We start from the raw sequence: 221,362 nt of genomic DNA on the forward strand, positions 1-221,362 counted from the left end.
AGATGGAATATTAAAAATTGCCGCCGTTTCTCTCATAGATGTCCCTTGTTTCTCCATATAATTAAGCACATCTAGTTTATACTGAAGCGAATAAGTTGTATAGCGCTTTTCAAAAGCTTTTTCCCCAAAGGCCTCATATTGTTTAATCCACTGATAAATTATACTAGAATGAATCCCTAGAGATTTAGCGATTCTTTTCCCGCCATCTACCCCATCAAAATATTGTTTTACTATTTGTAGTTTTTCTTTAGAAGAAAACTTACTCATAAAAAAGTGCACCTCCAATTGTTAAGTGTGTCTAACAATTGGGGTGCACATCATTGAGTCGTCTTTTTTATTTCTAAAAGGCTTTATGGAAAATATGATAAAATTGTTATATATAACCAAAAGATAAAAGGTGTTTTCTATATGTGAAAACACCTTTTATTTCTGTGAATATTCTTTAATTCAACTTGTAAGTTTTATAGTGACTATCTAATCTAATACTTTATTTTAATAAAAACTATTTTAAGAAGTGAAAACTACTCACTAGTCTAAATCTATATATTAGTAAATCCAGGAAATTACAATGGAGAAATCCACTTAAATCCATAATGCTCAGTCTAAAACATTTTTCTAACTAAACACATAGCGTTTTTTCATTTTGAAGGTATGATTTTAACTTTGCTTGATGGGAATGTGGAGGGACCACTTTAAACAACAGGAGTGATTTTTTCATGAGGAAAAATGAATTTTTATGTTAAAATATTTAAAAGAATATAATAATTGTTATTTTTCTAACCATTTATATTGAATTATAAAATTTTTGGGGGAATAATTTTATGGTTAAACTAAGTGAAATAGTGTCTAAACTCGACACTGAACTTGATATAAAATCATTTGGGAAGGATTCTGCTTTCAGTCAATTCATACCAATGGTCTATGAACCTTTAAAGTTTGACTGGAAATCAGTTTTTGAAAAAGACTTTGTGGAATTATTTAATGGTCTAATGTTAAAAGGGGATGCAAATGTAAAGAAAATTTTCCTTGCCGTTTTCCCTACAGATGAAGTGTTGGAACGTTTTATAGAAGAAAGTAATAGCGGAGACTTACTTTTTATGCACCATCCCTTATTGATGGAATGTGGAGATCCAAAAGGAGCATGGGGCAAAGGCTTTGTTCCTATAAAAGAAAAATACATTAAACAAATAAAAGAGAAGGAATTATCATTCTATACATGCCATGTACCGATGGATTATCATGCCAATTTAGGTACAAGTGTAGCAATTGCTAAACAATTAAATGCAGAAATTATTGATGGGTTTTTAACAAGTTCTATAAATAATGAAGACCTAGTTCTAATTTGTAACATTGAAGAAAAGAGTACAAGTGAACTAACTTCTCACTTAAAAGAAATATTCGATATTCCATATGTTGATTTTGAAGGTAAGAACATAAATAACGTAAAGAAAATAGCTATCGTTGCAGGTTGTGGCGACAAAGTAAGTTGGATGGAGGAAGCTGAAAAAAGAGGAGTTCAAGCTTATATCACTGGCGAAATCCATTGCCATATTGATAACCAATATGGTAAACAAAGATACAAACAAATGATGGATTATGTTTCTAATACTTCGATGTCTTTAATCGGCGTTTCCCATTCTGCATCAGAATATCTTGTCCATAAAACATTGATGAAGGAATGGTTTGAGAATAACTTTGATATTGAAACAGTTTTAATTCCACAGGAAAAATGGTGGTTATAAAGTTATTAAGTGATATTTAAAAGAGCTTGGGAATTCAAGCTCTTTTTTGCGAATTTAGCTGAGAATTATATCGTGAAAACTAGGTGTTTTAGTCTGTGCTTCTTGCTGAAGTTTTAAGTTTAGCACCCCAAAAATGAAAAAAACAAGCGGAATTTTCATAAATAACTGTAAAAAAGTAAAATTCTCGTTATGGGGGTGTCTTAAAATCTTAGCTTGATGGGCATGGGGTATTGACGGCAAAACGTGGATTTATACGCTAAGAGTATGTAGGATTTCATGCAGGCTACTAGAACGGAAATGCTGTTGTGACAGGAATGTATGAAATCTTGCATACAGAGAAGGGAGCGGAAAGCTAGTACACTTTTGATATGAATGTTTTTCAGGGATTTGGTTACTACTGATAAAGTTACGTTATGTTAACTATCAATGTATGGAATATACAAGAAATACTTTCAAATCTTCTTCTATAAATGTAGTAAGATAAGAGAGAAAAGGAGGTATATTATGACAATTCATGATTCATTATATGGTTCATTTGAGATTGAACCTGTACTACATAAGCTTATTCAAACTTCTCCTGTCCAGAGATTAAAACAAATTCATCAAGGCGGAGCAAGCTATCTTGTGAATCCCAATTGGAACGTTACTCGTTTTGACCATTCAATTGGTGTTATGTTATTAGTAAGAAAATTAGGTGGCTCCATAGAGGAACAAATAGCTTCACTTTTGCATGATGTATCCCATACAGCTTTTTCGCATGTTATTGATTATGTACTGACAGACGGAAAAGAAAACTTTCACGAACAAATATTTGAAGAAACTCTTTTGCAATCTGAGATACCACAAGTTTTGATAGAATTTGGATTCACTTTAGATAGCATTTTACAAATGGAAAATTGGACACTATTAGAACAACCGTTACCTTTGCTCTGCGCAGATCGAATTGATTACACATTGCGAGACTTATCGACCTATAAGATGATTTCAATAGCGGACTCCCAAAACTTTATTGATTCCTTACAAGTCTGTGAAGGGAAAATCTGTATTAGTTCAATTGAGAAAGCAGAATGGTTTGTAAAGACCTATTATGCAGAGGTAATTGATTTCTTTCTACATCCTTTAAATGTCTACGCATATCACAAACTTACAGAGATACTTCGTTTAGCTTTAACAAAAAAAGAACTTACAAAAAAAGATTTTTTACTAACAGACCATCACGTATGGTTAAAACTAACCCATAGTACAGATCCAGAAATACAAGAACTATTGCAAGGAATACATACAAATGTTGAAGTAATACATAATCCAATCGACTATGATTTTCATATGGTTAAAAAACTTCGCCTTCTCGACCCACTTATTTGTTCTAAACAAATGATTATAGGAAAAGGCAGTGAAATATCTCTAAAAATAAAGGATTTTAATGAAGAAGCGTTAAATCGTTCATTAGAGGGGACCTTTGTAAAAATCATATAGTGAAAGGCTAAAAACTCATAACCTTTTCAAATACTCAAAGAGATAGGAAGCAATAGACCTCAATAACTTCCTGTAACAGAAATTATGTTAATAATACCTTATGATGTGGTAAAATTTGGTTTTTTTATTAGTATGAATGTACATAAAGTTTAGAAAAGAAAGAGGTGGATTTTTATGGTCGATAATTATATAAATGAAAAAGATCATCTTTTTTATAAAAAACGATTTTATAATGTTTTAGCTTCAATTCCTTTTGTAATTATCACTCTAATAGTAACCTATTTATCAGATTTGGGATTAACTTTTTTTGTAACCTTAACTGGAATCTCAGTAATAACTTTATTAATTCAGTTCATTTATTATTATTCAAATTGGAAAAAAGCTCTTAAGTTAATGGTTTTATGAATAAAAAATCTCTTCAGAAAATCTGAAGAGATTTTTTGAAATTTCTAGATATATAGACTACTGATAATGTGGCGTTATGTTAACTGAACATGAATAGGGTATTCATTCTTTTCCTGTGTTCAATTTATATAAAAAGGGGCATTCATTCATGGAAAAGTTACAAATCTTGTTTGATAGCTCAATCCAATCGATAATAGAGTTGCATCCTGGATATGAAAATCACGCAAGTAATGTATTGTTAATTAAGACGGAAACCGAGGAAGTCATTGTACGTTCCTCACAAATGATTCAAGAACCTCATAATGACTTCTGGTGGGGGTGTAAACAACTATTTGGGATTGATCCTCGAAATGTATTTCATTTAGAAATCATTAATAACTCCTTAGCGGAACTAAGTTCGTTTCCTGTACCAAGAGTTCTACGAAAAATGACTATAGATAATAAGGAATACGTAATAGTAGAGAAGTTAAATGGGCATACAATACATACTTTTTTGAATCAACCATCTTCTATATTAGAAAGCTTGGGGAAAGGATTAGCACTCATTCATCAAAAAAGCTTTAATTACATAGGTAATCCATTAGGAACTTATCAAACATCTATTTACGATTTTCACAGTACGCTTATAAACATAATGCAACAGCTAACTGAGAGATTTTATAAAAATAACCAAAAAATATTAGAGGTTCTTCCTGAAATGCAATTGTTATTAAAAAGGATTCCTACTCCAATAGAAAGTAATTTTATTTTAGTCGACATGGATCCCACACAATTTTTAAGCAATGGAACTGAAATTACCGGATTAGTAGATACAGAAGCTTATGCTGTAGCACCTAGAGAGTTAGAGTTTATTGCCCTAGAATATGTATTGGATAAGAAGAGTGCTGAAGACTTTATTAGAGGATATATATCTGTACAGGATATTCCTGATTTAACTTATGTTAGAAAACCATATAGATATTTATATCGTTTACTATCAGTTCAAGGTTCCGTTGGTATTGAAGAATGGCTAAACCATCCAACATATTTTTAAAAACAACTTCCGAGAATGAGACGTTATGTTAATTATTAATGTATCGAATATACAATCTATAACCACGATAATTAAAAGGTTATCTATTCTATGTACATGAAAAAGGAATTGCATTTATAATTAATTTTGAATACACAAAAAAATCTGTTTTTAGGAGTCTGTTATGGGATATATTATGGATTTAAGAAAAATAGTAGGTAGTCGCCCGTTAATTATGACAGGAGCATGCGTCGTTTTATTAGATAAAAATCATAAATTATTATTACAGTTAAGGCAGGATAATAATTGTTGGGGATTACCAGGAGGTTCGTTAGAATGTGGAGAGACCTTAGAAGAAGTAGCAAAGAGAGAATTGTATGAGGAAACAAGCTTAATAGCCAATAATTTAAGATTGTTTAATACCTTCTCTGGCAAAGAATTTTACTACAAATATCCTCACGGTGATGAAGTATATAACGTAGTTGCTGCTTACATATGCAATGATTATGAAGGTGAATTAAAAATAGACAAAAAAGAAGTTAAAAATCTACACTTTTTCGACATTCGTGAACTTCCAAGTAATATCAGTCCTCCTGACTTTCCAATAATAAAAGAATTTATAAAAACGCTTAGTACTAATGAATATTAAATAATGTTTAAATGAATTACATTGCCTTACTTCCAAGAACGAATTTTACGTTAACTAGCCCCTCTTGTGGGGGGGCTAGTTGTTTTTTTACAGTAGCAAAGATGAGATTTCACTTTTAGAAACTGTCTTAGCGTATAAAATCTGTGTTTTGTCGGCAGGACTACAAATAGTTCTTTTGACGGTACCCCTATGAGCACTCGGAAGGTTGCTTTTTCTACTACAATAAAAAGATCCCGTTACAAAATGGAGCAAGAAGATGAATAGTGAAGCTGTACATTGAATTTAACGCTGATCCTCCAGCGATGCCAAAACGCAAAATCCACTTTTCCTCTTAATAAAATGACATTTTTATTTCTCAATATCTCAACACCAAGCATATGATAATATCAATTTATCGACAGATTGATACCCTCCAAAAACGCAAAAACGAACTCTCTTTTATGATGGTTTGTTTTTGCATATTTGAGTATACAAACCTAAATATAAAAAACACGCTAAATGTATTAGCGTATGTTTTCCGCGTAATGTTGGTGATACCCCATCAACATCAACTTAAGAAATACATTCTTCCCAAAAGGAAAAAAATGAGCCGAACTCTTATAAATAGCTGTAAAAAGGTGGAATTTTCGTTATGGGGGTATTATGAGATTTTAACTTGATGGGCATGTGGCGATACCCCATTTAATAAAACGAGATAGGAGAGTTCGCTAACTTACTTAAGAAAAGTCACTATTTTTATTGACAGGAAAATAATGGTTGTGTATTATACTTACATAAGATAAGTTATTTACTTTTAGAGAGAAAGTCTTTAATTAAAGATATTTACTGAGGGAGGGAATAAAAATGACAAAAGTACTATTTATTACAGCAAATCCAAATTCAGCAGAAGCATCTTTCGGTATGGCAGTAGGGGAAGCATTTATCGAAGCGTATAAAAATGAACATCCACAAGATGAAGTTGTAACAATTGATCTATTTAACACAACTGTACCAGAAATTGATACAGAAGTATTTGCAGCTTGGGGGAAATTCGCAGCAGGTGAAGGCTTTGAAGCGTTAAGTGAAAGCCAACAACAAAAAATTGCAGCAATGAATACAAACTTAGAAACATTTATGAATGCAGGTCGTTATGTATTTGTAACACCAATGTGGAACTTTAGCTATCCGCCAGTAGTAAAAGCATACTTAGATAACCTATCTATCGCAGGTAAAACATTTAAATATACTGAAAATGGTCCAGTTGGATTATTAGAAGATAAAAAAGCACTTCACATTCAAGCTACAGGTGGCATTTACTCTGAAGGAGCATATGCAGTAATGGACTTTGGTCGTCAACACTTAAATGCCGTATTAGGATTTATGGGTGTATCTGATACAGAATATCTTGCAGTTGAAGGAATGAATGCAAACCCTGAAAAAGCACAAGAAATTAAAGAGGCAGCAATTGCAAATGCACGTGAAGTAGCAAAACGTTTCTAATATAGAAAACTCAAAAATGTCCAACTGGTTCTGTTTTATTAGCTTCAGGCACAGGTATCATCATTGGCTTTATTTATAAATAGGTTACGAGATTCATCCGGATTATTGACGAAAAATACATGTAATCAGAATATTTTTTGGAGGTAGAAGAATGGCAAAAATTACTGTAGGAACCGAAAATCAAACACCCATTGAACTATATTATGAGGATCATGGTATAGGGAAGCCAGTAGTATTAATTCACGGTTGGCCATTAAGTAGCCGATCTTGGGAATACCAAGTTCCTGCTCTCGTTGAGGCTGGATACAGAGTCATAACTTATGACCGTCGAGGGTTCGGGAACTCTTCTCAGCCATGGAATGGTTATGATTATGATACATTTACTACTGATTTACATCTGTTACTAGAGCATTTGGATCTCCAAAATGTGACACTGGTCGGATTTTCAATGGGGGGTGGAGAAGTAGCTCGCTATATCGGAAACTATGGCACAAATAGAGTAGAGAAGGCTGTATTTGCAGGAGCTGTACCACCATTTCTTTACAAGTCAGCAGATCATCCTGAGGGAGTATTAGATGATGCAGCAATTCAAGGATTTGAAAATGGAGTAAAAAATGATCGCCTAGCATTTCTTGATGAGTTTACGAGAGGATTTTTTGCTGCTGGAGATAGAACTGACTTAGTCAGTGAACCATTCCGGCTTTACAATAGAGATATTGCAGCAGGTGCATCGCCTAAAGGAACACTAGATTGTATCACTGCTTTCAGCAAAACGGACTTCAGAGGAGATTTAGCCATGTTTAATATACCTACCCTTGTTATTCATGGTGATTCAGATGCAACAGTTCCATTTGAATATAGTGGGAAGCTAACACATGAAGCAATTCCTAATTCTAAGGTAGCTTTAATAAAGGGTGGTCCACATGGGCTCAATGCAACACATGCCAAAGAATTTAATGAAGCACTGCTATCATTTTTAGAAGACTGATTACAAATGAATAAATGTTAACTGATAGATTAGGGGGCATTTTAGGTTCTGTTGCAAAGTTTGAAGAAAGCATAAACAGATTGGTAAATGAGGAACAATGGCTAGGCGTAAAACTACTTCTACCAATTTGGTATATAATGGTATGATCGGTTTACCTTATAAAAGGAGGGAATATATGACTAAAACCATAGGCCTTATTTGTGGTAGTTTACGAAAAAACTCTTATAATCGAATCATTGCTCAATCATTAACAGGGATGGATGATTCCCATCAATTTCATTGGATCGAGATAAATGATCTACCTTTGTTCAATGAAGACTTAGAAATAAGTGTTCCAGAAACAGTGACATCCTTTAAATCTGCTATCCAGGACGTTGACGGTATCATTATTGTAAGTCCAGAGTACAATTATGGAATTCCTGGCGTATTAAAGAATGCATTGGACTGGGCATCAAGACCTCGGGAATCTGCTGTTCTTAGCAGAAAACCGGTTGGTTTAATTGGTGCAACTCCTGGGGGATTAGGCACTGTTTATGCTCAAATGCAAATCAGAGAAATACTAGAAGCCATGCAAGCTCATGTTCTTCCATTTCAAAAAGTGCTGATTTCCCAAGTACATGAAAAGATTGATTCCGATCAGAAAGTGCTTACTGACGAACAAACAAAACGTTATCTTCAGCGTTATTTACAACAATTTGTAAATTGGATAGATAAAACCACTATTTTAGATTAATAAAAGGAGATTGAGTATTTAAAAAAAATAGTCTAATATTATCTTTCGGATTTTTAAGAAAATTATCGATGTGTCATAAGTTTATGGATTAATTAATATTAACGATCAATTTATTTATAAACTAATCGTAACAAACGAAGAAATTTATGATAATATTCCACTTTTAAAACTTTCTTCGATTACTTAATTTTTTAGGAGGAATACATAATGTCTGATCTCTATTCTCGTATTAACAAAGATGACGCTGTTGTTCTGTTAGTGGATCATCAAACTGGTCTTATGTCCGGACTAGTACGTGACTATGGTGTTGATGAATTCAAGAACAATGTTTTAGCTCTCGCTCAAACTGCTAAATTTTTTGATTTACCAGTTATTTTAACAACAAGCTTTGAACATGGACCTAACGGACCTTTAATGCAAGAATTGGTTGATCTCTTTCCTCACGCACCAAAAATAGCTCGACCTGGACAAATTAACGCATGGGATAATGATGATTTTGTAAAAGCAATCGAAGAAACTGGAAAAAAACAACTTATCATCGCGGGCGTAGTTACAGATGTTTGCGTTGCTTTCCCGGCACTTTCTGCTATAAAAGCTGGGTATGAAGTATTTGCTGTTACTGATGCTTCAGGAACTTTTAGTAAACAAGTTGCAGATGCTGCCAATACTCGTATGGCACATAGTGGCGTGCAGCTTATGAACTGGTTTAGTGTAGCTTGCGAATTACAACGCGATTGGCGCAACGATGTCGAAGGTTTTGGCAATTTGCTTGCTAGTAATCTTCCAGGCTATCAAAATATAATTGGAAGCTACATGGGAGCTCAGCGAGATCTTAGTAAACAAAATGCATAAATGTATTCCAAAGAAATAGCTTTAAATCACTTTTTAAAAAGTGGGTAGTATAAATTTAGCGCTGATTAAATCAGCGCTCTCTTTTAAATTAAAAAGTATAGCAAAGCTTTTATTTTTACGATTACAGTCTTAATTGACAGAAAATAAATTAGTTTCAAAAAATAATTTGAAACAATTAAAAAAAGGAGCGTTTTATTATGAGTAATTTAGAATTGTTAAATCCGGAGAACAGTGCATTAATTTTGATTGATTTTCAGCCTCAAATGACTTTTGGAGTTGCAAGTATTGACAGACAAACATTGATTAATAACGTTATGCTGCTTGCTAAATCAGCAAAAACTTTTAACGTACCTACTATTCTTACTACAGTTGAAACACGCAGCTTTTCTGGTTATTTTTGGCCACAAATTCTTGACATATTCCCAAACCATGAAATTATAGAACGTAGTTCAATGAACTCTTGGGAAGATCCAAAATTTGTTGAGGCAGTTAAAGCAACAGGTAGAAAGAAATTAATATTTGCAGCACTTTGGACTGAAGTTTGCCTTGCATTCCCTGTGCTTGAAGCAATTAAAGCTGGCTATGAGGTTTATGCAGTTGATGATGCTTCAGGTGGTACTAGTTTGACAGCACATAACGCTGCTATGCGTCGTGTAGAACAAGCTGGTGCAATTCCAGTGACAGCAATCCAAGTTTTACTTGAATACCAACGTGACTGGGCACGCAAAGACACTTATGATGCTGTTATGGAAATTGTGAAAGAACACACTGGCGCTTATGGTCAAGGCGTAGAATACGCATATACTATGGTGCATGGCGCGCTTCCAAGCAGGAAATTATGAACCAAGAAAGAGTGACTGTCGGAGACACTCATACAGGGAACACAATGGATATTAGCGGTCCAGTAACAACGATTGTTACATGGGAAATTCAAGAAGGTAAAGAAAAACAGTTTGAAACATGGAGACATGAAATCGAAGCTGCCGCTACTAAATTCCCAGGGCATTTAGGCGTAAATTTAATAGTCCCCAATAACGGATCCAGAGAGTATACTGTTATTTTTCGCTTTGATACGTATGAGCATCTACGTTCTTGGCAAGAATCAGATATTCGTCGAGATTTGTTAAAAAAAGCAGAACAATTTCAAGCAACTAATCCAACTTACAAAACTGAAAACAGTTTGGCTTATTGGTTTGTTACTCCGAAAACGCCAGTTCCACCGCCAAAATGGAAAATGTCTATTGTTACTGTTCTTGGTGTATGGCCTATTAGTATGTTGGTGCCTAAAGTGATAGGACCTATTATAAAAAATATGAATCCTATTATATCAGCTTTTTTTGTTTCTATATGTATAGTTTCCTTGCTATCATGGGTAGTCATGCCGATTCTCGGTAAAATATTTCATCCATGGTTACAGAATAATAGGAAGTAGATGAGGTGTAAACATGAATTTGCCGGATATGATCTTATATAACGGAAAAATCACTACCCTTGACCCATCTCAACCTGAGGTATCAGCTATCGCCATAACTGATGGCTTAGTCACGGCAGTAGGTGGAGATGAGCTTCTTGATAGTGTCACAGAAAAAACCAAAAAAATAGATCTTAAAAGAAAGAGAGCTATTCCGGGTTTGAATGACTCTCATATACACGTTATTCGTGGTGGTCTACATTATAATATGGAATTGCGTTGGGAAGGTGTACCATCACTTGCTATTGCTCTGGAAATGCTTAGAGAGCAGGCAAGACGTACACCTGCTCCTCAGTGGGTAAGAGTAGTTGGAGGTTGGTCTGAATTTCAATTTAAAGAGCGAAGGATGCCAACTTTGGAAGAGATTAATGCTGTTTCTGAAGACACACCTGTCTTTGTGCTACATCTTTACGATAGAGCACTTGTAAACCGTGCAGGGCTGCGTGCACTGGGATACACAAAAGATACCCCAGACCCTCCGGGCTGTTTAATTGACCGGGATAAACGAGGTAATCCAACAGGTCTTTTAATTGCTAATCCTAATGCTTCTATTCTTTATTCAAGTTTGGGTAGAGCTCCAGTACTTAATTTTGACGACCAGATTAACTCAACTCGCCATTTTATGCGCGAATTAAATAGATTAGGTATCACAAGTGCCATTGACGCAGGTGGTGGATTCCAAAATTATCCTGATGATTACAAAGTTGTTGAACATTTAGCCGAGAAGGAACAATTAACTTTGCGTATTGCGTATAATCTATTTACGCAAAATCCAAATCATGAATATGAAGACTTTGCTTCATGGGCAAAAATTGTTTCTCCGGGTCAAGGAAATGATAAGTATAAAATGAATGGTGCCGGGGAAATGTTAGTATTCTCGGCAGCCGATTTTGAAAAATTTCAAATGCCGCGGCCCGAACTAGCTACGGTGATGGAAGCTGACTTAAAGAAAGTAATTTCTCTATTGGTGGAAAACCGTTGGCCATTCCGTTTACATGCAACTTATGACGAGTCAATAACACGTTTCTTAAATGTTTTTGAGGAAGTCAACAGAGAAATTCCTTTCAATGGTCTACGCTGGTGGTTTGACCATGCAGAAACAATCTCAGATCGTAGTATGGAACGTGTTAAGGCTTTAAATGGCGGTATTGCCATCCAAGATCGCATGGCTTTCCAAGGTGAATACTTTGTTGATTTATACGGAAAAGAAGCTGCAAAACGTACTCCCCCGATTTATCGTATGCTAGACCTGGGTATACCTGTTGGCGCCGGTAGTGATGCAACCAGGGTTTCCAGCTATAACCCTTGGGTTGCTCTTTATTGGATGGTTGCCGGAAAAACCATTGGTGGTCTTTCGATATACGATGAAAAGAATAAACTTGATAGAAAAGTAGCCCTGGAACTATATTCCAAAGGAAGTGCATGGTTCTCTGGTGATGAAGGTAAAAAGGGAACCCTTGCAGTAGGTCAGTTTGCTGATATTGCTGTATTGTCTGCTGACTACTTTACTGTACCAGAAGAAGAAATCAAAGACCTTGAATCATTACTCACCATTATGGGTGGTCAGGTTGTTTATGGGAATGATGAATTTAAAAATTTATCACCTGAATTGCCGCCAGCATCACCTGATTGGGCACCGACGGGAGTTTATGGTTATGGTGGTGCTAACCTAGCCCACAATATACTTTCTCACGATGCCCATGATCACAAGTTACATAGTTGCAGTAACCCTCTCCATCAACACACTCATACCGTAATAGGAAAAGATGGAACTAAATGGGGTATTGGTTGTACTTGCTTTGCTTTCTAAGTCAGAACCACCGGTCTAATGCCGGTGGTTTTCTTTCTACAATAAGGGTTTGGGGCCCAGGACGGACCCAAATAGTAATGGTATTAAGATCATGATGATAATATGGGGGTACAGCCGGATGTCCATCAACTTAAGAAATGAATTGTTCCCCAAAACGAAAAAAATGAACTGAACTCGCATAAATAGCTGTAAAAAGGTCAAATTTTCGTTATGGGGGTATTATGAGATTTTAACTTGATGGGCATGGGGTAGCACCAACATTTCGCGGATTTCGTACGTTAAGGAATTTCTAAGTTGAAAAATTTGGTTTTACCATACGTTAAAAAGGTTCCATAAACGATATTTAATGTTTGTTACGGCACTTTGTTTTTGGTAATGAGTTTTGGAACAGTTTTTTGACCATATTTCTGTTAGCTTTATTAGAACTCAATAAAGTTCCTTAAACGACCGTTTTCGGTTCTTGTAAAAAAATAATAAAGTTGTTTCATTTTCGGATAGCGAATAATTAATATTAGTAAATCTCCGTTTCTTTAAACAATTTATTTTACATATTCCAAGGGTTAATATAGAGTTAGTATAGTCATATGGACACAACTTAGTTAAGTCCTTACAATGGGTTTCAAGGAGAAGGGTCCGTATGACAAACAAGAAATTTAATGAAGAGTTTAAAAAAATGGTTGTTGAATTATATCGTTCAGGACAACCTCTCAAACAATTAAGCGGCGAGTATGGCGTATCAGAGGTAACCATTTATAAATGGATTAAAATATATTCTCCTATCACATCAGTTGATGAAGATGAAATAACACTAGAAGATCTAAAACGAATGAAAAAAGAAATGCTTCGTTTAAAAGAAGAAAATGAAATATTAAAAAAAGCTATGGCCATATTCGCGAGAAAATAGAAGATACAGAATTCCATTAATTTATTGATTATCAAAAAGAAACGCACTCTGTTCATATGATGTGCCAAACTCTTGGGATAGAGAGAAATTCTTACTACCAATCTCAGCATAAAACAGAGTCAAAGCGTAGCCGTGAAAATAAAGAATTAACCAAAAAAATCAAACAAATTCATCAAGATAGCAAGGAACGTTACGGTGCACCAAAGATTCATCAAAATCAACTGTAGAAGAACGGACAAATCTATTAGAACAGGACTTCTCTACAACAACAATAAATGAAAAGTGGGTAGCGGATATTACCTATATTCACACGCAAAAAGATGGTTGGTGTTACCTTGCATCTGTGATAGATTTGTATTCTAAAAAAATTGTTGGATATTCATTTTCACGAAATATGACAACAACTCTTGTGGTAAAAGCGTTAGAAAACGCTTACTATACACAGAAACCACCAGAAGATCTCATTCTACATACTGACTTAGGAACTCAATATACAAGTCAGGAATTTCAAACCCTACACCTTACTCGCGAGTTTTAAAATCAAACCTTCTTTCAGTAAGAAAGGTTGTCCGTATGAAAACGCTTGTATCGAGTCGTTTCATGCCATTTTAAAGAAAGAAGAAGTATATCGTACAAAATATTTCACATTTGAACAAGCAAACTTAGCATTATTTCAATACATCGAGGAATGGTATAACCGCAAGAGAATTCATAGTAGCATTGGTTATAAAACTCCCCAAGCAATAGAAGATCTGGCTAAAAAAATAGCTTAGATTTAACTTTTTTGTGGCCAAAATATTGACTCAAATCCAGAATTTGTATGGCTCAAAGAAGTGGACAGCACGGCTCTTCAATCTTCTCTTCACAACCTCGCTGGCTCGTATTCACGATTCTTCAACAAACAAAACAAAGCACCTCGGTTTAAGTCGAAAAACAATAAAGTCCAATCCTATACAACGAAGCAAACAAATGGGAACATCGCGATTGTGGGGAATAAAATAAAGTTACCGAAACTTGGCCTTGTCACGTTTGCCAAAAGTCGTGAGGTAGAAGGACGTATTTTGAGCGCTACTGTCAGAAGGAATCCAAGTGAAACATATTTTATCTCGATTCTTGCCGAAATAGAAGTGCAAGAATTGCCAAAGACAGGTTCCGCTGTTGGTGTGGATGTTGGCGTGAAAAACTTTGCGATTCTTTCAACGGGAGAAGTATTTGGTAATCTGAAATGGTTTCGGATATTAGAGAAGAGGCTCGCTCAGGCCCAGCGCATTTTGTCTCGTCGTATAAAAGGAGGAGCGAACTGGCATAAACAGCGAATCAAAGTGGCTCGTATACATGAGCGAAGCACAAATGCAAGAACCGATTACTTGCAAAAACTCTCTACGATGATCATCAAAAACCACGATGTGATTGGGATAGAAGATTTGCAAGTATCCAATATGTTACAGAATCACAAGCTCTCGAAAGCGATTCAAGAAGTATCTTGGTCACAATTCAGAGCGATGCTTGTGTATAAAGCAGAGTGGTATGGAAAACAAGTTGTCGTGGTATCCAAAACATTCGCCAGCTCTCAACTTTGTTCGCATTGTGGCAACAAAAACAAAGACGTGAAAGATCTAGAGTTGCGTGAATGGAAGTGTCTTTCTTGTGGTATGCATCATGATAGAGATGCCAACGCAGGACAAGATTTGAGAAAAGAGGCCTTAAGGCTTCTAACCATAGGGACTACGGGGATTGCCTACTTATAAAGCCGAAGGATACTTTGGTGTTCGTAGGAATCCCCCACTTCAAACAGTTTGTTAGACTGTTAAGTGGGGGTAGTTCAAGAGTCCAAATTGATTTTGCATAAGCAATGTTCATACCACAGTGTTCCATATTGTTTTGACTTACACTCCTAAAATGTGCTTGACCAACAAGTAATTTACAAGGTGATTTTAAAGCGCTATGAATTCGTTTTTGGATTAATAAGATATGACAGCCATTGTGCTGGAAATTACGATGTAAGAATACGACTCTAATGCTATTTTTCCTTTCAAAATTTAGGAGAAGTAGGAAGTTTTTTGTGGAAGGAAAATGGAAGATTACTGTCGAAGGGAGTAGAAACAGAACAAAGGTGGTGCTCTCATGCGAAAGATGAAGGTAGATACATGTTCTTATTGTGGTTCTACCAATATTGGAGAAGGTGAGTTTGTTGGATATGCACAAATAAGAAAGAAAGAGACAATGTTTACTTCTTCTCCAGTTGATGCTTATATTTGTACGGATTGTGGAAGTGTACTTTTAATGAAAGTACGAAATTATCAAAAATTTAAGCAGAAACCACTATGATAGAAGAAAAGTATCTATATCCAAGTCTTTATAAGAATCGATTGATATTACGTTCGATACATATTATCAAAAGATAAAGAGAGGAGGTTTCTCATGTAGCCACTCTCTTTTCAATTATGAGAGAAGCTGAATTATTTCTTTGGAAATAATTCAGAAAATACAGAAAAATAAAACTTTAGAACGTGAAAGTTTGGTATAATACTTAAAAATGAAAACGCTTTAACGGGAGGTTGGGACAAATATGATGATGAATGTACCATTAACAATTAGTTCTATGATAGAAAGGGCAGAAAAGCTGTTTCCAAAAAAAGAAATTGTCTCGCGTACACATGATACGATCACAACTTTAACATACAAGCAATTAGGAGAACGAACGAGAAGACTTTCTAGTGCGTTAAAAAAATTAGGGATAAAAGAAGGGGAACGAGTTGGAACTTTAGCTTGGAATCATCATCGACATGTAGAAGCGTATTTCGCAATTCCGGGCATTGGATCTGTCTTGCATACTATTAATATTCGCTTATCTCCTGGGCATATTTCCTATATTATTAGACATGCAGAAGATCGTATTTTACTCATTGATGAAGATCTTGTACCACTTGTTGAAAAAATTCAAGGTGAATTATCAACTGTACAAGCATACATCATTATGAGTGATAAAAAAGAACTTCCAGAAACTTCATTAGAACCTGTTTATCACTATGAACAACTACTCGCAGAAGGAGATCCTGATTTTTCATTCTTAAAAGATATTGATGAAAACACACCAGCAGGTATGTGTTATACGTCTGCGACAACAGGTAACCCAAAAGGTGTTGTATATACGCATCGTAGTACAGTACTGCATTGTATGGCGCTAGGACTCGCGGATACAGCAGCATTATCTGAAAGTGATGCAGCAATGGCAATTGTTCCAATGTTTCACGTCAATGCTTGGGGGTTGCCTTTTGCGGCAACGTGGTTTGGCGCGAAACAAGTGTTACCTGGTCCAATGTTTACACCGAAAATTTTGCTTGACATGATACAGAATGAAAAAGTAACTTTGGCTGCTGGTGTACCAACAATTTGGATTGGTGTTTTGCAGGAATTAGAAAATAATCGTTACGATTTATCAAGTATGAAACGGATTTTATGTGGGGGTGCTGCAGCTCCTAAAAGTGTAATTGCAGCATTTGAGCAAAAGTATAATGTACCATTTGTCCATGCATATGGAATGACTGAAACAAGTCCACTTGTGACACTTGCAAGGTTAAAAAGTTATGAGACAAATTTATCTTACGAAGACCAACTTGGAATTCGATCAAAACAAGGGTATCTTGTGCCAGGTGTTGAGATGAAAGTAGTTGGAGTAAACGGAGAAGTGAAGTGGGATGGAACTGAGATGGGGGAATTGTGCTTACGGGCACCGTGGATTGCTGCAAGTTATTATAACGATGAACGCACTGTAGAAGGATTCCGTGATGGTTGGTTATATACAGGGGATGTTGTTACAGTTGATGAGGAAGGCTGTGTTAAAATTGTTGACCGTACAAAAGATGTGATTAAAAGTGGGGGTGAGTGGATTTCATCTGTAGATTTAGAAAATGCTTTAATGGCACATGAGGCGGTATTTGAAGCTGCTGTTGTCGCGGTTCCTCATCCTCAGTGGCAGGAACGTCCTATTGCATGTGTTGTACAAAAACAAAATAGGTCTGTAACGAAAGAAGAATTATATGAATTTTTACAACCACAGTTTGCAAAGTGGTGGTTGCCAGATGATATTGTGTTTATGGAGGAAATTCCTAAAACATCGGTTGGGAAATTTTTAAAACAAACATTACGAAAAGAACTAGAGAATTTGCATAAAAGTAGCGAAAAATAATGTATAAGAAGAGGCGACTCCCATCAGCAGGAGTCGCCTCTTCTTATACATGAATCCTGCTTATAGTGGTTTTAATTGTTAACTAAAATTATAAAATTGTTGACAATAATGCAAGAGAAAAGGTAAGATAACTCCAATGATATGTTATCCTATCATAATTTATAGTTTACAAACAGGGGAAATAAATACATGAATACAAAGAATTTAGTTTTTGTCGCTTTATTTAGTGCAATTATGGGTGTGTTAGGACTGATACCACCAATTGCGCTTTCTGTTACACCTGTTCCTATTACATTGCAATCTCTTGGTGTTATGCTTGCAGGAGGATTGCTTGGATCTCGCCTTGGGGCATTAAGTCAAATGGTTTTCTTGTTTGTTGTTGGAGTAGGAGCGCCATTATTAGCTGGTGGTCGCGGTGGTCCAGGGGTATTTGTTAGTCCGAGTGCAGGTTATTTAATTGGATACGTTGTTGGAGCATTCGTGATAGGGTACCTTGTAGAACGCTTACGTCATGTATCTGTTATAAAAGTATTTTTCATTAATATAATTGGTGGAATTCTAGTTGTTTATATATTTGGCGTGACTGTTCAATCATTTATCATGGATATTTCTGTATGGAAAGCGATTAAAGTAAGTGTCGTATTTTTGCCAGGTGATTTCATTAAAGCTGTGATTGCAGCATTTCTTGTACCTAGATTACATCGTTCACTGAAACATATTATTACGCCTGCTGTAAAGAATGCTAAAATCTCAAATGCTAGCTAAAGAACGTAAGAGACTTTATAAAATCTAGGAAACACGTATTAGCGTGTTTCTTTTTGTTATCTGAAAGGAAAGGATGAATAGTAGTGGGGATTGCATCGCCTTATAGGAAACATACTTGTATACATCCGGATAAAATAGCGATCCAGGAAAAAGATAGACGAATAACATATAAAGAATGGCATGAATCTGTTTGCCAAGTTGCAAATTGGCTCAATAAAGAAAAAACTATGAATAAAACGGTTGCGATTTTATTAGAGAATCGTATTGAATTTTTACAAATCTTTGCAGGTGCTGCATTGGCAGGATGGGTTTGTGTGCCACTTGATTTAAAGTGGAAGCAGGATGAACTTGAAACAAGGTTGAAGTTAGCAAATCCAACTATTGTCATTGCGGCTGAGCAATGTAATATGAATGAATTGCCACGAATAAATGGAACTGTACTTTCTATCAATGAATGGAATCCGCTGGTGGGCAATCAGTTAAATACGTATCATTCTTCAGAAAGTGTACAAAATCTCCCTTTCTATATGGGGTTTACATCGGGATCAACTGGCGAGGCAAAGGCATTTCTTCGTGCACAGGATTCTTGGGTTCATAGCTTTGATTGCAATTTGCATGATTTCCATATGAAAAATAATGACATTGTTTTGCTTGCGGGTACATTGGTGCACTCTCTTTTTTTATACGGAGCAATAAGTGCACTATATTTAGGACAAACAGTGTATCTAGTAGAAAAGTTCATTCCAAATCGTGTGTTATCTATATTAAAACAAGAGAAGATTTCAGTGATGTATACCGTTCCAACGATGCTAGAGGCATTATATAAAGAAGAAAGTATTATAGAGCAAGAAATAAAAATAATTTCTTCAGGAGCAAAATGGGAAACTGAAGCAAAACAGAAAGTAAAAGCCGTATTTCCGTATGCAAAAAGATACGAATTTTATGGTGCTTCTGAATTAAGTTTTGTTACAGCACTAACAGATGTAGAAAGTGAAAGAAAAGCCTCTTCAGTTGGAAAGCCATGTCATAATGTGCAAGTTCGGATATGTAATGAAAAGGGTAGAGAATTAAAGCAAGGTGAAATTGGAACAGTTTATGTGAAAAGTAATCAGTTTTTTATGGGATATTTACTGAATGGAAATCTATCTTGTCAAGTTACAAAAGATGGTTGGATGACTGTACATGACATAGGGTATCAAGATGAGGAAGGTTTTATATATATAGTGGGTAGAGAAAAAAACATGATTTTATTTGGAGGTATAAATATTTTTCCAGAGGAGATAGAGAGTGTAGTATCTACTCACCCACATGTTGAAGAAATTGTAATTATTGGTATGAAAGATGAATATTGGGGCGAAAAGCCTGTTGCGATAGTGAAGGGGAAAGCTACAAAGCAAGAGCTGAAAAGTTTTTGCTTACAACGATTATCATCATTTAAAATTCCAAGAGAGTGGTATTTTATTGATGAAATCCCTCATACAAGTAGTGGGAAAATTGCTCGTGAAGTAGTAAAAAGGATCATTGAAAAGCAGGAGAAAGTTTATGAATAGAGCTGTTATTGTAGATGGAAAGAGAACGCCGATTGGTAAGAAAAATGGAATGTTGAAAGGATATGAGGTTCAGCAATTGGCAGCACCTTTACTGGCGCACTTAAGTAAAGGAATAGAGCATGAAATTGATGATGTAATATTGGGAAACGTTGTTGGACCAGGTGGAAATGTTGCGCGGTTATCAGCACTTGAAGCTAGGCTTCCTTATAAAATACCAGGTATAACAATAGATCGCCAGTGCGGTGCAGGATTAGAAGCAATTCGAATGGCTTGTCACCTTATTCAAGGCAGGGCAGGTAATTGTTATATTGCTGGAGGGGTGGAAAGCACAAGCACATCTTCCTTCCCGAATAGAGCTCGTTTTTCACCTGATTTTATTGGAGACCCAGATATGGGAGTGGCAGCAGAGTATGTAGCAGAACATTATAAAATTACAAGGGACATGCAAGATAAATATGCTCGTTTCAGTTATCAAAGAACATTGCTAGCACTTAAAAAAGGATATTTACAAAAAGAAATCCTTCCGATTTCTTCAAATGTAACGGAGGATGAAACGATAAAGTACGGAATGAATTATGAACGAATGATAAAGAGAACAAGGCCGGCTTTTTTACAAGAAGGAACAGTGACAGCAGGAAATTCTTGTGGTGTGAATGATGGAGCGTGTGCTGTACTCGTAATGGAGGAAAGGAAGGCTCGTGAACTTGGATATAACCCGATTCTTCGGTTTGTTCATAGTACTGTTATTGGTGTGAATCCGCATTTGCCAGGGAGTGGGCCTATATTTGCTGTGCAAAAGTTATTACAAGATCAGAATCTATCAATAGACGATGTTGATTATATTGAAATGAACGAGGCTTTTGCTGCGAAAATTGTAGCGTGTGCACAAGAACTACATATTCCATATGAAAAGCTAAATGTGAACGGTGGAGCAATTGCGCTTGGTCATCCTTACGGTGCATCAGGAGCGATGCTTGTGACTCGTTTATTCCACCAAGTACAAAGAGAAAAGGCACAATACGTAATTGCAACATTAGGTATTGGTGGAGGAATAGGGCTTGCTCTATTATTTGAGAAAGTAGAATACTAGAAAAAATCTAGTTTTCTACTTTTTTTGGTTTATAAACATTACTTCCAGGTTTTGATTTTATTTCATTCTAAGCAGAGATAGCATCAAGCTATCCTTTATATTTTATTTCAAACAATTTTTTGTGATAAATGAATAAGTTGAGCTAAAAATGCTTCTCCTGTAACAACTGCTTTACCGCCGCCGCGAGCAATTTTTTGATTACCACCGCCTTTTCCTTCAATAGCAGGGAGAGCATTTTTTAAAATTGTATTCATGTTTGCTGTTACTTCTTTTCCGCATGCAAGAACACATTGTAGTTTTTCTCCGCTTTCAGTAACCAGGTATGTAATCGAGTGTTCATTTTGTTCAGTAATAATAGCTGATAATTTCGTGATTTCCTGCATGGAACGATTTCTAAAGACTTTAGAAATGAGTGTGCCAGCATGTATGTTTTGGGATTCTTGCAGTAATTCAGTTGCTTCTACGAATAGTAGTTTTTCGTTCATAGTTTGTAGTGCTTTTTCACTTTCTTTCTGAGAGGTAAGCAGCTGGGTTACTTTATTTGAAATATCATTTTCACTACTGTTTAACTGTTTGGAAACGTCTTTAATAATTTGTTGATAATGTCCCAATAACTTGAGTGCACGCCATCCTGCAACAAATGTTAAACGGATGCCACCTTTATTTCGCTCCCAGCCCATTATATGAATTGGTCCCACTTCACCTGTAAATTTTGGATGTGTACCGCCACACCCGTTGTAATCGTAGTTTTCAATCATTACAACACGAATATTTTCTGTAATGGTTGGTTCTTTTCGGAGAGGCAACTGTTTTGCTTCCTCTAAATTCATCCATTTGATATGGATAGGATGGTTTTCGAAGACGATTTGATTTGCGATCTGGAGTGCGCTAGTAGCTGTTTCTACCGAAAGTTCAGGCGTGTCTAAATCAATTGTTATTGTTTCTTTTCCGAGATGAAAACCAATTGTAGGAATGTCAAAATGATCCCAAAAGGCAGCAGATAGGATGTGCTGTGCTGTATGTTGTTGCATATGATCAAAACGACGTTGCCAATTGATTTCACCTATCACTTCTTTTGTATGTAATTCGTTTGATATAAAATGACGAATTTCGTCTTCAACTTCCTCAACATTGGTGACGGAAGCATCATTTAATGTTCCTGTGTCATGTGGTTGGCCGCCGCCAGTTGGATAAAAGGCTGACTCTGTTAAAGTAACATATAAATTTCCTGCGTTATCATAGTCCTGTTTTATAATTTGTGCTGTAAATGATTGCTGATAGGCATCGGTGTAGTATAATTTTTTATTCACTTTCGTACTCCTTTCTATTTCACTAGATTTATTGTAAAACAATCTAAATAAGTTTCCTAATATTTCAGAAGAAAAAACCTATTTTTAGAATTTTCTTGCTATAATAGGAAAAAGGAACATACGGGGGTGGATGAAATGCTGTACGAAAATGGCGTAGACAAATTGATTCGTCTCAATACAAATATTTCTGAACTATATCGTGAATTACATGCAATGACCCGGACTTTAACGGAATGTAATCGAGAAAGCGTGATGTTTGATCGGTTATATGTAAAAGAACTATTATGGAAAAAAGAAGATGTGTCCGCTATGTATGATCAGCTTCTCGTTCAGCTTTGTATCAATGAATGTTTTGATTTAAAAAGTGTCATTACTGGTGAATACAAATATACGTATGAGGAAGTAGAAACTGCGGTCCTTGAATTTAATGATAAGTATAATGTAGACATCCTAATCAAGGATGTTTGCAAAGAGTTACAGTTTACATATGGTATTGACATGGAGTTATCTAGAACAGCTAGGGTATAATTATAGGTATTAAAAGAAAAGCAGGATAGGAAAAGTTGGTAGAGAACTTTTCTTACCCTGCTTTTTATATAACGTTTTAATTTAAAAAAAGTACTTTTTTCTCATATTTATTTGCAAATTCGGTTTTGGAAATGTGTATGGAAAGAAACCCATTTTCTAAACAGGCTAGCATTTTCTTATAAATGATATTGGTAGGTAAAGAAATTGTTCGTTGTAAGGATGAATTCTTATGGAATATATGAATTGTTAGGCCTGTCTCCATCTTGTTTATAAGTACATTTTGTTCTGAAGCATTAGGGATATCAGTCTCTAAAATGTACTCTTGCTCTGTTTCACAAAGATCAATGTGGATGTGATTAGGGAAACTAAAGTTGTCGTATGAATCAGAGCAAAATTGATCCATCCATTCTTCAAAACCATCAACACGAAAAAGACAATTTTTCTTTTTCTTGCCCATGTAAGACACCCTCCGTAAAGTCTCAATTCATACTATAATATGCATTAAGAAATTAGAGGTGAAAAGTAAACTGGAAAATATGTCAATGAGTTTATTGAAAGTGGCTAAAGCAAGGAGGACAATGCATATGCATTGTCCCACTTTTACATATCGTGATGTGCGTGATTTTTTTGTCTTGAATGATTTCGATTTTTTACTTTATGAGATCCACTTAAAGGCTCAGGTTGCCCAGAAGGCTGTCCTTTTTTGGTATTTTGACGAATGGACTTGCTATTGTTTTTTTCCATGTTGTCACCTCCCTCTTATATTTAGAATGAGAGAACTTTGTAAATTTATACGAGAATGTTTTTATGAAAAACGGTAAAGATAAGTAAGACTAACTTTAACAGAAAGGGGAAAGCATATGCCGTATCATAAAGATAAACAGCAAGCTTTTCAAGCCGCGCAACAAGGAGTCGTACAAGCGGAAAATTTATACAATAATATCGTGAGAAATGATCCGAATTATGGTCAGGATTTAAAACATTTACGACAAGAAGTACAAGAGGCATATGAACAAATCCAAAATGCATTAGAAGTAGCATCTGAAACACAACGTCCACAACTTGAACAGTTTGAAAGTAATTTACAAAATATTATGCGAGATGTGGATCAGTTAGATGATTGAACAGGTTGTTGTATGATTTCAACAACCTGTTCAATTCTGGAGTCAATATGTTGAAAAGAAAAATTTCTGTAATAATAATCATTTGTTTAATTTGTGTAGTACATATATTTCAAGTGGACAAAGTAGAAGCAAAAATGTTAATGAGAAAAGAATTAGAGCCTACAGGTTATGTGACATGGGAAGTACCAAATAACGAGAAAATAATTGCAATTACGTTTGATGATGGCCCGGATCCTATATACACACCGCAAGTATTAAAGCTATTACACCAATATAAAGCTGAGGCAACTTTTTTTATGATTGGTTTTCGAATTCAGCGGAATCCGTATTTAATTAAGCAGGTGCTGAAGGAAGGTCATGAAATTGGAAACCATACGATGAATCATTTATATGCTAGAAGCGCATCTGATGAAAAATTAAAAGATGATATTTTAGCGGGGAAAAAATATTTGCAAAAATGGGTAAAAGAGCCGATGCTTTTCCGTCCACCAGGCGGATATATTAATGATGCGGTATTCGCAACAGCAAAAGAAGCCGGGTATCAAATTGTGTTATGGTCATGGCATCAGGATCCGAGAGATTGGGCAAATCCGGGTACTGAGTCTATTGTGAAACATGTCGTAACAAATGCGAAGAGTGGAGATATAGTATTATTGCATGATGGTGGGAGTGACCGCGGTCAAACTGTAGCTGCATTGGCAAAAATTTTGCCGGCTCTTCAAAAGGAAGGGTATCGATTTGTGAAAGTTTCGGAGTTGTTACGTTACAAACATTAAAAACAGTAAAAACCCCAAAAGGTACTCCTTTTGGGGTTTTTACTACTGATTCTTTTTACGTTTTTTATTATTTTGACGCTGAGCTGGTGTTAATGGCTCATTGGCGAATTCCTCATTATAGCCAGCCCCTTGTCCTTGTGCTGATGCAGCATTCATTCCTTGAATTACATGGTTAGCTTTACGTTTACCCATTTCGTTTCACCCCTATAATATTTTCTTTATAAAAACAAATAATGGTACATGTATGAACAGTAAAGTAATGCTCAAAGAGAAAGCTTTACTTTATGGTAATAGTATTCATAAGGAGAGCGAGGACTATTCAAATTTCCAGAGATAAAGAAAACTTATGATAAACTATAAGTTTCTTATTATTTACTTATTTAGAAAGTTGTAATAAGATATTATCGTAAGGTATTGAAAAGTTTGTCTACATTTTATATTCAGACAACTCAGTCACGTTTAACAGGGGGGAAACATAATGGTCAAACATAATCCATTTCAATCTCGTGAAACATTTGAAGTAGATGGAAAAACGTATCATTATTATCAATTAAAAGCGCTTGAAAATGCAGGGGTTGGCAACGTATCGCAATTACCATATTCAATTAAAGTTTTGCTTGAATCTGTACTTCGTCAAGTTGATGGACGTGTTATTACAGAAGAGCATGTTACAAATTTAGCGAAATGGGGAACAAAAGATGTTCAAGATATCGATGTTCCATTTAAACCATCTCGTGTAATTTTACAAGACTTCACAGGTGTTCCAGCTGTCGTTGATTTGGCTTCACTTCGAAAAGCGATGGCAGATATGGGCGGAGATCCTGATAAAATTAATCCAGAAATTACTGTAGACCTTGTAATCGATCACTCTGTACAGGTTGATAGAGCGGGTACAGCTGACGCGCTTGAATTCAACATGGACTTAGAGTTTAAACGTAATGAAGAACGTTATAAATTTTTAAGCTGGGCACAAAAATCATTTGATAATTATCGTGCAGTTCCACCAGCAACAGGTATTGTACACCAAGTAAACCTTGAGTATTTAGCACCAGTTGTTCATGCTGTGAAGAATGCTGAAGGCGAATTAGTTGCATACCCGGATTCATTAGTTGGAACAGACTCTCATACTACAATGATTAATGGTATCGGCGTTCTTGGATGGGGCGTTGGTGGTATTGAAGCAGAAGCAGGGATGCTTGGACAACCTTCATACTTCCCAGTACCAGAAGTTATCGGTGTGAAGTTAACTGGTACACTTCCAAGCGGTACAACAGCAACAGACGTTGCATTAAAAGTAACGCAAGTGTTACGTAAAAAGGGTGTAGTTGGTAAATTTGTTGAGTTCTTCGGTGACGGACTAAAGAGCATGCCTTTAGCTGACCGTGCGACAATTTCAAACATGGCACCAGAATATGGTGCAACTTGCGGATTCTTCCCAATTGACGAGATTTCATTAGATTACTTACGTTTAACAGGAAGAGATGAAGAACAAATTCGCGTTGTTGAAGAATATTGTAAAGCAAACGGTTTATTCTATACAGCAGACAGCAAAGATCCAATTTATACAGACCTTGTTGAAATTGATTTAAATACAATTGAATCTAATCTTTCAGGACCAAAACGTCCACAAGATTTAATCCCTCTTTCAAATATGAAAGATGAGTTCCATAAAGCAGTTGTGGCACCAGTTGGAACGCAAGGACTTGGATTCAATGAACAAGAATTCGATAAAGAAGTGAAAGTTGTATTAAAAGATCAAGAAGTAACGATGAAAACAGGTGCAATTGCAATCGCTGCGATTACAAGCTGTACAAACACATCTAACCCATATGTATTAATTGGTGCAGGTTTAGTTGCGAAAAAAGCAATTGAAAAAGGTCTTAAAGTACCTGGTTATGTAAAAACATCATTAGCTCCAGGATCTAAAGTTGTTACAGAGTACTTAGATAAATCAGGTTTAACAACATATCTAGATCAATTAGGATTCCAAACAGTTGGTTACGGCTGCACAACTTGTATTGGTAACTCTGGTCCATTAGCACTAGAATTAGAAGAAGCAATTGCAGCAAACGACTTATTAGTAACATCAGTTTTATCTGGTAACCGTAACTTTGAAGGTCGTATTCATCCGCTTGTAAAAGCGAACTACTTAGCATCACCACCACTTGTTGTGGCATATGCGCTTGCTGGTACAGTTGATATCGACTTGAAAAATGATGCAATTGGTAAAGATGTAAACGGTAATCCTATTTACTTTAACGATATTTGGCCATCAGCGAAAGAAATTGAAGAAGTGGTTCAAAGCGTCGTAACATCTGAACTGTTCAAAAAAGAATATGCGCAAGTATTTAACAGCAATGAACGCTGGAATGAAATCCAAACTTCAAATGAAGCATTATATACTTGGGACAATGACTCAACATACATTCAAAACCCACCGTTCTTTGAAGGTTTATCAAAAGAACCAGGTGAAGTAGAAACACTTTCAGGTTTACGTGTAGTTGGTAAATTTGGAGACTCTGTAACAACAGACCATATTTCACCAGCAGGTTCAATTGGTAAACATACACCAGCAGGTCGCTATTTATTAGAAAATGGCGTACAGCCAGTTGACTTCAACTCTTATGGTTCTCGTCGTGGTAACCATGAAGTTATGATGCGTGGTACATTTGCAAACATTCGCATTAAAAACCAAATCGCACCAGGAACAGAAGGTGGATATACAACTTACTGGCCAACTGGTGAAGTAACATCTATCTATGATGCTGCAATGAAATACAAAGAAGACGGTACTGGACTTCTTGTAGTTGCTGGCAAAGATTACGGTATGGGAAGCTCTCGTGACTGGGCTGCGAAAGGTACTAACCTTTTAGGTATTAAAGCAGTTATCGCAGAAAGCTTTGAGCGTATTCACCGTAGTAACCTTGTACTAATGGGTGTATTGCCATTACAATTTAAAGATGGCGAAAGTGCAGAAACACTAGGTCTTGTTGGTAACGAGTCATTTGAAATTCAAATCGACAAAACAGTTAAACCACGTGACCTTGTAAAAGTAGTTGCAATTGACCCAGAAGGAAATGAAAAACAATTTGAAGTAGTAGCACGTTTCGATAGTGAAGTTGAAATCGACTACTATCGTCACGGTGGTATTCTGCAAATGGTTCTTCGTGAGAAAATTGAAGAGTCTAGAGTGTCAAACTAATAAAGTTATTGTAGTAAAAGAGAAAAGTAAATATTTTTAATCAAAATTAGGAAGCTGACTGAGGTTAGCTTCCTAATTTTATGTGAAAATGAAAGAAAAGGGATGAAGCAAGGAGAATTAGAGACATTGGTTATTTCAGACATTCCTAATTGGGTAAGGTTGTACGAGCCTGTATTAGTGGAATACATTCATGATATATCACAATTTATTTCGCTTTATTGAGTTGATAGTCGTATGTAGAAGAATCTACCGTATTAAATTCTTTTATTGATTTCATTTTAGTTGTTTCAGGATTATAATTAAATATTTTAAGGGTATGTCTATCACCACTTGCAGGATCATTCTTCTTATAAGCAAATGCATTTTCTGCAATTTGAATCATATTACTAGTTAGTGTATCAACTGGAGAAGAATCGTGGTTTGTAGAAACTTCAACAACCTTTCCTCTGTCAAAAAATATAAGGATTATAATTAAGATGACAAAACATATGCGCATATAGCGTAGTTCTTTACTAATTAGATGCTCTCCCGTAGCATTCATCTTGCCTATCATTATTAAGAACTAGAGATTGAAGTAATTGAGTAAAAGCTAATAATGCCAAGCGTGGTGAATAAAATAAACGATACCAAAGCTGTATAAATGCAAACACGGCCGGCTTTTCTTCTTTCAGGATCTTTACTAAATAGGGAGATAATCCACGCGATAATACCAATAGGATAGAATATAAAACTAAAAACATAGAGAATAGCTTTTTCAAATGAGTGCATAAGAACCCTCCTTTTTTTAATGAAGTCATTTTTAGAAAAAAATACAAGCATCTTCTTTATTGTGGTTTTTAATTTTCTAAATATTGCTATAACATAAGAGGGAACGGAATAGAAGGGCCTATAAAGTATCCAAGCATTGAAATTGAGGGGGATTTCACGTGAATTCCATCCAGATATAATAACGAAAAATAGGTGGAATAACAAAAGAAATAACAGCAGAAGGCCATTTCAACTGAGAGAGTAAGATTCCCAAAACAATAGATAATAATGGTAAAATAACAAAAATAAAAGTCACGAGATGGGAGAGTATCACCTCATGTGTTTATACGTTTGTGAAAACGCATTTGAGTAAAAATTTTAAAAACGATTAATCCGATTATATAAAGAAAGCTTAGAATGAAAATTATGCAAGAGGTAGGCGATTTTTGCAATGTGTATAACAATTTATCAATATAGTAAATTTGATTTACATCTGTAATTGATGCCGGTGAAAAGACTAAGTATTTCTCCCAATTCTTTTCCACAGCAATCATGGTACCTATAGAATGAGTGACAAGTAATGTATAAAGAAAAATAGGAAGAACAATCATGAGTTGTAACCCAATGAATCCTGTTTTATATTTTCTATAGTATAAATAGCGAGTTATCATAATTCCTATTAAATAGATAATTGATAATACAAAAATTGTAGTAAAAACTGGACTGTACTTAAAGACATACAGTAGTTTATCAATTTCATAAGTTTGATTGGAGCCTTCTGCTGTTTTTGGAGTGAAGACGAGGTGTTCTTTCCAGTCCTCTGAAATGGTTAAATAGCTGGCAGTCCAGCTTGTGATAAATAATGAGAAAAATAAAATGGGAAGAATGAAAATGTATTGTAACCAATGTAAAACGGTTTTGTTCATAGATAATCAGACCCCCTTCCAAATTATAACTATTATCATTATATGATAAAAAGAGAGGGTTTTCGGTTTTTGATTAAGAATATTCTATTTATTTATCAGGAGAATATTTCCAAGCTTGTCCGTATAAGCTAAAATAAAGTGTAAATCCGATTATTATTTTTGAAATGAAATGATAAATGACTGAAACTATAAGGGTGATGTATATGTGGCGAAAATTTACGGTTATTATCATCTTACTTTGTTTAGCTGGTTACGCAGTATATGTGCAATTTGGAAAAAATGAAGAACAAGTAAGGGAAGAGTCGGTGAAAAGTGAAGCAACGATGAAAGAGGTCATTGCAAAGAATGGAATTGAAGTAGGAAAGAATGCACCGGATTTTGAGTTGTCAAAATTAGATGGGACAAAAGTAAAATTATCGGATTTGAAAGGAAAGAAAGTTATTTTAAATTTCTGGGCAACATGGTGTGGACCTTGTCAGCAGGAAATGCCGGATATGGAAGCTTTCTATAAGAAGCATAAAGATGGTGTGGAAATCCTTGCTGTAAATTATACGGTTTCTGAAGGTGCTAACGGAGAAGAGAAAGTGAAGCGGTTTGCAGAAGAGAAAGGAATTACTTTTCCTGTTTTACTTGATAAGGATATAACTGTTACAACAACATATAAAGTAATTACCATTCCAACTTCTTATTTTGTGGATACAAAAGGTGTGATTCAAGATAAATTTATCGGGCCGATGACACAAAAAGAAATGGAGAAACGAATTGCAAAACTAAAATAATATGAAGAAGACAGGAATGGCAAAAGGCCATTTCTGTCTTTTCTTTTTCATCAAACAGCTTGTTCATGATATGATAAAAGGAATTTGAACGATAATAATCATGAAGGAGAGTATGTTGTGGGACATTTATCTTTGCCAGCAGACTATGTTGTGATTGATTTTGAAACGACAGGATTTAATCCTTATAATGACCGAATAATTCAAGTGGCGGCGGTTCGATACCGTAATCATGAGCTGGTAGATCAATTTGTTTCTTTTGTAAATCCAGAGAGGTTTATTCCAAGTCGGATTACCAGTCTAACAGGGATTACAAATTATCGTGTTTCAGATGCTCCAACGATTCAGGAAGTGTTGCCATTATTTTTAGCGTTTTTAGGTAAAGATACGATTGTTGCTCATAATGCTTCGTTTGATATGCGTTTTTTAAAGAGTAATCTAAATAGGCTTAGATTGCCAGAACCTAAAAATAAAGTAATTGATACGGTATTTTTATCGAAAAAATATATGCAGTATGCCCCAAATCACAAGTTGGAAACTTTAAAAAGAATGCTTGGAATTCGTTTGAGTTCCCATAATGCACTTGATGACTGTATTACATGTGCGGCCGTATATCGAAAATGTGCTGCTATTCAAGAAGAAGGACAAAAGAAAATGAAAAAAGAGCTGATTGAAGAAGAGGCAGTATGCACATTAATAAAAGAAATGCTTATGAAACATAATCGCGATGTAGAGTGGATCCGTTATGTAAGTGTCGGAAATTATTTAGATATTAAAGCTTTTTATCCAATTGTGAGGATGAAAGTAAAAGGGCGAAAAAAATATGTACTAACTGAAAAAACAGAACAAGACGTGCTAGAGATATCTACTAGCTTAAAATGTGAACCGGCTTTAAAAAGTGAAATAGGTATGACGAGAATAATGATTGAAAGTTTAGATGACCTTATGAAGTTAGAGAGCTATATTTTGGCTGAATATGATTCAGTGTTACGAGCATTACACGAGTATAAAGAAAATCAAGTGAATGCAGAAGAAGCGATTAAGAAATATTTGAGTATAATGAAATGAAAAATCCATTCGTTGTCCAAGGACTGCGAATGGATTTTTTTGTGCATAATAGACTTTTCTTTAACAAAACATAAAATTTTCTTACAAATCTGATTAAAGAGTTTTTCATTTGCTCATACTAGTTAGTAAGAAAGAGAAGGAGAAAGGATGAACAGCATGAGAAGAAATCGTCGGCAAACGTTTGAAGAACTTGTGAAGGAAAATAAAAGGCAACTGTTAAGCGATCGTGATGCAATTGAACGGATTGAAGAACGGATTGAAAAGCGTTATGAAATGCAACTTTTTAAGCAGGCTGAATAATTCTTACCGCTAGTATGATACTAGTGGTAAGGAGGCGAATGTTATGGGAAATCCAAAAAAGAACTCAAAAGATTTTACACCAGATCACATTGGAACACAGTCAAAAAAAGCTGGTGGAAATAAAGGGAAGCAAATGCAAGATCAGACAGGGAAACAACCGATTGTGGATAACGGTTAAAGAAAAGGAGAATGTTTTCATTCTCCTTTTTTTATGTGTATACATAATCTAATTCGTTTTTGGAAAGCTAATATGTATATATATCTTAATTAGGAGGGAAACAACATGTCAGAGCAATATAAAGCAAATCCAGATGACAGAAGTGATAATGTAGAAAAATTGCAAGAGATGGTACAAAATACGATTGATAATTTTAATGAGGCAAAAGAAACTGCAGAAGTTTCAAATGAAAAAGACCGTGCTGCAATTGAAGCAAAAAACCAACGCCGTTTAGAAAGTATTGATTCATTGAAAAGTGAAATAAAAGATGAATCTGAAAATAATGGGTAAAAAGGCTGACAGTTGTCAGCCTTTCTTTATAATTGAGAAATTTTCAGTAAGTAAACGCCAGTTTTGCGGAAAAGGGAGTCCGATTTTCCAATAGCTAATTCCGCGAATGCCTTGTTCTTTTATTAAATTAAACTTGCTTTGAACAGACCTAGCATCTTCAAACCATACTTCGTGCTGCACGCCATTTTCATCAAAATAATTAAAGTGCGGTGCTTGTGCTGTGAAATCATAACGAATTGGAACATTATATTTACGAGCAAGTGCAACAGCTGCAACAGAACTAACAGCTTTTGCAGGAGGGTTTCCTGCCTTAAAGGGGAGCTTCCAGTCGAAACCATATAAATTCTGTCCCATCATAATTTTTCGCGGGGGCATTTGGGATTTTGCATATTGGATTACCTGTCTTACAGGGCCAATAGGAGAAACTGCCATAGGTGGTCCACCTTGCCATCCCCAGTCATAAGTCATAATCACAACAAAGTCAACAATCTCCCCTTGTGCTTTATAATCATGTGCTTCAAAAAACTTTCCTTTTTGTTTTGAACTCGTTTTTGGTACAAGTGTCGTACTTAATGTATATCCCTCAGGTAATCTTGTTTTTACATTTCGTAAAAAGCGGTTGTATGCTTCGCGATCTTCTGGAGCGACATTTTCGAAGTCGAAATGAATATCACGCATACCGTATTTCTCAGCTGTTTGTAGAATGTTAGTAATAAACTTATTTTGAATGGTAGCGCTTCTTAAAAGAATAGATGCTAATGCGGTGCTAAAGTTTCCATTTTCGATATTAGTAATGACGAGCATTGGGATTGTTTGTCCTTGCTTAGCGAGCTCAGCAATTTTAGCGGTTTCAGTTGGTTCTTTTAAAGTACTATCTCTTTGTGCTTCAAAGCTGAAATAAGCTAAATATGTTAAAAAAGGATTAATAGCCCGTGTAGCACTTACTAAGCTTTCTTTAATAGGAATTGTGGAAGGTTGCAAATAGGCGATAGATTCTATCTCTCGTTTGGAGCCCTTTGGGACATATAATTGTTGACCAACATGGAGAATGGATTTTAATGATAGATTATTAACTTTTGCTAGGCTAGCAAGAGGAACGTTATATGTTTGAGAAATTCGATAAAGGCTGTCTCCAGGTTGTACGTAATAATTATTTCCTTTCGTATTTACAATTAGTGCCTGACCGACAACAAGTGTTTCAGCTGGATTAAGTCCGTTGTCTTTTACAATTTCTTCGGGCGTAGTACCAAATTTTGACGCTAAGCTATATACGCTATCACCGCTACGAACGGTTACAATTTGAATCATATACTCGCTCCTTTCAGTAAAAGATCCACCGTTTCTATTTTATTTTTGATTTCACTGTATTATGATTAAATGTATGCGAGGAAACAGAAGTGAGAAGGAGATTATGATATGTTTGTAGCAGAACACGAAATTGAAATCCGCTATGCGGAAACAGATCAAATGGGTGTGGTTTACCATTCAAACTATTTAGTATGGCTAGAATTAGGGCGTACAAAATTGATACAGGAATTAGGGTTTTCATATATTGAAATGGAGAAAGAAGGAGTTATTTCTCCAGTGTTAGATTTACAAATTTCATATCGGAAAGCAATGCGTTATGGAGAAAGAGCAATTGTGAAAACATGGATTGATTCAGTTAGTCCACTTCGTGTTACATATGGATATGAAATTTATAATGGTGATGGAGACCTTTGTATTACCGCTACAACAACAAATATTTGTGCGAAAAAAGATGGTTTTCGTCCCGTATCCTTTAAGAAATTATATCCTGAGTGGTATGCGAAGTATGAAGAGATTAAGAAAAAATAAAAAAGCGCGTGGATTTCGCCACGCGCTTTTTTATTTTTCATAATTAAATTGTGGAAAGTCATCCCCAGTATTAAAGGTAACGGCTAGGTCGTGTCCATCAAAGAACCATTCATCATCACCTTCAACAAAGAAAGTAATACCCTCTTCTTGAATTTGAACAGCAGGATGCGCAGGGTCATCTTTACGGATTCCTAAAGAAAGCCCTTTTTGAACAGTACTACAACCACCATATTGTACGAAAAAGCGAATTGTATCGCCAGATTGTAAGTTTAATTCATCTTTATACCAATTTACTGCTTCATTTGTTACAGAAAGGTTCATGTATAGTTCCTCCAAGTTATGTTGCTTTTTCTATAGTATAAAAAATAACGCAAAAAGACGCTATTAATATGCTTTGCGTTTTCTTTTTGCGTTATGTGGGTTGCAACCTTACTTTTGTTTCTTTGTTAAATTTGCTTTCGGTTCAGTTTTATTTATAATTCGTCCAATATTTGCACGGTGTCTATAAATAACCATACCAGCTAATAAACACATTGCAACAATAAAGATTTTATCCCCAGTAACAATTGATGCGATAACAGCAACAACAGCTGTTACCATAGAAGAAAGTGATACGTATCTCGTTGTAAATAGAAGGGTGAAAAAGATAACGGCTAATATCGCAAAGATGACTGGCGCATAACATAAGAGTACGCCAGCAGAAGTTGCAACTGCTTTTCCTCCGCGGAATTTTGCAAAGATTGGGTATACATGTCCAAGAACTGCAGCCAATCCAAACCAAAGGGGATGGATATCTAAGGCGAAAATTAACGGCAGAGCTGTCGCTAACGTTCCCTTTAAAATATCAGCAATTGTAACGATAAAGCCTGCTTTTTTCCCTAGTGTCCGAAATGTATTCGTTCCTCCTAAATTACCGCTACCATGCTCGCGAATGTCGATTCCGTAACCAATTTTTCCAACAACAAGTGCAAATGGAATCGAGCCAAGTAAATACGCAACGATAAATAAAAGATATGTAAGCATAAGTTCAGTCTCCTTTATTCAAATGTGTTGATAAAGGGTAAAAAGAGTTTTTCCCGTATATTGTACCATACATTTGTAAAGAGCACATTTCTTTTTTGTAAATGAAAAATTCAAAGTTTCTTAAAAAAACTTTCACAGGAATGTTACATTTCTCACAGATTGATCAAGACTATATGTTGTATCATTTTGTTAGTGAATGAACAAGATGTAGTTGGAGGTTTTAGAAATGATGAAACAAAGTGAGCGTGGAGAAGAATTAGTGAAGATGTTTGAAACAATTGTCCACGGGAATGAACAGGATTTAATGCAAGAAAATGCAAATGTTGATGGACGATCCCCTATGGGAATGATGGGAACATTTGCATCTGAGAGTGCAAAATATTATGCAGTGGAACATTTGCTTTCTGAACAAGTAAAAAAAGCAATCAATCAAAATATATTATATCCACATGATATGGATTTTTATGCGACAGGTACGACAACGTGTTCGCAAATTCCTTTAGCACAACTGCTTGAAAACGGATTTCATACAGGGCATGGACATATGAGGCAACCACAAGATATTAAAAGTGCGTTGGCACTTTCTTCGATTATTCTTCAAGCCAATCAAAACATGCAGCACGGTGGTCAATCCTTTGCCATGTTTGATATGGATTTAGCACCATATGTGAGAAAAACATTTGAAAGAAATAAGAAAAGATTAGGGGCGTATCCGTTAACAAAAGAGCAAGTAGAAGAGTTTGCATGGAAAGAAACAGAGAATGATACGTATCAAGCGTGTGAAGCTTTTATTCATAATTCAAATAGCATGCATAGCCGGGGCGGTGGGCAAGTTCCGTTTATTTCAATTAACTATGGAACAGATATATCAAAAGAAGGGCGGTTGTTAGTTAGACAATTATTACGGGCGACAAAAGCTGGGTTAGGAAAAGGTGAAACACCTATTTTCCCTATTCAAATTTTCAAACTAAAAAAAGGTGTCAATTTTGAAGAAAATGATCCGAACTATGATTTATTTGAATTGGCATTAGAAACGACAGCAGAACGCTTATTCCCGAACTTTTCATTTTTAGATGCACCATTTAATGCAGTGCATTATGATGGTCGTCCAGAAAGTGAAGTATGTTATATGGGGTGTCGAACTCGTGTTATGTCTAATATTCATGGAGAAGAGACTGCGATTGGTAGAGGGAATTTATCTTTTACATCTATTAATTTGGTGAAATTAGCATTAATTAGCGGTTCACAAGAAGCGTTTTTTGAAGCTTTAAATTATTATATAGATCTTGGTATTCATCAACTACTCGAACGGTTTGCTTATCAATGTACGAAGAAGGCAAGAGATTTTCACTTTTTATATTCACAAGGAATATGGAGAGGCGGAGAAAAGCTAAACCCTGAAGATTCTGTTGCTGAAATTTTAAAACAAGGAACGTTAAGTATTGGTTTTATCGGTCTTGCAGAATGTTTAGTTGCTTTAACAGGAAAACATCATGGGGAAGATACAGAATCATGGAATCTTGGAAATGAAATTGTGGCATTAATGAGACAGAAGATGGATCAAGCCACGAAAGAACATCAGCTGAATTTCTCCTTAATTGCAACACCTGCTGAAGGGTTATCAGGAAAGTTTGTTAAAAAAGATCGAGAGGAATTTGGAACCATTAGTGGTGTGACAAATCATAATTATTATACAAATTCATTCCATATTCCGGTTTATTATAACATTCAAGCAATTGATAAAATACGTTTAGAAGGACCGTTTCACACACTTTGTAATGGTGGACATATCACGTATATTGAATTAGATGGAGCGGCGGTTCATAACCAAAAGGCATTGAAACAAATCGTACAGGCGATGGCAGAGTATGGGGTCGGATATGGATCCATAAATCACCCTGTGGATCGTTGTAAATGCTGTGGCTATCATGGTGTCATCAAAAATGAATGTCCAAATTGTGGAACCGAGGATGAGAATGAAATAGAGAGAATTCGCCGTATAACAGGATATCTTGTAGGAGATATGTCCAAATGGAATAGTGCAAAGCGCAGTGAAGAAGCAGATCGGGTGAAACATAAATGAGAGTAATGAATATTATTCATGATAGTGTAGTAGATGGAGAAGGATTGCGGACAGTCATATTTTTTGCGGGCTGTCCGCATCGTTGTTTAGGATGTCATAATCCTAAGTCATGGAATATTTGTAATGGTACTGAAATGACCGTAGAAGAAATTGTAAAAGAGATTGCCAAAAATGTGCTTACTGATGTAACATTTTCAGGTGGAGATCCATTTTTTCAAGCTGCTGAAGTGAAGAAGGTAGCAAAAGCGGTGAAGGCTTTGAAAAAAAACTTATGGATTTACACAGGTTATACATTAGAAGAGATACAGAGTTCTCAAAATAATGATATGATAGAGTTGTTACATTATGGGGATGTTCTTGTCGATGGAAGGTTTGAAATTGAAAAAAGAGACTTGACACTTCCATTTCGCGGAAGCTCCAATCAACGTATTATTCGATTGAAAGAGTAAAAAGGCGGGATAGGTTAGATGAACAAAACGGTATTGCTTGTTGAAGATGAAAGAAGATTACGAGAAATTGTTAGTGATTATTTTCGCAATGAAGGTTTTGAAGTAATAGAAGCTGAAGACGGAAAACAAGCGTTAGAATTATTTGCGGAACATACAATTGATTTAATTATGTTAGATATCATGTTGCCAGAGATAGATGGCTGGTCTGTGTGTCGTCGTATTCGAAAAGAGTCGGCGGTACCAATTATTATGCTTACAGCACGTTCTGACGAAGATGACACATTGTTAGGTTTTGAACTTGGGGCTGATGAATATGTAACAAAGCCTTTTAGCCCCAAAGTACTAGTAGCTAGGGCGAAAACTTTATTAAAGCGTGCTGATGGGGCAGTAGGGATTGCCGAAGAGAATACACTCTCTATGGCTGGAATCGATGTGAATCGTCTTTCACGTACGGTATCGGTAAATGGAGAAGAAATTATATTAACGCATAAAGAATTCGAACTTCTTGTGTATTTAATGGAGAACAAAGGAATCGTATTATCACGCCAGCATTTATTAGATCAACTTTGGGGATATGATTATTATGGTGATGATCGTACTGTAGATACACATATAAAAAAATTACGTAATAAGTTAGGTGACAAAGCAAAACATATCGGGACTGTCATTCGAGTGGGATATAAGTTTGAGGAATAACTCTTAAATATTATGTAATTCAACTTAGAGATATTTATAAATACAAATGGAAAAACGGTAGAAAAGCATTCTTTTTGAGGGAAGTTTCCTTTTGGCTCTTCGTAATAGCAACTTATATGTTGAAAAAATATATAGGTTGGGAATATAGTACATTTACACCCTTTTTTGTAAGTGAAAATGTACAAATTATAGTTTTTTTGTCTACAATATTGAATAAGGGTATTATTTTAATTGGATTTCACGATGAGTTCACAAGAAGGACACAAAATGTGACTATACTGAAACTATGAATTCAGCAGAGAGGGGATATCAATTATGGGATATTATGACGGATCAAATATGAATGAAGAGCATAGTGAAACGAGAGAAAGCAAAAAATCAGGTAGTAAAAAAGGATACTTTTTTACAGGTCTAGTTGGAGCAGTTATCGGAGCTGTATCCATTAGTTTCGTAGCACCATATATGCCATGGACAAATGGGAACGGGACGGTTTTAACTTCTAATTCAAAAGTAGAGGGAACTGTGGTTCCTGTTGTAAATAAAGCAAAAAATGAAACAGATTTACCGGGTATGATTGAAGGAGCTAAAGAGGTTGTTGTAGGTGTAATTAACATGCAACAAAATATTGATCCATTTGCAATGCAGCCAGCAGAGCAAGAAGAAACGAAAGCTGGATCAGGATCGGGTGTAATTTACAAAAAAGCAGGGAATAAGGCTTTGATTGTAACGAATAATCACGTAGTAGAGGGAGCAAACAAGCTTGCAGTAAAACTAAGTAATGGTAAAACAGTGGAGGCAAAACTAGTTGGTAAAGACCCTTGGTTAGACTTAGCTGTTGTAGAGATTGATGGATCTAATGTTAATAAAGTGGCAACGCTTGGCGATTCAAGTAAAATTCGCGCTGGTGAATCGGCAATTGCAATTGGGAATCCACTAGGTTTTGATGGTAGTGTGACAGAAGGGATTATTAGTAGTAAAGAGCGTGAAATTCCAGTTGATATTAATGGTGACAAACGTGTGGATTGGGAAGCGCAAGTTATTCAAACAGACGCAGCAATTAACCCTGGGAACAGCGGAGGCGCGCTATTTAATCAAAATGGTGAAGTCATCGGAATCAACTCTAGTAAGATTGCACAGCAAGAAGTAGAGGGAATTGGTTTTGCAATTCCAATCAATATAGCAAAACCAGTGATTGACTCTCTTGAAAAAGATGGTACAGTAAAACGTCCAGCAATGGGAGTTACAGTTGCATCTCTAGAAGAGATACAACCATATGCACTAGGTCAATTAAAGTTGCCAAAAGATGTAACAAGTGGTGTTCTCTTAAGTAAAGTTTATTCAGTTTCACCAGCTGAAAAAGCGGGACTTCAGCAATATGATATTGTTGTAGCACTAGATGGACAAAAGGTTGAAAATACGCTTCAATTCCGTAAGTATTTATATGAGAAGAAAAAAGTTGGCGATAAAGTTGAAGTTACATTCTACCGAAATGGTGAAAAAATGACGAAAACAGTTACTCTTGCGGATAACTCTGCTGCTACCAATTAATAAAGAAGTCTCTTTCGTATTGAAAGAGGCTTTCTTTATCGGCTATACTAAAAGAATAGGAGGGATTTAGTATGGTAATTGAAAACCCAACTCGTACGGAAATTGGTGAAATATTGAAAAATAGTAAAACAATTGCGGTTGTTGGATTATCCGATAAACTAGAACGTACATCATACATGGTTTCAAAAGCAATGCAGGATGCAGGGTATCGTATTATTCCAGTAAACCCGTCCGTAGATGAAGTACTAGGAGAAAAAGCTGTTCCGTCATTAAAAGATATTAAGGAACATGTTGATATTGTAAATGTATTCCGCCGTTCTGAATTTTTAATGGATGTTGCAAAAGAATTTGTCGAGATTGACGCGGATGTTTTTTGGGCACAATTAGGAGTACAAGATGAAGATACATATAGGTTTTTAAAGGAAAAGGGCTATACTGTTATTATGGATCGTTGCATTAAAGTAGAACATGCGATGACGAAGTAGTCTAGATATTGAAAATGAAAGGTCAATTCAGCTCAGGATAACATTTGAAAACTGGGCAGATGAACGAGGTGTTCATCATGAGATTTTTTAAAGGCTGTTTTTGGGGATTGCTACTGGTTATCCCATTTTGGATAATTGTCATTTGGTTAATTATCAAATGGTGGAGTATGTAATTTGGAATACATATCCATTTCTCGTTGACAAACGATTATTTTTCTGAAATAGTAGCCTAGAGGAATCCTTGTGAAAAAACAAGGATTTTTCTATTGAAAATGGTATATAAAAGACATAACATAACTTGCCAAAAGTATGGTTAAGGAGTTATTCTATAATAGAAACATATGTTCTGATTTGATTAGGAAAGGGGCAAGGAGTTTGGCGAAGCATCAATTTCAATATAACGAAGATGCCATTCAAGTGCTTGAAGGTCTTGAAGCCGTGCGAAAACGCCCGGGTATGTATATCGGGAGTACAGATAGCCGTGGATTGCATCATTTAGTATACGAAATAGTAGATAACTCCGTTGATGAAGCATTAGCGGGATTTGGTGACGAAATTTCTGTCATAATACATAAAGATAATAGTATTAGTGTTATTGATAAAGGGCGTGGAATGCCTACGGGAATGCATAAGCTTGGAAAACCTACACCTGAAGTCATTTTAACTGTACTTCATGCAGGTGGTAAGTTTGGACAAGGCGGTTATAAAACGAGTGGTGGTTTACACGGTGTTGGTGCATCGGTTGTAAATGCTTTATCAGAATGGCTCGTTGTAACTATTAAACGTGATGGGAATATATACGAACAACGTTTTGAAAATGGTGGTGTTCCTGCAACAACACTAGAGAAAATCGGAAAAACGAAACAATCTGGAACAACGATGCATTTTAAACCAGATCCATCTATTTTCAGTACAACAAATTATAACTACGAAACGTTATGTGAGAGATTGCGTGAATCTGCATTTCTGTTAAAAGGCATGAAAATCACTTTAAAAGATGAACGAAATGATTTAGAAGATGTTTTTCATTATGAAACAGGAATTGAAGCTTTTGTTGCTTATTTAAACGAAGAAAAGGACTCAATCCATCCGGTTGTATACTTCGCTGGTGAACAAAATGGGATTGAAGCAGAACTTGCATTTCAATTTAACGATGGCTATTCAGAAAATATTCTTTCATTCGTAAACAATGTACGTACGAAAGATGGCGGGACACATGAAGCGGGATTTAAAACAGCGATGACACGTGTTTTTAATGAATACGCTCGTAAAGTCTCAATGTTAAAAGAGAAAGATAAAAATTTAGAAGGTACAGATATTCGCGAAGGGTTAGCGGCAATTGTTTCTGTACGTGTACCGGAGGATTTACTACAATTTGAAGGTCAAACAAAAGGGAAGCTTGGAACAAGTGAAGCCCGTTCATCTATAGATGCGATTGTGTCCGAACACTTAGCATACTTTTTAGAAGAAAATCCAGACGTAGCAACACTTCTTGTGAAAAAAGCAATTAAAGCAGCACAAGCCCGTGAAGCAGCACGAAAAGCAAGAGAAGAAGCAAGGACTGGTAAGAAGAAAAAGCGTTCAGAAGGAACATTGAGCGGGAAGTTAACACCTGCGCAATCACGAAATCCGCAGAAGAACGAACTATATTTAGTAGAGGGTGACTCTGCCGGTGGTTCTGCAAAGCAAGGACGTGATCGCCGTTTCCAAGCAGTTCTACCACTACGAGGTAAAGTAATTAACACGGAAAAAGCAAAGCTTGCTGATATTTTCAAGAATGAAGAGATTAATACCATCATTTATGCAATTGGCGGTGGTGTTGGAAACGAATTTTCTGTCGAGGATATTAACTATGATAAAGTTGTAATTATGACTGATGCCGATACAGACGGTGCCCATATTCAAGTATTATTACTTACATTCTTCTACCGTTATATGAAGCCGTTAATTGAGGCAGGTAAAGTATTTATTGCTCTTCCACCTTTATATAAAGTAAGTAAAGGAAAAGGGAAAAGTGAAGTAATTGAATATGCATGGTCGGATGAAGAGTTAGATGGTGTGACGAAAAAAGTTGGTAAGGGATATATGTTGCAGCGCTATAAAGGTCTAGGTGAAATGAACGCGGATCAGTTATGGGAAACGACAATGAATCCAGAAACGCGGACATTAATTCGTGTGAAAATTGATGATGCGGCAAGAGCGGAACGACGCGTGACCACATTAATGGGTGATAAAGTAGAACCACGTCGTAAATGGATTGAACGCAATGTACAATTTGGTATGCAAGAAGAAGGAAATATTTTGGAAAATGAAATGATTATGGAGACGGAGGTGGAATAACATGCAAGCAGAGAAGTTTCATGACCTCCCGCTTGAAGACGTGTTAGGTGATCGTTTTGCACGTTACAGTAAATATATTATTCAAGACCGCGCGCTACCAGACGCGCGTGACGGTTTAAAGCCGGTACAACGTCGTATTTTATATTCCATGTATGTAGAAGGAAACGTACATGATAAGGCGTTTCGTAAATCGGCCAAAACAGTTGGTAATGTTATTGGTAATTACCATCCACATGGCGATTCCTCTGTATATGAGGCGATGGTTCGTCTAAGTCAAGATTGGAAAGTACGTAACGTCTTAGTTGAAATGCATGGGAATAATGGTAGTGTGGATGGTGACCCAGCGGCAGCGATGCGTTATACAGAAGCGCGGTTATCGCCGATTGCCTCTGAATTGCTTCGTGATATTGATAAAGAAACAGTAGAATTTGTAGCGAACTTTGATGATACAAGTGAAGAGCCAGTCGTACTGCCAGCGATGTTCCCAAACCTATTAGTAAATGGTTCAACAGGAATTTCTGCTGGTTACGCAACCGAGATTCCGCCGCATCATCTTGGTGAAGTAATCGATGCTACAATGATGCGTATTGACAAGCCAAATAGTTCCGTTGATGACTTATTAACAGTAATTAAAGGACCTGACTTTCCAACAGGTGGTATTATTCAAGGGATTGATGGAATTAAAAAAGCGTATGAAACAGGAAAAGGAAAAATCATCATTCGCGGAAAAGCAGAAGTTGAAACCATCCGTGGTGGTAAACAACAAATTGTTATTACAGAAATTCCATATGAAGTAAATAAGGCAAATCTAGTAAAGAAAATGGATGAATTACGTCTAGATAAAAAACTAGATGGAATTGCTGAAGTACGTGATGAGACGGATCGTACGGGTCTTCGTATTGTTGTAGAATTGAAAAAAGAAGCAAATGCAGAAGGTATTTTAAATTATTTATATAAAAATACGGATTTACAGGTGCCATATAACTTTAATATGGTAGCTATTAATAACCGTCGTCCGACGCTTATGACATTACCGAAAATTCTAGATGCGTATATTGGGCATCAAAAAGAGGTTGTTACACGTCGTTCAGAATATGAACTTAGAAAAGCAGAAACCCGCCAGCATATAGTGGCAGGCTTAATGAAAGCATTATCGATTTTAGATGAGGTAATTGAAACAATTCGAGCATCTAAAGATAAACGTAATGCAAAAGATAATTTAAGTGCAAAATTTGGATTTACAGAAGCACAAGCGGAAGCAATTGTATCACTGCAATTGTATCGTTTAACAAATACAGATATTACAGCACTAGAAAAAGAAGCGGAAGAACTAGAAAAGAAAATTACAGAATTACAAGCGATTTTACAAAGTGAGAAAAGGCTTCTTCAAGTAATAAAAACAGATTTGAAGAGAGTAAAGAAAACGTATAGTGATAATCGCCGTGCCGTTATTGAAGAGGAAATTGAAGAAATAAAAATCGATGTGGAAGTTATGATTCCACAAGAGGATGTCATCGTTACTGTAACGAAAGAAGGGTATGTGAAGCGAACGGGTTGGCGCTCACATAACGCATCGAACGGAAAAGACTTCGGTATGAAAGAGGGCGACATCTTACTTGAGCGTTTCGATACAAACACAACAGAAACGGTTCTTTTATTCACGAATAAAGGAAACTATATTTATCTTCCAGTGTACGAAATGCCAGATATTCGTTGGAAAGATTTAGGTCAGCATGTTGCGAATATTGTTTCGCTCGATAGGGATGAAACATTAATTTGGGCGACTGTTGTACCGAATTTCGAGGAAGAAAAGCGATTTATCGTATTCGTAACGCGAAATGGTATGATCAAAAAAACGGAACTAAATCAGTACAAGGTTCAGCGCTATTCAAGAGCGTTTGTTGCTGTGAACCTGAAAAAAGATGATGAAGTTGTAGATATATTCACAACAGATGGAACAAGTGATATTGTTCTTGCAACACATGGTGCATATGCACTTATTTTTGATGAAGAAGAAGTAAGTCCAGTTGGTGTAAGGGCGGCTGGTGTAAAAGCGATTAATTTAAAGGAAGATGACTATGTTGCTTCTGGTAAACCGTTAGATGGTGAAAAAGATCAACTTATTCTCATAACGCAGCGCGGTGCAGTGAAACGATTAAAAGCATCTGAAATTGAAAAATCAACAAGGGCAAAGCGAGGTCTTGTTATCTTTAAAGAGTTAAAACGTAATCCGTACCGTATTGTTGGTATTGAAATTGTTCGTGATGATGAACTTGTTTATATGAAAACAGAAAAACAGATTGTAGAAGAAATAGATCCAAAAGTATTTCGTAATAAAGACCGGTATAGCAACGGTAGTTTAGTGTTAGATGTTAGTGAGACCGGTGAAGTGGTTGAGACATGGACGAAGAAACGGATAGAATGAATAAACGATAGTAAATATTCCAATTAAATATACGCATTTTATTAGTGAAAACCATGTTCTATATTATATAGAGCATGGTTTTTTTGAAATATTGGAAGCTTTAATTCTAATACATTTTAGGATTTATCCCGTATTAACGGACAGTATCACTCTTAAGTCAAATTTCAGTGAAGAGCAAAGAAGTGGGAGATGAATGCCCGATTGGTTCAACTAACCATAAGTAGGGGGAAGAAACCTGCCACTCATGGAAGTTTTACTTTATAAAATTCCTGTTGTACAAAATAAGTATCTTTACATAAATTTTCTCAATATAGAATTACATAAATTCTTGAATTGAATATTTAAAAATTCAAACTATTAATTTACAATAACTTAAGAACTATGGAACAGTAACAAATGTATGAACTATATTCTGTAATAAAGGAGTCCATAAATGAAAAAAGTATATTCCTTTTTAATGACTGTATCTACATGTATATTTATATCGGCTTGTTCCAATCAAACAAATTCTGAAAAAGAGGTAGAACCTGATACTAAAAAAGCGCCAATAGCTGAAACTAATGTGAAAACTAAGCCTTATACAGAGCCATTAACACACGTAGGACAAGAGGCAAAGCATCCACTTGGAACAGTGACTCTAAAGCAATTAAGTGAGCCTAATACAATGATAGAAGCAGGGCCTCTTCATATTCAAGTAGAAAGAATTAAGGTGATCCAGAGTACAGAAGTAAGTGAAATTGGGAAATACAACTTAAAAGAACGAGGACTAAGTACAGAGCAAATGAATGCAATACAATTTACAACCACTTTAGAAAATACTTCAGATCAAGTGCTTGATTTGGAACAAGGTCCTTTTAAAACACTTGTTTTAAGTAATGGTGAGGAAGTAGATGTATATAAAATGAATGCGGACCCAAAAAGTCGAAGTTTAAATGCGAAGGAGAAAATGAAGTTAACACTAATTTGTTTCTTACCTCAAGCTCCAAATGATGTTAAATCCGTAAAAGTAATTACTGATGTGATACGAGAGCAGCAAACAAAAAATGAGGTGAGTGGAGTAACCACTACTGATATTACTATGTAAAAAGAAAACAGCCTGATGAGGCTGTTTTCTTTTGTTTCCAATTAAAAAGCGCAGTATCCAACAACTGGTTTAGAAGAACCAGTTTTAATGAAATAGTCAGGAGCAAAGCCTTGATCTAACTCGCCACCATAGCCATTATCATCTACAAAATCCCAAACATTACTTCCCATATAAGATTCGCCATTCACATAGCAAAACAACCACAGATTAGTGCCATCTGGAATGTTTGATTCAGTCCTTGTACCATTTATTGTCGGAGTCGTACGAAGATCTAGCCCAGAACCTGTTTTTTGTACCGGATAAAAAGCAGCTTCCGTTACCGATTGACTTGCAAATAAAACTGAACCAGCTACTGCTACTGAAGCAATTGATAATGCAACTTTTTTAAACATACGTGTTACCTCCTAATAAATTATATTTTATTGCAGATGGGGAATCCCCCGCATACCTATCAAGTATCATCTTTTATTTAAGATTGATAAGCATGAGGGAGAGCCCCTTTCTCCCCATAAATGAATAGAATGTATGTTTAAAAATAAAGCTAATGTTTGTTTCTTTATCAATACTCTAGTTACTAGTTTGAAAAAATAGTGTTTTTGGTAAAACATAAATTCTTATTTGTTGTTTTCAAACCATGTTTGAAACGTTTGTAAAGGTTGTTCTCCTAATATACGATTCATTTCCTTTCCATCTTTGTAAGAAATAATTGTAGGTGTTCCTTTTATCTGAAACATAGTCCAACCTTGTTTATACTCTTCTAGATTCAAAACTTGCATATCGATATTCATATTTTTTGCCATAGGAACTACAATTGGTGAAATCTTTTGGCAATGCGGACAGGTCGTTTTGTAAAAATAAACTACTTTTGTTTTGTGATTTGATAGATCTTGTTGCAATTGTTCGGGGGTAATTTGATTTTTATAATAATCTACCTTTTCAGTACTTGTGGTTTTTTCACTTTTTGTTCCTTTATTGGTTAGAATAAAAATAAGTGTAAATATTGATAAAATAGTAATCATGAAAAAAAGCATTTTTTTCATATACTGTTTCTCTCCTTGCTTACTTTAATAAGAATAAAGCCACAAATAATAATAATAAGAAAGGCTATTAGAGCGAGAAATGGGATTGTAATAAATCCGAACCAATTTAAATAATCACCTGCGCAAGGTATTCTCCCACATGATGTTCCGTTTTCAGATAAAAATGGGATTTTTTGAAGGGAATAGTGATAAGCAGCTATACATGCACCAATGATAGCGAGAACCAAACTGTAAATCCCAATCCTATAATCTTTCCGTATAATAGCCGTCCCTAGTAAAAGAACTAGTGGATACATGAGAATACGTTGGTACCAGCATAATGTACAGGGCTCATATTTCATTATTTCAGATAGATATAAACTTCCGATGGTTGCAATAAAAGAAACACACCAGCTACTAAACAATATGTATTCTAGTTTTTTTGTATTGCTCATAACTTCAACCTTCCTTGTTTAAGAGATGAAAATCATGTAATAAAGGCTTTTAGAAAATAGAACATGAGTAATTGCAAAATGATTAGCTCAAGAGTTATTATAAATTATGTTTTTGTTTTGTATATTGAGAAAATTTTGTGTTTATAAAATCTTATAGAAGAATAAAGTAAATAAGATGAGATAAATGTAAAGAGTTAGTGCTTAGGGCGGACAATAGTTTTCTTAGCTTGATGGCAATGAGGACAATTTTCCTTATCTTCTATATTTTTCTCCCGCTATGCGTGGGCAGTAAGATCACCACTTCAAAACTCAGTAAAAGCAAAGAAATTAGATGAGACTCAACTGCTTATAAAATCCGGATCGGTAAGAGCTAATAATCAGCGGGTTATGAATAAAACCCTACTGAATAAAGTTTTCCTTCATTTGTATCAATCTAAGAATGAGCAAATGGTTATGTAAATAAAATAAAACTTGATATAATAATTATGAAATCGTTCTCAAATATGGAGGAATATATGAAAAAAATAGGAGTAGGGATTGTCGGATTTGGATTTTCTAGTACTACATTTCACATCCCTTTATTACAAACGATTGATGAATATGATATTCGTGCGATTGTATCTTCAAAAGAAGATATAGTGAAACAAGCGTTACCGAATGTGCAGGTTGTTAGTAATATTGATGAATTAGTGACAAGAGATGACATTGACCTTGTTGTCATTACGTCACCAAATACAACGCATTTTCCATTTGTAAAAGAAGCTATTGTGCATGGTAAACATGTCGTTGTAGAAAAACCGTTTGTTGTTTCAGTTGAAGAAGGAGAAGAGCTTATTAGATTGGCGAAAGAGCATGATGTAGTTGTTAGTGTGTATCATAATCGCCGCTTTGATAATGATTTCTTAACAATAAAGAAATTGATTGAGGAAAAACAAATTGGGAATGTGTATACATATGAAGCACATTTTGATCGTTTCCGTCCTCATGTACGTGATCGCTGGCGTGAAAAGAATTTACCAGGTTCAGGGATTTTATATGATTTAGGATCGCATTTAATTGACCAAGCATTACATTTGTTTGGAAAACCAGATGCCATTAGTGCAGATGTAGTAAAACAACGGCCTGGAGCAGAAACGGATGATTATTTCCATATTGCACTTCATTATGGAAGCATGCGTGTCATTTTACACAGTAGTAGTTATGTGAAACATGCGGGACCTCATTTCAATGTTCATGGGGATAAAGGTTCGATTGTAAAATATGGTATGGATTCACAAGAAGACCAATTAAAAGCTGGTATGAAGCCAGGTGACAATGGATATGGAGAAGATTGTGAAAGTAATTTTACTGTTTTAGAAACAGAAGAGGAAGAAAAACGCATTCCAACAGAAGTGGGATGCTATGAAATGTATTATAAAGGAATTCGAGATAGTATAGTAAATGGTGTGCAACCTCCTGTAACAGCTGAAGACGGTTTACAAGTGATTCGATTAATCGAATATGCAATTGAAAGTAGTACAACAGGCAAGGTGATTTTACTATAAATAAAAAAGACACGATTTCGTGTCTTTTTTATTTATAGTATGATGTGAACCGAGTCTTTGAATTGTATGCCTAATTTTTCTAAATGTTATTTTCAGGATTAGAAAGCCCATAAAAAAACATCGTAACAATATCTTGAATATGTTTTTCGCGATCTCCTTCCAATAATTGAGGCCCGTAGTCATCACCTAATTTACTGAACATTTGAATGTATAGTAACATCATTTCTTTTGAAAGATTGGGATTAATTTCATTGTTACGTTGTGCATGTTCTAATATCTCTAAAAACCAAGGCAGGACGGTTTCATTTTGATAACGATATATAAATTCGCGAAGCTCTGAATCTCTTTGGATCACTTGCAACAACATGTCAGGATGAAATAATCCGCCGCTTTCCATTTTTCTAACAATTATTTTATGCAGTATTTCATGGAAAGGCCTGTTTTCGGATGCTAGCTCTTTATAGTATTGGAATTCAGTAGTCGCAAATTCTTGAATAAGTTCTCTAAAAAGAGCGTCTTTACTCCCAAAATGGTTATAAATCGTCACTTGGGATACTTTCGCTTTTTTTGCAATATCCTCTATTTTTACCTCGTTAAATCCACGTTCTGAAAATAATAACAATGCCGCGTCTTTAATGGCGCGTTTTTTCTTTTCTTTCACTTTTTCAAACCCGTTCAATACAATCACCTCACCTAAAATATACAAGAAAATAAAGATGAAGACAATAATTTTGAAATATAGGCTTGTGAAAATTTCAAAAAGTTATTGCTAATATAATTGGAGAGGAGTACAATGATTTTGAAATATAAACAGTTAAATATTTCAAAAAATGAGGTGGGATAATGATTTCAGTTCAAAATATCACAAAGCAATTTTCAAATGGAAAAGGGTTATTTGATATTACTTTTCAAGTAAAAGAAGGTGAAGTTTTCGGTTATCTAGGACCGAATGGTGCAGGGAAATCAACGACGATTCGTAATTTAATGGGATTTATCAAACCAACAGCTGGTCATGCAGAAATTTTTGGATTAGATTGCTGGAATGAGGCTGCGAAAATCCAAAGAGAAGTTGGTTATTTGCCAGGAGAAATTTCTTTTACAGAAGGAATGAATGGATTAGAATTTTTAAAACTAATGCAAGGTATGCGAGGATTGAAAGAAACAAAACGACGTGATGAGCTTATTGAAAGATTACAATTTGATGTGAAAACACCGATTCGAAAAATGTCTAAAGGGATGAAACAAAAGGTAGGCATTGTTGCTGCATTTATGCATGATCCAGAGGTGTTAATTCTAGATGAACCAACATCGGGATTAGACCCACTTATGCAACAAACTTTTATTGATTTAATACTAGAAGAAAAACAAAAAGGAAAGACAATCCTTATGTCGTCACATATTTTCACAGAAATCGAGCGGACATGTGACCGAGTAGCGATTATTAAAGAAGGACGTCTTGTAACAGTGGAAAATATTCATGATTTACAGGGGATGAGAAGACAGGTAATGGATGTAACAGTGTCCTCTCAAGAGGAAATGCGGTCTTTACAAAAGAAAAATTTGCAATTTGAAGCAGTGAAGGGGAATACAGCATCTGTTATTGTGCAGGGGAATTATCAGGAAGTATTACAAATATTTGCACAGTATAATGTAAAAGCACTTCAAACGAGAGCTATGGATTTGGAACATTTATTTATGCATTATTATGATGCGAAAGAGGGTGCAAACCATGAATAAACAGCTGTTTTTAGCTAGCTTTAAAGAAAATTCAAAAAGTATATGGAGTTATTCGATTGGTGCGGCTCTTTATTTATGGTTGTTAATTTGGATATTCCCATCACTCGTATCAGCAAAAGGGTTAAATGAACTGATAGGTGCTATGCCAGAGAGTGTGAAGAAAATAGTTGGTATGGAAACTCCGATTCAAAATGTAAGTGAGTTCTTAGCGGGTGAATACTATGGCATGTTGTTTATTATCATTTTGACGGTTTTTAGTGTAACAGTTGCGACGCACTTAATAGCTCATTATGTAGATAAAGGAGCGATGGCGTATTTACTAGCAACACCTGTATCTAGAGTGAAGATTGCAATAACACAAGCAGTAGTTCTTATTCTTGGATTACTGATTATTACACTTGCTACGTACGGAGCTGGTGTATTAGGAGCAGAGTTGTTCTTAAAAGACAATAATCTAAATCAAGAATTATTTTTCAAGATGAATTTAGTAGGGGGACTTGTATTTTTGGTAGTCAGTGCCTATTCATTTTTATTTTCTTGTCTATGTAATGATGAAAGAAAAGCTCTTAGCTATTCAGCAAGTCTAACCATTTTATTTTATGTATTAAATATGGTGGGGAAATTAAGTGATAAGCTAGAATGGATGAGAAATATATCATTATTCTCACTGTTCCGTCCAGAAGAAATTGTAGCAGGAACATATAACATATGGCCGGTGAGTATTGGGTTAACTTGCGGTGCTATTTGTATCTTTGCAGTAGCGATTGTGTTGTTCAAGAAGAGAGACTTGCCGCTGTAGATGAATATGGTTGAAAAGATAGTTAGTTCATAAAGGAATTAACTATCTTTTTTATTTCTGGAAAATTAAGAAAAAAATGAACCTTTTATCGCACTAAACCGTCTAATAAGTGTAAAGTTTTATTGAGAGAAATAAAACAGGAGGACAAACAGTGAAAGTACTACCGTTATATAAAACTATGGTGAAAGAAGAGACGGATGTTTCTTTAGCTAAAAAAGGTAATCATGAAGCATTTGTTTCCTTAATACATACACATAAAGTTAAGCTTTATCGTATTGCAAAAGCAATGCTACATGATGAAGTTGATATAGAAGATGCGATGCAAACAACAATTTTGAAAGCGTATGAAAATATAAAAAAACTTAAAAATGAGGAGTTTTTTCAAACATGGTTAATACGAATTTTAATTAATCATTGTAATGAAATAATCCGGTCATATAAAAAAGTAATCGCAATGGAAGAGAGTGATTATCAGATGATATCGTTTGACGATTACGAAGATCTAGACTTGCATAATGCAATTCAGTCCTTAAATGAAGAATTAAGAGCTGTAACAGTGTTGTATTATTACGAGGATATGAATCAAGAAAATATTGCAACACTATTAGAAATCCCAAAAGGTACAGTTAAATCAAGATTGTCGAGAGCGAGGGAACAACTACAGGAGCAATTAAAAATGGAATAGGGGGTGCTAATACGATGGATAGAGACAAACTGTTTGATGAAAAGCTGAAAAAGCGAATAGAAAAAGAAAAGACATTGTTACCAGAGCATTTGAATCAGAAAATTAGTAATACGTTACATAATATTCCTGTTCAAAAGAAATCTTACAGAGTTCAAATTATGGCTGTTAGTGCGGCAATACTGGTATTATCACTCGTTTCTATGCTTGAATTTTCTGTGCAAAGTTTTGCACAAAAAGGTGGGGTATTTGAATATGTAACGAAAAAAGCATTTTCAGATTATGAAAATGAAGAAGAAACAAAATCTAACGTGAATTATCCTGAAAAAGAAAAGATTCATCAAAGAATGCTAGATTCAATTGATTATTTTAAAAATGTAACAGGCCAATTTGAAGAATATACGAGATCATCTCATCTTATTACTACTTACAAATATGCAATTGATACAGAGAATAAGAGGGGGATTTCTTCTAAAGAGGATCGGCAATCAAAGAAAATGACAATTTTATATAACAATGGAAAAAGACAGGAATTTAATGATAAAGATGCTACTTATAAAGAAGTGGATTGGAGGCCTGAACCAAAAAACAAAGAATTACTAAAATTAACTCCTACCGAAAGGGTCTTTAATAAAGTAGGAGAGAAGAAACGATATGACGGTGAATATGTCGGATTCGCTACATACAGTATTCAATCTGAGTTTGCAGATTTGTTAATTAGATATAAAGATTGGAATTTCAAAGAAATAAAGTATCTTGGATTAGATTGTTACAAAATAGAGGGTGTTATAAATATAGAGATGCCTGTTAGTACATCAGAAGATTTACAGGGGGAATTTGAAATGATTGTTGAAAAAAATACGGGAATCATGCTAAATTTTCTTAGTTTCGATAAAGGGATGATTCAGTATTCTATTACTACAGAAAAGATACAAATAAATAAAAGAATAAATGAAAACGTATATCAAAAAGATGTATCTTCATACGAAAAATTGAAAATGTATTGAGTAAATAAGGAATTTGTCATTTTGTCAGTTTTTAATTTGTATAGAATAATAAGAATCGGGGGAAATAATGTGGAGAAGAGTGTACTTTCACGTGAAAAAAAGAATAAGAAAAAATCTAAAAAAAGAAGAGTCATAGGCATATTTTTAGGGATCTTGTTAGCTAGTGGCGTTGGATACGGTACGTACCTATACAATAAAGCTTCAAATGCGGTGCAAAAAGCATCGCTCAGCCTAGCGCGTGGTGAGAAATCTGACTTACGTGAGGAAGTTGTAAAGCCAATAACCAATAATGTTTCTCTCTTAATTATGGGTATTGATGAAAATAAGGAGCGTCAAAAAGAATACAATGGTTCGTTTCATACAGATGCATTATTACTAGCGACTTTTAATAAAGATGATAAAACAGTCAAATTAATTAGTATACCACGTGATACATATACATATGTTCCAATTGAAAAGAAAAAGGATAAAATAACTCATGCATATGGAAGAGGTTTTGTAAAGAATGGAAAGGATGGAGGGCCACAAGCTTCTGTTGAAGCAGTAGAAAAATTATTACATGTACCGGTTGATTATTTTGTGAAATTCAATTTCAATTCGTTTATAAAAATTGTTGATGATTTAGGTGGCATTGAAATAGATGTTCCGATTGAGTTTTCTGAACAAAATAGTAAAGATGAGCCTGATGCTATCCATTTGAAAAAAGGAATACAAACATTAACTGGTGAACAAGCACTCGCTCTTGCAAGAACGCGGCATATTGATAGTGATGCCATGAGAGGACTGCGTCAGCAGCTCGTCATTGAAGCAATCTTAAAAAAATTAAAAAGCGTAGGGTCGGTTACAAAAATAGGGAAAATGATTGATGCTGTAGACGGTGATTTTAAGACAAACTTAGCTTTGGCTGACATGCTGTCGTTTTACAAATATGGTTTAAATGCTTCAATTGAGAAAATACAATTAACCGGAGATGATCTATATTTACCAAATGGTCCGAATGGTGAACGAGTATATTATTATAATCCAGACACAAAGAGTTTAAGAGAACTTAGCAATAAACTTCAAAGCCATCTTGAATTAAGTGAACAGCAAATTAAAAAAGAAGGTGAAGAGGGTTAAGATGTATAACACATACAATATAAAAATTTTTTAGTAAAGCAGATAATTATAAACGTCTGCTTTTATATTTTGTTAAGAAAGGATTTACTAGAATTATACATTATTTATTAACAATAATTCAGAAGAGTTTTCTTTACAATTGGAATAAATAGAAGAAAAATCAAATGCATGTAGGAATACAAAAAAATGCTATATCAACGTAGTGGCATGTTTATGAATATTAGTGCAATAAAATAATTTTTATAAAATTTTTAATAATAATACTTTACAAAAAACAAAAAATTAGTAGAATAATAGTTAATAGAAATCTTTTGATAAGAATATAAAGAAAAACAGAATTATCAGAAATTTCTTAATCTAGAAACGTACAAGAAATTAGGGAGGGTACAAAAGTGAAAAAGAAAAAGATGAAAAAACTAACAGCAGTCGTAGCACCAGTTTTAGCAATGAGTATGGCATTAACGGCATGTTCTACAGGTGGAGACAAAAAAACAAGTACGAATTCAAGCGGAAGTGATAGTAAATCTGATGCTAAATTAGCAGCAAAACAAGTACTGAATCGTACAGAAACAAACGAAATTCCAACGATGGATACTTCCAAAAGTACAGATACTCTTGGATCACAAATCTTAGGGAATACAATGGAAGGATTATATCGCCTTGATAAAGATAATAAGCCAATCCCAGCTGCAGCTGAATCCAGCACGAAAAGTGAAGATGGCAAAAAATATACATTTAAACTTCGTAAAGATGCAAAATGGTCAAACGGTGATCCAGTAACAGCGAAAGACTTCGTGTATGCGTGGCAACGTTTGTTAGATCCAAAGACAGCTGCAGAGTACGCATTTATTGCATATTACATTAAAAATGCAGAAGCGATTAATCAAGGAAAAGCAGAAGTATCTACACTAGGTGCAAAAGCGGTAGATGATTACACACTTGAAGTTGAACTAGAAAACGCAGTTCCGTATTTCTTAAACTTAACAGCATTCCCATCGTACTACCCATTAAATGAAAAGTTTGTAAAGGAAAAAGGAGAGAAGTTCGGCTTAGAATCTGATACAGTGGTTTATAATGGACCGTTTGTTCTAACTGATTGGAAACATGAGCAAGGATGGAAACTGAAGAAAAATGATAGTTATTGGGATAAAAAGAATGTGAAGTTAGATGAGATTAACTACAGTGTTGTTAAAGACATGGCAACTCGTGTAAATCTATATGATAGTGGTGAGATTGACTTTACTTTATTAAGTGGAGAGTTTGTTGATAAATATAGAAATAACAAAGAAGAGTTTGGTGTATATTCTGAACCAAGTACATTCTTCTTACGTTTAAACCAAAAACGCGGTGGTCAAGATACACCATTAAAGAGCAAGAAATTACGTGAAGCGATTGCGTTGTCAATTAATAAAAAAGATTTAGCAAATGTAATCTTAAATGATGGTTCTAAGCCTGCTGACTACTTAGTACCAAAAGGATTAGCAAAAAGTCCTGATGGGAAAGACTTCCAAGAGGAGTTTAAAAACGGCTTAAAGAATGATACGAAAAAAGCAGCGGCAGCATGGGAAGAAGCGAAAAAAGAACTTGGTAAAGATCAAGTGACACTAGAGTTCTTAAACTATGATACAAGTAATGCGAAAAAAGTTGGAGAATATGTAAAAGACCAAGTTGAGAAAAACTTAAAAGGTGTAACAGTAAATATTAAAATGCAGCCGTTCAAACAAAAGTTAAAGTTAGAATCTGAACAAGATTACGATTTCTCATATGCTGGATGGAGCCCAGACTATGCGGATCCAATGACATATTTAGATATGTTCGAATCAACAAACTCTCAAAACCAAATGGGTTACTCAAATCCGAAATATGATGAAATCATCAAAAAAGGAAAAACAGAGTTAATGGCAGATGCGAAGAAACGTTGGGGAGAGTTAGGGAAGGCAGAAAAACTGTTGCTTGAAGAAGATGTAGCGCTTGTACCATTACATCAGAATGCTAGATCATATGTAATGAAACCAAACGTAAAAGGTGTTGTAAAACATAACATCAGTCCAGAATATAGCTTCAAGTGGGCTTACGTAACAGAAGAAAATAGTAAGTAATGAAGATAAAAGCATTTCTAAAGGTAGGGTGTCTACTTTGAGAGGTGCTTTTTTCTATGTAGTGAATCTTACTTATAGAGGCTTTCGTTACTAGAAGGCATATATATAAAGAATAAGAAATATACTTTTCTCATATAGTGAATGGTAATTTCTTGCAAATTAGTGTAACGAAAGCACATCGTTATTATAGTAGAAAGTATTTTCTGTATTTTCAAAAAATAACTTTACAAAACATAAAAAAACAGTAGAATATTAATTAATAAGAATTTTCTGATAATATAAATATATCAGAAAAATAGAGAGGTATTATCGTACATAAAATTAGGGAGGGTATACAAATGAAAAAGAAAAAGATTAAGAAGCTAACGGCGGTTGTAGCACCAGTTTTAGCAATGAGTATGGCATTATCAGCATGCTCGGGATCAGGTGGAGATAAGAAGACAAGTACAACGTCTAATAGTGGTGAAGAGAAGAAATCGGATATTAAATATGCGGCAAAACAAGTATTAAATCGTACAGAAAATCAGGAAATTCCAACAATGGATACTTCAAAATCAACAGATACACTTGGTTCGCAAATTTTAGGGAACACGATGGAAGGGCTATATCGCCTTGATAAAGATAATAAACCAATCCCAGCAGCAGCTGAATCCAGCACGAAAAGTGAAGATGGTAAAAAATATACGTTTAAGCTTCGTAAAGATGCAAAATGGTCAAACGGTGATCCAGTAACAGCGAAAGATTTCGTGTTTGCATGGCAGCGCTTACTTGATAAAAACACAGCTTCTGAATATGCGTTTATTGCTTACTATATTAAAAATGCAGAAGCGATTAATAAAGGAGAAGCAGAGCTATCTACATTAGGTGCTAAAGCAGTTGATGATTATACCCTTGAAGTGGAATTAGAAAAACCAGTTCCATACTTTTTAAATTTAACAGCATTTCCATCGTATTACCCGTTAAATGAAAAGTTTGTGAAAGAAAAAGGAGAGAAATTCGGTTTAGAGGCGGATACAGTTGTATATAATGGACCATTCGTAATGTCTGAGTGGAAGCATGAACAAGGTTGGAAATTGAAGAAAAATGATAAGTATTGGGATAAAAAGAGTGTGAAACTAGAAGAAATTAATTATAGTGTTGTAAAAGACGTAGCTACAAAAGTGAACTTATATGATACTAACGCAATTGACTTTACATTATTATCAGGTGAGTTTGTTGATAAATATAAACCAAAGAAAGATGAGTATGGTGAGTATGCAGAATCAAGCACTTTCTTCTTACGTTTAAATGAAAAACGTGGAGGTCAAGATACGCCGCTGAAAAGTAAAAAGTTACGTGAAGCAATTGCATTATCAATTGATAAAAAAGGTTTAGCAAATGTTATCTTAAACAACGGCTCCAAAGCAACAGATCAATTAGTACCAAAAGGACTAGCAAATGGTCCAGACGGTAAAGATTTCACAGAAACATTTAAAAATGGTTTAAAGCAAGACACGAAAAAAGCAGCCGCAGCATGGGAAGAAGCGAAAAAAGAGCTGGGGAAAGACCAAGTGACAATAGAATTGTTAAGTTATGATGATGGAACAGCGAAAAAAGTTGCTGATTATGTAAAAGACCAAATTGAGAAAAACTTAAAAGGTGTAACAATTAATACGAAAATCCAGCCGTTTAAACAAAAGTTAAAACTAGAATCAGCGCAAGACTATGAAATCTCTTACGCAGGTTGGAGCCCAGACTATGCGGATCCGATGACATTTATCGATATGTTTGAAACGAAGAGCCCTTATAACCAAATGAGCTATTCAAACCCAAAATATGATGAAATGGTTAAAAAGGCAGGGAATGAATTAATGTCTGATGCGAAGAAACGTTGGGAGGAGTTAGGAAAAGCAGAAAAACTATTGCTTGAAGAAGATGTAGCGATGGTGCCGTTATATCAAAGAGGCAGTGCGTATGCAATGAAACCAAACGTAAAAGGAATTGTAAAACATAATATCAGTCCAGAATATAGCTTTAAGTGGGCTTATGTAACTGAGGAAGACAAAAAATAATGTTGAATTAGAAAAGCATTTCCAAAGGTAGATAAACTATTTTTGGAGATGCTTTTTCATGTGGATAATCAGTGGGAGATGAAGAAAATCCACACTGATTAAAGTTGTACTTTATTAATTGTTTTATTACTAAAAAAAAATCACGATGTATAAACTATGCAATAAAAGTACTATTTATAAATTTTTAAGATAATATAATCTCAAATTGATAAAGAGTTGAAGGGAAGTATTAAATTTATATCGGTTATATAAGGGGAAAGAAGGTTAAATATAGAATTCGAAAAAAGAGAGACGAATAAGATGATCCCAGGGTTCATATAGTAGATGGGGAGAATCTTGTAATTGTACTATTAAAAAGGGAATCATTATTATAGAAAAAATATTTTCTGAATTTTTAAAAATAACTTTACAAACTTAGAAAAAATAGTAGAATATTAATTAATAAGAATTTTCTGATAACAGAATAGACATCAGGAAATCTCTCAAGAGTGGCATCGTACATATAATTTAGGGAGGGTACAAAAAGTGAAAAAGAAAAAGATGAAAAAATTTACAGCGGTTGTAGCACCAGTTTTAGCAATGAGTATGGCATTAACAGCATGCTCGGGATCAGGTGGGGATAAGAAAACTAATACGTCTTCTAGTAGTGGCGAAGATAAGAAATCTGATATTAAATATGCAGCAAAGCAAGTACTGAATCGTACAGAAACAAACGAAATTCCAACGATGGATACTTCTAAAAATACGGATACACTTGGTTCTCAAATCTTAGGGAATACAATGGAAGGATTATATCGCCTTGATAAAGATAATAAGCCAATCCCAGCTGCAGCTGAATCCAGCACAAAAAGTGAGGATGGCAAAAAATATACATTCAAACTTCGTAAAGATGCAAAATGGTCAAACGGTGATCCAGTAACAGCGAAAGACTTCGTGTATGCATGGCAAAGGTTAGTAGATCCAAAGACAGCTGCAGAGTATGCGTTTATTGCATATTACATTAAAAATGCAGAAGCGATTAATCAAGGAAAAGCAGAAGTATCTACACTAGGTGTAAAAGCTGTAGATGATTATACACTTGAAGTTGAGCTAGAAAGAGCAACTCCATATTTCTTGAACTTAACGGCATTTGTATCGTATTATCCACTAAATGAAAAGTTCGTAAAAGAAAAAGGAGATAAATACGGTTTAGAATCCGATACTACAGTTTATAATGGACCGTTTGTTCTAACTGATTGGAAACATGAGCAAGGATGGAAACTGAAGAAAAATGATAGTTATTGGGATAAAAAGACTGTGAAGTTAGATGAAGTTAACTACAGTGTTGTTAAAGATATGGCAACTCGTGTAAATCTATATGATAGTGGTGAGATTGACTTTACTTTATTAAGTGGAGAGTTTGTTGATAAATATAGAAATAACAAAGAAGAGTTTGGTGTATATTCTGAACCAGGCACATTCTTCTTACGTTTAAATCAAAAGCGCGGTGGTCAAGATACACCATTAAAGAGCAAAAAATTGCGTGAAGCCATTGCATTGTCAATTAATAAAAAGGATTTGGCAAATGTAATTTTAAATGATGGTTCTAAACCTGCAGATTACTTAGTAGCGAACGGATTAGCAAAAAGCCCTGATGGGAAAGACTTCCAAGAGGAGTTTAAAAACGGCTTAAAGAATGATACGAAAAAAGCGGCGGCAGCATGGGAAGAAGCGAAAAAAGAACTTGGTAAAGATCAAGTGACACTAGAGTTCTTAAACTATGATACAAGTAATGCGAAAAAAGTTGGAGAATATGTAAAAGACCAAATCGAGAAAAATTTAAAAGGTGTAACAGTAAATATTAAAATGCAACCGTTCAAACAAAAGTTAAAATTAGAATCTGATCAAGATTACGATTTCTCATATGCTGGATGGAGCCCAGATTACGCGGATCCAATGACATTCCTAGATATGTTCGAATCAACAAATTCTCAAAACCAAATGAGCTACTCGAATCCAAAATATGATGAAATCATCAAACAAGGTAAGACAGAGCTAATGGCAGATGCGAAGAAACGTTGGGGAGAGTTAGGGAAGGCAGAAAAACTGTTGCTTGAAGAGGATGTAGCACTTGTACCGTTATTCCAAAGTGCTAGATCGTATGTAATGAGACCAAACGTAAAAGGTGTTGTAAAACATAACATTAGTCCAGAATACAGTTTCAAGTGGGCTTATGTAACAGAAGAAAATAGTAAGTAATGAAGATAAAAGCATTTCTAAGGAGAACTAAACCCACCTTAGAAATGCTTTTTTATTTTGCACCGTTTTTTATTTGTATGAATATAGGTAATATAGAAAAAATGAAGGAGAATCCTATGAAACGGAATATATACATTGATTTTTTAGCCTATTATGGAATTGGGAGTGCACACCCTGGTGGTTTTACGTTAACGAAACAGTTATTGGCACAGTTGCCATTACACCGTGAAGCAAATGTACTTGAAATAGGTTGCGGAACAGGACGGACAGCAGCTTATATGAAAAAACAATATGGTTATAACGTCACAGCAGTTGAAAATAATGAGATTATGGTTCAAAAAGCAAAAAATAGATGGTTACAAGAACAGTTACAAATTGAGCTAATTCAAGGAAGTGCTGAGAAATTACCGCTTTTCGACGAGCAATTTGATCTTGTACTAGGAGAATCTGTACTTGCTTTCACGAACAAAGAGCAGGTAATTCCTGAATGTTATCGTGTCTTGCGAAAGAACGGGAAACTTATTGTTATTGAAATGATAATTGAAAAGCATATAACAAAAGAAGAGGAGGATAAAATAATACAGTTATATGGAATAAAGGAATTACAAACAGAAACAGAATGGATTGACTTATTTCAAATGGAAAAATTCAAAAGGGTAACAATTGTAGGTGGAGCTACGATTGCGGAGACGATCGCAGGACAAATGGAAGAGCCAGAATGGAACATGTCACAATTTATTCCGACCGAATTGTATGATGCATGGGTACAACACGAGCGAGTATTGCATATGTACCAACATATATTAGGGCACCGGATATTTATTTGTGAGAAATAAAACAGTATATTAAAGGAGTTGACTAAAAATGCAGTCAGCTCCCTTTGTACATTAGATGAAAAATAATGCAGCTAAAGTAATACCAAAAATAAACCCGAAAGCTAATTGAACGGCACCACCGCCACAAAAACCCCTATCGCAACATCTATCAAAACCAAATCCACAATGGTCACATTGACCTATGCCACCGCAACAATCACAACCACCATTTGCATATGCATCATAATATCCAAAACCTGTATCAAAAGATGGACGATGAATTGGCGCAATCCAAACAGAATCATCTGTTACATCAACAATTTTACCAAGATGAATATAACCATCACGATCTTCAATTCGTACAACTTTACCTAAATAACGTCGGCAAGTATTATAACATTTTTGTCTATGCATGTTCTTTCCTCCTTCCGTATTACAGTAATACAATATGTTATTGGGACAAGGGCGGCTTGTATGATTGACCTAAGTTTCATAATTGTTATAAGAAAGGGAAAAGATATGGGAAGAGTGTATGTGAAAAAGGAGTGGGACTTATGGAACCTAAAGATCAATTTCAAACGTATGAAGTGCCTTGGAATGAATTTACGAATGCCCTTCGCAGTGAAATGGAAAAGCAAATAGGAGCAGATGTTATTGACAGAATCGTTTGTGATTTGAAAGATGGATTTGAAGTGTATACATATATACAAGGAGATTTAGATTTTGAATATAGAGAAACACTTGAACGAAAATTTGGGAGTGATGGAAAAACTCCTAATTTGTTAACTATCATGTTATTAGCAAGTATTTATCGTACAAGTGAAGAGAAGATTCGTTTGCATGCGGATCGTAAAGATAATCCTATTGTTGAAGTATATGTAAAACAGTAAAAAACACGCTTTTATAGGCGTGTTTTTTATATATATGATAGGGTGTAAGGGAATCAAACTTTTTTACAGTGATTTTCCATATAAAATGTAGTAAGAGCTTGTAGTTCTCATTTTTGTTCCATGCAGGCTTGTTTATGTGAAAAATAAATCCTATAAGATGCACAATTAATCAGAATTTATAAGGTAACGCTCAACAGAATGAGATTTTTTATTTTAGCAATATTGTTTACATAATTAAATTATGAGAGCCTGTTTGTCTAAAAATACAAGTCATATATCTTGTTTCTCTTCATAAATTTAAACATAGGAATTTGTCTACAAAGGTGGCGAAGCCTCATCATGAAGATTCGAATCTGTGCCACATTCATCTTTTTTCTATTATTATGTTTGAATCCTTTTTTAACTTTTGCAAAAGGAGAGGAGGCAAAAGAAAGGGTCGTTTCACTTGTATATGATGATTCTGGCAGCATGAGAAATAACGATCGCTGGAAATATGCCAATTATGCTTTGCAAAGTTTAGTTGCATTATTAGATGAAAAAGATAAATTTTCATATGTTCCAATGAGTCGTCCTACTGAAGCGTTAAATGTAACGCTGACCAATGAAAAAAGACAAACAGAAATTAATGAAATTGGAGTGTGGAAGAACTATTTAAATACGCCGTTTCGTGCTGTAGAAACAGCAATGCAATCTATTAAAAAGGAAGCAGACATAAATGGAAAACGTGAATTTTGGCTTATTGTATTAACTGACGGAGCATTTAATGAACTCGAAAAGGAAAAGACTGATGGTAAAGAACAAATCACACAGAAACTAGGACAATTTAAAAAAGAAATGGAATCAAAAAAAATATCATTGCATCCAGTTTTAATAACAATGGAAGAAAATTTAGGTCAGCAAGAGCAACAACAGATGAATACGTTCAAAGAAATTTGGAAGAAAGAAATAAATGGCATCATCATGCCAACAAGTGGGGAAGATGGGGTCATTGAGAGTGTAAACCAAGCTGCGGCCTTGGTTGCGAATCGAGATCCATTTTCTTCTGCTGAATCTGTTGTGAAAACGAATATATATGGAAATAAATTAGAGATTACGACACCGTTTCCATTAAAAAGAATGACACTGGTGCAACAATCTTCTAATGTATCACAATATCAAATAGAACAACTTTCTAAACCATTAGCAGTACAATCGTTCTTTTCGATTCATGCACCAGGAGAATCGAAATTATATGGTGGTATTACCCATATTAGTGCTACGAATGGCGAAGTGATGAAACCAGGGACATATACGCTAGAAATTGATAGAGATATTGTGAAAGAAGGGCTGAAAGTACTTGTTGAACCAGCACTTGATTATATCGTTTCTACTTACGATAAAGAGGATAAAGCGAAAAAAAACGTTGAGGAAATGTATGAGGGAACAAAAGCAGTAATCGAAGCGAAGCCGACGGATTTACCAATTCAATCTTCTTATTTTCAAGCAGAAGTAGAACTAGATGGAAAGATGTATCCAATGAAATGGGATAGTAAGGGAAAACGATTCTATTATGAAACACAAGTTGGAAAACAGGCAGTACGTGGGAAAATTCATATGAATATAAAAGGATTTTACAGGCAAACAAGAGAATTCCGAATTGAATCGGTACCTAAACCAAAACTATCTTTACAGGTCATTACGAAAAACTATGAAGAAAAGGTGACAAATTTAGAAAAGAGTAAACCATTTGTCTTGCAGCCCTTACTGAATGGTGAACCGATGACAGAAGTGGAAGTAAAGAAACTATTACAATCTACAGGTGTCACATCTCATCAATCGATCAACTACGAACTGCGGAAACATGGCAATCAAATTTATATTTATCCTCGTTCTTACTACTCCGATACATTCAATTTTACAGCTACCGGCACCATAGAAGCTACCATCACTATAAACGATTCAAAGTTACAAGAAGTAAAGAAAACGATTTCGTTTCATATTCAAAATGCACCATTTTGGGAACGTTATTCGCTAATCTTTCAATTCGTAATCCCAGTTGCATTACTATTTTTGCTTGTTGCGATTCTTATTTTAGGGTGGATTGTCCGGCCGAGGTTTCATCGGAAAGCAATGTTGTACTACGAATGGGATCAAGAAGTAGCGAAAGATTGGCTGTATCAATCTGAACCAGAATTACTAAGAAACAAGTGGTGGAAACATTATTTTGGTATTCCATTTCGAGCAGAGCGAAAGACTGTGCAATCGGTAACTTTTATAGCAAAAAAAGGATCGAAGTCTGTATTTGTCGCAAAGGAATCGCAAGTGATTGGTATGATTATTGACGGTATGTTTATCACAGAGGAAGAGGCCGGGAATGAGCATAAGACATTATATCCGAATGAGATTTTACTGATTGATCGAGGGTATGGGAAAGAAATTTATCGATACGAATGTGAATAATAGAAAGTTCGAAAAGCCCAGTACTCAAGTAGTACAGCTAAACTTCGTATCCTCCCGGCTGTTGAGCTTCGAACTGCTCGGCTCTCTTTATCCTTCTTTTTGAATACATACTAATAGGAAGGTGGTTCACATGACATTACAAGTTCCAACAATTTTAATTGGCTTAGGTGGAATCGGTAGTACTGTTACTCATCAAGTATATGAAAAGTTACCAGAAGAACGACGTAAAAAGGTAGCGATGCATGTGTTTGATACAGATGTGAATACATTAAGTAAATTTGAGCACATTCGTAAGTTTAAGACACAAACTAGTTCTAGTAAAACACCGCGAGAATATATTGCGGGGGATCCAACGATTCCGGAATGGTTTCCGATGGATCCTACTATTTTAGATAAGCCGTTAACAGAAGGAGCTGGCCAACTTCGTGTCATTTCACGTCTAGCTTTACGGGCAGCGATGAAAGAAGATAAATTAACTGCTTTTTGGCAAGAAATTGAAAAAATATTTCCTGTCACCAGTGATCAAACTGAGTATGGTGTTCGCGTGATTATTGTCACATCGTTAGCCGGCGGCACGGGCTCAGGTATGTTTTTACAAATTGCATTATATTTGCGTGAAATGCTTAGGAAAAAACTGCAGCACCATAACATCTTAATACGTGGCGCGTTTTTAATGCCGGATGTACTTGTCAAGACGCGTACGATTAGTGCGAAAGAGTTTGAAACTGTGCAAGCAAATGGTTATGCCTCTTTAAAAGAACTTCATGCGATTACACTGGGCTCAACAGGTGAATTATCAAAAAGAGGTGGTGTAACGATTGAATTAGAGTATCGTCCGGATCAAGTAGATGAAGATGGCCGGACGAATCACACGATTAAACAACACCATTTGCCGTATAATTATTGTTTTTTATATGATTATGAAAATTTACATGGTCATCATTTACACAATTTATCAGATTATATGGAACAAATGACAAACACGATTTATTTGCAGTTATTTAGCCCGATGTCTACAAGTCATTTTGCACAGGAAGATAATCAAATTCAGCAGCTTGCAGAATCGAATGGAAAAGCACGTTACTGCGGAGCTGGAACTGCAAAGCTCATTTATCCGTATGAGCATGTGTTAAAATATTGTGCTTTGAAATGGGCCGTGCAAGGCTTAGATGAATCCTGGCTTCATTTAGATCAATTGTTTCAAGAGAAAAAGCAGCGCTATGAACAAGATGTTCGTCGTGGTATGCAACGTGAGAAGCCAGAGCGTGGGAAGAGCTATTTAGAAGATTTAGAGCATCTTGCCACTCGTCCAGAGCAAGCTCATATCTTTTATAGACAGATGTATAATGAAACACGTGAAGGGGCAGAAGGTGGGAAGGTTGGTATTGCAAAATCAAAGTTATTTTTAGAGGCAGTTGAAAGCTATGTACAACGTACTGTACAAAAAGATGAAGAGTTAAATAGATTGCAGCATGAGTGTAAAATATCGGCCGCAAAACTCAAAATTACGGAACAGATGAAGGGGGAAGTGGCGAGGGTTGATCATGCTGTTCGGTTGTATGCTTATGCAATACCAAGCCGTGTACATGAACATGTGACGACGCTTTTGTATGACATGATAGAATCGGATCGATATGCTCCAAGTGGTTCAGAAGGACAGTCATATCAACTAAACACGTGGTTTTTAAAGAAAACAGAAGCTGTTCATCCGGTGGCTGCTCGTTTCATGTTATATGAAATTCGGAAGCAGTTAATAGAGAAAATGAATCGATTGCATGAGAATAATGAGCAGAAGCGTAATTTAATTCAAAACTACGATAAGAAATTTAATGTAAGTAATATTGACGGTACAGTTACAGCAGTGCGACGTGTTGAGCTGGCTCAGCAACAAAGTTGGTTTGGGAAAATGTTCTATAATCAACAGCGTATGTTACGAAAAGAATTTGAAGATATAGTCACGCAATATGTGCATAAATTGAATGAGTATCGTAAAGAAATGTTACTCGAACTCGTTTATCAATCATTATATCAAGCGGTAAACAAAATGATTCAACATTGGGAAAGATTCTTTGATAATTTACAAGAGACACGTGAAAATTTACTGTTTGAAATTCAAAAACGTAGCAAAGAATTTGAAGGAAAAACAAATCCGACAAATGTATATGTGTTAGCAGATGAAAGGCTGCAAGAAAAAATATGGCAAGATATGCAACAACATTTAAATTTAGGTGTACTGCCAAAGGATATATCAGCGGAGATTTATATGAGCTTGTATGCAGAATATTGCCGTGATGCACAAGCTGAAGAAAGTCAATCTAAGAAGGTAGAGGATTTTTATCGAGAGCATATTTTAACGTATTGCTATGCTGAACTTCAAGTGCGATATCGAGACAAACTAGAGCTCAATATAATTGAAGCATTGCGAAAAGAAGCGGATTTTAAAAAACGTGATCGCAATGAATATGTGAGAGAAAAAATTGAAGACCTTTTCCATCTAGCAAGTCCATTTATCCCGAAAGTATCTCATCATAGAGAGTTACAATATTGGGGCATACATCCTTCGCTAAGACAAGAATTACAAGAAGAACTTCTACAAGAGATGTTTCAAGAAAAGGATACAGTGAATGAAGCATTTTCACCATTTGAAGTAATTTGTTACCGAGCACACTATGGATTATCATTACAAGATTTTCCTAAACTTTCTTCTGGGCATATTGCAAATGGTTTTATGAATGATAAAGGGGATTATTTTCAGTCTTATTATCGTCGTGTGAATAAGTTAAATATTAAAAAATCTAATTTAACGCCGCATTTAGATAAATATTGGCACTTACCAGCCTTTATGCCGGATTTGAATGCAACGCAAACGAAGTTAGATTATGATAAATGTAATCGTGCTCTTCTTTATGCATATATGTACCGGTGGATTAGTCTTGTTGCTGTCGATGGTCAATTTGTCTATCAATATAATGGGGTAGGGCGTAGCTTTTTAATTCAGTCAATGGGGAAAAATATTTCAAGTGAGAGCTATAAATTACACCGTGCATTGCTTCATAATCCGTTTATTTATGAAAATATTTTGTCGCGTTTTGAAGAAGAACAGGAGAAAGCGACACTCCAAGGCGGGCATTTATATACACATGCTTTTGTGTTAGGTGCACAAGATGTAAGATGGCTTAGAAAAGAACATGTCCATAATATTTTAGATATTATTTTAATGTATGATCGAGAGGCAAAGTATGACCCGACGCTCGAGGAAACATCAGATGAATTGTTACGGTTATTTCTTGATGAAATTTTAGTTTATTTCCAAGATTATTATGGAACTGGTGCTGAAATGGTGGCAAAGAAAGAAGCAGAGATGTTTGTAAAACAACTATGGGACCGTTCGTATGCGAAAGGCTATGTTGATCCAAATAGTGCGCCTTATAAAAAATGGCAACATGTACTGCATGTTCAAGATGAGGAACAAGATACAAAAACGAATGTGTAGGATGTAGATAGGGAACCCTTAGTATAGACATATCATTTTTGAAAAGAGGGGTTCAAGTGCCGTTTTTAGGAAGCGTATATCAAATATTTGGATTATATCCGGAGATCTACCATGCGATGATTTCTATGGAAATGCAGGAAGAAGAATTACGTAATGAGCATGTGGAAAAGAACAATACGGAAATAGAAATGGAAGATCATTAAAAAACCATGCAGATTTTTATCTGCATGGTTTTTTAATGATTTGTTTTCGGAGTATTCGTAATGAATTTCATTCGGAATACATAAATGAAGTAACCAATACATCCTCCAACAAATGCAGGACAGATCCAACCTAAACCTGCATCGTATAAAGGAAGAAATTTAGAAAAAGTAACATTGATTGCTTGAATAGGGATATTTGCTGCATTTAGTCCATCAAACAAACTAACGACAAAAGTTAGGAGTAAGCTCCATTGATATACCTCAGTTCTACCTTTAAATATGGGGTGCAAAAATGTTAAAACAATTAGCATAATTGCAAGTGGATATATCGCTGTAAGTACCGGTACAGAAACCGCGATTAATTCTGTCAAACCAAGATTTGCAATCAATGCGCTAAAAACAGAAAGTATAACAGCAAATGTTTTATAAGATATTTTCGGGAATACTTTATGAAAGTATGAAGAGCATGATGTTACAAGTCCGACGCTTGTTGTTAAACATGCAACAGTAATCATTAAGCCTAACAATAAATTGCCTAAAGAACTAAAATAATAATTCGCTACTTTAGCTAATACTTCTCCTCCATTTGTTAGGTGCCCTAGTTTAGATACACTAGCGGCCCCCATATAAGAAAGTGAAGTATAAACAATTGTTAATACAATTGCTGCAATACCAGCAGCCTTTGCGCAAACGCTCACTATTTCTTTTTTATCATAAGTACCTTTCTCTTTTATAGCATTGATAATAATAATGCCGAATACAAAAGATGCAAGTGTATCCATTGTTAAGTAGCCTTCTTGGAAACCTTTAAAAAAAGAATTGTTCACAAATTCTTTTGCAGGTGCCTGAATAGGGCCGATTGGTTGGACAAACGCCGCAACTACTAAAATCCCGATGAATGTAAGCTTGATAGGGGTTAAAAGCTTCCCCACAACATCTACAATTTTCGTTGGATTAAATGAGAACCAACATGTAATACTAAAGAAAATGATTGTGAAAATAAGTAATGCAAACGTCTCTGTTCCGTTAGATAAAAATGGTTTTACACCTATTTCAAAAGAAACACTTCCAGCTCTAGGGAGTGCAAATAACGGACCAATTGCTAAATAAAGAATAAATGTGTACACAGCGCTGAACCAAGGATGAACACGATTCGCTAATGTTTGTAAATCATCACTATTAGAAATACCAAATGCTAGAACGCCTAACAAAGGAAGACCTACTCCTGTAATTAAAAATCCAGCAGTAGCAGTCCACACATTATGCCCAGCTGCTTGGCCTAACATAGCTGGGAAAATTAAATTTCCAGCACCAAAAAATAGTGCAAATAACATAAGGCCGATTACAAGGACACGAGAAAAGGGTACTTTATTTGCCAAATTAAAACCTCCATTGAAATAATTCTTTACAATACCATATTGTTACAAAGAAAATTCTGAATTTTAAAATTGTTATATTCACAACGTTTTTTATTATACTAATACGAAATTTATATAGCAACCAAAAAAATATTTTCTGAATTAATAATAAAAAGTAAATGTATGATATGAAATTTAAATCATGCAAATAATAGAGTTAAGATACAATCAAGTAACTATAGTTTTTATTTCACAAAAACAATTTCGATTATGAAATAGTGGAGTGCATATGTATCTTGTAGGGTATAGTGAATGGAATATTAATATTAGAAAAATAAATCAGGGGATATACATGGTGATGATTAGAATCGCATGATTTTAAATTATGAAATAATACTTTTTGTTACATAATTATCCATTATAAAAAGAGTGCTCTTATTATTGACAATTGAATTAATTATATGATAAATTCAATTCTGTTTCTTAGTGATGCATCATTTGCAAGAATATCACATTGTAATTTTAAATGTATATTTTGAATTTTTGCATTTTTAAAAAATTAGTTTGGAAATAAGTAAAATTTATAGTTATTTAAAAATAATAATTATAAAAACTCTAAAACAGAATAAAAGAGGTTGTACTTAGTAAGGGATTATATTGAAAACGAGGTTTCTACTGATGAGTCTACTAATTAAAAAGGAAATGAATGAAGAAAAGAAAAGGGTGTTGAATCAAACGTTAGGAGCATTTGATTTAACTCTTTTAGGAATCGGGGCAATTATTGGAACTGGTATTTTTGTATTAACGGGTATTGTGGCAGCGAAACATGCTGGCCCAGCAATTGTTCTATCTTTTGTATTGGCTGCACTTGTTTGTGCCTGTGTGGCATTTTGTTATGCTGAATTTGCTTCTACTGTTCCAGTATCCGGTAGTGTATATTCTTATACATATATTACATTAGGAGAAATTTTTGCTTTTATAGTTGGTTGGTGTGTCATGTTAGAGTATTTATTAGCGACCTCTGCAGTAGCAGCTGGGTGGTCCGCTTATTTTCAATCATTACTTCTAGGATTTCATATTAAAATCCCTACTCTTGTTGCCTCGGCACCGGGCATGGGGAAAGGTGGAATCATTGATTTACCTGCAGTTTGTATTATTTTAGTTGTTACATTTTTGTTAAGTCGTGGTGCGAAAGAAAGTGCACGCATTAACAATATAATGGTTATTATTAAACTTGCAGTTATTGTAGGATTTATTATTGTAGGTGGACAGTATGTAAAACCAGAGAATTGGCAACCATTTCTTCCGTTTGGGTTTCATGGTGTTATTGGAGGAGCAGCTACTGTATTTTTTGCTTTTTTAGGATTTGATGCAGTTGCTACAGCAGCTGAAGAAGTGAAACGCCCACAGCGCAATGTTCCGATTGGTCTTCTTGTATCGTTATGTATTTGTACAATTCTTTACATTGGTGTTTCATTTATTTTAACAGGAATGGTACCATTTACTGAATTGAATGTAGCTGATCCAGTCGCCTATGCGCTGCGTGTTGTAGGACAGGATAAAATTGCAGGTTTGTTATCAGTAGGAGCCATTGCTGGTTTAACTACTGTTCTTTTGGTAGCTATGTTTGCTTTTGTACGGGTATCTTACTCAATGAGTCGTGATGGATTACTTCCCAAAAAGCTTTCAAGTGTACATAAACGTTTTCAAACACCATTTCTTAATACGTGGATTACAGGGGTTCTCGCAGCACTTTTAGCGGGGCTTGTAGATTTGAATTTATTGGCGAATTTAGTAAATGTGGGAACGATAACAGCTTTTATATTTGTATGTATTGCGGTAATTGTACTCCGTAAAACACACCCAAATATTGAAAGGCCATTTCGTGCACCATTGGTTCCTTTTTTACCGATAATGTCAATAATCAGTTGTATGTATTTAGCTTTAAATCTTTCTAAAGTAACTTTAATCAGTTTTATGGTTTGGATTATAATAGGTATTTTGGTTTATTTTGTGTATGCTAAAAAGCATAGTAATGTAAGGGGAAATGGGGCATAAAGTGTATGGGGTGTTAGCCCTCATCAATTTAGCTTTACTTCCTGCGAATAGTGGGATAAATAATTGAAATAGCAGCTGTAGGCTGAAAAGATAGCTTGTTTACAAGTAATTCTTTACTGTCTACAGCGATTTTTATTTGTATATAAATAAAAAATCTATTATTGTACAAAGAATTAAATTAAAAAAGATAGTGAAGTGAGAATTAATAATGTTCGTAAAATGTATGTATATATTGTGTATGAGTGTCATTGCTTTTTCGATGATGGGGCTTGATAAACGTAAGGCTGTGAAAAAACAATGGCGTACCCCTGAAAGTACATTGTTTTTAGTGTCTGCAGCAGGGGGAGCAATCGGAACGTGGATTGGAATGTATGTTTTTCACCATAAAACTCATAAAAATAAATTTAAAATTGGTATACCGCTTTTGGTTGCTATAACCTCATATGCTATATGGCTGATTTAGGTTGAGGTGATACCAATTAGGTTTCTAAAAGGAGTTTAGCTGTTTTTACTAGGTTCTAAAGCATGTATATATAAATGATAAGTAAGTTGTTTGAAAAGGGAATTATATTGTCGAAAAAGATAGGGAGAGAATATTTGTAAAGGTTTAAAGCTACACCTTATAATGAAGAGAAAAAAGAAGAGGAGAAAAGGGAAGATGGAGAGTCAAAAAGCACTGCAAAAGAAAGGGATTTTATATGCGGCGGGTGCTTATATGATGTGGGGAGTTCTCCCCATTTACTGGAAATGGGTGGGGGAAGTTCCTGCAGAAGAAATATTAGCGCATCGCATTGTTTGGGCATTTGTTTTTATGTTACTAATTTTAGGAGTATCAAAGCGAATGGGGCAATTTCTGAGCGAGCTTGTGAGTCTTTTTAAACGACCTAAATTATTAACATCATTAACGATTGCTTCTATTTTAATTAGTGGGAATTGGTTTGTGTACATATGGGCTGTGAATCAAAATCATATCATTGAAGCAAGTCTTGGTTATTATATTAATCCTCTTGTAAGTATTTTACTTGGTACAGTTGTTTTGAAAGAAAAACTTAACTTTTGGCAATATGTTGCAGTTGGTTTGGCGGGAATAGGTGTTATTATTTTAGCGTTCCGATACGGTTCAATTCCATGGATTGCCCTTTCACTTGCGTTTACATTTGGATTATATGGATTAACAAAGAAGTTACTGAATTATGATGCAATGATAGGACTTACGATGGAAACAATGATTGTGACGCCTCTTGCAGTCATTTATTTAGTTATGATTGGTGACCATGGTTTTGGTTCGTTTGGTTCTATTTCGTCTACTTCAACGTTACTTTTAATGGGAGCAGGGGTTGTTACTGCATTACCTCTTTTTTATTTTGCCAAAGGAGCACAACTTATTCCACTATATATGATTGGGTTTTTACAATATATTGCACCAACCATTAATCTTATTTTAGGGGTTTTTGTGTTCCATGAGCATTTTACATCGGCACATATGACGGCATTTTTCTTTATTTGGATTGCACTTTTCATATTTTCGGTCGCTAAAACAAAGTTTTTATTGGAAAAGCAACCGAAGTTTCTTAAAAATAAATCAGCAAAAGTATCATAAAGCGTAGTATTTTCTACGCTTTTTTCTTTATACTTATAAGTATAGAATTTCCATTACTGCAAGTAGGGAGCTGGAAAAATGGAAACAATTTTACATAACGATCCGTTGATGGCAGCTGTACTCGCTTGGTTTTTGGCGCAACTAGCGAAAGTCATTTTTAAATTAATCAAGGCGGGAGAATTTGATTTCGCACAATTCTTTGCTTCTGGAGGAATGCCAAGCTCTCATTCTTCAACAGTTACTGCATTAGCGACAGGTGTTGGGATGGTGGAAGGTGTAACGAGTGCGGTATTTGCAGTGGCCGCTATTTTTGCAATTATTGTAATGTATGATGCATCTGGGGTAAGACTCGCAGTAAGTAAACAGGCGAAGATTTTAAATGATTTTTTTCACGGTAGACAAACAGAGTATAAGAAATTAAATGAGCTTGTCGGACATACACCATATCAAGTTGTGGTAGGAGCTATATTAGGTATTGTAGTTGCAATTGGATATTGTTTATGAGCAGAACATGTATTTTTATATGTTCTGCTTTTATTTATTTATACATAATTTTTTGTAAAGTGGAATATCGTATACGGATTTAGAAAGGGTGGGTGAAAAGAGTGTTATTATATGAAAAAGTGCGTCAGGAAGTCAATCGGAAAATTACTGCACTGCAAACGATGCAGCATCAAGACGGAACATGGCGATTTTGTTTTGAAGGTTCTCCATTAACAGATTGCCATATGATTTTTTTGCTTAAATTATTAGGTCAAGATCAAGAAATAGAGCCGTTTGTTGCAAGACTGGCATCTCTTCAAACAAATGAAGGAACTTGGAAGTTATACGAAGACGAATCTGTCGGTAACTTATCCGCTACAATTCAGGCATATGCGGCTTTACTCGCTTCTAGAAGATACACGAAAGAAGATATAAATATGAAACGTGCGGAAGGATTTATTCGTGAACGAGGTGGGATTACACACGCTCACTTTATGACAAAATTTTTATTAGCGCTTCATGGTGGATATGAATATCCTTCGTTGTTTCACTTTCCAACACCGATTTTATTTTTACCCGAAGATTCCCCACTCAGTATATTTGAGCTAAGTAGTTCGGCTCGTATTCACTTAATTCCGGCGATGATTTGCATGAATAAGCGATTTACTGTGTCAAGCACAATACTTCCTAATTTAGATCATATTTCAGGAGTGAGTAAGACGCAGTGGTTCCGAGAAGAACGTTCACCGCTGTTTCAAACGCTAATTAGAGATGTGAAGAAGTTTTTATCATACCCCTTATCTTTGCATCATAAAGGGGACAGGGAAGCAGAGCGTTTTATGATTGAGCGGATTGATGAAAATGGAACATTATACAGTTATGCGAGTGCTACATTTTACATGATTTATGCGCTACTTGCACTTGGGCATTCAATTCAGTCGCCGCTTATTTCAAAGGCAGTATTAGGATTGAAATCTTATATATGGAATATGGATAAGGGATTACATCTTCAAAATTCACCATCTACAGTGTGGGATACGGCTTTATTAAGCTATTCGTTGCAAGAAGCGGGTGTAACGCATGACAACAAAATGATTCAAACAGCAACAGGTTATTTATTGCAAAAACAACATAAAGAGAAAAAAGATTGGAGTGTACATGCTCCATCACTTGAAGCTGGGGGATGGGGATTTTCAGATATAAATACGACAATTCCGGATAATGATGATACAACAGCTGTACTTAGAGCGTTAGCACGAAGTAGGAGAGGGAATCCAAAAGTAGAAGGAGCGTGGAAGAAAGGAATCCAATGGGTGAGAGGATTGCAAAATATTGATGGGGGCTGGGCGGCTTTTGAAAAGGGTGTAACCAATCATTTACTGACGCATTTTCCTCTTGAAAATGCAAACGATATGCTTACAGATCCATCTACATCAGATATTACAGGGCGGGTATTGGAGTTTTTTGGAAGGTATGCGTCACATGAATTACAAGGTGAGCGAAGAAATCGAGCAATAAGATGGCTAATCAATGCACAGGAGAAAAATGGATCGTGGTATGGAAAATGGGGAGTGTGTTACATATATGGTACTTGGGCAGCTCTGACAGGTTTACGTGCTATAGGAGTCCCGCCTAATCACACAGCTTTGCAAAAAGCAGTCGCATGGTTAGAGAATATTCAACATAGAGATGGAGGTTGGGGCGAGTCTTGCAGAAGTAGTATAGAAAGGCAATTTATTTCGTTACCTTTTAGTACACCATCACAAACAGCATGGGCACTCGATGCGCTTATTGCTTATTATGATATAGAAACACCAACCATTCGAAAAGGGATTTCTTATTTACTTACACAATCAATGGAGAATCAAGATTATCCTACAGGCTTAGGGCTATCAGGTGGATTTTACATTCACTATCATAGCTATCATTATATATTTCCCCTTCTTACTTTTGCTCACTATATAAAAAAATATAGAAAATAAACCGAGAATTTGTCTCGGTTTATTTTTGTTGGTAGTAGGTTCCAATTGAAAAGAACAAGGTAATGAATCACACCTTATTTTTTTGTTGATTGGTGTTTTTGACGTGCGTCGGCGGCATCTGCACGAGCGTTTGCTTCTAAGTCATCTTGGTCAGCGAGCTCACGTGAAAACTCGACATCAATGCCATCAGAGGCTATTTTTCGCTTTAAATCCTTTTTGTTCATTCGACACAATCTCCTTGTGTTTATGCTATGTTGCAAGTTTAGTTTGACACAAATAGACTTTTTTATACAAAAAGGATTTGGAAAAGGGAAAGCCGAAATATACAGTATAAGCGATAGAAATGGGGGAGAATAATGGACTTTTTAAATGGGAGAACAGCGGTTATAACAGGGGCAGCACAAGGGATAGGTAAGGAGATTGCTCGTACGTTTGCAAAGCTTGGAGCAAAGGTATTAATTAGCGATGTAAACGAAGAGAAATTAAAGGAAACAATAAATGAATTTTTGGAACAAGGGTATGAAGTGAGTTTATATCCTTGTGATGTAAGTAATCAAAATGAGGCGAAATCATTAATTGAATATGCGGTTCAAACATTCGGCGGGTTACATATTTTAGTGAATAACGCTGGAATTACAAGAGATGCGATGTTACATAAAATGGAGAAATCAGCTTGGGAGCAAGTGTTGCAGGTGAATTTAACGGGTGTGTTTTATTGTATGCAACCAGCACTTCTTTATATGAGGCAGCAACAATTTGGACGTATCATCAATATCTCTTCAATTAGTAGAGAAGGGAATATTGGGCAGGCAAATTATGCCGCAACGAAAGCAGGTGTCATTGGATTAACAAAAACGGCAGCGAAAGAAGTGGGTGGATTTGGTATTACTTGTAATGCCATTTGTCCCGGTTTTATGGATACAAGTATGACAAAAACCATACCAGATAAAGTGAAAGAGAAGATGGTTGGTGCAATTCCAGTTGGAAGAATTGGAACGCCACAAGATATCGCAAATACAGCGGCTTTTTTAGCTTCAGAGTATGCGTCTTATATTACAGGCGAGGTATTAAATGTGAGTGGTGGATTACAAGTTTAATGGGAAAAGAGCCTGACTGCATGAGTCAGGCCCTTTTCGTTAGTTCAGATTCACCCAAACACTCTTCACTTCTGTATAGTTATTTAATGCATAGGATCCCATTTCACGGCCAAGACCAGATTGCTTAAATCCACCAAATGGAGAAGCTGCATCAAATACGTTATAACAGTTTACCCATACAGTACCAGCGCGGACTTTGCTTGCGATATAGTGTGCATGTTTTACATTTTCTGTCCATACACCAGCAGCTAGACCAAATGATGATTTATTTGCACGTTCAATTACTTCATCAATATCATCAAACGGCAATGCGGAGATGACAGGGCCGAAAATTTCTTCTTTTGCAATTGTCATTTCATCGTTCACGTCTGCAAATACAGTTGGAGCGACGAAATAGCCTTGTTCGTATGGTTTGTTTCCACCACAAAGTACTTCTGCACCTTCTTCAATACCTTTCTCAATGTATCCCATAACGCGTTTTTGTTGTTCTTCTGAAACAAGAGGCCCAATGGTTGTTTGAGGATCTAGACCTGCACCTTGTGTTAATTTTTTCGAATACAGAACAAGGTCAGCCATAACATTGTCATACATTTTCTTTGGAATAAATAAACGTGATCCAGCGCAGCACACTTGTCCTTGGTTAAACATAACGCCAGAAAGTGCACCTGGGATTGCACGAGATAAATCAGCATCTGGCAAAATAATATTTGGTGATTTACCACCAAGTTCTAACGTAACTCGTTTTAGTGTTTCAGAAGCTTGTCTCATGATTTGTTTACCAACAGGAGTCGAACCTGTAAATGCGATTTTATCAACGAGAGGGTGATTCACAAGCGCTTGTCCAGCTGTTTCGCCAAATCCTGGTACGATGTTGACAACACCTTTTGGGAAACCAGCTTCTTCAAATAATTCAGCTAAGTATAGAGCAGAAAGAGGTGTTTGCTCTGCGGGCTTTAGTACAATTGTACAACCAGTCGCAAGGGCAGCACCCATTTTCCACATTGCCATTAGGAGAGGGAAGTTCCATGGGATAATTTGTCCAACAACACCAACTGCTTCATGGCGCGTGTAGTTAAAATATTCACCGGAAACTGGAATAGTTTGACCGACAATTTTTGTAGCCCAGCCAGCGTAATAACGCATATGTTCAATCGCAAGAGGAATATCTGCTGCCAACGTCTCACGGATTGGTTTTCCGTTATCTAATGTTTCAAGTTGTGCCAGTTCCTCTGCATGTTCTTCCATTAAATCTGCAAGTTTGTACATAAGACGGCTGCGCTCGGCGCTACTCATCCGGGACCAAGGTCCTTCATCAAATGCAATCCTAGCAGCGATTACTGCTTTATGAATATCTTCTCGACCAGCTTCCGAAACGATTGCAAGTGTTTCACCAGTTGCTGGGTTAGGAGTTTTAAATGTTTTACCGGAAGCGCTTTCGACGAATGCTCCATTCACATATAATTTTTTTGTTCCTTGAAGAAACTGCTCTACTTTTTCATGAAGATTTGCAGCTAATTGACTCATTGTATAACCCCCTTGGAAATATAGTGTAAACGCAGTGCGAGACGGCGTTTATTCCTGCAATAGGGTTGTGAAAAACTAGTTGAAAGACCTCTAATTTAAATCATAAATAAAGAAGATCGAAAATTCAAATTTCATTTTTGTTACAATTGTAAAAAATATGTAATACCGGACTTGCTACTGTATCTTAAAAAAATCCCTCTAATTTTTCTTTTCTATTAGGAAAAACTAGAAGAACAATGTTACAATAATACATCGTGAGAGGAGGGAGAAAATGAAGGATTATCATGATGATCCACGCTTTCGAATTGCCCATAAAGAAGCGTTAATGGGTCTTGGACTTGCTTTTATTAATTTTATAATATGGTATGGGTTTGCTTATGGGCTTGGTAGTAAGGATCCAAGTGAATATACATATGTATTAGGTTTTCCAGCATGGTTTTTTTATAGTTGTATAGTCGGTTTTGTTGTAGTAGTTATACTTCTTATTTTAATCGTGCGTTTTGCATTTCAAGATATTTCGCTCGATGAGGAAGAAAAAAGTGAGGAATGATGAATGAATTGGTACGTAATAATTCCAATGATAATTTCTTTTATCGTTGTATTTTTAATTGGTGTATATGCATCAAGGCGTGTGCAAGCAACGGCTCATAATAAATTTTTACAAGAATACTTTCTTGGAGGACGTGAGCTAGGCGGCTTATTATTAGCTATGACAATGATTGCTACGTACGGTAGTGCGAGTAGTTTTATTGGGGGACCTGGAATTGCATATAATATGGGACTTGGATGGGTATTATTGTCGGCAATCCAGGTTGTAACGGGTTACATCGTCTTGACGGTAATTGGTAAAAAATTTGCAATCATTGCAAGAAAGATGGAGGCAATTACACTTATTGACTACTTAAAAGGAAGATATAATCATAAAGCAGTGGTCATTCTTTCAGCACTATGTATTATTATCTTTTTATTTTCAGCAACAGTTGCTCAGTGGGTTGGAGGCGGAAGGTTAATTGAATCGTTAACAGGTCTTTCGTATACAGCGTCTTTATTTCTTTTTACATTTTCCGTACTTATATACGTTTTAATTGGTGGATTCCGTGCAGTTGCTTTATCTGACACATTGCTTGGCATTATTATGTTGGCGGGAACGACAATTATTTTAATTGCAACGGTGATTGCTGGTGGCGGAATTGAAAAGATTATGCAAGAACTCGTTCAAATTAATCCGAATTTAATTACGCCGTTTGGAGCGGATGGTAGTTTAACGAAAACGTATGTGACATCATTTTGGATATTAATCGGTGTTGGTGTGGTTGGATTACCACAAATTAGCGTGCGCGCGATGTCTTATAAAAATTCAAAAGCAATGCATCAAGCTTTAATTATCGGAACAATTGTTGTCGGTACAATTATGATTGGTATGCATTTAACGGGTGTGTTTGCACGCGTGGTGCTTCCAGGCGTAACGGTACCAGATAAAGTGATGCCGCTTCTTGCAATGGAAGTATTGCCACCTTGGCTTGCTGGAGTCTTTTTGGCAGCCCCAATGGCTGCCATTATGTCAACTGTAAATTCACTTTTATTACTTGTAAGTTCATCAATTATTAAAGATATATATGTGAACTACATCAATGAAAAGGCTACTGATACGGCTATCAAAAAAGGAAGCTTGTGGATTACTGGAATCGTTGGTTTACTTGTGTACGTAGCAGCTATTAAACCACCAGATTTCTTAATTTGGTTAAATTTATTTTCTTTTGGTGGCTTAGAAGCAGCATTTATTTGGCCAATTGTTTTAGGATTATATTGGAAAAGAGGGAATGCATGTGGTGCGCTTGCATCCATAATAGTTGGAGTAGGATCTTATGTAGTCATCCATCTTTGGTTCCCAAATCCGTTCCATATACATACAGTAGTCTTTCCGATTTGTTTTGCTTTTATTGCTTATATAATTGGCAGTGTATTGACGATGAAAAAAGAATAGAAATAGTAAAACAAAACCACAGTGCTTTCAAAGGTGAAAAGCACTGTGGTTTTTTATTCGGCTATTCGTGAGCCGTAAGACTTCACCTCAAAATTCAGTACAAGATAAGAATTTAGGCTAGGGACCAGAATGCATGTAAAAGCCTGATTAGTAGGAGATGATTTAAGTTTTACGTTATGATGAAAATGAAGTTTTTTATTCTGCATCCTTTTGGTTATTCATAAAGTAGTAACAATTGATGGGATGGAGTTGAAGCCTATGAAAAAGGTACTTTTTTTAGGGGATCCTGGGATTGATGATTCTTTAGCCATTATGTATGGGCTGTTACATCCTGAGATTGAAATTGTTGGGATTGTAACTGGATATGGAAATGTAACACAAGAACAAGCAACGAGTAATGCAGCGTATTTAATGCAATTAGCAGGTAGAGAAGATATACCTATTATAAATGGAGCAAAAATGCCATTGTCGGGTGAATTTACAACATATTATCCGGAAATTCATGGAGCGGAAGGATTAGGCCCAATTCGCCCTCCGAAAACGATTCAACCAAATATCAAATCGTTTTGTGCGATCTTTGACATAATTCAGCGTTATAAAAAAGAAATTATTATTGTGGATACAGGGAGATCAACAAGTTTAGCAACGGCGTTTATATTAGGGAAAGATATAATGCAAAATGTAAAAGAATATTACTGTATGGGCGGTGCTTTCCTTATTCCAGGGAATGTTACCCCTGTAGCGGAGGCGAATTTTCATGGTGATGCACTTGCTGCAAATTTAGTCATGCAGTATGCAAAAAACGTAACATTAATCCCTCTAAATGTTACAAGTGAATCAATCGTTACACCTGAAACTGTGCAATATATAAAAAAACATTCACAAACTGCATTTAACAAATTAATTGAACCTATATTTCAATATTATTATAAAGCATATAAGAAAATAAATCCGAAAATTACAGGAAGTCCCATTCATGATGTGCTTACGATGATGGCAGTTGTAAATCCTTCAATGATTGAATATGTATATCGGAAAGTAGAACTTGATTTAGAAGGTAGTGCAAAAGGTGAAAGTATTGCTGACTTCAGGCCACAACCTGATGCAAAAGCACTTAAAAATTGGGTAAGAATTGGGTGGAAATTAAATTATAAGAAATTTGTTGAAAATTTTGTTCGAATTATGACATAGACATAATATAAGATTACAAGTTAAAATAATAGAGACGATTATTTAGATAATCGTCTCTATTATTTTGTGTATAACTATATATAACAGATAAAAGATAAAAGATATGAATTGGGAGAGGGAATTCACTTGAGAAAAGTTATAATATGTGCGGGAATCATTGGTGTATTCATAGTGCTTATATCCGGTAACTTTTTAGTGAAAAAAGTTTGGAGTTCTAATAATGATGATGCTCAATTTATTGCTTCATTTGTTGAAGAACATAAAGATGAAAAAAATAGTGCCTTACTTATAAAACGAAATGATAAAGTTGTTTATTCTGTTAATCCAAATGTTGTGTTACCGGTTGCGAGCACGATGAAGCTAATTGTCGCAATTGAATTTACGAAACAAGTTGTAGATGGGAGAATTGATCCAAATAGTTATGTGTCGATTGATGATGTAAATCGTTACTATATTCCAAATACAGATGGTGGTGCACAGGATCGTTGGCAAAAGTATTTAATAAGAACTGGTAAAATGGATGGAAATGCAGTTTCTTTAGAGGAAGTTGCAAAAGGCATGATAAAGTTTAGTTCTAATGCGAATACAGAGTATTTAATGGATCAACTTGGATTAGATCATATTAATCAAAATTTACAAAACTTATCACTTCCTTCGCATCAACCGTTATTTCCTATTGTTTCTTCTTTATATATTCCAGGATATTTGCATAAGGAATTGCATATTCCAAAATCTAAATTAGAGAAAAAGTTAAAAGAAATGCCCCCAGAAGAATACCGTCGTTATGCTGTGTTAATACATGAACGCTTAAAAGAGAAAGGGCCGTTATTACAAAAAGAAATTCCGCTATATTTAGAAGAGAAATATGAAAAAATATGGTCAGACAAGTTGCCAGCTGCATCCGCAAATGATTATATGGTGCTTTTGGAAAAAGCGAATCATAAAAAAGGTTTTACAGATGCTGAAGAAAAAGAGTGGGCGAATCTTGTTGAAACGGACATGAAAGCAAAAAAGTACCGTAAGTCATTTAGACATGCTGGGCAAAAAAATGGGTATACGCCGTGGACATTAGCAAAAGCGGTTTATGCCACTGATAAACTTGGGAATTGTACAGAAATAGTGTTTTTAGCAAACCAATTGAATGAAGATGATAGTGTAGAGCTTCGTAAGCACTTGCGAAATCTACATTTCCAAGTGTTACAAAGTGAAAAATATGATGCAACTGTTATTAAATAACCCCGATGCGTGAAGCACCGGGGTTATTTTTGTTCAGTTAATGAAAGTTTCACTTCATACAAGCACCTTTTCAGAAGCTCTGGGTATGATGATTAGTAAATAACTGGGCGAAAGGGGAAAAAGTGATGAAACAGGGTAACGAAGAATTTATAAAGAGTGAAGGCGCTAATTTCCCTGGAAAAACCTATGCAAACTGTGTGTTACAGCATGTGTTTCAATTTCAGCGAGATTATTTATTGCAAGAGATGTTTATGATTCATCGGGCTCATATTATCATGCTTGTGGAACAAAAATTAATGAGGCAAGAAGATGCAAAAGTTATTTTAACAGCGTTAGAGAAAGTGGCGCAAATCCCAAAGAGTCAATTATTGTATGAGCAGGAACATGAAGATCTCTTTTTTTTAGTAGAACATTTAATTGAGCAAGAAGCGAATCATAATTTTGTAAGTAATATGCATATCGGCAGGAGTCGAAATGATATGGGAGTCGCGATGTATCGAATGAGTTTGCGCCGCTATTTATTACGGTATATAGAGCATTTTCTTCTTTTACAAGAAAGTATGTTAGAAGTGGCAAACGAACATATAGAAACAATCATGCCGGCTTATACGCACACACAACCCGCGCAACCAACAACATTTGGTCACTATATGTTAGCGATATATGATACGATGCAGCGGGACTTAGAGAGAGTTTGGAACCTATATCATCTTGTCAATCAATCTCCTTTAGGAGCAGCTGCTCTATCTACTACAAGCTTTCCTATAAATAGACAGCAAGTTGCAAAGTTGCTCGGTTTTTCAAGTGTTATTGAAAATTCATATGACGCTATTGCGAGCGCAGATTATTTATTAGAGACAAGTGCGACAATTATGGTGGCAATGACAAATAGCAGTCGATGGCTCCATGACTTCTTACTACTAGCAACAAAAGAATACAATGGGATTACTGTTGCAAGTCCGTATGTACAAATTAGCAGTATAATGCCACAAAAACGGAACCCTGTTTCTATTGAACATGCTCGTGCTCTTGTTAGCGGTGTACTTGGAGAAACCTTCACTGTATTTCAAATGATTCATAATACACCATTTGGAGACATTGTAGATACAGAGGATGATTTGCAACCTTATTTATATGAAGGAATTGAAAAAGCAATTCGTGTATTTTGTATAATGAATGCAGTGATTCAAACAATGAAGGTGGAAGATGAAGTTTTAAGAAATCGATCGTTTAAACATGCGATTACGATAACAGATCTGGCAGAAACATTAACCAAAAATTATAAGATTCCTTTTCGGCGCGCTCATCATGCTGCAAGTTATATTGCCAAAATGTCTATACAGCAACAAAAAGAGTTGTATGAACTAAATTTTTCTGAAATCAATATGTACCTACAAGACAACTTTCATGTAACGCTTTCAGAAAAAGAATGGGATGACATTATATCACCTGAAGCATTTGTTAAAAAACGAACTGTATACGGTGGGCCGAGTAAAACGGAAATGATACGCATGATTCGAAAGAGGAAAGAGGATTTTAAGAAAGAAGAAATTAAATTTGACAAAGAAAAACAACGGATGCTACAAGCTGAAAAAGAAGTGATGGAGAAAGTCTTGAATATTATTGAATCATAAAAGCAGGATTTAGTGAATTAGTCACTAATATTCTATTTAAATATAAATAGAAGGAAGAGATTGTCGATGATTCAATTACAGGTATATAAGGAAGTTTCTTGTTTTAAGGAGGAAGTTACTCCTATTTTAGAAAGGAATGAACAAGAGAATAATTTATTATTAGGTGTGTTACAGTTCACGGAGAATCCGTTGTTTATGGCAGTGGCAAAGCAAAATGAAAAAATTGCTCTCATATTTTTTCAAACCGAGGAGCAGAAAATGATTGTTGCTAAATCCGAAGTTTCGGGGGAGACTATACAGGAAATAGCGAAACAATTAACAAAGGTGTATCCAGATATACCTGGATTGATTGGTGAAAAAAGAGTGGTGAAACAATTAGCGGAAGAGATTGCACAACTAGAACAAAAGAAGCTTTCTATTCGTATGAATCAAGGTGTGTATGAATTAAAAAAAGTAAAGAAAAAATGGGATGCGCATGGTGTTTTCTGTCAAATAAATAGCAGTGAATTACCATCTATTGAAAAGTGGGTGTACCAATTTTGTGAAGACGTTCAATTACCTACTACGGAAGAAAAAGCCAAACAAACTGCAAATACATTAGTAAGTACAAATCGATTGTTTGGGTGGGAAGTGGATGGAAGATTGGTTTCGGTAGCTGCAATTACAAGACCAACTAAGAGTAATATTACAGTAAATTTTGTATATACACCGAAAGACGAACGTAAAAAAGGGTATGCTTCTAATTGTGTAGCTGCTCTTAGTCAACATATGTTAGAAAGAGGCTATAAAACAACTACTTTATATACGGACTTAGCGAATCCGACTTCAAATAAGATTTATCAAGAGATAGGATATGAACTGATAATGGAATCTGTATTAATATTTTTAGAACCGATGTAATGAAGGGCTCGCATACAAGCGAGCCTTTTGCTATGAAACTAATTTTCATCAATCCTAATTATTCCACCTTGCTTAAAATCTTGAGTTTCTAGAAGATGAACAACAGCTTTTGCAACATATTCAGGAGAAAGTAATTTTCCTTCTTCTTTTAAAGCGATAAATCGATCTAAGTTAGTAAAATCTTCTTTTTCTGTTTGGCGAATTTGCTGTTGCATATTTGTATCCACAACACCTGGTGCAAAGGCAATGGTTTTAACAGGATATTCTTTTTCAGCTTCCTCTGTAGCGATGCATTGTGTAAACATGTTCAAACCAGCTTTCGTTGTACAATAAGCACCCCATCCATAGTAAGGTTTTTGTCCAGCACCTGAGGAGATATTGATAACACGTTTGTCGACTTTCCAATTTTTCGTATGTTTCATAAATGATGAAGTAAGAATCATCGGTGCGATTAAATTAATGTGTACATTTGTGATCAAAAGTTCACTCTCAGATTTTTCAATCGGCTTTATTGGTGTAAGTGTACCGGCGTTATTAATCAAATGGATAGAAGAGACGCTTTTTTCTTCGATAGATGAAAAGATTGTTTCGAAATGAGTTTCTAAATGATGTACATCTTGGAGATCGATTGCGTGAAATGTGAAAGAAATACCTTTTTGTTTTGCTTTTTCAAGAAGTTTTTCATTTTGTCCTCTAGAAATACAAATAAGTTGTGTATTTTCCTCTAGTAGTTGTGTAGCGATAGCCTCGCCTAATCCTTGTGAAGTACCTGTTACAATAACATATCTCATAGTATATTGAACTCCTCTCATATGTATAGGGATTTTTTAATTATGTGGTGTACATAATCTATTTATAAAGTATAGAGGATTTTTTTTATAAATGAAGTAATTAGTAGCAGATTATAGTTGGAGTTAAAGAAAAAAATAAGCAGCGGAAAATAATCCTCGCTGCTTATTGGCTTTAGCGGATAGCAAGTAATCGCTTGAATAAAATGTTGTTTTCAAGATGTACGTGTTGGAATAAATCGGATTCAAAATCCTCTAGACGATTATAGACCATGCGATATGTGCGACATGCATGCTCTGGAGGAGTAAAGTCATTTGTAATAATTCGTAATTCTTTTATAAGATCGCCAGCTCCATCATGCTCTTGTTCTAATTCTTCAAGCTTTTCGATTGCCAAAACTAAATTTTCTTGAGTTGGGTTTTGTTCGTATTTTTTGATAAGTGGAAATACAAGAGTTTCTTCTTTGATTATATGTTGTTCCAGTTCTAATTTTAACTCATGGAAAAGTCGGTGAACGGCACTTAAATGAGACCCTGTTTGACCATGTACGCGAAATACTTTTGTTACATATGGACTTAGTTGCGGTAATTCTTCTTGAATATAGCGATGATGTTTTTGGATAATGTGGTCAATTAGTGTTGAAAAATTAACTTCACTCCAGTTTATAGATTCATTATTTTTTGACTGATATAAAGTGTATTGTTCATTCAATATTTTTAAAAGTTCATCAGGGGAAATTTCTTTTGTTTGTGTCGCTGCTTCGATTGTTTTGTCCCCGCCACAACAAAAATCAATGCGATGTTTTTTAAATAAATCACTTGCTTGTGGAAAAGTAGTAACTATTTCACCAACAATAGATGTTTTTGTAAAAGGTATAGTCATATCAAACACTCCTCTGTTCATTTGGATGTTTTTAGCATAATGGTTTAGGAAGGAGGTCGGAGTGATTAGAATCACAAATATATTGGAGAGTTTATGAATGTTTTGTATATGGTGTGATATTTCCTTCACCACAATAGAAAGGGGAGGAGTGTAATGACGGGAAAATCAAAAAACGAAGAAGGGTTACATGATATAATGAAGCAGGGGGATGAAGAGTGCAACATAAAATGGGGCTATATGATGAGCCGTTTCAATCTATTCAATCTGGAAAAAAGGTATTTGAAGTACGTTTATATGACAAAAAAGCCAGAATATACAAAAGATGATGAAATCGAATTTATAAATTTAACAACAAAAGAAACAATTCGTGTAAAGGTAACGGAATTGAAATGTTATAAAACATTTCAAGAAATGTATAAGGATATTAATAAAGAGTTGATGGACTGTGCAAATTGGAGTTTAGAAGAGATGCTAACAAGTACATATGAACTATATACAAAAGAACAAGAGCAAAAATGGGGGACAGTTGCGATTGAGGTTGAGGTCATAGCGTGATTCGAAATCGAGGTGCAGCTCTCATTATACAGAAGGAACAAATCGTTTTAATAAAACGTATTCGAAACAATGAAGTGTATTTTGTATTTCCAGGTGGGGGAATTGAAGAAAATGAAACACCTAAAGAAGCGACAATACGTGAGGTTTATGAAGAGCTGGGCGTGCACGTTGAAATTCAAAAGCTTGTTACGAAGTATGAGTATAAAGATACGCAGTATTTTTATGAAGCCCGTATCATTGGAGGTCTTTTTGGTTCAGGAAAAGGTGAAGAATTTACAAGGATTGATAGAGGCCAATATATTCCGGTTTGGATCCCTATAAAAGAGCTATTACATCTAAATATCAAGCCGTATGAAGTAGCGGAAATGATCGTGCATCGCTACAAAAGTATGAAGTCTGACGACATACAATAAAAACCATTGACATGGCCTTCTGAATTCAGTATTGTATTCAAGTATGTGTTCAAAATCAGGAGGTTTTTTTATGAGTAATCAAACTACACATCATGTAAAAATGACAACAGCGGATCCATCTGGAATTGGTCTATTTGGATTAGCAATGGTAACACTTGTAGCATCATCACAAAAATTAGGATTAACGGATGGTGTTGCATTTGTATTGCCATGGGCAATCTTTTTAGGAGGATTTGCACAACTTTTTGCTTGCGTTCACGATGCAAAGCATAATAATACGTTCGGTACAACTGCATTTGGTGCATATGGTCTGTTTTGGCTAGGCGTTGGAACGTCTTGGTTAATTCAATTAGGTGTATTCGGTGAAAAATTAGCACAAGCTGTAGATCCAAAACAACTTGGAGTAGCCTTCATTGGATATTTAATCTTTACGATTTTTATGACAATTGGAGCAATGGAAACACATAAAGTATTATTTATGATTTTTGTACTTATTGATTTCTTATTTATTGGTCTTTCATTTAGTACTTTAGGTGTTATGCCACATGCTATGCATAGCTTAGCAGCGTATTCTGAACTATGTATTTCATTACTATCTTTCTATGGTTCAGCAGCTGCTGTATTAAATACACATTTCGGAAAAGTTGTATTACCAGTAGGAAAGCCATTTGGCATTTTTAAAAAATAAGAAAAAAGCACGAATGACAAGAATAGTCAGTCGTGCTTTTTTTATACAAATAGAGAGAAGGGTTAATTATGGTGTGTGGATCAATCAAAGGACATGGCCAGCGAATTGTTAATGAAAGGGAAAATTATGTTGTAGCAGGGGCTGGAAAATCGAAAGTGATGCACTGGGAGAAAAGCATTGTGTAAGATCTACAAAAAAAATAGGGAATTCAGCTTTACTTTTATTATATTGATATGATATAGTAATTATAAACCATTTTACTTTTAATAATATAGAGATTTAAATGAGCTGTAACTTCAGAGGAGGATAGCAATGTTAAATCTCCTCTGAGGTTGCAGTTTTTTAATGTCCTTATTATTTTGTAAAGTGGTCGAAAATGAATATGTACATATAGGTACATTGTAGGAGGATTTTTTCATGCAAAACGGTAAAGTAAAATGGTTTAACTCAGAAAAAGGTTTCGGATTCATCGAAGTTGAAGGCGGAGAAGACGTATTCGTTCATTTCTCAGCTATCCAAGGCGAAGGATTCAAAACTTTAGAAGAAGGTCAAGAAGTTACTTTCGAAGTAGAACAAGGTAACCGTGGACCACAAGCTACTAACGTAGTTAAGAAGTAATTGAATTAAAAGGAGAAGGGATTTCCCTTCTTCTTTTTTTTGTTGGATTTAATCCATTTTATCCTGTAGTATATATCATTGAAAATAATTTGACGAAGATAAAGAAAAAACATGGATTGAAGTTTTATAAAAATTTTTGGGTGTTTTTGTCTTAAAATTCAAAAAATAACCTGTAATCTTTTTTAGAAATTTTGTTTTTTGTACTGGTACAGTGGGGACTATATAGTTAAAACTATAATTAGACAAGGAAGAGGTATGTGACTTGAATGAACCTAAATATTATATTGTATTTGATGTTGAGAGGAATTTTCGGCCTTATAAATCGGAAGATCCATTGGAAGTGGTTGATATTGGAGCAATTAAGGTAGAAGCAAGTACAATGCGTATTATTGAGAGATTTTCTTCACTTGTTAAACCGATAGCACCTCTGACTCGTCATACAACAAAATTAACGGGAATTACAAAGAAAGATTTAAAAGGGGTAGAAAAGTTTCCAAAGGTAATGGAGCGGTTTCTTCAATTTGCTGGAGGTGACTATATGTTTATAACATGGGGGAAGGAGGACTATAGATTTCTTGCGCAAGATTGTAAACTACATAATATAGAATGCCCTAATATAGAGAATGAAAGGAAATTTGATTTGCAAAAATTTGTATTTCAAGCATATGAGCAATTATTTATACATATACCAAGTTTGAAATTTGCGGTGGAGCAATTCGCATTAGAATGGGAAGGCAAACAGCACCGTGCCTTTGCAGACGCTAAGAACACCGTAAATATCTTTCTTAAAGTATCAAAGGAAAAGGATATTTATAAGCGATATAAAAGAAATGAGGAGCTCGTACTTGCTAAGAACGGTGTATTGACCGAAAAAGCAAAAAAGAAAATGAAAAGATGGGTATTTAAAGAATTAAAGAAAAAAGAGCATGTTCAATTTAATTGGGAGGATTTTTATAATAGCAAGACATGGGAACATATAATGGAACGGTATTATATTCATGATGATACAATCTTGCTTTTACAGGAATATTTTACTGTTGCTGTACAGAAAGGAAACCAGCAATTACGCGTATTAGAAGAAATGAATGATGTATAGTCAAAAGTTAGGGCGGCTGTTGGAAATAATTTTTATAAGGCGTATCCTTTTACCTAGATTTCTTTAATTAGTAGAAAAAGGAGTATATGTATACAAGTTTTCCAAAATCTAATTTGTGAAATTGTAGTATTTTTTGAGGTGAATGAAATAATTATTCTTATTAATAAGTGGGCTTTTAAATTTTATTTTTGGTTATCTCACTTTGAGCTCGTCTTCATACATCATCTTTCTAAGTTGGTGATTTTTCTAATCGGAGGTTTTAATACTGTAGTAACGCGGTGATAGAAATGTGAGTGGAAATAATCGAGCACTATAAATTAGCGCTCGATCAAAATGTAACTTTTAATATTGATTGGGGTTGGAAGCTTTTTTCTCAATCCTTTCAATCACATCCTGCAACTCATCTGGCTTCAAAAATTCAATAGGAGAGAATCCCTTCTCAAATGTAAGTGTATCCGCTTCAATCATGAGTACATACCTATCGTTTACCTTCGCAATATGGATCTGATCCCCGAAATCTGCAAGTAAGGCCTTCACAGAAATATGATCTGCTTTTACTTTCAGTTCAACCTCAGGGGCATGCTCGACGATTTGCGCTGTGGCTTCCAGTACTTCTTCCGTTGAAAACTGTTCCATAATTTCACGCTTCGGACTTGCAGCCCATACTTCCATTGCTTGGTCAAATTGCTCGCGTTCTTCTGTGCCTTCTTCAAATACATCTTCGATTTGGTCATATACCATATCCATAACTTGTGTTTTCATAATTTCAGGCATGGAACGTTCGTATTCTACGAATTTTAAGAAATCCTCAAAGTAGCGGGCGTGTGATGCTTGGTGTATTTTTAGTTCGCCTACTTCTACCATGCCTTCTTCCGGCATATATGGGTATTGAATGGATTTCATATTTTTTGTTGTAATTGCCATTTCCACGTTATGAATAAGTGTTGCTTCATCAGAAATGGAAGCAACTTTTGGCTCGAAGTCACACTTCATAACGAATACGAACGGGTCGTCAAAGTATTTACGTAATTTTGCCTGAGCAACTAAAAATACACCACCACGTACTGCGCTTGTATCGATATATGTATAAACGAGAGGTTCGCTCATATCTTTGAAATTCTCTTTCGTTTCTGCAAATCGGATACGATTAAATAAATTATAATGAGGATTGGAATCGAATTCGTGCCCAGCTTCTACAATAAATCGACCGATCTTTGTTGGGGCTTGTTCGGTTTTTGCATGGCGTTCTACTTTTCGTTTAGATATTTTTAATAATTCACCATCTAAGAATTCTTTTAAAGGGCTATCTTCATATTCTTCAGCATCTAACGTTTGGAAATGCTTATATCGCTTATCCGCTTGTTCACCTTTTCCTTCTACTTGTACGACATAGAAAGAAAGGAAATTTATTTCAAAATCCATATTTATCACCTTGTTTCATTTCATTGACTCTTATCAGTATAGAGATGGAGAAAACTTTCGTCAATTTAATAAGAGAAAACGAATATTGGAGAACTACTACCTATTAATTGGGGCTATAGGGAAGGAGCCTCCTTCCCTATAGTTTTCTTTATTTTATTAATTAGAATCCATCTTCAAGTGCTGAAAATGGAATATTTAGTCGGTTCTCTACAGTACGTAAACGTTGATTTAATCGATTAAGTCTACGTGTATGGCGTTCTACTGTGTTTTGAAGTTGATTTACTTGACGATTTAATTGATTTACGCGTTGCTCTAGCTCATTTACTCGTCTTTCTAACTGACGGCCACCAGTACCTGGGAATGAAATTGGAATTTGAAATTGTCTGTTTGGATCATATGGATCAATTTGTTCAGTTTGTTCTATATATGGTTGATATTGCGTTTGTCCGTCATATTGACCTTGATAATGATAAGGGGTGTAGGGGACATATGAAGTGTAGGGGTACATAAATATCCTCCGTTCTCTAAATTTGGTTGAATTCATCATAATGTATGTGTAAGAGCGGATGGGTGGCACGGCAAATACCTATTTTGAATGAGATCCTTCATAAGACATATTGAAAAGGATTTTTATGAATTATTATTGATTATGAAAAAATTCTTACATATTAATTTGTTAAAATTGTTTTTGAATTGTCATTTGGTATATACTGGTTAAATAAGAGAGGGTTACAATCTTACAAACTTAAGTTTTTCAAGTAAATATTTGTAGACATTTCTTAAAGAAAAGAGTAATTTTAATATAGTGGAAATCAAATTGTAATATTTTAGAGTCATATTGCAAAAAACATGTAATCATACATACATAAATTTGAAAACAAAGAGTAATAGCAAAAAAAGGAGAGAGTGTATTGTTACGTAAGGTACAAAGTATAGTAATAGGGGCACTATGTGTAAGTATAGTGAGTGGATGTGGTACAAAAGTAAGTGAAGTTTCATTAGTGAGTGGTATAGGAGAGCATACTGTAGAAGCTAAGACTGGAGTCAGTGACAGTGTGAGTTTAGTTGATCCTAGAAGTGGGAAAGAAATAAAAAATGTGAATCTAGCAAACTTAGGTTATTTTGAAGATGAAAATAAATTTAAAAAAGAAGTAACGAAGGTTGCTAAGGAAGTTGGAAAAAGCATTGATCAAAAGATGGTTCCTTCACGTATGGCAAGCAATGGAACATGGCAGGAAGGTAAGCCTTCTTATGAATTAATGGAAAAAGAACTAGTAGACAAATTAATGAATGTAGGTATGTGGGATGCCTCATATCAATTGCCGATTGTTGAGAAAAAACCAGTAGCGACACCGGCCGATGCAAGTGGTAATGGTGCAGTTTTAGGGAGATATGAAACAAATTTAGGTGGTTCTACTGGTGGTAGAATTGAAAATATTCGTTTGTCTGCAAATAGCATTAGTGGAGTTGTATTAGGAAAAGGAGATCGCTTCTCTTTTAATGCCCTGATTGGCGATACAACACCAGACAAAGGGTATCAGTTAGGAAAAGAAATTGTTGATGGAAAATTAGTAGATGGTTATGGCGGTGGTGTATGCCAAACGTCTTCTACTTTATTTAATGCAGCAGATCAAGCTGGATTAAAGATGGTGGAGAGAACAACGCATTCCAAAGAAGTAGGATATGTTCCAAAAGGCCGAGATGCTACAATTGCCTATCCATATTTAGATTTAGTATTTGAAAATACAAATGATGTACCTGTGAAGCTTTATATGAGTATAGAAGGTGGAAAGCTTATTGCTGAGGTACGTGCAGCAAGATAAGAAGTGTATTCTTGTTTCGTGCTTGATTGATAAAGGTTGCCTATTCGTAAGGGATGAAAACATTTTCATTAATAGAAGAGCGAGCTAAGCCATTCTTTCTAGTATTTTTCTAGAAAGAGTGGCTTTTTGTATACAATTAGAAAGCAATTGAGTAGGATAAGGGTGAAATGAGATTTATTTTTTATGTTTTTTAAATATCTGATTAAGATGATGGTTCATATGATCAATATAATCTGTAACAAGCCATTCTAAAGTTACTTCCTGTTGGTCTTCTAACTTACATGTTAGTTGCCATTGTTCATTCTTTACATTGTTTAGTAATCTTATAATTTGTATGTTATTAGCTTCCCATAATTTTAGAATTTCATTTGATGAAAAAGACTGTTGATAATTATGTGTATGCACCCATAAATCTTGGTTATAGCCAGTGAGTGTAATAGCTTCCTTTGAAGTAAGAATATCAACAAAGCGTTTATGATTTACCGTACCGGAATCGCAAAGATGACCTAATATTTCTTTTTTAGACCATTTTGTTAGATTAAATTTTATGTCCATATCAGAAAGAAGTATCATTTTTTGCGAAGCAGTATGAATTATATTTTCTAATTGGGTTGCCAATGTAGACATGTGAACTCCTCCTTTGTCCTTAATAACTGGATGTTTACAGCTCAATCCAATACCTTCTTACAACATTACCGTCTTCTTCCATAAAGTCACTATCACGAAATCCTCTGTTATGCAAAATTGTTTTTTCTGAAGCGGTATTATTTTCATCGCAAACAACAAGCACTTTTGTAACACCTAATTCTTTTATTTTTTCTAACGATAAAGCTAACAATTTTGTAGCGTATCCTTTTTGTCTTGCTGAAGGGCGGATGCCATAACCAATATGTCCACCAGCATTGAATAAATGCTCTGTTAAACGGTGACGAATATTAACAACACCAACAATTTCTTTATCTTGTGTAACAAGCCAATAAGTAGAGTCAGGTACCCAGCCTTTACGGAGGTTTTTTCCTTCCGCTGCATCGAGTAACTCTTGAACCATGGCAGGTAAGTTAGAAGGATCTTTTGCAATAACCCAAGGAATCATTGTTTCACCACTATTTTTCCATTCTTGATAAAATTCTAAGTATTCTTTTTGTAAGTCAATTGTGGGTTGTACTAAGTAGACATCCATTATTATTAGACTCCTTTTATGTATTTTTTGAAATATTAAAATAATCTTAACATAATTTGGATGATAGAGAAATAAAGTACTTGCAGATATTGATGTTTCTGAATAAGAGGTGATAGATTGAAATGTTCAAAGGGTATTCATTGTTTCAATGAACATGTACATGGAGGTTTGCAAAATCGATAATTCGTATATGCAAAATTTATCTGTAATATTTCACCATGTTCATAATGTTGTAGAAAGACATGAATTCCTAAACTGAAAATTTATGAATAAACTTTTTGATCGTGAGACAAGAAACTCTAAACTCTTTTAAATTATGGTGATAGGGTGGCTTGTCTACTGTGAGAACACAAGGATTTGAAACATGAAAAGACTACAAAGCTTTCTTAAAAAAGCGCTTTGCAGTCTTATAATTTCTTATTTTATTTAATATAAACAGACAAATAAAATAAGGAGAAAAATGATGAAACGAAACTCTAGCCCTCATTAAATAAAGTAAAACCAATTGCACACAAGGGTCCTTTAGTCAAAAGCTTCACTAATTGTTGTGCAGTATATTTTGGTGAATATTTCATGTCATTTTGAAGCCACCAAATTGCCATCCCAACAACAGAGGAAGTGATGAAATGCAATACCATATCCTTTGGAATATCTAAATCATGTTCTTCAATTTTAAGCTCAATGAAATTTTGTTCAAGGTTATCCATAATAGTCCGCTGCATTTGTAGGTTAAAATCATAAATGCCATGAGGACCAAGCATGGTTTTATAAAAGTCTGCATGTTTTACCATACATTCAAATATGGATTGTAAAATTTCCTCGAATTTCGAAAGATCTATTTGATCTCCCTGTACATGGGCATATAGGACCATCTTACTTGTCAACTCTCCTAGTACCCCCTCACTAAGCTTTGTTAACAAATCTTGTTTATCCTTGTAATGCGAGTAAAATGTTGCCCGATTGATGAGTGCCTCATTTGTGATGTCTTGAATGGTAATAGCATCGTATCCCTTTTCTGCTATCAGTTTGATAAAAGCATCATATATAAATTTCTTTGTCCGAATAATCCGAAGATCCGCTTTTTTCAACATCTTATACCTCCTTGTTCGTTATTGCTGTTATAAACAACAGATTCTACCCTGTTGTTTCTTATCTTACATTTATGTCCTAAATGTAAATTGCATTGTGTAGCAAAAACGATATAATTTCATTATAAACAACATGAATTCATTATAAACTACATATTGTTCGTTATCTATCTTTTTGTTAGACGAATGCTAGGAGGAATAATTTAAAATGCTTACAGTAAAGCAATTTTTCAAACAAAAGATGGTTCTAGGTGGCTTGTTAGGTATTATGGCTGCTGTTATCATCGCTAGTTTTGCTTTTATGGGATCAACTGTTAATCCTGTTCCAAAAGACTTGCCGGTTGCCTTAGTAATACAGGATACAGGTGTGAACTTACAAGGACAAGGAAGTGTAAATATAGGAGATAAAATAAAAGAGCAAATTCTGCAAAATAAGCAAAGCACAGTTAAATGGACGTTCTTACAAACGAAAAAAGATGTATTGCAAGGGATGAAGGATAAGAAGTATTACGCTGCCATTGTGTTTCCACCAGAAATATCCCAGCAACTTGTATCGCTGACCACACCTAAGGGAAAACAAACTGAGGTACAAGTCTTGGTGAATCAAGGAATGAACTATAATGCCGCAATGGTTTCGAGCCAAATGATTGATAAGTTCATTGGAGGGATCAACGAAAATATCCGTAATACCTTGCTTGATCAGCTTTCACAAAAAAATATGACACTAACAACTGAACAGGCAAAGTTATTGGCAAGCCCATTTATTGTTAAAACGGAGTTGATTCATCCAGTTCAAGCACATACAGGTAATGGAAATATTCCTATAATGCTGACACAAATCTTATGGATTACTACTCTTATCAGTTCCTTAGTCTTATTTATAGCTGTCCAAAAGTTTACAAACGGACGTGTTACAGGAAAATCAGTCTTATCACAGATCCTTGCAGGTTCTGTTTTCGTGACAGTAATTGCAAGTTTAATCCTTTTCATTGCTCATACCATACTCGAGGTAAACATACCGAACCAAGGAGAAATTTTCTTATTGTTCCTTTTCTTTGGCTTCATGTTCTTCCTTTTGCAAAGTGCAGTACTCAACTGGATTGGGCGTGTCGGGGTACCAATATTAATGGTATTCTTCTTCTTTTCTATGCCAATCTTATCACTGGCACACGAATTTCTTCCGGATGTGACAAAACACTGGTTGTATTCTTGGACTCCTTTTAAGTACAGTGTAGAAGCATTTCGTAGCAGCTTCTTCTTTGGCGGGTACAGGATAGGCTCATATGTTCAAGTGATGGGGCTTCTTGGACTTGTATCTCTTATAATTATGGTACTGTCTGTATTCAAAAAAGATAAACAAAAAGGTTCTATATCTACTGTGTCAGTATAGAGGAAGTAAATCCATAGTCAAAAAGATACAAGGGAAATTCCTTGTATCTCTTTGGCTTTCATGAGCTCGAATTTATTAAGTCATTACATTTTATGTGAATGATATGACGGACTAGAGCAGCACCCCTGTGATTTAACACTAATAGAAATGTTAGATTACAGCTTCCATATACGAATCCTATATTTAAGACAGAATGGGTGAATTTTATCAAGATGAAAAATCCTATCGTTCAATTATTATTTGTGTTTACACTTGTCTCTATCGTGCTCTTTCTGTTAGATACATCCATTATCTCACTATACAACTTTGTCCGCGTACTATGGTATATCGCAATAGTAGGAATTTCCTTCATTATTTTTATCGAAAACCGTTCCCCACAAAGTACTTTAGCATGGTTTTTGGTATTAGCACTTTTTCCGATTGGTGGAGTACTTTTGTACTGTCTTTTTGGCCGGAGCCGCTGGAGAAGAAAAAAACATCTACGTCGTTCAGAGGAGAAAAGAAAATTATTCCGTGAGATTTTAGAAGAAAAACGCCTAGATCTATCATTCACTTCCTCATTAAGTGAGCGCTCTGCTCGTTTAACACAGGTTGTACAAAAATTCGGTGGCGGTCCTGTTGCCAATAATACCACAACAAAACTCTTAACAAATGGGGATCAAACATTTACAAACATTATACAAGCTATTGAAAATGCTACACATCATATACATATTCAATACTATATTTATCGAGCAGATGAAATTGGTACAAAAATTCGCGATGCATTAATAAAGAAAGCAAAATCTGGTGTAATTGTACGCTTTCTTTATGATGGGATTGGAAGCAATTCATTACGAAAGCGCTTCTTACAACCCATGAAAGATGCAGGAATTGAGGTTATGGCATTTGATCCTGTTCTTTCGGCATGGCGTCCACTTGAAACAGTAAATTATCGTAACCATCGTAAAATTGTCATTGTAGACGGAGAGATTGGTTTTACAGGTGGGCTCAACGTTGGCGATGAGTATCTTGGTCGTTCTAAAAAATTCCCAATTTGGCGTGACAGCCACTTACGAATAGAAGGAAAAGCATTGTACAAATTACAAGCAATATTCCTTGAGGATTGGCTCTATGCCTCTAGTGATTTAAATACTTATTCTTGGAATCAATTTATGAATACAAAATACTTTCCAGGTAAAGAAAAGTCTCATGCAGAAGGTGCTGTTCAAATTGTAGCAGGTGGGCCGAGTTCAGATGATACAAACATTCGTAATACTTTACTTGCTGTTATAGGTTCTGCTAAGAAATCAATTTGGATTGCAACACCCTACTTCATCCCGGATAAAGAAATATTAACATTACTACGTTTAAGTGCAATGGCTGGAATAGATGTCCGTATTCTATATCCAGGTAAGAGAGATAGAATCATTAGTGATCAAGCATCTCAATCATACTTCACACCTATTCTAAAAGCCGGTGCTTCAATTTACAGCTATAAAGATGGGTTTATGCACGCTAAAATTGTACTTGTAGATAATGAAATTGCAACAATTGGCACAGCAAATATGGATGTCCGTAGCTTTGAACTAAATTATGAAATCATTAGCGTACTTTATGAATCTAAGACAGTTCTTGATATTAAGCATGATTTTGAAAAGGACTTTAATTATTCAACTGAAATTCGATGGGAATCGTTTCAGAAACGTAGTATTCAAAAACGAATAATGGAATCCCTAATGCGTCTAATTTCTCCTTTATTATAATTCTGAAAAAAGTAATCTAAACAAACTGGATTACTTTTTTCTTTTTGATAAAAGCATCATATATAAATTTCTTTGTCCGAATAATCCGCAGATCCGCTTTTTCAACATCTTATATCTCCTTGTTCGTTATTGTCATTATAAACAACAGATTTCATCTTTTTGTTTCTTACCCTACATTTATGCCTTGAATGTAAATTGCATTGTGTAGTAAAAACGATATAATTACATTATAAACAACATGAATACGTTATAAACTACATATTGTTCGTTATCTATCTTTTTGTTAGACGAATGCTAGGAGGATGAAAATGAGAGAAGAACAAACAAGCAATATTCCACAACCCAAAACATATGGGCCACTCGGTAACTACCCTTTATTCGACATGAGTCAACCTACTATTTCTTTTTGTGAGATAGCGAAAGAATATGGACCAATATTTCGGCTGACTGCTCCAGGTTTTAAAACAATATGTATCTCTGAACACAAACTGGTAACTGAAGTCTGTGATATCAATCGTTTTGATAAACATGTTGCAAATGATATGGTGCATGTACGCGAATTTACGGGGGACGGTCTGTTTACGAGTAAAACATCGGAGCCAAACTGGCGAAAAGCCCATAATATATTGCTGCCAACATTCAGCCAACAAGCCATGAAGGGATATCATACCATGATGTTAGACATCGCTTCGCAGCTGATTCAGAAATGGGCTCGGTTGAATCACGATAGTGATCATATCGATGTACCCGGAGACATGACCCGTCTTACTTTGGATACGATTGGTCTTTGTGGTTTTAACTACCGATTTAATAGTTTTTATAAAGAAAAACATGATCCATTTATCGACAGCATGGTACGTGCACTTGACGAAGCTATGCATAAAGTTGCCCGCTCGAAGGGCATGGATACTCTGATGATTAGAAAAAACAGACAATTCCAAGATGATATACAAAGCATGTTTTCGTTGGTAGACCAAATCATTAAAGAGCGAAAGGCCAATGGAAATAACGGAGAAATAGATTTACTGTCACGCATGTTAAACAGTAAAGACCCTGAGACCGGTGAGGGGTTGGATGATGTAAATATCCGATACCAAATTATTACTTTCTTAATTGCTGGGCATGAAACAACAAGTGGTTTATTATCCTTTACGACTTATTTTTTACTAAAACATCCAGAAGTTCTGAAGAAAGCATACGAAGAAGTGGATCAGGTCCTTGGTGATTCCACTCCATCTTATAAACAAGTGCTAAACCTCAAATACATTCGCATGATTCTAAACGAGGCCATACGGTTATGGCCGACCGCTCCATCTTTTGATGTGTATCCAAAGGAGAATACTATAATCGGTGGACAGTATCATGTGAAAAAAGGTGAAGGTTTGACCGTGCTTCTTCCCGCGCTTCATCGGGATAAAGAAGCGTGGGGGGAGGATGCAGAAGAATTCCGTCCGGAACGTTTCGCAGACCCTTCTAAAGTACCAAATCATGCATATAAACCATTCGGGAATGGTCAACGTGCTTGTATTGGTATGCAGTTCGCACTTTATGAAGCTACGCTGGTACTTGGGATGATTCTTCAAAAGTTTGAATTAATTGATTATGAAAACTATCAGTTGAAGATTAAGCAAACATTGACCATAAAACCAGAAAATTTAAGAATTAGAGTTAAATTAAGAGAAGAGAAGGAAGTCGCACCCTTACTGAATCTTCCGTTGGATGATGAAAAGGAGAAAGTGACTTCTCAATATTCAAAACAAGAAGTACTTGAAGGTGCTGAAAACGTACCTCTGCTTGTATTGTATGGTTCAAATTTAGGAAGAGCAGAAGAGATTGCTAGGCAGCTGGCAGACCATGCACAGTTACTGGGATTTCAGAGCAAGGTGGGAATATTGAACGATTACATCGGCAAGTTACCTAAAGAAGGTGCAGTGTTCATTGTAACTTCTTCATATAATGGTCAACCAACTGAGAATGCCGCTCAGTTCGTAAAATGGCTGGAACAAGCAGACAAAGAGGAATGTACAGGAATCAGGTATGCAGTTTTTGGCTGCGGAGATCGGAATTGGGCGAATACTTACCAGAGTGTTCCGAAGTTTATTGATAAAGAGCTTGAACAGAAAGGTGCCATGAAGCTTACCACAAGGGGAGAAGCAGATGCCGGAGGAGATTTTGAGAATGATTTTGCTGAGTGGCAAGAGAATATGTGGAAGGATGTCTCGAATGCTTTTGGCCTAAAGATGAAAGAGGGAACAGAAATATTGTCTCATCAATCATCGCTTTCCGTTCAATTGATTTCAGGTCCCCCTGCTAATCCGGTCGCTCAAAATAACGAAGCTGTTTATGCAACGGTGATTGCTAGCCGAGAGCTTCAGTCATCTGAAAGTGAGCGGAGCACTCGTCATATTGAGATAGCCTTGCCGGAAGGAGTTACTTATCAGGAAGGAGACCACCTTGGAGTGCTGCCAAGTAACAGCCGGAAAAATGTCAACCGAATTTTAAAACGTTTTGGATTAAATGGGAAGGATCAAGTCATTCTGAGTACAAGTGGACGCAGCGTAGTTCATCTTCCTTTGGACCGTCCTGTTAGTTTATTTGACCTTCTTAGCCATAGTGTTGAGGTTCAAGAAGCGGCAACCCGAGCACAAATACGGGAATTGGCAACATTTACAGTTTGTCCTCCTCATAAATATGAATTGGAAGTATTATTGGAAGATGGAGTTTATCAGGACCAAATACTAAAGAAACGTATTTCAATGTTGGATCTTCTTGAAAAGTATGAAGCGTGTGAAATTCCGTTTGAACGCTTTTTAGAACTTCTTCCTGCGCTCAAACCGCGTTACTATTCTATTTCAAGCTCTCCACTCGTTGCACAGGATCATCTAAGTATTACGGTTGGTGTTGTTAGGGAACCTGCATGGAGTGGACAAGGAGAATATAAAGGTGTCGCTTCTAATTATTTAGCTCAGTGTCACAATGAAGATGAGATTACTTGTTTTGTTCGAACTCCAGAATCACGTTTTCAATTACCCGAAGATCCAGCAACACCAATTATCATGGTTGGACCAGGAACTGGAGTTGCACCATTCCGTGGGTTCTTACAAATGCGTCGTGTCCAAAAGCAAAAAGGTGTTAACTTAGGGGAAGCGCATCTGTATTTCGGTTGTCGTCATCCTAAAAAAGATTATCTCTATCGTACAGAACTAGAAAAAGGTGAAAAAGATGGCTTAATATCTTTATACACAGCTTTTTCTCGCTGGGAAGGACATCCAAAAGCATATGTACAGCATTTAATGAAACAAGATGGAGCTAATTTAATTTCGTTATTAGATAAAGGTGCTCACCTTTATATATGTGGTGATGGAAGTCGAATGGCTCCAGATGTAGAAGATACTCTTTGTCACGCATATCAAGAGGTTCATGGAGTCAGTGAACAAGAGGCAAGAAATTGGTTGGATCAGTTACAGCTTGAAGGACGATATGGAAAAGATGTTTGGGCTGGAAACTGAATTTATCCCGCTATTTGCGGGCAGTAATACGCCCGCCTCAAAATTCAGCGAAAGCAAAGAAGTTAGGTGGGAGATACACTGCTCGTAAAAGCCCGATTGGTGAGGCCAAATAATCAGTGGGGGATGAAGAAAACCCTACTGATTAAAGTTACACTTTATACCCCCTTTTACAAGTTACTATTTTAGGAGGATTAATCATGACAATTAGAAATACGTACAAATTTTATTTAAACGGAGAATGGAGAGAAAGCTCTTCAGAAGAAACAATCGAAATTTTATCGCCATACTTACACGAAGTAATTGGTCAAGTATAAGCAATTACTCGCGGCGAAGTAGATGAAGCAATTGTATCTGCAAAAGAAGCCCAAAAATCATGGGCTGAAGCTTCTTCTACAAGATCGCGCAAAATATTTATATAAATGGGCTGATGAGCTCGTAAATATGCAAGATGAAATTGCTGCTATTATTATGAAAGAAGTCGGTAAAGGATATAAAAATGCGAAGAAAGAGGTTGTTCTTACAGCTGACTTCATTCGTTACACTGTTGACGAAGCACTTCACATGCACGGAGAAAGCATGGTGAGTGATAGCTTCCCTGGCGGATCTAAATCTAAACTTGCGATTATCCAACGTGCACCACTTGGTGTTGTATTAGCAATTGCACCATTTAACTACCCATAATAAGAGCTGCTGCAAAACTTGCACCAGCTCTTATTATGGGTAACGCAGTTATCTTTAAATCAGCAACACAAGGCGCAATTAGCGGTATTAAAATGGTTGAAGCACTTCATAAAGCTGGCCTTCCCAAAGGTCTTGTAAACGTAGCAACTGGACGCGGTTCTGTTATCGGGGACTACTTAGTAGAGCATGCTGGCACCATATTAATTAATTCCTGAAAATCCACTGTTTATTGAATGATCAAAATCTCTTATTGCGATATAAGAAATTGTTCTTTGAAGGTGGGACTTAATTCACTCCAGACATCAAATTTATTACCATCTAAATCATAAAAAACAAAGTTCTTTCCAGTGTGTCCTCTGTTCTCGATCTCTCCAACTTTTATTTCCTTTTTAATAAAATCACTATGGATTGATTCAAGTACATTTAAACCATTAACTTCAAATGTTAAAGAGAAGCGCTCTTTACCACAAAAATCATAAAAATTTAAGCTTTGATTTGCTTGGGATTTAACCAGAAAAAAACTTTGGTTTGCAAAGTTAAGAATAGCCATTGTCTTCGTCTTTATAGCTTAACTCTGCACCTAATTTGTTTACATACCATTTTGAAGAAAGTTCTACATTGGTAACAGGAATATAAATAGTTCCAACCCTCAATAATTTTTCTTTCATTCCACTCTCTCCTTTCTGTATATTTCTACAAAAAGAATAACGTTTTCTATGAATTATGGATATAAATTCATCTTTGATTGATAGTAGTGTATGGTGGCCCCTTATAGATTATTTTTTTCTTACAGCATATGTGATTGCATTTGTTTTTAATAAAACCGACTTTTCATTTCGAAAAATTTTATATTCGAGTGGTTTTACTATGATATTTAATAATTCCCAACCATCATATATTTGTCTTAATTTATTCATCATTTCTTCTGTTGGAATGTTTATCTCCATTCATTAGTGCATCCAATTTCTTATTGGTATCCATATCAATTTCTTCAACTTCAGAATTTACAATGATATAATTTATTCCGTTGTACTTCGTTCCGTCTGCCATTCGTTGAACAACTTTTCCAAATACCTCTTCTGATTGGACATGTTCTAAACTTGAAACTGCAACAATGAAGTCGAAATTATTAGGCTTAATGTCATAGTTTCCTATATCAGCTTTTTCAGTTTGAATTACTTCTTTAACTTCATATTCCTCACTGTATTGATTTAATTTTTGTAAAGCAGAGTCTAATAAATCCACACACACAACTGTACCGCCATTTTCTTTTATAGCTTGAGCCAATGGGATACTATTTCTACCCACTCCAGAACCTAAATCAAGCACACTAAGATCGTCTTTTCCATCAAATAATGAAATTAGATCTATTACCGTTTTTACGGGTTTATGTAGCCACGAACCTTCTTCAAACAGTTTATAATTATCGTAACAATAGTCGTGATATTTTTTTTCCTCTTTTCTTATAAATTCAATTCTGTTCATTGTTTTTCCTCATTTCTCAAATTATGTATTCTATAAATTACTGTAACAGATTTAATATAACTTTTTGAACTACCTTATCTTGTTACTTGAAGAAAGAATGATGAATAATATATACATGTGAGGTTGACATAACCACTCATTATTGGTAGTATCCAAAAAAATGTCACTTCTTATCTGAAAAAAGATAAGAAGTGACATTAGAAGATTTAAAACGAATGAAAAAAGAAATGCTTCGTCTAAAAGAAGAAAATGAAATTTTTAAAAAGGCTATGGCCATATTCGCGAGAAAATAAAAGATACAGAATTACACCAATTTATTGATTGTCACAAAGAAACGGACTCTGTTCATATAGTGCGCCAAACTTTTGGGATAGCAAGAAGTTCTTACTACCAATCTCATCACAAAACAGAGTGTAAGCGTAGTCGTGAAAATAAAGAATTAACCAAAAAAATTAAACAAATCCATCAAGATAGCGAAGGGCGTTACGGCGCACCAAAGATTCATCAAACACTATTGGAACAAGGTGTAAAAATAAGCATAAAACGTGTACAACGGCTCATGAAAAAAGAAAATATCCGTTCTATTACCTTAAAAAATACAAACCACATTCATCAAAATCAACTGTAGAGGAGGGGGAAAATCTATTAAAACAAGATTTCTCTACAACTACAATTAATGAAAAGTGGGTAGCGGATATTACTTATATTCACACGCTAAAAGATGGTTGGTGTTACCTTGCATCTGTGATGGATTTGTATTCTAAAAAAATTGTTGGATACTCATTTTTACAAAATATGACAACGAATCTTGTGATAAAAGCATTAGAAAACGCTTACTATATACAGAACCCACCAGAAGGTCTTATTCTACATACTGACTTAGGAACTCAATATACAAGTCAGGAATTTCAAACCTTACTCGCGAATTATAAAATCAAACCCTCTTTCAGTAAAAAAGGGTGTCCATATGATAATGCTTGCATAGAGTCGTTTCATGCCATTTTAAAGAAAGAAGAAGTATATCGTACAAAATATTCCACATTTGAACAAGCAAACGTAGCACTATTTCAATACATCGAGGGATGGTATAACCGCAAGAGAATTCATAGTAGTATTGGTTATAAAACTCCCCAAGCAATAGAAGATCTAGCTAACAAAGTAGCTTAGATTTAACTTTTTGGTGTCCAAAACATTGACTCAAATCCATATATTTTCCTTTACACTAACATAAAGGTGTAATATAGTTAAGTTAACTAAACTAAACTATGTGTCGAAACAAAAAACGGCGCACAATGCAATAACAGAATGGCTGGAGGAACAATACTATGACCAGATCTTATAAAGAAGTAATTAACGAAATGAATCGAGCCTACAATGAATTCTACATTTTACTATCTCAGGAGTTAAAGGATGAGTTCGGTCTTACAGGGCAGCAAGAGAGTATGATATTCTATATTAATTTAAATAAAAATACTACAGCGAACAATATTGCGACCACTTTTAATATATCTAAAAGCGCTGTTAGCCAAGTTTTATCTAAATTGGAAAAGCATAATATGATTTCGAAACAAGTAAATCCTAACAATAAACGTGAGTATTTCCTTACACTTGGTCCTAATGGTAGCAATTATATAGAACGGTTGTCTCAGCTAGATGATTTACTTATTGAGAAGTACTTCTCTAAAATTGATATCGAAGCCTTGCAGCAAATGACTGATACCTTAATTAAAATAAATAAAATTATATTGGAAGAAAAAAAGAAGACACTTGAGCCCAAATAGTAATAAAGTTTCTATGAAGCGATTTTTATTAAAAAAGTTGTATATGTTCACTGAGTTTTAATTAACTTTTTGAAACATTACTTAGTTAGTTGAAAGAGGGAAAAGCATGTTATGAGTTATATACCAAGTATTATTACGATAGCAAATTTTATCTGTGGACTTCTGGCTATTTACTCAGTTTTCGTTCACGATATTTATTTTGGAATGATTTTTATTATTACAGGTATGTTATTTGATCTTTTTGATGGCATGATTGCTCGGAAACTTGATTCTGTTTCGGAGATAGGTAGAGAACTAGACTCATTTGCGGATTTAGTTACCTTTGGTATAGCTCCGTCTATACTTGCATATAGTGTAGCTTTAAAAGATCTGCAGTCTATTGGGATGCTATGTGCACTGGCTTACAGTATTTGTGGAATGCTTCGGCTTGCTAGATTTAATATTCAACAAAGCAAGCTCCCGACGTTTATCGGAATGCCAATTCCATTTGCGGCAATGTGTCTCGTCATTTTATGCTTTTTGAATAATCCTATTCTTATAGCCCTTGGCACATGTGTACTGTCTTATTTAATGGTGAGCAAAATAAAATTCCCCCATTTTAAAAAACATATGTCAAAAAAATTGGAGTCTGAAAGATGGAATTAGTACAGCAGGTTATAGCAGACTATGGTTACCTCGCTATTTTTTTGATGCTTGTTCTTGGGATTGTAGGAATACCAATCCCTGATGAAGTCATGATGACAGTCGTAGGTTACTTTACAAATATTAATGTCCTGAATTATGAGCTTGCCATTTTAGTCAGTTTTGTAGGAGCGTTGTTGGGTATGTTGATCAGTTATATGATCGGCAAAAAGGCAGGTCGTCCTTTTATTGAGAAATATGGGAAATGGATCGGTTTGAAGGAAAAGAGAATAATCAAAGTTGAAAAGTGGATGGGGAAATATGGATCCTATTCTCTTATTTTTGGGTATTTCATTCCAGGTGTCAGACATATAACCTGTTACCTTTCGGGGATTAGCAAAATGAAGTTGAAAACTTATATTTTGTTCGCTGCTATCGGCGCATTTTTATGGTGTTTCGTTTTTATTACGTTCGGCAGGGTTATAGGAGTTATTCATGAATAAGAATGTATGAAATTATCGAAAAGATTCTAACTGGAAAAGCTAACTCTAAAATCATTCAAGACAGTTATGACGATGTTTTGCGGTTATCTCATTCTAGAGGTCACGTTATCAAAAGCGAAAACTTGTACGTTAAGGGATAACATGTTGTTTTGTACAGAAACCCCATGTTATTGAATATAGATATAAAATAAAAAGCTGACATAAAATCATCCTTTTTTTGTGTGGAAGAGAGTATCCGGCACTGGATAGAAGCGGTCAGTTCTTTATTTCACGTGACTTATATATTAGAAAAACAATAGGGATATATGTATTTTTTTAATAGTAGCAGCTGTAGTTGTTGATATGTAAATACAATGAAGCAGGTAAAGGAGCACAGCATGATTCGTATGGCACTAAGAGCATTTAATATACAAATATGTTATTTGCTAGGCGCGATGTTATTAGGATGGGTTATGACGCCTTTCTCGTCCCATTTTTTAGGTGCAAGCATTGGCTTGCTTGTTAGTATGTATTGTGTTTGGATTTTAGGAAGGCGTATTGAAAAGTTTGGAGATAGCATTGTAAAAAAAGTAAAAGCACCGACGCTTGGTATGATGAATCGGTTTGCAGCAGCGATACTCGGTGCGATTATTATGTATGAGATTGAACATCATAGTGTCATGTGGACATTTGCTGCTGGAATTATGGGTGGTTATTTCTTAATTGTGATTAATTTAGGATATTATAGCATGAAAGATGCGAAGAAATAGATTAGCATAAAACCTTTTTGGGTCCACTCAAAGTAGCCACAATCTTTTCATAAACAGATTGTGGCTATTTTTTATCTAATTTGAAGCGTTTAATCGATTAGGTGAGCTGGCGTAATCGCACTGGTACAGTGGTAACTGGACTATTGTTAGAATTAGGTTATGCTTCCAATGTTGGAGATGCAGAACAACAAGTAAAAGAAGTTCGTTCAGTTATTAATATTAAACTGGAAATGAAGTAAGTGTTGAAACATGTATACGTATAATTCATCTAATCCCCAAAAACAAGAACTTTTGGGGATTTTTCTTTAAAGGAGTTATCTTCTTTCAAATTTATTTATTTGATTTAACCTAAGGCTACATGGGTAGAATTTTGTAAATCTATAAAATTCTAGTTTAGACTTTCTTGTTCTTGTACAAATGTTAATTAACAAGAATAAACAGATGAAATTTTGTTGATTTTAGTTTAAACTAAGGGTAATACACTTTTTAGGAGTATTGATAAATACCACTTAAGATATGCATCCCATTCAAGTGTTAAGATAGGAGGTCTCCCATGATTGATTTACTAAAAAAAATAGGTTTGTCTGATTTAGAAGCAAGGTGTTATTTGACGTTATATGAAGAGACAGAGTTGTCCGGCTATGAAGTTGCAAAACGGGTATCTGTATCAAGAACAAATGTATATGCTGCATTACGATCATTAACGGACAAAGGAGCTTGCCGTAGTATAGAAGGGGAGACAGTGCTTTATAATGCTGTTCCAATTAAGCAATTAATTCGCCTTGTTCAAACTGAATTTGAACAAACTTCGAAGGCTCTTATTAATCAATTAAAAAATCCGCCTAGACCTGCATCTGCTTTTTATAATTGGCAAGGGAGCAATGCGTTAGATAATGCTGCACGTCGCGTTATTGCAAATGCAGAAACATCTATAGTTGTAGATGTTTGGTCAGAAGATTTACACCATATAGAGGAAGCGTTACTTGTAGCTGAATGTAAAGGGGTTAGTGTCATATTAATTACAATGGGAGCATGTAAAACACCTCTTAAACATGTATTCCAGCATTATAGGGACGAAGAATGGCCTGTGGATGAAAGGAAATTTTCTATTCTCTGTGATTCTAGTTCAGCTTTAATTGGTAGTTTCAAAGGAGATATGAAGCCATCTGCATTAGAGACGAGCCATCCAGCAGTAATTGAAGTAATAAAAAACGCTTTTTACCATGATATGATGATGCAACACATTGAAGAAGATTTTGGAAAAGAATTTCAGGAGAAGTATGGTGAGAATTACCGGAAAATGTTAAGTTATTTCAAAGAGAAAGGTTTGCATGTTTAATTGGGGTGCTTTTGGAATTATTGCTGCAAATCAAGATATACATGAAGAAATGGAAAAGGACCTTCAAAATCTTTTCGCATATATACAAAAGAGTCCAATACAAGTGGACTCTTTTTCGTTTTTTGATGGTAGGAAGAAGTTGTATTCATTGTTGCTTTGTATCATTATAGAAAAATGAAACGAAATGCGCTATTGGTATAAAGTATTACGATGTGAATACAGTTGTCGCGCATTCATATATATTAGGTGCAATCTACATGTAAACGGTGTATACCGCAGTGTAAACACTTGAAAAGATATCCTTGCAAACTACCTTGATGCCCCAATGAATACTGAAAATCTTGTAAACTAAGTCCATAATACTCCGTAAATTCAACTAAGTCTTGTTGTAATTCATTCTCTAAATGAGCGATTTCTTTCCATTCTACATATCCAATGAATGCACAAAAATCATTGCAATGTCCTAGCCAGTATTCCTGTTGCCATCCGCGATATCCAGGTGTTCTATGGGTAAGTTCCTTTAATTTTTCTTCATCGTTTACTTCATCACAAGAGTATGAATCTTGAAATTCGCCATCAAATTTTTTAGCTGCATTTCCATTAGCGATACACCAAGGGCAGATGCTTTCTACATTTTCTATGGAATAGAAAGGACCGCTATAAACATATTCACGTTCGTTTTTGCAAACACAACAAGTCGTAAGTTCTTTTTTTATAATCCCTAATTCTAATGAGTTCGGATTATATTTAAAGGTTGGTAATTGCACGTCTAATTCCCCCATAAATGATATTTATCCTGTATGTCTATTGTTAAATTCAGGTTAATTTGAATATAAACAAAATTTCTTGATGTTACAAACATTAACTCTGGATAATTTTAGTAATCTCCTAACAAGAAAAGAGAAATTTCGAAATTTAAATTGTTTCCGAATTAAGACTTGAATTATTTGATTTTTCAGATTAACATGTATGGAATAGTTCATCAGATGAATCATTATAAAACGATCTTAAATTGTATATCAAATCTGTAACAAAATGATGGGAGAGAATAAAATGAAAGCTGAAACTGCAAATTTGATAATTGCCTTAAAAGAGGTACTTCCTGAAACGCAAGTAGTAGTAAATGAAACGGTGAGAGAATTGCACAGTAAAGATGAATCTTATCATGCTAGTAGTTTACCAGATGTTGTCGTATTTCCAACAACGACAAAAGAGGTTAGTGAAATAATAAAACTAGCGAACAAGTACCAAGCACCCGTTGTACCATTTGGAGTAGGATCAAGTTTGGAAGGGCATGTGATTCCATATGAAAACGGGATTACAATAGATTTCTCACTTATGAATCAAGTGCTAGAGGTAAGAGAAAATGATTTTCTCGTTAAAGTTCAACCGGGTGTGACTCGTTCGCAGCTCAATAAAGAGTTGAAAAAGCATGGGTTGTTTTTTAGTGTAGACCCAGGAGCCGATGCTACGCTAGGAGGAATGGCTGCTACAAATGCAAGTGGAACGACTTCAGTAAAGTATGGTGTGATGCGTGATCAAGTTCGTGATTTAGAAGTGGTACTGGCAGATGGGACAATTATACACACAGGGACTCTAGCGGCAAAGTCATCATCTGGCTATCATTTAAATGGTATTTTCGTTGGATCAGAAGGAACACTTGGTTGTTTTACGGAATTGACATTAAAAGTGTATGGAATACCTGAGCATACGATGGCAGCAAGAGCATCTTTCCCGGCAGTAAATGATGCTGTAGAAGCTGTGATTGATATTTTACAAGCTGGCATTCCGATCGCACGGATTGAACTTGTTGATGAACTTTCAATGAAACAAGTTAATCTTTATAGTGAAACAAATTATAGAGAAGAACCAACTTTATTTTTAGAGTTTCATGGGAATGAAGCAGGATTAAAACAGGATGTTGAATTTACAAAAGAAATTGTGAAAGATCATAAATGTAATGCTATTTCATTTGAAACAGAAACGGCAGCAAGAAATAAATTATGGGAAGCAAGGCACAACTTAGCGTATGCATATGTTCATAGCCATCCAGGGGAAAAACTGATGAGTATGGACGTTTGTGTGCCAATTTCAGAGTTAGCAAATGCAATACAGTATGCTAAAGAGACTTTAGATGCAATGGGAATTGTTGGGGGGATACTTGGACATGTCGGAGATGGGAATTTTCATGTTCTATTAATGGTGAATCCTAATGATATAGAAGAAGTGCATAAAACAGAAGCGGCAAATGAAAAAATTGTAATGTATGCTCTTGAACGCGGTGGAACATGTACAGGTGAACATGGGGTAGGAATTGGTAAACGAAAATATCAAGAAAAAGAGCATGGGGCAGCACTTCTTGTGATGAAAAATATAAAACAAGCTCTTGATCCGAAAAACATTCTGAATCCGAATAAGATCTTTAAAATGAAAGAATAGGGAATGGTTCTACTAATAACTAGTGGGGAATGAAAAAACAACTGATTAAAGCTTCACTTTATACGAATCATGTGAAAGAAATGCTCCCCCTTCAAGTGAAGGAGGAGCATTATGTTATATAAACAGTAAATCATGAAAAGGTGTTGACTGCATGTTTTCTCACGTACCACAAAAAGTTCGATAAGGACGGGATGAAGGCGCAGGCAATGTAGCGTATTCACATTGTTCAGGTGAATGTGCGTAAGGGGTTGAAAGAACCGCGAGCAGTCGTTCCATCACACTATAATCCCCTTGTTTTACTGCGGCCTCTAGCGCCTCTTCTACACGATGATTTCGTGGAATTACCGCAGGATTATTGTCTCGCATCAACTGATGTGAAGAAGATTTTGATTCCTGCTGTCTGCCTAGTCTTGCTTGCCATTTTTTCTTCCACTGAGTAAACTCTGTGCTGTTAAACAAATCGGTATCTTCATTTGTATCAAAAGTTAAAACAAGGAAGGTATTCGTATAATCTGCGCGATATTTCTCCATCATCTTAAGGAGTTCATCAATAAGGACTTTATCTTCTGTTTCTTCATTACATATACCTATTTTCGCTCTCATTCCAGTTAGCCAATGTTGTTCATATAGAGTACCAAATTTTGAAAGGCTATCTTGAGCTATTTGGGCCGCTTGTTCCAAATCTGTATGTAGGAGTGGTAATAAAGATTCCGCAAATCGGGCAAGATTCCAAACACCTATATAAGGCTGGTTACCATAGGCATATCGGCCTTGTGTATCAATGGAACTAAATACGGTTGCTGGATCATATTCGTCCATAAAGGCACAAGGACCGTAATCGATGGTTTCTCCACTAATGGTCATATTGTCGGTATTCATCACCCCGTGGATAAAACCAACGAGTTGCCATTTTGCAATTAGGCTGGCTTGTTGCTTCAGCACTTCTTCAAGTAGCGCTAAATATGGATTTTCCTGCGATTGAATAGCTGGAAAGTGACGCTTAATTGTATAATCAGCTAAAGTTTTAAGTTCCTCAACTGAGCAGCTAGCTGCTGCGTATTGAAACGTGCCGACGCGTATATGACTGCTAGCTACACGTGTCAAAATTGCACCTGGCAAGGCAGTTTCGCGAATGATTAACTCACCTGTTGAAACTACAGCCAAACTACGGGTAGTAGGAATACCAAACGCATGCATTGCCTCACTTATGATATATTCACGCAGCATGGGTCCAAGTGCCGCGCGGCCATCCCCTCGGCGGGAGTATGGTGTTCGACCAGAACCTTTTAGCTGAATATCAAACCTCTTACCTGAAGGAGAAATATGCTCGCTAATTAGTAGAGCACGTCCGTCCCCCAGCATATTAAAGTGTCCAAATTGATGCCCAGCGTATGCTTGAGCAAGGGGAGAAGCACCTCCGGGAACTTTGTTGCCGGCAAGCATTGCTAAGCCTTCTTCGTTTTTAAGTTCCTCTATGCTTAACCCTAAAGATGTTGCCAAAGAATCATTTAGAATGACTAACTTTGGTGAACGTACGGGTGTTGGAGAGAGATTGGCGAAAAATGGCTCTGGTAGACGAGCATAACTGTTGTCAAAATTCCATCCAGCTTCTTTTAGTTCTTTTTTCTTTTCCATTGTATCTCCTTTTGTTGTTTTATTTTTAAAACTAGTTTTTTACAAACCTTTCTTGGATTCATCTATAATTATGTGCATTTCCTCTGTAATCAATGAATAAAAAACGTATCAATCATTGGTTTTATTAAGTCGTTCTGATATCTATAGTAGCACTTTTATGAGTGGAACTAAAACGTATTTCATCATTTAAAATTGTATAAAGTTTTTTTCGGATATTCATTTATGTAGTTCATGGTGAAATGTAAGTGCCTCTAGTTGAGGAATAAGAAAAAACAAGGTAATAGAAAAGAACTGTGTCCGATAAAATTTAAGAAAGAATGAAGAGTTTAAAAAAATGTTATAAATAAAAATCCATATAAGGTTAACATAGCGCAATTAGTAGCAAATATAAAAAGCCTAACCTTTCTTACAAAGGATAAGCTTTTTATATGATTTCTTACCAAAAACTAAAAACGAGGAACTATTTTATCAATGTTTGCAATCACAATGAAAACAAATGAAACAACATCTACGACGATGTTCTCTCTTACATCTACAAGAACCACTATCACTATGACGTTTACACTTACAAGAATCACTGTCGTGTTTATCTTTCCACGAATCGCTACGGTGCTCACATTTACAAGAATCATTACGACGCTTCGAACAGTCACTACTCCAACTCATTTTTATACCTCCCTTCGAATAAGAGATATATTATTTTATGTTTTAATAGAAAAAGTGCTTGTTTATTAACCTATATTAACTTTTTTGTACCTCTCGTATATGTTGCATCAGCACTTGATCTCGTTCTTCTAATCTTTGCAAAATACGTTGCTTACTACTTAAAACTCCTGCTTGATTGCCTCTAACAATTCTTTTTTCAATTGTACTTTTTCTATGTTCAAATTTATATCTATGAGTGAAGGGTGTTCTGTGGGGTGAGTGGGACATGCTTTTGCTTGCTCAGCACTTGTTTAATTGCAGTTTCTAGCTTTTGGCTCTGACTTTGTAGGTGTTTAATTTTTTCTAATAAGAGTACGTCTCGTTCAAGGAATACAGTAGCCTTTTTAATAGATAGTGAAGAAGACTCATTACATTAGGAAACTGAGGGGGGTGATTCATTTATCGAGGGAGGACTTGTATCACTTGCTTTATGGTGCATTAGTTAAATAAAATACATTTAATAAATTTCAATTGGGATAAACAAATTTTGAACATTCTTTTCTTGAATGTCCAAAATGGAATGAGTGATGTATGTAATCAGGAATTTTGAAAGGAGGCAAAAGATTTATTAGAAGGAAAATAAATTTGAAAAAGCCTCTAGCATAAGAGGCTCTTTTTGTTAAAATGACGAAAATTCTTCAACTAGTTTACTAAAACGATCTAATGCACTTTCAATAGGTTTTGATGTTGTTAAATCGACACCGGCTTTCTTTAAAAGGTTCAGTGGATAATCTGAACTTCCGCCTTTTAAGAAATCGATATAATTTTTCTGAGCGGTAGGATCACCGATTAAAAGTTGCTCTGCGATTTGAATTGCGGAAGCAAATCCGGTAGCGTATTTATAAACGTAAAATGGTCGGTAAAAATGAGGGATTCTAGACCATCCATATTTTACTTCTTCATCGAATACGAGAGTGTCCCCATTGTATTCTCTAAATAATTTCTCATAAACATCATTGAATGCTTGAGCATTTAGTGGCTTACCTTGTTCTGCCATTTCGTGCGTAATCTTTTCAAATTCAGCAAACATAACTTGTGTAAAGAAAGTTCCTTTAAACTGGTCGATAAAGTGATTGATTAAATGTTTGCGTACGTCTATATCTTTTGCTTCTTTTAATAAATGGTGAATGAGCAGTACTTCATTTACTGTTGAAGCTACTTCGGCTACAAAAATTGAATAGTGAGCGGAAATTCTCGGCTGGAAACTATGTGAATAATATGTATGCATACCATGTCCACATTCATGAGTAAGCGTAAAGAGACTATTTAAGTCATCATTATGATTTAAAAGGATAAACGGATGAACACCATATACGCCAAAATTATAGGCACCAGAACGTTTACCAGGTAATTCTCTTACATCTATGTAGCGTTTGTCTTTAAAACCTCGGAGTGTTTGAAGATATTCTTCACCGAGTGGAGAAAGGGAAGTAAGCATCATTTCAAATGCTTCATCATATGGAATATCTTGTTTTACGCCTTTTACTAAATCAACATTTAAGTCATACTGTCTTAATTCATCTAGCTGCAATTTTTCTTTTCGTAAATGATTATACGTATGAAGAGATTTAATATTTCTTTTAGTCGTATCAATTAAAGTATCATATACTTCCTTTGGAACCATATCACCAAATAAAGATTTTTCTAAAGCAGAAGGATAGTTTCTAATTTTTGAAATGGTAACATTGTTTTTTATAGCTACTGCTAAAGTAGAAGCTATAGAGTTTTTTAGTTGAACGTAGGGTTGATAGTAGGCTTTATAAGCTTCCTTCCTCGTATCTCTATGTTCATCTTTTATTAACTTTGAGTACATCCCGCGAGTTAAGTTCACTTTATCCCCATTTTCAGTTGTAACTTCTCCAAATGTAATGTCTGCGTTATTTATCATTCCATATGTATGTTGAGGAGCAGAGAGGGCTTCACCCATTTGGGATAAAATCTCTTCTTTATCTTTATTTAAGACATGGTTTTTATAGCGATATAATTCAAATAAATCCTCTTTATAATAATGTAAGCCTTCATTTTCTTCTATATAAGAATGTAATGTTTTCTCATCGATACTAAGTAAGAACGGTGAAAAGAAGGAACGAGTGGCGCTTATTTTAACATGTAATTGTGATGCTTTGTCTACAAGAGACTGAGCTTCCATATCGCGTGTATCAAGGTCAGCTTGAAGCCTTGCATATGCATAAACGAGACTGAACAAACTTGATACTTCTTCACTTTTTGTAAGATAAGTAAGTAAACTTTGGCCATCATGGATATTTCCATTGAATTCTTTTAAGTTCTCTGTTAAAATTTCGATTTTTTCATAGTCGTTTTTCCAGTCTTCAATTGTTTTATAAATGGCTGTTAAATCCCATTTTTCCTGATTAGGTACATCTATTCTATTCTTAAATTCTGTCATAATCATGTCCTCTCTAAATATGTAGTTTGTATATTCTCTATATAACTATGAAATACAACAAATTGCAAAAAATCCCTGCTGCACGATGAAAAGTCTTGTCGGAAACGACAAACTGAGGGGAGGAAAGTGTCTTTTTAATTTCACTTGCCTATAATTTGCTTAAGAATAACAAATAGATCAAATCGAAAATGGTAGCACGGGTGCTTATGCCTGCGCTACCATTTTTTAGATTAATCATGATTTTAGCTACAAGGGGGCTGTCTCATCCGTGAACTAGCCTGCTTTTCGGACAGTCTCTTTTTGTGCGCTATTTTTTTGTACTAGCCAAATACATTAGCATGTGGAATTTTTCGCCTATTACATGATAATCAAAATAGGGTCCTGGATCTGTACAGTAACCGATATTTTCACTTTGGGTGATTTGAAACTCGTTGACAGATAAATTTTCTTCTAAGTATTTTGGATATAAAATATGCTCGTTAGAATTTGGATATAAGGCTGAAATATTTTTTAAGGATTTGGCTGAGCTATCATAATAGGAATACCCGCCAACAATTGTTGAACTGCTATGGAAATAGTTTTTTAGAACGTGAATTGGGAACTGCGGATTGAGCAGTGAAAAATCAGTTGCTGTAAAACTATCCACAAAAATATCGATGCTAAGCGGTTTCAATGGCAAATTTAAATCAGAATTCAAAATATAAAGGACGTTTGGCTTCGGATTCATACGCTCAATTCTTTTTCTAACCTTCTTGAGCATCGCAAGTGAATAGCCACTGAATACATAGGATGCGCTCGTTTCAAGACCATCGATATATTTGGGTAGTGACACAAAAGCGTCAACGTTCGTTTCCACGATTAATTTGTTTTTCAAATCTAAATTTTGTAGAACTTTTTGGAACCAAAAATTACTTTTTTCAAATAAGTTAATCATTTTGGGATTGATCTCTTTAATCGTTTCTTTATCGTAAAAATAAGATGGATAAGGAGACGTCTCGTACAAGTTTGAGGTAATGATAATACCTTCCTCGATAGCTGCCTCGTATCCACAAGTACAAGTTAAACTTCCTGTTTGAATGTAGACTTTTTTAATCGTTACATCTTTCATTTCAAGTGGAATGTGACACTTCGGACAATAGAGCAGATTTACAAAGGAAAGCGGGATCCCTGTAAGATTCTCTTCTTTGGATGAAGATGAGCTAGTTTGAACCGCTTTTTCAATCAATTGGATAGCTTTTGATATGTCTTCTTTTTTCTTAATCAGCTGGCTCTTTTTATCAATGAGCAAGTTGTTGTAGTAGTCGATATCCTCATGGTCCGAGAAGTCTGTGACACGCTGATACGATAAAATTTGTTGAATTTCTAGCAGTGAAAAATGAAATTTTTTCAACTCAGTAATAAAAGCCATGTCGTCGAGACACAATTGGTTCATTTGATACTGAGTGTTTTTTTTGTCTGGTATTAATAATCCAAGTTCAATGTAATAACGAACGGTATCAGTTGTAACGTGAAATAGATTTGCAAATGTACCAATTTTCATAGATGTCCCCCCAATGAAAAAAGTGGAGTTACTCCACTTTTTTCGCAAAAATGAATTCAAAAAGCTCTCAAATTACTATTGACCTGGAGGAAACTCCACGTCATATGATAGATTCACGAAATGTGAATATTGCGAATAATTTGACTGTATTGTAACATACATGTCACCAAAGGAGAAGAATTAGCTATGGATAAGATGGATCGAATGGATACTCTCTCACTGTGGACAGCGACTGCAACCAGTTATGAAAAAGGAAAAATTCTTGAGGGAAATGAAGAGGCAGATGTTGTCATTATTGGCGCAGGTTTCACAGGTCTTTCTTCTGCATATCATTTGCAAAAATTAGGGAAGAGTGTCGTTGTCCTTGAGCAAGAAACAATCGGATATGGCGCAAGCGGTCGTAACGGCGGGATGGTATTGCCAGGCTATAAGCCAACGATGCAGGAGCTTGCCAAAAAGTATGGTGCCGAGGAAGCCAGACAGCTTAACGATCTCTCCCTGTTTAGTGTTGAATTGGTTAAAAGTATCATCAACGAGCATCAAATCAACTGTAACTTTAGAAAAACAGGTCACATTGTGGCGGCTTACAAAGCCAAGCATTTTGAAGGATTGAAACATGAAAGCGAATACTTAAACAAAACTTTCGGGTACGAATCAAGCGTGCTTGATCGAAATCAGTTGCATCAAGAGATTGATTCCCCACATTATTATGGCTGCTTAGTCGACGACTCGAGTTACTCGTTCCAGCCACTGAACTATGCAATTGGTTTGGGAGAAGCAGCTAAATCGATTGGTGCAAGAATCTTTGAACATTCGAAAGCACTATCTATTGAGTACGGTCAAAACAGTGTGAAAGTTGTAACAGAAAAAGGTGTTGTTACTGCGAAAGACATTATTGTGGCTACAGATGGTTACTCTGGAAAAATCATGAGTGAACTGAACAAAGGCGTACTGCCAATTTCGGCACGTATTATTGCTACTGAACAGCTTCCAGAATCACTGGTGAGTACCGTCATTCCTAAAGATCGCATGGTTTTTGATACAAGCAGTTTCCTTTACTATTTCCGACGTACACCAGATAATCGGATCGTATTTGGCGGTGGCGATGTTCGTCCAAACTTAGGCGATGCTGTTTACCAAAATGTTTACGATGCCATGGTTAAAATCATGCCAAAACTAGCAGGAAGCAAGATTGATTACCGTTGGGGTGGATTTATCGGGGTTACAATTGATACTTTCCCGGTTATCGGCAGATCTAAAGAAGGCGCATATTTCGCAACGGGTTATACGGGCCACGGCGCTTCTCTCTCGACATTGTTTGGTAAGTTATTGGCACAATGGATTGTTACGGGGAGTGCAGGTGGATATCGATTTGAAAAGGAACGCCTCAAATCATTCCCGTTCTATAATCAGAAAACTATGCTGGTAAATCTAGCACATATTGGTTTCAAACTTTTAGATATTATTGCGTAAAGGAGAGCTATTTATGAAAATTAATATGTTCATTGACGGGAAATGGGTAGAAGCGTTATCCGGCGCTAGACGAAACATTATCAATCCGGCAAACGGAGAGGTCATCGCATCGTCTGCTTATGGATCAGCAGACGATGCGAAGATAGCAATCAAGGCGGCTCGCAAAGCGTTTGACAGCGGAATCTGGTCGGATTTATCGGCTGATGAAAGAGCTGACTACCTCTATAAGATTGCAGACCGTCTTGAAGAGAAGGCAGCTGAAATTGCAAGTTTGGAAACTGCAAATAACGGTAAGGTGATTCGTGCAACCACTTATGTGGATATTCCGGTATCGATTCAATGCTTCCGCTATTATGCTGACTTGATCAAGGGCATGAAAAAGGAATCTTACACGCGTGCTGATTCTTCAGACACAATTATTATTCATGAACCGATTGGTGTTTGTGGACTTATTGTACCTTGGAATTTCCCGCTTATGTTAGCTGTTTGGCAAATTGCTCCTGCACTTGCCGCAGGGAATACAATTATACTTAAGCCTGCTGAAGTCACTCCTGTAAGCGTATTCAAACTTTTTGAGATTATCGAAGAGATTGGACTTCCAGACGGAGTGGCTAACTTGGTATTGGGACCTGGATCAAAGGTTGGGAATGAGCTTGCCGAGAGTCATAATGTTGACAAGATCGCCTTTACTGGTGGAACAAAAACAGGTCAAAGCATTATGCGCGCAGCTGCGGGCAATATGAAAAAAATCACACTTGAACTGGGTGGTAAATCTCCACTTATTGTGTTCGATGATGTGGATTTTGAAACTGCAGTCGAGAATGCGATGTTTGGTATTTTCCACAATGCTGGGCAAGTTTGTTCAGCTGCATCTCGTTTGCTTGTACAAGAGACCATTTACGATAAGTTTGTTGAAAGATTGGCCGAGCGTGCGAGCAAAATTGTAGTTGGCAACGGGGAAAGCGAGAACATTGAAATGGGAGCCATCACAAACGAGTCTCATATGAATGAAGTTTTACATTACATTAAGAGCGGAATTGAAGAAGGTGCAAAATTAGTTTGTGGCGGTAAGCGCTTAACAGAAAATGGGCTTGATCAAGGATTTTTTATTGCGCCAACGATCTTTGCTGATGTAAATGCGAATATGCGTATTGTTAAGGAAGAGATTTTTGGTCCAGTCCTTGTTGTAGAGAAATTTAAAGATGAGGAAGATGCCATCCAAAAAGCAAATGATTCCATTTATGGATTAGCCGGTGCTGTATTTACTGAAGATATGGATCGAGCAAAACGAGTCATTAGTAAATTGCGTGCGGGAATTACTTGGATTAATAGTTATCATTTCGCCTATGTTGAAGGTCCTTGGGGAGGATATAAGCAAAGTGGAATCGGAAGAGCGTTAGGTACTGTTGGGCTAGAGCACTTTATGGAAACGAAGCAAATCAATATTCATCAGAATGCGAAGCCTGTAGGTTGGTATGCGAATTAATTGAGCTTAACTTGCTATATAAATTATTTATAAGGGGACATGCTCATGAAAATAGTAGACAACCGTCCATCATCGACGATAGAGCAACTAGAAGTAATGAATAAGCCGGCGAATGATTCAGTGCTGGGAACCAAAAGTATTCCGTTACTATATTTACGGTTTGCTTTGGCTGGAATTATGGCTAACGTGATTCTAGGAGTTGTAGCGGTTGTCGATGGCTATTTCGTCAGTGACTTTCAGGAGCTGGAAGTCGAAGGGATCGGAATTGGATTTACGGTCATGGTTATTACCCGTATGCTTGGCGTTCTTTTGGGTATAGGAGCCGGAGCGGTCATTTCACTTCGACTTGGAAAAGGGGAAATTGAAGAAGGTAGGAGTATTATGGGGCAAACTTTATGGTTTACTCTTTTCTTCTCAACATTACTAGCCATACTTGGATTGGTCTTTGAAAATCAAATCATGACTTTATTCGGAGCAAGTCAGCAGGCACTTCCATATGCGGTGAAATACAGCCGATTATTGTGGATTTCATTGCCAATAACGATATTGGCGGTTGTACTAAGTATTTTTACAAATATTGATGAAAAACCTGTATTATCAATGAACAGTTGGTTAATTGCAGCAGTTGTTGCGGGAATTACAGAATGGATTCTGGTAGTGAAATATGATATGGGAATGATGGGATCTTCGTGGGCGAATACAATTTCACAATCGATCCCTGTTTTACTTATCTTTTATTTTTGGTTTGGGAAAACAAAGCTTAAGCCAAAAATAAAAGATATGAGGATTAAGCTTAAGGTAATTGGTGAGGTGGCTTGGACAGGATTTGCATCTTTCTCAAGTCAGTTCATGATGTTTATTGCAATTATCTTCTTCAACAACTTACTGCAAAGCTACGGTGGTGGGCTGCACGTTGCTGCTTTCACGATTCAAAATGGTTACATTACAAATCTGCTCGCCTTAGCAGCGCTCGGTGGGATGACAGGACTGCAACCGATCATTAGTTATAATTACGGTGCGGGCAACCTTGAGCGTGTGAAACAAGCAATTAAGATGGGAATCATTTTTACGGTTGCTTTCTTTGTGATTGTGACAGCCATCCTAATCATTTTTGCAGATCCAATTGTTTCATTTTTTTCCGGTGGTAATCCTGAATTGCAGAAACTGGGCATTTGGACGACAGTTGTATTCAATTCTTTGTTTGTGTTTAATGCAGTTAGCTTGCTTGTATCTGGTTATTTCGAATCCCAAGAGAGAAACTGGACTGCAACGTTTATAAATGTTAGCAAAATGTTGTTTTTCTCATTTCCATTCATGTTTATTTTCCCGAAGTTCTGGGGTGTAGAAGGTATATGGTACGCAGGTCCTGCTGCAGAAATTCCAGGCGTTCTCATTGCCATATATTTTATAAGAAAAGAGTTCAAACGTTTAAAAGATACGGATGTTAAGAACGTACGTTTATAGAATCTATTCCTTCAAAAATACCAATAAGAAAGAGAGAGGATCATCATGTTTTTTGCGAAAAAACTTACAGCAGAAGAAGCACAAAAATTAGGTGTTGACACGTGGGAACCATGGGTAGGCGAACCGAATAAAGGACCGTGGCATGTAGAAGAGCAGGAAGTTTTCTATGTGACAGATGGTGAAGTGTTCATTACTGTTGAGGGGGAAAGATATCATATTACAAAGGATTGGATCGTTTCCTTGGCTAAAGACCTTGTTTGTGAATGGGATTGTCCAGTGTTTTTGAAAAAGAATTATAAAATGAACCATGAGATCAATCTGAAATAATGTGAAATGAGAAGAGGGCCTAAGCAGATGACTGCCCCTATGTATTTCACGGGTAAGAAATTCAGAATAGTAGAACAAAATATAGATAAAGTCTAACGAACCAAAAAGCCGACATTGTACTCTCAAGTTATGTTGACGAAATGTAGTGGGATTTATGCAAATAATTTTACATACCGCCATATGAATGCGCTTTCTTTTGGGGGGTGCAATACATAGGACGGTTATTTAAAAACTAGGAGGTTTGATGATGGTAGTAACGAAAAATGTACAAGCGTTGAAAAATTATATTGGCGGACAATGGATAGAATCCACAAGTAAACAGATTGAAGATGTACCAAATCCAGCAACAGGAGAGATCATTGCTCGTGTGCCACTTTCGACTAAAGAAGATTTAAATAGAGCTGTAGCAACTGCTAAAGAAGCATTCAAAACATGGAGAAGAGTCGCTGTGCCTCGGCGTGCTCGTATTCTATTTCGCTATCAACAGCTATTGATTGAAAACTGGGAAGAGTTAGCTAAGCTCGTTACCCTGGAAAACGGAAAAAGTTATAAAGAAGCTTACGGTGAAGTGCAGCGGGGGATTGAATGTGTTGAATTTGCCGCAGGTGCACCCACTTTAATGATGGGAGAGCAACTTCCTGATATTGCTACTGGTGTTGAATCGGGGATGTATCGTTACCCAATCGGAGTAATCGCAGGAATAACGCCATTTAACTTTCCGATGATGGTACCATGCTGGATGTTTCCACTCGCGATTGCATGCGGAAACACGTTTGTATTAAAACCATCTGAAAGAACACCGCTATTGGCTAATCGCTTAGCTGAACTGTTTAAAGAAGCAGGTCTTCCAGATGGAGTACTAAATGTTGTGCATGGTGCACATGACGTCGTTAATGGCATTCTTGATAATGAGGATGTGAAGGCTGTATCTTTCGTTGGTTCTCAACCTGTAGCTGAGTATATATATAAAACCGCAGCAGCTAACGGCAAACGTGTACAAGCTCTTGCAGGTGCAAAAAATCATTCGATCGTATTAAAAGATGCGGACCTTAGTTCTGCAGCGAAAGAAATTACAAATGCTGCCTTCGGTTCAGCCGGTGAACGATGCATGGCGGCGGCTGTTGTGGTTGTAGAAGAAGACGTTGCAGATGAGCTCGTTAATAGACTACTTCAAGAGGCTAACGCTATTACTATTGGTAATGGTCTGGAAGAAGATGTTTTCCTTGGTCCTGTTATTCGTGAAGGACATAAAGAGCGGACACTCGGCTACATTCAATCCGGTGTAGAGCAGGGAGCGACACTTATTCGTGACGGACGTGAAGACGATGCAGCAAACGGTCAAGGTTATTTTGTTGGCCCAACGATTTTTGACAATGTGACACAGGAAATGAAAATCTGGCAGGATGAAATCTTCGCACCGGTTCTTTCTATAGTACGAGTAAAAGACTTGATGGGAGCGATTGATGTTGCTAATGCTTCGCCATTCGCAAATGGTGCATGCCTGTACACCGATAGCGCTAAAGCCATTCGTGAATTCCGTGAAGAAATTGATGCAGGTATGCTAGGGGTCAATCTAGGAGTTCCTGCTCCAATGGCATTCTTCCCATTCTCAGGTTATAAAAAATCCTTCTATGGTGATCTCCATGCAAATGGAAAAGATGGCGTAGAATTCTATACTCGCAAGAAAATGCTTACGGCTCGTTATTGAAAGAGTAATGTAAAATCATAAAAAGATAGAATGGAGTTGGTGATTGTGCAAGCGACAGAACAAACACAAAGTTTGAAAAAAGCAGATGAAAAGTACCTTTGGCATGCAATGAGAGGAGCGGCCCCTAATCCAACGAATTTAATTATCACAAAAGCAGAAGGGGCATGGGTGACAGATATTGATGGAAACCGTTATTTAGATGGTATGTCCGGTCTGTGGTGCGTGAATGTTGGGTATGGTCGAAAAGAACTTGCAAGAGCGGCTTATGAACAGCTTGAAGAAATGCCGTACTTCCCTCTGACACAAAGTCATGTTCCTGCTATTAAATTAGCAGAAAAATTGAATGAATGGCTTGGTGACGAATACGTCATTTTCTTTTCTAACAGTGGATCGGAAGCGAATGAAACAGCGTTTAAAATTGCTCGTCAATATCATCAACAAAAAGGCGATCATGGACGCTATAAGTTTATTTCACGCTATCGCGCTTACCACGGTAATTCAATGGGGGCTCTTGCAGCAACAGGTCAAGCCCAACGAAAGTACAAATATGAACCATTGGGGCAAGGGTTTCTGCATGTAGCACCGCCGGATACGTATCGCAATCCAGATGATGTTCATACACTGGCAAGTGCTGATGAAATCGATCGTGTCATGACATGGGAGTTAAGCCAAACAGTAGCCGGGGTGATTATGGAGCCAATTATTACTGGGGGCGGAATTTTAATGCCTCCTGATGGATATATGGCAAAAGTAAAAGAAATTTGCGAGAAGCACGGTGCGTTGCTCATTTGTGATGAAGTTATATGTGGATTTGGCCGGACAGGGAAGCCATTTGGATTTATGAACTATGGCGTCAAACCAGATATCATTACAATGGCAAAAGGTATTACTAGTGCGTATCTTCCTTTGTCAGCAACAGCAGTCAGACGAGAGGTTTATGAGGCATACATAGGCAGTGAAGATTATGATCGCTTCCGCCATGTGAATACGTTTGGAGGCAATCCTGCAGCATGTGCCTTAGCTTTGAAGAATTTAGAAATTATGGAGAATGAGAAACTCATTGAACATTCGCAAGAATTAGGTGAACGACTGCTATATGAACTAGAGGAGATAAAAGAGCATCCAAACGTAGGAGATGTTCGCGGAAAAGGTCTTCTTTTAGGTATTGAACTAGTGGAAGATAAGCAAATGAAAGAACCGGCTGCTATTGAAAAGGTGAACAAAGTCATCAATGCTTGTAAAGAAAAAGGTCTAATTATTGGTAAAAATGGTGACACTGTTGCAGGTTACAATAATATTTTGCAACTTGCTCCGCCATTAACCATCACAGAAGAAGACTTTACTTTTATTGTTAAAACATTAAAAGAATGCCTAGCTCAACTTTAACTAGTTATGAACAAATCTTGTTAAAAAGCAGAATAGCATATCGAGAGAGATAGTTTTAAATACTGAACGAATCACTCTAAAAGAGTAATTCCGAAAGGGCTGAGTGTATGAAAGCTGATGTTGTATTGATAAATGGAGAAGTTATTACAGTAGACCAAAAGAATACAGTAGTCGAAGCTGTAGCAATAAAAGATAATCGTATCGCAGTTGTTGGTTCAAATCAGGAGGTTAAGAGTTTTATAGGAGAAAAAACGGATGTAATTGACTTGCAAGGAAAAACCCTTCTTCCTGGATTCATTGATTCTCATATTCACCTCATTTCTTATGGGGTGAATCAGTTGGCGGTAAGTTGTAAAGCTGAACATATTGATTCTATCGAGGCTTTGTTAAATGACCTGAAAAAGAAAGCTTTAGAAACTCCTAAAGGTGAATGGATACGTGCTTGGGGCTTTAATGAAACTGCTGTGAAGGAAAAGCGTTATCCAACAATCACTGAGCTGGATGAAATTTCAAGTGAACATCCCATTATTGTATCCCGTACTTGCGGCCATATAAGTGTGGTGAACAGTAAAGCATTAGAAATTGCGGAAATTAACGAGAACACACCGGATTCTAATGGGGGAGTTATTGAAAAGAATCAGGCAGGAAAGCTTACAGGAAAGTTAATTGAAGCAGCAAATATGGAGATGAGCGAGGTTGCAAGTTATACAGAAAGTGAACTGATGAAGGCTATGAAAATTGCATCAGATCATTTCGTTGCAGCGGGCATAACAAGTATACATGAGGCAGGTGGATATGGACCTGAGAGTTACCGTTTACTACAACAAGCTGTGAAGAGTAAGAATATTCGTGTCCGAATATATGCAATGATATGTCAGTTAAATAACTCCCATGAATTTGTTAATAAAATGGTCGAAGCTGGCGTGGTAACTGGTACTGGAGATGAGAGATTTAGAGTTGGACCAGCCAAATTGTTTACAGATGGAAGTAGCACCGGACCTACAATTGCAACCCGTGAGTCGTACTCCAGTGACTCTAACAACTATGGTATTCTTTATTATAGTGAGGAAGAAATCTACCGGATTTTAGGTGAAGCACATAAAAAAGGCTATCAAATCACTGTACATGCACAAGGTGATAAAGCCATTGAAATGTATTTAAATTGTGTAGAAAAGGCGTTGGAGGAATCACCAAGAAAAAACCACCGTCATCGGATTGAGCACGCGGGAATTTCTTCACCAGATTTACAAGAAAGAATGAAAAAGCTCGAGGTGGTTCCTATTCCAAATCCTCCATTTCCATATGAATTCGGGGAGATATATGTAGAGCACTATGGTGATCGTGTGAATCACATGTACGCTGTTCGTGATTTTATTGATCATGGCATCATGGCAGCAGGTGGATCGGACGCACCAGTTACTGACTATAATCCTTTATTAGGAATTCATGTTGCTGTCAATAGAAAAAGCCAGTCTGGAATGGAGTTTGGTGCTAATCAATCTATAAGCGTAATGGAAGCTATTAAACTATACACCTGGAATGGTGCTTATGCGAGTTTTGAAGAAGAGATAAAAGGAAGCATAGAGGTTGGAAAGTTGGCGGATTTAATTATATTAAATGACAGCATTTTAAGTGTCAACCCAAACCAAATTAAAGATTTAAAAGTAGAAACAACTATTATTGATGGTGAAATTATCTATCAAGAAGAACAACCAGTAAAAATTTAATATTTCATGGTTTGCATACGAACTTGCTAACATTTATACAAAATAGATATAACTTATCGCTGATATGTCACTTGGTAAATTGATAAAACGAGTAAACATTCCTTCGAAAGCAAGGCTTAGTATATTCTATATAACTGTGAAATACAACAAATTGCAAAAAACCTGCTGTACGATAAAAATTCTTGTCAGAAACGACAAGAATTTTTAGTTTGACTATAATTGTATACCAAATATTGCGTGCAATAGGTCTGCATATTGCTCTTTTGTAATCTCTTCTTTACTCTGTTTTCCTTGCTTTGTTACTGTAAAACGATCTTTTGTTAGAGTAGCATGCCCATCAGAAGTTAGTTTTACGGTGAGAGGTACTTTATTAAAAGGGGAGTCTGTATGTTCTACAATTGTTTTTTGTGCTTCATTTAATTTTCTTTCATCAACTGCCTCTATATAAAATGCGTAACCTAATGTCCAATCTTGAGAAGAATCCTGATTTAGAAATTCATTATTTTTTTTCATCTCTAAAATATAGTTTCCCTTTGTAGTTGTTTCTTTTCGAATGCGATAGTCCCCAGTAACGGAATGAACAATCTCACCGGTGAAAGGAACAGGTGAAAGTGGAAGGTTTGAACCGAAACCGACTTCAATTAAATAAAATTCAGTATTATGTTTTAAAACAGTTGCCACATGCCCTGAATCAACAGCCCAAGTATTAGAAGCGGCATGATAAACTGTTCCTGATACTAAGTGAACATCAAAACCGCAATCTTTAAGGAAGTAATACATCGTTGGATTTAATTCGTAACAAAGGCCACCGCGGTTATGAACTAAAATTTTTTCTTGAAGATTTTCTTTTGAAATTTCTTTTACTGTACCGTGAATAATATCTAGATTCTCAAAGGGAATCGCTTGTGCCATTGCATGAAGGATTTCGTTTAAATCTTCAAATGAAATGGACTCTCTTTCTTGTATATTTAATCTGGAAAAGAATTGCTTTTGTAGTTCTGTCACGTGAATCGCTCCTTATCCATTTTACTTATATATAATTGTATCGAATGTCGAATAAGAAAACATCCGTAATACGTTGAATAAATAATCCATATATATACTTACGACTAAAGTATAATAAGAAGAATATTGTAAAGTATGGAACCTTTACTTCTGCCGTAACATATAGTATGATAATTTCAATAAATTAGATTTCAATGAACATAATTATAAATTAATGAGAGGTGCTTTTTGTGAGTGCGGTAGGTTCTAAATAGGAAAAAATTGAATGAAATAAATCTAATGAGAACAGGGGATTTTTATATACTTCTAACCCCTAACTTTGTCATGGATTTATTTCAAATAACCTATGAAGATACCTACAATACTTTATAAAGCGTGTAATGATTATGGGATAGCCATATGTTTTTTTGAGATGGTTTTATTTCTTTATATATTGCACAGGCCTTGTAAATGTAAAAAGCTGCGGTATCTACGCAGCTTTTTTGTGTTTATTTTTATCACATGAAAGTTATATTTAATTAAATATATCTCATTGAAATCTAATGGGTAGGTATCTTCATTTTTGATGTGAGTAAATCATAGTGAGGAGAATAGAAATTGAATAAAATGACTTTTGAAAAGTTGCAATATAACGAGTTAAAGGAAATAGTTAAATCGTATTGTGTGAGTGGATTAGGAAAACAATTGTTAGATAAATTGGAGCCAAGCGCAAGTATCAAAGTAGTGAAAAATCGTTTGAATGAAACAACTGAAGCGCGAGCTATATTAGATGCAGAAGGGCATGTACCTTTTTTCGGAATTTCTAATATCGATAGTACAATTCAAAAGCTAGAAAAGGGAATGATTTTAGATCCAACTGAGCTAGTTAGTGTATCAGACTTTTTAAGAGGGTGTCGAAAGGTTAAAACGTTTATGCTGGATAAAGAATTTTTCGCACCCATACTAGCATCGTATGCGAATTCAATGTCTGAATTCAAAAGTGTGGAAGAAGAAATTAATTTTTCAATTAAAGGAAATAGTATTGATTCTGCCGCAAGTAAAGAATTGAAGCGAATACGAAATAATATCGACTCCGTAGAGGGGAAAATTAAAGAACGTTTAAATAAATTTTTAAATAGCAGTACAAATAAAAAATATATTCAAGAATTCTTTATTAGTAAAAAAGACGATCGATATACGATTCCGGTGAAAGCTTCCTATAAAAATCAAGTTGCAGGAACAATTGTTGAAATTTCTTCTAAAGGTTCAACAGTTTTTATAGAACCAAATACTGTTACAAAATTAAATGTGGAACTAGCGAGCTTAAAAGCTGAAGAAGCGATGGAAGAATATCAAATATTAGCTACTTTATCAGGAATGATCTTAGAGGACATTTATAACATTAAGATTAATATGGAGCTGATTAGTCAATACGATATGGTGTTTGCAAAAGCAAAATGTAGTAAACATATTGGCGGGATAGAGCCGAAATTAAATGATTATGGGTATGTAAAGTTAGTAGGGTGCAGACATCCATTATTAGCAGGAGAAGCTATACCGCTTAATTTTGAAATCGGGCAAAACTATCGGAGCTTAATTATTACAGGACCAAATGCTGGTGGGAAAACGATTGTTTTAAAAACAATTGGGCTATTAACATTGGCGACAATGTCAGGATTGCACATCGCTGGAGACAAGGAAACGGAAATTGCTGTTTTTGAAAATATATTTGTAGACATTGGTGATAATCAAAGTATAGAAAATGCACTGAGTACATTTTCATCTCATATGAAAAACCTTTCAGAAATCATGAGAGTATCAAATAATAATACGCTTTTACTATTTGATGAAATAGGCAGCGGTACGGAACCGAATGAAGGAGCGGCACTTGCGATTTCTATTTTAGAAGAATTTTATCATATGGGTTGTACGACTGTTGCAACTACTCATTATGGTGAAATTAAACGCTTTTCAGAAATGCACAGTGACTTTATGAATGCGGCGATGCAATTTAATAGTGAAACATTGGAACCGATGTATGAGTTAATGATAGGGAAATCAGGAGAGAGTAATGCTCTATGGATTTCTAGAAAAATGAACGTGCGAGAAAACGTACTGCAAAGAGCGAAAGGCTATATGGAAAATAAAGAGTACCGCTTAGAGCGAGTGAATGAAAGTAGACTGAGAAAGCCTAAGATTGTCAAAGAGAAAGCAGAAGAGAAGGATGAATATAAAAAAGGGGACCGTGTGAAATTATTAGACTATGATGACTTTGGAATTGTATATAAAGAAAAAGACAATTTCTCCAATATCGTTGTGTTTTACAATGGACAGTTTATTGAAGTGAATGTTAAGCGAATTTCTTTAGAGGTAAAAGCAAAGGAACTATATCCAGAAGGGTATGATTTAGACACATTGTTTGTGGATTATAAAGAACGGAAAATGCAGCATGATATAGAGCGTGGATCGAAAAAAGCGTTGCGTAAAATTCAAAACGAAATAAGAAAAAATAGAGGATGAGGAGCTATAAATATAAAGATTAGACAAGAATTTGAGAAAGAATATAAAAGGGCAGAAGAGGTTGTAAAACAAGCATTTTCACATGAAACATTTAGCAATCAGAAAGAGCACGAACTTGTAAATCGTATTAGAAAATCTGATGCGTTTATTCCAGAGTTATCATTAGTGGCGGTAGATAAAGAAATTATTGGTCACGTCCTTTTATCTAAAATAAAAATCGTCAATGGTGATAAATCTGTAGATTCGCTAGCGCTTGCTCCAGTATCTGTTGCACCAGACTATCAGAAAAAAGGAATTGGAAGCTTGTTGATTTCGAATGTATTAAGAGAAGCAAAAGAGCTCGGATATCATTCTATAATTGTTTTAGGGCATAAAGAGTATTATCCGAAATTTGGTTTTAAATCAGCTAGTCTATGAAATATAAGAGCGCCATTTGAGGTGCCAGACGAAGTATTTATGGCAATGGAGTTAACGGAGAATGCTCTTCAAAATGTGCAAGGCGTTGTTCAATATTCGGAAGCTTTTTCTGAGTAGCACAGATAAAGATAGCTAGAAGAAATCTTCTAGCTATCTTTTTGATTTTTAAGTCGAAGTGTTCATGGTATTAATAAAATTTTCCCCGTACTTTTTCGACTTTCCAATAAATGATGTGCCTCAGCACCATCTTCTAAAGAGAAAGTAGTTGGATTTTGGATGTTTAATTTTCCAGCAGTAATCCAATCAAATAGTTGATTGGAACGTTGTTTGCGTTCTTCATACGTTGTGAGTACGTTCCAAAGATCGCCGCCAGTTAAAGTTTTCGAAGTATCCATCAGCATTCGTGGATCAACAGGAGCAGGATCACCGCCGGCCATTCCGTAAAATACAACCGTACCACCGATTTTTGTAGTCTTAAAGCTCTCTTCTAATGTAGAACCTATTGATTCGTATACAACATCTACGCCATGACCTTTTGTAATTTGTAGTACTTTCTCACACCATGATTCTGAATATAAAAATACATAGTCTGCTCCAGTTGAATAAGCTGCTTTTGCTTTTTCTTTAGATGAAGTAAGACCAATTACTTGTGCGCCTTGCATTTTAATCATTTGAATGAGAAGTTGCCCAACCCCTCCGGCAGCTGCATGAACTAAAACAAAATCACTAGCTTTTATTTTGTAGCTGTCTTTTGTTAAGTAATGAGCAGTTAACCCTTGTAATAAGACGGAAGAGGCTGCCTCGAAGGAAATAGAGTCCGGGAGTAGAATCGCTTTTTCTTTTGGAACAGCTACTAACTCCGCATTTGCAAATGGTACATCAGCAAATGCAATGCGATCACCGGCAGAAATGTCCGTAACTTCAGCGCCGATTTTCTCTACAATTCCTGAACCCTCATACCCTAATATATAAGGTGGTTTACCAACAAGATGATAGTTACCTCTACGTCTATATATATCAGCAAAATTTAGGCCAATCGCTTTTGTGCGAACGAGAATCTCATTCGGTTTTATAGTTGGGTCTGAAACTTCTTGATATTTTAATACATCCGCATTTCCGAATTCCTCGAAACAAAGTGCTTTCATATGAAATACCTCCAATTTGTAACATGAATCAATATTGTTTGTTATTGGTTCTTATCATACAATATAAATATTAATAGGCAAAGAGGATTATTCAGATCTAATCAATCGAAAATATTGATTAGAAGGAGGAAAGTGTCTTGGAGATAAAACAATTAATCACATTTAAAACAGCAGCAGAAAACTTGAACTTTACGCAGACAGCTAAAATATTAAATTTTGCTCAATCAAGTGTCACGGCACAAATAAAAGCATTGGAAGCTGAGCTAGGAGCAACATTGTTTGAACGATTAGGAAAACGCCTTTTTTTGACTGAAGCAGGACGGAAGTTTCAACTATATGCCAATAAGATAATAGCGTTAAGTTATGAAGCGAAAATGGTTGTGCAAGATGAGGAAACAACATCTGGTACGCTAGTGATTGGCGCGCAAGAAAGTCAATGCACATATCGGCTTCCTTCCATTTTGAAGGAATTTAAGACGAAATTCCCGCAAATAAGACTTATATTCAAACCTGCTCATTCAAATGAGGCTGTAAAGGAGCAACTCATGGAGGGAAAACTTGATTTAGCCTTTATTTTAGATGAATGTAAAATAGAAGATGCTTTGCATGTAGAGTCGTTAGTTCGAGAAGAATTGAAAATAGTAGCATTTCCTAATCATCCTTTACTTGAAAAATCTTTAATCTCTACAAAGGATTTAGAAAGTGAAACACTTTTGTTAACAGAATTTGGCTGTTCTTATCGTACTATATTTGAAGAACTATTCCGGGCAGAAGATGTATATCCTGCAAATAAAATTGAGTTTGTTAGTGTAGAAGCAATTAAGCAATGTGTAATTGCGGGCTTAGGTATAGCTATTTTACCAGCAATGGTAGTAGAAAAAGAGATACAACAAGGTACAATGAAGGAGTTAGTTTTAGAGAATACAATCTCTCCTATTTTTACACAGATTGCTTGGCATAGAGATAAGTGGATTACAGCGCCATTACAGCAATTCATAGATGTAACAAGAGTGTCAATTGGAAACATGTATTAAGGGGAGAAATATTTGTTTTGCATGTAAGAAGAAAAGTGAATAATAGATGTTTTGAAAGAAGAGAAAGCCGATATTTGGATGAAGAACAAATATCGTTTTTTTCTATGTTTGTAAGGACAGTCGCTATGCTAGTTTCTATATAAACAAGTTGAATGAATAGTCTGATATAAGTACAATCAATTTATACATATTAAAAGGGGGATTTTTGAAATGAACACGAAATTGAATAATCTTTTTCTAGGTGAAAATATTAAGTTATCAGCAATCAGAGCTGAAGATATTGAGCAAATGGCTATTTGGCAAGAAGATAGTGAGTATTTAAGAAATGTAGATACGGACGCTGCAGTTCCACAATCGTTACATGAATTAAAGGAATATGAGTTATTAAAAGGACAAAAATCAAATGGCGTTTCTTTTATGTTAAGAACGATTCAAGATGATATTTTAATTGGTTTTGTGGCACTTCATAGCATAGAGTGGAATAATAGAGCTGGGTTGTTAGCAGTTGGTATAGGTGATAAGAATTATAGAGGTAGGGGATATGGTACGGAAGGATTACGCCTTATTCTGAAATATGCTTTTTATGAATTAAACCTACATCGTGTAGGTCTCGATGTTATTTCATATAATAAATCGGCAATTGAAGTTTATAAAAAGGTTGGATTTAAGGTGGAGGGGTGTATGAGAGAAGCCGTTCAGCGGGATGGGAAGAGTTTTGATCGTATCATAATGGGTATATTGCGAGATGAATGGCTAAAGACTCAAAATTGATTTACATAGGATGTAATCGCACATAATGTTGTAACATATCAAATTAATCGTAAAAATTTTGCTATATTTATATTTGGTAATGCGGATGTAATTGCAGGGAAAAGGATAACGACTGGCGAAATTTTACAACATATGAATTGAAATAAGGAGTCATGTCATATGAATTTAGAAAAAACAAAGCCAGTAAATGAAGAATTAGCACAGTTAAAAGAACTCGTAAAGGAATTGCATGGTAGTGTGCATCAATTACAAAGTGAAGTTCAACAGCTTAGACATGAAAGGCCGGTTGTAGAAGTTAAAAAAGGTGTTCAATTATCACCAGGAATCGTTGGAGAAATTGGTGGTATAATTTTAGGAGCATTGGTAATTATCGGGATATTTTGGTGATAAAAAAGGTTTGCAGCAATATGCTGCAAACCTTTTTATATTAAATAACGTAAATATATATAAGCATGTGATAATAATAATGCGACGATTGTTAACGGTAAGCCAATTTTTAAGAAATCAAGGTAAGAAAATCCATGTCCTTCGCGCTTAGCAATACCTGCGACAACTACGTTTGCAGAAGCGCCAATTAATGTTCCGTTCCCCCCTAAGCAAGCACCAAGTGATAATGCCCACCACAGTACTTCAATTTGAGGAGAGTCAACAGAAAGTCCAAGTCCTGAAGCTAAATCTTGAATCAGCGGAATCATCGTTGCGACAAATGGAATATTATCAATAGTAGCTGATGCTGCCCCTGATACCCATAAAATAAGAATCGCTGCAAAGCCGATATCACCATTTGTTACATCAATCACTTCTTTTGCCAAAGATGAAATAAGTCCGATATCAATTAAACCGCCAACAAGAACAAATAATCCAGCGAAGAAGAAAATCGTTACCCATTCTACATGAGCAAATATATCTTCTAATTCATGTTGTTTTACACCAATTAACATGAGGAGCGTTGCACCGGTCATCGCGATAACTGCCGCATCTACATGAATAATGGAATGAAGAACAAATCCGAGAATTGTCAATCCTAAAATGGAAAGAGATTTTAGGAGCAAGCTTCGGTCACGAATATAGTCTTTTTCATTTAGTTCCATAAGTTTAGCAATTTGTTCAGGTGTTGTTTTTAATTTGTTACGATACATAAGATAAATAATGCCTAATGTAACAATGGAAATAATAAGTACAATTGGTGTTAAATTGAGTAAAAAGGCATTAAAATCTAGGTGTTTATTAGCAGATCCAATCATAATGTTTGGAGGATCACCAATTAGTGTAGCAGTACCACCGATATTTGAAAATAATACTTCAGAAATCAAATAAGGAACAGGTTGTACCTTTAAAATACGCGTGATCGATAGTGTAACAGGAACGATTAATAATACGGTTGTTACATTATCTAAAAATGCAGAGCCGACTGCGGTTAATAGGGATAAAAATAATAAAATTCGAATTGGTTTTCCACCCGCTGCTTTTGCTGCTTTAATGGCTACATATTCAAATACACCAGATTGACTCGTAATATGCACGAGAATCATCATTCCAATTAAAAGAGTAATGGTTTCCCATTGGATATGCGATGTAAAGGCAGTATGTAAGTCTACAATGCCAAAAATAATCATTATTGCAGCACCCAATAGTGCAATTACAGCACGGTTTAATTTCTCAGAAATAATAAATCCGTATGTCACTAAAAATACGGCGATTGCAAAATAATATTGCCAATTTGCTACTTCATGTGCTGAATATTCCAACATGTCACCTTCTTTAAAATGTATATTAAATTGTCGAAATATATCCCTCCGCATGAACTCTATTGTAGCAAATTCAAAAAAGAAAGAAAACTATTTACGAGTAGTAGGAGAATAGTGAACTTTTCTATGTGAAAAAATAAAAAACAAAATGCAAATTATTATGCAAAGTGAGTTTTGTCCTCTAATATAGAGATAGCAATTTACTTTATTTTTGCGTAAAATGGTTTAAAGAGGTGAAATCCGATGGAAATAGTAAAAGATAGTACTGTTATTCAACATGAAATTGAACGGTTTGTAAATAAAGATGTATATATTCATTTAGAAACAACAAATGGAGCATACGCTTCACATTTTAATGAAAAGATGATGACAGTCGGAGCATTTATTCGAAATGCAATTATTCGTTTTGAACGTGGGAAAATAACAGGAACAAATCCATACCGAGTTGGTCTCAAAATGGATCATGGTTGGGTATATGCTGAAGGCATTACACATTGGGAAGTAGACGAGAACGATCGTTTATTATTAGCAGGGCATGATAATAAAGGTCGTTTAGCAGTAGCGCTTGAATTAAGCTTAACACCATTTAAATAAGAAGGAGGGAAATGTATGGAAAGACATGTGCTTGTTGTATTTCCTCATCCAGACGATGAATCGTTTGCAGCTGGAGGAACAATTAGTTTATTAAGAAAGCAAGGAGTACCTGTGACATATGCGTGCGGAACGCTTGGACAAATGGGACGCAATATGGGAAAGAATGTTTTTGCGAACCGCGAAACGATTCCGAATATCCGTGAAAAGGAATTAAAAGATGCATGTGAAGCGATGGGCATTGAAGATTTAAGAATGCTTGGTTTCCACGATAAAACACTAGAATTTGAAGATGTAGATTTTGTAGCAGATAAAATTGAAACTGTCATTCGCGATGTACAACCATCACGAATTATTACATTCTATCCAGAGCATGGTGTTCATCCAGATCATGATGCATTTGGCCGTGCTACTGTTCGCGCTGTATCACGTATGCCGAAAGAAACACGTCCGGTCATTCATGCAGTTGCGATTACAAAAAATCGTGAGGAAGTATTAGGTGAACCAGATGTTATCAACAACATTAGTGAAGTATTCGAACAAAAATTAGCGGCTTTACGTGCGCATCGTTCACAAACAGAAGCGATGTTAGAAGAAACGGAAGTAAAGTTGCAAAACAAAGATGCTGCAACATTAAAATGGTTACAAATTGAACAATTTTGGACTTATAAATGGGAATAGGCTAGAAGATTTTCTACTAGTCTTCCATACATACAAAAGCGATGTCGCATTGTGACATCGCTTTTTCTGTTAAGTATCAGGAATGTGCATTGTGCGGTGTTGGTCAACGCTTTTGTACTTTTCTCCCTCATAAATACTTGTTCAAATGTTAATTATACTAATAATTTGAGAAAGCATAAAATATCAACACTATACTTTTAACAGAGCCAAAAATTAAAAAGAATATATATTTATTATAAAAAAATTGACAAATCAAGAAGAACGCTGTAAATTGAAGTTATATTTGAATAGTCTCTGTTAGGTGAGGCTCCTGTATAGAGAAACGCTGCTGCCCAAAAATGTCGAGAGACGCCAATGGGTCAACAGGAACGGTCGGAGAGAAGGCCCTTCTTAATGTAGCTGGTTTCAAACCTATGCTGTACAGTGCTAAAACTCAACGAGGGAGAGGTACGTGATAATTTGGAGGGATATATCTCTATGATGGTAAAAAGAGATTTCACCCTTTGTTTATTTGTGATTTTTAAAAACCTTTACTCCTTTTTGAGTAAAGGTTTTTTTATGTATACGATCATCGATATCTAATTATTTGTACTATTAAATGACCTAATGGAACTATTTATTAGGAGGAATTATGATGAAAAATAAATTAAAGCAGCTTTTGTTAACAGAAAATATTTTTATGGTAGAAGAATTTTTGAGTGATCCACCATATGATATTGCACAAGAAATTAAAAAATTTCCACTTAAAGATCAAGTATCAGTAATAGATCTGATCCCAATTACAAAAAGCTCTAAAGTCCTTAGACATATGAGTCCAGACGAACAGTATAAGATCCTAATCAATTTACCTAGAGATAAATCTAGAATATTGCTGAATAAGCAACCAGTTGATGAGCTTGTTGATTTGTTTCTAGCTATTCAGCTTAATAAAGATGGACAATTAATGTCGTATTTAAATAAAGAAACGCAACAAAAGGTAAAGGATTTAATGAAATTTAAACCTGAGACAGCAGGTAGTCTTGTAACAAGTGATTATATTTCAGCTAGAGAGGATTGGTCAATAAAAACGACTTTAGAGCATGTTAGAAAAATTGCTACAAATGTAGAATCGGTATCCTATATATATGTTCTAGATAACTACGGACACCTCAAAGGAATCGTTTCCATACGTGAGTTATTATCAGCATCGGATGAGGAAATCTTATCAAACATAATGATTCGAGATATTATCTCAGTATATGCTGAAGCCAATCAACAAGAAGCTGTAAAAAAGTTAACAGATCATGATTTATCTGCTTTACCTGTAACAACAGCTGATAAAAAAATGATTGGTATCATAACATTTGATGATGTAATGGATGTAATGGAAGAAGAGGCAACTGAAGATATCCAGAGGTTAGGTGGTAGCGAACCATTAAATCAATCATATTTTGAAGCTTCTATTTGGAGGATTTTTTCTAAACGGATTCCCTGGTTATTGCTTCTATTCATGGCTGAGGCATATACAGGCACAGTACTTCACCATTTTCAAGATGAACTTGACAAAGTGGTCGCACTTGCGTTCTTTATTCCATTACTAGTAGGTACTGGAGGAAACACAGGTACACAGGTTGTAGCAACAATTATTCGTGCAGTAGGTATCGGGGAAGTGAAGTTTAAAGACATTTTTCGTGTTATAAGAAAAGAGATGTTAATTGGTGTACTCCTTGGTCTTGCGCTTGGTACAGCAGGTCTAATTCGTGCATATATATTAGGAGTTGGAATAGAAGTTGCACAAGTTGTAGCAATTACAATGGTGTTTATTGTTGTTTGGGCTTCTATTGTAGCCGCTGCATTACCATTGATTATCAGAAGATTCAAACTAGACCCTGCCGTTGTTTCCGGACCGTTCATTACAACGTTTGTTGATGGCACTGGACTAATCATTTACTTTATGGTTGCTAAAATGATATTAAATTTATAAATATAAACTATGTATATTTCTGGTACGAAAAAGATGAGTAGCATGTTTATTTATAGCTCTAAGGTTATAGAGTCTGTTTAATGTAGAAAAAAGAGTCTCATAAGTAATATGAGACTCTTTTTTGTTTTGGTTGAAGTTTTATTACACACTACATTTTGAATGATTTTTTTAATAGAATCATAAACCAAATAAGGGTAAGACCAATGAGAGAGTGAGAGAATCCAATTATATAGGTTAATTCTTTAAAATTAGCACCATTTAGTTGAAGAAGCCCTCGAGTTGCCAGTGAAGAAAGGGTTAAAATTAATCCAATATTATGGACGATGAACCAACTATTAAAGCCCTTCGCTTTATGAAATGAAAATGCTTTTGCTAATGCCAGGGCAATTAAGAAAAATAAAAACCCAAGTACGAGCGTATGTGTATGTAAAAGGTTTAGCAGAGTGGATCCTAGAATACCTTTTGATTTTGCATATTCTCTAGCGAATACACCTGATAATAAACCGATTACCAAATATACGAACGATGCATAATATAATTTTTTCATTATATACCTCCTGGTGCAAATTTTATAATGTGGGTTTTCGATTTGTAAATTTCTATTGTATTTTCAAATCATGGTGGTTACATAACAAAGACTCCTAGTGTTCCAGGAGTCATAGTATAACAAGTTTAAAATTATTGTATCATAATTATAGGGTATTCGATTATATGAAATAATTGAACTTTATGTGAACAAAGGGGATTGTAAAGGTTTGGGATTATATTTGGAATAAGAATTGAAAATCCAATTCATTTTCCGGTTTATGGAAAAAGGATATTGTGTTAAAATATCAGAAAAATCAAACACTTAAGGGTGATAAAAAATATGTCTATATTAGAGAAAATTAAAGAAAATGTTTCAAAAGTTATTGTAGGGAAGGAAGAAGTAATTGATTTAGCAATGATCGCGCTAGTTGCCAACGGACATGTCTTACTAGAAGACGTACCAGGAACGGGAAAAACAACATTAGCCAAAACACTTGCGAAAAGTATTGATGGGGCTTTTCAACGTATTCAATTTACATCGGATACGTTGCCGGGTGATGTAGTAGGATTAGAATATTTTGATATGAAAGAAAGTGATTTTAAAACGAGGAAGGGGCCTATTTTTGCGAATCTTGTATTAGTAGATGAAATTAACAGGGCGGTTCCGCGGACGCAATCAGCATTGTTAGAGGTAATGGAAGAACGTACGGTAACGATTGCGGGCGTAACACATGTATTACCAAGCCCATTTATTGTATTGGCAACGCAGAATCCTTTAGAGTCGGCAGGAACATTTACACTTCCAGATGCACAATTGGATCGCTTTTTATTAACCATTCGCCAAGGGTATCCAAATCGAAAATATGAGAAGGAAATGTTAAAACGATTTAAAGAAAACAATCCATTTAACGATTTACAAAGCGTTGTAACTCTCTCTGACATATTGGAGTTGCAAGAGCAATCTAAAAAGATTCATATACATGATGAGGTGGAAGAATACTTGCTTGATATTGTAGAAGCGACGCGAAATCATGATTTAGTAGAAATTGGGGTTAGTCCGCGTGGATCTTTAGCTTTTATGAGAGCCGCTCAAGCAAGAGCTTTATTAAAAGGAAGAGATTATGTAACTCCTGATGATTTGAAAGCTTTAGCATCCCCGGTTTGTGCCCATCGGTTAACGTTAACGATTGAAGGGGATATGAAAACAACTAAAGTAGATGTGCTGCAAGGGATTTTAGAAAAACTTGCAGTGCCAGTGGAAAGCGTATGAATGAAATTATAAAAAGGAAACATCCGTTGTTAGAGCCACTTTTTATAGTGGGAATCGGCGCATTTTGTCTTATACTCGTCGTGTTTACCAATCAATTTTTCATTGTGGCTATCTTTTTGTTTTATTTGTTGCTAGTTGGATTTTTGTATTTGTATATGAAGGCAGTCATGAAAGTGAAATGGGAAATCCCCCAAAATCAAAAGAGGCTATTTATGAACGAAAGAGGAGAATATGTGGTGCAGATTATAAATGAAGCACGTTTTCCAATCTTTAAAGCAGCTCTTCAGTTTCGCTCTAATGAACAAATAGAGTGGGAAACGGATCAGAAGATGCAGCGTTCGCATCACTCGTATCAAATTCCTCTCCAATTAGAAGGGCGAGATATGATAACAATTATGTTAGAGGGAAATGCACATGAAAGAGGGAGACAAGGGTGGCAAGCTGCGGAACTCATGATATCAGATCCATTTGGTCTTTTAACGTATTACTTGCCTATTGAACAAAAGAAACTCCCTGAATTTCATATTCTTCCGCAAATGTCGAAAGTAACAATACCAGAAATGACAACATGGAAACACGGATTTCGTAGAGCGGCTGTTTCTCCGTTATATGATGAAACGAAAATAGTAGGTGTGAAAGAGTATGAAGGGGAATCCTTTCGTTCGATTCATTGGGGAGCTACTGCGAAAACAGGAGTTATTAGTGCAAAAAAGTATGAATATACGCAAGGCGATCGGTATGCATTATATGTAAATCTATTAGGTAAAACGGGATATACACTTCGCACCGATATGGAATATTTAATTCAAGTTGCTGCTGGTGTATGCCGGGAGTTAATTTCACAAGATTGCTCGTTCGAACTATGGATAAATGGAGTACGGGAACAAGGTGTCATTCATTTAAAGGGCGGAAAGCACCGAAAACAACTTTATAAAGCAATGGATTTGTTGTCTTCATTAACGGAAAAAGATACACCGCTTAATACGCATTTCTTTTATCAAACAGGATTTCGCAGACAAGAAGCAGGATGTATCCCATTAATTATAGGATATCCACCTGAAAAACAAAAAGGATGGATACAAATTGTGAAGTAAAGGGAGGAACGGTGAATACATTGAAATGGGGATCGCGTGTTATATTTTGTTTCCTAGCTATTGGTCTTTGTTTTATATTAGCGATTGGAATAACGGAAGGGGTCTTTTTTGCAAAGGAACAAGTATTAGATTCTTCTCAATCAAAGGTAGGAGAGGATGGCGACTCACAAATGCCTAGAAAATGGGTATTTAAAGGAGCAGGAACGCCGGTGGAACCAGGAGAGGATTCAGGAGGATTATATGAAATAGAAGATTTTCCGGGTTTTGATAAAAATGGGTATTATAAGAAAGAGAACCACAAAGGAATTCCTCGAGATAGAAAGGTGCCACTTGGTGGCATAGAATTTCTAGGCGTTAGCACTGAAAATATATTTATACAAATTGGCATCCTTGTCTTAGTAATATTAATCATATTTTTCATCTTTCGTCTTATACGGAATAAGAGGCAGGAGATCCATCTTATTGATACGAAACAAAAAGAAATACGAAAAGTTGAGGGGAATGTAGAACAAGAAGAGCAAGATAGCTTAATCCTTCCAATAGAAGAAGTGCGTGCAATGTTAATTAAATGGGAAATGACATTACCGAAGTTTGAAAAGAGAAGATTACAAGAGACGATGCAGCAATGGTTTTCCCGTATCCATAAAGGTGATACTATTATTCCGATTTATGAGAAAGTGAGATACGGCGAAGGAACTGCTTCAAATGAGGAGTTACAGGTGATGCGGAGATGGATACATGAAAATGTAAAGAAAAGTTTATAGTGAAAAAAGAGATAAAAGGAGAAAGTTTGTTGTTAGCGGAAGTATTATAGTACTGTTTTATCCAAACTGATACGAGAAGGTGGATATAGAATGACGGTTAAAAAACTTTACTTTTTACCAGCTGGCCGCTGCATGTTGGATCATTCTTCTGTTAATAGTACGCTTACTCCGGGTAAACTCTTGAATTTACCAGTCTGGTGCTATCTGTTGGAAACGACAGAAGGTCCAATTTTGATAGATACAGGAATGCCAGAAAGCGCAGTAGATAATGAAGATCTTTTTAAGGGAACGTTTGTTGAAGGACAGATCCTCCCGAAAATGAAACCGGATGATAGAGTTATAAATATTTTAAAGCAGGTAGGTTATGCGCCAGAAGATCTTCTCTGTGTTATTAGTTCTCATTTGCATTTTGACCATGCTGGGGGGAATGGGAACTTCAACCATACACCCATTATTGTGCAACGAACTGAACATGATGCTGCTTTACATAGAGAAGAATATTTAAAGGAATGCATACTACCAAATTTGAACTATCAAATGATTGAGGGAGATTATGAAGTAATGCCAGGTGTTCAGTTGCTTTATACGCCAGGGCATTCCCCAGGGCATCAATCAGTATTTGTTAAAACGGAAAAGTCAGGTTCTGTTTTACTAACGATTGATGCATCTTACACGCAGGAAAACTTTGAGCAGGGCGTCCCATTCGCAGGATTTGATTCAGAAATGGCCTCACAATCTATCAAACGATTAAAAGAAATTGTTTTGGATGAAAAACCTATTGTTTTCTTTGGACATGATATGGAACAAGAAAAAAGTTGTAAAACATTCCCTGAGTATTTATAATATATCCATTTTGTAGGACGAAAAATAATATAACTACACCTTTTTTCGTATTGATTTATAGATACGATATCCGAATAAAATCTAAAAAGGTGGAAGGTATGAGGAAAATCATAATGCTGTTTAGTGTAATGATATGTTTTTGGACGTTAAGTGGTTGTGATCGCACCTATTCATATGTTGGAGAAAGTAAGCATTGGAAAGGCAAGTATATAATTTCACAGACAGATACGAGTGAATCTGGAGAAGGCACAATTATTTACAAAGGAAAAGATAGAGAAAAAATCAATGACGTAAAATGGAGAGTTGAAGATAATAGTAGTAAACAAGAGGGAACAGGATTTATTGATAGGGGAACGATTCAATTAAAATCGTCATGTTCAGGTTGTGCAGTGCATGATAAGGAAGAAGTGTTTCTTGTCACAATTGAATGGGATGGAAAGAAAGAGAGCTTTGAAATGAGATACAAGTAGTTGATATTCCCTACCTAAAGAGGGAAATATCGGTTTAAAAAAGATGAACCGTGGAATAAAAAGCTTAGAATAGGTTATAGGAAAGAACCAAAAATGGCTTGCTTTAATATGCAAGCCGTTTTTGGTTCTGGAATTTGTAAAAAAGAACCTAGAATTTTGGTGATGAGAAATAAGCTCTTTCCTAGTTAGCGAGAGTATTATTTTGTTTCTACTTTAGGTTGAGTAAAAAAGAAGATAAAAATAATTAAAGGAAGAGCTAAAAGAAAGACTCCGTTTTTAGATGGGTGAATAGTGGGAATATCTGTTAAAGCCATGTTATCATTCCTTTGTAAGTATTTTTAATAAGTTAGGATTCACATGAAAATGTTTGGACACAACTTTTTGGAAGAACTTATAATCCCTTTTCAAGTAAGGGAGAGTAGGTTCAAGTTTAGGAACACCAAAAATTGGTCCACTCACATTAATAGTAAATCTACCAGGTGCAATAAAACTCCCCGTAACTCCAATTTCATCGTTGAGTAATAGTGCGGCGAGGATAACGTCTATTACATCAATAATCATATTCGCAGTTTGTTTTTCGAATTTACCTTCTAGTCGACTTTCTCCTGTTAATGGTCCTCCTAATGAAACGCGAAAACCTCCTGGTGTCACAAAGACTCCTATAATAGTGATCTGTCCAGTTAGTAATAGTGCGACTGTCACAATATTGAGATCGCGTTGGATAGACCGTATGACTTGTATATCTCTTGTAATTTCAATGTTTTTTTTCAATATTGTCACACCCTCTAGGTACATATTATTCTGAGCGATTGTTAAAGGTGAGTAAGGATAAGTATTAAATATAGGGGGGATGTAGGAATGGAACCGAATGTAACAATAAGTATTAGCTGATATCAATAATTAATTTTTTATAATGTTTGCTAATACTTGTTGCTCGATATTTCTTCATTACTATATTTGTTTATATCATCATCCAATCAAAAGATGTGATGAAGGATTTTTTTGTCGATATTTAACGAAAAATGTCATATTTTAATTGTCATATTATATAGTGAATGTTAAAATCAAGGTGATAAAAAATTATGAATAAACTAAAAAATTGCAGAAGATAATTTTTCTGAATTTTCTTTATAATTATTGGTGATTATTTTTTGTATATAAATCCCTTCTACTCAGAAAGAAGGTAACCTGCACTCACCATCCTTTTTGTTTTCAGCTTGTACAAAGCACGAAGAGGCCCGGACCGAATCCTCCATTTATACTCATGTTTTACATTTCACTAATGTGAAAATGTTTATATAAAACTTATTAATATGTATTGAACTATTAAACTTGTAAAACTACAGAAAGGTTTGTGGTACAGAATGAAAAAAGATACCCAGCAAAGGCATCAAGGGGTCGCAATCAAAACATTAATAGCTATGAATGTACTTGCTTCACCATTTATGGGAGGAGTAACAGGAATAACAAAAGTTGCAGCTAAAACACAAGTATCGGCGGAACATGTTTTTTATGCCGAAGGTAAGGGAGATCCAGAAAAAATTAGAGCAAATGATCGACGACAATTTAAGTTTAGCCCCTATGAACCAACTGGACTATATGCAAGTCCAAACGAAAAAATCACCATTCAAGTTGAAGGAACACAAAATATTCAAGCTTATATAGGAACATTCTCATACGATGGTGCATGGAATCAAGATTCGCTCATAAAGTCGTTCACTTTAAAACCAGGAGAAAATACAATCGAATCTCCAAATGGCGGAATGATTTATTTATATAATCCAGGGCAAGGTGGAACAGTGAAGACGGAGATAAAAACAGGTGGAACAACTAGCCCTCTGTTTGAGTTAGGAAAACATACACAACAAGATTTAGTAGACATGCTAGATAAATATCCTAATGCCCATGCGGTGGAACTAAAAGGAGAGCGTGTACTTATAACCGCAAGTCCTGCAAGAGTGAAAAAATATTTAATAGGTTCTAACACAGATCCTGTACAACTCTTAAAAAAATTAGATGAATCTATTAGAATTCAAGATCGAGTTTCTGGTTTATCTGAAAAGGAAGCGGACAAGCATTATGTACACTTTGTGGAGGATAATCACTCAACTCTTTATATGTATTCGTATTATGGTAGAACTGCGTATGTCGGAGATGCAATTCAGCATGTACTAAATGTGAAAGACTTTACAGAAAATGGATGGGGACCTTGGCATGAAGCTGGTCATCAAAGGCAACAACTTCCTTGGACATGGGATGGATTAGGGGAAGTTACTGTAAATATTTATAGTATGTCCGTACAACGAGCTTTTGGAAATAAATCGAGGTTAGAGAACGGAACATATGACAAAGCATTTACTTATTTAAATAAGCCTCAATCCGAAAAAGACTATAATAAAATTGATGATCTCTTCGTCAAATTAACAATGTTTTGGCAATTAGACTTAGCTTTTGGGGAAGAATTCTATCCGAAATTACATCAATTATACCGTGCAATTCCGAACGAGGAACTTCCTAAAACTAGTGACGAGAAAATACAAGATTTCATTTATAATACTTCTAAGATTGCACAGAAAAATTTACTTCCATTCTTTGATAAATGGGGGCTAATTGCTACACTAGAAACAAGACAAAAAATAGAAAATTTGAATTATCCACTTTTAGCCGCTCCTATTTGGGAAGCAACTGATTCTAAACCTGTTATTGTAGAAGAAAACGAAGAAACTCCAGATATGGAACCGAAATTAACAGTACCTGGTGGAACAACAATGAATGTAGGCGATTCATTCGACCCAATGGCAGGAGTATCCGCTACTGATAAAGAAGACGGAGACCTTACTTCTAAAGTAACAGTTGATGGTAAAGTAGATATATTTAAAGCAGGTACTTACGAGTTAACGTACACAGTTAAAGACTCTAAAGGTCATCAAGTAACTGCAAAACAAACAGTAACGGTTAAAGAGAAAGAAGAAACAAAAGATGAATCACCAGTACTAAAAGTACCTTTAGAAACTACAATTACTGAAGGAGATAAATTCGATCCAATGAACGATGTAAGTGCTACGGATAAAGAAGATGGTGAGATTACGCCAGAAGTAAAATATGAAGGTCACATAGATACAAATACACCAGGCACTTACACGATTAAATACACAGTTAAAGATTCTGCAGGTCATTTGGCAACTCAAACACAAACTATAATAGTTAATGAAAAACCTGTTGAAGACAAAGCACCAGAGTTAACAGTACCAAAAGAAACAGTATTAACAATTGATGATAAATTCGACCCAATGAGTGGGGTTAAAGCTATCGATAAAGAAGATGGTGATATCACTTCTAAAGTAACAATTGACGGTAAAGTAGATACTACTAAAACGGGTACGTATGTTTTATCATACACAGTTAAAGACTCTAAAGGTTATGAAGTAACTGCGAAACAAACGGTAACGGTTAAAGGGAAAGAAAAGTTAAAAGATGAATCACCAGTATTAACTGTACCTGCTGAAGTGAATATAAATGTAGGAGACAAATTCGATCAAATGTCAGGGGTTAAAGCTATTGATAAAGAAGATGGCGATATTACTGATAAAGTAATACATTTTGGTGAAGTAGATACAGCTAAAACTGGTACTTACGAAGTCAAGTTCCTTGTTCGTGACTCCGGCGGTAATGAGGTAACTACAATACAAATAGTAGTTGTGAAAGATAAGGACAATGGTAACGGTTCTGATAATACCAATACCAATACTAGCACTGATAATGGCAGTACTGGTACTAACAACAGCAATGGCTCTGATACTGATAACAGTAATATCTCAAATAATAGTACTTCTGATAAAAAAGAAGATACATATAAAGAGCTTCCAAAAACGGGAGCAAGTACAAATAACAGTGCAGCAGTGGGTATATTGATGGTTCTTGCAGGTATGGTACTTACTTTTGGTCGCAAATTTAGAAAGGTACTAAAATAATTGTAACTCAGTGCATTGTATAAAAAGACATCTTCGAATAATGAAGATGTCTTTTTATCAATAAATTACTGATTTGATAAGTACGCATTGAGTGTCTTTTTTTTATTTATTAAAGGACCTGCTCAATTAGTTCGTAACAACATAAAATAAATCGAATCCGTTACATGTGAACTCCTATGTTTTCCCCTCTTACTTAAAGGAGGAACTATTATGGGCTTTGGTGGTAGTTGTGGAGGTTGTGGCTTTGCTGGAGGATTTGCATTACTCGTTGTACTCTTCATATTATTAATCATCGTTGGAGCTGCTTGCTTCTGCTAAAAAACAATGAGAGAAGGCACTCATAAGAGTGTCTTTCTTTATGAAAAAATCCCCACACAATGCACAGGGATCCAATGTAAACCTTTCAGTTGTTGAATATTCAATTAAACTTAAAGAAAGTGTGGTAATGGTCGATTACGTATTGGTGTGACAAGTAATTACTTTATTGAAGAATGCAAAAAAGTGCTGGATCTTCTGGTAGAAGCTAAAGAAATTTTCAAATTTTAATTATGATATTTACTAACTATTGTTGTGAAAGATGATATACTTATGAAATAAACATAGTCATGATACTATCAGTAGGAATCTTACTACCATTTACCCTATGCTGATGGAATCTAATTTGAATATAATAATTAAAAGGATGTGGATTATGGAAAATTACGAATGCAAAAACAGAGAAAATATATTGGAACAATTTAGGTTAACGACTCCAATTTTTCAAGCATTAGGTGATGTGAACAGGCAACAAATTATCATGATTTTACTTAAAAATGACAGCTTAAATGTAAACCAAATAACTGAACAAATGAGCATCTCGAGACCTGCTGTATCCCATCATTTAAAAATTTTAAAACAGGCAGAACTAGTTAGGCCAAACAAAAACGGGAAAGAAATTTATTATTCTTTGACAACTAGTAATTTTTTGGAATATATGAAAGGATTAGTATCTGCAATTGAAGCAGGATATTAATTTTTAACTAATGCGTTTATAAGTTTGAACTTATGAACGTGTTTTTGTGCATTCAACTAATAGGGGGTACAAAGATGCAAAATCAAAACAATTCAAACAAAATATACTTTTTAATGTTATTAGTTCCTTTGTTTTGGGGTGGTTCATTCTCAACAGCAGAACATGTAGTAACAGAAATTCCGCCTCTTGTAGCAGCTACTCTTCGATTTGGTATAGCTGGAGTTATCCTTATGATTTATTCAACGATAAAATCTGAATGGCATATTGGTTCTTTAAAGAAAAGATGGAAAGGGTTATTACTCGTTTCATTGACTGGAATCTTCGGATATAATGCACTTTTCTTCTTAGGAGTACAGTATACATCTGCCATTAATGGTTCTTTAATTATTGCAACAATGCCAATCTTTGTGACACTAGGTGCCATTATCTTTTTAAATGAAAAATGGAACAGCAAGGTTGGAATAAGTTTAGTTTTATCTCTAGTTGGTGTTATTATCGTTACTACAAAAGGGTCACTTGATATGTTACTTTCATTAGCATTTAATGTAGGTGATTTATTATTTCTAGCAGCCTTAGCGTGCGGTGTAATATACGGCTTAGTTGGTAAATCTGTAATGAAAGACGTATCGCCGTTATTCGCTACAACAATCATGACTGTAATGGGATCTGTCTTCCTAGCGATTACATCATTATTTGAAGGTGGTTGGGACCTTGTACCAAGCATGTCAGCCCAAGGTTGGTTAGAAATGTTTTATATGGTTGTATGCGGTACTCTTGTTGGTTATATTATATTCAATAAAGGTGTAGAACAAATAGGGGCAAGTAAAGCAAGTATCTATCTAAACCTTACTCCGATTGTAACGACTTTAATTTCTGTATTATTTTATGGTTCAATTATGACTTGGAAACAAGTAATGGGAATGATTTTGGTATTAATCGGTGTATATATCGCAACAGCAAAAACGACTAATCAAAGTAAGAAAGTCGCTCTAAATGATTAAAATTATAATATAATTGAAAAAGGTTTACTGAGTTGGAAAGCCAACTTGCAAATAGAATTGACGCTTTTAGAAATATAGAAGGTGATTTAGAAACTATAACTCTAATATTAAAATTTTTATTCATTAGGATATATATTTTTTATAATAGTTATTTTTATAAGTTTTAATGGTAGAAATTTCATTGTGAATAAGAGGAGTAATTATGTTGAAAATCATTAAAAATACAATTTTATTTGTTTTATGTCTAGTAGTTCTTAGTGGTTGTTTTACAAGAGAGGGAACTATTGTTGGTGGTAAAGTTCATGGTTCTTCAGATAGTGTATCTGGTAAGTATAAAAAATTCTCTGGTTCAGCAGCTCAAGATATGAAAGTGAAAAAAGGTGAAAATTGGGTATTTTCTTTTGATGAAACAACAAAGAAAGGAACTATAACTGCTTATGTGGTGGATTCAAATGATAATACAATATTAGAATTTAATAATGGCAAATATCAAAAAAATATTAAAGTATCTAAAGATGATACATATAAGGTTAAAATTAAAACGGAAGAACATGGTGGAGAATTTCGAATATTATGGAAAAAAGAAAAGTAGTTTTTTGGAATCAAATAAGAAATGTATCAAGTACATTATCTTTCTCTTTTCTGTTAATTCTAATGTATTTGAGTATAATTAGTGGTGTGCTGTGATTGAGTATTTCTTGTAACATAGCCACATCTTTTGTTTATGGAACTAATAGGGGGTTCGTCCCATGCCCATCAACTTAAAAATATTAACTACCCCCAAGAGTAAAAAACGCTATCCTCACTAAAAGAATAGCGTTTTTTCATTATTTAAATATGATTTCATGTGTAGCTTTGGAATAAAGTTTGATCAGTTTCTATCTGTGTTATTCCAGAATCGCGCCCGATTGTAGAATATTGAAAAACACGATAACTGTAAGATAACTCCACAGTCATTTTGCTAAAGCCTCTTTTAATTTAATAAGGAAATTTTAAGAACCAACTTCCTAGTCCCAATCCATATAAAAACTCACCTTTAGCTTTTCTTGCCCACAATCTGGACAATCTAGAACATCACTTTGATTAATATCGACTAAAGGCTTTGACGGCATTTGAGTATTACATCGAGGACAAGTATGAGTGTTCGTGTAAGATTGGGTTCCTGACTTCATATGTAAATGTACTTTATTTAATAGGTAACAACACTTCTGACAAACATATAGACCGTCGTAGCATTCAAAAGACGTTTCCTTGTTATTAATAAACTCTCTGATGTATTGCCGACCTTCTTCTTCCTCATACCATTCTAAAATCGAACTCAAGTGTATATAACTAAATCCAATTCCTAAAAAAACATTTTGATTGTAAGAGCAATGTCCGCAGTTCAAATTACAAGCTATTCCCATAAATCCCAAATACCCCTCTTGTCCAGTTTAGATAGAAAACAATACAGAGAAATTTTAACACAAATATCCAGATTTTAAAGGTGTTATTCCATAAAATGGCCCGATTGTTGAATAGCATGACTAGAGTTTTTTGAACGACTTTATTGTAAATTAAATGTAGTGTAGTGCTTTAAAAAAGAAGATGTATTCTTTCATGAAAACAAATCCTAATTTTCTACAAGGGATAGTTGGGATTTGTTGGTTTTTAATAGACTTAGGGAAATGAAAAAATACACCCTTCAGTTTATAATTATTGCACTTGTTCTAAAAATTGTTGAACTTCTTTTGGTGATTTTAAGATAATAACTTTTTTATCCCTAGATAATTGATCAAGTCTTTTTAAAATTACAGGTCTTTTGGTCGTTGGATATTCCCATATCCATTTGAAAAATTCTAAGTCAAATCTTTCTTCGCATCCTTCGCCCATATCTGGTCTTGTTCTATTTCGATATTGTACTATTCTTTTGAAAGCACGATAAACACATATTGTTTTATGTATATCAAGAAAGATTATTGTATCAGCTGCGTTCAGTCTTATTTCCATTGTCCCACCATAATTTCCATCAATAATCCATTCTTCTTCTTTAATTAAATCATTTTGCACTTTTCTTTGTTCATTCTTTGGAACACCTACCCAATTAGGTTTCCAAAATAATGCATCAAGATGATAAACATTTATTTTTAATTTTTCACCTAAGCGTCTTGCTAATGTAGATTTCCCTGAACCGCCCGAACCAATAAGTATAATTTTTTTCATAAACCGCTCCTTATTGTCTCATTAAAAAAATGTTTTAGACTATTTCTTTAAGCACTACAGAAACAACTTTATTGTCATTTAACATGGAACTATCGCCACCATTCTTTAACGGTAATTTTATGTGATTTTTCATTTTTATCTATAATTTCTACAAGACAATCATATTTTTCTAGCTCAGCACCAGAAATACCAATGTGTGAGTTTTCAAGATTAAAAATGATGCTTGCTGTTGCAGAAAAAACATTGTCTAAGGGAATATTTGCATTTTTTAAAAGACGTTCGAAGTCTTTTCCTAAATCATCTAAAGACTCCTTTATTACTGGAATTTCAAAAGCTTTAGGTTTAATATTTCTTCCTAAAATATCTATAACTATGCTATCTATATTTTTCTCTTTAGCAATATTATATAAATGTTTAAAAACAAACCCGTTGTCTCTACAATTCATTAAACTTAAATAGCTATGAACAGTATTATGTCCTATACTCTTTAATAATTTTAACCTAGCCATTTTAGCACCTCCTGTACTATTTTCTTCAAAATATATTATAAGCAACATTCTAAAATTATCCTGCTTCATTCGTTTAATAAAAAAGGTGAAATCCCTTCTCCACTTAGATAAGTTATTTCATCGCATCATTTTTAAAAACGTCGCAACTTTCTTCAAAACTTCGCGTCTTTTTTAGAAACATCGTGACTTTATTATAAAACTATATCATCTGAATTTAATGGAGATTTCTCCTACAAAAGTAGTAGGATTTTTATTTGAATTTGCTACCTCAGTTGGATTTATCATATTTCAACTTCGATATAATAGTAAATAGGTATATTGGATATGGAGATACATTACAATGATTATACATACTTCAGATTTAGAATTACAGTAACTACTCAACCCGTAGTTACCAATAAAGAAAGGAATAAGCAGAATGATACAGAACATATACGAAACTCATTTACATGTAAGAGATTTAGAAAAGGCGATAGATTTCTATCAAAATAAGTTAGGGTTAGCATTAGCAAGAAAACTATCCAAAAGAAAAGTGGCTTTCTTTTGGGTAGGAGAGAGTAAAAAGCAAATGATTGGACTATGGGAAGTACATAATATTGAAGATTTTGAGATGAAACACTTTGCTTTTGGTGTAGATTTAGAATTTCTAAAGACTTCTAAATTGTGGTTAGAGAATCGTGGAATAGAAGTGGTGGGAAGCCAAGGAAAAGGAAATCAAGAGCCAATTGTCCAAAGATGGATGCCAGCTGCAAGTGTATACTTTCTGGATTGTGATGGAAATAAATTAGAGTTTATTTCTATGTTACATGATAATCCAGATGAATTGGAATATGCATCCTATTTAAGTGAATGGGATGCGGAACACCAAGAAAAATAAATGAGATTGCATCTATAAAACGGAAAAAACGTTGATTTTATCACTCTAAGAGATAGTACCGATCTCAAAAACGTTGGTATTTAAATTGAAACGGCAAGCGGTTACACTCCGCTTGCCGATTTTTCATAGCTTCGTATGTATTTGAATTCCTTTTGCTTTTTCTTCTTTACCCTTCACACGTACAATTAAATCATATGATCCGGATTTTGGTGCTTCAAAAGAAAGTAAACCTTCTTTTTTGGAAGTGACTTCTTCTTCATAAATGACCTTGTCGTCTTTTGTGACTTGCAATAAAATCGTACCTTCTTCAACAGCCGCCTCAAAAGGAATTTCCACATTCCCTTTTTCAATTTTAATTGTTTGCACATCATGATACCCTTGCAGGGACCCAATTTTTAAAGTCGTTTCGCCGTTTTCTTGCACCTTTGTGACGTTTGTTGCTGTATTGCATGCGCTTAATAATACAACAAGAGTTAGAATGAGAAATGAACGTAGCAATTTCATAGAGATTCTCCTTTCTTTTTTATCATTATAAAATTTTTTCTTATAAAAAATAAAGCTTTAGCTTTTGTGAAAATCTATTTATTTCATAGAATAGAAGGTATTATGGTATTATTTTGTTAATTTACACAAAATATATTTTCATCTAGAGTAAATACGAAAATATATTTTAAATAGGAAGGATGAATTTTGCCATTTATGAAAAACGATCTTTTTAGAGTAAGCTTCGATAGTTTAGAAGAGTTTGCTGATGTAATCAGTGAGATTCTGCAATGCCCAATTACGATTGAAGATGTGAATCACCGCCTTCTCGCATATAGTACCCATGATGAAAGAACAGACTCCGCCAGAATTGCGACTATTATGGGGCGCCGCGTACCTGAAAAAATAATCAATAACTTGTGGAAAGAGGGCATTATCCCCGCTCTTCTAAAAAATCCTGAACCTATTCGTGTAAAAAAGATAGATGATATTGGTCTCGGTGACAGGGTTGCGATTTCTATTTGGAACAAAGAGGACGTCTTAGGATTCATTTGGGCTTTGGAAATCGAGAAAACTTTCAGTGAGCAAGATTACGCATTGCTGAGAAAAGCTGCGGAATCCGTGAAAAGCAAGTTATTACAGCTTCAAATCCACAAAAACAAAAAAAATGAACGATCGCAAGAGTTTTTGTGGAAGTTGCTTACCAATCATATGCAGGTAAACGAAGAAATCATTGAAAATTTTCACCTGCTTCATATTTCTCCCGCTTCCTTATTTACTGTTGCCGTATTCCATTTTGACCAAGAAATTACAAGTGAAAAAGAAAAACAAATTTCTTATTTGTTAAAAACAAGTCAACATTTGAAAGTTTTACTTTCTACAATTGATCGTAACCAGTTGATTCTTCTTACCTCATTGGATAATGTAAATCGACCTTTCCATGAAATCAGCGCTTTCATCGAAAAATTTATATACAAAATGGAAAAGAGATTTGGTATAAAATCTATCAAGCCGGCATTCAGCAGTATTTATAGTGATTACCAAAAGATTAGTAAAGCTTACAAAGAAACACTAAAGGTTTTAGCTATAAAGGAAAAGTTCCCTTCTGACACAACTGATATCCACAGTTATCAAGACATGGGGATTTATCAATTAATCGATATTCTACTGGAACAAAGGAAGCATGAAGAGTATGAAAACCAGGCGTTGCAAAAGCTATATGAGTATGACCATAAGCATAATAGCGATCTTGTTGAAACATTGGAAACCTTTCTGAATAAAGATAGCAATGTTGGCGAAGTGGCCCAAGCTTTGAACATTCATGCAAATACACTGAGTTATAGACTGAAACGTATTTGTGAAATCAGTGAAATTGATTTAAAAGATCCAAATCAAAAAATGATTTTGTATTTGGATCTCAAGTTACAAAAATTTATGTAACAGCATCCTTTTGTGGAATTCCACAAAAGGATGCTGTATTTTTCTTTGTTCTCAACGATGAAAAAACACATGTAATCCCCTATACTCGAATTACAACAAAATAACGCAAAGATTAGTTAAGGGAGGCAATCTAATGATTATCGGAGTTCCAAAGGAAATAAAAAATAATGAAAATCGTGTCGCACTTACGCCTGCAGGAGTTATTCCATTTGTGACAGCTGGCCATAAGGTATTGGTTGAAACAAATGCAGGTGTTGGTAGTGGATTTAGAAATGCAGACTATGTACATGCTGGTGCCGAAATTATTGAAAGTGCTGCTGAAGTATGGAACCGATCAGAAATGATTATGAAGGTAAAAGAACCTCTTGCCAGCGAGTATATGCACTTCCGCCCGGGCCTAATTTTGTTTACATACTTACATTTGGCTGCTGAACCCGCTTTAGCTCAAGCTCTTAAAGATAAAAGCGTAACCGCAATTGCCTACGAAACAGTAGAAGTGAACCATACACTTCCTCTCCTTACACCAATGAGTGAGGTAGCTGGACGTATGGCTGTGCAAATCGGGGCCCAATTCCTACAGAAGTCGAATGGTGGCCAAGGCATTCGACTTGCAGGGGTTCCTGGTGTAAGCCGAGGTAAAATTGCCATTATCGGCGGTGGTGTTGTAGGAACAAATGCTGCGAAAATGGCGATTGGTCTTGGTGCCGATGTTACGATTATTGACTTAAACGCTGATCGCTTACGCCAACTGGATGATATTTTCGGTACTCAAATCAAAACATTGATGTCCAATCCGTTCAATATCGCGGAAACGGTAAAACAAGCAGATCTTTTGATTAGTGCAGTATTAATTCCTGGCGCCAAAGCCCCTAAGCTTGTTACGGAAGAAATGGTAAAAACAATGAAGCCTGGATCTGTAATCGTGGATGTAGCGATTGACCAAGGAGGCGCTGTGGAAACGTGTGACCATGTAACTACTCATGATAATCCGACATTTGAAAAGTATGGAGTTCTGCACTACTCCGTTGCAAACATGCCAGGTGCTGTTCCGAGAACATCTACTATTGCTTTAACGAATGTAACAACTCCATATGCATTGCAAATTGCCAACAAGGGCGTGCAAAAAGCTATTTTTGAAAACGATGCGTTAAAACTTGGCGTAAACATGCTCAACGGTGAAATCACATGTGAAGTAATTGCAAAAGAACTTGGATACACTAGTGTGTCTTTAGAAGAGGCTCTCGAAAAGGGGATTATATGTAATTAAGTTTCCTTTCAATAGATTCCTTCATAATGGACTGTTATCGTAGGACATGGGTAGCAGTTTTAATAGACAACGTTTAGTACAATCATTTATTACCTAAAGAACATATAAAGAAACAACAATCATGGTTGCTGCCTATGCGGAAGGTTACGAACATGAGATAGTTAAATGTACGAAGGTTCTAATATAAGTAGAATTAAATAAAGCACTGGTATTGTGGAATACAGCCCCTGCTTGTTTCTCCTCCAATCACTTGATTCAAGCAGTTACTGGGGGAGAAATTACACTATCGTATCTTCTTAAGTAGATAAGGTAGTGTAATTATTATCAAATTCTTGTATGTATAGAAAATTTCAATCCATTTGATAGTCAATACAAACAAATGTGGAATCGTTACCATATCTATTATAGAAGATTGAGGATTATACCAAAAAGAAAACGTCTTTTCTTCTGGATACCTTGAAAGTATGATTTGTATATTTTACAAGTGTATATCTATACTTTCATGTAGTTTCCATACTGCTAAGAGATAATTTAGTCTTTAGAAATACACGATTTTCATGCATCAATCAAACATTGTAGGAACAGTAACAACGCCTCTATGGTGAATTGCCTCAATATTCATGAAAATATTGTACAAATCCCCACCGAAGTATATACAAAAGGAAGACGTATTATTAATTTAATACAAGAGGTATGGTAAACAATAATCAATGTAGCCGATAAAGGAATTGAATTTGATATTTTGAAGAAAATGGTTGAGGTACATTGAAGTACGATATGTATCGTCGGTAGAGAAAGGATTGGTACATTTTTTATAAGATAAATGAACGTATATAACACCATAGGAGGAAATGACATTGATTTATAGAAAAGTGGCATTTATAGCAATCTTATTAATTGCGTTGCTAGTAGGATGTTTGGGTGCAAAACCAGAAGAAGAATTATATGTTGCTTTTGAAAATGCAGCAAATCAAGAAAAAACATTATTTGATAATGTGAAAATATTTGAGCAGTTAGAAACAAAAGCGCAAGAATTGTACAATCAAATTATACAAGAAGGAAAAGAACAAAACAAAGCAGTGATACAACAAATAGAACAGGCTGTTATAAATGTAAATGAACGTGAAAAATTGTTGAAAACTGAACAAGATGTACTAGAAAAAGCGCAAAAAGAAGTAAAATCAGTTCATAGTTATATAAATAAAATCGAGGATAAAAAATTACAAAAACAAGCAAAAAAGGTAGCAGAAGTTTATACAAATCGTTATGAAGCTTTTCGGAAAATGAATGAAAGTTACAAAAAATCACTAATACTCGAAAAAGAACTTTATGAAAAGTTAAAAGACAAAGAAACAAAACTAAAAGAGATTAGTGAGAAAGTTAAAGCTATCAATATATTGAATGAAGAAACACTAAAAGAAAAAGAAAAGTTCAATCAATATACTAAAGAGTATAATGAAGGAAAATTAGCATTCTACAAAGCAGCAAAAATTAAAATAAAAGAGAAAAAGCAAGAAAAATAAATATCAATTAAGTATCTTGCCACCTCATTCCTAAAGACAAATCAAAGCTCTAAATAGCTTTTTACTTGAAGGAGGTTTTTTATGAGCTATGATACGGTTGCATCTTTAAAACGCATGCAACGACCACAGCAAGGTGAAGTAGCAACAGGACAAAAAAATGTTTTAAAACGAGTAAATTCAAGCTTGGAGATTATAATGTTTATTCCAGGATTATTCTTAGCTTTCTCGACTTTCACATTAACTTTCTGGATATATTTCTTTTATTTTTTAATAAAGGAATATACTGCTAAAACATATCTAGTAAAAAACATGGATACTGGTGAAAAATTTCGAGTTGATAAACAAGAATTTAAACAATACAAAAAAGCGTTCAGATCGAAAGAGGTCGCAAAGGAATTGATTAGTTAGTAGCTTTAATAAGTAAAATTAATAATAGCAGGGTTTTAAATGTAAGAATATTAGGAAAATAACTCTTTTATTGTAGTTATTTCTTGACTTAATTTATGACAATACATTTTGCACATCATATCAAAAAGGAGTCTCTTATGAAATATTTCTCAATAAGTTTAGTAATTTTATTTCTAATTGTGATATATAGTTGTATTATTTTTGGTTCACGTGCAAATAGCTGAAAAAAAGGGTTCTGATGTTCAACATGGCTGGAATCGTTGTAAGCATTGTCTTGTCTTCTAAAAAGTATAAATTTATTTAATCCTCGTTGAATTTGCCGGCGCATAGGTTTATTTGAAAGATAATCTAAGATAAAGATAGTTTTTTCGATTCTTCCTATCTCTCTTAAAGCTTTTGCTACTATATTTTGACGTGTATAAGAACTTAATTTCCCAACAATATTTACAAGTGTTCTGTAAACTAATCTTGTTACATTTATCTCCAAAAGTTAACGGAACTTTAATTCTGTTAACTAAAATAATGAGTGACCCCCAAAAGTAGTGATCGCTGCTGCACCCCCAATATATTTCAAAAACATCTATTGATCAGAATATATGCCAATCTAAAACAAAGGATATTTTCAAAAATATTACAAATAAAGACAATATCTTGCAAATAGATATAATTTTCTTTATTATCAAAATATTACTATATATTTAAGGTTGGGGAGGAATAAGGATGAAGAAAAAGCCTTTTAAAGTGCTGTCTACGCTTGCGGCGGTAGCTGTGCTTAGTTGCACATTTGGGTTTGGTAGTCAATCTGTTTATGCGGCAACGCCGTCTAATGTAGAATCTTTAAGTCCAATTGATGAAAATTTAATTCCGGAGGATCGTCTAGCAGACGCGTTGAAGCAGCGTGGTGTAATTAGTAAATCTGCGTCGAAAGAAGACACATTAAAAGCTGTTGAAAAATATGTAGAGAAGAAAAAAGGCAAGAATGCTGGAAAAGAACCAGCAGCGGGGGACAGTGTCTCGAGAGAAGCTTCTGACTTTTTGAAAAAAGTGAAAGATGCAAAAGCAGATATGAAAGAAAAAGCTGATCAACCTATTGGTAGTCCGGTAGCTGGGCAAGAGCAGGTTAAAGGTGGATTAAACGGAAAAGTACCAACTTCTTCAGCGAAGCAAAAACAATATAATGGTGATGTTCGCAAAGATAAAGTACTTGTATTGCTAGTAGAATATGCTGATTTTAAGCATAACAATATTGATCAAGTACCAGGTTATATGTATTCAAACGATTTTACGCCAGAACATTATCAAAACATGTTGTTTGGTGATAAGCCGTTTACGTTATTTGATGGTTCGAAAATCTCGACATTTAAGCAATATTATGAAGAGCAATCAGGCGGTAGCTATACAGTTGATGGAACAGTAACAAAGTGGTTAACAGTTCCAGGTAAAGCAGCGGATTATGGTGCAGATGCTGGCGATGGCGGTCATGATAATAAAGGACCAAAAGGACCTCGTGATCTTGTAAAAGAGTCATTAGATGCAGCTGTAGCAAGCGGTATGGATTTATCTGAATTTGACCAGTATGATCAATATGACTTTGATGGAGACGGAAATAAAAATGAACCAGATGGACTGGTTGATCACTTAATGGTCATTCATGCTGGAGTTGGTCAAGATGGAGGCGGCGGTAGATTAGGTGATGACGCAATTTGGTCACACCGCTGGAATCTTGGAAAGCCATATCCAATTGAAGGAACAAAAGCAAAAGTGGATAACTGGGGCGGTAAAATGGCAGCATACGATTACACAATTGAGCCAGAAGACGGAGCAGTTGGTGTATTCGCACATGAGTTTGGTCATGATTTAGGTCTTCCAGATGAGTATGATACGCAATACTCTGGATCAGGTGAGCCGATTAACTCTTGGTCTGTTATGAGCGGCGGCAGCTGGGCAGGTAAAATTGCAGGTTCAACGCCACCAAGTTTCTCGCCGCAAAACAAAGAGTTCTTTCAAAAGAACATTGGCGGAAACTGGGCGAATATTGTAGAGACTGACTATGATAAATTAAATCGCGGTATCGGTTTTGCGACATACTTAGATCAAAGTGTAACGAAATCAGCTCGTCCTGGTCTGATTCGTGTTAACTTACCAGATAAAGATGTAAAAGGTATTGAGCCTGCATTTGGTAAGAAATATTACTTTAGTACAAAAGGCGATGATCTTCATACGACACTAGAAACGCCAGTGTTTGATTTAACAAATGCAACAAATGCGAAGTTTGATTACAAATCATTGTATGAAATTGAAACTGGTTGGGACTTCCTTGAAGTACATGCAGTGACAGAAGATGGTACGAAAACGTTAGTGGATCGAATTGGTGAAAAGAATGTTAAAAATGGTCTAGACACAACAGAAGGAAAATGGATAGATAAATCATATGACTTAAGCAAATTTAAAGGTCAAAAAGTAAAATTAGTATTCGAATACATTACAGATGGTGCTACGGCACCAAGTGGTTTTACTCTTGATAATGCAACATTAACTGTCGATGGAAAAGTTGTGTTCTCTGATGATGCAGAAGGTGAATCACAATTTAAATTAAACGGTTTCGTTGTATCAGACGGCTTTTATAAGAAGAAACATAACTACTATTTAGAGTGGAGAAACTATGCTGGTGCTGATGAAGCGTTAAAATATAGCAGCGGTGTAGCGTACAATACGGGTCTTGTTGTATGGTATGCAGACTCTAGCTTTACAGATAACTGGGTTGGTATTCATCCGGGCGAAGGTTTCTTAGGAGTTGTTGACTCTCACCCAGAGGCAATTGTTGGAACGTTAAACGGTAAACCAACTGTTAAAAATAGTACACGATATCAAATTGCAGATGCTGCGTTCTCCTTTAACCAAACACCAGCGTGGAAAGTTGTATCTCCATCACGCGGAACATTTGAGTATAACGGATTACCAGGTGTAACGAAGTTTGATGATTCGAAATCTTATATGAACAACTTAATCCCAGATGCAGGGCGTAAAGTACCGAAACTTGGATTAAAATTCGAAGTCGTTGGACAAGCAGATGATAATTCTGCGGGTGCAGTTCGTTTATATCGTTAATAATGGAGAAGCTGTTGAAGGGGATTCCTTTCAACAGCTTTTTTCATAGAAACATATATTTCAAGTTATTAATAAAATAATAGCAACTACTCAGCCATACATTTCATTTAGAAGTTTGGTAAAGGGTATTATTCCAATTAAATTACACTTACACCGTATTGTTGAGGATGTAGTTTAGCATTTATAGATGGAAACTGTACCATAAATAAAGGCATTTTTTTGAGGAGCCACTTACAAACGTAAAGCAAAAGAGAAGGTTATATGAATTGTCCTCCTCTCATGCTTAGATTAACCAGCTGCTTCAATTGGAATCGGTGATACAGGTATATCAAATTCAATATCTGGAGGACGCCGATTAAAATCTAGTCTATATTTTTCAAATCGGTTTACATGAAATGTTAAATAAGGGATATCACCACATTGCTATCAAGTTAAGAAATTATTTGTTCCCCAAAACGAAAAAAATGAGCAGGGATATTATAAATAACTGTGGAAAGATAAAAATTTCGTTTTGGGGTAATTTCAAAATAATAGCTTGATAGGCATGGGGTATCGCCTCATACCCATCAACTTAAGAATTTTATAACATCTCCAAGAGAAAATGTACATTTTTTCGTTTTGGGGTATTCGCTTTTCTTAGCTTGATGGCGATGGGGTGTCAATCACGAAAAAGTTATATCCCAAGCTCCTTATGAGGGTATGACTAATGATATCCGTTCAGGAAAAATAACTTTTTAATCGGAACGCTTTATTTTTATTTATCCATGGAAGTCAATCTACTAAAAATAAATCAAAAGGCTATCTTTGCAAGAATAGTCTTTTGGTTTATGGAACATGTTGAGGTATCTGGATTATAAAAAAAGCAAGATTGTGAAGATATGTACTGAATGGAAGAGTCTCGCATAAAATATGAAACCTATCCAAAGCATGTTGTTCCTGAGTTTGCTGATATCACATATTTCAAAAATGAGAGAGTCAATAATGAAAAAGTCATATTCCAGGCACCTTATGAGGGTATGACTAATGATATTCGTTTATTGAACAGATTGATTGTTTAAAGAATGCAAGAAGTGAAGGAATACACTTAAACAAACGGGGAGAGGGGTACTATAATTGGTCATAGTATCCCAACTGCTCTGAGATTTTTTTAGCACTCCTTTGTAACTCTTTAATTATTTCGTCGTATTCATTTGTCATAACATTTTTTGATTCTCCAATAAGGGCGAGAGAAGAAACGACCTCACCTGTATAATCTCGAATTGGCACCGCTAAACTGATAAACCCGATTGCATACATATCCTTTGTGACAGCGTATTGATTGGAGCGGATTTTTAAAATTTTTTGTTTCAAAAGCACCGGGTCAGTATCTGTGTATTTTGTGTACTTTTTTAAATCCTGTGTGAGGACATTGTTTATAATGTCTTTACTTTTGAACGCTAAAATTACGAGTCCTTCTGCTGTACAGTGTATGTCGTTGTGCCGCCCGCTTTTCGTAATTAATTTCACGGGTTGATTGCCCATTTCACGTATTAAGTAGACAACACGATTGTGTTCCACTACGCAAATATGTGCTAGTAACTGAAAACGATTTGCAAGTTTGGTAAGTATTGGTATCGCATCTGTGTACATTTCTTTGTTCAATTGGACAATACCGCCTAATGCTAAATTTGATAGGCCAAGGCGATAATAACCATTTGATTTATTTTGGACTAAAAATCCTTCTTGTACTAGTTCTTTCACATAACGATGCACTGTGCTTTTAGATAAATCAAGCTTTTTCGCCATTTCTGTTATTCCTAATTCATTTTGCTTCGGTGTAAAAAGTCTTAAAATGCGCATGGCATTTTTTACAGAGGCAACTAAATATTTTTCATTGAATAAATGTTTCAATGTCAACATCCTTTATGTGGGCTTGAACGTATTTTGTAATATTTTCACTTGTGAAGAGTACGTTTTCGACGATCTTTTGTAAGTTTGGTAGGATTCGTTTCTTTGGACCAGCAACACTAATTGCAGCGAATGCTTGATTCTTTTTATTGTAAATGGGAGCTCCGACTGACACGATATTTTCAATGAATTCACCTTTACTAATAGAATAGCCTTGCTTTCGAATAGTCGCTAATTTTTCTTTTAACATAGGTAAACTTACAATTGAATATTGGGTCGTTTGTTCTAAACCATGTTCGAATAGTTTTTCAATCGTTAGAGGATTAATAAATGCTAAAATGGCTTGACCAGACGCCGTACAGTGTGCAGGGTTACGGCGTCCAATATGTGACAGTAATTGAACGCGGTGCTGGCTATCTTCTTTTTTTAAATATATGACATTAGTGTTTTCTAAAATAGCAATGTGTGAGGATTCACCTGTTTGTATAGTTAATTGTTTTAAAAAATGTGTAGTTTCCTTTAAGTTGGCTATTTGATCGATAACAGTATTCGATAGTGCGAGTATGGAAGATCCTAAACGATACGAATTAAACTTTATATTTCGATAAACAAATCCTTCGCTTTCTAATGTTTGAAGAAGTCTACAAGCTGTGCTTTTGGAAACACCAATATGATCTGCAATTTCGTATAATTTGAATTCTGGATGGTCAATAGAAAAGTTCTTTAAAATGCGAAGTGCATTTGTTAATGAGCTGTTTGTCGTGCGAGACATAAATAAATATTCCCCCTATAAATAAACCATAACTCCAAAGAACAAAAGTTTTCTTTTATATATGAATACTACTTCAACCATAAGTAAACCTTCACAATTTATAAAAAAATTTGTTCTCCTTGTTCCACATAGCGGTATAAAAGCATTTTCATAGTGTTAATCTTGTTTTATTATTTTTACAAGGTTTATTGAATTTTTGTAAATTTCAATAAAATAAAAGTGAGGTGGATGTTTGGTGGATCATCAAGTCTACGAGACAAAAGTTGATCTTAAATCTTACCAAATGCAAAAGTTAAATGAGCTATTAGTTTTTGTTAAAGGCTTTAATGAGTTTTATAAGGAAAAACTTAAAGGTATAAACTTACCTATTACTTCACTGAAAGATTTAAGTCATCTACCATTTACAACGAAAAGCGAATTAGCTGAAGATCAAACCATAAATCCTCCATACGGTCGAAATCATTCATATCCAGAAGATAGCTATATTCGCTATCACCAGACATCAGGAACGACAGGACGACCTTTAAAGGTACTCGACACGACGGAAAGTTGGAATTGGTGGTCAGATTGTTGGTTGGTAGTTTTAAAATCTGCAGGTGTAACGAATAATGATCGTGCATATTTAGCATTTTCATTTGGACCTTTTATCGGGTTTTGGGCAGCACATGAAGCTGTTCAAAAACTTGGCAGCATGGCCATTCCAGGTGGGAGCATGTCTTCGGAGGAACGTTTAAACAGTATACTTCAAAACAAAGCAACAGTTCTTTTTTGCACACCAAGCTATGCACTTCATTTAGCAGAGGTGGCCGAAAAGTTGGGGCTAAATATTAAAGACTCAACTATTGAAAAAATCGTTACAGCTGGAGAACCAGGAGGATCGGTTCCTTCTACACGTTCTCAAATTGAACGATTATGGGGAGCTAAGCTATTTGATCATGTTGGAATGACTGAAATGGGTGCATACGGCTATTCTTGCAAAAAACAAAGTGGATTACATGTGAATGAAACACAATTCATTGCTGAGGTTATAAATCCAGATACCTTAGACCATGTGGCACCTGGTGAACGTGGAGAGCTCGTATTAACAAATCTTGGACGTTTCGGTTATCCGATGATTCGCTATCGTACTGGGGATGCTGTTGTATATAAACCGGATGCTTGTACATGTGGAAATCCATTTTTATTTTTACCAGGCGGTTTGTTAGGGCGTACAGATGATATGGTTGTCATACGTGGAGTTAATATTTACCCTTCATCTCTTGAAGCAATTGTTCGTGAATTCGACTCCATTAAGGAATTCCGAATTATTTATTATACAGAACAGGAAATGAATCAAGTAAAAATTCAAATTGAAGGCCCTGAAAAAGTTGTTCCGGCTTTAGCGCAATCGTTAAGAAAACGTGTGGGTCTCAGAATTGATGTTGAGCGAATGGAAGACAATTCCTTAACACGTTTCACGATGAAGGCTCGTCGTGTTATCGACAATCGTACTGCAAAATAGGGAGTGCATACCAAAGTACATTAAGGAGACATTTTCCACTGAAGGAATTGTATTATATTCAAGTTTATATTTAGAAAAATAAATCCATTTTAGTAGAGTAAAAGATTCTTTCATTAAATTATAGCTTAGGATAATTGAAACTTTTATAACACTAAAAAATAAATTTACCTGGAGGAACACTCATGAAATTAATTACATTTAGCCGTGAAGGAATTTCACATCGTACCGGGGCTATTCTTAATGATCAAGTTATTGATCTTCATATTGCATATAAGTCTTTACTAACATCAGAAGGAAAAATTCGTGCTCAACAAATTACAGATGCATATGTTCCAGCAGATATGACAGGGTTTTTACAAGGTGGAAATGAAAGCGCTAAACTTGCTAAAAAAGCAATTGAATTTGCTTTAGAAAATAAAACAGTAAATGGTTATAGACTTATATACGATTTAAGTGAAGTAAAAGTTGAAGCTCCGGTTCCAGCACCAGGAAAAATGATTTGTGTCGGTCATAACTATCGTGAACATATTTTGGAAATGAAGCGTGAACTTCCGCCATATCCGGTTGTATTCGCTAAGTTTGCGAATACTGTCGTTGGACCACAGGATGATATTCCATTCTTTCCAATTTCAGAACAGCTTGATTATGAAGCAGAGTTTGCTTTTGTAATTGGGAAACGTGCAAGAAATGTGTCACAAGCCGAAGCGCTTGATTATGTGGCCGGTTATACCATCGTGAATGACGTGACATACCGCGACTTGCAGCGCCGCACACTTCAATGGCTTCAAGGGAAAACGGTTGAAGGCAGTGCACCGATGGGGCCATGGCTGATTACTTCAGATGAACTTACAAATCCATCTGGTTTAGAAGTAGTACTAACCGTTAATGGTGAAGAACGCCAACGGTCCAATACAGCTAATCTAGTATTCTCTGTTCAGTATTTAATTGAATTTTTATCCAACTTGATGACGCTTGAGCCGGGAGATGTAATTTTAACAGGAACACCAGGAGGAGTCGGTGTTGCCCGTAATCCGCAGGTTTTCTTAAAGGATGGAGATATCGTAAGAATTGAAATTGATCAAATTGGCGTATTGGAAAATAAGGTTACAACTGTTAAAGAACCAGCAGAGGTGAAATAATCATGACGAGTTTAACGATAAATGACTCTATTGAAACTGTTAAGCAGTCATTGGATCAAATTCTTCTGAAAGCGAAAAGACTTTCAGAAGAAGTCATTCGTTGGAATCCTACAGAAGAAGAATGGTCCATTATGCAAATTCTTTGCCATCTTGTGGAAGCTGTCCCTTATTGGCTGGATGAAATTGAACTTCTTTTAGAGACTCCTGGTAAGGAATGGGGACGCGGTCTACAGCAAGAAGATCGTTTGGAGGCAGTAAATAAAGATAAGGTTGATAGCACTTCAGTATCGGATGTTTTGAAACAACTTGAGGAACTTAAGTATCGTGTTGAGCAGACGTTAGGAAAATTAGATGAGGAGAAATTATCGCTTGAAGCACCAAGCCGAAATCCTCGCTTTGGAACAAAACCGATTTCCTTTATCGTCGATCATTTACTCGTAGAACACACAAGTAAGCATTTTGGCCAAATTGAGCGTAATTTATCCAAAGTCAATCAGTAATATTCGGGGGGGATATAGAATGGCAGAGCAAAATGAGTTTTTCAAAAGTAAAATTGTCCAAGACTTTACAAAAGATATTCGGCAATACAATCTCGGACCGCTTTGGGAGACGATTCCGGCCTTAATGCATCACCAGCCTGAGCCGCATGCACAAGCATACCTTTGGAAATGGGAGCTGCTTGAGAAGAAATTAATGGAAGCGGCGCAAATCTTTACGCCAGATCGCGGCGGTGAACGAAGAGCTATTTATTTGCAAAATCCAGGTTTGGACTATCGTCAGCCATGGGGATGGGCTTCGACATCACAAACCCTTTATGCTGCAGTACAACTTCTCCAGCCGGGCGAAGTAGCTCCGTCGCATCGTCATACGCAAAATGCATTACGTTTTATTACAAAAGGTGAAGGCGCTTACTCTATTGTAGAAGGCGAACGAATTTTTATGGAAGAAGGGGATTTTGTCATCACTCCCAAGAATCTATGGCATGGACATGGCCATGAGGGCACAGAGCCTATGATTTGGATGGATGTTCTTGATATCCCAACAATCTATATGATGGGCGGAACTTTCTTTGAGCCATATCCTGAAAGAATTGAACAGCCGAAAGTTCCTGATAATTATACAACACAGCGCTATGAGGGTGGTATGGTTCGACCGATTTCTGACCGCAATTCTAAGGTAGCACCACTGGGCAATTATAAATGGAATAAAACATTACAAGCAATTGAAGGATTATCTCGCTTTGAGCCAGATCCATATGATGGATATGCGGTGGAATATATTAATCCATCAAACGGTGAAACAGCCAATCCAAACATTGGAGCTTGGATGCAAAAGCTTCCAAAAGGGTTCCACTCAAAGGCTCACCGTCATACACATTCAGCGATTTATCAAGTATTTAAAGGTTCTGGTTACAGCATTATTAATGGTGTTCGATTTGATTGGGCAAAAGGGGACTATTTTATCATTCCGAACTGGGCTGTACACGAGCATGTGGCATTAGAGGATACTTTCTTCTTCTCTGTAAATGATTTACCAATCATGGAAAAATTCGATCTTGAACAAGAAAAACCATTTGAGAGTAACAATGGCTATCAAGAAGTAACGGGAGAATTTGAACCTGTTATTTTAGTGTAAAAGTTTTAAAATCAACTGCTGGGGTTACTGGAAAAGAAGGAGATAAATAAATGGATTACAAAGTAAAAGTGCATTGGGGAGACACAGACGCTGCGGGAATAGTATTTTATCCGAATTATTATAAATGGATGGATGAAGCAACACATGAAATTTTCTCCTTAATAGGACATCCGACGGATACTTTATTTAAAGAGAATATTGTTTTACCTTTGATTGAAACACATTGTAATTTTAAACAACCAGTTCTATACAATACAGAACTGATAGTACGTTCGAAAATTGAATTTCTAAAAGAAAAAGTATTTAAATTATCACATCATTTTTATTGTGAAGGTCAACTTGTAGCGGAAGGCTATGAAGTCCGGGCTTGGGCTTCAACAGTAGAAGAGCGTACGAAGGCAGTCGCCATTCCAGAACATGTGAAAAAGAGACTATTAGAGGAGTAGATTAAAATGGCAAACATACGTGAAGTATTGGTGGTTGGTGCAGGTCCAGTTGGTATGACTGCTGCCCTTGCATTACATAATCAAGGTATTCGGGCAACCATTATTGAAGCCGAACCAGAAGGACGCGAGCGTGCAGGCAGTCGCGCCATTTATCTTCATAGAGAGACTTTAAAACTATTAGAAAGTATATCCTCAGGCTTAGGTTTCGAATTAGCGGATATTGGTATTGTTTGGCCAGTAAAGAAAACATACTATCGGGGAGAATCGGTTTACAAACGTGTGTATGAGCCACCGGCTCCAAACACAATTCCAGCGTTCGCAAGTTTACATCAGCACGAAATTGAAAAAGCGTTGTTTAAAGCCTGTCAAGCTGCCAATATTGAATTTATATGGGGAGAACCAGTGAAAGATGTAGTCACTTCAAATGATGGCGTTACGATTGAAACTGAAAAAGATGTTTGGAAAGCAAAATATGTTCTCGCAGCAGATGGTGCACATTCTACAGTAAGAAAGTCAGTCGGAATCAAATTCGAAGGGCCGCGTACGAGTGATGCGTTTGTGGTAGTTGATGTAAAAGAGGATGAAGAAAATCCACTTCCAATAGAACGTACTTTCCATTATCAACATCCTGATGCTGGGGGACGCAATGTGATGTATGTCCCGTTTGCTGGGGGATGGCGAATCGATTTACAGTTATTTGATGAAGATGATAGGGCATATTACGGTTCAGAAGAGGGTGTACGCGAATGGCTTCCAAAAGTACTGGATCCAAAGTATACAGAACGTATTACATGGATATCAACCTATACCTTCTATCAAGTTGTTGCAGAAACCTACACTGATGAAAATCGTCGCATTATTTTAGCTGGTGAAGCTGCCCATTTATTCGCTCCTTTCGGTGCGCGCGGATTAAATTCAGGGGTACCGGATGCAATAGTTGGTGTGAAAGGTATTGTATCAGCATTAAAGGCTGATACAATTGAGGAAGCTCGTTCGGCCATTAAAGCTGCAGCAAATGAGCGTTTAAACGCTGGTCTATATAATCGTGAGTGTTCAAACTTAGCTCTTGAACATATTCAAGGTACGAATGAAGAGATTAAATTAAAACGGGAAATCAGCGCTTTCTTAGCACCTCATATTCCGAAATTAGGAAAATGGCTTGACGAAGGCCCATTTGGACCACGTTCTGGTCCACCAGCATTATCAACAAAGTACTAATATAAGTGAATGACCCCTCTTTAACACTCTTACGAGTTGTTTGAAGAAGGGGACTTCTGTTGGAAATACTGTTAAATTTGTTGAAGTAAAAAGCGGATGTTTTTGTTAATCAACATATTAGAAAAAAGCATTTCTTATTTTGAGGCCATGGCTGTCTTGGATAAGATATTGATGAAAAATCCATTTCAGGGAAATATAGGCGTTATTTAAGGGTGAAATCGTAATGGTTTCATCCATTTTTATTTGAATTAATAGATTGGATAGATTTGATACGATTAACTAAATGTTATAATTGTATTGAAGAAAATTCGGAATAATCTGTAAAATGGTAATAAAAGCAAGCTAGAATCTAACGTAAATATATCCAATCATAATTGAGGTGGAACTATGCAAGCAAAGGATTTATCGGTAGCAGATTCATTGCTTTTCCAAAAGGATGAAGGAAAGGTATTTTTTCAAAGATCGTAGAACTATTTTTACGGGAGCAGATTCATATGGAACCTTACGAAAAGACCTTATTTCTGTTTTGGGTCATGAACGGGCAAAGGGTTTTTTGCTTCGATATGGGTGGAATTGTGGCGTAAATGATGCAAAATATATAAGAGAAATGCTTCCATGGGAAGAGGAACTGGAATGGCTCCTTGCTGCCTCAAAGATTCACTCCATTGAGGGAACTGTTCTAGTTGATTCAATAGAACTTCGAGCTAACAAAGAGAAGGGTGAATTCTATTCAGAAGGATATTGGTATCATTCCTATGAAGCAGAACAGCATATTAAACATTTTGGTCACCACCATGAGCCCGTATGCTCCACGCTAATAGGATATGCTGGGGGCTATGGAAGTTACTATTTAGGACGGAGGGTTGTTTTTAAAGACGTTGAGTGTGTTGGTAAAGGGGACCCTTATTGTAGATATATTGAAAAACCAATTGAAGACTGGGGTACTGAAATAAATGATATTCTGCCTCTTTATGAGGAAGAGAATCTATCAATAGAATTAGATAGGGCTTATCGGAGTATTGAAAAACAAAAAGAGGATTTAAAGAAGGCTCTAAACATTAATGAGAAGCTGTCGAATGTCCTGATACAAGGAGGAGGGTTAGCAGAAATTGTGAGAAAGTTAGGTGAAAGCCTAAAAACACCTGTTGCCTTTGACGATCAAAATTTTAATAGAATCGAATCGTTTGGTGATTATCGAGAACATGAACTGATGAGGTACATCCAAATATCGAATGGAAAAAGAGATCCCTTGATTCAAAAGTTAATGACGGAAAAGAGAACGGTCGAGCTTACTATTTCAGAAGATTTTGGATGGCGCCATAAACGGCTGATTGCTCTAATTTTATTGAAGAATGAAATTTGTGTCTATCTATCTTTAGTGAAGGAACAAGGTCATTTTGATGAGATGGAAATAATTACATTGGAACGTACCGCCAACATTTGTGCGATACAAATTCTTCATGAGCGTTCAGTTATTGAAGTTGAGCAACGCGTCAAAGGTGAGTTTATCAACGAATTGCTTTTAGAAAACTCAAATAAAAAAAGTCTTTTATATCAGTTGAAATTAATTTGCACATTTGATTCAGACAAATATGTGCAAATGTGTTTATGTTTTTAATACTCAGAATATATAGTCGATTTATGAAGATATAGCTATAGTGGATAATAGGAAAACCATTCACAAATACGTAAGGGGGTAAGGTTTTTGATTACTCAAAACGAACAAGTCAAATTTCAAGAGCCAAAGGAATCATTGGAAGAAATTCAGTCTCAAAAGTTTTTAAAGCAAATGAATTACATTTTTGGACAATCGGAGTTCTACAAGCAGAAGTATAAAAAATTAGGAATCAAAAGAGAAGATATAAAGAGTATTCGTGATTTAGAAAAACTTCCTTTTACATATAAGGATGAGATCAGGGCTAGTCAAGCAGCAAGGCCGCCGTTAGGTTCTCATGCCATAGCTGAAATGAAAGATATTATTCGTGTCCATTCCTCCTCCGGAACAACAGGACGGCCTACATATGTCGGAATTACCAAACATGATTACGATGTATGGACGGAGATTCTGGCAAGAGTCGCAGCCACACATGGGCTTACGAAAGAGAGTAAAGTGGTTTTCGCAATGGGTCTTTCCTTTTTCGTTGGAAGTTCTTTTAAGGATGGGCTTGAAAGATTAGGTGCCACTTTTATTCCGATTGGCACAGGAGATTCAGACAGGGTCATCAGAAGTATCATCGATTTCAAAGCAGACACATTGTTCTGTACCCCTTCCTATGCAACCTATTTAGCTGAATTTGCCAGAAAACATTACAATATGGAGCCTTCAGAGTTAGGAATTAAACTGATTTCGGTTGGTGGAGAAGCAGGCGGGGGGTTACCTGAGGTTCGTAAAAAAATTGAACAGGACTGGGGATGCAAAGTAGTAGAAGCAATGGGCAATGCGGATATGGCCCCCGTCATGTTCGGAGAATGTCCAGAACAAAATGGGATTCACTTTGTAGGATCTGATTATGTTATTTGTGAAATAAAATACTAAGTTTGATTTACCGCATCTCATACTGTTAATCTATTTAATTAAGATACCCTCACAATGGAAACAACGGCTTATCCAGCAATTTTTTTAGCCGTGTACATTATCAAAATCGTGAAACAAAGAAACTGGAGAATCAAGAGCTAAATCGACTTTGTAAAAATCATACGATACCAAAGGAGTTAATTATCGACTTCAATTCGGGTGTCACTGCAACGTTAATTGCATGGTGGTTACAAAATAGAAAAAGTATTTCAGCAGAGGAAATGGATAGATACTTTCATCAAATGATCAATCAAGATGTTTTTGGATTTGAAATAGAAGGTTAGGGATCATTTTCAAAACGAAGAAAGGGCGTCCCTCCGTCATTTTTGACGACTTTTGGGACACCCAAATTTATCGGATAACTTGGCTTAGCGGTGAACCTTCAGCGGTAAGCTGGATAAGGCCCGGCCAGCAGCTGAGGTCTGTAAACTTGTCTCCAAATTGAAGCCTGGAACCGATTCAATACGAGAAAATGTTTCCATAAAAATTTTGAACGCTTTGTTAGCTTCCAATCTCGCCAGTGGCGCACCGAGACAGAAGTGCGGCCCATTGCCAAACGTTTGATGTCTGTTGTTATTTTTTCGGTGAATATTTACAGTAAATGGATCTTCGAATACATCCTCATCAAAGTTTGCCGCGCTATTCCAAGTGATCACCAAATCACCTTTCTTCAACTCAACGCCTAGAACATTGTTATCTACTTTCACTTCACGGTCCAATGCGATAACGTGGAAACGGTAACGAAGCATCTCCTCAACAAAATTAGGTACGAGGTTTATATTGCTTCTTAATTCTTCGTAAAGTTTAGGAGCATCATATAGCAATGAGTAGAATGAATTAGCCAACAATAGACTTGTTGTTTCAACACCCGCCGCAAGAAGAAACATAGTCACACGAACAACTTCTTCATCCGTAAACTTTTCTCCTTCGCTTTCAACTTGAATTAAATCAGAAAGAATGTCGTCTGAAAGCTGCTTTCTTTTTTCCACAACGATTGGATACAGATAATTAAAGTAATCCATCGCTGCCTTCGCCTTTTGTTGAGCCACTTCCTCGGCATTTTCACTATTGAACGGCATGAACAAGATATCGACCCATTTCTTAAACAGTAGTTTGTCTTTATGCGGAACCCCAAGCAAATCGGCCATTACTATGATCGGAAGGGGGGTTGTAAAATCTTTGACAATGTCGATCTCCGACTTATCCCCCATTTCGGCAATCAAATCGTTAATAATCTGTTCAATACGCGGCTCCCAAACTTTGAGACTTCTAGGGGTGAAAGCAGCTGAAAGTAGAGAACGTGACTTGCGATGTTCTGGTGGATCCGTTTCATTAATCTTTAAGCGATCTGGGACGCTGCCTTCCTCTGTGTCTGCCCCAATCTGGGAAATGGAACGGTGGCGTTTACTTGAAAATAGTTCATAGTCTGTAAGAACTCGCTTAACGTCTTCATATTTGAAAACATTCCAAGTGTCCGTATCTGCATGATAGTAAATCGGATGCTCCGTCAGCATTTTTTTATACCAAGAAAATGGAGCAAATTCTTCGGATTTAGTTTTGAAACCCTTAATTTCAGAAGTTGAAAGAACTGTATTTTCCATACAAACCCTCCATGTCTAATTAGAGTACAATAGAACAAAATTTGACTACCTAATCCGTCTAGCCCAGAAATATACTCTCCTTAGATCACCTCCTGCATTGATTATTTTTAATACGTTTCTATACTAAGGAGTATGTGTAATATAATATACATATGTAGATTAAAAAGGGAGGGTCAAATTTCGAAAGTTGTATAATTAATCTACAGAAAAGGAGAAGTGTAGATGAAAAGTAATGAGGAACAGCTGGATTTACGTATTAGACGTACACATAAATTTTTATGGGAGTCTTTATTTGAATTAATGACACAATCAAAACAGAAATATAGTTCTATTACCATTAACCAAATCTGCGATCGTGCGATGGTGCATCGAACAACATTTTATAAACATTTTGAAGATAAAAACGCGTTATTGGTTTTTGGATTTAAGCAATATCTAGAGGGGAATTTTACCACAACACTTTTAGATCGATTAACTAAACCATTTCAAGTGATGGAACAATTTTTACATCATAAAGAAATTGGTAAAATATTAGAGTCACAAATGGATGATGAACAATTTATTAGCTTTATGCATTATCAAACTCGTGAAATGAAAAAGCAGGAGAATCAAGAATTAAATCGACTTTGTAAAAATCATACAGTACCAATTGAGTTAATTATCGAATTCCATTCTGGTGTAATTACAACATTAAGTGCATGGTGGTACAAAATAGAAAAAGTGTTTCAGCAGAAGAAATGGATAGATACTTCCGTCAAATGATCAATCAAGATATTTTTCAATTTGAAAGGGAATGAATAAAGGCGTTTTTGGTGTAAGAAATTTATCGTTATATTGGATTTAGAAAAATTGTAGCGAACAAACAAGCTGAAAAATCAAAGTGGATTTATATTAATGGGGAGAATCGAATGGGGAAATATTATATTTATGAATCAAAGGTAAAAGTAATCGGATTATTGTTTTTGATTTTGGCAATTGAAGCGATGTTTCTTTTTATTGCTACGTATGCATTTTTATCTGAGGAGCCTAACTTTGTAATTGGGTTTTTATTTGGAGTTTTTGCGTTAGTTGTCCTAATTGCTCTTTGGAAAGTTATTCAAAAAATTATTGCAAAAAATCCAGCCGTCATTTTAGAGCCGGAATATATTACAATTATTAACACCCCAAAATATCCTGTGAAAATTGCTTTGGAGGATGTATACGGTTTGTTACCTTATACAATCGGAGGGCAAAGGTATTTAGGAATTGTGATGGAAGATGATGTTGAAGAGCGCTATATCACCTCTATACCATCAAAAGGACAACGGCTGTATCAAGTTAATAAACGTTCTGGATTTACACCATTTTATATTCATTTGAATTTATTGAAAATCAATACAGATTCATTACTTGAAAAGTTAGGAGAGTATGATATAAGCTTTTTAATTTCTGAAGATGAAGCGAAATAATATAACAGATGAATTGATTTAGGTATTATGAAAAAACATCTCGATAAAAAGAGATGTTTTTTTATTTTGTCCTGACGCTCGCAATTCTTCCGTTTTCGCCTTTTTCACTTCTACGGATTTCTTAAATCGTATGGCACTTGTGAATTTGAAATAAAGTCACAATGTTTGTAAGAAAGATGCAAAGTTTTAAATAAATTCGTGAAGTTTCTAATAATAGATGCGATTTTTTGTCTCTTCAATCAAAGAATTCCAATTCTCTATCATCAGTTTACTGTTGGTTACCTTAATTCATGGTCTTGTAAATTTGAAATAAAGTTACTACGTTTAAAAAAAAGATGCGATGCTTTGAACAAAGTCACGATGTGTCTAAAAAAGATACGATGTTATTGTTAAATGACAATACAGTCTTAAAAAAAATAATAAAGTTGTTTATTTCTTATTGGACTAAAGGAGTAGTTATAGTTAATAACCTTAAAAAATAGGGACTACTTATGTGGTAAAATAATATAAAAATTCAATTTAAAGGAGGTATTAAAGGAAGTGGCTATTAAAAACCTTAAAACTAATGAATATTCCGAATTAGAAGGAGAGGCCTATTTCAAATTATTCGATCAAAATATTCTGGTATACATAGACCAAAATGCAGATATTGAATACGCAGAACTATGTATAACATACTTAAATGCTTTAAGTGAGGAACTGATAAATAAACTTTGTAAAGCATCTATTAGATACTGTAATGAATTTCTTGATGATATAGGTGAAGATATTATAGAATTTTCTAAACCGACAGATGTTCTACTTTATATTACACCAAATACTATATGTATCCCGAATCCTAAAAATAAATCTGAACCTGTCATTGATTTAGGATTAAATTGCACATGGGAAGAAGAACATGGTATGGAATGGGTCATTCGCAGTGGAAAAGTTATGTATGTCGGAGCATTTAATGGAATACATCCATATGGGGATTGTGATATCGGAAAAGGTTGGAATTATGTTTAATGTATGATTTCATAGAAATGTAATCAAAAAATATACTAATTTTCTTATTAAACTAAAAGATGCTTTTGTTTAATAAATTTAAACATCTTCAATATATTTTAATGTTAGTATATTCATATAGTTAAATGTGTTATTTAAAAACTTTATTATTTCTACACAGTTTTTATTTGTTGTAGATTTGAAATAAAGTCGTACTGTTTATAAAAAAGATGTACCGTTTTGTTTTTTGCAATATCAAAGTGCAGACAAATGAAGAGAAACATACACAGGCTTGCCAACGTTTATATTCAATTTTATTAAATAGTAGAAAGTGCGTTCTTTAAACGATAACTTTCTCCAGTAAAAGCTAATATGTGTGCGTGATGGACAAGTCTGTCTACTAAGGCTGCTGTTAATATATTGTCACCAAATACTTTATTCCACTGCCCGAACTCTAAATTCGAGGTCACAATTACACTTTTTTGTTCATAACAGTCTGCAATTATATGAAACAATAATTCTGAACCATCTTTTTGAAATGGTACATATCCTAATTCATCTAAAATTAATACATCACAGGTTTCAATGCTTCTTTTAATTTTTTGAAGTGTTCCTTTTTTCAAATCCATTCTTTAAATGATAAAAAAGGGGAATCTCTATGAAATTGCTACGTTCATTTACTGAGTGTTAAGAAAGGGATATTCCATATACAACACGTTAATAACTTCCACAATCGCTTAAAAGGTTGGTTGGAGCGTTTTCGAGGTGTGGGAACTCAGTATTTGGACAACTTACCTCTATTGGTTCCGTTGGCTCGAATTAGGCAAGGATTTAGCATTTGATAAACGAGTAGAGAAAATGCTCATTTCAGCGTGTCAAAAATATAATCGTATAACAGTCGGTATGCTTAGAAGTGCATAATGGGTCCCACCACATGCCCATCAAGCTAATATTTTGAAGAACCCCCAAAACAAAATTTTTATCTCTCTAGTGAAAAAACCCGTATCTTTTAATAGAAAATTAAGGATGTTATTAACCACTGTAATAATTTAAAAAAACCTATTATTCTCTCTTTCGTCATGTCCACTTATTTTTCCAGTTTCGAAATTATATTCTAACGTTTTAGTTGCATACTCAAATCTCATTAATATTGAAACTTCAGTATTACCTTTCCATGAAATTTTATAGCGATTTGGATGATTAGACTCTAAATAATTAGATATTCTTACCTTTTCTGTTTTTACCACCTTTCTTTTTTCCGTAAAGTAAATTTTCACTTCTGTATCACCCAAAATATGCCCGTGTGCAATCCCTCTAATGTCTAATTGATTTAATTGGTTTGGTGATGCACCCTTTAAAAGGGGTGTCTCAACTTCTTCAAAAAACACCCAATAAACAGCGTATATAATTGATGCAATAACAATGCCTATACTCAATAAGAATGTTAAGAAGCAACCGATACTATTCTTTTTTCTTTCATCATTAATTATCCATTGACTCATATTAATTTCACCACTTCAATTTAATATAATTAAATAGAAAGCTTAAAAATAGATAATAATAGTTTTTATTAAGTAATTTCGTTTCTATTCGCATTTTTCAGTCTAATATTTTACTTTAATGAAGGCAAGCTTTAATAGTTCATAAATAAAAACAGATCAAAACAATCAAACTTTATTTCAAAGGTACAGTAGAATCATAGGAAAGGATGGCATATTTTTTTCATTTTAAGGGAATTTCATTTTGTTAGCTTGCTAACGATGGGGTGAGCTCCCGTTAACCAGTTTAATTTATTAAAGGGCAATTTTGTGGAATAAGGATTCCGTTCCAAATAACTGGAATCTTCAATTATCTTTTTGTATATTTAAATTTGGAGGCAATAAACGCTCCAATATTTGAAAATTTCAAGAAAGAAGGATTCAATATGCCATATTGCAAGGTTGGGCAAGCCGACATTTACTATGAAGATATAGGGAAAGGAAAACCAATTTTAATGATACATGGCTATACACCTGATCATCGATTAATGAGTGGTTGTATGGAACCTATATTTACTAAGAGAGAGGGATGGCGACGTATTTATATTGATCTACCTGGAATGGGAGTAACAAAAAACTATGACGAAATAAGTTGCTCTGATGAAATGTTGAATGCTGTTTTAGATTTTATTCAAGCAGTTCTCCCTGATCAAGAATACATAATTGCTGGCGAATCTTACGGCGGCTATATAGCTAGAGGACTTATCGAAAAACAAAAAGAGCGAATACTCGGAGCGGCATTTATATGTCCTGTTATTATTCCTCTGAACGAAAATAGAGCAGTTGAGAAACATAGAATCTTGAAAGCAGATGATAAATTTATTGAAAGTTTATCGAAAGAGGAATTAGAACATTTCAAAAGCAATCAAGTTGTACTTGATGAGTATAATTGGTTGCGTTACAAAAATGAAATTGTTGAAGGTTGTAAAATTGCAGATGAAAAGTTTTTAAATAGAGTAAGGAATAAATATGAGTTTTCATTTAAAGTCGATCAGTCTAATTTTGATAAACCAAGTGTATTTCTTTTAGGAAGACAAGACTGTTCTGTTGGATATAAAGATGCACTTAACATTTTACATAAATATCCGAGAGGAACATTTGCCGTATTGGATACAGCTGGTCATAATTTACAAATAGAGCAACCACAACTTTTTAACAATCTAGTAAATGAATGGTTGGATAGAATTGAAGAATTTTACAATTGATATTCTTTTATTTTAAAAGCTTTGTCATTTATTTCTTGATAATAAAGGGAATTATTCAATTAATTCCAATTTCTTATTTAAATTAGGGGTCTCGCCCTATCGCCATCAACTTAAGAAATTAATTGATCCCAAAAAAAGTGAGCCGAATTCTCATAAATAACTGTAAAATGGTAAATTTTTTGTTTTGGGGGTGATATAAAATTCTTAAGTTGATGGATGTGTGGCGGTATCCCATATATAGATACAAGATCTTAAGTTTTATTTGTGGGCAATAATTTATTATTTGCCATCTGAAATTTAAACAACTTGGAGTTAGTATAGTCATATGGACACAACTTAGTTAAGTCCTTACAATGGATTTCAAGGAGGAAGTGTCCGTATGACAAACAAGAAATTTAATGAAGAGTTTAAAAAAATGGTGGTTGAACTATATCGTTCGGGACAACCTGTAAAAGCATTAAGTAGCGAGTATGGCGTATCAGAAGTAACCATTTATAAATGGATTAAAACATATTCTCCTATCACATCAGTTGAGGAAGACGAAATGACGTTAGAAGATCTAAAACGAATGAAAAAAGAAATGCTTCGTCTAAAAGAAGAGAATGAAATTTTAAAAAAGGCTATGGCCATATTCGCGAGAAAATAAACGATACAGAACTACACCAATTTATCGATTGTCAAAAAGAAACGTATTCTATTCATATGATGTGCCAAACTCTTGGAATTGCAAGAAGTTCTTACTATCAGTCCCAGCATAAAACAGAGTCAAAGCGTAGTCGTGAAAATGAAGAATTAACAAAAAAAATTATACAAATTCATCAAGACAGTGGAGAGCGTTACGGTGCGCCAAAGATTCATCAAATATTATTGGAACAAGGATTACAACTAAGTATAAAACGTGTACAACGGCTCATGAAAAAAGAAGAGATTCGTTCCGTTATCTTAAAGAAATACAAACCCCATTCATCAAAATCAACTATAGAGGAACGGATAAATCTATTAGAACAGGACTTCTCTACAACGACAATCAATGAAAAGTGGGTAGCGGATATTACCTATATTCACACGCAAAAAGATGGTTGGTGTTACCTTGCATCTGTCATGGATTTGTACTCAAAAAAAATAGTTGGATATTCATTTTCACGAAATATGACAACGAATCTTGTGGTAAAAGCGTTAGAAAACGCTTACTATTCACAGAAACCACCAGAAGGTCTCATTCTACATACTGACTTAGGCACACAATATACAAGTCAAGAATACCAAACGATACTCGTGAATTATAAAATCACCCCCTCTTTTAGTAAGAAAAGCTGCCCATATGATAATGCTTGTATCGAGTCATTTCATGCCACTTTAAAGAAAGAAGAAGTATATCGTACAAAATATGTCACATTTGAACAAGCAAACTTAGCACTATTTCAATACATTGAGGGATGGTATAACCGTAAGAGGATTCATAGTAGCATTGGTTATAAAACGCCCCAAGCAATAGAAGATCTAGCTAAAAAAGTAGCATAGACTTAACTTTTTTGTGTCCAAAATATTGACTCAAATCCAACTTTATTAACCCTAATAATTGTAGAATGAAAGAATCTGTTAGTTTTTAAAACAATTTTAATAACCATCTATCTGTTATAAGATAGATGGTTACTATATTTCTAAGCAGAGAATTAAACAACTTTTTTAACTTTATACAACACCCAAAAACAAGGGAGAAACCACTAGTCAACATAAGCAATCTTTTCGGCAATGAAAGAGGATCTTTAGTTCATATAATTTGGGAAACGTGATATAAAGTCTTAAAAACATAGGACATAAAAACTTTTAATATTGTAGTCTTTTTTTTATAATTATTATTTCTTATAGTTAACGTTATAAAGTCTAAAAGGAGTATCTTTTTGTTAGTTAAAATCTCAAAAGAACAGCAAGTATCCTCTATTAAGGAAGAAATTTTGTCCTTGAAACGACCAATCAAATGTTGAATGTTTGTGAGAATGAAAGAAGATATATTTAACTCTCTTTTTTATTATGTCGCATTTCAAATCATAAGGGACATATTATGTTTGGATTTAAAATGAACTTTGACCGTACCCTAAGATATGTCTATTAATTACGTTAGTAGCTTACATGGCCAATTAATATAAGGAGGAATGAAACATGGAATTAACAAATAAAGTTGCTGTTATTACTGGAGCAGGAAGTGGAATTGGACGGGCTAGCAGTATTAAATTGGCAAATAATGGTGCAAAAGTAGTTTTGGTTGATTTCAATAAAAAAACAGGGGAAGAAACTTTAAATCTGGTTAAACAACAAGGTGGAGAAGGAATTTTCATTCAAGCAGATGTATCGAAGAGTGTGGATGTACAAAACTATGTAAATACAGCTATTGAAGAGTATGGACGTATTGATATATTTTTTAACAATGCGGGTATTATTCAACAGTTCGCTCCTTTCACCACGGTTGAAGAATCAGAATTTGATCGTATTATGTCCGTCAATGTGAAGGGGATATTCCTTGGAATGAAATATGTATTGAAAGTTATGGATGAGCAAGGATCCGGCTCCATTATAAATACTGCTTCTACTGCAGGAATTCGTGCAGAACATAGCGTAGCTGTATACTCTGCAAGTAAGCATGCGGTTATAGGTTTAACAAAGGGTGCTGCATTAGAATATACCAAAAAAGGAATACGGATTAATGCACTTTGCCCAGGGGGTGTACAGACACCTTTAACAGCTAGTGTTGCTGATCAGTTTAAAAAATCTGGTTATGTCCCAGAAGAGATACCAAATATGAGAATGGGCCGTTATGCTGCTCCGGAAGAACTTGCGGAAATGGTCGCTTATTTAGCATCAGAAAAAGCTAGTTATATGACTGGCTCAATTGTTGTTGTCGATGGCGGCTTAACCTTATAAATACCTGTTTATTGAAGGAGCTAGAGACAGTATATATAAATTAATGTTCAGTATAAAGAGGATCTTTGGTCAAATGAAGATCCTCACTTTGTAAATATGAAATGTCTTATCAGTTGAATTAGTTGTAACAAAATACTGTATCAGAAGAACAACGGTTAAAAAAAGAATTCATGAAGTCTATAGCACCCATCTATTTTTGATTAATTGATAGAGGGCATTTTCTTGTCTTTGTACAAAAATCCATTACAAACATATGGAAGTGCTTACTTACTTTTCGTTAGTTTACATAATCTTTATTATCAGGATTCAATGTATTTAGAAGACTATTAAAAATCCTCCAGATTGTTTAACTGGGGGACTTTCGTGTTCACATAACTTCACTTATTTGCAGTCAATAGACATAGAAACCTAGCAAAATCCTTCAATTATTGTAGCAAAACAGTCATTTTTAAATCTTCAGCACCTCCATTTTTTAATGTATCATTTGGACCACTAAGATACGTAGGTTCAATTGTTAAGGATTTTGGAGGATTATCCATTGGTGGAAGAGCTAAAACAATATGGTGTCCGTAAAGTCCCGTGCTACCAACTTGCAAGCTGCCTCCTTCGTAGATTTTTCCTTTATCATCAGTCACAGTATAATCAAACGCTGGCCAACTGTCGTTAATTTCCATTTCTTTTGGGTAATCAAAGGTCAAATCAATCCTCGTTGAAAGTGAAGAAAACGTCACTTGGTCTACTGTTAATGCATACAGATTATCTTTCGTTAATGTTTTTATATTAGGAGTGAATTTACGAATCTCACCTTCAACTTTTGCAAGAGGAAATGCTACGTTCCATGTTCCTGTTTTTCCAAATAAATCTTTCCCATGGACAGCAACATCAATTTTATCACCAAATTCACCGTAATTAGCCAGAGTGAATTCATGCTGCTCAATAATAGTGTTTCGTCCTGTTGACTTCTGTGAAGTAGAACCAATTGCAGGTCTGACTTCTTCTTTCCCATTAATGGTTACATAACTAAATCCAGCTTTCTCTTCATTGCTATTGGAAGCAATATTTTCTCCTTTGTATTCCACCGTAACAACTAAACGTCCACCATCGTAAACAGCTTCTTTTACATTCATCGTTAAACCACTATGGTTATCTTGTCTCTCAATTGATGCAGCAAGCTCGTCCTTTTCAATTTTATCAGAAGCAATATCATTAAATTGTGCATAAATAGGGCCTATAACTGGAACACTCGATAATGACTTTGCCATAGCAGGAGAAATGAATCCAAAACCTAAAAGCGAAACACATATTCCACAAGCAACAAGACTAGAATACTTGATTGTTTTTTTTCTACGGTATTGATTTTTCTTAGCTTGAAGCATAGCTGTTTTTTCTCTTTGAATTAACCGATCTTCTGGTATAGGAATATCATTGATATGGTGATTAAATTCTTCTTTATTCATAACTATATCCCTCCTTTAAAATGGGGCGTAAGGACTGCTTTGCTCGATGTAATTGAGATTTTACCGTTCCTTCTGGAGAATTAAGAACCTCAGCAATTTCTTTAATAGATAAATCGTGATAATACCTTAATAAAATAATAGTTTTGTAAGTAGGATCTAAGAAATTAAATGCCTCAGTTAAATCCAATGATTGTTCTAATTTATTCATGCTCTCTTCTGTACATAAATTGGCGAATATTTCATCATTTGCAACGAATTGTCTAGAGGATTTTCTTACAAAATCAATGGATTTAAAAACAAGAATTTTGGTAATCCAACTTTGAAATTTCTCCGGTTTTTTTAATTTTCTCAATGAAAGATATGCTTCATAAATTGTTTCTTGGTATATATCCAATGCATCTTGTTCATTTCTTACATACGAATAAGCTGTTCGATATAATTTTTGGCGAACAAAAGTAATAAGTTGTTCAAATGCTTGATCATTTCCTCTTTTTGCTTGTTTTACTAGATAGGCTATGTCCATTTTTATTTCTTCCTCCCTTTACTAATATAGTCGAATGAGAGAATAAAAAGGTTGCAAAAATAAGTGAATATATAAAAATCTCCTACAGCTTATTGCAATGATTAATATCCAGCATTAAAAACACCAGAAATCCAGATAGAAATAAGAGCCAAATATACAGCTTGTTCATACCCAATTTAAAGTAAAGAAGATCTCTCAAAACGAAAAAATGAGCTGATTTCTCAAACTGACTAACTGGGGAAAATTTTTTTCATTTAGGGGGTACATCAAGCTAAGATAAATCTGTATTCTTATAACGAAAAAAACGTTATTCTTTTTGTAGAAATACAGAGAAAGGATGATGTTGAGATTGAAGGTAATATTATTTCAGTAATTCTACATACTAAAGAGCATAATGGAAAAAGGAGTTTGCTCTTATGGATGAAAAATTGAATCAAGAATTGAGAAGTAATTTAGATGAAACAATTTTACCTTTAACTTCTCTTGGCAATGGAGAGAGCATCGAAGTTGCATCCAATATCTATTGTTTATGTATAAAAATTGTTAATGTATGCTTTGTTGGTGATTCTACAGAGCCAAACGAATGGGTTCTAATTGATACGGGAATGCCAAAATCGATGAATCTTATCATAGATTTTGCAGAAGAAAAATTTGGAAAACATAGTAAACCAAAAGCAATTATATTAACTCATGGTCATTTTGATCATGTTGGTTCTGTAATTGAATTAGTAAAAAAATGGGATGTTCCAGTTTATGCACACAAGTTAGAAATCCCCTATTTAAATGGTGAAAAAGACTATCCAGATCCAGATGGATCTGTGGAAGGTGGATTTGTAGCGAAAATTTCTCCTTTGTTTCCGAATAAGGGCATAAATTTAGGTAAATATATACATGAGTTGCCTCCGGATGGTAGTGTACCCCATATGCCTGGATGGAGCTGGATATATACTCCAGGGCATACTCCTGGACATATCTCTCTATTTCGAAATACGGACGATTTTTTAATCGCTGGAGATGCTTTTGTTACCGTAAGACAAGATTCATTGTATAAAGTATTGATTCAACAAAAAGAATTAAATGGTCCACCAAGATATCTTACTACCGATTGGAACAACGCCTGGGAGTCTGTAAAAATACTTGAGAAGTTAAATCCTAAATTTGTAGTGACAGGGCATGGTTTACCTATGTTTGGTGAAGAATTAAGAAATGAATTGCGTCGTTTAGTAGAGAATTTTGATAAATTAGCTATTCCTGATTACGGAAAATATATTTAACAGTACTCTTTATATGAAACATAAAAAGCCTAAATTTCTTACTTAATTTATAATAAAAATGTTTTATACATATTGATTTTCTTCTTAAAATATAGCTAGAAGACATAGGGAAAAGAAGGTAATATGAAAACTTCTCATAACAAGGTTATGGATTTCTCGGATTCAATTCAGGTCTATCTTTAATAACTAAAAGAATGACTTCTATATTATAAATAAATGCAAAAGATGTTTTGAGAAAATGTTAAAAAGGGAGGTATGTGAATATGAAAGCTGTAACCTATCAAGGGCCAAATCAAGTACAGGTTAAACAAGTTGATGATGCGAGGTTAGAAAAAAAAGATGATATTCTTGTAAAGATTACTTCAACCGCTATTTGCGGATCCGATTTACATTTATACCAAGGTAATATGCCTTTACCCCCAGGATACATTATCGGTCATGAACCAATGGGGATTGTTGAAGAGGTGGGTCCTGATGTCACTAAAGTAAAAAAAGGAGATCGTGTTGTCATCCCTTTTAATGTTGCTTGCGGGCATTGTTTTTATTGCCAACATGAAATGGAAAGTCAATGTGACAACTCAAATCCTCATTATGATTCCGGGGGATACTTTGGTTATACAGAGAAATTCGGTAACCATCCAGGCGGTCAAGCTGAGTATTTAAAAGTTCCTTTTGGTAATTTCACTCCCTTTGTTATACCAGAATCATGCGAGCTTGAGGATGAATCACTACTTTTTTTATCTGATGTTTTACCGACGGCCTATTGGAGTGTAATAAATGCAGGTGTAAAATCAGGCGATACTGTTATCGTGCTTGGTTGTGGACCTGTTGGATTAATGACACAGAAATTTGCTTGGATGAAAGGTGCCAAGCGTGTAATTGCAGTTGATTATTTGGATTATCGAATGAATTTTGCAAAAAAAATTAACAATGTTGAGGTATTTGAGTTTACAAAATACCCGGATATGGGAGAACATCTAAAAGAAATTACGCAAGGTGGAGCGGATGTCGTCATCGATTGTGTAGGCATGGATGGAAAGAAATCTCCTTTGGAGTTTCTTGAACAAAAATTAAAATTACAAGGGGGAACTCTCGGTCCTATACAAATTGCTACAAAAGCCGTACGAAAATATGGAACGGTCCAATTGACAGGTGTTTATGGTGGCAACTATAATGCATTTCCACTAGGTGCATTTTGGGTTAGGAATATTAACCTTAGAATGGGACAAGCCCCTGTCATTCATTTTATGCCCGAATTGTTTGAAAAAATAACAAAAAATGAATTTGATCCAAAGGAGATTATTACCCACAAACTCCCTCTTGGAGAGGCGAGTTATGGTTATCAAATTTTTAATAATCGTGAGGATAATTGTATAAAAGTTATTCTAAAACCTTAAAAATCCGTCCTTTCTCATTCATCCTTTTTAATTATTCTTTATGCTAAAGATAAGATCAAATTCCAAGATCTTATCTTTTTACTTTGAAAAATAAATACTGAATTCATTTTAAATATAAATATATATAGTTTAATCAATGCATGTCCTGCCAGGCTAGCTCAATTAAAGAAGCAACCGGATATAATTTACTTAAAAGAAGTCGATAGTATTGCTCTTCAATTAATATTGAAAAAACTTGCAGATGCTATTCCACGATTTAAGTCTAAAAAGAATAAAGTTTAATCCTACACAACCAAGAAAAAGAACGCAAATATTGCTATTATAGACAACAAAATGAAATTACTTAAACTTGTCTTGGTTCGCTTTGCCCAAAGTCGTGAAGTAAAAGGGCGTATTTGGCATGCAACGATTCGATGTAACCGAGTGGTAAATATTTTGTATTTATCCTTATTGGAACAAAAGTACAACAAATGCCTAAAACTGAATCCGCTTGTAGAACTGATGTTGGACTAAAAGATTTTGCGATACAGAAAAGCCCCTGCATGACTTTAATCCACCTTTAGGCATGGGATGAAAGTATCGCAAAATCTGTGATCCCCTTACTTAATCGATACAGAAAATCATCATTTTAAACTTCAATTATGATGGGAAGAATCATTGGTTTTCTTTTTGTATGTGAATATATAAATTGGCCTAGTGTTTCCTTTAACTCTCTTTTTAAAGCATTCCATTGGCTAATATTAGCCTTTTTTAAATCATTAATAGTTCCAACAGTTAGTTTATTGATTTTCTCTAAGAAATCTTCTGAATCGCGAACATATATAAATCCACGAGAAATGATGTCTGGACCAGAAATTATGTTCTCCTCTGTTTTACTAAGAGTAATAACTATTACAAGCATACCATCCTCAGAAAGTTGCTTACGGTCACGTAATATAACATTTCCTACATCACCAATTCCTAATCCATCTACATATATATTACCCGCAGGTATTCTTCTGGTTTGATGAGCAATCTGATTCTTAATATCGACAACTTCACCATTGCTAATGATATAGATGTTCTCTTTCTTAACACCTACGGACTCTGCTAATAGACTATGATGATGTAACATTCTAAATTCGCCATGAATAGGAATAAAATATTTAGGCTTCATTAAAGTAAGCATTAATTTTAATTCTTCTTGATAGGCATGCCCAGAAACATGCATTCCTGTTGAACTTCCTACTCCATAAATGACATTAGCCCCCAAGCGAAATAAATTATCTATAATTCTTGAAACATTACGTTCATTTCCTGGTATAGGAGTTGCAGATAATATGACAGTATCATCAGGTAGGATATCTACCTGTCGATAGTTTCCACTGGCTAAACGAGCTAGGGCTGCCATAGGTTCACCTTGACTACCAGTACAAAGAATAGCTACTCTTTTTGGATCCATTCGATTGATTTCATTTGCTTCAATTAACATCCCATCAGGAATATCTAAGTAACCTTGTTCTAAGGCAACAGAAACTACATTTACCATGCTTCTCCCCAGTAAAGCAAGCTTTCTATCTGTTTTTAAAGCGGCATCTACTATTTGTTGTACACGATTCACGTTGGATGCAAAGGTAGAGATAATAACTTTTCTACGCGCCTTGGTAAACGCTTCTTCAATTCGTTCACCTACTGATTGTTCTGAAGGAGTAAATCCAGGACGTTCAGCATTCGTGCTTTCCGAGAGTAGAGCTAAAACACCATTACATCCGATTTTAGCCATTTTATGAATATCGGGATATTGATTATTAATAGGGGTTAAATCAAATTTGAAGTCGCCTGTATGAACTACTGTACCTTCTGGGGTATGAAAAGCGATTCCAAGACAATCAGGAATACTATGATTGGTTTTGAAAAATGTTAGATTTATCTGTCCAAAATCAATTAATGACTCAGAATCAATAATAAATAACTGTGTTAGATTTTGAAGTTTATGTTCTTTTAATTTGATTTCGATTAATCCTAGGGTTAATTTCGTTGCATAAATTGGGACATTCAATTGTTTTAATAGATACGGAATACCTCCAATGTGGTCTTCGTGTCCATGTGTAACGACTAAACCTCGAATTTTATCCTTATTTTCTTGCAAATATGTAATATCAGGTATTATCAAATCTATTCCTAATAAACTTTCATCTGGAAACTTAGAACCGCAGTCAATAATCACAATATCGTTTGAATATTGTATGGCATACATATTTTTTCCTATTTCATTAACCCCACCTAAAGCAAAAATGGATAGTGTATTTTCTACTTTACTCAAAATGAATATCCTCCTTTTTGAAAAGATCCAAGCTTATTTGAATCCATATAGAGATTGTCTAATTTAGATTTATGACCAACCATTTATAAATGGTTGGTCATAATAATCTCAAAGCTCCATATCTTTTAATCCCGGACTATGCTCATTTGGCATTTCAGGAAGTTCTGGTACAGGAAAACCTTTTGGTGGCTCCGTTACACGTAACATTTCTTTGTTTCTACTTGGTGATTCACCTTGGAAGATCTCTCCGATTCTTGTGTCATCCAACCTGAAATTAAATTGAGCATTATGAAATCCCATTTCTACGTATTTTCTACACTCAGGATATTTATTGATATCGTAGTTTGGTACAGGGAAGAGTTTTCCCCATTCAACGCCTAAAGTTTCTAATGCTTTCGCAAATGCATTTTGATGTGCATTATCACGCACAATTAAAAAGGCAAGTGTTTCACGAAAAGTTTGATTTGAGCTCATTTCATAAATCCTTGTCTTTTGAAGTACCCCAGTTGATTCAAGAACTAGGTTATCCATTAAATCACTAATTAGATTTCCATGGCTGTATACCCACGATCCGTTCCATGGGTTACCGGCTGCATCTACTGGCAATGAGCTTTGAGCACCTACAATAAAATGGTGAGGATTTGCATGTTTAACCGCCTCATCAAGCGGTGCTTTATCCATACCAGCATTACCTGGCGTAGGCTCACCAGATCCATTTAATAATTGATTAATTGTATTCTGAACGAGCTCTACATGACTAATTTCCTCAAGAAAAACCCCTCGAAGTAAATCACGATATTGCTTCGCTTTTCCTCTAAAATTTGAACTTTGAAAGAAATATTGCATCATCGTACGCATTTCACCAAAATGGCCGCCAAGTATTTCTTGTAAGACCTTCGCAGCGGCGGGATCTGGTTTGTCTGGTTTAATAATATTAATCAATTCTTCTTTGTAATAAAACATAGAAAATACCTCTCTTTTTTAAGATAAGCAACAATTGTAAAATGCCCCAAATTAAGGTGATTTATTCTTGTATCTTTTTTATACTCTAATGCTGTATTTAAAAAAAATAGTTAATAAAGGACATACCCTGCTTCCTGTAGAAAGCAGGGTATGTCCTTATGTATCAGATAGAATTCCGTATATTTTTTAGTTCTTAAAGAGGATGTTGTTGATTTTATGCTACGTTTAAAGCTGTTTGTATAGTCATTAAATCTACTTGCAGTTGTTCTTGTACATTAGTTGGATGATAATATCCTTTATCAATCATATATTGACTTACTTGCTTATGTGCATCAATTGCATCCTGTAAATGTTGATGTAATACTTCACGAGTTTGATTAGATGTAACTTCTGTACTTACATATTTAGAAATTCACTCATTTATTTCATGAACACCTTTTGTATAAACTCCCCCTTACATACCGTTCTTTTTACATATGAATTCAAGTAGAGAAAAGAAGAGGATTAGGAGGATAACATAATCGTTCCAAACAAACCTTGTTATGAAAATAGTTCCTCTTCTTGTTTCTCTCAATCATATTTTAAGAAGGAAAGAAAAACTTATACTCAAATTCCAAAATAATTAAATACCATAAAATGGAATATATATTTTTTTATGTTTCTTAGCATATTAAAAACATAGGAGGTGATACATATGGCAAACAATAAGAGTGGAAATCGCAACGAATTATTAGTTCAAGGTGCTGAAAGTGCACTTGATCAAATGAAATATGAAATTGCGCAAGAATTTGGTGTACAACTTGGTGCTGACACAACAGCTCGTGCAAACGGTTCTGTTGGTGGTGAAATCACTAAACGTTTAGTAGCAATGGCTGAACAACAACTTGGTGGCGGATTTACTCGTTAACTTCACCCCAAAATAGAAAAGATTAGGGCAAGTGGTATTGTTGATTATTGGAAACATAGCAGATTACAGTAGTTAACAAACACATCTTTTCATGTTGTCTGTATTTAATTTATAAATAAACTCTCATAATGAATGCATTTGTACTCGAAGATTATTGAGAATTTTAAATAATAATCTTTGAGTATTTTATTTGAAAGACTCTTTTCTAGATTACAAACACATATCTTATGGGGAAGGTGTTTCCCATGAATGTTAAAAAGTCTTTTACAGGAACAAATATACTTAAAAATTTATTTTCAATACTGAAAAGTATATTAACTATGATATTTACAAAAGGGAGGCATCTTAAAATGGGTGTATTAAGTGGAAATCCTCAAAATGAGCCTTTACATTATGGAGAAGTTTTTGATATTTGGAGTTATCTTCTCGCAGCACAAGGAGCAGTTGCAGGTCATCAAGTATTCATTAACCATACAGGTGATGAAGAATTAAAGAAATTCTTAGAAAACCTAATTGAAAATGATATGACCTCTGAAATAGAAGAGCTAAAAACACTTCTAAAAGTAAACGGTGTAGCTTTACCACCAGCACCTCCAGAAAGACCAGTTGCATCTATTGAAGATATTCCTCCTGGAGCACGCATCAATGATGCTGAAATTGCAGCAGCAGTTTCTACAGGTTTAGCGGCAGGATTAGTAACTTGTAGTCAAGTAATGGGAAAATGTCTTCGAGAAGATGTAGGAATGCTTTTTGGACAATTCCATATGAAAAAAGCACAAGCTGGTGCAACTTTACTACGTCTAAGTAAGAAAAAAGGCTGGGTAGTTCCTCCGCCATTACATGTTAAAAATACTGATCAAGCTTAATAAAAAAAGTGGCTGAAAGCCACTTTTTTTATTTCATTTTATTTTTTATTTCATTTTATTTTTTATTTCATTTTATTTTTTATTTCATTTTATTTTTTATTTCATTTTATTTTTTATTTCATTTTATTTTTTGTATCATTTTCCTTTTGAATGAATCTTACTTTTTCTATTTCAGAGCGGTTTAAATATTCATGTGAGATCTCCATAGCATATCTATCGTGATGCATATTAGTTGATTCCCTTGAATCTTTACCTTCATGTAATACAGCTTTTTTCATATAAATGTGAAAGAATATTTCTACGGCACTAATAAGCAAAGCAGACCAAAATGAAGAAAAACCAATATTAGGAGTTAAATCTATATTTGTTAAGAAATAAGTTAATACCCAAATCCCTAAAAAACTCAATCCAAAATCAGCAATTGTAGCAATCATGTTCCCATACCTAGGTAGAACAAATAAATCTCCTATTAAGTAGGCTGTCCCTGTAATTAGTAATGAAATCAGTAATATTCTAGGAATTGAAACGTCCTGGAATATACCTAATATCATCAATAATACGGCACTAATAGCGGTATATTTAATTAATAAGGCAACAATATGTTTCATAAATGATTCTCCTATCTTTTAACTTTCATGTAGGAATAGTAATTTTCAATAAAAACGGGTTGCACTTTCATAAAGCACAACCCGTTTCATCGTGTTCAGGAGGTTTACTCATTATATGATATCCATATGGCAAGAAGTTTTTTCGCTCTCCTACACAATACTATTTTGTGAAATATGAGCATGAATTATGTATTAAAACAATAAAAACTAATACCAAAAAAAGGACTATATATTTTCGAATGCTTTTTTACATATTAAAGAGTGAAGGAGGTGATATAACATGGCAAACAATAACAGTGGAAGCCGTAATCAATTATTAGTAAATGGTGCTGAACAAGCTCTTGATCAAATGAAATATGAAATCGCACAAGAATTCGGCGTACAACTTGGCGCAGACGCAACAGCTCGTTCAAATGGATCTGTTGGTGGAGAAATCACAAAACGTCTAGTAGCATTAGCTGAACAACAACTTGGTGGTGGAGTTACTCGCTAACTTAATATAGCAAATGGATATTAGGGAGAGATAAATCATCTCTCCCTATTTGTATATAATTAGGATATACGAATAACGAAAAGAATTGAAACTATAATTTAGAATATATTACGTGATAAACACGATGTCTAAAAGGAGCGTATATGAAGATTTTTATATACACATTATTGATAATTAGATGGAGTGTTCTATTAGGGATAGCACCACATCGCTATCAAGCTAAGGTTTTACACTACCCATAAAGCAAAAAAGGCGTTATCCTTTCTGTATATTCCTACAAAAAGAATAACGTTTTCTATGAATTATTGGTATAAATTCATCTTAGATTGATAGTAATTTGGCGGTACCCCAAACGAAAGTTTTATCTCTTCATAGTTGTCCATGAAAATTCAGTTCATTTTTTTTATTTAGGGGAATAATTAATTTCTTAAGTTGATGGACATATGGCGATACCCCACATCCATCAACTTAAGGCGTCTATTTCCTTGTTCTTTTATGAATAAAAGTTTTTTCAAGGCACTGTTCCAGTTTCTATTACTTGATTCATTGTTTGGATTAGCAGATATAAATGTATCGGAATGATTTATATCGTGAGTACTATCGGAAAGTTCTACAGCGTCTACAAGATATTCTCTGTTCGCGCCATTTTAATTGCTTCTTCGCGATTGTTGACGCCGAGCTTCGAGTAAAGGTTCGAACAGTAATTGCGTATAGTTCCCTCCGATAAAAACAATTTAGTGGCAATTGACTTGTAGCGAAGCCCGTTCGACAGATGTGTCAGAATTTCCATCTCACGTTTCGTAAGTCCGTATGGGGAATTTTCCTTACTTGAGCCGATCTTCTCTAGCTGTTCGCGCTGACGTTTCATCTCTTCGAAAACTCGCGTAGCGACCGATTGATCAATCCAAGTTCCTCCGTTATAAATAAGTTTCAAGGCTTCTTTCATTTCACGTGGATGAATTGACTTCAGCATGTAGCCTTCCGCTCCATGCTCCAATGCAGTTGCTGCTTGCAAGAAATCCTCAAACGTTGTCATGAGCACAATCTTCATATCAGGCCATCGCTGTTTCATCTCAAGTAAAGCTTCAAGTCCGCCCATTCCCGGCATGCGAATATCCATTAGCACGATATCAGGATGCGAATGCTCACAATGCTCTAATGCTTCGCGCCCGTCCTTCGCCTTACCAACGACGGTAAAATCAACATGCTGATCTAAAACTTGCTCCAAACTGTCGGTAATAAGTGCCTGATCATCAACGATCAACAGGCGGATTGTGTTATGTACAAGCTCTGTTTGCAATGGAATATTACATATAACGAATGTTCCTTGCTTAGCCCCAGAGTGAACCGACAATGTGCCGTGATATAGTTCAAGCCGTTCTTTCATTTCATTGAGCCCAAATCCGAATTGGATTTCTTCCATCCCGATGCCGTTATCTTCAATTTGTAACCGGAGTTGTTGCTTATCGAAATGCAGTTGAACGGATATCGCACTTGCCTTGCCATGTCGAACCGCGTTTGTTAGCGACTCTTGAAGGCAGCGATATAGGCAAAAGTTTATTTTTTGCGTTGAGAGAGCCTCATTGCCAATCACACGGAATATAACCGTTGTACCTGTCGATCTCATAAACTCTTCTGTTAATTGTCTCAGCGATTCACTTAACGAATGGTTTAATGAATTATGAGAGAGCTGGTGAAGGTGCTTTCGGATATCATCCAGACTGTGCTGGGCAATGCCGACAAGTGAGTCAATTCTCTCAAACTGTGAATCTGACACTGACGATCGCAGTGATTCGACACCGACGATGAGAGAGGTAAGGGTATGGCCAATTGTGTCATGCAGCTCATGTGACAGCCGGCTGCGCTCTTCTATGAGCGTAAGCTCCTCAATTCGTTTAATATGTTGCTCCAGCAATAACTTTTGCTCTTGTATAATTCTGGCCTGTTTATGGTACTGAATTAATATATTAAACGCCATTCCAATGACAAAACCAAGGCTGCAGCTAACGATAAACTCATACGGGAGATAATCAGCAATCCAACTGTTCAATATTGGGAATACAATTCCACAGAGGGCACCTGTCCACACATAGTTTTTTTGAATGTTTGCTAAGCCAATAATCATCACGAGTAAAACGAAAGACCAAAGCAATTCAGGCGCTACGTAGGCTAAATAAAGATAAAATAAGCCTGATGCTGTGACATCGACTACAAGATACCAGTCTTCTTTCCTATAAAGGACGATTAATGGAACAAAGTAAACGACGATAGTAAGAGAAAGTACAAGCCAAAGTGACGCATCGATTAATGATGGATGTATAAAATCAGCACTTATAATAACGAACAGCCAAAACGTTCGTACGGATACAAATATCCAATCATACCAAAACCATTTTTTCATTACTGAGGACATAGATTATGCACACCTACTTGTATTTTTTTGAGATTAATTTTCTAATGATTCAGATTCATCATGCGACATAACTTCCAATTCGTCAATAGAAAGGAGGGAGGTCAGAGGCTAACTGTAAAGTATGTCACATGAAATAGTTGACAGTTTATCATACGATTTTTGTGACAGATTTACGCAAGCTGTCATGAAAAATTTAGTCGTTTCGTCACTATGTCATTTAACAATTTCGAAGATAAGGTGAGGGGGTGAGGTAACAGAAAATTTCAAAATAATAGGAGAGATGTGTTATGAAATCATTCATCATTAAAAAAGGAACTGCACTAACCTTAACAGTGACTATACTGGCTGGGACACTAGTATTACCTACTTATGGAAATGTGCACGCGGTGTATAAAAAGACGTCAATCCAACAGGCTATTGATAAAGCTGCTAATACTGAAAATATTCCAGGGGTTATTGTTACCGTGAAAAAAGGAGACGCAGGCTGTTCATATGCTTCTGGTGAAGCAAACATCGAAAGAAATCATAAAGTGGACGCTGATTCTACTTTCAGGATTGGAAGTACAACGAAGACATTTGTTGCTACAGTTGCATTACAACTTGCTGGAGAGAAGAAGCTAAGTCTCGATGATACGATAGAGAAATGGTTGCCGGGGCTCATAAAGGGTAAAGGCTATGATGGAAACAAAATTACAATTCGTCAATTATTAAATCATACAAGCGGAATTCCAGATTTCTTGACTTCAGAGCTTAAGACGAAATTACTTGGAAATCCAAGTGAAGATTATACACCAGAACAGTTAATCGCTCGTGCTTTGGAGCTAAAGCCAGTAACGGGGTGGGCATACTCGAGTACAAATACGGTTATTGTAGGGCTTATTATCCAGAAGGTTACTGGGAAGACATATGCCGAACAAATTAAGAAACGAATTATTGAGCCACTCGCACTTAAAGAAACGTTCCTTCCTGGAAGCTCGATGGATATTCCGAAAAAAAATGCTCGTGGCTACTTGAATACGGGAGATAAATTAGTAGACATTACTGTGCTTAACCCATCGTTTGCTAACGCTGGCGGTGAAATGATTTCGACAGGAGAAGACTTGACGACGTTTTTCCGTGCCTTATTAGGTGGAAAGTTGTTGACACCGGAGATGCAGAAGGAAATGATGACTAGTACAGTCGATTCTCCGTTAGGAAAGTATGGTCTTGGCATACACACAACAAAATTGCCGGACGGTACCGAAGTATGGGGGCATGGCGGTGGTATTCCCGGATTTACTAACTTTGCAGGAGGAACGGAAGATGGTCAACATGTCATCTCGATAAATATCAATGTACTAGGAGCAGAAAAACATATCAACAATATTCTAGCCTCAGAATTTGCAGCAAAATCAAAAAAGGAACTCACGGACAAGGAAAAGAAAAGTAAACATCGAGAAGAAGTCAAGTACGTAATGGATCAGGTGGTAACTAATAAAAAAATTCCAAGTGTCATAGCAGGTGGATTAAAGGACGGAAAGCGTTGGTCTTACGCTACAGGGACAGCGAGTTATGAGGTACCGCGCCCGGTAGAGCCAAACTTTTCATTCCGTATCGGGAGTATAACGAAAACGTTCACTGCTTCCGTTATATTGCAGTTGGCCGAGGAAGAACAATTGAATCTTGATGATTCGGTCGAAAAATGGTTACCAGGAGTTGTACAGGGTAATGGATATGACGGCAATAATATTAAAATTCGTCAGTTATTGAACCATACAAGTGGAATTGCATCCTATACAGATGGAGATATGCGAGATATTACTTTGCCTCAAAATCCATTTCGTTACTATACTACGGATGAACTTATCGGCTTAGCACTTGCAAAGCCGCCTGTATTTGTATCAGGAGAGGGGTGGGACTATTCGAACACGAATACGGTTCTTGCTGGCCAAATTATTCAAAAGGTAACAGGAGATACATATGCAGAGCAAATTAGGAAACGGTTTATCGAGCCACTTGGGCTAAAAGAGACATTCGTAATGGAAGTAAATCCTCACATTCCAGGAGAGCATGCTACAGGATATAATATGGACAAATCGGGTCATTTGTATGATTTGACAGAAATGAATCAATCATGGGCAAACGCAGCAGGAAATATGGTTTCAACAGTTAAAGATTTGACTACTTTCTTCAGTGCGCTTTTGGGAGGAAAGCTTTTAAATCAAGAGATGATGGACCAGATGCTCACAACGGTAGATTCACCGATTGGTAAAGTCGGACTAGGGATTTATGAAGAAAAAACACCGGACGGACAATCATATTGGGGGCATGCCGGCGGCACTTTCGGATTTGAAACGAGAGTCGGTGGACCTCTAGGAGGAGAGCATATTTTTGTAACTGCGATCAACGCAGTAGGTCCGGAAGTCATCGAGGGTCGGAATAAAATTTTCAATAAGGAGTTTAGCCGTTAAGTTTAAAGCTGATATTGAGCCAAGGAGGCTTCTTCCTCAAGGAACGTGAAGGACGTAACTAGTGAGTAGGTGGGGGCTGAATTGGTTTCGGACAAGGGATGGCATTAAGCCATCTAGATTGTCCGACATATGTAAAATGTTGTTGGATAAGTTGTCAGCCAACAAATCGTCTATAGAATAAAACACATCATATCTAATTAAGGTAGTTATATGATTATTTTATGTTGGTTCTTATTTTTCACGTAAATCAATACTTACATGAAACATGAGAATGAAAGCTTAGCATTGCTTTACAAAAAAGATTGATAAAATTATATAAGTAATATGTCTCCGCTATTTAGAGTTCGACCGAAAAAAGCGATTTGGAAAAATTCCAAATCGCTTTTTTTATATTATTGCTTTTTAGGTTTCTTATCTAAAATAAGGCGTAGTTCGTTAATATCATCATCAGATAGGGTATCTTCCTGAATGAATTGGGCAAGCATGGATTTTAAAGTACCTCCATAGATACGCTTAATAAATGATTCGGCTTCGGCACGCTGGCACTCTTCCTGTATATAAAGCGGGTAAAAGGTGTAAACTCTTAGATCTTTATTGACACCTACTACATCTTTTTGAACCAACCGATCGAGAAGAGTACGTATAGTTGTCGGCTTCCAATCAGTACGCTCCTGTAAGGAGAGTATGATGTCATTTGCTGTTTGAGGAGCTTCATCCCAAAGCACGTTCATGATTTCCCACTCTGATTCTGATATACTAGGAATATTTTTCTCCATATTTATCTCCTCCATTTTCTTTAATAGATTCCTAAATCTTTTAAAATTGATAAAGTAATTTCTACAGCCTTGCTTCCAGATGCATCATCTTCATTTTGTATATTGGTAGCGAAGAAATAAGTATTGTTCTTCGTCTCAACATATCCGATAAACCAACCATTGATGTTTTTTCCATTCACTGTTCCTGTACCTGTTTTTCCTGATAGGCGAGCTTCTTCATTCTTTTCTAAGAGCAGTGCTTCCTTTAAAGCTTGGATATGAGTTTCCTTATATCCTAATTGATTGTTATAAAAAGCCTGCAACAGTTGCACTTGCTCAACTGGGGAAATTTTTAATGAGGATTCGTGCCAAAATTCACCTAATCCCCCAGATACATTTGAGTTTCCATAGTGTATATCTTGTAGATTGGCTTGGATTGTTTCAAACCCTGTTCTACGATCTAGTTCTTGGAAATACCAGTTTACAGATTTTTTTAAAGCAGATGAGACATCTTGATCCATATTCCAAGCGTCATAGGATTGCACTATCCCATTCCATGGAATAGTGGATTCTTCTGATGATATCACATTTGATTCTAGTGCAAATAAGGCACTATAGATTTTGTATGTGGAATCAGGTGATACCCGCAACGTACTTTTCTCTTCATTATAAATGCGATATTGTTTTGCACTCTGATCATATAAAACAAAACTTCCTTCATACCCTTTAAAGAATTGATGTAAATCCTCATAAACTGTTCCGTCATTATTAAAATAGTATCGGTCGTTCTCCGTCGCAAATACGGAAATGACAGGTAATTGGACTGTCAAAATGATACTAGCCAATACATAAATAAAGACGCTTTTTCTTATTGATTTCTTTGCGCCAGGCTTATAGGTAGCAATTTGTTCAATTCGTTTTTTGATTTGACTCTTCGAACCGTTTATTTGTGTTACTAATGGTAGCTTACTTGATCGTTTTGAAAGATCCACAAAATTAATGATTGTATGTCCATACTCACTAAATGAATTATCATCTAGCAAATGTAAAACAGATGTATCACATACGATTTCCCGATCTAATCTCATTTCTCTAAAAGCAAGCCAGACAAGGGGATTAAACCAATAAATGATTTGATAGAACAATATCACGTAATTTGTCAGCAGATCCTTGTTTTTATAGTGATTCAGTTCATGAAGAAAGATGTACTCGTAATGTTTTAAGCTGAGCCAGTTTTCATGCTGAGAAGGTAAGACGATATATGTTTGAAAAAGTCCGAATATCATTGGAGATTGGACTCTTTTGGAAATAACAATTTTTATTGATTTTTTAATCTGTAGTCTTTTCTTGCATTCTTCGAAAAGCACGAGAACTTCTTGATTAGAAAACGTAGAAGAATAATTCTTTATCCTTCTAAGTTTTATCCATCCACGAACCGTGGTAAAAGTAAATAATAGCACCCCTGACATCCATACTCCCATTACTCCCACATTAAGTAAGGATAGATCTGGCCGATTGACAGATACAGAAAAGTCTTGTATTAGGTTTAATCCCTGTATCATATTAGTTCCATTTATCCCCATATCAGTACTGAGCACATTAGTCTGATATGTATCCCCATCGCTAAAGAGAAAACTAAAATTATATAAATGAGTAGGTATGAATGGAAGTGCTAAAGCGATAAAAAGAAACATCCATAAATGATAATGCCATTTTTCTGTAAGTTGTCTGCCAAACCATTTTCTTATAAGTAGAATAACAGTAATGGAAAATGAAGACACCAATAAACCAATTATAAAATGCGTTAAAAACATGTCCTTCAACACCAACTCTCTTGGATTTTAAAATTTTTTAAAACAGGTATATAGCATATTTATAGTAGCTTGATGGGGGAAAATAAAAAGTTGACTCAATCCAATTACATATGTAATACTATACTACAGATGTGGCGGTACTACAAATGTAGTAAAAAACTACATTTGTAGTATTGATACATCTATAATCTTTTGAAACGCCTTAAATACGGTTGTTTTTTCAATTCGTACATAAGAGTCTAATCAAGAAATGGGGGGATTTACATGTAATGGTAAAAATTGTTATTCGAATTGTGTACATTGTATCTAATTTAACATTTGTTTTAAGTATTAAAAGTCTGAAAGGAATGATCATTTTGAAAAGTACAAGGGTGCTAAAAATAGGGATGTGTGTTGGTATACTAAGTTTAAGTCTTGCAAGTGTAAAACTCTTTACAGGTGAACCATTGCAAGTGGAAGCAAAAGAAAAAACAAAGCATATAAATCATGCGACTCATCAAAAGTACGCTCAACTTGAGAAAAAGTTCGATGCTCGACTAGGTATCTATGCAATTGATACTGGTACAAATCGAACAGTTTCTTATAAACAAAATGAACGGTTTGCTTTCGCATCAACATATAAGGCATTAGCTGCAGGAGCATTGCTAATGCAAAATCCAATTGACAAATTAAACGAAGTTATCACTTATACAAAAGATGATTTAGTTGAATATTCACCCATTACAGAGAAATATGTAGATACTGGTATGACACTTGGAGAGATTGCAGAAGCTGCCGTTCGTTACAGTGATAATACCGCAGGGAACCTTTTATTTAAGGAACTAGGCGGGCCTGAAGGATTTGAAACAGCGCTCAAACAGATTGGTGATAGAGTTACCCAGGCAGATCGCTTTGAGACAGATTTAAATGAAGCTATTCCTGGTGACATCCGTGATACAAGTACAGCTAAAGCACTTGCTAACGATCTTAAGGCTTTCACAGTTGGAAATGCACTCCCAGCTGACAAACGTAAAATTCTTACGGATTGGATGCACGGAAACGCTACAGGAGACAAACTCATCCGCGCTGGCGTACCAAAAGATTGGGAAGTCGCTGATAAATCAGGAGCCGGAAGCTACGGAACACGAAATGATATTGCAATCGTTTGGCCACCGAATAGAGAACCCATTATCATTGCAATTCTGTCCAGTCGTGATACAAAGGATGCTACCTATGATAATGAACTGATCGCGCAGGCTGCCACGATTACAATTAATGCTCTCAAGTAATAATATCCCAGTTTCCGCATTCATTAGTCCAATATTATCTAGAGGATAAAACTAGAAACCGATTCTTTTTATTGTAAAGAGAATCGGTTTTTTGCATGATTATCATTTCCGTTATAAAAATAATAATCCATTATATTAGATAGGGGTCTCGCCACATCGCTATTAAGATCTCGTAAGATATTTGGAGATAAAAAGCTTTGAATCTCTTGAGCAAATAGTTGTAATTCATCAGATACAGAAATAGGCATACAAAAACCCCATCCTTTCCTATGATTCTACAGAAAGAATAGCGTGTTTTTTCATTAAAAGTATTATATTATGATGACATTTTATTCAATTTTTCCTGAGACTGAATATTAGTTCTAAAGAACAGTCCATTATATAAGAGAAATGTCCCCATTATTACAATGATACCAATGTAAACAGACATCATCGTAGGAACCAAGAATGCACCAACGATAATAGTCATTCTTGCAATTAGATCCGCGCCAATATCTGATAGACCTGCAAAAGCTGAATACGATCCTCTTTTATCAGCCGGAATCATATTAGCTTGTTCTGTATTTCTGATTGGGGAGTAGACAAGTTCACCAACAGTGGCAATAAAATTAAAAATAATCAGTACGTACCAAGTGTTTGCAGATGTTACTGTCACATAGCCTACACCATAGAGCACAAGGCCTAAAAGTAACGCTTTTTTTCCACTTAGGCGATCTGTAAATTTATTTACAATAAACGTTAAACATACTACTAAAAGCATATTTTGTATGTTAAGAATACTTAGCATCCTCACTCCTACTATTTCAAAGTTCCCAATGCTTATTGGATTGAATGTTTCTGAAAGTCGTACACCAATATAGCTGTTTAAAGAAAACTCTGCCGCAAATATGCAGGTAGACCCTATTACAACTCTTAAAAATGCTCTATCTTGAATAGCAACTTTATAGTTTTGAATTAGATCAAGTACTATATTTCCATGCCTTTTTTCTAGGCACTCTTTAACTTCTGCAACTAGCCAAATTTTATAAGCAATCGGTAATGTAGCAGAAACAAAAGTCAGTAATATAAACAACTCTTTTTGGTGATTAATGTATAAAAAACCACCTAATGCTGCACCAATTGCCATAGAAAGATTCATAAGCCAATAGTCAATTGTATAAATAGCCTTTCGATTTTCTGGTGTAGTTGAGTCTATGATGATAGCTTGCATGGATGGGCGCCCAAGACTGCTAGATATTATAAAACCTACATAAGCAATAGCAAATAACCAAAGCATCTTATCTGTAGGATATAAGCTTAAAGTCATGAATAAAAACATTAAAGTACTAGAAAATGAAGTTAACAATAAGATTTTCTTTCGTTGAAAGCGATCTGACATGTAACCTCCAATTAAATTTGAAACAAAACTTAATATAACCGTTAAGATTAAAAATGATCCGGCCCATACTTTATTTATTTCGTGAGCAAAAAACAATGCCATAAAGGGCATTACTGCTGATGTAACAGCACGATTAAAAAACGATGTAATTAAGCGTACTTTTATATTTTGCTCAAATTCTTTCCAATTCATCGTATCTCCTCCTTTTGTCTAATGTTATATTAAACTAGACTTATCAAACTAAAAATGGACATATTCAGCAAAACATGTCCACTTATAAAAGGAGATAGGAAAATGGATAAAAATTTACTGAATCTATGGCAATCATTTTCTTCAGGAAATATAAAAATACAAGACCTAGCAGATTTTTTAAATTTAAGTACAAAGCAAACAGTACGTTACTTACATAAATGGATGGATGAAGGTTGGCTGACTTTCACTTCTGGAAAAGGCAGAGGAAATTCCTCCTCTCTTCAATGGTTAAAAAATATAGAAAAAATCTATGAGTCACAAGTAATGGAAATTATGGATCAACAGCCTGTTGAAAAAAGCAGTAGATATTTACTATATAATTGGTCTCCAAACAGTAAACTACGCTTGATGACTAAGTTTCATTCAAAATTTGGCTATATACATAATTCGGATGATAAATTAATTATTCCTAGAAGAAAACCCTTTTTAACAACACACCCGCTCGAGGCTGCCGATGTACATAGTGCACATATTGTCGCGAACGTTTTCAATCGACTTGTTTATATGGATGAAAAGGGGAACATATTCCCTGAAATAGCTCACAGTTGGGATTTAACTCAATCTAAGCTTAGACTATATTTAAAAAAGTCTATAAAATTTCATGATGGATCCATCTTAACAGCGGCTGACGTGAAACTATGTCTCTCAAAACTACGTAGTCATAAATATTATAAAGACTTATGGTTACCCATAGAAAAAATAGAGATTGTATCACCATTAATTATTGATATACATTATCCAGATAGTTGTAGTTATTGTTTACAAATGTTATGCATGATAAATACAAGCATTTATAAGGAAAATAACGGCCAAATTATAGGAACCGGTGGTTTTTATATAGGAGAGAATAACCTGGAGAAAACATCATTGATAGCATTTCATGATTATTTTCAAGAAAGACCTTTGCTAGATACAGTAGAATTCATTCAGGTCCCTCTAGAATTTGATACTATTTATCAATCTTCCAGACATCATAAAAGTAATTCTACATTTCAAATAGAAAAGAATTCAGGTTTCGGCGTTATAATTATGAATGCTTGGCGTAATTCGTCAATTCAACACATAGATGTTCGTAATTATTTACATTCTATTATCGTTAACAATATGAATCATATTCATAAATATGATACTCAAAAAATTTCAAATATCAAAAGCTGTTTAAAAGACATAGATCATCAAATCGATATTCCAAAAAGAAAACGTCCCGAATTTAAAGAACCACTTATTATAAAAGCGACTCAGTATACAGAAGCGACAACAAAATGGTTAATGAATATCTTAGAAAAAGAAAATATACCTTTTCAAGTTAAATGGGTTCCATTTGAAAACTATCTTAGGGATGAAAAACTTAATGAACAAGTTGATCTCTTTATTCATGGTGAAGTATTCGAGATGAATCAAGAGATATCATTTTATTATTTTTTAACAGCTAGATATTCACCATTGGCTAAAGTTTTAAAAACAAATAAATCACTAAAAAAACACCTTTCTAAATACAAACATACAAATTTTGAAAAGTGGGCTTCATTAAATGCGAATCTTGAAAAAGAACTGATAGAATCCTCTATTATGGTTCCCTTATACTATGATACACGTCAAATTCCTTTTTCATCAGATTTAACGAATATTAAGATGAAATATTTTGGATATGTGGATTTTTCTCAACTTTGGGTGAAACCTTTAATTTGAAATTCACAAGAAACCTAATCCACTTGTAATAATTATCAACCCATTTAATTTTCCTTATGTCAAAGGTAAAATCGTATTCCACGATTTTACCTTTTTTATTATAAATTTTTTAAGGGTACGGAAATATAGATATCAGGTCTACTAAACTAGTATCTTAGGGGCATTAACTTAAACAATAAATAACCCCATGTCTATTTTGTGGATTAAATTCATTGCCCGTGGATAAAGGACAGTAAAGTCACTGATTAATATGTTTTGTTGATTTTTATTACAATTTTGTAAGGTTAGGTAATAAAAATCGATAGAAATGGATATTCGAATGAGGTACCCTGAATAACGGAGAGAATATTCTGAAAAAAAGAGGTAGAGTAAATGAAGAATAGGAAAAAAGCATCGATAATTTTCAAAAGCATTTTATGTTTAATTATTTTCATATTAATTACGAATGAAGCGTGGTTTACGAAAGTGGTGAGGGCAGAATCGGGCGCATTGACTGCTAGGAGTATAGAAAACTTCAAGAAAAAGATGGATGAACAGGTACCAAAATGGCAGGAAGATTATGATGTACCAGGGGTTGCAATAGGAATTGTACATGAGGGGCGTATTGCTTATACACTTAACTACGGTTATGTAGATAAAAAGACAAAAAAAGCGGTGAGTGATGATACTTTGTTTCAGGCTGGTTCCATATCTAAAAGCCTTACAGCGTGGGGAATCCTACATCTTGTAGATGAAGGTCGTTTATCACTAGATGATCCCGTTGGAAAATTTCTAACCAAATGGAAATTACCTAATTCAGAGTTCAATAATAATGAAGTCACGATAAGAAGATTATTAAGCCATACAGCGGGGCTGTCTGCACATAAAGGATACCTTGGGGTTGCACCAGGGAAACATCTTGATTCTATCGAGGAGTCTCTGTCTGGAAAAGGGTGGCTTAATGAACCAGTGGAGGTTACCAATAAACCAGGTTCAGAAGCAATTTACTCTGGTGGCGGATATACAATTTTACAACTTGTAATTGAAGAGGTTACCGGAATATCTTTTGATCGTTATATGGAAGAACAAATCATGAAACCTTTAGGAATGAGATCTAGTTCATTCATACAACGTCCTGAAAATCCTAATCTTTCGAAAGCCTATGGATATTTTGGAGAGGAACTTCCTAGTTACCAATTTACCGAACAGGCTGCTGCAGGCCTCAAGACAAATGTTACCGATATGATGACATTGATACTTGCAAGCATGGATGCAAATAATAAAGGTAATGCTGTCATTAAAAATGAACGTGTCGATGAAATGCAAAAGCTGGTATTAGGTGAGAATGGTTTAGGTGTATTTGAAAAAAAGTTATCTAATCAATGGAAATTAATTTATCATTCTGGTGACAATCGAGGCTGGCATTCTTTTTATGGTTTCATTCCTAATACAAAGGATGGATTGGTAATTCTTACGAATAGTGAAGGTGGTATAGACTTACGACAGGATATTTACCACGCATGGATTGAATATGAAACTGGAAAATTACCTGAAAGTTACTTCTCTCTAGCTGAGCAAAGAAAAAACAACTCAATTATATCAATTGTTATTGGAGGCACACTTGGTGTATATGTGCTGCTGTTTGTGATTAGATTGTACAAAGGTAAAAGAACTTTTATTATTAAGCATGAGAAGAAATCTTACATCGGATTAGTAGTTAGGACATTTTTACTTATTATTACTGCTATGCTCATATTTTGTGCTGCCTATTTGTGGAAGGTTTTAAGTTTAAATTCCGGAAATACAATAACTTTTATTCTAATAATGACGTGGATTGTGGCATTATTAATTAGTGGGTTTTTCCCGAAAATTCGAAGTAATATAAAAAAACAATAATCAGACAATGATATAATCAAAAACATATATTTGATTATAAATACTCAAGGGTTTATAAGGGGGACGACTCCACATGTCCATCAAGTTAGTAAAAATAAATACCCTAAATATAGTGAAATTGACATCCCTAGAGTAAAAGTATACAAAATTATTGTTTTTGGGCAGTATAAAACCTTAGCTTGATAGCGATGGGGTATCGCCAGCATTTTGGAAAAAAACCACGTTAAGAGTTTTTGAGTTATTTTAACCTTGTTTTAAATTGTGTTGTATTAATTCTACATACATGCGCGGTAATAATTAATATAAGGTACAATTAATTGTAAGACTATTCGCATTAGTTATTCGTTTCAATGCAGATACCATTTAAGGGAGAGATAAAGCAATGAAACTCAGCAAATTACAAAAAGGTGATCTAATTGGAATCTATTCCCCTTCATCACCAGCAACTTATACAGCACCTAAAAGATTTGATCGAGCAAAAAAATTTCTGATGAGCAAGGGATTTAATATAATAGAAGGAAATTTAACTGGTAAACATGATAACTACCGAGCTGGAAGCATTAAAGAGAGAGCAGAAGAACTTAATGAATTAATAAGAAACCCTAGCATCAAATGTATAATGTCAACCATTGGTGGAATGAATTCAAATTCAATATTGCCTTATATTGATTATGAGGCATTTATAAAAAATCCTAAAATAATGATAGGTTATTCAGATGTTACTGCGATATTACTAGGAATATACGCAAAAACTGGGATAAATACATTTTATGGACCTGCACTAATCCCTTCATTTGGTGAATTTGAGCCATTTGTTAATTTTACATACGAATATTTCAGCGACATGCTGGAAGAAAAACAAAAACTACCATACTATATTAAAAAGCCACCTTATTGGACAGATGAATTTATCAACTGGGAAGAAAAAACTAAGGAAAAACAACCTATAAAAAATGATTGGGTTTGTGTAAATACCGGAAAAGCAACAGGAAGGTTAATTGGAGGAAATTTAGACACTTTAACTGGTATTTGGGGTAGCGAGTATATGCCAGAGATAAAAAAAGGGGATATCCTTCTTATCGAGGATACAACAAAAGATGCTGCTACTATTGAAAGAAGTTTTTCATTACTTAAGGTCAATGGAATATTTGATAAAATTTCTGGTTTAATCCTCGGAAAACATGAACAGTTTAACGATAATGGTACAAATAAAAAACCATATAAAATTCTATTAGAGGTTTTAAATGGTATTAGCCTGCCCTTTATTGCAGAATTTGATTGTTGCCATACTCACCCGATGTTAACTGTCCCAATTGGTATACAAATAGAGATGGATGCAGCAAATAAAACATTAACAATTCTTGAAGATTGGATAAATTAACTCCATTAAATACTAAAAGACTGATTAACCTAAACATGGATTAATCAGTCCTTTTAATATCCCAATTTGCTCTTAACGTGGGTTTTTTCCAAAATGCTGGCGGTACCCCATCGCTATCAAGCTAAGAAATGCAAATACCCCCAAAAACGAAAAAAAGTCAACCTAATTATCAAAAATAAAATTGCTCTTTTCAATTCTTCTCATTTCACGTAAAGCAGCAGCTAGTTTATTTTACCTTGTATAGGATTCTAAATTCCCTACGATAAGCGACCCAGACACTTTTCCTTCTCGATGGAATGGGGTAAACGGAGTACATCATCATACTTTATTTTAAATCAACAGTTGGTTAAGATTTTAATACAAATCAAGTGATTTAAGGCTGATGTAAGGTTCTCTTTAGACTGGAGAAAGGTGGACGCATTACAGTTGAAAGAGAAGAAAAATATCTAAAAAACTTGAATGGAGCTGACTTTTCATATGAGTGTTTCGGCTATTGTACAAACTCAAAACCTGTCCAAAACGTATGGGGCTATTAACTGTGTAAATAAAGTTAATCTTTATGTTCAGGAGGGAGAAATCTACGGGTTTCTGGGTCCGAACGGAGCGGGGAAAACAACCACGCTAAAAATGCTGTTAGGACTCATCAAGCCTTCTGAAGGGAAAATTAAAATTTTCGGGGAAAGCCTGGATAAACATCGTTCATCCATTCTGCAATGTACCGGATCGCTGATTGAATCTCCCTCCTACTACGGACATTTGACAGGGCTTGAGAATATGAAAGTCATGCAGCGCCTCCGGAACGTTCCAGATAAAAATATACATGAGGTGCTTCGTATCGTACGGCTAGAAAATCAGAAAGACAAAAAAGCTGAACAATATTCACTAGGAATGAAGCAAAGGCTAGGAATTGCAATGGCTCTGCTCGCCTTCCCCAAGCTGCTGATTCTCGATGAGCCGACGAATGGTCTTGATCCCGCAGGCATTGGTGAAATTCGGGAGCTTATTAAATCATTACCCGCACGCTATGGAATAACTATATTACTCTCCAGTCACCTACTCTCCGAGATAGAACATATCGCTACCTCAGTAGGTATTATTAGTGAAGGAAATTTGTTGTTTCAAGGCAGTATGACAAGCTTGCGGAAAAAAAATAGAAACGCCATCTTTATGAAAACTGGGAACAACGCCAAAGCTGAGCAGATACTTTTCACTCAAGGATATAGTCCAATCAACAATGGTGGTCGGATTGAGTTGGGCAATCTTCCGGATACAGAAGTAGCGAAAATGAACAAATTGCTTGTTGAACATGAAATTGCTGTCACTCGGATTGAGGAGCAGAAAAAAAGCTTGGAGGATATTTTCCTGGAGTTTACAGGAAAGGAGCGGAGCTTGTGATCAAACTATTAGAACTGGAATATTTCAAAATCCGTCGAAAAAAAATATGGATCATGATTATACTATTTCTTGTTGTGGAGATGCTGTGGGCCTTTATGTCCATTAGTAGGTCCATTGCAAGCAATCCGGATAACCGCGTTTGGGAATCTATTTTTTTTAGTATATCTTCCATGAATGGCCTTTTTATGCCGATTATTTCGGCCGTTGTTGTCTCACGTATTTGTGACATGGAGCATAAGGGAGCGACTTGGAAAATGCTTGTTGCTACTAATGTGGAACGTGGGCAACTCTATGCAGCGAAGTATATATGCATTAATAGTCTGATAGTTTATGGTATCTTTGCACAAATCTTATTCATAATGTTATTCGGACTAATACAGGATTTTCCTGGCACTTTTCCTATCCAATTGCTAATCCAGTTCATTGGAGGTAATCTGCTAACTACTCTCGCTGTTACAGCACTTCAACAATGGATTTCTTTCTCCATCAAAAACCAGTCCTTTGCGCTTTGCTTGGGTATGTTGGGTGGCTTTATAGGAATGACCGCTGGGCTATTTCCGGCTGCTATTAGACATATTTTTATTTGGTCTTACTATTTGGAGCTCAGCCCGGTTACCTATCTGTACGCCGAGTCTACGGGTTCTTATATGATACAGCCAATAAACTTTGGAATTGTAGTAGGTGCGTTGATTATGACCGTCCTGTTTTATATGGCTGGACGCATCCAGGTAAGCCGACAGGAAATCTAAGGAGGGAAGTTAATGAAACGAAGTATTTCTGCTGAATGGCTGAAACTAATCCATTCCCGGATTAGTCTTGTAATCGCTGTACTTCCAATCATAAGTATGCTGATTGGAAGTGCGAATTATTATTTGAACCAAGGCGCCCTGCAAAATGGTTGGTACAGCTTGTGGACTCAGGTCAGCCTGTTTTACGGTGTTTTTTTCTTACCTATTCTGATTGCCATCTGTTGTTCCTACATATGTAGGCTGGAGCATTTAAACCGAAATTGGAATATGATTATGACTTCTCCCGTGTCGGTTGCCAATGTATTTCTTGCCAAATTAATTATCGTTAGTATTTTAATTTTGTTCGCACAAGGACTGTTCATGGGACTTTACTGGCTTATAGGTACCTTGTTCTCCTTACCTGGCCCATTTCCTGTAGAGACTATAGAATGGGCGATACGTGGATGGTATGCTTCTCTGTCCATTAGTGCTTTGCAATTGGGACTGTCGCTACGGATTCGCAGCTTTGCTACACCGATTGGAATAAGTCTGTGTGGGGTTTTTATCGGTTTAGGAATGTATATTGGTAAGTTTGGAATATTATTCCCGTTCTCATTGCTCAACATTGGTATGAGTGTCATGAGTCAGGATAAGTTGACCGACATGCAGAACTTTCTGTTTTGGGTGATCAATATGGCTTTCGTTATTATTTTTGCATCGAGGTCAATCCGAAGGTTAAAGAACAAAGACATTGTTTCATCCTAATTGAGCTTAGGAGGAATTTATAATGAAAAAAATATTGTTGGTACTAGGGTTTACCATAATGCTTGGAGCATGTTTGTGGATGTTTTTCTTCACTCCAGAGAAGCTTACACCTGACAATCCTACAGGGAAAACTGTCTATTACACAAAGATAACTGAATCTGGCGTTCAAGGTGAGAATGGACGTTATAACTATGAGTTGATTGCTTATGATGAGAAAAAAAAGAAAGAAAAACTAAGTTTTTCAGCAGGAAAGAAATTGAGAGAAGGAGCTTATGTTCAGCTATATTATACAATGATTCGGGGCGTTACGTATTGGAAAGAGGTTAGCTTCGAGGAGCTGCCTGAGGCGGTGCAACAGCAGTATCGAGAATAATAATGATCTGAAAGAAGAGGGGAATGTCCTATAGCAATCAGGTTACGAACAATAATGTAACAAGAAAAAATTCCATCTTTATTCATTTTTACACTGAATAAGGATGGGATTTTCTGTGTTACCGTATAATGTCTCTTCCAAAGATAAACTAAATACTTTTCGCCCATAACGATTAAATAATTTCCCTACCAAATATCTAAACAAAATTGCTGTACTATACGGTTCTAAATAGTGAAGTCAAAGAATGAAACAGGAGGCTTTCCAAGCTTATGTGTTTGTTTCGCTTTAAAAAAGGAGTCAAGGGGTGAACATGAATTAAAACACCAATAATTTCCTTTTTGTGTATAATTAAATAAGGTGATGTAAAATGGAAAATTTAAAAGACAAAAAAATATTAATTGTGGACGATGAACAGGAAATCAGAATAATGATTGAAAGATTTTTAAGAAAAGATGGATTTTTTCGCATTTATACTGCTGCTGATTGCGCTTCTGCTCTGTCAATTTACCACGCGGACAATCCAGATATCGTAATTCTGGATGTTATGTTACCTGATGGTGATGGATTTTTATTACTGTCTTCCATTAGGCATTTCTCGGACACACCGGTCCTTTTTCTCTCCGCGCGGGGCGAGGATGAAGATCGATTGCTTGGATTGGGCTTAGGGGCGGATGATTACATGGTGAAGCCGTTTCTGCCACGCGAGCTAGTATTGCGGCTCATGGCAATTCTAAAACGTGTATACTCATCCTCAGTAGCAGAGCGTCTATCTATATTCAAATTAGGAGAACAGATCGTCGACCTTGAAAGCGCTGTTGTACACAGGGGACAGAAAGAGATACCATTGACGGCAAAGGAGCATGCCATTCTTGTGAAGTTGTATGAAAATCAGGGACGAATCATTACAAATGATGCCCTATGTCAGGCTGTTTGGGGAGATGACAGCTACGGTCTCGAAAATACATTGATGGTTCATATCAGGCGGATACGTGAAAAGATTGAGCTGGATCCTTCCAAACCAATCCATCTTCTCACCTTCAGGGGGCTTGGATATAAACTGCTAGTGAAGGAGACATATTAAGTGGAAGGAATTACTCGTATATTACGACGGTTTGTCACGACGACCATCCTTGTGTCGATATTTGTTCTTATTTTTAATTTCGTACTACTAGGCACTCTGGTGTTCAATGAAACTAATCAACAAATGTCTCCAGAAGGTTTACTTAAGAAGATTTCTCAAAGTCTAGATAAACAGGATAACAACTATCATTTGGACGAGAACACTGCCAAGATTTTGCAGCACAATCAAGCATGGGCTATGTTGATCGATGAAGATGGCCATGTCCAATGGGATTACCATTTACCTAATGATGTTCCGAGATTTTATAATTTAGTCGATATAGCTAAGTTCTCGCGATATTATCTTTTGCAATACCCTGTTTATACTTGGGAACATGAGAATAGCCTAATTGTGGTCGGATATCCAAAGGAAAGCCACTGGAAGTATCAATTTGACTTTCTTTCTGATTGGTTAAGAGCAATGCCCTTGCGGCTTGGGGTACTACTACTCTTTAATGTTGGGATAACTCTGCTGATTTCTGTTGTGATTGGCACGCGTCTCATAAGAGGGATACGCCCTCTTGTTTCAGGGGTCCACAATCTTGCTAAAGAGGAATTGGTTCAGTTGGATTCCAAAGGTATATTTGGTGATTTGGCTCAAAGTATTAATTCTGCGTCGACTAAGCTCCAGAAGAAGACGGCCGCGTTGAAGGCACGAGATGAGGCGCGTTCTAACTGGATTGCCGGGATTTCTCATGATATCCGGACTCCACTCTCGATTATTCTCGGTTATGCAAGCGAAATGGAGGATAATTTTGACTTGCCGGAGGAGCAGAGGCAGCAAGCTGGTATCATCCGGCATCAGGGCGAGAAGCTACGCTCACTTGTAAGTGACCTAAATCTAGTCTCCATGCTCGAGTATGAAATGCAACCCTTGCATTTGAAGCACATCCGTCTATCAGTTTTGGCGAGACAGGTTGCCACGGATTTTTTGAATAATGGGTTGGATGACCGTTATGACATTGATTTGAAACTGACTGTTGAAGCGACTCAGGTCATTGGGGACGAGAAACTGCTACTTCGTGCAATCAGTAATCTTGTCCAAAATAGTGTACTGCATAATCCACAGGGATGTGCAATCATATTGGAAACCTCTCTATCCAAGGACCGCTCCCAATATCGCTTTATTGTAAAGGATAATGGACGGGGAATCCCAAAGGAGAATTTGATGGAGATTACCGAATTACCTTATTCATCAAGGAGAAAGCGGACTGTCCAGGAAGGTCATGGTCTAGGAATTCCTATGGTGGCAAGGATTGTGCAGGCCCATCATGGCCGCCTAATTCTGGCAAGCGGTGAGGACCAAAGAGGTCTAATAGCTGCCATAGAATTACCTGTACATTATGAAAAAAGGGATCCTACTACAGGCCCATCAAGCTAAAGAGAAATTGTATCCATAAAACGAAAAAAAGGTTCTGGTGCAAAAATACTTTACCAGAAACATAGAACGGCAATGTTCTGTTAACTGAGAGGTTAAACAGCTAATCCAAACAATTTATGAATGAATTCAGCTTCATTTCGGGCAGACTTCACCCTTTGGTCAAGTTGCCCTTTTCTCATCATATGCATAGCTTCCATGCCACTTAAAATGCAATTAGCTGTACGAAGTGATTTCAGTCCTAACATAGAGCGAACTCGTTTCTTGATAAAACGATGATCTTGTTCCACGATGTTATTAAGATATTTCACTTGCCTTATTTGGATGCCAACAGGCATCTTTTTTTCATTCTTCAACTCTTCAATTGCTACAGGATAGGCGGGATTCTTATCAATAGTTATCACACGAGGTTGTGAAACATGAAAAGACCGCAAAGCTTTCTTGAAAAAGCGCTTTGCAGCCTTTGTGTCTCTTGTTTCACTGAGATAAAAATCAATCGTGTTTCCTTTGGAATCCACTGCACGATATAGATACATCCATTGACCTTTTATTTTGATATATGTTTCATCGACTCTCCCAGAATCATTCGTTTGTTTAAGATAGCGCCGAATTCGTTTATCTAACTCAGGACCATATTGATGTACCCACCGCATAATGGTTGTGTGAGAAATAGATAAGCCTCGTTCTTCCATTATTTCCACTAAATCACGAAAGCTTAGGCTGTACCGTAGGTACCATCTGACTGTTAATATAATCACATCAAGTTGATAATGTTTCCACTTAAATAAATTTTGCTTTTTCATACTGATCACGTCCTTTTGTAGATTGATAATATCAGTATGTCCAAGTTTTATAGATTTTTTGCACCAGAACCCGTAATAATACTGGAAATCAATGTCCGCTAATGCTTAAGGTAAGATTTGGTTCGGTTGCTACACAGACCCCATAAGAAGCTTTGAATTTCTTGAGCAAATAGTTGCAATTCATCAGATACAGAAATAGACATGCAAAAACGCCATCCTTTCCTATGATTCTACAGAAAGAATAGCGTATTTTTCCATTTTAGGGAGGATTTTGTTTTATTAGCTTAATAGCGATGTGGCGATACCTCAAATATCCCCAATATTTCTCAATAACCATTTTATGTAAAAGTAGTATATTTTATTTAGGTTATTAAAATAACCTAAATAAAATATTAATTTGTACAAATAAGGAGGGATGTATGGAAAGAAATGCCCGACTATAGAATTATTGGTGAAGATAGACACAGTTTTCAGATTTGTTATGTTTAATTAGAGATGTGGTATCCTGTTTAAAAAATGATTTAACCTAAAATTCTTAAAGTGAAGATTGTTATTGATAAAGTTTATAAGAATTACATATTTGTTTATCTTCTACTTTATTCATACCACTCTAAATTTCTTTAACTATTGTATTTTATTCAATTAAATTAAATTGACTTGTTAAGAATTATTCTTTTGTGAAGAGAAAGGTATGATTTAAACTATCTTTCCGAAATGAGGGAATGTATGCGATTAATGTCGAGTTTTAAATGATTTCAAGAAACGAGGCGATAAAATGGCGCGAAGGAGCCTATTGTACAAAAAAACTAGGGAACGTTTTAAACAAATTGTAGTATTCTTCATGATGTTTTTATTAGCATTTAGCGGCATGCTGCCTAGCGGTTTGCCGCTGCTAAAAGTGAAAGCTGAAGATAATACTAATACAGCAGGTACGTGCTCACAACAACAGAAGCAAGTAGTGTTGATTAATGGTGATTTTGAAACTCCAACTGCAGGAGAACCGGTTTCATTTTTTGATGCTAAAGATGTTCCGGGATGGAATAGTACGGATGTATTTGGACAAATAGAGATTTGGAGAGATCAGAACCCAGCATCTGGACATCAACATGCAGAATTAAATGCATCGAGCGTTGGAATGCTGTATCAAGATGTAGAGACAATACCAGGACAAACACTACATTGGAGACTAGCTCATAAGGGAAGACTAGGGACTGACACTATGAGACTTCGAATTGGTGCTGTGACTGCAAATCCTCTAGAGACTCCAGAAGTGCAACAAATGACTGATGGAAACGAAACATGGGGGCACTATGAGGGAACATACATTGTTCCACCAGAACAAACGGTAACACGATTTGGTTTTGAGTCTGTGTCTGCTGCCGGTGGGGACATAGGAATAGGGAATTTCTTAGATGATATTTTTCTTGGTTCAGGACCTTGTGTCTCAGCGACCAAATCTGTTGATAAAGACGGATCCGTATATTTAGGAGATGAATTAACGTATAAAGTGAATGTCAAAAACTATGGTGGTGACATTGCTTCTGACTCTGTTTTCATAGATACGATTCCTGATGGAACGGAATATGTTCCGGGGTCAATCAAAGTGACGAAAAATGGAACTACAACAGGTATAACGGATGCGATAGATGGTGATGAAGGAGATTTCCAAAATAATAGAGTTACTGTTAAATTAGGAAAGTTACCTTACATAAAAGATACGCCAGAAGGATTCACCGTACAATTTAAGGTGAAAGTTAAGTTAAGTAATATTGGTAAAAAAATAACGAATAAGGCGCAGATACAGTATCAAGATTTATTAGTAAAACAACAAAAACAAACTGAAACGAACGAAGTTGTTAATGATATTGCTCCAAGAGATTCAAAATTAGAATCGAAAAAAACAGCGAAGAACCTACAAAACAAAAATACAGAAGTAGGTGATGAAATCGAGTATACGATCAAAACTCGTAATACGGTTTCCGATAGCCTAGTAAAATATCTAGTAATTACGGATACATTACCAGAAGGATTGGAATATGTACCAGGCACATTACAAGTAGATGGAAAAGATGTGACAGATGCAGAAGACACAGACAATGGTCAATATGTGAATGGAACAGTAAACGGAAAACTTGGTGATGTGACAGATACAGAGTGGCATACAGTGGTATTTCACGCGAAGATTAAGTCAGGTCAATCTGGTAAAACAATTACGAACACAGCGGAAGTAACAGGAGAAGGCGTACCACCACAAAACCCGAAGACAGACGTGCCTGTGGATCCGAAAGATTCGAAATTAGAATCAGAAAAAACAGCGAAGAACCTACAAAACAAAAAGAATGAAGTAGGGGATGAAATCGAGTATACGATTAAAACGCGTAATACGATTTCAGACAGCCTTGTGAAAAACCTAGTCATTGGGGATACATTACCAGAAGGACTGGAATATGTACCGGGCACATTGAAAGTAGATGGGCATACAGTGACAGATGTAGTCGACACAGACAATGGTCAATTTGACGCAGGCAAAGTAACTGGGAAACTTGGAGATGTGACAGATACAGAATGGCATACAGTGGTATTCCACGCGAAGATCAAGTCAGGTCAATCTGGTAAAACAATTACGAATACAGCGGAAGTAACAGGAGAAGGCGTACCACCACAAAATCCGAAGACAGACGTACCGGTAGATCCCAAATCACCAACGTTAGAATCAGAAAAAACAGTGAAGAACCTACAGAATAAAAATACAGAAGTAGGCGATGAAATCGAGTATACGATCAAAACACGTAATACGGTTTCGGATAGCTTAGTGAAAAACCTGGTCATCACAGATACATTACCAGAAGGTTTAGAATATGTCCCAGGCACCCTACAAGTAGACGGAAAAGCAGCGACAGATGCAGAAGACACAGACAATGGTCAATTTGTAAATGGAGCAGTAAGCGGAAAACTTAGAGATGTGATGGATACAGAGTGGCATACAGTGGTGTTCCACGCAAAAGTAAAAGCGGGACAAGCGGGTAAAGTCATTCAAAACAAAGCGAAAGTAACAGGAGAGAATGTAACGCCACAAGAGCCACAGGCAAAAGTGGAAGTATCTCCAAGAGATTCGAAGTTAGAATCAGAAAAAACAGCGAAAAACCTCCAAAATAAAAATACAGAAGTAGGCGATGAAATCGAGTATACGATCAAAACACGTAATACGGTTTTCGATAGCCTAGTAGAAAATCTAGTAATTGCGGATACATTACCAGAAGGATTGGAATATGTACCAGGCACATTACAAGTAGATGGAAAGGTTGTAACAGACGCAGCCGACACAGACAATGGTCAATATGTGAACGGAACGGTAACTGGAAAACTTGGAGATGTGACAGATACAGAGTGGCATACAGTGGTATTTCACGCGAAAATCAAGTCAGGTCAATTTGGAAAAACGATTACGAACACAGCGGAAGTAACAGGAGAAGGTATATCAATACAAACTCCGAAAACGGACGTATCAGTGGATCCAGAAAAACCAGCTGACAAGCCAGCGATTGATCCAATCAAAGATACAGATAAAGAGATTACGGGTACAGGAACTCCTGGAGACGAAATTATTGTCAAAAGTCCAACAGGAAAAGAGATCGGTAAAACAACTGTAGATAAAGATGGGGAATGGAAGTTAGATGTTCCGGAAGCAACAAAATTAACCAAAGGTGATGAAATCACCGCTGTAGCGAAGAAACCTGGAAGCGAGAAAGAAAGCGAACCAGCAAAAACAGTAGTTACAAGTGAAGAGAAAACAGTGGATCCAACAAAACCGATAGATCCGATGAAACTGTTACCAAGTACAGGTGGTCAATTTTCAATAGCCCTATATGCAGGTGGATTACTTTTTGTAATTGGTTTACTGTTCTTAGCGAGAAGTAAAAGAAAATATAACTAAGAAGTAGTTAAACTATACCCATTATACAATGGAAGGTTTCATAGAAAGACCTTAGAATTTAAGCAGGTGGTTTCGATAGTGCACCGAAACCATCTTTTTTAGCATCTAGGCCCAGTACCAGCGTTACTGTAAACAGGGGCAAAGTAAATATTTTAAACAATAGAGTTCTGTCTTCCAGAATTCTTTTTGTATGGGGGTCTCGTCCATCTCCATCAACTTAAAAAGTTAATAGTGTCCCCAGAACGAAATTTTGTGTTAACTTATAACAAAAAGCTCATTTTTTCGTTTGGGGTGGATTTGTTCTCTTAAGTTGATGGATATGTGGTGCTACCCCATCGCTATCAAGCTAAGCTTATGCAAAGTCAATTTTAGGCGAGATTGTTTCTTTTTTCTAAAGGGCAAGTGTGGGTGATTGAAAGATTTGCATACGAAATAAACCCCAACGGGTTTCACTTTTTTGAATTAAGCGGCTTCATTATCAGACATGGTACAATTGTAAACGACACCTAATATATCAAAGACCGTTTTTTTCTCATATCGATGAGATTTTCGCCCGTTTTGCTGTAGGAGATTGAACAGGCGAAGTAACACCTTTGATAGCTCTTGGGTGTTTTTTTGTATAGTTTGGAATAGAAGAAGAAAATAGTCTTTAATCATATATATGGCT

The 221,362-nt window shown here is 35.4% G+C and carries 191 protein-coding genes, 17 pseudogenes and 1 riboswitch; of the genes and pseudogenes, 146 read left to right on the forward strand and 62 right to left on the reverse strand.

Features of this window, described 5'->3' with window-relative positions:
• Nucleotides 1-267: helix-turn-helix domain-containing protein (locus BLV40_RS15950; RefSeq protein ID WP_139265549.1), on the reverse strand; the 267-nt coding region annotated here is incomplete at its 3' end.
• Between the two features lie 554 nt (nt 268-821).
• Here BLV40_RS15950 and BLV40_RS15955 point away from each other — a divergent pair.
• From BLV40_RS15955 to tnpB, 14 genes and pseudogenes are all read left to right on the forward strand, one after another.
• Nucleotides 822-1,742: a Nif3-like dinuclear metal center hexameric protein gene (locus BLV40_RS15955; protein WP_090691702.1), complete on the forward strand. Its 921-nt coding sequence runs from the start codon at nt 822-824 to the stop codon at nt 1,740-1,742.
• 504 nt (nt 1,743-2,246) lie between these two features.
• Nucleotides 2,247-3,218: an HD domain-containing protein gene (locus BLV40_RS15965; protein ID WP_090691707.1), complete on the forward strand. Its 972-nt coding sequence runs from the start codon at nt 2,247-2,249 to the stop codon at nt 3,216-3,218.
• Nucleotides 3,219-3,392: 174 nt separating this feature from the next.
• Nucleotides 3,393-3,623, forward strand: coding sequence for a hypothetical protein (locus tag BLV40_RS15970; RefSeq protein ID WP_090691709.1), 231 nt, complete (start codon nt 3,393-3,395; stop codon nt 3,621-3,623).
• Between the two features lie 148 nt (nt 3,624-3,771).
• Complete coding sequence (locus BLV40_RS15975; protein ID WP_090691712.1) at nt 3,772-4,656, forward strand: hypothetical protein; 885 nt, start codon at nt 3,772-3,774, stop codon at nt 4,654-4,656.
• Nucleotides 4,657-4,819: 163 nt separating this feature from the next.
• The gene (locus BLV40_RS15980) at nt 4,820-5,284 is read left to right on the forward strand and encodes an NUDIX hydrolase (RefSeq protein WP_026591662.1); all 465 of its coding nucleotides are present in this window, start codon (nt 4,820-4,822) and stop codon (nt 5,282-5,284) included.
• An 843-nt stretch (nt 5,285-6,127) separates the two neighbouring features.
• Nucleotides 6,128-6,763 (forward strand): FMN-dependent NADH-azoreductase, encoded by a 636-nt coding sequence (locus tag BLV40_RS15985; RefSeq protein WP_090691715.1) that lies wholly within the window; start codon nt 6,128-6,130, stop codon nt 6,761-6,763.
• A gap of 151 nt (nt 6,764-6,914) precedes the next feature.
• A complete protein-coding gene (locus BLV40_RS15990; RefSeq protein ID WP_090691718.1) occupies nt 6,915-7,751 on the forward strand; it encodes an alpha/beta fold hydrolase in 837 nt (278 codons plus the stop codon).
• 175 nt (nt 7,752-7,926) lie between these two features.
• Nucleotides 7,927-8,484 (forward strand): NADPH-dependent FMN reductase, encoded by a 558-nt coding sequence (locus BLV40_RS15995; protein WP_090691720.1) that lies wholly within the window; start codon nt 7,927-7,929, stop codon nt 8,482-8,484.
• Nucleotides 8,485-8,691: 207 nt separating this feature from the next.
• Nucleotides 8,692-9,336, forward strand: a complete 645-nt coding sequence (gene ycaC / locus BLV40_RS16000) for an isochorismate family cysteine hydrolase YcaC (RefSeq protein WP_035414825.1) — start codon at nt 8,692-8,694, stop codon at nt 9,334-9,336.
• 197 nt (nt 9,337-9,533) lie between these two features.
• Nucleotides 9,534-10,178: a hydrolase gene (locus tag BLV40_RS16005; RefSeq protein WP_018767758.1), complete on the forward strand. Its 645-nt coding sequence runs from the start codon at nt 9,534-9,536 to the stop codon at nt 10,176-10,178.
• The gene (locus BLV40_RS16010) at nt 10,175-10,768 is read left to right on the forward strand and encodes an antibiotic biosynthesis monooxygenase (protein ID WP_090691724.1); all 594 of its coding nucleotides are present in this window, start codon (nt 10,175-10,177) and stop codon (nt 10,766-10,768) included. Before BLV40_RS16005 ends, BLV40_RS16010 begins: the two co-directional genes overlap by 4 nt.
• A 13-nt stretch (nt 10,769-10,781) precedes the next feature.
• Nucleotides 10,782-12,617: an amidohydrolase gene (locus BLV40_RS16015; protein ID WP_026591655.1), complete on the forward strand. Its 1,836-nt coding sequence runs from the start codon at nt 10,782-10,784 to the stop codon at nt 12,615-12,617.
• Between the two features lie 637 nt (nt 12,618-13,254).
• Nucleotides 13,255-14,294, forward strand: a pseudogene (locus BLV40_RS16020) (IS3 family transposase).
• A gap of 39 nt (nt 14,295-14,333) precedes the next feature.
• A pseudogene (tnpB, locus tag BLV40_RS16025) lies at nt 14,334-15,269 on the forward strand (IS200/IS605 family element RNA-guided endonuclease TnpB); the annotation flags it as partial.
• A gap of 73 nt (nt 15,270-15,342) precedes the next feature.
• Here tnpB and BLV40_RS29390 read toward each other — a convergent pair.
• Nucleotides 15,343-15,513, reverse strand: a pseudogene (locus tag BLV40_RS29390) (acetyltransferase); the annotation flags it as partial.
• Between the two features lie 132 nt (nt 15,514-15,645).
• Between BLV40_RS29390 and BLV40_RS16035 the strand changes: the two are divergent.
• The 5 genes from BLV40_RS16035 (at nt 15,646) to BLV40_RS16055 (ending at nt 21,115) form a co-directional block, all read left to right on the forward strand.
• The gene (locus BLV40_RS16035) at nt 15,646-15,849 is read left to right on the forward strand and encodes a hypothetical protein (RefSeq protein WP_026591652.1); all 204 of its coding nucleotides are present in this window, start codon (nt 15,646-15,648) and stop codon (nt 15,847-15,849) included.
• Nucleotides 15,850-16,090: 241 nt separating this feature from the next.
• Nucleotides 16,091-17,710 carry a long-chain fatty acid--CoA ligase gene (locus BLV40_RS16040; protein ID WP_090691726.1) on the forward strand — a complete coding sequence of 540 codons (1,620 nt, stop codon included), beginning with the start codon at nt 16,091-16,093 and terminating at the stop codon, nt 17,708-17,710.
• Between the two features lie 189 nt (nt 17,711-17,899).
• Nucleotides 17,900-18,475 (forward strand): biotin transporter BioY, encoded by a 576-nt coding sequence (locus tag BLV40_RS16045; RefSeq protein WP_090691729.1) that lies wholly within the window; start codon nt 17,900-17,902, stop codon nt 18,473-18,475.
• 83 nt (nt 18,476-18,558) lie between these two features.
• Nucleotides 18,559-20,025 carry an acyl-CoA synthetase gene (locus BLV40_RS16050; protein WP_090691732.1) on the forward strand — a complete coding sequence of 489 codons (1,467 nt, stop codon included), beginning with the start codon at nt 18,559-18,561 and terminating at the stop codon, nt 20,023-20,025.
• Nucleotides 20,018-21,115, forward strand: a complete 1,098-nt coding sequence (locus BLV40_RS16055) for an acetyl-CoA C-acyltransferase (RefSeq protein WP_090691735.1) — start codon at nt 20,018-20,020, stop codon at nt 21,113-21,115. Before BLV40_RS16050 ends, BLV40_RS16055 begins: the two co-directional genes overlap by 8 nt.
• 107 nt (nt 21,116-21,222) lie before the next feature.
• On the opposite strand, the gene BLV40_RS16060 is transcribed toward BLV40_RS16055, so the two are convergent.
• Nucleotides 21,223-22,425, reverse strand: coding sequence for an alanyl-tRNA editing protein (locus BLV40_RS16060; protein ID WP_090691737.1), 1,203 nt, complete (start codon nt 22,423-22,425; stop codon nt 21,223-21,225).
• Nucleotides 22,426-22,560: 135 nt separating this feature from the next.
• Here BLV40_RS16060 and BLV40_RS16065 point away from each other — a divergent pair, with 135 nt between their 5' ends.
• Nucleotides 22,561-22,953, forward strand: a complete 393-nt coding sequence (locus BLV40_RS16065) for a hypothetical protein (RefSeq protein WP_026591646.1) — start codon at nt 22,561-22,563, stop codon at nt 22,951-22,953.
• Between the two features lie 76 nt (nt 22,954-23,029).
• Here BLV40_RS16065 and BLV40_RS16070 read toward each other — a convergent pair whose 3' ends face one another.
• Nucleotides 23,030-23,410 carry an Hsp20 family protein gene (locus BLV40_RS16070; protein ID WP_026591645.1) on the reverse strand — a complete coding sequence of 127 codons (381 nt, stop codon included), beginning with the start codon at nt 23,408-23,410 and terminating at the stop codon, nt 23,030-23,032.
• A 143-nt stretch (nt 23,411-23,553) separates the two neighbouring features.
• Nucleotides 23,554-23,697 (reverse strand): small acid-soluble spore protein P, encoded by a 144-nt coding sequence (locus tag BLV40_RS16075; RefSeq protein ID WP_000414451.1) that lies wholly within the window; start codon nt 23,695-23,697, stop codon nt 23,554-23,556.
• A gap of 116 nt (nt 23,698-23,813) precedes the next feature.
• On the opposite strand from BLV40_RS16075, the gene BLV40_RS16080 reads away from it, so the two are divergent.
• Both BLV40_RS16080 and BLV40_RS16085 read left to right on the forward strand, forming a co-directional pair.
• On the forward strand, nt 23,814-24,077 hold the full coding sequence (locus BLV40_RS16080) for a hypothetical protein (RefSeq protein WP_026591644.1): 264 nt from the start codon (nt 23,814-23,816) through the stop codon (nt 24,075-24,077).
• A gap of 47 nt (nt 24,078-24,124) precedes the next feature.
• Complete coding sequence (locus BLV40_RS16085; RefSeq protein WP_026591643.1) at nt 24,125-24,853, forward strand: polysaccharide deacetylase family protein; 729 nt, start codon at nt 24,125-24,127, stop codon at nt 24,851-24,853.
• Nucleotides 24,854-24,895: 42 nt separating this feature from the next.
• Here BLV40_RS16085 and sspO read toward each other — a convergent pair whose 3' ends face one another.
• Nucleotides 24,896-25,045: a small acid-soluble spore protein O gene (gene sspO, locus BLV40_RS16090; RefSeq protein WP_026591642.1), complete on the reverse strand. Its 150-nt coding sequence runs from the start codon at nt 25,043-25,045 to the stop codon at nt 24,896-24,898.
• A 286-nt stretch (nt 25,046-25,331) separates the two neighbouring features.
• Between sspO and acnA the strand changes: the two genes are divergently transcribed.
• On the forward strand, nt 25,332-28,055 hold the full coding sequence (acnA, locus tag BLV40_RS16095) for an aconitate hydratase AcnA (protein WP_090691744.1): 2,724 nt from the start codon (nt 25,332-25,334) through the stop codon (nt 28,053-28,055).
• A gap of 205 nt (nt 28,056-28,260) precedes the next feature.
• Here acnA and BLV40_RS16100 read toward each other — a convergent pair whose 3' ends face one another.
• The 3 genes from BLV40_RS16100 to BLV40_RS16110 form a co-directional block, all read right to left on the reverse strand.
• Nucleotides 28,261-28,596, reverse strand: coding sequence for a hypothetical protein (locus tag BLV40_RS16100; protein WP_090691747.1), 336 nt, complete (start codon nt 28,594-28,596; stop codon nt 28,261-28,263).
• Between the two features lie 14 nt (nt 28,597-28,610).
• Nucleotides 28,611-28,823 carry a hypothetical protein gene (locus BLV40_RS16105; RefSeq protein WP_081811005.1) on the reverse strand — a complete coding sequence of 71 codons (213 nt, stop codon included), beginning with the start codon at nt 28,821-28,823 and terminating at the stop codon, nt 28,611-28,613.
• A gap of 314 nt (nt 28,824-29,137) precedes the next feature.
• Nucleotides 29,138-29,728: a DUF4306 domain-containing protein gene (locus BLV40_RS16110; RefSeq protein WP_026591638.1), complete on the reverse strand. Its 591-nt coding sequence runs from the start codon at nt 29,726-29,728 to the stop codon at nt 29,138-29,140.
• Between the two features lie 203 nt (nt 29,729-29,931).
• Here BLV40_RS16110 and BLV40_RS16115 point away from each other — a divergent pair, with 203 nt between their 5' ends.
• From BLV40_RS16115 to tlp, 5 genes are all read left to right on the forward strand, one after another.
• The gene (locus BLV40_RS16115; protein ID WP_090691750.1) at nt 29,932-30,507 is read left to right on the forward strand and encodes a redoxin domain-containing protein; all 576 of its coding nucleotides are present in this window, start codon (nt 29,932-29,934) and stop codon (nt 30,505-30,507) included.
• A gap of 117 nt (nt 30,508-30,624) precedes the next feature.
• The gene (locus tag BLV40_RS16120) at nt 30,625-31,572 is read left to right on the forward strand and encodes a 3'-5' exonuclease (RefSeq protein WP_090691753.1); all 948 of its coding nucleotides are present in this window, start codon (nt 30,625-30,627) and stop codon (nt 31,570-31,572) included.
• A gap of 156 nt (nt 31,573-31,728) precedes the next feature.
• A complete protein-coding gene (locus BLV40_RS16125; protein ID WP_081811010.1) occupies nt 31,729-31,872 on the forward strand; it encodes an FbpB family small basic protein in 144 nt (47 codons plus the stop codon).
• A gap of 43 nt (nt 31,873-31,915) precedes the next feature.
• Nucleotides 31,916-32,050, forward strand: coding sequence for an acid-soluble spore protein SspN (sspN, locus tag BLV40_RS16130; protein WP_003199081.1), 135 nt, complete (start codon nt 31,916-31,918; stop codon nt 32,048-32,050).
• Between the two features lie 105 nt (nt 32,051-32,155).
• Nucleotides 32,156-32,380 (forward strand): small acid-soluble spore protein Tlp, encoded by a 225-nt coding sequence (gene tlp, locus BLV40_RS16135; protein ID WP_026591635.1) that lies wholly within the window; start codon nt 32,156-32,158, stop codon nt 32,378-32,380.
• Nucleotides 32,381-32,395: 15 nt separating this feature from the next.
• On the opposite strand, the gene BLV40_RS16140 is transcribed toward tlp, so the two are convergent.
• Nucleotides 32,396-33,688 (reverse strand): glycoside hydrolase family 18 protein, encoded by a 1,293-nt coding sequence (locus tag BLV40_RS16140; RefSeq protein ID WP_090691756.1) that lies wholly within the window; start codon nt 33,686-33,688, stop codon nt 32,396-32,398.
• A gap of 108 nt (nt 33,689-33,796) precedes the next feature.
• On the opposite strand from BLV40_RS16140, the gene BLV40_RS16145 reads away from it, so the two are divergent.
• The gene (locus BLV40_RS16145) at nt 33,797-34,216 is read left to right on the forward strand and encodes an acyl-CoA thioesterase (protein ID WP_026591633.1); all 420 of its coding nucleotides are present in this window, start codon (nt 33,797-33,799) and stop codon (nt 34,214-34,216) included.
• A gap of 30 nt (nt 34,217-34,246) precedes the next feature.
• Here BLV40_RS16145 and BLV40_RS16150 read toward each other — a convergent pair whose 3' ends face one another.
• Nucleotides 34,247-34,537 (reverse strand): HesB/YadR/YfhF family protein, encoded by a 291-nt coding sequence (locus BLV40_RS16150; RefSeq protein WP_090691759.1) that lies wholly within the window; start codon nt 34,535-34,537, stop codon nt 34,247-34,249.
• Between the two features lie 108 nt (nt 34,538-34,645).
• Complete coding sequence (gene plsY, locus BLV40_RS16155; RefSeq protein WP_026591631.1) at nt 34,646-35,239, reverse strand: glycerol-3-phosphate 1-O-acyltransferase PlsY; 594 nt, start codon at nt 35,237-35,239, stop codon at nt 34,646-34,648.
• Between the two features lie 226 nt (nt 35,240-35,465).
• Between plsY and BLV40_RS16160 the strand changes: the two genes are divergently transcribed.
• The 8 genes from BLV40_RS16160 to BLV40_RS16200 all read left to right on the forward strand — a co-directional run bounded on the left by BLV40_RS16160 (nt 35,466) and on the right by BLV40_RS16200 (nt 46,349).
• Nucleotides 35,466-37,322, forward strand: coding sequence for an anaerobic ribonucleoside triphosphate reductase (locus tag BLV40_RS16160; RefSeq protein ID WP_090691762.1), 1,857 nt, complete (start codon nt 35,466-35,468; stop codon nt 37,320-37,322).
• Nucleotides 37,319-37,771, forward strand: a complete 453-nt coding sequence (gene nrdG, locus BLV40_RS16165; protein ID WP_026591629.1) for an anaerobic ribonucleoside-triphosphate reductase activating protein — start codon at nt 37,319-37,321, stop codon at nt 37,769-37,771. The genes BLV40_RS16160 and nrdG overlap by 4 nt, the downstream gene beginning before the upstream one ends.
• Before the next feature lie 18 nt (nt 37,772-37,789).
• Nucleotides 37,790-38,467, forward strand: a complete 678-nt coding sequence (locus tag BLV40_RS16170) for a response regulator transcription factor (protein WP_026591628.1) — start codon at nt 37,790-37,792, stop codon at nt 38,465-38,467.
• A gap of 315 nt (nt 38,468-38,782) precedes the next feature.
• Nucleotides 38,783-40,015 (forward strand): S1C family serine protease, encoded by a 1,233-nt coding sequence (locus BLV40_RS16175; RefSeq protein WP_026591627.1) that lies wholly within the window; start codon nt 38,783-38,785, stop codon nt 40,013-40,015.
• A gap of 71 nt (nt 40,016-40,086) precedes the next feature.
• Nucleotides 40,087-40,500 (forward strand): CoA-binding protein, encoded by a 414-nt coding sequence (locus BLV40_RS16180; RefSeq protein ID WP_090691765.1) that lies wholly within the window; start codon nt 40,087-40,089, stop codon nt 40,498-40,500.
• A 375-nt stretch (nt 40,501-40,875) separates the two neighbouring features.
• On the forward strand, nt 40,876-42,840 hold the full coding sequence (gene parE, locus BLV40_RS16190; protein ID WP_026591625.1) for a DNA topoisomerase IV subunit B: 1,965 nt from the start codon (nt 40,876-40,878) through the stop codon (nt 42,838-42,840).
• A 1-nt stretch (nt 42,841) separates the two neighbouring features.
• A complete protein-coding gene (gene parC / locus BLV40_RS16195) occupies nt 42,842-45,265 on the forward strand; it encodes a DNA topoisomerase IV subunit A (RefSeq protein ID WP_026591624.1) in 2,424 nt (807 codons plus the stop codon).
• A gap of 433 nt (nt 45,266-45,698) precedes the next feature.
• Nucleotides 45,699-46,349, forward strand: coding sequence for a hypothetical protein (locus BLV40_RS16200; RefSeq protein WP_090691768.1), 651 nt, complete (start codon nt 45,699-45,701; stop codon nt 46,347-46,349).
• 41 nt (nt 46,350-46,390) lie between these two features.
• Here the strand turns inward: BLV40_RS16200 and BLV40_RS16205 are convergent, their stop codons facing one another.
• The 3 genes from BLV40_RS16205 to BLV40_RS16215 all read right to left on the reverse strand — a co-directional run bounded on the left by BLV40_RS16205 (nt 46,391) and on the right by BLV40_RS16215 (nt 47,823).
• On the reverse strand, nt 46,391-46,741 hold the full coding sequence (locus tag BLV40_RS16205; RefSeq protein WP_090691771.1) for a hypothetical protein: 351 nt from the start codon (nt 46,739-46,741) through the stop codon (nt 46,391-46,393).
• 222 nt (nt 46,742-46,963) lie between these two features.
• Nucleotides 46,964-47,389, reverse strand: coding sequence for a thioredoxin family protein (locus BLV40_RS16210; protein ID WP_090691774.1), 426 nt, complete (start codon nt 47,387-47,389; stop codon nt 46,964-46,966).
• Nucleotides 47,386-47,823 carry a disulfide oxidoreductase gene (locus BLV40_RS16215; protein WP_090691776.1) on the reverse strand — a complete coding sequence of 146 codons (438 nt, stop codon included), beginning with the start codon at nt 47,821-47,823 and terminating at the stop codon, nt 47,386-47,388. Before BLV40_RS16215 ends, BLV40_RS16210 begins: the two co-directional genes overlap by 4 nt.
• A gap of 515 nt (nt 47,824-48,338) precedes the next feature.
• On the opposite strand from BLV40_RS16215, the gene BLV40_RS16220 reads away from it, so the two are divergent.
• Complete coding sequence (locus tag BLV40_RS16220) at nt 48,339-49,367, forward strand: oxidoreductase (RefSeq protein ID WP_090691779.1); 1,029 nt, start codon at nt 48,339-48,341, stop codon at nt 49,365-49,367.
• A gap of 79 nt (nt 49,368-49,446) precedes the next feature.
• Here BLV40_RS16220 and BLV40_RS16225 read toward each other — a convergent pair whose 3' ends face one another.
• Complete coding sequence (locus BLV40_RS16225; RefSeq protein ID WP_139265551.1) at nt 49,447-50,073, reverse strand: TetR/AcrR family transcriptional regulator; 627 nt, start codon at nt 50,071-50,073, stop codon at nt 49,447-49,449.
• 137 nt (nt 50,074-50,210) lie between these two features.
• Here BLV40_RS16225 and BLV40_RS16230 point away from each other — a divergent pair, with 137 nt between their 5' ends.
• From BLV40_RS16230 to BLV40_RS16270, 9 genes are all read left to right on the forward strand, one after another.
• Entirely contained in the window at nt 50,211-51,104 is an 894-nt protein-coding gene (locus BLV40_RS16230) for an ABC transporter ATP-binding protein (protein ID WP_090691786.1), read from the forward strand.
• Nucleotides 51,097-51,903, forward strand: a complete 807-nt coding sequence (locus BLV40_RS16235; RefSeq protein WP_090691789.1) for an ABC transporter permease subunit — start codon at nt 51,097-51,099, stop codon at nt 51,901-51,903. Before BLV40_RS16230 ends, BLV40_RS16235 begins: the two co-directional genes overlap by 8 nt.
• 151 nt (nt 51,904-52,054) lie before the next feature.
• Nucleotides 52,055-52,588 carry a sigma-70 family RNA polymerase sigma factor gene (locus tag BLV40_RS16240; protein WP_026591615.1) on the forward strand — a complete coding sequence of 178 codons (534 nt, stop codon included), beginning with the start codon at nt 52,055-52,057 and terminating at the stop codon, nt 52,586-52,588.
• A 14-nt stretch (nt 52,589-52,602) separates the two neighbouring features.
• On the forward strand, nt 52,603-53,592 hold the full coding sequence (locus BLV40_RS16245; RefSeq protein ID WP_090691793.1) for an anti-sigma factor: 990 nt from the start codon (nt 52,603-52,605) through the stop codon (nt 53,590-53,592).
• A gap of 69 nt (nt 53,593-53,661) precedes the next feature.
• Nucleotides 53,662-54,711: an LCP family protein gene (locus BLV40_RS16250; protein ID WP_090691796.1), complete on the forward strand. Its 1,050-nt coding sequence runs from the start codon at nt 53,662-53,664 to the stop codon at nt 54,709-54,711.
• A gap of 392 nt (nt 54,712-55,103) precedes the next feature.
• The gene (locus BLV40_RS16255) at nt 55,104-56,810 is read left to right on the forward strand and encodes a peptide ABC transporter substrate-binding protein (RefSeq protein ID WP_139265552.1); all 1,707 of its coding nucleotides are present in this window, start codon (nt 55,104-55,106) and stop codon (nt 56,808-56,810) included.
• A gap of 338 nt (nt 56,811-57,148) precedes the next feature.
• Nucleotides 57,149-58,861, forward strand: a complete 1,713-nt coding sequence (locus tag BLV40_RS16260) for a peptide ABC transporter substrate-binding protein (RefSeq protein WP_090691800.1) — start codon at nt 57,149-57,151, stop codon at nt 58,859-58,861.
• A 540-nt stretch (nt 58,862-59,401) separates the two neighbouring features.
• Nucleotides 59,402-61,099, forward strand: coding sequence for a peptide ABC transporter substrate-binding protein (locus BLV40_RS16265; protein WP_090692102.1), 1,698 nt, complete (start codon nt 59,402-59,404; stop codon nt 61,097-61,099).
• Between the two features lie 116 nt (nt 61,100-61,215).
• Nucleotides 61,216-61,935, forward strand: coding sequence for a class I SAM-dependent methyltransferase (locus BLV40_RS16270; protein WP_026591609.1), 720 nt, complete (start codon nt 61,216-61,218; stop codon nt 61,933-61,935).
• Between the two features lie 51 nt (nt 61,936-61,986).
• On the opposite strand, the gene BLV40_RS16275 is transcribed toward BLV40_RS16270, so the two are convergent.
• Entirely contained in the window at nt 61,987-62,328 is a 342-nt protein-coding gene (locus BLV40_RS16275; RefSeq protein ID WP_090691804.1) for a hypothetical protein, read from the reverse strand.
• 140 nt (nt 62,329-62,468) lie between these two features.
• On the opposite strand from BLV40_RS16275, the gene BLV40_RS16285 reads away from it, so the two are divergent.
• The 4 genes from BLV40_RS16285 to BLV40_RS16300 all read left to right on the forward strand — a co-directional run bounded on the left by BLV40_RS16285 (nt 62,469) and on the right by BLV40_RS16300 (nt 68,939).
• Nucleotides 62,469-62,804, forward strand: a complete 336-nt coding sequence (locus BLV40_RS16285; protein WP_090691807.1) for a hypothetical protein — start codon at nt 62,469-62,471, stop codon at nt 62,802-62,804.
• Nucleotides 62,805-63,143: 339 nt separating this feature from the next.
• Nucleotides 63,144-65,243 (forward strand): vWA domain-containing protein, encoded by a 2,100-nt coding sequence (locus BLV40_RS16290; RefSeq protein WP_090691810.1) that lies wholly within the window; start codon nt 63,144-63,146, stop codon nt 65,241-65,243.
• A gap of 130 nt (nt 65,244-65,373) precedes the next feature.
• On the forward strand, nt 65,374-68,736 hold the full coding sequence (locus BLV40_RS16295) for a tubulin-like doman-containing protein (protein WP_090691813.1): 3,363 nt from the start codon (nt 65,374-65,376) through the stop codon (nt 68,734-68,736).
• A gap of 56 nt (nt 68,737-68,792) precedes the next feature.
• Nucleotides 68,793-68,939, forward strand: coding sequence for a phosphonate ABC transporter permease (locus BLV40_RS16300; protein WP_090691817.1), 147 nt, complete (start codon nt 68,793-68,795; stop codon nt 68,937-68,939).
• A gap of 32 nt (nt 68,940-68,971) precedes the next feature.
• On the opposite strand, the gene brnQ is transcribed toward BLV40_RS16300, so the two are convergent.
• A complete protein-coding gene (gene brnQ, locus BLV40_RS16305) occupies nt 68,972-70,318 on the reverse strand; it encodes a branched-chain amino acid transport system II carrier protein (RefSeq protein ID WP_026591603.1) in 1,347 nt (448 codons plus the stop codon).
• A gap of 657 nt (nt 70,319-70,975) precedes the next feature.
• Between brnQ and BLV40_RS16310 the strand changes: the two genes are divergently transcribed.
• The 5 genes from BLV40_RS16310 (at nt 70,976) to BLV40_RS16330 (ending at nt 76,420) form a co-directional block, all read left to right on the forward strand.
• A complete protein-coding gene (locus tag BLV40_RS16310; protein ID WP_026591602.1) occupies nt 70,976-72,355 on the forward strand; it encodes an APC family permease in 1,380 nt (459 codons plus the stop codon).
• A 208-nt stretch (nt 72,356-72,563) separates the two neighbouring features.
• Nucleotides 72,564-72,818, forward strand: a complete 255-nt coding sequence (locus BLV40_RS16315; RefSeq protein WP_139265555.1) for a DUF1294 domain-containing protein — start codon at nt 72,564-72,566, stop codon at nt 72,816-72,818.
• Between the two features lie 195 nt (nt 72,819-73,013).
• The gene (rarD, locus tag BLV40_RS16320; RefSeq protein ID WP_090691820.1) at nt 73,014-73,955 is read left to right on the forward strand and encodes an EamA family transporter RarD; all 942 of its coding nucleotides are present in this window, start codon (nt 73,014-73,016) and stop codon (nt 73,953-73,955) included.
• Between the two features lie 78 nt (nt 73,956-74,033).
• Nucleotides 74,034-74,459, forward strand: a complete 426-nt coding sequence (locus BLV40_RS16325) for a divergent PAP2 family protein (protein WP_026591599.1) — start codon at nt 74,034-74,036, stop codon at nt 74,457-74,459.
• A gap of 101 nt (nt 74,460-74,560) precedes the next feature.
• Nucleotides 74,561-76,420 (forward strand): terpene cyclase/mutase family protein, encoded by a 1,860-nt coding sequence (locus tag BLV40_RS16330; RefSeq protein WP_090691824.1) that lies wholly within the window; start codon nt 74,561-74,563, stop codon nt 76,418-76,420.
• A gap of 74 nt (nt 76,421-76,494) precedes the next feature.
• Here BLV40_RS16330 and BLV40_RS16335 read toward each other — a convergent pair whose 3' ends face one another.
• A complete protein-coding gene (locus BLV40_RS16335) occupies nt 76,495-76,644 on the reverse strand; it encodes a YfhD family protein (protein WP_026591597.1) in 150 nt (49 codons plus the stop codon).
• A gap of 132 nt (nt 76,645-76,776) precedes the next feature.
• On the opposite strand from BLV40_RS16335, the gene fabG reads away from it, so the two are divergent.
• Nucleotides 76,777-77,517 (forward strand): 3-oxoacyl-ACP reductase FabG, encoded by a 741-nt coding sequence (gene fabG, locus BLV40_RS16340; RefSeq protein ID WP_026591596.1) that lies wholly within the window; start codon nt 76,777-76,779, stop codon nt 77,515-77,517.
• Nucleotides 77,518-77,556: 39 nt separating this feature from the next.
• Here fabG and BLV40_RS16345 read toward each other — a convergent pair whose 3' ends face one another.
• Complete coding sequence (locus BLV40_RS16345) at nt 77,557-79,041, reverse strand: aldehyde dehydrogenase family protein (protein ID WP_090691827.1); 1,485 nt, start codon at nt 79,039-79,041, stop codon at nt 77,557-77,559.
• A 271-nt stretch (nt 79,042-79,312) separates the two neighbouring features.
• On the opposite strand from BLV40_RS16345, the gene BLV40_RS16350 reads away from it, so the two are divergent.
• The 6 genes from BLV40_RS16350 to BLV40_RS16375 all read left to right on the forward strand — a co-directional run bounded on the left by BLV40_RS16350 (nt 79,313) and on the right by BLV40_RS16375 (nt 85,986).
• Entirely contained in the window at nt 79,313-79,591 is a 279-nt protein-coding gene (locus BLV40_RS16350; RefSeq protein ID WP_026591594.1) for a YhdT family protein, read from the forward strand.
• Nucleotides 79,592-79,594: 3 nt separating this feature from the next.
• Nucleotides 79,595-81,025 carry a sodium/pantothenate symporter gene (gene panF, locus BLV40_RS16355; RefSeq protein WP_090691829.1) on the forward strand — a complete coding sequence of 477 codons (1,431 nt, stop codon included), beginning with the start codon at nt 79,595-79,597 and terminating at the stop codon, nt 81,023-81,025.
• A gap of 258 nt (nt 81,026-81,283) precedes the next feature.
• Nucleotides 81,284-82,216, forward strand: a complete 933-nt coding sequence (locus tag BLV40_RS16360) for a nucleoside hydrolase (RefSeq protein WP_090691832.1) — start codon at nt 81,284-81,286, stop codon at nt 82,214-82,216.
• A gap of 126 nt (nt 82,217-82,342) precedes the next feature.
• The gene (locus tag BLV40_RS16365) at nt 82,343-83,452 is read left to right on the forward strand and encodes a serine hydrolase (protein ID WP_090691835.1); all 1,110 of its coding nucleotides are present in this window, start codon (nt 82,343-82,345) and stop codon (nt 83,450-83,452) included.
• 125 nt (nt 83,453-83,577) lie between these two features.
• The gene (gene argH / locus BLV40_RS16370) at nt 83,578-85,086 is read left to right on the forward strand and encodes an argininosuccinate lyase (protein WP_090691839.1); all 1,509 of its coding nucleotides are present in this window, start codon (nt 83,578-83,580) and stop codon (nt 85,084-85,086) included.
• Nucleotides 85,087-85,152: 66 nt separating this feature from the next.
• Nucleotides 85,153-85,986 carry a GNAT family N-acetyltransferase gene (locus tag BLV40_RS16375; protein WP_090691842.1) on the forward strand — a complete coding sequence of 278 codons (834 nt, stop codon included), beginning with the start codon at nt 85,153-85,155 and terminating at the stop codon, nt 85,984-85,986.
• Nucleotides 85,987-86,024: 38 nt separating this feature from the next.
• Here BLV40_RS16375 and BLV40_RS16380 read toward each other — a convergent pair whose 3' ends face one another.
• Nucleotides 86,025-86,777 carry a (S)-benzoin forming benzil reductase gene (locus tag BLV40_RS16380; RefSeq protein WP_090691845.1) on the reverse strand — a complete coding sequence of 251 codons (753 nt, stop codon included), beginning with the start codon at nt 86,775-86,777 and terminating at the stop codon, nt 86,025-86,027.
• Nucleotides 86,778-86,949: 172 nt separating this feature from the next.
• Nucleotides 86,950-87,657, reverse strand: a complete 708-nt coding sequence (gene ric / locus BLV40_RS16385; protein WP_090691848.1) for an iron-sulfur cluster repair di-iron protein — start codon at nt 87,655-87,657, stop codon at nt 86,950-86,952.
• A 215-nt stretch (nt 87,658-87,872) separates the two neighbouring features.
• On the opposite strand from ric, the pseudogene BLV40_RS16390 reads away from it, so the two are divergent.
• The 5 genes and pseudogenes from BLV40_RS16390 to BLV40_RS16410 all read left to right on the forward strand — a co-directional run bounded on the left by BLV40_RS16390 (nt 87,873) and on the right by BLV40_RS16410 (nt 91,027).
• A pseudogene (locus tag BLV40_RS16390) lies at nt 87,873-88,212 on the forward strand (ASCH domain-containing protein).
• Complete coding sequence (locus tag BLV40_RS16395; RefSeq protein WP_090691852.1) at nt 88,209-88,625, forward strand: NUDIX hydrolase; 417 nt, start codon at nt 88,209-88,211, stop codon at nt 88,623-88,625. Before BLV40_RS16390 ends, BLV40_RS16395 begins: the two are co-directional and overlap by 4 nt.
• Before the next feature lie 70 nt (nt 88,626-88,695).
• Complete coding sequence (locus BLV40_RS16400) at nt 88,696-89,313, forward strand: acetate uptake transporter (RefSeq protein WP_026591584.1); 618 nt, start codon at nt 88,696-88,698, stop codon at nt 89,311-89,313.
• A 417-nt stretch (nt 89,314-89,730) separates the two neighbouring features.
• Nucleotides 89,731-89,931: a cold shock-like protein CspB gene (gene cspB / locus BLV40_RS16405; protein ID WP_003198964.1), complete on the forward strand. Its 201-nt coding sequence runs from the start codon at nt 89,731-89,733 to the stop codon at nt 89,929-89,931.
• 262 nt (nt 89,932-90,193) lie between these two features.
• Nucleotides 90,194-91,027: an exonuclease gene (locus tag BLV40_RS16410; RefSeq protein WP_090691855.1), complete on the forward strand. Its 834-nt coding sequence runs from the start codon at nt 90,194-90,196 to the stop codon at nt 91,025-91,027.
• Between the two features lie 342 nt (nt 91,028-91,369).
• On the opposite strand, the gene BLV40_RS16415 is transcribed toward BLV40_RS16410, so the two are convergent.
• Together BLV40_RS16415 and BLV40_RS16420 are read right to left on the reverse strand one after the other, a co-directional pair.
• A complete protein-coding gene (locus BLV40_RS16415; RefSeq protein WP_026591582.1) occupies nt 91,370-92,449 on the reverse strand; it encodes a DUF3900 domain-containing protein in 1,080 nt (359 codons plus the stop codon).
• Nucleotides 92,450-92,609: 160 nt separating this feature from the next.
• Nucleotides 92,610-92,996, reverse strand: a complete 387-nt coding sequence (locus tag BLV40_RS16420) for a hypothetical protein (RefSeq protein WP_170833672.1) — start codon at nt 92,994-92,996, stop codon at nt 92,610-92,612.
• Between the two features lie 364 nt (nt 92,997-93,360).
• Here BLV40_RS16420 and BLV40_RS16425 point away from each other — a divergent pair, with 364 nt between their 5' ends.
• Entirely contained in the window at nt 93,361-94,272 is a 912-nt protein-coding gene (locus BLV40_RS16425; RefSeq protein WP_026591580.1) for a VanW family protein, read from the forward strand.
• Nucleotides 94,273-94,446: 174 nt separating this feature from the next.
• On the opposite strand, the gene BLV40_RS16430 is transcribed toward BLV40_RS16425, so the two are convergent.
• The 3 genes from BLV40_RS16430 to BLV40_RS16440 all read right to left on the reverse strand — a co-directional run bounded on the left by BLV40_RS16430 (nt 94,447) and on the right by BLV40_RS16440 (nt 96,543).
• Entirely contained in the window at nt 94,447-94,899 is a 453-nt protein-coding gene (locus BLV40_RS16430; protein ID WP_026591579.1) for a DinB family protein, read from the reverse strand.
• 34 nt (nt 94,900-94,933) lie between these two features.
• Nucleotides 94,934-95,452: a GNAT family N-acetyltransferase gene (locus BLV40_RS16435; RefSeq protein ID WP_026591578.1), complete on the reverse strand. Its 519-nt coding sequence runs from the start codon at nt 95,450-95,452 to the stop codon at nt 94,934-94,936.
• A gap of 476 nt (nt 95,453-95,928) precedes the next feature.
• On the reverse strand, nt 95,929-96,543 hold the full coding sequence (locus BLV40_RS16440) for a TetR/AcrR family transcriptional regulator (RefSeq protein ID WP_026591577.1): 615 nt from the start codon (nt 96,541-96,543) through the stop codon (nt 95,929-95,931).
• A 205-nt stretch (nt 96,544-96,748) separates the two neighbouring features.
• Between BLV40_RS16440 and BLV40_RS16445 the strand changes: the two genes are divergently transcribed.
• From BLV40_RS16445 to BLV40_RS16460, 4 genes and pseudogenes are all read left to right on the forward strand, one after another.
• Complete coding sequence (locus tag BLV40_RS16445) at nt 96,749-97,930, forward strand: YhgE/Pip domain-containing protein (protein WP_026591576.1); 1,182 nt, start codon at nt 96,749-96,751, stop codon at nt 97,928-97,930.
• 212 nt (nt 97,931-98,142) lie between these two features.
• Nucleotides 98,143-99,675: a cardiolipin synthase gene (locus tag BLV40_RS16450; protein WP_090691861.1), complete on the forward strand. Its 1,533-nt coding sequence runs from the start codon at nt 98,143-98,145 to the stop codon at nt 99,673-99,675.
• A gap of 308 nt (nt 99,676-99,983) precedes the next feature.
• The gene (locus BLV40_RS16455) at nt 99,984-103,184 is read left to right on the forward strand and encodes a bifunctional cytochrome P450/NADPH--P450 reductase (protein ID WP_090691864.1); all 3,201 of its coding nucleotides are present in this window, start codon (nt 99,984-99,986) and stop codon (nt 103,182-103,184) included.
• Between the two features lie 197 nt (nt 103,185-103,381).
• A pseudogene (locus BLV40_RS16460) lies at nt 103,382-104,053 on the forward strand (aldehyde dehydrogenase family protein); the annotation flags it as partial.
• Between the two features lie 59 nt (nt 104,054-104,112).
• Here the strand turns inward: BLV40_RS16460 and BLV40_RS16465 are convergent.
• Together BLV40_RS16465 and BLV40_RS16470 are read right to left on the reverse strand one after the other, a co-directional pair.
• Nucleotides 104,113-104,533 (reverse strand): annotated as a pseudogene (locus BLV40_RS16465) (VOC family protein).
• A 108-nt stretch (nt 104,534-104,641) separates the two neighbouring features.
• A pseudogene (locus BLV40_RS16470) lies at nt 104,642-105,350 on the reverse strand (class I SAM-dependent methyltransferase).
• Between the two features lie 188 nt (nt 105,351-105,538).
• Here BLV40_RS16470 and BLV40_RS16475 point away from each other — a divergent pair.
• The 7 genes and pseudogenes from BLV40_RS16475 to BLV40_RS16505 form a co-directional block, all read left to right on the forward strand.
• Nucleotides 105,539-106,517 (forward strand): annotated as a pseudogene (locus tag BLV40_RS16475) (IS3 family transposase); the annotation flags it as partial.
• A 158-nt stretch (nt 106,518-106,675) separates the two neighbouring features.
• On the forward strand, nt 106,676-107,131 hold the full coding sequence (locus tag BLV40_RS16480) for a MarR family winged helix-turn-helix transcriptional regulator (RefSeq protein WP_026591574.1): 456 nt from the start codon (nt 106,676-106,678) through the stop codon (nt 107,129-107,131).
• Between the two features lie 111 nt (nt 107,132-107,242).
• Nucleotides 107,243-107,776, forward strand: coding sequence for a CDP-diacylglycerol--serine O-phosphatidyltransferase (pssA, locus tag BLV40_RS16485; RefSeq protein WP_026591573.1), 534 nt, complete (start codon nt 107,243-107,245; stop codon nt 107,774-107,776).
• Complete coding sequence (locus BLV40_RS16490; protein ID WP_026591572.1) at nt 107,767-108,255, forward strand: DedA family protein; 489 nt, start codon at nt 107,767-107,769, stop codon at nt 108,253-108,255. Before pssA ends, BLV40_RS16490 begins: the two co-directional genes overlap by 10 nt.
• Before the next feature lie 377 nt (nt 108,256-108,632).
• A complete protein-coding gene (locus tag BLV40_RS16495; RefSeq protein WP_090691866.1) occupies nt 108,633-109,004 on the forward strand; it encodes an ATP synthase subunit I in 372 nt (123 codons plus the stop codon).
• A 110-nt stretch (nt 109,005-109,114) separates the two neighbouring features.
• Nucleotides 109,115-109,243 (forward strand): annotated as a pseudogene (locus tag BLV40_RS16500) (protein phosphatase); the annotation flags it as partial.
• 314 nt (nt 109,244-109,557) lie between these two features.
• Nucleotides 109,558-110,343: a TrmB family transcriptional regulator gene (locus BLV40_RS16505; protein WP_090691869.1), complete on the forward strand. Its 786-nt coding sequence runs from the start codon at nt 109,558-109,560 to the stop codon at nt 110,341-110,343.
• Nucleotides 110,344-110,585: 242 nt separating this feature from the next.
• Here BLV40_RS16505 and BLV40_RS16515 read toward each other — a convergent pair whose 3' ends face one another.
• Nucleotides 110,586-111,110 carry a CbrC family protein gene (locus BLV40_RS16515; protein ID WP_090691876.1) on the reverse strand — a complete coding sequence of 175 codons (525 nt, stop codon included), beginning with the start codon at nt 111,108-111,110 and terminating at the stop codon, nt 110,586-110,588.
• 286 nt (nt 111,111-111,396) lie between these two features.
• Here BLV40_RS16515 and BLV40_RS16520 point away from each other — a divergent pair, with 286 nt between their 5' ends.
• Nucleotides 111,397-112,782 carry an FAD-binding oxidoreductase gene (locus BLV40_RS16520; protein WP_090691880.1) on the forward strand — a complete coding sequence of 462 codons (1,386 nt, stop codon included), beginning with the start codon at nt 111,397-111,399 and terminating at the stop codon, nt 112,780-112,782.
• Between the two features lie 159 nt (nt 112,783-112,941).
• On the opposite strand, the gene BLV40_RS16525 is transcribed toward BLV40_RS16520, so the two are convergent.
• The 4 genes from BLV40_RS16525 to BLV40_RS16540 all read right to left on the reverse strand — a co-directional run bounded on the left by BLV40_RS16525 (nt 112,942) and on the right by BLV40_RS16540 (nt 119,069).
• Nucleotides 112,942-114,417, reverse strand: a complete 1,476-nt coding sequence (locus BLV40_RS16525; RefSeq protein ID WP_090691882.1) for a protein adenylyltransferase SelO — start codon at nt 114,415-114,417, stop codon at nt 112,942-112,944.
• A 446-nt stretch (nt 114,418-114,863) separates the two neighbouring features.
• On the reverse strand, nt 114,864-115,070 hold the full coding sequence (locus BLV40_RS16530) for a hypothetical protein (protein ID WP_026591565.1): 207 nt from the start codon (nt 115,068-115,070) through the stop codon (nt 114,864-114,866).
• Nucleotides 115,071-115,741: 671 nt separating this feature from the next.
• Nucleotides 115,742-117,529: an oligoendopeptidase F gene (gene pepF, locus BLV40_RS16535; RefSeq protein WP_090691888.1), complete on the reverse strand. Its 1,788-nt coding sequence runs from the start codon at nt 117,527-117,529 to the stop codon at nt 115,742-115,744.
• Nucleotides 117,530-117,836: 307 nt separating this feature from the next.
• A complete protein-coding gene (locus BLV40_RS16540) occupies nt 117,837-119,069 on the reverse strand; it encodes a MerR family transcriptional regulator (RefSeq protein WP_090691891.1) in 1,233 nt (410 codons plus the stop codon).
• 186 nt (nt 119,070-119,255) lie between these two features.
• On the opposite strand from BLV40_RS16540, the gene BLV40_RS16545 reads away from it, so the two are divergent.
• The 7 genes from BLV40_RS16545 to BLV40_RS16575 all read left to right on the forward strand — a co-directional run bounded on the left by BLV40_RS16545 (nt 119,256) and on the right by BLV40_RS16575 (nt 128,640).
• Nucleotides 119,256-120,542 (forward strand): NAD(P)/FAD-dependent oxidoreductase, encoded by a 1,287-nt coding sequence (locus BLV40_RS16545; RefSeq protein ID WP_026591562.1) that lies wholly within the window; start codon nt 119,256-119,258, stop codon nt 120,540-120,542.
• Between the two features lie 13 nt (nt 120,543-120,555).
• A complete protein-coding gene (locus BLV40_RS16550) occupies nt 120,556-122,028 on the forward strand; it encodes an aldehyde dehydrogenase family protein (protein WP_090691894.1) in 1,473 nt (490 codons plus the stop codon).
• Between the two features lie 45 nt (nt 122,029-122,073).
• Entirely contained in the window at nt 122,074-123,492 is a 1,419-nt protein-coding gene (locus BLV40_RS16555) for an MATE family efflux transporter (RefSeq protein WP_090691897.1), read from the forward strand.
• A gap of 45 nt (nt 123,493-123,537) precedes the next feature.
• Nucleotides 123,538-123,819, forward strand: coding sequence for a cupin domain-containing protein (locus BLV40_RS16560; RefSeq protein WP_026591559.1), 282 nt, complete (start codon nt 123,538-123,540; stop codon nt 123,817-123,819).
• Nucleotides 123,820-124,066: 247 nt separating this feature from the next.
• Nucleotides 124,067-125,527 carry a CoA-acylating methylmalonate-semialdehyde dehydrogenase gene (locus BLV40_RS16565; protein WP_090691899.1) on the forward strand — a complete coding sequence of 487 codons (1,461 nt, stop codon included), beginning with the start codon at nt 124,067-124,069 and terminating at the stop codon, nt 125,525-125,527.
• A gap of 30 nt (nt 125,528-125,557) precedes the next feature.
• The gene (locus tag BLV40_RS16570) at nt 125,558-126,913 is read left to right on the forward strand and encodes an aspartate aminotransferase family protein (protein WP_170833670.1); all 1,356 of its coding nucleotides are present in this window, start codon (nt 125,558-125,560) and stop codon (nt 126,911-126,913) included.
• A 107-nt stretch (nt 126,914-127,020) separates the two neighbouring features.
• Nucleotides 127,021-128,640: an amidohydrolase gene (locus BLV40_RS16575; RefSeq protein ID WP_026591556.1), complete on the forward strand. Its 1,620-nt coding sequence runs from the start codon at nt 127,021-127,023 to the stop codon at nt 128,638-128,640.
• 213 nt (nt 128,641-128,853) lie between these two features.
• Here the strand turns inward: BLV40_RS16575 and BLV40_RS16580 are convergent, their stop codons facing one another.
• On the reverse strand, nt 128,854-129,645 hold the full coding sequence (locus tag BLV40_RS16580; protein WP_090691904.1) for an arylamine N-acetyltransferase family protein: 792 nt from the start codon (nt 129,643-129,645) through the stop codon (nt 128,854-128,856).
• A gap of 597 nt (nt 129,646-130,242) precedes the next feature.
• Between BLV40_RS16580 and BLV40_RS16585 the strand changes: the two genes are divergently transcribed.
• Complete coding sequence (locus tag BLV40_RS16585; protein WP_090691907.1) at nt 130,243-132,144, forward strand: endonuclease MutS2; 1,902 nt, start codon at nt 130,243-130,245, stop codon at nt 132,142-132,144.
• A gap of 6 nt (nt 132,145-132,150) precedes the next feature.
• Nucleotides 132,151-132,678, forward strand: a pseudogene (locus BLV40_RS16590) (N-acetyltransferase).
• A 62-nt stretch (nt 132,679-132,740) separates the two neighbouring features.
• On the opposite strand, the gene BLV40_RS16595 reads toward BLV40_RS16590, so the two are convergent.
• Nucleotides 132,741-133,706, reverse strand: a complete 966-nt coding sequence (locus tag BLV40_RS16595) for a quinone oxidoreductase family protein (RefSeq protein WP_090691910.1) — start codon at nt 133,704-133,706, stop codon at nt 132,741-132,743.
• 137 nt (nt 133,707-133,843) lie between these two features.
• Between BLV40_RS16595 and BLV40_RS16600 the strand changes: the two genes are divergently transcribed.
• From BLV40_RS16600 to BLV40_RS16610, 3 genes are all read left to right on the forward strand, one after another.
• Nucleotides 133,844-134,740, forward strand: coding sequence for a LysR family transcriptional regulator (locus tag BLV40_RS16600; protein ID WP_026591551.1), 897 nt, complete (start codon nt 133,844-133,846; stop codon nt 134,738-134,740).
• 210 nt (nt 134,741-134,950) lie between these two features.
• On the forward strand, nt 134,951-135,511 hold the full coding sequence (locus tag BLV40_RS16605; RefSeq protein ID WP_026591550.1) for a GNAT family N-acetyltransferase: 561 nt from the start codon (nt 134,951-134,953) through the stop codon (nt 135,509-135,511).
• Between the two features lie 159 nt (nt 135,512-135,670).
• Nucleotides 135,671-135,898 (forward strand): hypothetical protein, encoded by a 228-nt coding sequence (locus tag BLV40_RS16610; protein ID WP_090691914.1) that lies wholly within the window; start codon nt 135,671-135,673, stop codon nt 135,896-135,898.
• Nucleotides 135,899-135,933: 35 nt separating this feature from the next.
• On the opposite strand, the gene BLV40_RS16615 is transcribed toward BLV40_RS16610, so the two are convergent.
• Complete coding sequence (locus BLV40_RS16615) at nt 135,934-137,259, reverse strand: ArsB/NhaD family transporter (RefSeq protein ID WP_090691916.1); 1,326 nt, start codon at nt 137,257-137,259, stop codon at nt 135,934-135,936.
• A gap of 243 nt (nt 137,260-137,502) precedes the next feature.
• Between BLV40_RS16615 and BLV40_RS16620 the strand changes: the two genes are divergently transcribed.
• The 3 genes from BLV40_RS16620 (at nt 137,503) to mgtE (ending at nt 140,494) form a co-directional block, all read left to right on the forward strand.
• Nucleotides 137,503-137,853 (forward strand): YojF family protein, encoded by a 351-nt coding sequence (locus BLV40_RS16620; RefSeq protein WP_026591547.1) that lies wholly within the window; start codon nt 137,503-137,505, stop codon nt 137,851-137,853.
• 15 nt (nt 137,854-137,868) lie between these two features.
• Complete coding sequence (gene bshB2, locus BLV40_RS16625; RefSeq protein WP_026591546.1) at nt 137,869-138,531, forward strand: bacillithiol biosynthesis deacetylase BshB2; 663 nt, start codon at nt 137,869-137,871, stop codon at nt 138,529-138,531.
• Nucleotides 138,532-138,817: 286 nt separating this feature from the next.
• A riboswitch (M-box (ykoK) riboswitch) is annotated at nt 138,818-138,984 on the forward strand.
• 181 nt (nt 138,985-139,165) lie between these two features.
• Nucleotides 139,166-140,494 (forward strand): magnesium transporter, encoded by a 1,329-nt coding sequence (gene mgtE, locus BLV40_RS16630; protein WP_090691920.1) that lies wholly within the window; start codon nt 139,166-139,168, stop codon nt 140,492-140,494.
• A gap of 148 nt (nt 140,495-140,642) precedes the next feature.
• Here mgtE and BLV40_RS16635 read toward each other — a convergent pair whose 3' ends face one another.
• Nucleotides 140,643-141,041: a DUF2871 family protein gene (locus tag BLV40_RS16635; RefSeq protein ID WP_090691924.1), complete on the reverse strand. Its 399-nt coding sequence runs from the start codon at nt 141,039-141,041 to the stop codon at nt 140,643-140,645.
• A gap of 321 nt (nt 141,042-141,362) precedes the next feature.
• On the opposite strand from BLV40_RS16635, the gene BLV40_RS16640 reads away from it, so the two are divergent.
• The 5 genes from BLV40_RS16640 (at nt 141,363) to BLV40_RS16660 (ending at nt 145,463) form a co-directional block, all read left to right on the forward strand.
• Complete coding sequence (locus BLV40_RS16640) at nt 141,363-142,292, forward strand: AAA family ATPase (protein ID WP_026591543.1); 930 nt, start codon at nt 141,363-141,365, stop codon at nt 142,290-142,292.
• A complete protein-coding gene (locus tag BLV40_RS16645) occupies nt 142,289-143,386 on the forward strand; it encodes a DUF58 domain-containing protein (RefSeq protein WP_090691928.1) in 1,098 nt (365 codons plus the stop codon). The genes BLV40_RS16640 and BLV40_RS16645 overlap by 4 nt, the downstream gene beginning before the upstream one ends.
• Nucleotides 143,387-143,397: 11 nt before the next feature.
• Nucleotides 143,398-144,150 (forward strand): hypothetical protein, encoded by a 753-nt coding sequence (locus BLV40_RS16650; RefSeq protein ID WP_090692113.1) that lies wholly within the window; start codon nt 143,398-143,400, stop codon nt 144,148-144,150.
• A 90-nt stretch (nt 144,151-144,240) separates the two neighbouring features.
• Nucleotides 144,241-144,993, forward strand: a complete 753-nt coding sequence (gene aiiA / locus BLV40_RS16655) for a quorum-quenching N-acyl homoserine lactonase AiiA (protein ID WP_090691931.1) — start codon at nt 144,241-144,243, stop codon at nt 144,991-144,993.
• Nucleotides 144,994-145,091: 98 nt separating this feature from the next.
• Complete coding sequence (locus BLV40_RS16660; protein WP_139265557.1) at nt 145,092-145,463, forward strand: hypothetical protein; 372 nt, start codon at nt 145,092-145,094, stop codon at nt 145,461-145,463.
• A gap of 318 nt (nt 145,464-145,781) precedes the next feature.
• Here BLV40_RS16660 and BLV40_RS16665 read toward each other — a convergent pair whose 3' ends face one another.
• Nucleotides 145,782-146,234 carry a hypothetical protein gene (locus BLV40_RS16665; protein ID WP_026591539.1) on the reverse strand — a complete coding sequence of 151 codons (453 nt, stop codon included), beginning with the start codon at nt 146,232-146,234 and terminating at the stop codon, nt 145,782-145,784.
• A 674-nt stretch (nt 146,235-146,908) separates the two neighbouring features.
• Here BLV40_RS16665 and BLV40_RS16670 point away from each other — a divergent pair.
• From BLV40_RS16670 to BLV40_RS16690, 5 genes are all read left to right on the forward strand, one after another.
• Complete coding sequence (locus BLV40_RS16670; RefSeq protein ID WP_244525420.1) at nt 146,909-149,434, forward strand: immunoglobulin-like domain-containing protein; 2,526 nt, start codon at nt 146,909-146,911, stop codon at nt 149,432-149,434.
• A gap of 210 nt (nt 149,435-149,644) precedes the next feature.
• Nucleotides 149,645-149,752 (forward strand): YjcZ family sporulation protein, encoded by a 108-nt coding sequence (locus BLV40_RS16675; RefSeq protein WP_000505670.1) that lies wholly within the window; start codon nt 149,645-149,647, stop codon nt 149,750-149,752.
• Nucleotides 149,753-150,125: 373 nt separating this feature from the next.
• Nucleotides 150,126-150,446, forward strand: a complete 321-nt coding sequence (locus tag BLV40_RS16680) for a metalloregulator ArsR/SmtB family transcription factor (protein ID WP_090691943.1) — start codon at nt 150,126-150,128, stop codon at nt 150,444-150,446.
• A gap of 74 nt (nt 150,447-150,520) precedes the next feature.
• Nucleotides 150,521-151,447 carry a DMT family transporter gene (locus BLV40_RS16685; protein WP_090691946.1) on the forward strand — a complete coding sequence of 309 codons (927 nt, stop codon included), beginning with the start codon at nt 150,521-150,523 and terminating at the stop codon, nt 151,445-151,447.
• A 202-nt stretch (nt 151,448-151,649) separates the two neighbouring features.
• Entirely contained in the window at nt 151,650-152,039 is a 390-nt protein-coding gene (locus tag BLV40_RS16690) for a hypothetical protein (protein WP_090691949.1), read from the forward strand.
• A gap of 10 nt (nt 152,040-152,049) precedes the next feature.
• Here BLV40_RS16690 and BLV40_RS16695 read toward each other — a convergent pair.
• The 3 genes and pseudogenes from BLV40_RS16695 to BLV40_RS16710 form a co-directional block, all read right to left on the reverse strand.
• Nucleotides 152,050-152,169 (reverse strand): annotated as a pseudogene (locus BLV40_RS16695) (integrase); the annotation flags it as partial.
• Nucleotides 152,170-153,142: 973 nt separating this feature from the next.
• Entirely contained in the window at nt 153,143-153,649 is a 507-nt protein-coding gene (locus BLV40_RS16705; protein WP_026591535.1) for a DNA topology modulation protein, read from the reverse strand.
• 89 nt (nt 153,650-153,738) lie between these two features.
• Nucleotides 153,739-154,227: a hypothetical protein gene (locus BLV40_RS16710; RefSeq protein ID WP_244525419.1), complete on the reverse strand. Its 489-nt coding sequence runs from the start codon at nt 154,225-154,227 to the stop codon at nt 153,739-153,741.
• Between the two features lie 349 nt (nt 154,228-154,576).
• Between BLV40_RS16710 and BLV40_RS16715 the strand changes: the two genes are divergently transcribed.
• The gene (locus BLV40_RS16715; protein WP_090691957.1) at nt 154,577-155,035 is read left to right on the forward strand and encodes a VOC family protein; all 459 of its coding nucleotides are present in this window, start codon (nt 154,577-154,579) and stop codon (nt 155,033-155,035) included.
• A gap of 123 nt (nt 155,036-155,158) precedes the next feature.
• Here BLV40_RS16715 and BLV40_RS16720 read toward each other — a convergent pair whose 3' ends face one another.
• Nucleotides 155,159-155,539: a BA_1872 family lipoprotein gene (locus BLV40_RS16720; protein WP_090691961.1), complete on the reverse strand. Its 381-nt coding sequence runs from the start codon at nt 155,537-155,539 to the stop codon at nt 155,159-155,161.
• Between the two features lie 195 nt (nt 155,540-155,734).
• Here BLV40_RS16720 and BLV40_RS16725 point away from each other — a divergent pair, with 195 nt between their 5' ends.
• The 4 genes from BLV40_RS16725 (at nt 155,735) to BLV40_RS16740 (ending at nt 160,156) form a co-directional block, all read left to right on the forward strand.
• A complete protein-coding gene (locus tag BLV40_RS16725; protein WP_090692117.1) occupies nt 155,735-156,958 on the forward strand; it encodes a PucR family transcriptional regulator in 1,224 nt (407 codons plus the stop codon).
• Between the two features lie 133 nt (nt 156,959-157,091).
• A complete protein-coding gene (gene ald / locus BLV40_RS16730) occupies nt 157,092-158,225 on the forward strand; it encodes an alanine dehydrogenase (protein ID WP_090691963.1) in 1,134 nt (377 codons plus the stop codon).
• 857 nt (nt 158,226-159,082) lie between these two features.
• Nucleotides 159,083-159,748: a YkyA family protein gene (locus tag BLV40_RS16735; RefSeq protein WP_026591529.1), complete on the forward strand. Its 666-nt coding sequence runs from the start codon at nt 159,083-159,085 to the stop codon at nt 159,746-159,748.
• Nucleotides 159,749-159,829: 81 nt separating this feature from the next.
• On the forward strand, nt 159,830-160,156 hold the full coding sequence (locus tag BLV40_RS16740; protein ID WP_090691966.1) for a hypothetical protein: 327 nt from the start codon (nt 159,830-159,832) through the stop codon (nt 160,154-160,156).
• A 115-nt stretch (nt 160,157-160,271) separates the two neighbouring features.
• Here BLV40_RS16740 and BLV40_RS28105 read toward each other — a convergent pair whose 3' ends face one another.
• Entirely contained in the window at nt 160,272-160,643 is a 372-nt protein-coding gene (locus BLV40_RS28105) for a Tn3 family transposase (RefSeq protein WP_139265558.1), read from the reverse strand.
• A gap of 233 nt (nt 160,644-160,876) precedes the next feature.
• On the opposite strand from BLV40_RS28105, the gene BLV40_RS16750 reads away from it, so the two are divergent.
• Both BLV40_RS16750 and BLV40_RS16755 read left to right on the forward strand, forming a co-directional pair.
• Nucleotides 160,877-163,264: an immune inhibitor A domain-containing protein gene (locus BLV40_RS16750; protein WP_090691969.1), complete on the forward strand. Its 2,388-nt coding sequence runs from the start codon at nt 160,877-160,879 to the stop codon at nt 163,262-163,264.
• 830 nt (nt 163,265-164,094) lie between these two features.
• Nucleotides 164,095-164,322, forward strand: a pseudogene (locus tag BLV40_RS16755) (phenolic acid decarboxylase); the annotation flags it as partial.
• Between the two features lie 49 nt (nt 164,323-164,371).
• Here the strand turns inward: BLV40_RS16755 and BLV40_RS16760 are convergent.
• Together BLV40_RS16760 and BLV40_RS16765 are read right to left on the reverse strand one after the other, a co-directional pair.
• Complete coding sequence (locus BLV40_RS16760) at nt 164,372-165,154, reverse strand: IclR family transcriptional regulator (protein WP_170833671.1); 783 nt, start codon at nt 165,152-165,154, stop codon at nt 164,372-164,374.
• Nucleotides 165,135-165,923: an IclR family transcriptional regulator gene (locus BLV40_RS16765; protein WP_090691979.1), complete on the reverse strand. Its 789-nt coding sequence runs from the start codon at nt 165,921-165,923 to the stop codon at nt 165,135-165,137. The genes BLV40_RS16760 and BLV40_RS16765 overlap by 20 nt, the downstream gene beginning before the upstream one ends.
• Before the next feature lie 235 nt (nt 165,924-166,158).
• Here BLV40_RS16765 and BLV40_RS16770 point away from each other — a divergent pair, with 235 nt between their 5' ends.
• From BLV40_RS16770 to BLV40_RS16805, 8 genes are all read left to right on the forward strand, one after another.
• Nucleotides 166,159-167,424: a phenylacetate--CoA ligase family protein gene (locus BLV40_RS16770; protein ID WP_090691982.1), complete on the forward strand. Its 1,266-nt coding sequence runs from the start codon at nt 166,159-166,161 to the stop codon at nt 167,422-167,424.
• 182 nt (nt 167,425-167,606) lie between these two features.
• The gene (locus BLV40_RS16775) at nt 167,607-168,563 is read left to right on the forward strand and encodes a fumarylacetoacetate hydrolase family protein (RefSeq protein WP_090691986.1); all 957 of its coding nucleotides are present in this window, start codon (nt 167,607-167,609) and stop codon (nt 168,561-168,563) included.
• A 2-nt stretch (nt 168,564-168,565) separates the two neighbouring features.
• Nucleotides 168,566-169,063 carry a DinB family protein gene (locus BLV40_RS16780; protein WP_090691991.1) on the forward strand — a complete coding sequence of 166 codons (498 nt, stop codon included), beginning with the start codon at nt 168,566-168,568 and terminating at the stop codon, nt 169,061-169,063.
• 19 nt (nt 169,064-169,082) lie between these two features.
• Complete coding sequence (locus BLV40_RS16785) at nt 169,083-170,198, forward strand: cupin domain-containing protein (RefSeq protein WP_090691995.1); 1,116 nt, start codon at nt 169,083-169,085, stop codon at nt 170,196-170,198.
• A 50-nt stretch (nt 170,199-170,248) separates the two neighbouring features.
• Nucleotides 170,249-170,644 carry an acyl-CoA thioesterase gene (locus BLV40_RS16790; protein ID WP_090691999.1) on the forward strand — a complete coding sequence of 132 codons (396 nt, stop codon included), beginning with the start codon at nt 170,249-170,251 and terminating at the stop codon, nt 170,642-170,644.
• Between the two features lie 6 nt (nt 170,645-170,650).
• Nucleotides 170,651-171,862 (forward strand): FAD-dependent monooxygenase, encoded by a 1,212-nt coding sequence (locus tag BLV40_RS16795; RefSeq protein WP_090692003.1) that lies wholly within the window; start codon nt 170,651-170,653, stop codon nt 171,860-171,862.
• Between the two features lie 436 nt (nt 171,863-172,298).
• Nucleotides 172,299-173,480 carry a XylR N-terminal domain-containing protein gene (locus BLV40_RS16800; RefSeq protein WP_090692007.1) on the forward strand — a complete coding sequence of 394 codons (1,182 nt, stop codon included), beginning with the start codon at nt 172,299-172,301 and terminating at the stop codon, nt 173,478-173,480.
• A gap of 87 nt (nt 173,481-173,567) precedes the next feature.
• Nucleotides 173,568-174,398: a phenylacetate--CoA ligase family protein gene (locus tag BLV40_RS16805; RefSeq protein ID WP_090692011.1), complete on the forward strand. Its 831-nt coding sequence runs from the start codon at nt 173,568-173,570 to the stop codon at nt 174,396-174,398.
• Between the two features lie 407 nt (nt 174,399-174,805).
• Here the strand turns inward: BLV40_RS16805 and BLV40_RS16815 are convergent, their stop codons facing one another.
• Complete coding sequence (locus BLV40_RS16815) at nt 174,806-176,038, reverse strand: cytochrome P450 (RefSeq protein WP_090692016.1); 1,233 nt, start codon at nt 176,036-176,038, stop codon at nt 174,806-174,808.
• 222 nt (nt 176,039-176,260) lie between these two features.
• On the opposite strand from BLV40_RS16815, the pseudogene BLV40_RS16820 reads away from it, so the two are divergent.
• The 3 genes and pseudogenes from BLV40_RS16820 to BLV40_RS16830 all read left to right on the forward strand — a co-directional run bounded on the left by BLV40_RS16820 (nt 176,261) and on the right by BLV40_RS16830 (nt 178,494).
• A pseudogene (locus tag BLV40_RS16820) lies at nt 176,261-176,835 on the forward strand (TetR/AcrR family transcriptional regulator).
• Nucleotides 176,836-176,946: 111 nt separating this feature from the next.
• On the forward strand, nt 176,947-177,486 hold the full coding sequence (locus BLV40_RS16825) for an STM3941 family protein (protein WP_090692020.1): 540 nt from the start codon (nt 176,947-176,949) through the stop codon (nt 177,484-177,486).
• 540 nt (nt 177,487-178,026) lie between these two features.
• The gene (locus BLV40_RS16830; protein ID WP_090692022.1) at nt 178,027-178,494 is read left to right on the forward strand and encodes a DUF6985 domain-containing protein; all 468 of its coding nucleotides are present in this window, start codon (nt 178,027-178,029) and stop codon (nt 178,492-178,494) included.
• Nucleotides 178,495-178,790: 296 nt separating this feature from the next.
• Here BLV40_RS16830 and BLV40_RS16835 read toward each other — a convergent pair.
• A pseudogene (locus BLV40_RS16835) lies at nt 178,791-179,114 on the reverse strand (ATP-binding protein); the annotation flags it as partial.
• Between the two features lie 45 nt (nt 179,115-179,159).
• Between BLV40_RS16835 and BLV40_RS16840 the strand changes: the two are divergent.
• A pseudogene (locus tag BLV40_RS16840) lies at nt 179,160-179,394 on the forward strand (IS1595 family transposase); the annotation flags it as partial.
• A 128-nt stretch (nt 179,395-179,522) separates the two neighbouring features.
• Here BLV40_RS16840 and BLV40_RS16845 read toward each other — a convergent pair.
• Entirely contained in the window at nt 179,523-179,975 is a 453-nt protein-coding gene (locus BLV40_RS16845; RefSeq protein ID WP_090692026.1) for a hypothetical protein, read from the reverse strand.
• Between the two features lie 422 nt (nt 179,976-180,397).
• Here BLV40_RS16845 and BLV40_RS16850 point away from each other — a divergent pair, with 422 nt between their 5' ends.
• The 3 genes from BLV40_RS16850 (at nt 180,398) to BLV40_RS16860 (ending at nt 184,135) form a co-directional block, all read left to right on the forward strand.
• A complete protein-coding gene (locus BLV40_RS16850) occupies nt 180,398-181,216 on the forward strand; it encodes an alpha/beta fold hydrolase (protein ID WP_090692030.1) in 819 nt (272 codons plus the stop codon).
• A 379-nt stretch (nt 181,217-181,595) separates the two neighbouring features.
• A protein-coding gene (locus tag BLV40_RS16855) for an IS3 family transposase (RefSeq protein ID WP_090692033.1) occupies nt 181,596-182,737 on the forward strand; the annotation gives its coding sequence in 2 pieces (ribosomal slippage) (nt 181,596-181,827 and nt 181,827-182,737; 1,143 coding nt in all).
• A gap of 639 nt (nt 182,738-183,376) precedes the next feature.
• Complete coding sequence (locus tag BLV40_RS16860) at nt 183,377-184,135, forward strand: SDR family NAD(P)-dependent oxidoreductase (protein ID WP_026591512.1); 759 nt, start codon at nt 183,377-183,379, stop codon at nt 184,133-184,135.
• A 425-nt stretch (nt 184,136-184,560) separates the two neighbouring features.
• On the opposite strand, the gene BLV40_RS16865 is transcribed toward BLV40_RS16860, so the two are convergent.
• Both BLV40_RS16865 and BLV40_RS16870 read right to left on the reverse strand, forming a co-directional pair.
• Complete coding sequence (locus BLV40_RS16865) at nt 184,561-185,592, reverse strand: DUF4179 domain-containing protein (protein WP_090692035.1); 1,032 nt, start codon at nt 185,590-185,592, stop codon at nt 184,561-184,563.
• Nucleotides 185,585-186,115, reverse strand: a complete 531-nt coding sequence (locus tag BLV40_RS16870; RefSeq protein ID WP_026591510.1) for a sigma-70 family RNA polymerase sigma factor — start codon at nt 186,113-186,115, stop codon at nt 185,585-185,587. The genes BLV40_RS16865 and BLV40_RS16870 overlap by 8 nt, the downstream gene beginning before the upstream one ends.
• A gap of 416 nt (nt 186,116-186,531) precedes the next feature.
• Here BLV40_RS16870 and BLV40_RS16875 point away from each other — a divergent pair, with 416 nt between their 5' ends.
• The 3 genes and pseudogenes from BLV40_RS16875 to BLV40_RS16885 all read left to right on the forward strand — a co-directional run.
• Complete coding sequence (locus tag BLV40_RS16875; protein WP_090692037.1) at nt 186,532-187,389, forward strand: MBL fold metallo-hydrolase; 858 nt, start codon at nt 186,532-186,534, stop codon at nt 187,387-187,389.
• A 263-nt stretch (nt 187,390-187,652) separates the two neighbouring features.
• Nucleotides 187,653-188,786: a zinc-dependent alcohol dehydrogenase gene (locus BLV40_RS16880; protein WP_026591508.1), complete on the forward strand. Its 1,134-nt coding sequence runs from the start codon at nt 187,653-187,655 to the stop codon at nt 188,784-188,786.
• 141 nt (nt 188,787-188,927) lie between these two features.
• Nucleotides 188,928-189,313 (forward strand): annotated as a pseudogene (locus tag BLV40_RS16885) (IS200/IS605 family element RNA-guided endonuclease TnpB); the annotation flags it as partial.
• Between the two features lie 101 nt (nt 189,314-189,414).
• Here the strand turns inward: BLV40_RS16885 and BLV40_RS16890 are convergent.
• From BLV40_RS16890 to BLV40_RS29655, 3 genes are all read right to left on the reverse strand, one after another.
• On the reverse strand, nt 189,415-191,088 hold the full coding sequence (locus BLV40_RS16890) for a ribonuclease J (RefSeq protein ID WP_026591506.1): 1,674 nt from the start codon (nt 191,086-191,088) through the stop codon (nt 189,415-189,417).
• 108 nt (nt 191,089-191,196) lie between these two features.
• Nucleotides 191,197-192,051 (reverse strand): manganese catalase family protein, encoded by an 855-nt coding sequence (locus BLV40_RS16895; RefSeq protein WP_090692040.1) that lies wholly within the window; start codon nt 192,049-192,051, stop codon nt 191,197-191,199.
• A 214-nt stretch (nt 192,052-192,265) separates the two neighbouring features.
• Nucleotides 192,266-192,463, reverse strand: a complete 198-nt coding sequence (locus BLV40_RS29655; RefSeq protein ID WP_231503926.1) for a spore coat protein — start codon at nt 192,461-192,463, stop codon at nt 192,266-192,268.
• Between the two features lie 282 nt (nt 192,464-192,745).
• Here BLV40_RS29655 and BLV40_RS16905 point away from each other — a divergent pair, with 282 nt between their 5' ends.
• Together BLV40_RS16905 and BLV40_RS16910 are read left to right on the forward strand one after the other, a co-directional pair.
• Entirely contained in the window at nt 192,746-192,958 is a 213-nt protein-coding gene (locus BLV40_RS16905; protein ID WP_026591505.1) for an alpha/beta-type small acid-soluble spore protein, read from the forward strand.
• 350 nt (nt 192,959-193,308) lie between these two features.
• Nucleotides 193,309-193,824, forward strand: a complete 516-nt coding sequence (locus tag BLV40_RS16910; RefSeq protein ID WP_026591504.1) for a DUF3231 family protein — start codon at nt 193,309-193,311, stop codon at nt 193,822-193,824.
• 113 nt (nt 193,825-193,937) lie between these two features.
• Here the strand turns inward: BLV40_RS16910 and BLV40_RS16920 are convergent, their stop codons facing one another.
• Nucleotides 193,938-194,432: a YndM family protein gene (locus BLV40_RS16920; RefSeq protein ID WP_090692047.1), complete on the reverse strand. Its 495-nt coding sequence runs from the start codon at nt 194,430-194,432 to the stop codon at nt 193,938-193,940.
• 280 nt (nt 194,433-194,712) lie between these two features.
• Here BLV40_RS16920 and BLV40_RS16925 point away from each other — a divergent pair, with 280 nt between their 5' ends.
• Nucleotides 194,713-194,925: an alpha/beta-type small acid-soluble spore protein gene (locus BLV40_RS16925; RefSeq protein WP_090692050.1), complete on the forward strand. Its 213-nt coding sequence runs from the start codon at nt 194,713-194,715 to the stop codon at nt 194,923-194,925.
• A 619-nt stretch (nt 194,926-195,544) separates the two neighbouring features.
• Here BLV40_RS16925 and BLV40_RS16930 read toward each other — a convergent pair.
• A complete protein-coding gene (locus BLV40_RS16930) occupies nt 195,545-197,338 on the reverse strand; it encodes a helix-turn-helix transcriptional regulator (RefSeq protein ID WP_090692052.1) in 1,794 nt (597 codons plus the stop codon).
• 287 nt (nt 197,339-197,625) lie between these two features.
• Here BLV40_RS16930 and BLV40_RS16935 point away from each other — a divergent pair, with 287 nt between their 5' ends.
• Nucleotides 197,626-199,788, forward strand: coding sequence for a serine hydrolase domain-containing protein (locus BLV40_RS16935; RefSeq protein WP_090692056.1), 2,163 nt, complete (start codon nt 197,626-197,628; stop codon nt 199,786-199,788).
• A 392-nt stretch (nt 199,789-200,180) separates the two neighbouring features.
• On the opposite strand, the gene blaI is transcribed toward BLV40_RS16935, so the two are convergent.
• Nucleotides 200,181-200,564, reverse strand: coding sequence for a penicillinase repressor BlaI (blaI, locus tag BLV40_RS16940; protein WP_026591499.1), 384 nt, complete (start codon nt 200,562-200,564; stop codon nt 200,181-200,183).
• A gap of 20 nt (nt 200,565-200,584) precedes the next feature.
• A complete protein-coding gene (locus BLV40_RS16945; RefSeq protein WP_090692120.1) occupies nt 200,585-202,357 on the reverse strand; it encodes a BlaR1 family beta-lactam sensor/signal transducer in 1,773 nt (590 codons plus the stop codon).
• Between the two features lie 338 nt (nt 202,358-202,695).
• On the opposite strand from BLV40_RS16945, the gene bla reads away from it, so the two are divergent.
• Nucleotides 202,696-203,625: a class A beta-lactamase gene (bla, locus tag BLV40_RS16950; protein ID WP_090692124.1), complete on the forward strand. Its 930-nt coding sequence runs from the start codon at nt 202,696-202,698 to the stop codon at nt 203,623-203,625.
• Nucleotides 203,626-203,693: 68 nt separating this feature from the next.
• Here the strand turns inward: bla and BLV40_RS16955 are convergent, their stop codons facing one another.
• Nucleotides 203,694-203,873: a hypothetical protein gene (locus tag BLV40_RS16955; protein ID WP_081811000.1), complete on the reverse strand. Its 180-nt coding sequence runs from the start codon at nt 203,871-203,873 to the stop codon at nt 203,694-203,696.
• Nucleotides 203,874-203,941: 68 nt separating this feature from the next.
• Nucleotides 203,942-205,195, reverse strand: coding sequence for an MDR family MFS transporter (locus tag BLV40_RS16960; protein WP_026591496.1), 1,254 nt, complete (start codon nt 205,193-205,195; stop codon nt 203,942-203,944).
• A gap of 102 nt (nt 205,196-205,297) precedes the next feature.
• Here BLV40_RS16960 and BLV40_RS16965 point away from each other — a divergent pair, with 102 nt between their 5' ends.
• The 9 genes from BLV40_RS16965 (at nt 205,298) to BLV40_RS17005 (ending at nt 215,961) form a co-directional block, all read left to right on the forward strand.
• Nucleotides 205,298-206,944 carry an ABC transporter substrate-binding protein gene (locus BLV40_RS16965; protein WP_090692059.1) on the forward strand — a complete coding sequence of 549 codons (1,647 nt, stop codon included), beginning with the start codon at nt 205,298-205,300 and terminating at the stop codon, nt 206,942-206,944.
• Between the two features lie 372 nt (nt 206,945-207,316).
• The gene (locus BLV40_RS16970) at nt 207,317-208,819 is read left to right on the forward strand and encodes a serine hydrolase domain-containing protein (RefSeq protein ID WP_090692063.1); all 1,503 of its coding nucleotides are present in this window, start codon (nt 207,317-207,319) and stop codon (nt 208,817-208,819) included.
• Between the two features lie 382 nt (nt 208,820-209,201).
• Entirely contained in the window at nt 209,202-210,200 is a 999-nt protein-coding gene (locus tag BLV40_RS16975; protein ID WP_090692066.1) for a S66 family peptidase, read from the forward strand.
• Between the two features lie 477 nt (nt 210,201-210,677).
• On the forward strand, nt 210,678-211,595 hold the full coding sequence (locus BLV40_RS16980) for an ABC transporter ATP-binding protein (RefSeq protein ID WP_090692070.1): 918 nt from the start codon (nt 210,678-210,680) through the stop codon (nt 211,593-211,595).
• A complete protein-coding gene (locus BLV40_RS16985) occupies nt 211,592-212,344 on the forward strand; it encodes an ABC transporter permease (protein WP_090692073.1) in 753 nt (250 codons plus the stop codon). Before BLV40_RS16980 ends, BLV40_RS16985 begins: the two co-directional genes overlap by 4 nt.
• A gap of 12 nt (nt 212,345-212,356) precedes the next feature.
• Nucleotides 212,357-213,088 carry an ABC transporter permease gene (locus BLV40_RS16990; protein WP_090692076.1) on the forward strand — a complete coding sequence of 244 codons (732 nt, stop codon included), beginning with the start codon at nt 212,357-212,359 and terminating at the stop codon, nt 213,086-213,088.
• Nucleotides 213,089-213,110: 22 nt separating this feature from the next.
• The gene (locus BLV40_RS16995; protein WP_090692078.1) at nt 213,111-213,461 is read left to right on the forward strand and encodes a YxeA family protein; all 351 of its coding nucleotides are present in this window, start codon (nt 213,111-213,113) and stop codon (nt 213,459-213,461) included.
• Nucleotides 213,462-213,828: 367 nt separating this feature from the next.
• Nucleotides 213,829-214,542 carry a response regulator transcription factor gene (locus BLV40_RS17000; protein WP_090692081.1) on the forward strand — a complete coding sequence of 238 codons (714 nt, stop codon included), beginning with the start codon at nt 213,829-213,831 and terminating at the stop codon, nt 214,540-214,542.
• Nucleotides 214,543-215,961: a sensor histidine kinase gene (locus BLV40_RS17005; protein WP_090692083.1), complete on the forward strand. Its 1,419-nt coding sequence runs from the start codon at nt 214,543-214,545 to the stop codon at nt 215,959-215,961.
• A 92-nt stretch (nt 215,962-216,053) separates the two neighbouring features.
• On the opposite strand, the gene BLV40_RS17010 is transcribed toward BLV40_RS17005, so the two are convergent.
• Nucleotides 216,054-216,761, reverse strand: coding sequence for an IS6 family transposase (locus tag BLV40_RS17010; protein ID WP_090692086.1), 708 nt, complete (start codon nt 216,759-216,761; stop codon nt 216,054-216,056).
• 775 nt (nt 216,762-217,536) lie between these two features.
• On the opposite strand from BLV40_RS17010, the gene BLV40_RS17015 reads away from it, so the two are divergent.
• Nucleotides 217,537-220,695, forward strand: a complete 3,159-nt coding sequence (locus BLV40_RS17015; protein ID WP_090692089.1) for an isopeptide-forming domain-containing fimbrial protein — start codon at nt 217,537-217,539, stop codon at nt 220,693-220,695.
• Between the two features lie 462 nt (nt 220,696-221,157).
• Here the strand turns inward: BLV40_RS17015 and BLV40_RS17020 are convergent.
• Nucleotides 221,158-221,362: pseudogene (locus BLV40_RS17020) on the reverse strand (IS4 family transposase); the annotation flags it as partial.

Origin of the sequence: Bacillus sp. 166amftsu, assembly GCF_900107445.1 — a bacterium.
Taxonomy (GTDB): Bacteria; Bacillota; Bacilli; order Bacillales; family Bacillaceae_G; genus Bacillus_A; species Bacillus_A arachidis.

Excerpts from the sequence above, each read along its gene's own strand:
- BLV40_RS16990 (WP_090692076.1), top strand. The coding sequence starts at position 212,357 with ATGAAACGAAGTATTTCTGCTGAATGGCTGAAACTAATCCATTCCCGG.
- BLV40_RS16205 (WP_090691771.1), bottom strand. The coding sequence starts at position 46,741 with ATGTTTAAAAAAGTTGCATTATCAATTGCTTCAGTAGCAGTAGCTGGT.
- BLV40_RS16430 (WP_026591579.1), bottom strand. The coding sequence starts at position 94,899 with ATGTCTACATTGGCAACCCAATTAGAAAATATAATTCATACTGCTTCG.
- BLV40_RS16825 (WP_090692020.1), top strand. The coding sequence starts at position 176,947 with ATGGGGAAATATTATATTTATGAATCAAAGGTAAAAGTAATCGGATTA.
- BLV40_RS16435 (WP_026591578.1), bottom strand. The coding sequence starts at position 95,452 with ATGGATGTCTACTTAGTACAACCCACAATTGACTTACAAAAAGAATAC.
- BLV40_RS16015 (WP_026591655.1), top strand. The coding sequence starts at position 10,782 with ATGAATTTGCCGGATATGATCTTATATAACGGAAAAATCACTACCCTT.
- BLV40_RS15990 (WP_090691718.1), top strand. The coding sequence starts at position 6,915 with ATGGCAAAAATTACTGTAGGAACCGAAAATCAAACACCCATTGAACTA.
- BLV40_RS16845 (WP_090692026.1), bottom strand. The coding sequence starts at position 179,975 with ATGAGTCAATGGATAATTAATGATGAAAGAAAAAAGAATAGTATCGGT.
- BLV40_RS16335 (WP_026591597.1), bottom strand. The coding sequence starts at position 76,644 with ATGAACAAAAAGGATTTAAAGCGAAAAATAGCCTCTGATGGCATTGAT.
- BLV40_RS16785 (WP_090691995.1), top strand. The coding sequence starts at position 169,083 with ATGGCAGAGCAAAATGAGTTTTTCAAAAGTAAAATTGTCCAAGACTTT.
- BLV40_RS16945 (WP_090692120.1), bottom strand. The coding sequence starts at position 202,357 with ATGTTTTTAACGCATTTTATAATTGGTTTATTGGTGTCTTCATTTTCC.
- parC (WP_026591624.1), top strand. The coding sequence starts at position 42,842 with ATGCAAGCAGAGAAGTTTCATGACCTCCCGCTTGAAGACGTGTTAGGT.
- BLV40_RS16565 (WP_090691899.1), top strand. The coding sequence starts at position 124,067 with ATGGTAGTAACGAAAAATGTACAAGCGTTGAAAAATTATATTGGCGGA.
- BLV40_RS16605 (WP_026591550.1), top strand. The coding sequence starts at position 134,951 with ATGAACACGAAATTGAATAATCTTTTTCTAGGTGAAAATATTAAGTTA.
- BLV40_RS16150 (WP_090691759.1), bottom strand. The coding sequence starts at position 34,537 with ATGAACCTTTCTGTAACAAATGAAGCAGTAAATTGGTATAAAGATGAA.
- nrdG (WP_026591629.1), top strand. The coding sequence starts at position 37,319 with ATGAGAGTAATGAATATTATTCATGATAGTGTAGTAGATGGAGAAGGA.
- BLV40_RS15955 (WP_090691702.1), top strand. The coding sequence starts at position 822 with ATGGTTAAACTAAGTGAAATAGTGTCTAAACTCGACACTGAACTTGAT.
- BLV40_RS16750 (WP_090691969.1), top strand. The coding sequence starts at position 160,877 with ATGAAGAAAAAGCCTTTTAAAGTGCTGTCTACGCTTGCGGCGGTAGCT.
- BLV40_RS16705 (WP_026591535.1), bottom strand. The coding sequence starts at position 153,649 with ATGAAAAAAATTATACTTATTGGTTCGGGCGGTTCAGGGAAATCTACA.
- BLV40_RS16160 (WP_090691762.1), top strand. The coding sequence starts at position 35,466 with ATGATGAAACAAAGTGAGCGTGGAGAAGAATTAGTGAAGATGTTTGAA.
- BLV40_RS16085 (WP_026591643.1), top strand. The coding sequence starts at position 24,125 with ATGTTGAAAAGAAAAATTTCTGTAATAATAATCATTTGTTTAATTTGT.
- BLV40_RS16285 (WP_090691807.1), top strand. The coding sequence starts at position 62,469 with ATGGAACCTAAAGATCAATTTCAAACGTATGAAGTGCCTTGGAATGAA.
- BLV40_RS16380 (WP_090691845.1), bottom strand. The coding sequence starts at position 86,777 with ATGAGATATGTTATTGTAACAGGTACTTCACAAGGATTAGGCGAGGCT.
- BLV40_RS16445 (WP_026591576.1), top strand. The coding sequence starts at position 96,749 with ATGCTTACAGTAAAGCAATTTTTCAAACAAAAGATGGTTCTAGGTGGC.
- BLV40_RS16420 (WP_170833672.1), bottom strand. The coding sequence starts at position 92,996 with ATGATGAATTCAACCAAATTTAGAGAACGGAGGATATTTATGTACCCC.
- BLV40_RS15980 (WP_026591662.1), top strand. The coding sequence starts at position 4,820 with ATGGGATATATTATGGATTTAAGAAAAATAGTAGGTAGTCGCCCGTTA.
- BLV40_RS16710 (WP_244525419.1), bottom strand. The coding sequence starts at position 154,227 with ATGAAGCAGGATAATTTTAGAATGTTGCTTATAATATATTTTGAAGAA.
- fabG (WP_026591596.1), top strand. The coding sequence starts at position 76,777 with ATGGACTTTTTAAATGGGAGAACAGCGGTTATAACAGGGGCAGCACAA.
- BLV40_RS16005 (WP_018767758.1), top strand. The coding sequence starts at position 9,534 with ATGAGTAATTTAGAATTGTTAAATCCGGAGAACAGTGCATTAATTTTG.
- BLV40_RS16080 (WP_026591644.1), top strand. The coding sequence starts at position 23,814 with ATGCCGTATCATAAAGATAAACAGCAAGCTTTTCAAGCCGCGCAACAA.
- BLV40_RS16310 (WP_026591602.1), top strand. The coding sequence starts at position 70,976 with ATGAGTCTACTAATTAAAAAGGAAATGAATGAAGAAAAGAAAAGGGTG.
- BLV40_RS16210 (WP_090691774.1), bottom strand. The coding sequence starts at position 47,389 with ATGAAAAAAATGCTTTTTTTCATGATTACTATTTTATCAATATTTACA.
- BLV40_RS16145 (WP_026591633.1), top strand. The coding sequence starts at position 33,797 with ATGTTTGTAGCAGAACACGAAATTGAAATCCGCTATGCGGAAACAGAT.
- BLV40_RS16075 (WP_000414451.1), bottom strand. The coding sequence starts at position 23,697 with ATGGAAAAAAACAATAGCAAGTCCATTCGTCAAAATACCAAAAAAGGA.
- BLV40_RS16800 (WP_090692007.1), top strand. The coding sequence starts at position 172,299 with ATGAAGGAAAGGTATTTTTTCAAAGATCGTAGAACTATTTTTACGGGA.
- BLV40_RS16880 (WP_026591508.1), top strand. The coding sequence starts at position 187,653 with ATGAAAGCTGTAACCTATCAAGGGCCAAATCAAGTACAGGTTAAACAA.
- BLV40_RS16035 (WP_026591652.1), top strand. The coding sequence starts at position 15,646 with ATGCGAAAGATGAAGGTAGATACATGTTCTTATTGTGGTTCTACCAAT.
- BLV40_RS16100 (WP_090691747.1), bottom strand. The coding sequence starts at position 28,596 with ATGAATGCTACGGGAGAGCATCTAATTAGTAAAGAACTACGCTATATG.
- argH (WP_090691839.1), top strand. The coding sequence starts at position 83,578 with ATGAAACAGGGTAACGAAGAATTTATAAAGAGTGAAGGCGCTAATTTC.
- bshB2 (WP_026591546.1), top strand. The coding sequence starts at position 137,869 with ATGGAAAGACATGTGCTTGTTGTATTTCCTCATCCAGACGATGAATCG.
- pssA (WP_026591573.1), top strand. The coding sequence starts at position 107,243 with ATGAGTTATATACCAAGTATTATTACGATAGCAAATTTTATCTGTGGA.
- BLV40_RS16610 (WP_090691914.1), top strand. The coding sequence starts at position 135,671 with ATGAATTTAGAAAAAACAAAGCCAGTAAATGAAGAATTAGCACAGTTA.
- sspO (WP_026591642.1), bottom strand. The coding sequence starts at position 25,045 with ATGGGTAAACGTAAAGCTAACCATGTAATTCAAGGAATGAATGCTGCA.
- mgtE (WP_090691920.1), top strand. The coding sequence starts at position 139,166 with ATGAAAAATAAATTAAAGCAGCTTTTGTTAACAGAAAATATTTTTATG.
- BLV40_RS16125 (WP_081811010.1), top strand. The coding sequence starts at position 31,729 with ATGAGAAGAAATCGTCGGCAAACGTTTGAAGAACTTGTGAAGGAAAAT.
- BLV40_RS16865 (WP_090692035.1), bottom strand. The coding sequence starts at position 185,592 with ATGAATAAAGAAGAATTTAATCACCATATCAATGATATTCCTATACCA.
- blaI (WP_026591499.1), bottom strand. The coding sequence starts at position 200,564 with ATGGAGAAAAATATTCCTAGTATATCAGAATCAGAGTGGGAAATCATG.
- BLV40_RS16620 (WP_026591547.1), top strand. The coding sequence starts at position 137,503 with ATGGAAATAGTAAAAGATAGTACTGTTATTCAACATGAAATTGAACGG.
- BLV40_RS16315 (WP_139265555.1), top strand. The coding sequence starts at position 72,564 with ATGTTCGTAAAATGTATGTATATATTGTGTATGAGTGTCATTGCTTTT.
- BLV40_RS16350 (WP_026591594.1), top strand. The coding sequence starts at position 79,313 with ATGAAGGATTATCATGATGATCCACGCTTTCGAATTGCCCATAAAGAA.
- rarD (WP_090691820.1), top strand. The coding sequence starts at position 73,014 with ATGGAGAGTCAAAAAGCACTGCAAAAGAAAGGGATTTTATATGCGGCG.
- sspN (WP_003199081.1), top strand. The coding sequence starts at position 31,916 with ATGGGAAATCCAAAAAAGAACTCAAAAGATTTTACACCAGATCACATT.
- BLV40_RS16245 (WP_090691793.1), top strand. The coding sequence starts at position 52,603 with ATGGATAGAGACAAACTGTTTGATGAAAAGCTGAAAAAGCGAATAGAA.
- BLV40_RS16495 (WP_090691866.1), top strand. The coding sequence starts at position 108,633 with ATGATTCGTATGGCACTAAGAGCATTTAATATACAAATATGTTATTTG.
- BLV40_RS16065 (WP_026591646.1), top strand. The coding sequence starts at position 22,561 with ATGCTGTACGAAAATGGCGTAGACAAATTGATTCGTCTCAATACAAAT.
- tlp (WP_026591635.1), top strand. The coding sequence starts at position 32,156 with ATGTCAGAGCAATATAAAGCAAATCCAGATGACAGAAGTGATAATGTA.
- BLV40_RS16540 (WP_090691891.1), bottom strand. The coding sequence starts at position 119,069 with ATGAAAATTGGTACATTTGCAAATCTATTTCACGTTACAACTGATACC.
- BLV40_RS16170 (WP_026591628.1), top strand. The coding sequence starts at position 37,790 with ATGAACAAAACGGTATTGCTTGTTGAAGATGAAAGAAGATTACGAGAA.
- BLV40_RS15970 (WP_090691709.1), top strand. The coding sequence starts at position 3,393 with ATGGTCGATAATTATATAAATGAAAAAGATCATCTTTTTTATAAAAAA.
- BLV40_RS16850 (WP_090692030.1), top strand. The coding sequence starts at position 180,398 with ATGCCATATTGCAAGGTTGGGCAAGCCGACATTTACTATGAAGATATA.
- BLV40_RS16525 (WP_090691882.1), bottom strand. The coding sequence starts at position 114,417 with ATGGAAAAGAAAAAAGAACTAAAAGAAGCTGGATGGAATTTTGACAAC.
- BLV40_RS16910 (WP_026591504.1), top strand. The coding sequence starts at position 193,309 with ATGGGTGTATTAAGTGGAAATCCTCAAAATGAGCCTTTACATTATGGA.
- BLV40_RS16995 (WP_090692078.1), top strand. The coding sequence starts at position 213,111 with ATGAAAAAAATATTGTTGGTACTAGGGTTTACCATAATGCTTGGAGCA.
- BLV40_RS16980 (WP_090692070.1), top strand. The coding sequence starts at position 210,678 with ATGAGTGTTTCGGCTATTGTACAAACTCAAAACCTGTCCAAAACGTAT.
- BLV40_RS16180 (WP_090691765.1), top strand. The coding sequence starts at position 40,087 with ATGGTAATTGAAAACCCAACTCGTACGGAAATTGGTGAAATATTGAAA.
- BLV40_RS17000 (WP_090692081.1), top strand. The coding sequence starts at position 213,829 with ATGGAAAATTTAAAAGACAAAAAAATATTAATTGTGGACGATGAACAG.
- BLV40_RS16045 (WP_090691729.1), top strand. The coding sequence starts at position 17,900 with ATGAATACAAAGAATTTAGTTTTTGTCGCTTTATTTAGTGCAATTATG.
- panF (WP_090691829.1), top strand. The coding sequence starts at position 79,595 with ATGAATTGGTACGTAATAATTCCAATGATAATTTCTTTTATCGTTGTA.
- BLV40_RS16215 (WP_090691776.1), bottom strand. The coding sequence starts at position 47,823 with ATGAGCAATACAAAAAAACTAGAATACATATTGTTTAGTAGCTGGTGT.
- BLV40_RS16520 (WP_090691880.1), top strand. The coding sequence starts at position 111,397 with ATGAAAGCTGAAACTGCAAATTTGATAATTGCCTTAAAAGAGGTACTT.
- BLV40_RS16400 (WP_026591584.1), top strand. The coding sequence starts at position 88,696 with ATGAGTAATCAAACTACACATCATGTAAAAATGACAACAGCGGATCCA.
- plsY (WP_026591631.1), bottom strand. The coding sequence starts at position 35,239 with ATGCTTACATATCTTTTATTTATCGTTGCGTATTTACTTGGCTCGATT.
- BLV40_RS16265 (WP_090692102.1), top strand. The coding sequence starts at position 59,402 with ATGAAAAAATTTACAGCGGTTGTAGCACCAGTTTTAGCAATGAGTATG.
- BLV40_RS16175 (WP_026591627.1), top strand. The coding sequence starts at position 38,783 with ATGGGATATTATGACGGATCAAATATGAATGAAGAGCATAGTGAAACG.
- BLV40_RS16920 (WP_090692047.1), bottom strand. The coding sequence starts at position 194,432 with ATGAAACATATTGTTGCCTTATTAATTAAATATACCGCTATTAGTGCC.
- BLV40_RS16200 (WP_090691768.1), top strand. The coding sequence starts at position 45,699 with ATGAAAAAAGTATATTCCTTTTTAATGACTGTATCTACATGTATATTT.
- BLV40_RS16055 (WP_090691735.1), top strand. The coding sequence starts at position 20,018 with ATGAATAGAGCTGTTATTGTAGATGGAAAGAGAACGCCGATTGGTAAG.
- BLV40_RS17010 (WP_090692086.1), bottom strand. The coding sequence starts at position 216,761 with ATGAAAAAGCAAAATTTATTTAAGTGGAAACATTATCAACTTGATGTG.
- BLV40_RS16375 (WP_090691842.1), top strand. The coding sequence starts at position 85,153 with ATGATTCAATTACAGGTATATAAGGAAGTTTCTTGTTTTAAGGAGGAA.
- BLV40_RS16105 (WP_081811005.1), bottom strand. The coding sequence starts at position 28,823 with ATGCACTCATTTGAAAAAGCTATTCTCTATGTTTTTAGTTTTATATTC.
- BLV40_RS16645 (WP_090691928.1), top strand. The coding sequence starts at position 142,289 with ATGAATGAAATTATAAAAAGGAAACATCCGTTGTTAGAGCCACTTTTT.
- BLV40_RS16895 (WP_090692040.1), bottom strand. The coding sequence starts at position 192,051 with ATGTTTTATTACAAAGAAGAATTGATTAATATTATTAAACCAGACAAA.
- BLV40_RS16860 (WP_026591512.1), top strand. The coding sequence starts at position 183,377 with ATGGAATTAACAAATAAAGTTGCTGTTATTACTGGAGCAGGAAGTGGA.
- BLV40_RS16930 (WP_090692052.1), bottom strand. The coding sequence starts at position 197,338 with ATGTCCTCAGTAATGAAAAAATGGTTTTGGTATGATTGGATATTTGTA.
- BLV40_RS16560 (WP_026591559.1), top strand. The coding sequence starts at position 123,538 with ATGTTTTTTGCGAAAAAACTTACAGCAGAAGAAGCACAAAAATTAGGT.
- BLV40_RS16140 (WP_090691756.1), bottom strand. The coding sequence starts at position 33,688 with ATGATTCAAATTGTAACCGTTCGTAGCGGTGATAGCGTATATAGCTTA.
- BLV40_RS16875 (WP_090692037.1), top strand. The coding sequence starts at position 186,532 with ATGGATGAAAAATTGAATCAAGAATTGAGAAGTAATTTAGATGAAACA.
- BLV40_RS16965 (WP_090692059.1), top strand. The coding sequence starts at position 205,298 with ATGGATAAAAATTTACTGAATCTATGGCAATCATTTTCTTCAGGAAAT.
- BLV40_RS15985 (WP_090691715.1), top strand. The coding sequence starts at position 6,128 with ATGACAAAAGTACTATTTATTACAGCAAATCCAAATTCAGCAGAAGCA.
- BLV40_RS16040 (WP_090691726.1), top strand. The coding sequence starts at position 16,091 with ATGATGATGAATGTACCATTAACAATTAGTTCTATGATAGAAAGGGCA.
- BLV40_RS15965 (WP_090691707.1), top strand. The coding sequence starts at position 2,247 with ATGACAATTCATGATTCATTATATGGTTCATTTGAGATTGAACCTGTA.
- BLV40_RS15995 (WP_090691720.1), top strand. The coding sequence starts at position 7,927 with ATGACTAAAACCATAGGCCTTATTTGTGGTAGTTTACGAAAAAACTCT.
- BLV40_RS16505 (WP_090691869.1), top strand. The coding sequence starts at position 109,558 with ATGATTGATTTACTAAAAAAAATAGGTTTGTCTGATTTAGAAGCAAGG.
- BLV40_RS16680 (WP_090691943.1), top strand. The coding sequence starts at position 150,126 with ATGGAAAATTACGAATGCAAAAACAGAGAAAATATATTGGAACAATTT.
- BLV40_RS16555 (WP_090691897.1), top strand. The coding sequence starts at position 122,074 with ATGAAAATAGTAGACAACCGTCCATCATCGACGATAGAGCAACTAGAA.
- ric (WP_090691848.1), bottom strand. The coding sequence starts at position 87,657 with ATGACTATACCTTTTACAAAAACATCTATTGTTGGTGAAATAGTTACT.
- BLV40_RS16790 (WP_090691999.1), top strand. The coding sequence starts at position 170,249 with ATGGATTACAAAGTAAAAGTGCATTGGGGAGACACAGACGCTGCGGGA.
- BLV40_RS16955 (WP_081811000.1), bottom strand. The coding sequence starts at position 203,873 with ATGCCTATTTCTGTATCTGATGAATTACAACTATTTGCTCAAGAGATT.
- ycaC (WP_035414825.1), top strand. The coding sequence starts at position 8,692 with ATGTCTGATCTCTATTCTCGTATTAACAAAGATGACGCTGTTGTTCTG.
- BLV40_RS16275 (WP_090691804.1), bottom strand. The coding sequence starts at position 62,328 with ATGCATAGACAAAAATGTTATAATACTTGCCGACGTTATTTAGGTAAA.
- BLV40_RS16670 (WP_244525420.1), top strand. The coding sequence starts at position 146,909 with ATGGGAGGAGTAACAGGAATAACAAAAGTTGCAGCTAAAACACAAGTA.
- BLV40_RS16595 (WP_090691910.1), bottom strand. The coding sequence starts at position 133,706 with ATGAAAGCACTTTGTTTCGAGGAATTCGGAAATGCGGATGTATTAAAA.
- BLV40_RS16570 (WP_170833670.1), top strand. The coding sequence starts at position 125,558 with ATGGAGTTGGTGATTGTGCAAGCGACAGAACAAACACAAAGTTTGAAA.
- BLV40_RS16635 (WP_090691924.1), bottom strand. The coding sequence starts at position 141,041 with ATGAAAAAATTATATTATGCATCGTTCGTATATTTGGTAATCGGTTTA.
- BLV40_RS16720 (WP_090691961.1), bottom strand. The coding sequence starts at position 155,539 with ATGAAATTGCTACGTTCATTTCTCATTCTAACTCTTGTTGTATTATTA.
- BLV40_RS16450 (WP_090691861.1), top strand. The coding sequence starts at position 98,143 with ATGAAAAATCCTATCGTTCAATTATTATTTGTGTTTACACTTGTCTCT.
- BLV40_RS16480 (WP_026591574.1), top strand. The coding sequence starts at position 106,676 with ATGACCAGATCTTATAAAGAAGTAATTAACGAAATGAATCGAGCCTAC.
- BLV40_RS16935 (WP_090692056.1), top strand. The coding sequence starts at position 197,626 with ATGAAATCATTCATCATTAAAAAAGGAACTGCACTAACCTTAACAGTG.
- BLV40_RS16115 (WP_090691750.1), top strand. The coding sequence starts at position 29,932 with ATGTGGCGAAAATTTACGGTTATTATCATCTTACTTTGTTTAGCTGGT.
- BLV40_RS16815 (WP_090692016.1), bottom strand. The coding sequence starts at position 176,038 with ATGGAAAATACAGTTCTTTCAACTTCTGAAATTAAGGGTTTCAAAACT.
- BLV40_RS16360 (WP_090691832.1), top strand. The coding sequence starts at position 81,284 with ATGAAAAAGGTACTTTTTTTAGGGGATCCTGGGATTGATGATTCTTTA.
- BLV40_RS16550 (WP_090691894.1), top strand. The coding sequence starts at position 120,556 with ATGAAAATTAATATGTTCATTGACGGGAAATGGGTAGAAGCGTTATCC.
- cspB (WP_003198964.1), top strand. The coding sequence starts at position 89,731 with ATGCAAAACGGTAAAGTAAAATGGTTTAACTCAGAAAAAGGTTTCGGA.
- BLV40_RS16230 (WP_090691786.1), top strand. The coding sequence starts at position 50,211 with ATGATTTCAGTTCAAAATATCACAAAGCAATTTTCAAATGGAAAAGGG.
- BLV40_RS16490 (WP_026591572.1), top strand. The coding sequence starts at position 107,767 with ATGGAATTAGTACAGCAGGTTATAGCAGACTATGGTTACCTCGCTATT.
- BLV40_RS16660 (WP_139265557.1), top strand. The coding sequence starts at position 145,092 with ATGAGGAAAATCATAATGCTGTTTAGTGTAATGATATGTTTTTGGACG.
- BLV40_RS16640 (WP_026591543.1), top strand. The coding sequence starts at position 141,363 with ATGTCTATATTAGAGAAAATTAAAGAAAATGTTTCAAAAGTTATTGTA.
- aiiA (WP_090691931.1), top strand. The coding sequence starts at position 144,241 with ATGACGGTTAAAAAACTTTACTTTTTACCAGCTGGCCGCTGCATGTTG.
- BLV40_RS16010 (WP_090691724.1), top strand. The coding sequence starts at position 10,175 with ATGAACCAAGAAAGAGTGACTGTCGGAGACACTCATACAGGGAACACA.
- BLV40_RS16780 (WP_090691991.1), top strand. The coding sequence starts at position 168,566 with ATGACGAGTTTAACGATAAATGACTCTATTGAAACTGTTAAGCAGTCA.
- BLV40_RS16675 (WP_000505670.1), top strand. The coding sequence starts at position 149,645 with ATGGGCTTTGGTGGTAGTTGTGGAGGTTGTGGCTTTGCTGGAGGATTT.
- BLV40_RS15975 (WP_090691712.1), top strand. The coding sequence starts at position 3,772 with ATGGAAAAGTTACAAATCTTGTTTGATAGCTCAATCCAATCGATAATA.
- BLV40_RS16440 (WP_026591577.1), bottom strand. The coding sequence starts at position 96,543 with ATGTTGAAAAAAGCGGATCTTCGGATTATTCGGACAAAGAAATTTATA.
- BLV40_RS16870 (WP_026591510.1), bottom strand. The coding sequence starts at position 186,115 with ATGGACATAGCCTATCTAGTAAAACAAGCAAAAAGAGGAAATGATCAA.
- BLV40_RS16905 (WP_026591505.1), top strand. The coding sequence starts at position 192,746 with ATGGCAAACAATAAGAGTGGAAATCGCAACGAATTATTAGTTCAAGGT.
- BLV40_RS16690 (WP_090691949.1), top strand. The coding sequence starts at position 151,650 with ATGTTGAAAATCATTAAAAATACAATTTTATTTGTTTTATGTCTAGTA.
- BLV40_RS16685 (WP_090691946.1), top strand. The coding sequence starts at position 150,521 with ATGCAAAATCAAAACAATTCAAACAAAATATACTTTTTAATGTTATTA.
- BLV40_RS16345 (WP_090691827.1), bottom strand. The coding sequence starts at position 79,041 with ATGAGTCAATTAGCTGCAAATCTTCATGAAAAAGTAGAGCAGTTTCTT.
- BLV40_RS16765 (WP_090691979.1), bottom strand. The coding sequence starts at position 165,923 with ATGTCTCGCACGACAAACAGCTCATTAACAAATGCACTTCGCATTTTA.
- BLV40_RS16295 (WP_090691813.1), top strand. The coding sequence starts at position 65,374 with ATGACATTACAAGTTCCAACAATTTTAATTGGCTTAGGTGGAATCGGT.
- BLV40_RS16415 (WP_026591582.1), bottom strand. The coding sequence starts at position 92,449 with ATGGATTTTGAAATAAATTTCCTTTCTTTCTATGTCGTACAAGTAGAA.
- acnA (WP_090691744.1), top strand. The coding sequence starts at position 25,332 with ATGGTCAAACATAATCCATTTCAATCTCGTGAAACATTTGAAGTAGAT.
- BLV40_RS16220 (WP_090691779.1), top strand. The coding sequence starts at position 48,339 with ATGAAAAAAATAGGAGTAGGGATTGTCGGATTTGGATTTTCTAGTACT.
- ald (WP_090691963.1), top strand. The coding sequence starts at position 157,092 with ATGATTATCGGAGTTCCAAAGGAAATAAAAAATAATGAAAATCGTGTC.
- BLV40_RS16545 (WP_026591562.1), top strand. The coding sequence starts at position 119,256 with ATGGATAAGATGGATCGAATGGATACTCTCTCACTGTGGACAGCGACT.
- BLV40_RS16455 (WP_090691864.1), top strand. The coding sequence starts at position 99,984 with ATGAGAGAAGAACAAACAAGCAATATTCCACAACCCAAAACATATGGG.
- BLV40_RS16325 (WP_026591599.1), top strand. The coding sequence starts at position 74,034 with ATGGAAACAATTTTACATAACGATCCGTTGATGGCAGCTGTACTCGCT.
- BLV40_RS16740 (WP_090691966.1), top strand. The coding sequence starts at position 159,830 with ATGAGCTATGATACGGTTGCATCTTTAAAACGCATGCAACGACCACAG.
- BLV40_RS16715 (WP_090691957.1), top strand. The coding sequence starts at position 154,577 with ATGATACAGAACATATACGAAACTCATTTACATGTAAGAGATTTAGAA.
- BLV40_RS16960 (WP_026591496.1), bottom strand. The coding sequence starts at position 205,195 with ATGAATTGGAAAGAATTTGAGCAAAATATAAAAGTACGCTTAATTACA.
- BLV40_RS16070 (WP_026591645.1), bottom strand. The coding sequence starts at position 23,410 with ATGGGCAAGAAAAAGAAAAATTGTCTTTTTCGTGTTGATGGTTTTGAA.
- BLV40_RS16575 (WP_026591556.1), top strand. The coding sequence starts at position 127,021 with ATGAAAGCTGATGTTGTATTGATAAATGGAGAAGTTATTACAGTAGAC.
- pepF (WP_090691888.1), bottom strand. The coding sequence starts at position 117,529 with ATGACAGAATTTAAGAATAGAATAGATGTACCTAATCAGGAAAAATGG.
- BLV40_RS16725 (WP_090692117.1), top strand. The coding sequence starts at position 155,735 with ATGAAAAACGATCTTTTTAGAGTAAGCTTCGATAGTTTAGAAGAGTTT.
- BLV40_RS16290 (WP_090691810.1), top strand. The coding sequence starts at position 63,144 with ATGAAGATTCGAATCTGTGCCACATTCATCTTTTTTCTATTATTATGT.
- BLV40_RS16110 (WP_026591638.1), bottom strand. The coding sequence starts at position 29,728 with ATGAACAAAACCGTTTTACATTGGTTACAATACATTTTCATTCTTCCC.
- BLV40_RS16775 (WP_090691986.1), top strand. The coding sequence starts at position 167,607 with ATGAAATTAATTACATTTAGCCGTGAAGGAATTTCACATCGTACCGGG.
- BLV40_RS16270 (WP_026591609.1), top strand. The coding sequence starts at position 61,216 with ATGAAACGGAATATATACATTGATTTTTTAGCCTATTATGGAATTGGG.
- BLV40_RS16975 (WP_090692066.1), top strand. The coding sequence starts at position 209,202 with ATGAAACTCAGCAAATTACAAAAAGGTGATCTAATTGGAATCTATTCC.
- BLV40_RS17015 (WP_090692089.1), top strand. The coding sequence starts at position 217,537 with ATGGCGCGAAGGAGCCTATTGTACAAAAAAACTAGGGAACGTTTTAAA.
- BLV40_RS16260 (WP_090691800.1), top strand. The coding sequence starts at position 57,149 with ATGAAAAAGAAAAAGATTAAGAAGCTAACGGCGGTTGTAGCACCAGTT.
- BLV40_RS16925 (WP_090692050.1), top strand. The coding sequence starts at position 194,713 with ATGGCAAACAATAACAGTGGAAGCCGTAATCAATTATTAGTAAATGGT.
- BLV40_RS16970 (WP_090692063.1), top strand. The coding sequence starts at position 207,317 with ATGAAGAATAGGAAAAAAGCATCGATAATTTTCAAAAGCATTTTATGT.
- BLV40_RS16235 (WP_090691789.1), top strand. The coding sequence starts at position 51,097 with ATGAATAAACAGCTGTTTTTAGCTAGCTTTAAAGAAAATTCAAAAAGT.
- BLV40_RS16795 (WP_090692003.1), top strand. The coding sequence starts at position 170,651 with ATGGCAAACATACGTGAAGTATTGGTGGTTGGTGCAGGTCCAGTTGGT.